The sequence below is a fragment of the Kordia sp. genome, assembly GCF_965283645.1.
Classification (GTDB): domain Bacteria; phylum Bacteroidota; class Bacteroidia; order Flavobacteriales; family Flavobacteriaceae; genus Kordia.
The window spans coordinates 2,638,427-2,869,112 of record NZ_CBDIPG010000001.1; the positions used below are offsets into that span (position 1 = coordinate 2,638,427).

A 230,686-nucleotide genomic window follows, 5' to 3' on the forward strand; every position below is an offset into this window, starting at 1 on the left:
CAGCTTTTTTTTATCTTTATTGTAATATTACATTTTATCAAATATTATGGGAATTACAAAAAATCACATCTTTGATGATTATCAAAATGAAACGGCACTTATAACAAAAGTTTTAGGGCATCCTGCACGAATTTCCATCATACAATACATCAGTAAAAACGAATATTGCAACTGCAACGAACTCGTAAAAGCTACTGGATTGGCGCAACCAACGGTTTCACAACATCTTTCCGAAATCAAAAGAATAAAACTACTCAAACAAAAAAATCAAGGGAAAAATATTTTCTATGCTATTGATACTAACTTGCTCAATCAATACCGTAGAACGATCAATGATTTCTTTGTAAAAATCCAAGTTAATTGTCAATCTAAAAACTAATCATTCATTCATTTTACAGCAAAGTAATGTTAAAATATTATTATTTCATCAAAAAGTAAATGCTCCAAATACACTTCTGCTTACATTTGTGATGATCACTAATTCATATTTGAAGATTTTACATCCCAACAAATTGATGTTTTATTCAAATTTTTTTAGCAATCAGCAATAAAAACCTACCATAAAATTATGAAAAATATACTTGTACTTTGCACAGGAAACTCTTGCAGAAGCCAAATAGCACATGGATATTTAAAACATTTTGCGCAAGAAAAAGCAACGATTTATAGTGCTGGAATTGAAACGCATGGCGTAAATCCGAAAGCTGTTGCCATTATGAAACAAGATGGCGTTGATATTTCTCAAAACACATCAAACAACGTTTCTGAATATTTAGATATTGATTTTGACTTTATCATCACGGTTTGCGATCATGCGCATGAAAACTGTCCGTATATTCCAAGCAAAAATGCCAAACGTATTCACCAAAACTTCTTTGATCCATCAAAAATAATTGGTTCTGAAGAGCAAACGTTCAATGCTTTTAAGAAAGCAAGAATTCAAATTAAAGCGTTTTGTGAAGAATTTGTGGCGAAAGAGTTGGGCTAATTGAATATTGAGTTTGTGATTGTGATTGCTAAGCTCATGGGTCTTAGATTTTGTTTTTATTTACAAAAATATCAAATCGAGCATTATTGAAATTAAAATATATTTTTATTGAAAATTCCTAACGAAGCTATCGAGATTCAATAAAAACAATTACCGACTTAAAAAATCAATTTCAAACCATCGTTTGGCAATGGAAATGTGTTGTTTCGACTAAAAAGCTTCTTTTCCTGCGAAAATTAAAATATTTTTGATCGGAATTAGTTTAGTTGTAGATGAAGTCATTTTTGTTATGTATCTGTATTGCCCTGTTTTTCTCTGTTTCATTACAGGGACAAACAAGCAACCGTCGTACAAAAAAGATAGCAATTAAAGATTCTATTCTGTTAGATTCGGTAAGTATCAATCCGTATCAATTTCGGCTGACCGATAAAAAAAATAAACAATTAGATAGCACTTCGTATCGAATTGATTTTAAAAAGGCGATTCTATATTTAGATTTGGCAAAAATTACCACCGATTCCATTCGCGTAAGCTATACAAAATATCCAAAATTTTTAACGAAAAAATATACAGGTTTTAACAAAGATGTAATTGTTCAAAATCCGATTGATATTGATAAAATTGTTTCATTAAAATCGAATCGAGAAGCTTCAGACACACGGCTTTTTGATGGTTTGAATACGTCTGGAAGCATTTCACGTGGTGTAACTGTTGGAAACAATCAAAATACAGTTTTAAACTCTGAACTCGATTTACAGATTTCTGGAAAAATATCGCAAAATGTTACATTGCGTGCTTCAATTCAAGATGCAAACATTCCGATTCAAGAAAGTGGTTATTCGCAACGATTGGACGAATTTGACCAAGTGTTTATTGAACTGGAAAGTAAAAACTGGAAAATTCGTGCAGGAGACGTAAATCTGGAAAATACAGAAACAAGTTTTATGCGTTTTCAGAAAAAAGTACAAGGTGTTGGCGTTGTTGTCAACTTGCCACATGAAAATAGCAAAACGACTATTTTTGGTTCTGGTGCGTTGGTTCGTGGTCGTTATACACAAAGTAGATTTCAAGGACAAGAAGGAAATCAAGGTCCGTATAAATTAACAGGTCCGAATGAAGAATTATTCATTCTAATTGTTTCCGGAAGTGAAACTGTTTATGTAAATGGATTGCCCGTAGAACGTGGAGAAAACAACGATTACGTAATTGATTACAACGCTGGAGAAATTACGTTTACATCTAAATATCCTATTACTTCTGAAATGCGAATTAGTGTAGAATATCAATTTACAGATAACAATTATACACGTTTTGTAGCGTATGGTGGCGCGAAATATGAACAAGAAAAATTTAATATTGCAGGATATATTTATTCTGAAAATGATTCTAAAAATCAGCCAATTCAACAAAATTTATCGGATGAACAAGTTGCTATTTTAAGAGACGCTGGTGATAACAATCAACTAATGACAGCACCTTCAGCGGTGGAACAAGCATTTACTGAGAATCGAATTTTGTACAAAAAAGAAGTGGTTGGCGGTTTGGAAACTTTTGTCTTTTCTAACAATCCGGATGATACTTTGTTTGATGTTCGTTTTTCACTTGTAGGCGATAACCAAGGAAATTATGTCTTGGCAAATGCGGCTTCCAACGGTAGAATTTATGAATATATTGCACCAATTTCGGGCGTTTTACAAGGAAATTACGAACCTATAATTCAATTGGTTTCACCAACCAAAACACAAGTTGCAGTGGTAAAAGGCGCGTACACTCCAAATGAAAAAACAGATGTGCAATTTGAAGTTGGCTTTAGTAATAACGATCAAAATTTATTCTCGTCAATTGACGATGATGACAATCAAGGTTTGGCGGCACAAATAAACGTGCAACAACAATTGCTAGATAAAGATTGGAAGATTCGCAGTTTTGCTAATTTTAATTATATCGATGAAAAATTTCAAACGATTGAACGGTTGTATTCTATTGAATTTAATCGTGATTGGAATTTAGACAATACTTTTAATGCGGGAAATCAGCAATTTTTGGCAACAGGATTGGATTTTTCCAACGATAAAAACGGAACAGCTCGTTACAGTTTTGAATATTTAGATTTTGCCAATAATGCTACAGGAAACCGTCATGTATTGTTGTCCGATTTAACCTTTGGAAAACTTAAAGTACAAACTAACGGAAGTTTACTTACAAACGAAACCGTGACTACAACTTCTGATTTTTTACGCTTGTTTGCGCGTTCTACATATAGCTTTACCAAAAGTTGGGTTGGCGCACAATTGAGCTTGGAAAGCAACGAACAACAAGAAATTGCTACGAATAACTTTACGCCTTTAAGCCAACGTTTTAAGGCATATACAGGTTTTGTTGGTGTTGGAGATAGTTTAAAAATTCATGCAGAAATTGGCTATACCTATCGTGTAAATGATAGTTTACGAAACAATAATTTAGAAAGAGTAAATACGTCTAACACCTATTTTTTACGATCAAAATTAATTCAGAATAAAAACACACAACTTTCACTTTTTGTTAATTACAGAACCTTGAAACAAGAAGATGAAAGCATTGAAAACGAACAATCGTTAAACTCACGTTTGGTATATCAGCAGAAATTATTTAATCAGATTGTATCTTTAAATACGGTATATGAAACCAATTCAGGAACGTTACCGCAACAAGAGTTTACCTATGTACAAGTTGATCAAGGACAAGGCGTTTACACTTGGAATGATTACAATAATAATGGCATTCAAGAGTTAGATGAATTTGAATTGGCGCAGTTTCCTGATGAAGCAATTTATGTACGTGTGTTACTTCCGAATCAGATTTTTATCAAAACGCATCAGAACAAATTTAGTCAGGTAGTGACCTTAAATCCTGCACAATGGAGCAATAAAAAAGGATTCCAAAAGTTTTTATCGCATTTTTACAATCAATCCTCATTTTTAATAGATCGAAAGATTCTTAGAGAGAATAATAATTTTAACTTTAATCCTTTTGATGATAGCGAAGATGAAAATGTATTAGGCTTGAATCAAAGTCTTCGAAATGCACTTTTTTACAATCGCGGAAAGCAAAAATATACAACTTCTTATACGTATTTAAACGCCAAAGCCAAGAACTTACTTTCTATTGGTTCACAGGAAAATATAAACACATCACATCAACTTCAATTTACACATAAACTTGGTAAATTTTGGCTCACCGATTTGATCACAAGTACAGGAAAAACAGAAAGTATTTCTGAAAATTTTCTAAATAAAAACTTCGAAATTGATCTTTTTAAAGTGACACCAACACTTTCGTATATTTTTAATAGAAACAGTCGGTTTAGTGTTTTTTATAAGTATGAACAGAAAGAAAATCAAGTAGGCGATTCAGAATCGTTAACACAACAAAAAATGGGTGTTTCTTTTGCATATAGCAATCAACAAAAAGTAGCGTTGAACGGTGAATTTAGTTATTTCCAAAATGATTTTACAGGAAATGCATTTTCGCCCGTTGGATATCAAATGTTAGAAGGTTTACAACCTGGAACCAACTTCACTTGGAATGTGATTATTCAAAAGAAATTGACCAAATTTTTAGATTTAAATCTCTCCTATTTTGGTAGAAAAAGTGAAACTTCACGCACTATTCATACAGGAAATGTGCAACTACGCGCATATTTTTAATTAAAATAATTCTAAATAAAACGCAACCTTTATAAAAATCGTGTATCTACAATTGGTATGGTTCTTGTTAAATAAGCCACAACAACATTATAAACCAATTATTATGAAAAACAATTTCTTACGAAGCGGACTGCTTCTTTGCCTACTCGTTGTAGGTTTTCAATCACATGCACAAGAAAAAGATGACCAGTATAACGTTGGCGATCGTAAAAACGAAATCCGTTTAGACGTTTTTGACGCTGCATTTTTTTCCGCAATTGATCTTAGTTATGAACGTGTAGATGACAATGCTATCGGTTACGGAGCCTCTCTATTTGTAAATTTTAGAGATAGTGATGATGGTGGTTATTACGAAAATTTTGCTTTCACACCATTTTTCAGATTTTACTTTTTTAATAAAGAAGATTATGGCGCTAAAGGACTTTTTGTAGAAGTATTTTCAAAATTTGCTTCTGGAAACGATTTTGAATTTTTTAATAATGTCGAAGAAGAAGTCGATTACTTTGATGCCGCTTTAGGAGTTGCCATTGGAAAAAAATGGGTAAACAAAAGAGGATTTATGTTAGAGATTTCTGCTGGTGGTGGACGAAATATCGGATTGGATGATAATTCGCCTGAGTTTACTTTTAGAGGTGGAATTTCATTAGGATATAGATTCTAATATTGAATTTAGATTGCAATAAAAGTTATATGAAAAGGTAAAAATAGCGACTTATGAGTCGCTATTTTTTTATCTATTTTAAGCAATTTCTTCTTCTGAATCTTCTTCAAATATGTTGTTTTTGTATTTATTATACAGAAATGAAATGATGAGTAATAATACTCCTAACGACACAAATACAATTGTTTTTGCAATGGTTGTTAAGTGTGCAATGTCGTATAAAAACAATTTTACAAGCGTTATTCCGAAAAGTGCAATGGCGCCAATTCGTAAATATTTGTTCCGTTTCCAAATTCCTAATACAATCACAAATAAAGCATACGTTCCCCATAAAATACTCAACCCGAGTTTATCCGAAGCCGCGTTAGAAGCAATGTCTAACCAATGAATTAATTCACTACTTAAAATACTTAAGATAGTGATATGAAATATTCCATAAAAAATTACTTTTAGGTTCTTTTTGATAAATTCTTGACGCACATATGTACGCGTAGTCATCAATAATAATATTACAAATAAGTATGAAATATATCGAATTATAAGTGCATATATACCCGTATCTATTGATTGCTGCATGTATGCATCTCTGAGTTCGCTTAGCGCGAATAATCCTTGTGTAAGAAATATAAAAATAGCAAACACATTCAACGCAAGTGTAACATATCCGAATGTTTCATTTTTTATCTTTTTGATATTTACAAAGGAAAGAACTGCCAAGAAAAACAACGAATAGTTGATAACCCAAATTATTTTGAACTCTAAGAAGTTATAATTTGAATTTTTGAGTCTATTTAAATTGCTTCCCAACCCAGAATCGATATGTAGTTGATTCCAGTAGTTTGCAATTTCTACTCGAAACGAAAAATATACAGAAAATAAGAAGATACTAGGAATCACAACAGACAAAAACTGCGCTATTGTTTTAGATAACTTTAAAGACGAAGTGTATTCTTTTTTATAAAATAAATAGGTAATATATCCAAAAGCTAGCATGCATAAGAATGAACCTAAGAAATTCATGTTTATAATTGGTAATATTCTCGTTTCTACGGAATAATCATACGAACTTACATACAAAGCTTCCCAATCATGTACAAGACTTAAAAAGGCTAACAGCATTACAGGATATGATAATTTCTCATAGATTTTTATACCTTTTGTACGTCCAACCCAGAACAGTATGGCAGCTTCAAAAACCCATAAGATTGTAACCCAATTTCCGTCAAGCTGAACTGGAATGGCCAATGTAACAAACGTAATGACCAATCCGAAAACTAGATATAGCAAACTTCTATCTGAATCTTTTCGAGTGTACAAAATGTAGCTTACTATTAAGTGTACAAATGCATTTAATAAAGTGAAAATACCCAAAAATTGCGCACCAATTGAATGTCTATTTAATAGTAAATATCCAATACCATACATTAAAAATGTGTTGAATAAAAGTAAGATGATATCAGTTGCATTGTAGGCTTCTTTTTTTATCAACTTATACGCTAAAATTGTAATGTAGAAGATTGCAAAAAACACAAATAAGAACGTCAATGCTATGCCAAAATGATTGTCTATTCTATAATCTGAAACAAACCAAGTAAGGTAGATTAACCATGTAATTCCAAATGATGAACCCAATAATGGTTTCCAATATTTTTTGAATGAAATTGTTAAGATTCCAATATTGATAATGGTCATGTATGAGAATAAAACCAGCACATTTCCAGAATTAGTACTTACTAAAAACGGAACTGCATACGCGCCAACCAAACCAATATGCGCAATAACTTGTCGGTTATATTTTATCGCAGTATAAACGCCAAACACCGTAAATAATGTCATGAGAATAAACGCTAGTAATTGAGGAATTAAACCATAAAAACTAAACGCGGCATAGGTGATGAAATATAAAACTGCAATGCCTCCACTGACTAAAACTGCGCTGTAATTTTCATATTTCTTTTTTAGTTTGATACCAAAACCTAACAATCCAATTCCGCATAAATATCCTAAAATTATTCGTGTTGTTGGTGTAATGAGTTCATGTTCTATAGAATATTTTACACCAATTGCCACACCAATAATTGTGATGATGATTCCTATTTTGTTTAGTAGATTTTCTCCAATAAATTTTTCAAGATTTGATTTTTGAGCAAACGATGCTTCTGCTTTCTTTGGTTCAGGGGTAAACGCCAGAATTGTCTTTTCTGCAACTATTTTCGGGGTTGCAACAGTTTCTTTGGCTACTTTTTCAGGAGTTATAATTGGTTTAGGTTTTTCCTCTTTTGCTTCTTGTTTTTCTGTAATAGCTGACCATTTTGTAGCTTTTAAGGATTCTATTTGAAAACGCAAATCATTAATTTCTCTGGAAAATTGTTGTTGCTTTTTTGACAACAATTCTAGCTTTCGCGTAAGTCGTTGTATAGTTTCTGAATGATCTTGCATGGTTGATTTTTTAAATACTCCGTTCACGAGAATTTCCAAGTGAATATAAGTATCTCTTGTTTGTTTACATACAAATATGAAGCATCATTTTGTATTCTTCAATTCAAATTCTAAATAAAACGGATGATATTATCAATCGTATAATTTCATAGATAATTAATTTTCAATAAATTAAGTGTTTAAAAACAGATGATATTATCTATAAAAAAGAGGTTTTCCAGAAAATTGAAATTTCATCAAACCGAACTTAATTCAGCATGACTTTCAACACTTTTAGAAAACCTCTTTTAGTTGTATAAATTTCTATGAACTACATTTTCATGAGCCAAGCACGCATGTCAACTTCTTTCATGATAATGCTTCGAACATCTTCAATTTTTACACGTTGTTGTTCCATCGTATCTCTATGACGAATGGTTACCATATTATCTTCCAACGTATCATGATCAACCGTGATACAAAATGGTGTTCCTGCCGCATCCTGTCTTCTGTAACGACGTCCGACAGCATCTTTTTCATCGTATATTACATTGAAATCAAACTTTAAATCATCCATAATTTTACGTGCAATTTCTGGCAAACCATCTTTTTTTATCAATGGCAAAACCGCCGCTTTTGTTGGTGCTAATACAGCTGGCAAACGTAAAACCGTTCGTTCAGAACCATCTTCCAATGTTTCATCTATTAATGAATTTGAAAAGATTGCTAAAAACATACGATCCAATCCAATAGATGTTTCTACCACATACGGAACGTAGCTTTCTTTTGCTTCATGATCAAAGTATTGCAACTTTTTTCCTGAATGCTTTTCGTGTGCTTTTAAATCGAAGTCGGTACGTGAATGAATTCCTTCCAATTCTTTAAAACCAAATGGGAATTTAAATTCAATATCTGCCGCGGCATCTGCATAATGTGCTAATTTTTCATGATCGTGAAAACGGTAATTCTCCGCGCCCATTCCTAATGATAAATGCCACTTCATACGGTTTTCTTTCCAAGCTTCATACCATTCTTTTTGTGTTCCTGGTTTTACAAAGAATTGCATTTCCATTTGTTCAAATTCACGTTGTCTAAAGATAAACTGACGTGCCACAATTTCGTTACGGAATGCTTTTCCTGTTTGTGCTATCCCGAAAGGAATTTTCATTCTTCCAGTTTTTTGCACATTTAAGAAATTTACAAAAATACCTTGTGCAGTTTCAGGACGTAAATATAAGTCCATTGCCGTATCTGCGGAAGCACCTAATTTTGTTCCAAACATAAGATTGAATTGCTTCACTTCTGTCCAGTTTTTTGAACCCGAAACTGGATCTGCAATTCCCAACTCTTCAATTAATGCTTTTACGTCGTCTAAATCTTCATTCTCTAACGATTTTGCTAAACGAGCAAGAATTGTGTTTATTTTTTCTTGATAGCCTACAACACGACCGTTTGTAGTTACAAATTCTTCTTTATTGAAAGCATCACCAAAACGTTTTGCCGCTTTTTTGACTTCTTTTTCAATTTTTGTTCTAATTTTTTCACAATAATCTTCTACCAAAACATCTGCGCGATATCTTTTTTTAGAATCTTTATTATCAATCAAAGGATCATTAAACGCGTCCACGTGCCCAGAAGCTTTCCACGTAGTTGGATGCATTAATATTGCGGCATCAATTCCAACAATATTTTCATTCATTTGCACCATTGCTTTCCACCAATAGTCGCGTATATTTTTCTTTAACTCTGCTCCATTTTGAGCATAATCGTATACAGCACTTAACCCGTCATAAATTTCACTTGATTGAAATATATAACCGTATTCTTTTGCGTGCGATACTACCTTCTTAAATTGATCGTCTTGTTTTGCCATGGCGCAAATATAAAACGTTTGTGAATTAGCTACAAGCTATTTTTGCGCGATATATACAAAAGCTGGCGGAATGTTAAAAGCTTCAAAGGATAATTTCACATTATCATGAAATACTTCCTTTAGTTTTTTGTAGTAAGTAAGACTGTATTGGTATTGAACAAATAAGCTATTTTTTTCCATGATTTTGTAAGAATTATCAAGGATGCGGTCACTTATTTCTGTTGGAATGTTGGTTAATGGCAAGCTTGAAATGATACAATCTGCCTTGTCATATCCGTGTTTTTTTAGAATTGATGCAACATCTTCCGCTGATACTTTTTCAATAACTAATTGAGAATGCTTGATTTTGTCTAAAGATTCAATAAACTTCTCGTTAATTTCAAAAGTAATTAGTTTAGTGTGTGGTTGAATTCTTTTTAAAATTTCTTTAGTGATGATTCCATTTCCTGGACCAAATTCTACAATAACTTTTACCGTAGAAAAATCAATATTTTTAACGATTCTGCGCGATAAAAATCGTGAACTTGGGAAAATAGTTCCCGAAGTTTTGATATCGCGTATTGCTTCTCTAAAAAATTTTAATCTATCCAATGGAAGAGATTTTTAGTATGACTGATGAATGTTTTTGAATATAACGCGAAGTAAAGAAAATATTCAGAAAATCGTGCCTTTTTTGCACTATTCTTTGCATTTTTTAAATGTGAAAATTGGTAACTAAAGAAAATTACTACTGAAAGTAGCTAGAGTTCAAATTTCCGCCTTGTATTGTCCCTTCATGCTTGCGATGTAATTCACGATTGGTTTTTCGTAACGCAAGCAATTGTTTTCGATAACTAATAATACTATCGTAGTCTAAAACAGATTGCTCTACTTTTTTGAGTAATGCTTTTGCCTTTCGCCTTTCAGATTTCAAAATTGAACGATCTGCTGTATTTATTTTGGCTAAATGATCGTAATTTTTAATGATGTCCATTAATTCTTCACGAACCAATACTTTTTCATTGTCAAGATAATTGTTCTTTTCTTGAGTATCATTATAATTGAAGACAGAAATTAGCACCATTGATACAGTCATTGCCGCTAAAGCAATCAGTAATATTTTTTGAATTGTATCTTTTGTGATGCCACTCATAAAAAAAGTAGTACTTTTAGTTTAAATATGTTAAAATTTTAACGTTTCAAGTTGGTAAAGATATTAAATTATATTGTTTCTGCCTTTTTTCCAGCAATTTGCTTAGGTTGTTCTGATAAATTATTACATCAAGAACAGCATATTTGCACACATTGTCGCCATAATTTACCTTTTACTTCTTATCATAAACATGCCCAAAATCCTGTACTGAATAGCTTTTACGGACGTGTATTGCTACAAAATGCAACGGCATTACTACATTACAAGAAAAATGGAATGGTACAACAACTTTTGCATCAACTTAAGTATAAAGGACAACAAGAAATTGGCACTATTCTTGGAAATTTACTCGGAAACGACTTAAAAAGTGAAACTTCCTATGAAACCATTACACATATAATTCCTGTTCCACTACACAAAAAACGATTGCAAAAACGCGGCTACAATCAAGTTACAACTTTTGGACAACAGCTGGCAACACATTTAAATGCAACCTATGTTGATGATGTGTTGGTAAAAGTGAGTAATACAAAAACACAAGCATTTAAAAAACGTACAGCGCGTTGGATGACAGCACAACACTCTTTTGAAATTGAAAATTTTGGAAAATTAGAAAACGCACATATTCTTCTTGTGGACGATATTATTACTACAGGCGCAACGTTAGAAGCCTGCGCAAATGCGCTCAAAAAAATTCCAAATATTAAAATTAGTATTGCAACTATGTCAATAGCAAGTTAAATCGTTCGTATGTCCCAAAAATAATTAGTTTATTTGTACCACATTATTTTTAGTTATCGTTAATGAAACATCGTTTATTATTTTTCAGCATTGCAACATTCATCTTTTTATCTTTGATAAATTGTGCCAAACGAGGAGTTCCTACAGGTGGAGAACCTGATACTGAACCGCCAAAAATGGTAAAATCGCAACCTGAAGAGTTTACTACTAATTTTGATGAAAAGCGGATTCGAATTTATTTTAATGAATATATTAAAGTGAAAGATATTCGCAAGCAATTAATTATCTCGCCACCTATAAAAGAAGGTGGTTATACTGTATATCCGCAAAGTGGCGCTAGCAAATATATTGATATCCAAATTCTTGATACACTTCAAGATAATACTACATATTCTTTTAATTTTGGACAAAGTATTGTGGATAATAATGAAGAAAATCCATATAAATATTTTAAATATGTATTTTCTACAGGATCATACATTGATTCCTTAGAAGTTGGCGGCGCCATCAAAGATGCATTGAATAAAAATCCTGAAACGTTTGTTTCTGTAATGTTGTATGAAATAGATTCTACCTATAACGATTCTACTATTTACAAACAAACGCCAACGTATATTACAAATACCTTAGATAGTGTTTCGGACTTTAAACTTTCAAACTTGCGCGCAGGAACATACAAGTTAGTTGCCATGAAAGATGTTGCCAGCAATTATCTATTCAATCCAAAAACTGACAAAATTGGATATGTTGAACAAGAAGTAACTGTTCCAACAGATTCTACATATACAATTACGTTGTTTAAAGAAATTCTTGCTTTTAGAGCGACACGTCCTGCACAAATTTCCAAAGAAATGATTGCATTTGGATATGAAGGTGAGAATAAAAATATGAAGATTGATTTACTGTCGAAAGTATCCGATAGTTTCCGATATAAAATTACGCAAGATCCCGAAAAAGATACCTTACGTTATTGGTTTAAGCATTTAACACCTAAAACAGATTCATTGATTTTTAAAGTATCTAATGATGCATATGAGACAGAGTTTACGGTAAAAATGAAGGATTTAAAAGGTGATTCTTTACGACTGAAACCAAATCACAGAGGAAGCATTCCGTTGAATGATGATTTTAGTATAAGTGCCAATACGCCAATTGTTGCTATTGATAAAAGTGTCATTTCAATTCAAAATAAAGATTCCGTTGCAGTAGAATTTACTTCGAAATTTAATGAAGAAAAAAATAGCTTAGACATTTCTTTTGAGAAGGAAGAAAGTCAGCGTTATACGGTTACGATGTTGCCAAAAACAATTACAGATTTCTTTGAAGAAGCCAATGACACGTTGAGTTACAGACTCACAACAAAAGAAACAAAAGAGTATGCAAATATTAAATTAATACTTCAAAATGCTAAAGAATACCCTTTAATTATTCAGGTTGTAACGGAAAAACTTGAAGTCATTGCTGAAGAATATGTTACAGAACCAAAACCCAGCTATGATTTTCTAAACGTTGAGCCTCAAAATATTTTTATTCGTGTGATACTTGATTCCAATAAAAATGGAAAATGGGATACGGGAAATTACTTGAAAAACATTCAACCTGAACGTGTTATTTATCATCCTGAGAAGATGAAAATTCGCCCTAATTGGGATTGGGATGCAACGCTTATTTTTAAGTAAGTATTCGCAAAATAGTATGAGATTCTGAATCAAGTTCAGAATCACGCCAACTCAAATTGAGTAATTTACTAAGCAAATAAGAAAGTGTCTTTATCATCTAAAAACTTCAACTTATTTCTATACGTTTCAATGTTAGTTTTTGTAAGTGTTACAATTGCAGTTTCTTCTTGGTTTGGTTCAATATTCGTTAATTTTTCACCCAACACATCATACGCCGCAGAATGTCCAGAATATTGATGCGAATTTGCGTCGAGTCCTACTCTATTCACACCAATGCAATAACTCATGTTTTCAATTGCACGTGCTTTTAGTAACGCGTCCCAAGCATTAATTCTCGGTTTTGGCCAATTGGCAACATACAACAATATATCATAATTTTCCACATTTCGAGCCCAAACAGGAAAGCGTAAATCGTAACAAATTAGTGTACAAATTTTCCAACCTTTGTATGTAATTATATTTTTTGAAGTTCCAGCTGTGTATACTTCATGTTCGCCGGCTAAGGTAAATGTATGGCGTTTATCATAAGTTTCTACGTTTCCAGAAGGCAATACAAAAACAGATCGGTTGTAGTGATTTCCGTGTTCCGAAATGACCAAACTTCCTGTAATTGCGGTATTCTTTTCTTTTGCTAGCTTTTTTAACCAGGTTAACGTTTCACCAAGCATAGTTTCGGCAATATGTGCTGGATTCATAGTAAAACCTGATGTAAACATTTCGGGCAACACAATCAAATCGACAGCTTCAGAAATAGCATGTATCTTTTCACCTAATTGTTTTCTATTTTCCGCTGGATGTTCCCAAACAAGGTTGGTTTGTATAAGAGCTACTTTTAATTCTTGGCTTTCCATTTGATACTTTTACTAATTTATATAATAGTTCAAAAAAGTATTCTCAATACAGTTTTTCTATTTCGCATAAACGCGCTATAAAAATCAATCGAATTGACGTTTTCTTTTGTAAAATGTCCTATCGAAAATCACAGAAATACTTTCTACATATAAAGGTACTTATTATTTTCAGTTGATTTCTAACACTTCAAATAATCTTGCTTTAAAAGTTCTGCCAACAGGAATACGTTTGTCATAAATATATACTTCGTTTCCTGTAATTTTCTCTACATGTTTTACATTTATCACAAACGATTTATGAATTTGGATGAATTGATTTTGCGGTAATTTTTCTTTCCACGTTCGCAAACTTGCAATGAAAGATAATTTTTGCTGTTTGCTGACCAATGTTAAATAATTTCGTTCCGATTCGACATAATAAATATCTTGAAATTGAATTTTATGAAAGGTTTTATCAACGTTTAAAAATAACGTTTCTGAAGGTGTTTTTACTGTTTCTGTCACCGCTGCTTTTGGTTGATTTCGCTGTGTTTTTTGAATTGCTTTTAGGAAACGTTCCAATGAAAAAGGTTTGACTAAATAATCAATAATTGTTTCAAATTCGAAACTTTCCACAGCATAATCAGGATATGCAGTTGTCATGATAATTGTTGGTGGATTTTTGAGCGTTCGCAGAAAACTCAATCCAGAAATATCTGGTAAATTGATATCTAAAAAAATTACATCAATAGCTTCCGAATGTAACGTATCATATGCTTTCAAAGCAGCATTAAACGTTCCAACCAATTCCAAATATGACACTTTACCTATGTAACTTTTCAGAATGCGTTGTGCAGGAATTTCATCTTCAATTATGATACATTTCATGAGAGTTTTAGTTTCAAAGTGACACAATATTTTTCAGCGGCATCAATCATAAGCTGATAGTTATCTTTATAAATTAATTCCAGTCGCTTTTTTAAGTTTTGTAGTCCAATTTTATCTTCTTCTGTTTCCCTAGTCGGATCAAACACATTTGAACATTTACACACTAAAACAGCATCTATCACCTCAATTTTTAAATCAATTACACTATCGATTGTGCTATGTTTAAAGGCGTTTTCAATAATTGTAATTAACAACAAAGGCGCAATCATATAATCCGCACGATCAATCGCTGTTGCATATTGAATCGTTTTGATGCCTTCTGTCCGAATTTCTTGAAATTTAATATAATTATCTATAAAAGTGAGTTCTTTTTCCAACAAAACAAACGTGGCATTGCTTTCATACAACACATGTTTCAGGTTATTTGAAAGCATTAAAATCATATCAGGAACTTGCGCAGGTTTTTCTAACGAATACGAATAAATAGTGTTTAAATTGTTGAATAATACATGCGGATTTATCTGCGATTTTAAAAATTTCAACTCCATTTCAGTGTGTTTTTGCTGAATGGCTTCTACCTCATCTTTCTTCTTTAAATACCGAAATAACATCCAAATAAAAGAGAAAAATATAATGGGTACAATGGTTTGCCAAACATAGTCCGACAAGCATTTTACCACACTACAACCACATTCCGCAAAGACATTACAATATAATTGTGTCGCCAAAAAACTAATCAATGTAATTAGTAAAATGTACAACGTATACCACTTTTTCTTTTCAAAAAAAGGCAATAATAAAAAATCGTTTACATATACGATAATCACTAAAATAGATAAGTATTGCAAAAATGGATTTTCTGTCCAATAATAATCTGAAAAGTAAAATAAAGAAACAAAAATGAACAATGTCCAGAATAAAATGTGAATCAGAATTTTAGAAATTCTATAGCTAAAAAAGTTCATGTTGGTTTTTTTACAAGCAATCAAAGTACTAAGAAAGCTAGAAATGATCAAATATAAGCGGACAAAATACACGCTTTGTTGTATAAACTTCTGTTTTTGGCACAAGAAATACATCTTTTCCAAAAATGCTTTTTATAAAGGTATCTGTGCATGCTGTACACTTTTTTAGTGTATTTGTTTGAGTTGAACGAGTTTTGACATATCAATTTAAAACAACCAAAAAATGAACAGACTTTTTACAACATTAATGACACTTTTTTTATGTCAAATATTGCTTTCGCAAGAAGTAAATCAAGTTACAAAAGATACTAGAGGACGCGAAAAAATGTTAGGCGAAATTACGAAAGAAGGATTAACGTCTAATACTTTTGACAAGTGGTTTACACCAAATTATGAAGCGTACGAACCTGATGCGGAAATTATAACAAAGCTACAACGAAAGCTTAAAAAATATACGATTACCATTTTTATGGGAACTTGGTGTGGCGACAGCAAACGTGAAGTGCCAAAGTTTTATAAAGTGTTAGAAGATGCCAATTTTCCAGCCAATAATATTCGTGTTGTTGGACTTAATAACGGTCGCGAACACTACAAACAAGGTCCAAATGGTGAAGAAAAAGATATGAACATTCATCGTGTACCAACATTTATTGTGTATACTAAAAAAGGCAAAGAAGTTGGGCGTATTGTAGAGCATCCTGTGGAAAGTATGGAAGCTGATTTGTTGAAGATTTGTCGTAGAAAATCATACGAACATAACTATCAAGTTGTAACTGAACTAGACAATATTTTCAAGAAGAAAGGTGAAAACTATGTTACAGAAAACGTAGAAAAAGTGATTTCCAAACTAAAGCCGTATTTAAAAAATTCAAGAGAATTAAATACGTATGCATATATGTTGCTTCGCTCAAAAGCAAAAGAAATTTCAAAAGCGATTACCGTTTTTAAAATGAATATTCAATTATTCCCAAAAGATAAAAACTGTTATGATAGCTTGGCTGAAGCGTATTATGAAACAAAAAATTATAAAAAGGCAAAGGAAAATTACGAAAAAGTATTGGCGTTAGATGCAAATGATAAAAATGCTAAAATGATGCTTGCTAAACTGCAGTAATAATAAATATCAACGCAAAGTTTGTTTGAAAGCAACGCTTCTCCTTGTGAGATTATAGCGTTGCTTTTTCTTTTTAAAACAACATGCTATTTTTATTATTCTTATTTTAGACGTCATTCGTTTTTATGACGAATTGCTGAAGTTGTTCTACCACGATTTCTATTAGTTTTAACACATAACATATATTGAACTACATTTTCTAAAAAAAAGGTTTATGACGCGAATAGTTGCTAAATTTTTGATTTCCATCATTGTATTTATAGTTACTTTTTCTTTTTCAGCGCAAGCGCAAGAACTTTCAGAAAACACGTCCCTTTCGGAAATGTATCATTTTATTGTAAAACAAAAATTTTCAGATCCACAAGCGGCAAAACAAAATGCAACAACATTACTTCAAAAGAGTGAAGCCGCTAAAAACTTAGAATATATTTTTAAAGCCTATTATCAGCTTGCACGAATTGCCAATATTCAGGGAGATTACAAAACAGGAATGTTATATGCAAAACGTGCCGAAGATGTTTCGAAAGTGATGAAAAATGATGTGTTTATAAGCAAAGCGCTAATCACAGTAGGAAATACGTTTGTCTATACTGGAGATGATGAAAATTCATTAGTATATTATTTACAAGCGTTAAAATATGCTGAAAAAAGCAAACACATTCGGAATCAAATTATAGCGCGTGGTAATATTGCCAAAGTAAAACGCAATGTTCATTTTGATGAAGAAGCGTTAAAGATGTTTCGGAAAAACTTCAAGTTGTGTCATGAACACGGACTTGAAAAAGAAACCATAGGAATCAACACCTATTTAGGATTGACAGGTACGTTTTTAACCTTATCACAACCAGATTCTACGCTGTTTTATGCAACATCAGGACTTACATATGCGACCATAAATAATGATGTTGAAGGACAAAGTTACTTTTATATTGATATGGGAATTGCGTATTATATGAAAGGTGAGTTTGAAAAAGCGAATACTTATTTAAAGAAAGCAGAAGCAATTACACTACAATTAAAGAACAAAAAACGGTTGGTAGAAGTGTATTATTATATTGGAAAATCGTATGTTGGATTGAAAAATAATACAAAAGCAATTGAATTTTTAGAATTGACAAAAGAGACCGTTTCTCAAGAAAATACGACTAAAAATACACTAAAATTTAATCCGCATATTTTATTAAAAACACATGAATTACTCGCGGATGTGTATAAAAAAGAAGGTGAAATTGAAAAATCGAATGCAAGTTTTGAACACTACAAAACACTTGACAAACTAAAAGACATTGATCGTACAAATGTATACGAAACCTTATTAGACAATGCGAATAAAGAAAATGAGGAATTGAGTACTTCAGAATCTCGATTGAAAGATACTGTCAAAATTGTTTCAATTGCCGCATTATTAGTGTTATTATGTTGTTTCTATTTTATCTGGAGATTTATAAAAGTGCGCAAGAAGAATAAAATTATTTTTGAACAATTATTAAAAAAAATTGAAAGCGAAAGTCAACAAAAGAAAAAGACTGACGTAATCATTCATGATAAAAAAGTTCAAGAAATTTTAGCGCGTTTGGACAAACTTGAAGCATCATTGTATTTTTTAAATAGTAATTGTTCTTTGCAAAATGTAGCAAAAAAAATAAAAACGAACACAAGCTATTTATCAAAAATTATTGGTGTACATAAGCAGAAGAAATTCACGGAATATATTAACGAGTTACGCATTCAATATGTATTAAAACGTTTGAAAGAAGATTCTAAGTTTCGAAAATATTCTATCAAAAATATCGCTGAAGAAATTGGGTACAAAAGTACCAATTCATTCACAAAACACTTTAAAGCACATACCAAATTATATCCTTCATTTTACATTCAAAATTTAAATGAAAAAGAGAAAAAGGAACACTCAAATTTATAAATTTGAGTTGCACTCCAAATACAACATGTGCCCTACTACTTAAAATATGTTTATTTTCAAACCGAAAACTTAAACTTTAAATAATTAATTATGAAAACAAAGAATTTAAAAACTATGTATTTAAGAAAGCGTTTAATTGCGAATATGGAAGCGAACCAATTAGAAGCGCTAAAAGGTGGAACTCGCCCTGGAAGTAATAAATTTGACTCTGTAGACCTTACAATTTGTCCTGGGCAAATGGTTTGTGAATTCAATATTTCTGAATAAAGAGTTTTACAAACATAAAACACTAAAAACCAATACATAACCAGAAGATTATCTTCTGGTTTTTTTGTGCGCAAATTCGTAAATTTTTTATATTTCTACTTATATACTCCTGTAACTATACGTGTTTGTTATTTATCTTGATATAATTAACAAAATCTTAAAAACGTATACTCATGAAGAAAAAGAACCTAAACAAAGAATTTACTTTTGACAAGCTTGTGTTTAAAAAAGAAAAGATTTCTGCAATTACGCCTACAAGTACTAGCAAGGTAAAAGGAGGTAATATGTGTCACGATACAAATTGTACCATGGATCCGTGTCCTCCGTTTTTAACTACACGAATTTACAGTGGTGGAAGTATGCCTGAATAAATTTTAAAAAACAATTATTTAAAAACTTAACAAATAGAAATATCATGAAAAAACAACTTAGAAAATTAGCATTAAATAAAAAGCAAGTAAGTCAATTAGGGCAACAATCATTAAAAGGAGGAACACTGCCTTGGCAAACACCAACTCGCTCATGTTTTGATTGTGGCGAAACTACACATCAAACAGGATCTTGGTGTCTTACAGGAAACCAAACAAACTGTCAATAGCATACAACATCATATATAGTTATAAAAGCTTCTCGTTTGAGAAGCTTTTTTTATGCAGAAAAACTTCAAAACAAGATGAATATATTTTATTATTACTACTTTTAACTCCTTTACGCTTCTCTGTAAAAGTTATGCCTAAAATATTCCACCGACATTTTAATATGCTTTTATAAAAGAATATAGTATTTCCATTAAAAAGAGTTTTATGATACGAAAGATGGCAAAATTTTGGAATTTTATTGGTTTCGTACTTATAGCTTCAACCATTTTGGCTCAGGAAATGCCCGAAAATGCTTCTTCTAAAGAAATGCTAACTTTTATCATTCAGCAAAAACATTCCAATCCAGATTTAGCCAATAAATATGCGCAAATTCTTCTCGAAAAAAGTAAACACGAAAATAACGAACGAGGAATTTACAATGCATACTTTCAAAAAAGTCGTATTGCCAATATAGAAGGTAATTATTCGCTCGCCATTAAATATTCAGATTCGGCAATTGTTTCTGCCAATCTATTTAAAGATGAATTTTCAAAAGCAGTTGCTTTTCTAGCTAAAGGAAATGCAATTGTGTATTTAGGAAATAACAAAGAAGCATTGGCAAACTATTTGAAAGCGCTCGATATCGGAACAACATCAGAAAAAATTGAATTAATTGTTCGTGCAAAGGCAAACATTGCCAAAGTAAAAAGACGCATGGAATTTTACGAAGAAGCGTTGGAAATTTATAAAAACAATGCGCTTTTGGCTGAAAAACATACGTTTAAAGATCCGCTCATTGTCATTAATTCATACATGGGAATTGGCGGTACATTTTTACGTCTGCAACAACCAGATTCTACCTTGCAGTATTCGAAAATTGGATTGCAAAAAAGCTTGGCAATTAATGATGATGAAGGTGTAAGTTATTTTTATATCGATATTGGTATTGCATATTTTATAAAAGGTGATTTTGAGGTTGCGATCAATTATTTGAGCAAAGCTGAAAAAATTACCAAAGGATTAAACAATCAAAAACGATTGACCGAAATTTACTATTACATAGGAAAATCGTATTATGAATTGAAAACGTATGAGAAAGCAATTCAATTTCTAAAAAATGTAGAAACTATTGTTGCGACAAAAAATTCTACAGATAAAAACAGTTTCAATCCGCCAGAATTATTAGGTACGTATCGTGCGTTGGCAAACTCGTATGAACAATTGCAAAATAATGAACAACATTTGCAATATGCAGAAAAATATATTGAGCTCAACAAGTACAATGAAGTTCAAAATATTGAAGTACTAAAAGAGTTGTATGAAACCGTTCGAAAACAAAATAATGACTTATCATCCTTAACGTCTAAATTAGAAAATCGTTTACTATATGCGATTCTATTTATAATTTTTGTCTTAGGATTGTGCGGTCTCTTTTTGTTTAAATTTTTTAAGATTCGAAAACAAAACAAGATCATTTTTGAAAAACTAGTATTGCAAATAGAAGCTAAAAAAGTTCCAGAAAAGAAAACTAATATTATCATAAAAGATAAAAAAGTAGAAGCCATTTTGGAAGGTTTAGAAAAGCTAGAACAATCGTTATATTTTCTAAATAGCAATTGTAATTTGCAAAATATGGCTAAAAAAGTAAAGACAAATACAACCTATTTATCTAAAATAATAAGTACTTATAAAGAAAAGAAATTTTATGAATACATCAACGAGTTACGCATTGAATATGTGTTGAAGCGACTCAAAGAAGATTCAAAATTTCGGAACTATTCCATCAAGCATATTGCGGAAGAAATTGGATATAAAAGTACAAACTCGTTCACAAAATACTTCAAAGCACACACAAAAATCTATCCTTCGTATTACATTAAAAATCTTGAAGATACTGTTAAAAATAATGACTCAAATTAACTAATTTGAGGTGTCAATACTGCGCGAAAATTACATGAATAGACTATCTTTCTAGTAGAAAGTTCATTTTAAAACCAAATACTTATGAAAGTGAAAACTTTACAGAAGATATATTTTAAGAAATCGACGATTGCTAGAATTAATGAAGCTACTGTTCATCAACTAAAAGGTGGTACACGTACACTTGATGAAGAAAAAAGTGGACTTGGTTCATTTTGTGCAGGAAATCAATGTTTTTAATATATATACTTACGAATTCACATGTAAAAATCGGAAGGAATACTTCCGATTTTTTTATGTCTAAATTTTAAAACAACACATTTTTTTAGGCTACCTCAACTGCTTTAATTTTTGATTTTCTTGCGGAAGCAATCTTTTGAATTCCTCTATTTCAATGATACATTTACAAAATCAAAATCACGTATCGATTCATAAAACAATAGAAAAAGTACGTGTAGTGAACAATAATTATTAATTATAATTTTTTAACCTTAAAAAGTAAAATCATGAAAAAAAAGAATTTAAAAAACCTACGATTATCAAAAGAGAAAGTGACAACTTTTCAAGTTAACAATTCAGTTAAAGGAGGATATACACCTGTTATTTCTGTAGAACCAGAGTTTTGCAACTTTACTTACAACAACTGGTGTTACAAAACTGGAGCGCCAGGAATTTGTACGGCTGCAAAATAGTAGTAAGTATAACTAGATAATTGTAAAAGCTCTTGAACTATTCAGGAGCTTTTTTTATGATTCAAAATTGATACATTAAAGCCTCATTACGAACAATCGTGAAATAATTTGTTACTCAATGAAACAGATTGCCTCGAATTTCTATAAAATTCTCGCAATGACGAAGTAATAAAGAAGAATCGTTTGTGAAATTATCCGTTGGTTATTTGTTTATTTCTTCTCAACTACGCTCGAAGTGACAATATTGACTTTATTTAAATACGATTCAAAATTTCTGCGGCTTGTTGTACTGTTTCTTCCGTTTTGGCAAAGCAGAATCGCAACAATTTATGATCTTCTTTATTGGTGTTAAACACAGAAAGTGGAATAGACGCAATTTTGTATTCTCGCGTTAAGCGCTTGGCAAATTCGGTATCCAATTCATCTGTAATATTTTCATAAGATAATACTTGAAAATACGTTCCTTGTGATGGTTTCCATGTAAAACGTGAATCTTTGATGGCATTTAAAAAATAATCTCGCTTTCGCTGAAAAAAACTCGGAAGTGCTTCATAATGTGCTGGATTTTTGAGGTACTTTCCAATACCAATTTGCATCGGATGGTTTACAGAAAACACATTGAATTGATGCACTTTTTTAAATTCGTCCATCAATGCTTTTGGCGCCACACAATAGCCCATTTTCCAACCTGTATTGTGAAAAGTTTTCCCGAAAGAAGCTGTGATAAAAGCACGTTCGGCTAGTTTCGGATACAAAGCCGCACTTTGATGTTGTGCGCCATCAAAAATAATATGTTCATACACTTCATCACTCAATAATATGATATTTGTGTTTTCTAAAATTGATGACAACGTAGCCATATCTTCTGTAGACAAAACCGTTCCACTCGGATTGTGCGGTGTGTTGATAATCATTAACTTGGTATTGTCATTAATTTTACTGCGAACTTCATTCCAATCCATTGAAAATTCCTTTCCTTTTAGTTGAATTGGCACTACTGTTCCTCCGTTTGCTTCCACGGCTGGCGCATAACAATCGTAAGCAGGTGTAACTATGATAACTTCATCATTTGGGCGTACAAATGCACTTACGATGGTAAATATAGCTTGTGTTGCGCCTGCTGTGACCACAATTTCAGTATCAGGATTGTAGTTTCGTTGGTACAAATATTCCATTTTTTCAGCAATAGCTTCACGCAACACTATTGCGCCTGGCATTGGCGCATATTGATTGTAATTTTCGCTCAACGCTTTCTGAACAAGTTCAATTAGTTTCGGATCTGAAGGAAAATTTGGAAATCCTTGCGAAAGATTAATCGCGTTTTCCTTTGCCGCTAATTGACTCATTACGGTAAAAATGGTTGTTCCTACGTTTGGAAGTTTGGATGTATGTTGGATCATGTTGTTGTTTTGTTGCTGTTTGTTAAAAGTCGTGAATTTTAACGGTTTCCAAAAATACTTCTTGAAACTTTTTGCAACACATTTGATATTTAATTATTACGGGAATACCGTAGCGGCTTCCGAATACATTTCACTAATATTATGTTGAAAATCAAAACTTATATCATGAAGAAAAGAAATTTAAAATCCTTAAAATTAAATAAGAATTCTGTCTCAAACCTCGATTTAAAAAATATTCAAGGAGGTATTTGGTATCTATCGTTCGGGTCGCCATGTCAAACACACGAACCACATTATTGCACTTCAAATAATAGACATTGTGTAACGGTAATCGTTTGTTTGTAAAAACGAAGTTAGAAGTACAGATTACTTATACAGAGCGATTTACTACTTTTTAGCTATTGAAATTTTAAACAGATTGTTGTAAGCTATTGTTGTTCTTATTACGGCAATACCGTACTTGTTTTTGAAATTATTTGAGTAGTATTACATTATAACCAAAACTTTCATATCATGAAATAGCAACAATTAAAAACGTAGAAACTAAACAAAAAGTGTATTTCAACTTTGGAAATAACTACTGTAAAAGGTGGTTGTCCAACTGATAATTGCCCAAATCGAACACGCGATCGTTCTTGTATTGAATCGTGCAATGGTATGTGTCAGTAAGATTTTACATTTTTACAAAAAAAAGGAAAGTTTCAAGTTTAATTTGAAACTTTTTCAGTTTTTATCATTTCGTTTTCTTCAGCAATTAAAAGTATGATTCACTATTGAAATATAACGTACTGTTTTTATAAAACGTCAGATGTGAGTTTATGCAAAAAAATCAATAGTCAATTTAAGAAATAAATTATAATATATTGATTTTAAGTGTTTTAAATATATAAAAAATATTAATTTAATTTGAATTCACAGTAAAAAAAAGTCATTTTTACATTACAAAATAATCCTTCTTTTTTCGTATTGATATTTTATAAAAGGTCATATGCTTGTCTTTGTTTGTCTATTTTTTTGACATTCCTTTGAACCATGTTAAACTAAAACTCAAACATTATGAAAAAAAAGAATTTAAGTAAAATCGCATTAAACAAAAGAACAGTTTCAGCCTTTAACAGTTATAATGTTAATGGAGGTCAACATTTACCTTCTAACTATGAAAATCATGGAGACTACAGTGATGTACATTCTGATTTAGTTTCACTTCCTGTAGCAGGAAATTGTGCAGGAGATACTTTTGCATTGTCATGTATTTGTGGAGGAATTAATAACAATACAACAACTGCTACTCCAGTTGATAGAGAACCAGCTGCTCCAGTACGTAACAGATAATTAATATTGATACAAGCGAACCTGCGTTCGCTTGTGTTTTTATGTTTTACATATTACTCAAAAGTTTTTAAAATTTCTTCTAAGTTTTCAATAATTGGATCAACATCTTTGTTGTTCTTTTTTTGTTTTTTACGCATTATCACAAAGCCAACAAATAGCACCCAAGTGTACGTGAGTCCGTAGGCTATTAATTTGAATTTCCAACTTGCTCCATACAAAACATCTTGAAAGTAGATTGTCATTCCGACAGCAAGCATTAGCAGATAAACTGGCATAAAAAAGTTCGTTATCCATTTTAAATAGCGCAGTTTTTTTAGCATTTTTGTAGCAAACGCTTTCATGTTTTCAGAAATATCATTCGGTGTACGCCAAAATAATACACGATACCACATCATTGCTAAAGTTACTGTTAGCAGGATACACATAAAAGTAAGTCCTAGGTAAAAACTGTCTGATCGTCCTTTGAGCGGATTTGTTTTCCACAACCAAATAAATACAGCAAATACAATAGCAAATGAAAGACTCATTAACAAGTTTCCAAAGACAATTTTACGCTGTAGTTTTTTGAGTTTCGCAAACAACGAATCGCCTACATTTGTAGTTTTAATTTCTCCCGAAGAAACCGATTTCCAATCGTTTACCATGTCGTTAAAATCATTCATTGTTGTATATTTTTAATAGTCGTTTTTTAATTCTGCTGATACGAACACCAACATTGTTAGCTTCGATTCCGATGATCTCTGCAATTTCCTTGTAACTCAATTCTTCTAAAACCAAACTGATAATTAAACGTTCATCTTTTTTGAGTTTTTGCACACATTGCATGAGTTTGTTTACACGATTTTCTTTGGCTTGCTGTTCAGTGTCAATCACTTCTTCAAACGTGTCTGGCAGTTCGCTATTGAACAAGCGCACATGTTTTTTAGCATGTCTGTTGAATGTTATGGTTGTATTGAGCGTAACACGGTATAACCATGTGGTCAATTTTGAATTTCCTTTGAAATTTTTGAGTCCATTCCAAACGTTGATCAATACTTCTTGATATAGATCATCAACCAACTCTTTTTCATAGAGATAGGCAAGACAAATTCTATAGATTTTGTCTTTGTGATGTGTGATGATTTCTTGGAAATATTCTTCTTGCATTGATGTACGTTACTTTTTGATAAAGTTTGAAACTTCTTTGAAAAATTCCGTTGGATTGTCGAGCATGATAAAATGTTCAGCTTTGTTTATGATTTTTACGGTACAAGTATTGCAATTTTTGTATTGCTCTTGATACATTTTTAGTTTAGTAGCCTGTGTAAAGTTAGGAAATTGCGCAATAGTTGTATTCCAATTGGTTAACACTAATGTTGGTGTTTTTATGTTAGATATTTTGTCTCGTAAATCGTTGCTCATCATTTCAAACATAGTGTAGCCAAGTGTTCTTCTATCAGATTTTGCGGCATCATTCAATACAAAATCTAGCTTTTCTTTGTTGCGCATCATGCTATTTAAGGTCTGTTTTAAGGTATTTCGCAACGTAACACTATCCATTGGCATGTACATTTCTTTGAGCATTCCGTAAGAAGATTTTACAATTTCTTCCGTTACTGCAGGATTTGAAGCGCCAGCTAAGAATGGTAAACTGTCTACAATGATAATTTTTGAAACAATATCTTCTTCATCAATTGCCATGAGTAAACTTGTAAATCCGCCAATACTGTGACCAATTAACACGCTATTGTCTGTTTTTTGCTTTTTAATATATTTGATTAGTTGTGTTTTTACTTCTTGCAAAACAGTTTCTGAAGCAATTGGTTTTGCGCCACCGTAACCTGCTAAAGTAATAACATGAATTTGATAGTTTTCTTTGTATTTGGCAACCGTTTCGTTCCAAACATTTCCTGAACATGATGCGCCCGGAATTAGAAACATGGTATCGCCTTTTCCGTGAACTGTAACTTCAAAAGCTGTTGATGGTGTATTTTCTTGTGCTTGTATATTCGCGAAAGCGAGACATAAAAAAATAGATAAGATAATTTTCATCGTTTTTGATTTTGTATTTCCCTTTTAGTACAGACATGTTTTATTTATTACAGTTTTATTTTAAAAAAATTGAAATAAAATGCTTGTCTCATGATTTTAAACGCGATTCTAGCTATTATTTTCTATTAGAAATTACTCGAACTAAAGTTTTTAATTTAAATGCTTTTTTTCTAACATTTCTGTAAATAACCTTTTCAAAGCTTCATTTTCTATATTGTTGATATAGATAGCTTGAAAGTCTTTTTTGAACGATTGAATTTTAGTTGAAGTCGTTTCTTTTGAGTCGGTAGTACGACTTATTTTATGCCAGATTTGAAGTAGTTTTCCGATGAGCTTTCTGTGCGATTCAAATTGCAAATTAAGTTGTCGCAACATACTTTTAGTGTAGCTTTTAAATAATGGCATTCCTGCTAATTTTAGCATAGAAGCATTCATAAATTGCTGAATTTCGTGTTCGTTTTGAAACGAAAAAAAACGATAACGATCTTCCGTTTTACATTTTTTACAAGCAACAATTGCAAACGTATCTTTGAGTATTTGTGTGCAATCATACGTAGATTCATAGTAAATTTCTAAACCTAAGTTGGTGTTAATGACTAACACTTCATCTCGCAATAATTCTGTTAAAAAATTTTTCAATGTAATTACTTGCTGATGCGAAATCAGCAGTTGCATTTTATGATGCTTTTCATTGATATGAAGATATTTTAATGCCATGTAGTGAATCAACTCGAAAGTAAAGCAATAAGATATTGAAAAATAATGAACTAGATCGTTTGATGTGATTTTAATATAAGGGAAATCTATTTTAACCTATATAATTTCACAACAACCTGTTTTTATTCTGTTCGCTTTTTTACTTCGCATGAACTAATAGACACAAGTATCAATTCACATGTTTCTTATCTACAGCTTCAATGATGAGTTCTTTTAACACTTCGTCTTTAACATTCTTAATATAAATGTCTTGAAAGTTGTTTTGTAACGCTTGAATTTTTTGAATACTTACATTTCTGATATGTAAATTTTGCATCACTTCACTCCAAATACCTGATAGTTTTCCTATTAGTTTTTTATTAGATTCGTATTGAAGTTTTAACTGACTCAACATACTTTCTGTGTAACTGAGAAATTGTGGTGTTTCTGCAACATATTCAATAGCATCATCTATGGAACGCTGAATTTCGTGTTCGTTTTGAAAAGAGATAAATTGAAAACTATCATTTGTATCACATTTTTTACTGACAATAATGGTCAGTACTTCTTTGATTATTTTTGTACAATCATTTGAAGATTGATAGTAAACTTCCAATCCTAAATTCGTATTAATGATTAAGACTTCATTACATATGAATTCCTTTAGAAATTTTTTCAACATAGTTACTTGCTTCTGCGAAATTAACAATTCTTTATTTTGTTGTTTTTCGTTGATGTGGAGGTACTTTAGTTCCATCTTACTATACTATTTATGCAATTAGAGAATAGGGGGACTTTTACGGGGAGTAAAAGTATTAACCATCGACATAGATGTTAACTCTACTAAAGTTAATACATTAATAAATAGAAAGCGTGTTAAATTAGATTATTAGATCGAATTATACGATAAAAGAAACGTACACAGCGATAGTTGGAATGCTCGATAGCATTACTCCACAATTTCCATTTTCTTCAATAAGAACGAAGCATTCATGTTGGAACAGATTCCTTTTTTAAGTAAATAGCCAAAAAATAGTTCATCATTAATTATCTCAGCATCAAAGAAATAGTTTTTTACCTGATCAATTTCTTTTTCCAATTCGCACAAGCTTAAATCGTGTGTAGCAATGATTCCTGCGGCGTTTTGTGAAGCCAATTTTTGAACTATTTTTTTAGAACCCATAGCTTTGTCATGACTGTTAGTTCCTTTTAAGATTTCATCTAATATGATAAAATAGGTATCGTCTTCTATTTTGTCTACAATCATTTTTAAGCGTTGCAATTCTGAAAAGAAATACGAAGCGCCTTCTGCCAACGAATCGGTTGTTCGCATACTTGTAATAAGTTTTATTGGCGAATAACTGGCTTCATTTGCACAAATAGGCAATCCGACATTAGACATTACTATGCTTAAGGAAACCGTACGCAAAAAGGTGCTTTTTCCCGCCATATTTGCACCTGTAACAATGTAAAATTCTGAGTTTCCAATATTGAAATCATTGTCTATTCTGTTTGCCGTTCGCAGTAATGGATGTCCTAATTGTGTTGCATTGATTACGTGTGAAGCATTTGTTGTAATAGTTGGGTAACTAAATTGTGGATGATTGAATGCAAAGTTTCCTAAACTATTATACGCATCAAAAAATGTAACCACTTCAAACCATTGTGCAACTTTGTTTTGGTGCTTTGCAATCCAAGTTTCTATATGATATGATTTTGAGATATCCCATAATAACAATCCATTTAAGAAGATGGCTACTAAGATGTTATTTCGGTTGTCTAGTGCGTCAATTCGTTTTGAAAATTCACGAACTAACGTAGATGCTTTTTGCACATTACTATGAATGTTTTGTTGTTTTTCTTGTAAGAGTTTTGTGGTAAATGTTTCTGTTTCTATACGTTGTAATAAGTGTCCGTATTGCTGAAATGTGTCTTTTGCTTTGTTGGTATTGATGGATAGTTGATTGATGTTTTTTAAGAATTTCGCTGTAATTCCCAACCCTAAACCAATCCACATTAACAGGTATAAAAACGGAATGATTTCCAGAAATGATAAGGTGATGATTACAATTGATAGTGCTGAAAACACCATTGGAAGATATCGTACTGCTTTCGGTATAAAGCTTTTGTATTCGTGCAACCAATTGGTGATACTTTTGGACGTTGTTTCTACTTTTATGAGTAAGGCAATTGCTGAGAAGTGTTGTCGCCAAGTTGCTTTTTGTGCAAGTTCTTGTATGGCTTCTTGTCGTGACGTTATGGCAACAATATCATTACTTGCTAATAAAGCGGCAAGTTCATTTTTGCCTTCGCGCGTGGTTGCTCTGTTGAGATATTGAAAGAATGATGCATGTCCAAAGAGATCAATATCGTAACTAAACTCGTGTGACGCATCCAGAAATTCTTCGCCAGTTGGCAATTTGGAAAGATCACCATTGATGACATCTATTTCAAGCTGATTGCATTGTATCAACGCTTTTAGTTTGTTGCTTTGATAGACTAAATCTGAGTGACGAAAAACTAAAAATAGAAAGATTGCCATTCCGGCAATTGCTGCCAATATTACGTACGGCCATTGTCCAAACAAGAGATAAATCGCGAAAGCTATACTTAAAAAAACGATCAAACGAAGTACGCTTGATTGATTGAGTTTTCGTCGTTGCACTTTTAATGCTGCTTCAAATTTGGCTTTTTGTTGGGTATAAAAAGTAATCGGGTCTTGCATGATAGTATTCTGAGAAATATCTCGCCAAGAAACAAAAAAAAACGCAAACCAAATAAGTTTGGGTTCGCTAGTATTTCATCCTAAGAAAAGTTTAACAATTACCGTTGTAAAATCTACTTTTTTATAAACTGCAACACTTGCTTTTTTAGTTGAACAAAATAGATTCCTTTGCGCAATTGTTGAATGTTAATCGCTTTGTTTTCGCTTACAATTCCTGCTCTAATTTTTCTTCCAGAAATATCAAAAATTGTATAATTTTCTTCTTGTTTTAAAGAAGTGAATTGAATTGAATTTGTTGCAGGATTTGGGTACACATACAACTCAATTTCGTTTGTATTTATATCATTTATGCTCAATGTAGAATTATCAATATGTACCATAAATTCACAATCTGAATCCGTATCTTCAACTCCATCAACAACTAAGGAGCCATTTGTATAGGCTGGAATAGGATCAAAAGGACTTCCAAATCCAATGGAAATGGCCCAACTAGAAGGTGAACTATTTTTGTCTATCATAATGGTGTATTGTGTGGAAGCTGATATTGAAATGTTTTGGCTAGAAAAATCAAATGCATTATTGGTTGATAAACTTATTCCAGTTAATGTTCCGAATGCACAGTATGTGATAAGAGTTTTGTTATAACAAGTTAATTTTGGCTAATAATTCGTCTTTGTATTTTTTTCCGATAGGAATGCTTGTTTCGAGAATGATAATGGTATTCTGGTCAATTTGCTCCAAATACTCTAGATTAACAATATAACTTCTATGTACACGCACAAATTTTTTGTTGAGCTTGGTAATAATTTTATTTAAGTTGCCACGAATGACATGTTTTTGATTGTTTTTTAGTTGAATTTCCGCATATACATGTTCGCTTTTAATGAATAAGATTTCTTTAAATTTTAGCTTGATGAATATGTTTTTTTCTTTGATAAAAAATGCGTCTTTGATAATGAGTTCTTCTTCATTTACTTCTCCTACACGTTTTGAATAGTTATATAAGGCAATTTCGATAGACGAATACAATTCATCTTTTGTAAACGGTTTTACCAAATACGCAGGCGGCATTACTTTTTTTGCTTCCGAAACCGTTAACGGATCTGAGTTTGAGGTGAGAAATATGAATGGAAAATCATAATTTTCTCTAATGTTTTCGGCTAAGTCAATTCCTGTTTTTCTTCCAGATAGTTGAATGTCTAAAATTGCAATATCAGGTTTTTCAGTTTCCATCGCTTCAATAGCTTCTGTATAATTGATAACCGGCTCTAAGGCTTCATATCCTAAATCTTCTAGGGTATCACAAATATGATCGGCAATAATGATTTCGTCTTCTACTACTAATATTTTTACTTTGCTCATAGGTTGATTAGTCTAATAATGCTCTTGCATTTGTGTCTTTAAATATAATTTCAAACGTTGCGCCATCAGTGTTTGTCAGTTTGAAGTTTCCGTGCAATTGTTTTGTTAGGCGTTTTACCAATCGTAAGCCTAAACTTTTCACTTTGGCTAAGTTGACTGAAGCGTCAATTCCTTTTCCATTGTCAGAAACCACAAGTTTGTATTCTTCCGTATTTAGTTTATCAATAGAAATAGTGAGTTCGTTATCCGTTGCGGCATCAAACGCGTATTTGTATGCATTCGTAATTAATTCATTTACAATTAAACCCAATGGAATTGCTGTATCAACATCAAACTTTACGGCTTTTGTGGTGATGTTTGTTTTTACTTTTTTGTCAGAAGCATACATGTACGATAACTCTTTTACCAATACGTTTATATATTCGTCAAAGTCAATTAAACCCGTTTCATTTTGATAGAGTTTTTGATGAATTAACGCCATCGATTTCACTCTGTTTTTCCCATCATTTGCCAAACTCAATGCTTTTTCATCTTCGATACCTTTGGTTTGTAATTCAAGTAAACTTGATACAATTTGGAAGTTATTTTTAACTCTGTGATGCACTTCTTTTAGCAACAATTGTTTTTCCTGCAACGCTTTTTCAATAATTTTATTTTTCTCGTCTAAAACTTTTGATGTTTTCTTTTTACGTTGATATGCATAATACGCAAATCCGCCAAGTGCCAATGCCGCTAAAAATAATCCTAATAGAATTTGCTGTAAATGTCGTTCTCGTTGAATTTCATTTTGTTGTTCCAACGCCATAACGTCCAACGTTTCTGCATTTTGAATACTATCTTTGTATTGTTGTTTTTCAAAAGCATAAGTAAGTTCTAGCTCTTTTTCGTTTTCAATTTTTGTTTTGTTTACTAAAGAATCTTTTGTGCGTGAATAATTATCTAAATAGAAAAACGCTTTGTTGTTATTTCCTAAGTCTTTATACAGCGTAGCCAATCCTTTTGCAACATATTGCTTGTCTTTTAGCTTATTGAGTTTATCCCAAATTTTATATGCTTTTTCAAACGCTTGTATAGCATTTGGCTTGTTACTTATATTTGCCCAATAATCACCAGTGGTTTGATGTAAATATCCTAAGAAACTTGGATTGACGTTTTCGGGTAATTCGTTCTTGGCTTTTGAAAGATACACATATGCGCTGTCGTATTTTTGTTCCTTCATCAACGCTCGTGCCATGTGAACAGAAGCATAGGCTTTTCCATATCCGAAGTTGATACTATCCGACAATGCTATTGAAGCATGCATGTTGTCTTTTTGTTCTTTAATTGTAACACAATTGCAGCTAGCGTAAATCATTCCTAAGTTATTTCGCCACACAACCATACTTCTTTTATTATTTGTACGATCAAAGTACGCGAGCATTTCTTTTACAGCTTCCACACTTTCTGCGTAGTATCCTTTAGAATAGTATAAAAAGCTTTTTCCTTGCAGAATTGGCAATAATTTTTCTCCATCTTTGTATTGCAATGCAATTTTTTGTGCTTCGTTTAAATCTTTAATTGCATTGTCTGTTTGAGAAAAGTTTTCATATATATTTGATCGAAATGAAAGCGCATTAATCATGAGTTCTTTATCGTCAATATCTTCCGCATATTCCAATGCTTTGTTTACAGATTGAAACGCCGCATTATATTTACTTTGTGTTTGAAACGCTCGTCCTAGAGTAACATGCACTTTGCTAAGACTAGCGACATCATCAAGGTCTTCGTACAGTGTGATTGCTTTCTGAAAGTTTTCAACAGATTCCATTTCACCATAATTACTTTTTGAAGCAATATTATAGTGTACATCTGCTAATAGCTTTTTGTTATTTGCTTTTTCTGCAAGTTCTTTTTGAAGATTTAAAAAATAAGTAAGACTATCTTTTTGATTCGTTTTTGAAACGAACACCGCAATACTATCGTATTTTTTTTGCACATCATTATTTTGTGCTTTTACGCACAAGGCACAACATAGCAACGTTAGTAAAAAAGCAAATCTTAATGGTTGTATTGCCATAGATAATTTGTTGATGGTTCGTTTGGAATGTTGTAAAAATACAATATGTTTTTAAACATCAAAAAGAGATATACTTTTTAAAAAATATATCTCTTTCCTCTAAACACTGATATGTTTTTAGTGTATTAATTTACCGTAATTTTCTTGACAATAGTTTTACTATCTCCGCTTTTTATTTTTAAAAAGTACAAGCCTGATTGTAATTTGGAGACATCAATTTTTACAGCTCTATCCTGTTGAATGAGCTTGTTACTTCCATATACCATTTGTCCAGTAATGGTATACATGGTGATGTTTGTTTTGTTAATTTGATTGCTTTCAAATTGTATCGTAAGGATGTCTTTTACAGGATTTGGACTTACTCGTATTTGGACCGCTAGGTTTTCTTCTTCTATGGTTAATGTGCTATTTATTCCTTTAAACCATGCAAAATACCCAGGATTGAACGTTCCTGCAATAACATCCAATACATTATCTCCATCTACGTCTCCAAATGCTATGGTAGGAAATGTTCCTAAATCTACACCAAAATCTCCTGAAAAGTTTTGTAGTGCATATGTTCCATAATCTGGAGCGCTTGCTGTTCCCACATTTTCTATCCAAGAAGCTAAGCCTGCATCTCTACCAAAAGCCATATCAAAGTCACCGTCAGCATCGATGTCAATAAAATTAGGAATCGTAACCAAAACATCACCATGTGGCCAATTTCTTTGTACCAATGATGTGCCTGAGTCCAAATCCCATGGGTTTTCTAAATGATATTTGCGTTCAAAAACAGGCATCAATTTTGTTCCTGTATTTTGTAAGTAAGATACAGAATCACTTCCCATTCCTACCATATCTAAATCCATGTCATTGTCTAAATCAACAAAACTAATGCTTGGAAAATTAGCTATGTTTTGATTTTCAATTCCAGGAATTGTTGATTCCACAAAGTTTGGCACTGTTGCCGTTCCTGTATTTTCATAGTAATGGATATCGTTGAAAGTAAATCCGTTTTCATCCAATCTTGAAGTAACAAATAAATCATAATCACCATCATCATCAATGTCTTCAAGCTGACATCTCGTTTCGTTATTACCTCCTGGAGCTATAGCAATGGCGTCTAAAGTAGCTAATGCAGTCTGTACCCAATTTGGGCTTGTAGCTGTTCCCGTATTTTCAAAATAAAATATTCTTCCTTCGGTACTTTGTCCTCCAGAAACGATATCTAAATCACCATCACCATCCAAGTCAACCAAAGTTGGTGAAAATAATCTACTCAATCCAAGAGGTATTTCTGCGGTATCCAATCCAGCAGGATTCGGTCCTGGAGCTGTGACACTTAAGTCTGCAAATAATCCTGAGGCTCTAGATGCATGTGCTCCTTGAAATTCCCAACCTGAGTCTGGAAAGATGGCTTGTGCATTTGCGTAGTAAAAACTTGATAGCAGCATCAAGTAAAGTAGTTTTTGTTTCATAAGATTTGAGTGTTTTCAGTAGGTTAACGATGTAAATATAATTTGAAAAGCACCTTGTCGTTTCCCAAATGTTCTGAACGCCGTCTATAATGTTCTAAACTACTTTTTACTGTTATAAAGCAAAAAAGCGAATACCTTGAGATAGATATTCGCTTTTATATTTTTAATTGATTTGGCTTACAATTTCTGTATATCGACTTGTTTGAAAAAATTGATGATTGTTTGCACTACATCTATATAGAATGTAGGATGAATGTTTTCAAAATCATCTGTTGGTTTGTGATAATCTTTATGATCTTCTACACCAAAATAGATAAATGGAATCTTAGCTTTATGAAATCCTGCATGATCACTTGCAAAAGTCCATTCTTTATGACCAATTTTTAAATTTACATTTCCACTCGTTTGTGTATTGTCAATCAATGGTTTTAATTGCGGATAGTGTTGCGGACCAACAGCGTACACTTCTTTTTTATCACTTCTACTAATCATATCCATGTTGATGTTTAGTTTGAGTTGATTTTTTGGAACGATGGAGTTTTCAACAAAGTAAAACGAACCTACCAATCCTTTTTCTTCTGCATCAAATGCCGCCAAAATTACAGAATGCTTTGGTGGATATTTTTGAAAATATTCCGCAAAAGCCATTAAAGCACTTATTCCTGAAGCATCATCATCTGCGCCGTTGTATATTTTTCCGTTCTTGATGCCTTCATGATCGTAATGAGCAGATAGTACTATGTATTCATTAGGCATTGAAGTTCCTTTTACAAATCCAATAATATTTTCACCTTGTATTTCTTTTACTGGAAATGTTTGTACAAAGGTTTTGCCTAATGGTTTTATACCTAATTTTTTGAATTCGGTTATGATGTAGTTTTTAGCTTTTTTGGCGCCTGCTGTTCCTGTTTCACGTCCTTCATAACGATCATCAGCGAGTTCTTTTACATGCTTTAGCAGTGTAGCAGTTGTAAAATCGTACTGAATTTCAGTCTGAACTTTTGATACTTCTTTTGACTCGTTTTGCGATTTACAACTAAGTGTTAGCAATAAGTATATGGAAAGAATAATTGTGGATCGTGTCATAGTTTTTTTTGATGAATATAATTAAAAAATCCCAAGCAACTAGTACTTGGGATTTTTGATATATATAATTTTATATGAATGTATTTTATCCTTTTAAAGATGCCGATAAATACTCACGATTCATACGTGCAATATTTTCAAGTGAAATTCCTTTCGGACATTCTACTTCGCAAGCTCCTGTATTTGTACAGTTTCCAAATCCTTCAGCGTCCATTTGGTTGACCATGTTTATAACACGATCTGTTGCTTCAACTTGTCCTTGCGGTAATAACGCAAACTGCGATACTTTTGCTGAAACAAATAACATAGCACTTGAGTTTTTACAACTTGCTACACAGGCTCCACAACCAATACATGTTGCAGCATCAAAAGCAGTATCTGCATCGTGTTTGTTTACAGGAATTGCATTGGCGTCAATAGTATTTCCAGACGTATTCACAGAGATAAAACCTCCAGCGTGTTGTACACGGTCAAAAGCGCTTCTGTCTACGACTAAATCTTTAATTACAGGAAATGCTTTTGCTCTAAATGGTTCAATGTAAATTGTATCACCATCTTTAAACTTACGCATGTGCAATTGACAGGTTGTGACACCACGATCTGGTCCATGCGCTTCTCCATTAATATATAAAGAACACATTCCGCAGATTCCTTCACGGCAATCGTGGTCGAATGCTACTGGTTCGTCTCCTTTTGTAATTAGTTCGCTATTTAAAACGTCTAACATTTCAAGAAAAGACATATCAGGAGAAACGTCGCTGATTTGATAATCAACCATTTTTCCTTTATCATTTGCGCCTTTTTGACGCCATATTTTTAATGTTAAATTCATAAAATTTAGATTTTAGTATTGAGTATTGAGTATTGAGCAGTTATCATTCTAACATCTCATATCTCAATACTGACATCTATTTATAACTTCTTTCTTTTACTTCTATATTTTCGTATTTCAACTCTTCTTTGTGCAATACAGCATCTTTAGGTTCTCCTTTATATTCCCATGCAGAAACATATTGAAATTCTTTACGACGCATTGCTTCACCTTCCGCAGTTTGGTATTCATCTCTAAAATGTCCACCAGCCGATTCTTCACGTTGCAATGCATCTTTTGCGAACAATTCTCCTAATTCAAGGAAATCTGCTACACGACCTGCTTTTGCCAATTCTTCATTGAATTCATTTGCCTCACCAGGCACACGAACATCTTTCCAGAAATCTGCTCTTAACTGCGATATTTCTTCAATGGCAGATTTTAAATCTTTTTCGTTACGTGCCATTCCACATTTATTCCACATAATTTTTCCTAATTTCTTGTGGAAATAATCAACTGGCTTTGTACCATTGTTGTTTATTAAATGTTTAATTTCTGAACGCACTTTATTTTCAGCTTCTTCAAATTCTTTCGTATCAGTAGCAATAGGTCCTGTACGAATATCATGTGCTAAGAAATCACCAATTGTATATGGCAATACGAAATAACCATCTGCCAATCCTTGCATTAGTGCAGAAGCCCCTAAACGGTTTGCTCCGTGATCAGAGAAGTTTGCTTCTCCAACGGCAAACAATCCTGGAACGGTAGTTTGTAAGTTGTAATCTACCCAAATTCCTCCCATAGTATAATGTACTGCTGGATAAATCATCATTGGCGTCTCATAAGGATTTTCGTCAACGATTTTCTCATACATTTGGAATAGATTTCCGTATTTATTTTTAACAACTTCTTGTCCTAGTTTCTTTACTAAAACTGCATCATTTGCGTCTAAGTGTTTTACTTGTGCTTCTTCTTTTCCGTAACGTTGAATTGCGGAAGCAAAATCTAAGTATACAGCTTCTCCAGTTGCATTGACTCCAAAACCTGCATCACAACGTTCTTTTGCCGCACGAGAGGCAACATCACGTGGCACTAGGTTTCCAAATGCTGGATAACGACGCTCTAAGTAGTAATCTCTGTCTTCTTCTTTTAGATCTGTAGGCTTTAACGATTTGTTTCGAATTGCGGCTACATCTTTTTTATGTTTTGGCACCCAAATTCGTCCATCATTACGTAATGATTCTGACATTAACGTTAGTTTAGACTGGTGATCTCCAGATACTGGAATACATGTTGGGTGAATTTGTGTGTAACAAGGATTTGCAAAGTATGCACCACGTTTGTGCGCTTTCCATGCTGCTGTTACATTACTTCCCATAGCGTTTGTAGATAGGAAGAATACGTTTCCATATCCACCAGTTCCTAATACAACTGCATGCGCTGAGTGTCTTTCTATTTCTCCTGTAACTAAGTTACGGGCTATAATTCCTCTTGCTTTTCCATCAACAATAACAACGTCTAACATTTCATGACGGTTGTACATTTTGATTTTCCCACGACCAATTTGACGGTTCATGGCAGAATATGCTCCAAGTAATAATTGTTGTCCTGTTTGTCCTTTGGCGTAAAACGTACGTGATACTAATACTCCACCAAATGAACGGTTGTCAAGTAATCCACCATAATCACGTGCAAAAGGAACTCCTTGTGCTACACATTGATCAATGATGTTTGCAGAAACCTCAGCCAAACGATATACGTTTGATTCACGAGAGCGGTAATCACCACCTTTTACAGTATCGTAAAAAAGTCTGTATGTTGAATCGCCATCACCTTGATAGTTTTTTGCTGCGTTGATTCCTCCTTGTGCCGCAATTGAGTGTGCACGACGTGGAGAATCTTGAAAGCAAAATGCTTTTACATTGTATCCTAATTCAGCTAATGTAGCCGCCGCAGATCCACCTGCGAGTCCTGTTCCAACAACAATAACATCAATAAGACGTTTGTTTGCTGGGTTTACAAGATTGATTGCGTTTTTATGATTTGTCCACTTATCTGCTAGTGGTCCTTGAGGTATTTTTGAATTTAAAGCCATAGTTTTGATAAGTTTTTAGTGAGTTCCTGAAAAATGGTGGAATAATGCGATAAAAATAAATCCTGCAGGAATTCCTATAGAGTATACTTTGCTTACACCTTTTAGTGCTTTTGTGTATTTGTTATTAGCTCCAATTGATTGGAATGCTGAATTAAAACCATGTAATAAATGCAGTGCTAAAAACACAAACGCAACAACATATACAGCCACAATTATTGGGCTTTGAAAATGTTCTACAAGTTCGTGATAGTAACGTGTCGGATCTTCTATTTGTGGGTTGATATATTTTACCATCATTTCATGCCACCAAAGTTGCGACATGTGTACGATAAGAAAAGCTTCAATAAGAAGACCTGTCCAAATCATATTTCTACTCATCCAAGTAGAATTAGCGTTTCCGTTATTTTTTGCATAACTAACTTGTCGTGCTTTTCGGTTTTTCAACTCTAAAATGATTCCCATTGTAAAGTGAAATACAATTCCAATAATTAGGATTGGTTGTAAAATAAATTGTACCGCCCAAAACGTCCCCATAAAGTGCGACGCTTCATTGAAAGCGTTTTCACTAAACACAGAAAGGATGTTAATTGCAAAATGTTGTAAAAGGAAAAACATTAGGAAGAGTGCTGAAAGTGCCATTGCAAACTTTCTTCCAATCGAAGAATTTAAAATTCCGCTCATTATAATTGTGATTAATTATTTGTTACACAAATATACGCTTCACACAGAAGCTCTACAAATTTTAGTCCTTGTTTTAAAGTTTATTTAGAATGAGTTTTAATTAATTTCACGTTTCATCAAAAAGTCCGTTTGTTTCTCATTTCCCAATTCGAAAATATATGTATCAAACTGTTTGAAACCATTTTTTTCATAGAATCGAATTGCTCTAGGATTTTTTTCCCATACACCTAACCATATATAAGCTACTTTTTTGTGTGTTGAAATCGCTATTGCTTTTTCGCAAAGTGCCTGTCCCACTTTTTTTCCATGAAATTCGTTATAGACATAAATCCGTTCAATTTCAAGTGTGTTTTCTCTATTGATTTCACTTGGCGACTGTCTAAAATTAATTTTTAAGTACCCAATAATTATATCATCAAGTAGTGCAAAATAAAATTCAGAATGTTCACTTGCTAACTCAGTTTTTAATTTTTCTAAAGAAAAGTTATCTTCTACATATGCATTCAAATTTGCTGCACTATTCATGGAAGCATAGGTTTCAACAAACGTTTCCCGTCCAATTTTCTGTAATTGAGTTGCCTCTTGAATGGTTACTTTTTTGATTTTTAAATGGTGCATTTGTTAGCCGTATTGTAATTCTTTTAATTAGAAACTGAAGGAATTAATCCTCTGAGTCCCATATCTACAGGTTGTTCGCCAATTGCTGGCTCGTATTTTCCGTCTGCGTTAATTTCTGTCCATTCAAAACTATTGTTTACAGAAAAGGAAAGCGTTACCACAACATCTTCCGTTTCTTGTCCTGTAATTGTAAATTCATTTTCAAATTTTCCTGTAACTACACACGAACCTTGTGGCACTGGAGACGTTGAAAATAACGGATTCGGAACTGTGGTTGCTCCTGCTGGTGCTTGTCCTTGTGCGGTAAAACCTAAGGCTTCAAATGCCCAAAATCCTTGTAGTTTGTTTTCATTAATGTTGAATGTACTTCCGTTTACATCAAAGTTAGTAATGTAACTGTTGTAGCCAACAAAACTTGCCAACGTTCCTGTGATGTCGTTTCCATTTTGCAACAAATTGATGCTTCCTTCTTGATACGCCAATGAAACACGCACCCAATTATAGGTTCCTTGTGCAACTTCTTCCAAAGGAATACTTATAAAAATTTCGTCATTTCCTGCAAATTGTGCTGATTGAAAATCAATTGCCATAGTGCCACCTTGCGAAGTTTCTGCTCCTTTATAAATAATTTCTCCATTTCCTAAGAGTGTATTCGCGCTTGACGCAAATTCAATATAATTAGCACTCATTTTACTAAATACAGGCGATTGTGCCGCATTTCCAACAGAAATTATTGCTGGTTGTCCTAAATTATTCAATCGTTGTTGCGTTGCATCAAACTTAAACTTGATAATCATATTTTTTGATTCTAGGTTTGGCGTGCAACAATCTTCATCAGAAGCGCATGATGAAATTAATACTGCAAAAATCACAAAAATCCAACTATACTTTTTCATCCGTTTTTTGTTTAATGAATGTTATCAATATGAATTTATAAACGAATATAACGATCCTTTTATTCAAATTCGTATTGCTTTTACAAGATTACAACTTCACTATTGACTAAAAAACATCTTAGAAATCAATTATTTATCGTTTTTTTAATGCATGTTCACTTTTAAAGTAAGAAAGTTTACTTATTTTTAAAAAATCTTACTTTATGCTATACTAATGAATATTTATATTCTTTCAATCAACTCCCGAATTTATTCCACGAATAGGTTGTACCATGAAGCCGTTAAAAAAGGGCATACTGTCCGCGTTGTAGATCATACAAAATGTGCCGTAATTCTTGGTGATACGCCCAAACCACAAATTTATGTAGGTTCTGAAAACATTACACAAGGTGTTGATGCTATTATTCCTCGTATAGGAACTTCCGTTACGCGACATGGTGCCGCTATTGTGAAACAGTTTGAAATGAATGGTGCTTTTACAACAGCAAAATCACTAGGAATTATTCGTTCTCGAAACAAACTTCGTACGATGCAAATTTTGGCTCGAAAACGCATTCCTATTCCCAAAACATTGTTTGCGAAAGATACGTCTAACATTAAAGAACATATAAAGTTACTTGGTGGCGCGCCTATTATTATTAAGCTTCAAGAAGGAACACAAGGTTTGGGTGTAATGATTGCCGAAAGTAAAAAATCGGCAAAATCTATTATTGAATCGTTGTATAATATGAACGTAAATATTATTCTGCAAGAATTTATTGAAGAAGCCAACGGACAAGATATTCGCGTGTATATTGTTGGGAATAAAATTGTTGCTTCCATGATGCGAAGTAGTACAGATGAGGATTTTAGAAGTAATGTACATCGTGGCGGAAAAACGGAATCCGTAATTTTAACAGACTATGAACGAAAAATAGCAGTTAATACTGCAAAAGTGTTAGGTTTGCCTGTTTGTGGTGTCGATATTATTCGTTCCAATCGTGGACCATTGGTTATTGAAGCCAATTCGTCCGCAGGTTTGGAAGGAATTGAAAAGCATACAAAGGTGAATATTGCAGGAGAAATTATTAAATACTTAGAAAAGAATGTTCGAAAATTCGGAAAATAAAAACATTACTATTTACGGTGAAACTGTAAAGCCTGGCGAAGATAAATGGATTAAAATTCCTATTGATCGCTTACCCACGGGAACGATGATTGATATTCCAATATATGTATTTAATGCTGGAAAACCTGGCCCAACATTATTGGTACAAGGTGGTTTGCATGGTGATGAAATTAATGGTGTGGAAATTATTCGAAGAATGTTGTTTGAAGGTTGTTATAAGATTAAAAGTGGCGCTGTGATTGTATTGCCATTGTTGAATATTTTTGGCTTTATACATTTTTCACGACAAGTGCCTGATGGAAAAGATGTGAATCGTAGTTTTCCTGGTGTAAAGAATGGTTCGCTTGCCGCGAGAATTGCCTATCAAGTCACATATGAAGTGTTGCCACAAGTAGATTTTGGTATTGATTTGCATACTGGTGGCGGACAACGAAATAATCATCCACAGATTCGATATACTTCAGGAATGCCCGAAAGTAAAACGCTCGCAGAAGTGTTTAATGCACCTTTTTATTTTGCGACTTCGTTGATTAGTAAATCATTTCGAAAAGCGGCGCATAACCGAAAGATTCCAATTATTGTATATGAAGGTGGTGAAAGTATGCGTTTTGACGAATATGCCATTCGTGAAGGTATACAAGGTATTTTGAATGTGATGAAATACGCTGGTATGATTCACACAATTGATCCAATGTGGATTGAACGTGAAGGAAGCACATTGTTAACGAGTCATAAATGGTTGCGCTCGCCAACTGCAGGTATGTTTGTCCCGCAGGTATTGAATGGAAGTTCTATGAAAAAAGGAGCCATCCTCGGTTTTGTAACCGACACATTTGCCACGTATTGCAAAGAAATTAAAGCGCCGTATAATGGTTTTGTATTTTGCATTAACAATCAAGCAGTTGTGAATCAAGGTGATGCACTGTTTCATGTTGGTAAATAACCTTGTTATTTACCAATGCTCAACTTGTTTCAGTATCTCTTAAAACCTTTAATCACATTTAAATAAACTTCAAGTAAAATTTCGCCTGTTTTTTATACTATTTTCATTTTTTTCTTGATAAAAAAACGAAACAAAAAAATCAAGTTTGAGATAGGAAATTGCTGCGCACCGTTCGCACTTGAAGTTACATGCTTGAAGCTACGCTTCGCAATTCCACTTCGTCGCTCACTATTTCTTACTCAAACGTTTGAAACAACCTTTTATCTTTTTTAATAAACTTTACGAGAACGTCTTTGCGAGAACTTTTTTCAAGTTTGTGGTTAGCTGTTTGTTGGGAAAACGAATCGTGATCCTGAATCAAGTTCAGCATGACGTAGCGTCAGGAATTCCTGCTTTTTGCTCAATAATAGACTGAAACAATTTTTTAGTAATGGTTGATTTTCCCATTCCTGCCGTATCTTCTATAATTACTCTAGCATAATTGGGTAATAAATCTTTGGGATAACAATCAATTTTTATGTTAATCTCATCTCCAGAAATTCCTTCTCGACAGCTTACCGTTAATGGTTGGTATAAAATCTCCAAAGCTGTTTGCATATTTGGAAAAACCAACGTGTCAATCGTTAAAAACTTGGTGTAACGTCTTTCTAAATAATCACACAACTGCTCTTCAACACTCTTTTTATCAGTACTTTCTATTTTAAATTTTTTAAATATGGATTGTATTTTAGGCAATACTAAATCCTTTACAATAGGCAAAACTAAATTTGCAATTACTAATTCCTGGGAAGTGTCCATACTTTTTTATCGTTTTCTACAACGTTAAAAATAAGACAAAGATTACACCTAGACAATGAGGTTTTCCGTAAAGGGTGTTTTTTTAGCTACTTAAAAACTATAAATATTCATTATGAAACCGACTGTCATTCCGCACTTGATGCGGAATCTATATGTTTACGAAATGGGTTCCTGCCTTCGCAGGAATGACAATTAGTTGTACTGAACACACTTTTTAAAGTTCAGTAATCACTAAAAGCGGTTGTTTGATGATTAAAAGTGGTTCACTAAAGACTTTTAGCCCTTGTGATAATGGTTCAAAGCGGTTCGGAAGTGGTTTGTTGGGGTTCATGAACGACTTTTTGAGGTTGTTTATGGGGTCTGACCCCTTAAAGAACCGCTTTTAATGATTGTTTAACCAGGTAAAAACAGTAATGAACCGCATCGAAGGTATGTTGAATAGATAATAACCTTTAAAAGACCGCTTCGAAAGGTTATTTTAACGCTTATAAATGACAAACAATGGCTTTGAAGGATTAATCTAATGCTTCTAAATAACGTGAGTTCGACTTAACTTATTCCAATATTTGGGAGCATATTAGTAATTTTGATAGATGGTTTTTTAGGTATAAAACTATATGCTATTAATCCACAGACCAAGTTTGATATAAAATTATCTACCGACCTATGTCTTGTATGCTCAATATAACATACATTTTTTAAGATGTCATTTACAGATTCAATTACAGCTCTTTTTCTTAATAGTACTTTATCCATAAAATCCATTGCTTTTTTCTTCATATTCTTTCTCACTTTTGTTATTAAATGAATTCCATCTACAAATAATTTTTCAAATAAATCTTTTCCGAGATAGCCTTTGTCTCCATAAATTTTACCAAATATTTTATCATTGAATGATTTGTTTCTAAGAGGTTTTCTATCATCCACATTCCCTGGAGTAAGCATAAACTCGACTAGTTCACCTTTATCGTTACAGACAAGATGTAATTTAAATCCATAAAACCAACCTAAGGTTCCGTAACTTTTTTGAGCTAAACCAGCAAACACTTTATGTTGCTTTTCTCTTTTATAGTGACAGGATTTCAACGTAGTAGAATCTATAAATGAAATGCCAGTACAACTACCCAAACAATGCATTTTCATAAATACTCCTAGTGGTTGAACTACTTTTTTTTGAAGTTCAACAAAACGATTGTATGAAACACAATCGGGGAACTCATTACGCATATGTTTACACACATGATTTATATAGAAGTGCTTCAGATTTCGGTAAGATTTTAAATGAAAAATAACTAAAATAGTCATTACTTCTGCATCAGACATTTTACGCTTTCTTTTGCGTATTTTCTTTTTATTTGGGTCAAGAAGACTGTTTTTGGTAACCAAATCGTTATATTCTTTACTAAAATCGTCTAAAAGACAAAATATTTCAATAATTTTATTGTCAGTAATCATAGAGAAGTTCTTATTATTAGCTTGTTATTCAGAATATTAAGTTAATGATTCCTTCTCTATTTTACAAACAATTAAAACATCTTCTTAAGTCGAACTCACGTTAATTATGAGTTTTAAGTATATATGAGTATGAAAAACAGCTTCTTTGTATAGCTGTAAAAGAGATCTGAAAATTACGAATTCATCAAATCTTCAATTTCGTCTACTTCAATAGGAATGTCGCGCATTAAGTTAAATGGCTCGCCACTTTCTTGAATAACAACATCGTCTTCCAAACGAATTCCAAAACCTTCTGCTGGAATGTAAATTCCTGGTTCAACCGTAAACACCATATTTGCTTGCATTGGCTCTGTTAAAATTCCGTAATCGTGTGTGTCCAATCCAATATGATGCGACGTTCCGTGCATGAAATACTTTTTATACGCTGGCCATTCTGGATCTTCATTTTGTACATCGGCTTTGTCAATTAGACCAAGACCTAATAACTCAGAAGTCATTAATTTTCCAACTTCTACATGATAATCTGCCCAAATAGTTCCTGGAACTAACATTTTTGTCGCTTCATCTTTTACACGATTTACAGCATTGTACACCGCTTTTTGTCTGTCTGAAAAACGACCTGATACTGGAACGGCACGTGTCATATCACTTGCGTAATTAGCGTATTCGGCTCCAACATCCATTAGAATTACATCACCAGCTTTGCATTGCTGATTGTTCTCAATATAATGTAATACGTTTGCGTTGTTTCCAGAAGCAACAATTGGTGTGTATGCAAATTTCTTGGAACGATTTCTTAGAAACTCATGCATCAATTCTGCTTCAATCTCGTATTCCCAAACGCCAGGTTTTACGAAGTTTAATAATCTGCGGAAACCTTTATTTGTAATATCACAGGCTTGTTGCATCAAATCCAATTCAATAGGATCTTTTATAGAACGCAAACGCTGTAAAATAGGATTGCTTTTTGCTACACTATGCGCTGGATATTTGTCTTTTAACCATTTTGTAAAACGATCTTCACGTGTTTCTGTTTCTACATTTGCACGGTAATGTTCGTTGGTATTTATATAAACCGTATCGCATTGCGTCATAATTTCAAACATGATTTTTTCCATGTCTTGCAACCAATACACGGTTTTAATTCCTGAAGTTGCCAACGCAGCTTCTTTCGTTAATTTTTCACCTTCCCAAACTGCAATATGTTCATTGGTTTCCTTTAAGAATAAAATTTCTCGATGTTTCTCCTTTGGACAATCTGGAAATAATACCAAAATACTTTCTTCCTGATCTACGCCACTTAAGTAAAAAATATCTCTGTGTTGCTCAAAAGGCATGGTGCTATCTGCGCTAATTGGGTAAATATCATTCGAATTAAAAACAGCCAAACTACTCGGTTTCATCTGAGCCATGAAGTTTTTTCTATTCTTAATAAACAAGTTGCGATCTATCGGTTGGTATTTCATCTTAGAATTTTTAATTGATTTCCCTCAAAAATAATCAAACAAAAAAAGAATTTAGTAGCCAAATGGCGGATTTTTTTAAAGTATCAATTAATGTAACAATGTTTTGATTTGAAAATATAACGATTAATAAAGATGTTGGTGTGATGAATTATTCTGAGAAATGAACCTTCTTAACACCTAATTCACATGCTTCCGTATTCGACTCATATGTCGTGATGAAATTCCTAAGAAAGAAGCCAAATAATGTAGTGGAACTTCTTTCAATAGCTTTGGCTCGTTAGAAAGCAGTTTTTTATAACGTTCTTCAGGTGTTAATGTCAACAAATCAATTCGGTAATCGTCAATGCGATAAATTTGATTTTCTATTAAATTGTAATAAAAATGATGAAACGCTTTGTTATTTTTAAGTAAATGTTGAAAGCTTTTTTGATCGATCACAAACAAATCGCAATTACTAATAGCTTTTATATTTTTTCGTGAAGGAATTTGATGCATAAAACTTTTTAATGCCGCTGTGGCGGAATTTTTCAAAGCAAGATAGGTTGTTTTTTCTTCACCTTCCACCAAAATATTATGTTGTAAAATGCCACTCTCAATAAAGCAGAAATACTTGCAAACAGTGCCTTCTTCTACAAAAAGTGTATTCTTTTTTAAATGTACATAGTTGAATGTTTCCAAAATCACAGGAATATCATCATCCAAAGAATCATCCTGAATATAGGTTTTTAAATACGATTCAAAATTTGCAGTAGAAACGTTCATAAGTTCGCATGCTATTTTACAGATTCAAGTTCTAAAACTACCAAAATTTATACTTATATAGTATATTCCAGTATGAAAATAGTATAAAATCATGAGATGACTTTGATTTTGATAGCAATTCATATAAATTTAACCTGAACCAAATATAAGAGTTGGTTACCATAGAATAATGACAGAATTTTTAGATGTATTAACTTCATTTTGGCACAAGTGGATTATAGTACCTTCTTTCTTATTAGGTATAATTGGTTTTTTCTTTTTTACATATTCCATTAGTAATGAAACTATGCAAAGGAAAAAAACGAAAACAATTGGGATTACCCTTATGGGAATGCTAGCTTTTAATTTTTTGGTCAGTTTTACGCTGGCTTTTAGCTTAGAAACGCTTGTTAAAAAAGAAATAATTAATTTGTTAAATCAACCTGGATTAGTACTCAAAATAAATGATGAAGAACAAGACTCTGAATATACAAATCGTGTCATAAACGAGTTAAAAAAAATTGGAAATGCAACTCCAGAACATTCAAGACCTGAAGAAAAAGAAATAATAGTACAAATCGTGTCAAAGAATGACGCATTGACTTTGAGAATTATGAAAGATTCTAGAAGAAGATTCGAGTTTTGGATATATTTAGATAAATATAAATTCACAAAGGATAACGGTATCGGAAACAACATAAGCACAATGGTGTTTTTAAAATATTTTGGGAGCAAAAAACATTCGTGAATTCGTGGAAAAGAAAAGATTGTTAGATTTTTAGACTTGCTTAGCTTTTCATAAACTTGACAAATGAAATATAGTAAAGCTAAATTCTAACATCACTACTGTTAAAAAATCAAGTAAAATTTTGCCAAGTTTGCAACATTGAGTACTTTGAAAGTCTAAACCAAACCCAACCATGAAACCTAATATATTACTCTTCGTATTATCTCTTTTTTTAGTGCAAATTAGCTTTGCGCAAAGCAATCCTACTTCGGCTTCGCAAGTGCAAGAAGCATTGAATCAAAAAGCGAAACTTACACAAAGCTCAATTGTAAAAAACATCAAATTTACCAACATCGGACCAACTATTATGAGTGGTCGTGTGGTTGATTTGGCTGTAAACCCCAACAATACAACCGAATTTTATGTGGCATATGCTTCTGGTGGATTGTGGTACACAAAAAATAACGGAACAACATTTGAACCTGTTTTAGACAGTTCGCCAACGCAAAATATTGGTGATATTGCTGTCGATTGGAACTCAAAAACAATTTGGGTTGGTACAGGAGAAAACAACTCTTCGCGTTCATCATATGCAGGAATTGGAATTCTAAAAAGTACGAATAACGGAAAAAGTTGGGAAAATATGGGCTTAGTCGATTCGCATCATATCAGCCGAATCGTAATCAATCCAAACAACACAAATGAAGTCATAGTTGGCATATTAGGTCACTTATACTCACCAAATGCCGAACGCGGAATTTTCAAAACAACCGATGGTGGAAAAACGTGGAACAAAACATTGTTTGTAAATAATGATACAGGAATTGTAGATGTAGCGGTTGCACCAAACGATTTCAACATTCAATATGCATCATCATGGGAACGCGATCGTAAAGCGTGGGATTTTATTGGAAATGGAATCAATTCAGCAATCTACAAAAGTACAGATGCAGGAAATACGTGGAAAAAAATAAGCAAAAATGCAGGTTTTCCAGAAGGTGATGGCGTTGGACGAATTGGATTGGCAGTGTACGATGAAAACACAGTATATGCGTTTCATGACAGTCAATTTAGACGAGAAGCAACAGGAAAAAAGAAAAGTGATTCCAAAGCATTGACAAAAGACGACTTTAAAACAATGTCTTCTCAAACGTTTTTAAATCTTACCGATAAAAAATTAAACACTTATCTAAAAACAAACGGTTTTCAAGAAAAATACAGAGCCGAAAATGTTAAACAATTGGTCCGAAGCGGAACGATAAAACCTGTCGATTTAGCAAAATATCTTGAAAATGCGAATTCACTATTATTTGATACGCCAGTTATTGGAGCGCAAGTTTTTAAAACAACAAATGGTGGAAAATCGTGGAAAAAAACACACGAAGATTATTTAGATGATTTGGTATATTCTTATGGATATTACTTTGGAATGATTCGCGTAAGTCCAAAAAATGAAAATCATATATATATTGCTGGTGTGCCAATTTTACGTTCGCAAAATGGTGGAAAAACATTCAAATCCATCAATGGACAAAATGTGCATGCCGATCATCACGCGCTTTGGGTAAATCCAAACAATCCAAATCATTTAATCAATGGAAATGATGGTGGTGTAAATATTTCATATGATAATGGAGACAATTGGATTAAATGCAATACGCCTTCTGTGGGACAGTTTTACGCAATTCATGCAGACGAGCAAAAACCTTACAAAGTATATGGCGGATTGCAAGATAATGGTGTTTGGGTTGGTCCAAACAGTTACAAAGCATCTGTAAAATGGCATGAAGAAGGAGCATATCCATACAAGCGAATTATGGGTGGTGACGGAATGCAAGTTCAAGTAGACAATCGAAATCCAAACATCGTATACACAGGATATCAGTTTGGAAACTACTTCAGATTGAATCTTGAAAGTGGCGCACGTCAATACATTCAACCAAAACACGAATTAGGAGAATCTCCATACCGATTTAACTGGCAAACGCCGATTCATTTATCGGTTCACAATCAAGATATTCTATATTTAGGTGGAAACAAATTACACAGATCACTAAACAAAGGTGACGATTGGGAAGCAATTTCAGGCGATTTAACACAAGGTGGAAAAAAAGGAAATGTTGCATACGGAACATTAACGAGTATTTCTGAATCTCCTTTTCAATTTGGATTAATTTATGTTGGAAGTGATGACGGATTCATTCACGTAACGAAAAATGGCGGCGGCGATTGGCAAAATATTTCAAGCGGTTTCCCGAAAGATTTATGGGTTTCGCGCGTAATTGCTTCTGCACACAAAAAAGAACGTGTATATGCAACACTAAACGGCTATCGTTGGGACGATTTTACAAGCTATGTGTACATGTCAGATAATTATGGACAAACGTGGAAAAACATTGGAAACGGAATTCCTGATTCGCCAGTAAACGTAATAAGAGAAGATCCAGAAAATGAAAATATACTATATGTTGGTACCGATAATGGTGCGTATGCTTCTTTAGATATGGGGAAAATGTGGCAACCTTTTCATAACGGATTGCCAAATGTTGCCGTACATGATATTGTAGTGCAAAAACAAGCAAAAGACTTGCTTATAGGAACGCATGGACGCTCAATTTACAAAGCTAATATTGGTGTTTTACAACAGCTTAATGAAGAAATAAAAGCAAAAGATATATATGTGTTTGATACGAAAAGTGTGCGTTACCGTTCATTTTGGGGATCAACGTGGAGCAAATGGTTAGAAGCGCGTGTACCTGAAAAAGAAATCTATTTTTATGCAAAAAAACCTGGTATTTATGAAGTTTCTGTTTCTACAAATGACAATACAGAATTAACTACATATGAAGTAAATGCTGATACAGGATTCAACACATGGACATACGATTTGAGCATTACCGAAAAAGGACGTAAAAAATACATAGATAAAAACAAAGACGCTTCCATTCCGAAAAAGAAAAACGGTGCATATTACTTGCCAAAAGGAACCTATACTATTGAAATTTCTGGTTATGGTGGAAAAGGTGCAACAAATTTAGTAATTGAATAATCTATAAATTAGCTACTTTTTAGTTGCGTATGCTGAGCTTGATTTAAGATCACGCAAGAAGCTAAAATATGTATACGATAACTCAAATAAGATGCTGCTAAATAAAAATGTACACTTAAACTTTGTTCAGTGTGCATTTTTTTGTCACATCGAGTGCAGTTGAGATGAACATGAAAAAACCAACACTCTATTTTCTTTCAGGCACGATGTGTACACCACTATTGTGGGAATTTGTATGTGCAGAATTGACTCAGTTTGATTGTATTTTTATCGATACAACTTCGGCAACTTCATTTGCTGAAATAGATACTTTGTTAGATGCAACTTTAGAAGAAAACACATTTGTAGTTGCTTTTTCCATGGGCGCATATGCAGCAATGCATTTTGCAGTTTCCAATCCAGATCGGATTCAAAAAATGATGGTGATTGCGGCTTCTGCAACTAGTTTGAGTGCGAAAGAATTACAACTCCGAAAAAGCACGATTGATTTTCTAGAAAAACACAATTATAAAGGAATTTCTACCACAAGAGCATTGCAGTTTTTACATCCTAAAAATCATCAAAATAATGTGTTGATTCAAGTTATTAAAAACATGGATTCAGACTTAGGAAAAGAAGTTTTAATTCGCCAACTCAAAGCAACTTCACAACGTGTTGATTTAACCCAAAAACTACAAAAAATTCAAACTCGAATTCATATTATTGCTTCTAAAGAAGATGCATTAGTCAATATTGAAGATGTTCAACATACACAAAAACAATTGCCAAAAGCAACAAGTACATTCTTAAAAAACTGCGGACATATGATTCCGTTAGAAATGCCCGATTTGGTTAGAAGTGCAATAATAAACTTCTTCTAATTTTAGTAAGCTGTAAAACGAATAACAGCATTTTATCAAGCATAAGAAACACTTTACTCATTCAAAAAGGCAGTTTACGCATTCTAGTTTTTGTAACGAACAGCACAATCGTATTTTAGGAACCTAAAATACGCTGTAATGAAATTTTTATATCTAATTTTCTTCTTAGGTAATGTCGCTATTGTCAATGCGCAACCTGGCGATTTCATGGCGATGCGAAAGGCACAATTGCAAAAAGTTGAAACTGCATTGCAAAATAATCCAAATGATATGTCACTTGTTTGGGAACGCATAAACCTTGTGTTTAAGCCACATTTTGATTTATATAAAAGAGCAGGTGAGATAGAAAAATTTCAATCTAGAGCAGCGTCATACCCATATTATATTTTGGACGATTTGGATTATTTGATTGCCAACAATAGCTCAATGAAAGTTAGAAGCAAACAAGTTTCTTTAGCGGATTATTATCATAGAAGAGGACAGTTTTTTTATGTAACAGGATATGTTGAATATGCTTTAGAGGATTATTTAACTGCACTTGAACAAAATCCACCGTTTGCGTTAAAGCAAACAATATGTTTGGCAATTGCAGCATATTATTACAATAAAGATGAAAACTATTCTTTGGAAAATTATGAAAAAGCATTAGCATATATAGATTTGGTAACGCCAAAAGAAGATAGTACGAAGCCATTACTTTATGAACGATACAGTTCAAGAAATGGTGATTATTTTCAATCACAAAAACTACAACTATTAAGAGTAGCTCAGAAAGATGAACGCTTGGTAAATTACTTAAAATGTATAGCAAAAAGTCATTTTCTTTTTTATGAAAAAGAGACTAAAAAATCAACGGAATATCAACAAAGCCATTCGTATACAATTCCATATTCTTTGCGTTTAGGATTTAATAAATTGTATGAAATTGCACAACATTTTTATGAAAAAGGTAAGTATGAAAAAGCAAAAGAGGTTATAGAAAAAGTAATTTCTTTTCTGCCAAGAAATAAAGATGGATTTTACTATGAAACGTACGTATATGGAAATTATTTTCTACTACTTTCAAAGATTTACAGGACAGAAATGTATCAAAATGTTTCGCTAGAAATTGACAACTTACTAGAAGGTTTTGGCGATTCAACACAAGGATTTCCTTCGCAAGCCACAAAACAATACAATCGATTGGAAGAATTATTGCAATTATATCCAAACAAACCCAAGTTGCATCTGGCAAAAGCCATATATCTCAAAAAAATAAAATACAATAACAGGTATGCAAAACTGGAAGGTAATATATTTGAATCTTTACAACAAAGCGAAAATTTAGGATTGCAAGATTATAGAATATCATATTTGAGAGCTTTGGTATTAAAGTTGGAAAAGCACTATGCGGATGCTTTGGTTGAGATTAACAAAGCGCAACTTTTATCTTCAGGACACGTTAATGTGTGTAGTTTAAAACTATGGCTATTAGAACAGTTTGAAGAAAGTTCAGAACTAGAAATAAAAACAACAAAAGCATTGCTTGAAGCTTCTAAAAAGCAAGAAAGCGCACCGATAGATATTATTGTGAAAATGATTGATGAGATATAAATCTACTCTTTCAAAACCGCCAACACATATTCCTTATAACTCGCGCCAATAGGAACTTCTACATCGTTGAGTTCGATATCATGTGGCGTAAAAGCCGTTATTTTTTTGCTATTAATAATATACGATCTATGTACACGTAAAAACGCATGTGTGGCTAAAGTTGATTCTAAATCGCTAATTTTTTGTTTGGAAACAATACATTTTGACAAAGTATGAATTTTGACGTAATCTTTTAAGCTTTCAATATAAATAATATCCGAAACGGTAACTTTATGATACTTTGTTCCAGACTTGACTTGTATAATAGTTTCCACATCCTTTTGAGGAATTGAAACTGCCGTTTGCACAGGTTTTATATCTCTAAAAAACCGCTCCACAGCTCTAAAAAAACGATCAAAAGTAATAGGTTTCAACAAATAATCGGCAACGTCCAAATCGTAACTTTCCAAGGCATATTCTCTATACGCTGTTGTAAAAATAGTTTTTGGTGGATTGCGTAACGATTTTAAAAATTCAATTCCAGTAATAGTTGGCATTTTAATATCTAAAAACAACAAATCAATTTCTTGTGTATTTAAAATTTCCAACGCTTTCATAGCATTATTACACGTTGCAACAACTTCAAAAGAAGCAATTTTTGAAATATGATTTTCCAGCAATTTTATAGCCAACGGTTCGTCGTCAACGAGTAAGCATTTAACTTTCATACGGCACTATTTTTAACGTGATGATCACTTGAAAGGAGTTTTCTTTTTGTTCAATATTGATTGTATGTGTATTTGGATACAACAATTCCAATTGCTTGTGAATATTCTCCAAACCAATTGCACTTTTTGAAGTTTCGTTTTTTTGAAGTGTAGTTGTATTAAACACGGTAAATGTCAATGTATCTTCTGTTTGACTAAGATCAATGGTGATTTTTGGACTTCCAGAATCTTCGCCAGCACCATGTTTAAAAGCATTTTCAACCATCGATAGTAAAATAAGTGGTGCAACTCGTGTTTGTGATGCAGTACGATGTGAAAACGATACTTCCAAACGCTCGTCATAGCGAAGTTTCTCTAAATCGATATAATTTTCAAGCAATGTAATTTCTCCCGCCAAGGGCACATATTTTTGATCGCATCGATATAAAACATAATCTAAGATTTCAGATAATTTCCCAATAGACTCAGATGTTTTTGGCGAATTTATAATGGATAACGAGTAAATATTATTTAAGGTATTAAACAAAAAATGTGGATTCAATTGTGCTTTCAACATCTTTAACTCAATAGAAGCTTTTTCCTTTTTTAACGATTGTTCTTCTATACGTTCAAAAGTCAATTTTATCAATAAAAAGAATAAAGCAATTGAATAAATCGTAAAAAAGTAACCACTGATCAATTTCCCCCAATCCGTTAAGATTTCTAAAATAGGCTCTTGTTCAAATGGAGCATTTCTAAATAATGGCTCAGCTACATGCACCATTAACATGCGCGAAAAACTGCAAATAATATAAGCGCTCACTATCGCATACACTGCAAATAGTGTGTACTTTTTAGTATATAAAAATTTAGGAAGTAACCAATACGCCAGAAAATATGAAATGATAATTTGCGGAATTATGTGAGAAGCTCTTGCAATAGCAATTACCCACCAAGGATCATAAGAAGCATCAGAAAAAATTAAAAAGAGATATAGAATAATCCAAAAAACAACGTGTTTTAAGACACGGCGATTTTTTATATAACTGAAAATATTTTTCACAATTTGTATCATAACATATCAAATCTAATAATATTCATAAAAGTACGCATTACACTTCTTTAAAAATTACGGATAGATGAATAGCGTAAAAAAGCATCCAAACACTATCAAAAAGTAGACGAAACCCATATTTCCATAAAAAATACGTGTTTGACGACTAAATAATCATGTTCGACTATTTAAAAAAATGATGTCTCATTAAGCAACATATTTGTGGCATCAATCAAATTATAAAACAAACGGACATGAAAAAAATAATCATTCTATTAGTGTACTTAGCGGTTACGCTTGCAAGTGCTCAACAAAACAAGCAATTTACCATTACTGGAAAAGTACTGGACAAAACAACACAACAACCATTGGAATATGCTACGATAACCATCTTAGACACAAAAACTGATAAAGTATTAGAAGGTGGAATTACCAACGAAAAAGGAAACTTCTCTTTAGAAATTGGAAACGGTACGTACAACATTAAAATTGAATTTATTTCTTTTAAATCATACCTGTCAAAAAATGTTGTCATTGCAAAAGACATGAATTTGGGAACGATCAGTTTAGAAGAAGATTTAGAAGCGTTAAGCGAAGTTGAAATCGTTGCTGAAAAATCAACGGTAGAATTAAAACTTGATAAAAAAGTATTCAATGTTGGGAAAGATTTAATCTCGCAAGGCGGAACGGTAAACGATATTTTAGACAATGTACCTTCCGTAAGTGTGGACGCTGGTGGTGGAGTTAGCCTGCGTGGAAACGGAAATGTTCGTATTCTCATCAACGGGAAACCTTCTGCATTAATTGCCAACAATGGATTGGATCAAATTCCTGCGGAAAACATTGCAAAAGTTGAGGTTATCACAAATCCTTCCGCGCGCTATGAAGCACAAGGAACGGCAGGAATTATCAATCTTATTCTAAAAAAGAACAAAAAAGGAGGACTAAGTGGCTCAGTTCAACTGGGCGCAGGAACGCCAAGAGATTACAGGGCGAATGTAAATCTTGCGTATAAAACAGACAAAATAAATGTATTTACCAATATTGGCTATCAAAACTCAAACTTCTTTGGCGAAGAAAAAATTAGGCAAACAGTAACGAATAATGGAATAGAATCTGGATTACTGCAAAATAACGATCAAGATAGAAATGACGATGCTCACAATATATTTTTTGGTGGCGATTATTATATAAATGATAAAAATACACTGACAGCTAGTTTCTATCACAGATTCTTAAAAAACACGGATGAAACCCGTTTAAATTATTCTTATTTAGATGCAACAGGCGCTATAGACAGTACAATTTCACGAATAGAAAACTACAAAGAGCCGCAAAATTTCAATCGATTGGAAATGAATTATGTGAAAACATTTGACAAAAAAGGGCAAAAGTTAGAAATGGACGTACAATATGATTTTTGGAATGATGATGAGCAAGAAAGCATTCGTCAGCAACGTACAATTCCTGCAACTACTGACTTTACAACAATTAGAAGTGATGATGTAGAAAGTAGTAAAGACTTCTTATTTCAAGCTAATTTTGTGTCGCCTTTAACAGAAACATCACGATTGGAAACTGGTTTTAGAAGTGAAATTAGAAGAATTACAAGTGATTATATGGTGCATATTGATGCGCAATTAATTCCAGATTTAGACAATGAATTGGATTACAACGAACGAATTTATGGTGTATATGCACAATATGGCGACAAAATTGGAAAATTTAGTTACTTACTAGGATTGCGTGTAGAACATTCAGACATTGGAATTGATGATCAAAAACAATTGTTCAACGATTCTAAAAAATATACAAATCTCTTTCCTACGGCGCATTTTTCATATGAACTTGCAGACAGAACAGATGTGCAAGTAAGTTACAGCCGACGAATTAACAGACCGCAATTTTGGCAATTGAATCCTTTTGGTGGATTAACAGATTTTAGAAATCTATTTACAGGAAATCCAGATTTGAATCCGATGTATACCAACTCGTTTGAAGTAGCCTTTCTAAAACGTTGGGGAAAATTTTCGATCAATCCATCTGTGTATTACCAGCACACAACCGACTTTTTCAACTTTGTAACCACACAAACTGCAGATGGAAACTTTGTTACATTTCCTGTAAATTTAGATACGGAAGATCGATTAGGTTTTGAACTATCAACAACATACAATCCGTTTAAATGGTTGCGATTATCAGGAGAATTCAACTTCTTTCAATACGATCAAAAAGGAGATTTCAATGGTGAAAACTTTGACACCAAAGATGAAGCTTGGTTTACCAGAATAAACTCCAGATTGCGTTTCAAAAAAGGACTTTCTGTACAAGCAAGTTTTAATTACACAGGAAGAAACCAAAATGGGCAAAGGCTTCAAAAAGCCCAATATCATTCAGATTTTGCCATTAGTAAAGATATTTTTAATGACAAAGGCGCACTTACTTTAAATGTTAGAAATGTATTTGATTCGCGAATTCAAGATAGAGTAGTGACTGGCGAAAACTTCCGTTTGGAATCAGAATCTAGAAGAGTTGGAAGACGAATTAGCTTAACTTTTGTATACAGATTCAATCGTAAAAAAGGGCAACGTGATCGACTTCCAGATTAAAAAGTAGTTTTTTATTTTAATTAGTATAATCCTGAGTTATATCTTTCTTAATATGACTCAGGGTTTTTAAAGCCAATCCTCTTAATGAATTATATTTGTTTTCTTACTTAAATGACATCTATATAATAGTTTGAATTATGAAAAATAACAATTCTATATATCTAATACTTGTATTTGCAATGGTTTTAAATGCTTGTATTACAAAAAATCAGAAACCAAAAGGCACTGATTCTACCATCTCAAAAAAGCTATATTTTGGACAAAAACCACCAGAATTAATTCCAGAAATTTTTGCGCCTGGCATTGTTTCAATTAATGGAAGGAATGCATCGACTATTTCGTTTTCTCCTGATTTAGATGAAATATATTTTTCAGCTCATGAAAAAGATGAAGAAGCATCATCTATCTATTTCTCAAAACTTAAAGGTGATAAATGGACTCCCGTTAAAAGAGCAAACTTTACCAATGGGAGAAAAAAAGAGGAGTTATATCCATCCGTTAGTCTTCATGACAAAAGGATTTACTTCACAGCTTTTGATTCTATTTTTTCGGATGAGAAAATTTGGTACGTAAACCGTTTAGAGAATTCTTGGAGTGATGCAATAAAACTTGATTCACCTATTAATGATGACATAGTTTTTTATATTAATCAAGCTAAAAACGGAGATCTTTTTTATACAAGTATTTCAAAAGCGAAAATATACTATGCACCAAACAAAAACGGTAAATTTCCCGAAGTACAGGAAGTTGAACTTGAATTTGGTCATCACGGGTTTGTTTCCCCATCTCAAGAGTATTTGCTGGTATATGCTCGAAACAAAGAAAATGAAGACCACGATATTTATGTCTGCTTTAAGAAAAAAGACGGGACATGGACAACACCAATTCCGCTTGGAAATAAAGTAAATTCTAATTTTAACGAATCTTGTCCGAGTATCACTCCAGATGGCAAATATTTGTTTTTTAATAGATCCAACGAAGATGAGTCATCAAATGTGTATTGGGTGAGCACAGAAATTATTGATAAATTAAGGCCAGTTGATTTATAAGCAGTAAAAATAAATTTAGCATAAATGTCATATCGAGTAAAGTTCAAATAGACTTCCCGCCTAAAGATTTATTGATTTTAATACTATTCAAGATAAATCTTTCGACTTTGCTTAAGACAAGCTCGCCCAAAAAAGTATACGTTCCTGTTGATCAAGAATTATACGATACAATTGTGGAGTTAGACAAGCGATTCTTTGACGCATACAATTCCTTCGCCAATGTGCCAAGCAATTGGATTGCTTTTTCGATAGGTTCAGTCAAAGGTTTTGAAAAACTCAAACGAATGTAATTCGTATGCGAATCGTTCATGGAGAAAATCTGTCCAGGCGCAATAATCAATTTGTGTTTCTTGGCAGCTTCAAAAAGAAAAATACTATCAAAATCTTTTGGAAAAGCAATCCATAAAATATAACCGCCAGTTGGTGGAACCACATATATATCTTCAGGAAAATAAGTATAAATAAGTTTGCAATACGCAAGCATATTGGTATGCAATGTATGACGTAATTTTTTTAGATGATACGGATATCTACCTTTAGAAAAAAACGAAACCAGCGCTTGTTGTGACAACGTACTAGAACCTAACGAGTGTATTCTTTTCAATCGTGTAACCGTTTCAGTAAACTTTCCAGGAATGGCATATCCTATTCGATAACCAGGCGCTAATGTTTTTGAAAAAGAAGAACAATATAGTACAAAACCTTTAGTATCAAACTGTTTGCATGTACTAGGGCGGTGTTTTCCAAAATACAATTCGCCATACACATCATCTTCAATCAATGGAACTTCGTGTTTTGTAATCAATTTTACCAACTCTTTCTTCTGATCAGTTGTTAAACTCATGCCAGTTGGATTATTAAAATTAGTCGTTAACAAACACGCTTTAACAGGAAACTCTTCTAACGAACGTTTTAAGAACTTCACATCCAAACCTGTTGTCGTATGTATTGGAACAGGAATTACTTTCAGTCCCAAATTCTTAATAATTTGATGAATTCCATAATACGTTAAACTATCCGAAATTACAATATCGCCTTTTTGCGTTGTTGCTTGTAAACACAAAGTTAAAGCTTCTGTGCAGCCAGCAGTAATGACAATATCTGCTGCGGTAAATGTTTTTCCAAGTTTTATTTGTTGTCCAGCAATTAACTGTCGTAACGTAACATTTCCTGTCGGATGTTCATAATTTAAAATAGACGAACCCAAAGTTGTCAATGCAGACTTAACACTCTTTTGTAAAGTTGCTGTTGGTAACAACGAAAGATCAGGTCTGGCAGTTGACAAATGTGTATAGGTTTTAGCGCTTAACAAATCTACCATATGTGAAATCATAGCATCAGTCGTTAATTCATGTATGGCTGGAGTTGTTTCTAAACTAGAATGATCAAAAGAAGGTGTATATTTTTTTGGTTGATAAATTACGTAATAACCAGATTTTGGTCGCGCTTCAATCAAACCTTTCGATTCTAGTGAATAATATGCTTGAAAAATAGTGGAAGCACTCACGTTGTGTTGTTTGCTAAACATACGGACGGACGGAAGCTTGGCACCTAATTGCAACACACCATTTAAAATATCTTCTTCAATATGTATTGCAATATCTTCATATAAAAAATTAGCTACTTTCATGTGTATCTGATATGGTGTAAAGGTAAAAAACTGAATCTGTTTTATTATGATGATGTCTTGTAAATTTACAGCAATCAAAAAACAGCAAAAATGCAGGAGAAAATAATTGGGAAAGAAATCTATTCAATTACAACAGATATTGAAAAATTAGACATGGAAATGATTCATCAATACTTAAGTAAAGAATCGTATTGGGCAAAACACATTCCATTACATATGGTGAAAAAATCTATTGAAAACTCTGTAAACTTTGGAATCTTTCACGAAAAGAAACAAATAGGTTTTGCACGTTTAATTACGGATAAAACCACGATGGCATACATGTGTGATGTATTTATAATTGAAGCCTATCAGAAAAAAAACGTGTCGTCTTGGTTGATGGAAACTATGATGAATCACCCAGAATTACAAGGCTTACGAATTTGGATATTACTAACAAGTTCTGCCAATTGGTTATATGAAAAGCATGGATTTGTCAATCCAGAAAGACCTGAATTATATATGGAGAAACGAAACAAAATAAACTATAAAAATGTATAAACAATTAGCATCCGATAAGGAAAACATAGAAACATTACTTGATGGAGTAAAACATGTTGCCATGCAACATTTTCAAGAAATTGAAACAATGCCAGCTTCTGCAAAACCACAAGCAGTAAAAAAATACAAACTACCAGAAGAAGGTTTTGGAGCTAAAGCTATATTAGAAAAATTCAAAGCGGATTATCAACAAATTATGTGCGGATCGTCTGGACCAAGATATTGGGGATATGTAACAGGTGGTGCAACACCTGCGTCTGTAGTTGGTGATTGGTTAGCGACTACATTTGATCAAAATACACAAAGTGTAAAAGGTAGAGGCGATGTTTCTGCAATCATGGAAAAAGAAACGATTCAGTTATTACTGGACTTTTTCGAGTTGCCAACTACTTTTTTTGGCGGATTTGTCACTGGCGCCACCATGTCCAACTTTACCTGTTTAGGAGTTGCACGACAATGGATTGGGAAAAATCAAAACTATGATATTGCCTTAACAGGATTGCAAAAACCAATACAAGTTGCCGCAGGAATGGCACATTCATCTGTGGTAAAAGGATTGTCTATGTTAGGAATCGGAAGTGCAAACATTCATAAACTTCCGTTACTAGACGCTAGAGAAGCAATTGATGTTGATAAATTGGAAGAATTTTTACAGCAAAACGCATCAGGAGAAGTAATTGTACTATCAAGTGCAGGAACTGTAAATAGTGTAGATTTTGACGATTTAAAAGCAATTTCAAAATTAAAAGAAACGTATAATTTCTGGTGGCATATTGACGCCGCTTTTGGCGGAATGGTCGCTTGTATAGAAAATAAAAAACAGTTAATTTCTGGTTGGGAACTGGCAGATAGTATTACGGTAGATTGCCACAAATGGTTCAATGTTCCGTATGATAGCGCGGTATTTTTTATGCAAGAAAAACATCAAAAAAGACAAATAGAAACCTATCAAAATTCGAATGCACCCTATTTAGGAAAACCAATGGAAAATTTCACATATTTAAACTTTCTCCCTGAAAACTCCAGACGTTTTAGAGCATTACCAGTTTGGTTTTCGTTGATGGCGTATGGGAAAAAAGGATACCAAGAAATTGTTTCTAGAAATATAGAATTGGCGCAACAATTAACTAATTATATCGAAAAAAGCAACAACTTTCAATTAGTTGCTCCAACACGCGTAAATGTAGTATGTTTTAAAGTTGCTGGTTTTTCGAAAGTACAACAAGATGAATTTATAACAACAATAAACTCCAGAAGAAAAATATTCATAACACCTTCTTTATATAGAGAAGAAGCGTGTTTCAGAGCTGCATTTGTCAATTGGCAAACCACCGAAAAAGACATCATTATAGCAATAGCAGAATTAGAAGCTACGTATCAACTTATAAAAGAAGTAAAATAGTAAATTTATTTATTGATGATATTAGGCATTTTGATTCCGCTCAACACAAGCATTTCGGTTCACTCCACGGAATCTAGTAGAAGTGTTTTACACTGAGTATTTTAGGTTCATTGAATGCAATGTTGTAGAAGTGTGTTACACTGAGCGGAGTTGAAGTGTAACAATTTTATAAAATCGTTGTCTACTAAGTATCATCAATCAATAAAAACAAACCAATGAAATCAAAATTAGTCGTACTTCTAGCACTAGGAATCTTTACAACATCGTGTATTTCTGTCCGAACAAAATCAAAACGAACCATTGTTGCCAAAGAAAAATACACGCCTGTAGATCAAGATTTATACACTACAATTGTAGCTTTAGACAAGCGTTTCTTTGACGCGTACAATACCTGTGATTTAAAAATTCAAGACGAATTAATCTCAGAAGATTTAGAATTTTTTCATGACAAAGGCGGATTGTCAACATCCAAAACACAAATCATGGAAGCCATGAAAAACAATATTTGCGGAAAAGTGACACGAACTTTAATTGATGGAACCATTGAAGTATATCCAATTCCAGGATATGGCGCGGTACAAATGGGCGAACACAAATTCTACAACAATCAAGAGCCAAATGCGAAATCGATTCCAAGTAAGTTTATCACAATTTGGAAAAACGACAATGGAACATGGCAAATGACACGAATTGTGAGTACGCATAAAAACTAGCACAAGTAAAAGAACATCTTACAACTTAAAAAAGATTTTATAAATACGTTTCAAATTCAAACTGGCGGACACGAATTACGTCAACATCCAAAAGTAACACAATTAGTACTATCGAGTAGCTATAAACTACAGGGCATTTTAGGAAAAATAATGCACCTTCCATTTCGTTTGATCGTATACTTATTTCAAAAATTTTTATTAAAAGGAATCAAAGCGAATCTACAATTGATACAAAATTCATAACCAATCAGAAGAAAATCAAGGTAATCAATAGCTTTTTCGTTTATCTTTAAGTAACCAAACCTACCAAAAGATGTTAAACTGGAACCTATACAACACAACAATCTTCATTGGCGCTGTCGGACTTTTATGTTTAGTAGCGTACCATGTATGTACACGAAAAATTAACGACAAAGCAACACGCTATTTCTATTGGTTTCTAATTGTAACAGCAACTGCAATTCTGCAATACATTTCGTTTGATATAAAAATTACCCAAAAGTACCAAGCGCTAGCCTTATTGGTAGTTCCGCTCGAATTTCTAGCGCCTGTAATCTTCACTGCGTTTACCTGTGCATATCTTAAAAAAGAACAACTTTTCAAAAAATATAAAAACTACTTACTCATTCCGTTTGCAGTATTCTTTCTCATTTACACTATTGTGAAAATTAATGTCTTTGTCGATTACTCCATTTTATCGCGAGAAACGGTTGGTAACATTCGTACGGAATGGAATGAAAATCTAGCATTACTATTCACATTTGTTATTGGTATTTGGAATTACAAAATCATTAAAAACTACGAAAAAGACTTAGGCGAACTGTCATATTCGGCAGTCATTCGGAAAACAAAATGGTTAAAAAACATATACATAACGTTAATTCTACTCAGCGTTTTTTGGTTACTCACGCTTCTATACATAAAAACGAATATAAATGTGAGTGGAAATGATAATTACTATCCATTGTGGATTGCATATTTGGCTTGTTACTATGTATTCTACATAAAAAGTAGCGCGCATTTACAAAAAATTCAAAAAGAAAGAACAGAAGAAGAAACGGCATTCAATCTCTCAGGATTAGACAAACTATTTAAGCCGGAAACATTGCAAGTATTAAGGCAAAATCAATCACAAGTCATTGCAATTCTAAGCTACTTTGCAACATCTTTATTTGATAAAAACAAAACAAAAGAAGTGCTTTGGGATATACTAGAAAACTGTGTTTCCAAACTGCAATTGGAAGATTGTGTACTCTATCTACTAGATGAAAAAACACAAATGCTCCATCAAGAAGCCGCTTTTGGTAATAAAACACAAAATACATACGAAATTCATGAGCCTAAAGAAATTTCAGTAGGAAAAGGAATTGTCGGAAGTGTTGCCCAAACGGGAAACTACGAACTTATCAAAGACACGCGCAAAGACAGTCGTTACATCATAGATGACAAAGCACGTTTGTCAGAATTGGCGGTTCCTATTTACATAGAAGGAACGCTAAAAGGTGTATTAGATTCCGAACATTCGGAAGCTAACTTCTTTACAGAAAACCATCTATGTCTATTTCAACTCATTGCAAAACTGACGGAAAAAAAGCTACTACAACTACAACAACAGAAAAAAGGAATCAGTATCACAAATGATAATTCCTATTACAAAGAAATTTGTACGTTAATGGAAGAAGAAAAACGCTACCGAGATCCAGAAATAAAATTAGCAACACTTTCCAAAGAAATAAACATCAGCGCAAATTACCTTTCACAATTGATTAATGCACTAAGCGGACACAATTTTTCTGACTTTGTAAACAGTTACCGAATCAAGGAAATAAAATCCAAACTATCGCATCCAGCTTTTATAGAATATCCTGTATTATCCATTGGATTGGAAGCTGGCTTCAACTCAAAATCGGCTTTTTACAATTCCTTCAAAAAACACACGGGCATGTCACCCACAGTCTTTCGGGAAAAACACCCATACGAGTCCCAATTCCTTTAAATTCAACAATACGGGACACTTGAACCCATTGCCAATACTAGGTTTGCATCGTTATTAATTTTAAAAATCAAAATGATGAATACAAAAACAAAATTGGCAATATTAGGAATGATGCTACTAATTTCATTCTCTTTTGCAGGAACAAAAAAAGGTGAAAACGCTAACAATGAAGAAAAATTGTATGCTCCAAAAACATTAAAAAGTTATGCGGCGCGGCACAATCTTTCGTCTGCACAATATCAAAAAGAAGTTGATAAATATCTCAAAGCAGGTTACAAACTTACCTATGTAGATGGATATTACGTAAACGGGAAAACAAAATTTGCAGGATTATGGGTAAAAGGAAATCCATCGAAACAAATATTACGTCACAACCTTACGTCCAAACAATACCAAGATGAGTTCAAAAAAAACCAAAGAAATGGCTATCGTTTACTACACGTTGATGGTTATTCTAATGGAAAAAAAGCACTATATGCTGCCATTTGGGAAAAACAAAGCACAAACGGATTGCGAACGCGTCACGGATTGACAGGAGCGCAATATGCTGCCGAATTCAAAAAGAATCAAAAAGATGGCTATCGTTTGGTACACATAAGTGGTTACGGAATCAAAGGGAAAGCATACTACGCAGCTATTTGGAAAAAAGGAAACGCTTCAGGATATGTAGCACGCCATGGTATGTCGAGCAAACAATACCAACAAACAGTAACGAAATATTGGGATCAAGGTTTTCGTGTAACACAAGTAGATAGTTATGATGTAGGCAAAAAAACATACTACGCTTGTATTATGGAAAAGAAATCAGGACGATATAGCGCACGTCATGATATGAATCCGAAAAACTATCAATTAGAATTTGACAATCATTACTATCAAGGAGCTGTTCCAATTTCAGTAAGTGGACACGATGCAGGAAAAACTTCAGGCTATGCCGCCGCTTTTAAAAATGTAACTACTTGGAAAAGTCGCGATACAAATCAATTAGATGCTAAGATTAAAAAAGTAATGAAAGATTTTAAAATTCCTGGGGCAACGATCGGAATTGTAAAAGATGGAAAACTAGTCTATGCAAAAGGATATGGATATGGTGACAAAGAAAACAAAACCATTGCGTCTGCAACAAGTTTATTACGATTGGCAAGTGTTTCAAAACCAATAACATCTGTGGCAATTATGAAATTGGTAGAACAAAAGAAACTAAAACTAAGCGATAAAGTTTTTGGAAACAACAGTATTTTAGGAAGTAATTACGGTTCAAAAGCACTAGGAAGTCGCGAAAAAGCAATAACGGTGCAACATTTACTTGAACACACTGCTGGTGGCAATGCTTGGGATCACAATTTAGAACCTAAAGAAACGGACACATGGGGACCACCGATGTTTCAAAAGAAGAAATTAAGTCAATCCAAATTAATCGGGTGGGTTTTGGACGATCGTAATCCGAGTCACAAACCAGGGACATTCTATGAATATTCAAACTATGGATACTGCTTATTGGGAAGAATCATTGAAAAGAAAACGGGAAAAAGTTACGAAAGCTACTTACGAAACAACATTCTAAAACAATGCGGAATCTCGCAAATGTATATTGGAGCAAACAAAAAAAAGAACCGTAAATACAAAGAAGTGGTTTACTATGCAAATGGTGGGAACGCTTACAATTTACAAATGAGAAGAATGGACAGTCATGGCGGTTGGATTGCTTCTTCAGTTGACCTAATGCGATTCATGGTACGTGTTGATGGAGACAGTTCTAAAAAAGACATCTTAAAAAGTAGCACCATTAACACCATGGCGACAAAGTCATCAGTGTCAAGCTATGCCAAAGGTTGGTCGGTAAGTGGCGGAAACTGGTCGCATGGTGGCGGAATGGGTGGCACAAGTACGCTTATCAAAAAAATGGACAATGGGATCAGTTATGTATTCCTAACAAACTCAACAGGAAATGGTTCAGGACAAGCTGGCGCTATGAAAAAAGCATTACAAGATGGTATTAAAGCTATTAAATCTTGGCCAAACCTAGATTTATTTTAATGAAACTCAAAGTTGTGAAGCCTGAATAGGAGCACATAACTTTGCAAGTTGAATTAACTCCGCTGAAAAGCGGAGTCTTTCTAAGAGATTTATAATTTGAGTTCTATTATCAAAAATCACAATCGATCTGGAAGTATGTTGTGAAGCTGACAAAACATTAAAAATACAAAGAAGCATTCTCATGCTTGATTTGCCACTATGCGGAAAGCGATTTTCGTGTGGTGGTTTTTTACTTCCACTCCGCTCAGTATTCAAGTTTGTAATGTATTTTGTGAGTTGTCACTTCGAGCGCAGTCGAGAACAAGAAAAAAAATGAAAGCTAATTAATCATCTTGAATTTCTATATTCAACGAAGTCGAATGTGTTGGAAAGCAAAGAAATCTCTATATTTAAAATTCATAAGTAAGTTTACAACATACATTTTAAGTGTATAACATGAGTTGCTCCATGTTGGACGAAATTTTTTGTCACGCATTTGCGAATTCACTTGTTTTGACCTATAAACTTAAAACGACAATATTATGAAAACAAGAATCATTTTAATGCTTGCAGCATTGATACTGTTAAACTCATGTATCTTAAAATCATTACAACCTTTTTACATTGCCAAAGCAATTAGTTATCAAGAAGATTTCTTAGGAAAATGGAAAGATGCCGAAGATGGAATATGGAAAATTCAATCTTTTAAAAAACTCTTCGAAAACGAAAATAATCAATTTCCAAAACAATCTGAAAATGATAAAATCATCTATGAAAAATACAAAAAATCGTATGTTGTTAACTATACCAAAAAAGGCAAAGAAGCGATGTTTATTGCAGTTACTTTTGAGGTAAACGGAAAGCTCTTTATAGATTTTACGCCTTTTGATATCGGATTGGAAAACGAAAACAAATTATTAGCGCAACACGTAGTTAAAACACATTCTGTTGCAAAAATTGAACGACTCGAAAACAAAAAATTAAGCTTTAAATGGTTAGATGAATCTAAAATTAAAGCATTACAAAAACAAAATAAAATCCGATTGCAACATGAAAAATTAGGTGTAAACGAAACGTTTGTCATCACAGCAACTTCGGAAGAATTATATAAATTCTTAGAAAAATTTGAAGCAACAAACGAAGACGAAATTTGGGGATCATCCGAGCAAATTACTTTAGAAAAAGCACATGCAAAACTTTAATACAAATATGCAATACATATTTCAAAAGAAACGCAATGTTGTGTTCAACATAGCATTGTGGTTTCTGTATTATAGTATCTTACTATTTATCTTTTCAAAAGGGAAAAGTCCTTTGAAAATTGATTATATCTACACGTTCTGTTTCTTAGCGGTGATGGCAATTTCTATTGTGATCAATACATATTTCTTAGTACCTAGATTATTACAAAAAGGGAAATACTTGGTTTTTGCACTCGCTTTTGTTGGTTTAATAGTGCTTTTTTGGCAATTCTATGTACTATATTTTGAACGATTGTTGGATGTGATTTTTACAGATTACTTCTTCATTTCATATCAATCGAACTTGCAGGCAATGACAAAATTTATATTGTTGTTGATAGTTTCCATGTTATTACGAATCTTTGAAAGTTGGTTGTATTTCAATGCCGAACAAAACAAACACTTGCAAACAGAAAATCAACGCATTCAAATCCAACTCTCACACTTGCGCGCGCAAATAAATCCGCACTTTTTATTCAATTCGTTGAATGTAATTTACGCATTAGCGATAGAGAAAAAAGAAGAAACGCCAGAAGCCATTGTGCAATTATCAGATGTATTGCGATATATTATCTATGATGCAGATGCGGATCGAATCAAACTAAAAGAAGAAATTACATTACTAAAAAACTACATTGCGTTTCAAAAATTTAGAACGCACGGTTTAGAAAACATTACGTTTGACATCAATATTCAAAATAAAGACTTCGAAATCTATCCAATGTTGCTATTGCCATTAGTAGAAAACGCGTTCAAGCACGGAATGGAAAAAAAAGTAGACAATCCTTTTATCAAAATATCGCTTTCGCAAGAAAATACAAAGTTTTACTTTCAAATTGTGAATCATAACAATAGTTCACAACAAAAAAGCAACCATGAATATTCAGGTGTTGGACTTGAAAATATACAAAGCAATTTAAAAATTGTATATCCTGAAAGGCATCAATTTCAGATTGAAGAAACTGCCGAAACATTTACCGTATCACTCCACATAACCGAAGAAAAATGAACCTAAATTGTTTAATCATAGATGATGAACCTTCGTCGCAAAAAGTATTAAAAGTTTTCATAGAAAAAGTACCTTTTCTAAATTTGATTGCTGTTTGCAACAATGCTACGGATGCTTTAGAAACGCTGCAAAAACATACAAACATTGATTTGTTGTTTTTAGACATCAATATGCCAAACATATCAGGATTAAGTTTCTACAAATCATTAAAAAATCCGCCAGCTGTAATTTTCACTACAGCATATTCCGAATATGCCATTGACGGTTTTGAAGTCAACGCGGTAGATTATCTCTTAAAACCATTTTCTTTTGATCGTTTCCTAACGGCTGTCAATAAAGCATTTGATGCTACAAAAACGACTGAAAATACTATTACGGATGAAGTTATCTATGTAAAAGAAAACAAAACGCTTCACAAAGTCAATTTGAAAGAGATAATCTACCTAGAAGCGTTGGGTGATTATGTCAAAATATATCTAGAAAACACGTTCATTTTGACTAATAGTACCTTTACAAATATGTTGGGACAATTACCAGCGGCGCACTTTGTTCGCACCCATAAATCCTTCGCAATCAATCTGGAAAAGCTAAATAGTGTTTCGGGCAATCAAATTATCATTAACGACACTAAAATTCCTATTGGGCAAACCTACAAAGCAGATTTTATGAAGTTGTTGTTGAAATAGTAAGCTCAACACACATTTGGCATCATTATATTAATAAACATTTGATGATGAGATACCGAATCAAGATTAACTAAAGCTGAAATGCCCCTTGCCGATATGGGGTAATCTTATACAAGATGCTTTCGAAGCACCATGTTCACGTTTTGAAGCGGTTCATTACTATTTAACGTGAGTTCGACTTAAGAAGATGTTTTAATTGTTTGTAAAATAGAGAAGGAATCATTAACTTAATGTTCTGAATAACAAGCTAATAATAAGAACTTCTCTATGATTACTGACAATAAAATTATTGAAATATTTTGTCTTTTAGACGATTTTAGTAAAGAATATAACGATTTGGTTACCAAAAACAGTCTTCTTGACCCAAATAAAAAGAAAATACGCAAAAGAAAGCGTAAAATGTCTGATGCAGAAGTAATGACTATTTTAGTTATTTTTCATTTAAAATCTTACCGAAATCTGAAGCACTTCTATATAAATCATGTGTGTAAACATATGCGTAATGAGTTCCCCGATTGTGTTTCATACAATCGTTTTGTTGAACTTCAAAAAAAAGTAGTTCAACCACTAGGAGTATTTATGAAAATGCATTGTTTGGGTAGTTGTACTGGCATTTCATTTATAGATTCTACTACGTTGAAATCCTGTCACTATAAAAGAGAAAAGCAACATAAAGTGTTTGCTGGTTTAGCTCAAAAAAGTTACGGAACCTTAGGTTGGTTTTATGGATTTAAATTACATCTTGTCTGTAACGATAAAGGTGAACTAGTCGAGTTTATGCTTACTCCAGGGAATGTGGATGATAGAAAACCTCTTAGAAACAAATCATTCAATGATAAAATATTTGGTAAAATTTATGGAGACAAAGGCTATCTCGGAAAAGATTTATTTGAAAAATTATTTGTAGATGGAATTCATTTAATAACAAAAGTGAGAAAGAATATGAAGAAAAAAGCAATGGATTTTATGGATAAAGTACTATTAAGAAAAAGAGCTGTAATTGAATCTGTAAATGACATCTTAAAAAATGTATGTTATATTGAGCATATAAGACATAGGTCGGTAGATAATTTTATATCAAACTTGGTCTGTGGATTAATAGCATATAGTTTTATACCTAAAAAACCATCTATCAAAATTACTAATATGCTCCCAAATATTGGAATAAGTTAAGTCGAACTCACGTTAATTAACAATTGATTAATTATGAGTTTTAAGTATATTTAGTCTTCATCAATTTACAAACATTTATGATTCGTCACATAGAACCATCCGAGCACATGCGTATGCGTCCGAAATTGTATTTTAAAACGCTCTTTAAGGAAAAAACACTCGATTCACTTCCGTTAGAAATTATTCAATATGCCATTGACCAAAAAAGCGCAGTGATTACTGTGAACTTGTATACTGACGAGTTTTCTGTTGAATTTAATGTAGGAATGTCTTTTGAAGTGTATCAAGATTATTTGGAAGATATTACACAGGCAGAAGCTACTTTGGTGAAAATTCCTAAATCTGTTCCACTTTGGAAGAAAAGCGCTCAGGAAGCTGGTTTTGGTGAATTGATCGGTCTTATACGAATCAACGCAACTTCCGAATGGTGCAAATTACTCACGTATTCAAACGGACAAAAAGGAGCGTTTTTATTTAAAGAAGGTGTTACGCAAACGAGAACTATCTGCGGAAGCAACGAAAAAGAAAATTACACAAAAATTACTGTAAAACCTGATGCAACGATATTTCCAAACTTAGTTGTCAATCCGACAACATTACAAGAAAAAATTGATGTGATCAAAGAAAAATTAAGCGGACTTGATATTCAGCTACACATTAACTAATTTTCAATAAATGCTAACCAAAAGATTTTCCGCCTGTTAGCAATTACTTTTTACAAAAAAAGTTATTTTTGTGAGTATTAACTATTTACCATACCATGAAAAAAACATTACTATTCCTCTCTTTCTTTTCTTTTGTTTTTTTATCCTATGCACAACAGCAGTGCGGACAAGAGATTGTACAACAACAATTGTATGCAACACATCCTGAGTTACGTCCTGAAAACAATCAAGCGTATCAAGATTTGAAACGTTTTACAGAAAATTTTCAAGCAAGTCCATCATCAAGTGAAGATTTTACAGGTGTTGACGGATTAACAATCGGAACAGATTATATTATTCCTGTAGTAGTACACATCATCCATGACAATGGAGTTGAAAATATTTCTGATGCCGCAGTAGAAAGAGCCATCGAGTCATTAAATGTTTTCTTTGCAGGAACTTCTGCTTTTGATAGTAATATTGATCCGAGTTTCTTGCCAGTTAGAGGTGCATTTGACACAAAAAAACTACGCTTTGTTTTAGCAAAGTTTGATCCGCAAGGGAATCCAACAAACGGAATTGACAGGCAACAAGATGGTTTTTACACCTTACGAGGAAATAATAATGATATGCGTCAAATTTATCATTGGCCGCGTGAAAACTATTTTAATATTTATGTAGTTCGCCAAGCAATTGACGGAAGCGGAACTTCTGGTTTTGCAACTTTTCCACCAAATGTAGACGATTCTTCAAACGCATATTTAGACGGACATGTAATGTCTGCTTGGGCTTTTGGAGAACATGACCAAATGTGGCAAACTTGGTATCATAACTTAGCACATGAAGTTGGACATTGGCTAAATGTGTATCATATTTGGGCAAATGCTGGTGGAAATGGGAATGATGTATATTGTAGTTTTGATGATGATGTACTTGATACTCCAAATACGAAAGGAAATATAATTAGAGATTTAGATGATTATCCTGGGCAAGGAGCTGTATCAAATTGTGGAAGTGTAGATAACTTAACCAATATGATGGATTATACAGGCGCAACGTACGCCATGTTTACACAAGGACAAAAAGTACGCATGGAAGCCGCACTAAATTCTCCCGTAGCACAAAGAAATAATTTATGGTCTGTAAACAATGTATTAACTACGTTATACGGTTGTACTACTGGAATGGATTCTGACGGTGATAATATCCCGGATGCGTGTGATGATTGCCCTAACGATATTAACAATGATAGTGATGGTGATGGAGTTTGCGATAGTGCTGATTTGTGTAATGGATATCCGGATGTAAACTTAGATTCGAATCCAAACCAAAATGACGCTTGTGATACATTGCTTCCGATTATTGATTTTAGTACAGAAACTATTTTAACCTATGATGTAGCACAAGATCGTGGTGTTTCTGCAATATATGATAATGGTGCTACACTGCATTTATCTGTAAATGCATGGAAAGCTATTGAAATAAATTATACAATTACACCAAATACGATTATCGAATTTGATTTTATGAGTACCATTGATGGAGAAATTCATTACATAGGAATTGACGACGATTTGGCACTCGATGCTTTACTTGGCTACAAATTATACGGTACACAAAATGTAACAAGTTCGGCTACATACAACAACGATTTTAATACATATACAGACGCCGATAGATATACCTATAAACATTATGCAATTCCAATTGGGCAATTATATACTGGAAATGCACCGTATTTATTCTTTTCAGCAGATAATGATGCACTTACTGAAGTATGGACTTCTGGAAACAATTATCCTGGTGGTGGAAGTTATAACGATGCAACTTCATTTTATAGAAATGTAAAAATTTATGAAAATACTGTTTTATCTACGATAGAATTTCCCGAGTTGAATTCATTAGTTTCTATGTATCCAAATCCTGCTCAGAACGAAGTAAACATTACAGCTACAAATGGTATTGTACTTGAAAATATTTCAATAGTTGACATCAATGGAAAAGCAATTAAATCTGTATCACTTAAAAATCAAGTTGTGAATACAATTGCAATTGACAATTTGGCTAGTGGTGTTTATTTTGTAAATATTCGTTCAAACAAAGGAGAAACTGCAACTAAGAAGTTAATTAAACTATAAAAAAAAATTGTTTATATACTAAAAGCACGCCAATTGGCGTGCTTTTTCACTATCAATCATGAAAAAAAAGTAGTATTTACTCTACTACTAAAGTATATTGCGGTGTAGGGTTTAGCGGGCAAAAATACACATACGTACCTTTGGTAAGTGTTACTTCTTTTGAATGTCCTGTCGTATTATTTTTTACAACTTCCGTTACATACGCGTTTTTAATGTGGTTTGCGGCATCTGTTTTTCCTTTTGGCGCTAATACAAATCCGACATCATGTCCAACATTGGTATTCTCGATTTCAAAAACATATGTTCCTTCTGAAAGTGTAACTGATTTTTGAGTAAACTCTCCTTTTGTTTGTTGTAAAGAAACCGTTTTCACGTCTTTCTTCATCATTTTATTTTGTGCTTGTGTAGTTATTGAAAACCCTATGAATAGCACTAAAATTGCGATTAATTTTTTCATTTTACTTTTTTTATTATTTGTTATTTAATTTGAATTTTATGTTTAATTTTTACTCTTATGCGTGGTAATAACGTTCTCTATAAATTTTTCCATCTTTCCACTCAGTAGCAACTGCTTGCTCAGAAAGTAGTGTACTTCCATCTTTCAATTTCAACTCCATTTCTGCAGTATAAAAAGAATGATTTCCATTAACAGCAAGATTTTTTACATCGTATCTTACAAATTCTTCTAACTGATTGTTGATAAAATCGTGTTCAAAATCTACATTAAACTTCTTGCCTTTTTTTGCTACTCCATTTGCTTCTCTCAACTCAACTTCATCGTGTAAATACGTTTCCATTGCTTCAATAAATGCTCCTTTTGCTAAAAGTTCATGAACGTGTTTTAAATTATTTTTTATTTGATTTTCCATAATTTGGTTACTTTTTATTGTTAATAAATAGTTAGAAATGAATTCTCGAATCGCGTTCCGTCTTCTCACATTCAAGATTTAAGAAATTCATTTTTTCATTTGAAAATTATTGTGCTACTGCAAACTTTCCTGCTTCTACAGACGGAAAATCTACTTCAGTTGCTGCAATGTGATTTACATAATTTGTCAAGGTGTTTGAAACTACATTCAATACGATTTCTAAAATATCTCCATCGTTAAATCCTGCCGCTTTTGCTGTTGCCAATTCTTCTGTAGACACTTGACCTCTATTTTTTGTAACGCTTTGCGCGAATTGTAAACCAGCCTGAATTTTCGCATCAGTTGCCAATCCTTGTCTGCTTGCTTCCGTTTGTTCTTCCGTTAATCCGTTCATTTTACCAATTGCAGTGTGTGCAGACAAGCAATAATTACATGAATTTTCTTCTGCAATTGCCAATGCTAATTGCTCTCTGAATTTGTTGCTAAAGTTTCCGCTAGCGGTTAATTCACCTAAGCTTAAATACGTTTGTAACGTTGCTGGAGAATTTCCAAATACTTTAATAAGGTTTGGAATAAATCCTAATTTCTTCTGAACTGCATCAAACAATTCTTTTGATGTTCCTGTTGTTGTTTCTGGGTTTAATGTTTCAATTCGTGTACTCATAATTTCTATAATTTCTGTAATTTTTAGTTTTTAAATAATGTTAGCTCTTGCATTCGCAGATTTGTCTCTCTAGATATTGTGCATCGTATTCTTGATATCCCCAGCAATTTGGGCATGTGGTATTTTGTGTGTTTTTCATACTATTTGGTTTTTAATTTCGACTCCACTCAATGTGAAATATGTATCTTTTATTTAATAACTAATTACGGAGCTAGTCGTTGTATTTTTTGAACAGTACAAAGATGCGGCGGAAAGACATGCCAAGAAATGGACAAAAGTTCCTAAGAATTGGACAAAAGGGTTTTATGCTAGATTTATTAGATTTTTAGACGCGTTTTCTTTTAGATTTTGTCATTGCGTAGCTGATGCGGAATCCACATACATACTAAAATATGGATTCCTGCCTACGCAGGAATAACAATTCAGTTATTAACAACCAACGCGAAGCGATCCAAAAGCGAAGCGATCCAAAAGCGAAGCGATCCAAAAGCGAAGCGATCCAAAAGCGAAGCGATCCAAAAGCGAAGCGATCCAAAAGCGAAGCGATCCAAAAGCGAAGCGATCCAAAAGCGAAGCGATCCAAAAGCGAAGCGATCCAAACTACTTCTTATATGCAGCTTTAAAGTTTAATGGAGATTTCTGAATGGCTTTGGTAAAGAAACGTGTAAAATATGCTGGATCATTAAAGCCCAACTCAAAAGCAATTTCTTTTACAGATTGTTCCGAATATAACAATTGACGTTTGGCTTCTAGGATGATTCTATTCTTAATAAAATCGCTTGGCGTAGTGGTTCCCAATTTTTGAAAATGTTTGGAAATAGATTTTGGCGAAATTCCCAACCGATCTGCGTAGGCTGAAACCGAATGCATTTTCTTGAAATTTTGCTCCACCAACACACTAAAATCTTTATAGAGTTTCGTTTCTATTTCTTCTTTGACAACAAAACCTTCCTTCTTCACACGAACCGAATGAATGATAAATTGCTTCAAGTATGATTGTAACATATCATACTGACCCGAATTTTCATTGTTAAATTCTTCAATTAAATCTTCTAGTAAAAAACTTAATCGTTGCACATCTTTCGGTTTTGGAGTCACAAAAGGCGTATCATACACATTATTAAACAACACACCATTGCATGAAATTTCTTTGTCATGTGTTTGAATGCAATAAAAATCACGCTTGAATGAAAGCTTATATGCTTCTTTAATTTTCTCGGAACTGACTGAAAATACTTGCCCTGGCGACAAAAAGAAGATAATATTTCCATCAAACGTATATGCTTCAAAATCGATATGATACGTTCCTTTTCCTTCCTTAATCCAGTAAATAGTATACGAATCTACTTGTTCAGGTTTATTGACAACGCATGCTTTTTCAAATTGCACAACACTCAATGAAAATGTATCCTGATAGGTGTAGTTTGTAATATCTTGAACTGCCATGAATGCGTGTTTCTTTGGTGTAATATAAAACTTTTTCTTTGGTCGTAAAAAGTAGTGTTTATTTACGTATTTAAAGCTATAAACCTCAAACGTTAGTTCGAGTGATTTTTCATAGAAAAATTGTATCGAGAACTACTTAGGAATTCTATTCTCTTTTGTCATTCCTGCGTAGGCAGGAATCCATTACGTAACTAAGTGGATTCCGCATCAAGTTCAGAATGACGCACTATTTCTTCTTCGGCAACTGAATCTGCGGCATCGGTTCGCACAAGGTTTTCTCTACGATTTTGGTTCGCATGAGTTTCTTATCATTAAAATGCCTGGAAATATTTTGAATGATTTCGGTGTAATTATCACTTCCATCTTTACGTTGATGATAAAACACTTTAATAGAACGACAATTTTCATGTTCAAAAATAGTATTCAGTAACGTTCTATCGGATAAACCACAGGAATGTCCCATAATAATCACTTGAAACTTCTCGGAATCTATATACCGTAACACGTCTTTATAATTGGAATTTTGCACATACTGAAACGACTTAAAATGACGTAAATATTCATTATCGTCCATATCTTCAATTAATTTATAATCGTCGTCCATTTCGTCTCCGAAGCCGAAGACGATGTTTTCATTGAGTTTTCCGTGAATGTGATTTATATGTAAGATAATCTTTTTATCTCTCATTAACTTTACATACTTCTCAAATGTATCAGTATAATTAAAATTTAAAACATAAGTATCCAATAGAGATATTTCTAAAAATTTATTTGATCCCATTACAACTTCTCCAATTTCATGAAAATCATCTGGATCAGAAAATTCATCTAGTATTTTTCTATTTTTATTTAATCTAGAATAATGCTGAAATATATCATAGAGTTTCTCTGCATCATCATTACTTCTAAGTTCATAAACCTGCTCCACATTTCTTTGCAAATATCTTTCTAACAACTGTTTCACTTGCTCAAATTCTTTGTGAAGTTTTAAAACTTGTTCTTTTTTTGCTTGTTTATCAATTGAACTGAGTTTAGATATAACTTTAAGTTTTTTATAATACTCATTCTCAACATCAACCCAGTTTTGAATAGATTGTGTTTTGTTTAATTCTTCGAAGAATTGATTTTTAAATTTGAATAAAACAACCTGATTACCATAATCCTTAGATCTTCCTCTTTGTGAAAATGTATATGCTTCTAATTGATATTCATGGCTACGTAAATTATTTTTTAAATAATTAAGAATATTTGCCTCAAAGTTTCTAAAGTTTTTAATTTCTCCTTCGTCAAAATGATCTTGAAACACAGGATCTAGATGCACTACTTTTTTTATAATTTCATCATTCTGATCTTCTTTCAAATCACGCCAAAAAGCATCCATAAAATCATTATAATGTGTTGGCAATCCGTGCGCCAAATCAAAACCGTTTCCTGCTATAATGAGTTTGTTCATGTCTACATAATCTTTTTTAACAATGTTCGTTTTTTCTTGATAAAAAACGAACCAAAAAATCAAGTCTGAGTATAGAAAATTGCTACGCAACATTCACTAGCTAAGCTATATGCTTGAAGCTACGCTTCGCAATTTCGCTTGCTAGTTCATTATTTCTGAACACAGACGATTCCGTTTTTATAAAAACCTCTTGTAAATTAAGTAAATTTTGTAAGAATTTTATTTTACGCTCTCAAAATAATCTTAACTCTAAAAGCAAAGCGGTCTTGGTTCTAACAGCGAAGCAATCTTACTTATTTACTCTTCTGAAAAGCAACCACCAAAATAAACGTTAGCAAAGAAGGTAAAACCCAAGCAAAATCAATTGCTCCTAGTGGAATGACTTCACGAAGTGTTTTTAAAAATATATTTGTTGGAAAGAAATGCGCAAACATGTCCAAAACTCCAAAGATAAACGTCACCAACACAACTGCTCTGAAAGCTAATGGTGTTGCCAATTTTTGTGAAATTACATTTAAAAAGATCAACACAATTCCTATTGGATACACAAATTTTAACACAGGAACTGCCACAATAATAATATAATGAAAGTCTAATTGCCCAACTAAAATTCCGATCAAACAAGCTACAATTGCCGTGATTATATATACTTCTTGTGAATCTTTAAACAATCCTTTGAAGTAATCGGCTACTCCTGTTGTAATTCCAACAGCAGTTGTAAAACATGCCAACGCAACTAGTACGCTTAAAAATGCAGTTCCAATATTTCCTAAAGTCGCCAAACTAATACCACGTAATAACGTTGCGCGTTTCATATCGCCACTCATAGTTGCTTCAATGTCAAGTTCACCTCTGAAATACGAACCCAAAATGATTAATCCTGTATAGATAATGAACAATCCAAAACCGGCAATCCAACCAGATTTAGCAATAAGTTTTTTCTTTTCTTCAAATGAATCGTGTCCTTTTAAATTTAACGAAATAATAAGTACACCACCAATTACGATAGCACCAATTGCATCAAAAGTTTGATATCCTTCTTTTAATCCTGTAATTAACGGAGACGTATCTACCGATAAAGTATACACCGTTTCATGCGGCATATACAATCCAATACTGATAATTGCCAATAGAATCAATACAATTAACGGTGTTAGAAATTTTCCCATGAAATTAAGAATCTTGGAACGATTTAACACAAATAATAATACCAACGCAAAGTAAATGGTACTTGTCAATAAAGCACTTGTTCCAAAGTTGGGAAATATAGAAATTTCATGTGTTGCGGCGGCTGTTCGTGGTGATGGAATTGTGACAGAAATGATATAAATAATTATACAAAATACGCTACTAAACAGCGGCGAAACTTTTTTTCCGAAATCATACATTGAACCTTGCAAGCGCGCATGTGCCAATATTCCAAAGATTGGAATCACAACAGCCGTAATCATAAATCCGAGCGTAACCCAATGCCATTGATTGGTTGTTTGATATCCTAATAATGGCGGCAATAACAAATTTCCCGCTCCGAAAAACATAGAAAATAGTGCAAAAGCAGTAACAAAAAGTTCTTTATTTTTTGACATGAGTAATTTTTTTGATTCCAACAATAATCAAGTTGATGATTACATATAGAATTCCGAAAATGATTTGGATAAATTTTAAAGTAGCCGTCGCAAATGCCAATGATGACCAATGTGATTGCAAATCGCCATAAAACAATTGAAGCAACGCAAAGTTTTCAACCATGTCTAAAAAAGCGGCAAAAATGACCATTCGTAACAACACAATTCCAAGTCGATATCCTAAACTTTCTTGATTTGTCCAAACAATTCTTGCGGTACGATGAATTAGTAAACACAATAAAAATGTATACGTAATAATAAAAACATAATCGAACCATAAACTCCATGCTGCAGATTGCATTGCGCCTTCAGTTGCTTGCCACGAAGCGAGAATTTGTGCAGAATGATCAAGTGTTTTTGCTAGTTCGAATGAAATTATTCCAAATGGCGCCAAATCATTTTTAAGTAAAACATCAAATTGAATCATGCAGGTTGCCGCTAATAAAAAGGTAGCAATTGCTAAGATTAACAACTTCTTTTCGGAAGCATTTGATAGTTTTTTGAATGGTGACGTAAACATTTTTAGTTTCAGGTTTTATAGCTAACGAAAGATACATATTTTTGCGACATGCAACAGTTTGTGACCTATAAAAATATAGAAATTGCCTACACCGTTTCTGGTGAAGGAAATACGTTGGTACTTTTACATGGTTTTTTAGAAACAAGTACGATGTGGCATGCGTATGTGAATGAATTTTCGAAAACGCACAAAGTCATTACCATAGATTTATTAGGTCATGGAAATACGGATTGTATTGGCTACATTCATACGATGGAAGAAATGGCAGCAACTGTTTTTGCGGTACTAACTGCACTTCGTTTGCGTAAAATTCATATTGCAGGGCATTCCATGGGCGGTTATGTGGCGTTGGCTTTCGCCGAAATGTACCCAGATTATGTAAAAGCTTTGTGCTTGATAAACGCTACCGCTAGAGCTGACAGTGAGCAACGCAAAATAAATCGTGATAGGGCAATTAAAGCTGTAAAGTATAATCACAAGCAATTTATCCGAATTGCAATTACAAATTTATTCCGACCAAAAAATCGTAAAATCTTTGCAGAAACTATCAAAATGGTTAAAAAAGAAGCGTTGACTATTTCATTACAAGGAATTGTAGCGGCTTTGGAAGGCATGAAAATCAGAGAAGATCGTGAGGTTTTATTGCACTTTTCACCGTATAAAAAAATGATGATTATTGGAAAACATGATCCTATTTTGGAATTTGATGAATTAATTGATCAAACAAAAAACTCAGAAGTCATTGTCGATATTTTACCTGATGGCCATATGAGTCACATTGAAAATAAAGAAGAATTACTGTATGCGCTTCATTTGTTTGTTCGAGCGTAAGTATTTATTACTTCATTTTTATACATCGTAAGAAAATACATTTTTAAAATTTAGGATTTTTAAAATAATTACGAAAGAATTAATTCTGAAAAATACCATTCACCTTTCCAAAAAGCGTATTTCGTCTAAAAAATTGATCTTTTCGTCGGATAAACGATAACAATTTTTATATTAGTTGTGCCCAAAAAAACTATTTTAACCTACTTATCAACATGGATACTAACATGAGTATTAAAACTACCTTTTCACTCGGAAAATTGTATTGCAATATTTTCGGTCATCGTTACAGAGTTACCAAAAAAGTTACATCACACGTTAATGAATACCAATGCATGTTGTGTAATTGTGAAGCTACAAATGATGATAAAGGACAAATTACATCATTGACACCTCAACTTAAAGACATTAATAAAACATTGATTTCATTTCACAAGAAGAAAAATCATGCGTTTTAGGTTTTTAGACTGACTCAGAATCACACATAAAACTCACTCTTATGTTATAAAAAGCTGAATCAAGTTCAGCTTGACGCACATGCATTACAAACTACATCTAACAATATAAGCGCAAAATGTCTAACAAAATTATTCATCCATTGCATTCCAGCCTTGTGCTTTCAATGGAATTTTAGTATTTGCTCTTGTAATTAAATGAATTCCTTCACGTGCTTCTGTCATGTGACCAATGATAGAAAAGTTTGGATTTGCTTTAATTTTTGAAAAATCTTCTTGTTTTACTGTAAATAGCAATTCGTAGTCTTCTCCACCACTTAAAGCAACCATTGTACTATCAATATTAAATTCTTCCGCTGTAGAAATCACTTGCGGATCTAACGGAATTTTATCTTCAAATAAGTTACATCCAACATCTGATTGTTTGCACAAATGCATTATTTCTGAAGATAAACCATCACTTATATCAATCATAGACGTAGGTTGTACTTCTAAATCGTGTAATAATTTCGAAATATCTTTTCGCGCTTCAGGCTTCAACTGGCGTTCAATAATATACGTGTACATATCTAAATCTGGTTGATTGTTTGGATTTACTTCAAACACAGATTTTTCACGCTGTAATACTTTCAATCCTAAAAACGCGCCACCAATATCACCTGTAACGACTAATAAATCGTTTGCTTTTGCACCGTTTCTATAAGTAAGTTTTTCTTCTTCAATTTCACCAATCGCGGTCACGCTGAGTAACAATCCTGTCGTAGAAGAAGTTGTATCGCCACCAACAACATCAACATTGTAAATTTCGGCGGCTGTCTGAATTCCTTTGTATAATTCTTCCAACGCTTCTAACGGAAAACGATTGGAAACAGCAATAGAAACCGTTATTTGTGTAGCCGTAGCATTCATTGCATAAATGTCTGAAAGATTTACAATAACGGCTTTGTAACCTAAATGTTTTAGTGGCATATAGCTTAAATCGAAATGGACACCTTCGACTAACAAATCGGTAGAAACCACTACTTTTTTTGATTTAAAATCTAAAACGGCTGCATCATCACCAATTCCTTTAATCGTAGAACTTTGTGTTACTTTGAAATTTGCTGTCAAATGATCAATCAATCCAAACTCTCCTAAACTTGCTAATGATGTTCGCTGTTCTCCTTTGTCTTTTAACATGATGCAGTGTTAATTATTAAGTTAAAAATTGTAATTTAGTAGACTGTTTTTAAGCCTCGACTATTTAAAAACGCAAAATTAGCCAAAAAAATGACACCTATTGCACGAAACCTACTCTTTGTTTTTGCGTTGATTTCTATTTCCCCTTCAATTGCCCAAATAGTTCCATGTACAGCAGGATTTGCTGGTTCTTTTCCATGTGATGGATATGACTTACTATCCAATTTACCAAAATCTACGTTTAGTAATGAAGACGGAAGTGATATTTGGGGATGGACAGACACAACAACTGCTAAAGAATATGCACTTATTACATTTGAAGATAAAACTTGTTTTGTAGATGTTTCTGATCCTGTAAATCCTATTTACTTAGGAAACATGCCAACAAGTGCAGGTGTGAGTTTTTGGAGAGATATTAAAGTATATAACAACTACGCATATATTGTAGCTGATAATGTTGGGAATCATGGAATGCAAGTTTTTGATTTAACACGCTTGCGAAATGTGTCCAATCCGCCAGAAACATTTGCGCCCGACAACATTTTAACAGATGTAAGAGATTGTCATAATATTGCCATTAATGAAGCTACTGGCTATGCATACTTGGTAGGTTGTGATACCTTTAGCGGCGGACCACATTTTGTAAATTTAGCAAATCCTGCAAATCCAGTAAGTGCTGGCGGATATTCGACAGATGGATACACACATGATGCACAAATTGTAATTTATAATGGACCCGATACAGAACATGTTGGAAAAGAAATTATGATTGCAAGCAACGAAAATGAAATTGTAATTTTAGATGTTTCTACCAAATCTGCCGTCACCAGAATTGCAAGAGTTGATTATACAGATGTTGGTTACACACACCAAGGTTGGCTTTCGGAAGATCATCGTTATTTTTATTTAGGCGATGAAACAGATGAAATTGATTTTGGCTTTTCAACTAGAAGTTTGGTCTTTGATTTTGCCAATTTAGACAATCCTAGTTTTCTAACTACATTTAGTGGAAACTCAAATGCTATTGATCATAATTATTATACTAAAGGAAATAAATTATACCAAGCAAACTATACTTCTGGCGTACGAGTTTTAGATATTTCAAATCCATTAAATGTTACCGAAACTGGTTTTTTTGATACACATCCAGAATCTAATGACACAACATTTTTTGGCGCATGGACTGCATATCCATACTTTCCCAGTGGAAATATTATTGTAAGCGATACGGATAGAGGTCTTCTTATCATAAGAGAAAGCAACACATTAAATACAAATGAAACGCTAGCTTTTGACTTTATGATGTATCCAAATCCTGCTTCAAATTTTACATTGATAAAAGCTGGAAAAAATATGTCGATCCATAAAATTGAAGTATTAAATTTATTAGGAGAAAGAATTCTCGAATTCACAAACATAAATGAATCTCAATTTCAACTACCTGTTTCAAAGTTAACTACAGGTATGTATGCTGTAAAAATAAACGATGCGACCTCTCAAAAATTAATCGTAAATTAAAGAGGAATCGATGTAACAAAACATTAAAACCAACACGCGTGAAAAATTTTAGACTATTCATAATCACAATTATCTTTACAATAGGGTTTGGAGCTTGTTCTCCAGAAGATCCTTTTACCAGTGTAAGTTCACCACCACCTTCTAATGAAGAAATTTTCCCAGGAATTACACTTTGCGAAAATGGTTTTGCGGGTCAATTTCCTTGTGAAGGATACGATCTGCTAAGCAGAATAAACTTATCTACACTCGGCGGAATTAGAGGAGCTGATTCTTGGGGCTGGACAGATCCAACAACAGGAAAAGAATATGCACTTATAACAACAGACGCAAACTCTTGTTTTGTAGACATTACTGATCCTATAAATCCTATTTTCTTAGGAAGCCTTCCAACCGCAACAAATCCTAGTAATTGGAGAGACATAAAAGTATATCAAAATCATGCATTCATCGTGAGTGAAGCACCAGGTCACGGAATGCAAGTATTCGATTTAACACGCTTACGAAACGTTACCAATGCACCACAAACATTTACAGCAGATGCTTTATATACTGGTTTTGGAAGCGCACACAATATTGTTATCAATGAAGACACTGGGTTTGCATATGCCGTTGGCGCAATGACACTTGACGATTCTCTGTTTTCTTTTGATGGTGGCCCACATTTTATAAACATTCAAAACCCAACAAATCCTGTTGCCGCTGGCGGATATCCAAATGATGCATATTCACACGATGCTCAAGTGGTTACTTATTCTGGACCAGATACGGAACATGTTGGAAAAGAAATTTTTATTGGAAGCAACACCAATGAAGTTGTCATCGTTGATATAACAAACAAAAACAATCCAATTCAATTAGCAACCATCGATTATGCAGACATTGGCTACACACATCAAGGTTGGTTTACGGAAGATCAACGGTACTTTATATTAGGTGACGAACTTGATGAAATTAATTCCGGATTCAACTCTAGAAGTATCGTGTTTGACTTATCAGACTTAGACAATCCGTCAGTTTCGATGTCATATACAGGTCCAACACCAGCTATTGATCACAATGGTTACATCAAAGGAAACACCTTCTTTTTAGCAAACTATACAGCTGGAGTTCGCATCCTTGACATTTCAAACATTGGTGCAAACCAAATTCAAGAAACTGGTTATTTTGACACATATCCATCAACTGATAATGCTACTTTTAATGGTCTATGGAATGTATATCCATACTTTGAAAGTGGAAATATCGTTTTAAGTGATATCAATTCTGGATTATTTATCATTCGAAAAAGCACAGATTAATTTATGAAAAAACACATTCAACATATTTACTATACATGCTTTTTAGCTTTCGCGATAATTGCCGTATCAAGTTGTTCCTCAGATGATACAACTACACCTGAAGAAACACCAAACCCAGTTGGCTTTTTAGGTGAAATTGAGTGGCTAAAAACAATTGGCGGAACGGAAGAAGATACTGCGCAAGACATTGCAATGACTACCGATGGTGGTTATGCTGTTGTTGGATTTACTAAAAGTATCAATGGTGACATTACAGATCATACTTCAGAGCAAAATGATTATTGGGTAACCCGATTGGACACAGACGGAAACATTCTGTGGTCAAAAACCTATGGCGGAAGCGCTGACGATCGTGGTGAAGCTATCAAAGCAACTTCTGATGGCGGATTTATCATCACAGGATATAGCCGAAGCAGTGATGAAGATGTAAGTATAAACAATGGATTTTATGACCAATGGATTGTAAAATTAGACGCAAGCGGAAGCATTCAATGGGAACAAACGTTTGGTTTCTCTGGGAGCGATCAAGCATTTGATATTATCCAAACAAATGATGGCGGTTATTTTACCACTGGATTTTTAGATATTACAGCTTCTAGCGGACAAGGAAACATTGGCAAACCAAACACGCACGCAGGAAGTATTCTAAATGCTGAACATGGTGTTGGCGAGTTTTGGTGCCACAAACTTGATGCTACGGGAACAATTGTTTGGAGTCGTTATTTTGGCGGAACAAACAATGATAGATCGTACAGTGCGTTAGAAACTAACGATAATAATTTTATCATAGCTGGCTCGTCCGAAAGTGATGATTTTGATATAACAAACAGCCAAGGAAGTTATGATTTTTGGGTCGTAAAACTAAACAATACGGGTGATCTTATTTGGCAACAATCTTATGGTGGCTCAGGAATTGAAATTGGCTATGACATTGCCAAAACTACAGACGGAAACTACATTGTTGCTGGTGATACAAGAAGTTCAGATGGAAATATCGCTAACCTAAAAGGTTCCTCAGATTTTTGGGTAATCAAAATAAGTGACACAGATGGCTCATTACTTTGGGAACGTACGTATGGCGGAACAGATTTTGAATCTGCACGTGCAATTACAGCAATTCAAAATGGTGGTTTTGCCATTGTAGGAAGCTCAAAAAGTAACGATACAGATGTAAGTACTAATCATGGTCAAAATGATTTTTGGGTAATTAAAATAAGTGACAATGGAAACCTAACTTGGGAAAAAAACTTTGGCGGTTCGCAACTCGATTTTGCTCATGGAATTATAGAAACTACCGATAAAAAACTAGTTGTAGTAGGAAACACACAAAGTAACGATATTGACATTAGCACAAATAAAGGCATCAAAGATGCGTTAATTATAAAAATAAAATAGTCATAAAGTATGCCAACGAAATTAGTTTGTCATAAACTGATTAATAACTAAGATGAACTCCATTTGACAGCATTACTAAACTAAAAAATACATATGAAAAAAGTTATTTATTCACTTATAATCGTACTATCAATAATTACATCATCGTGTAATGACGATAACACAACTGATCAAACTTCTGTGATTGAACTTACGTTTGACAACCGAATTTCTGCAAGTCAGGATTTAAGCTTAAACACGTCAACGTTTGTCAATCAAAATAATGAAACTATAGTAACTAACGAGTTAAAATATATCATCTCAAACATAACACTAATTCAAGAAAACGGAACTACTTTTGAATATCCAAAAGCTGATTCATACTTTGTTATCAATGAAGAAGATCCTAGTAGTTTACAAGTAAATTTAACTGGAGTTCCCGTTGGAAATTACACACAAATTGCGTTTGGCATTGGTGTAGATCAATCAAAATATCCGTTAGATGGTGGCGTGCTAAACTTTGTACCACAAGCGGAAGAAGCTGGCATGTTATGGAATTGGGCAGCTGGTTACAAATTCATCAAATTTGAAGGAACATTTACACCACAAGGTGGTTCTGAAAATCCTTTTATCATTCACGTTGGAAGTCATGGAACAAACTTGGACAATTACAAATTTGTAACGTTGCCACTAGGAAACTCAATTACAGTTGCTACAGGAACTACTGCCGATGTAAATGTGGATGTTTTTGTTGCTAACATTATTGATGCAACCAATAAAATAAAGTTAGAAGATGCAAGCGATATTCAAGTTGATCCTGTGAACGCACCAAAAATTGCCAAAAACTTAGAAAGTGCTTTTCAAGCGCAGTAAAACATATTCGAAACAGTCAATTTAAACTAACGAATTCCATATCTTAGGCAAATTACTAACTAATCAAACCCTAAAATTATGGATTGGATTTACGACATAAAAGATCCTCTATTAGAAACTGCACTCGGAAGTCTCCTTATATTTGTGGTGATCATCGTATTGACGAGAATCATTGGGTTACGATCTTTCGCTAAGTTTACCGCATATGATTTTGCCTTTACAGTCGCTATTGGTAGCATTATTTCTTCAATACTTACTTCAAGCACTTCTATTGTACACGGAAGCATTGCCATTACAAGTTTATTGGTATTAACCTATGTATTTTCAACTTTACAGAAAAAAATTCCTGCTTTAAGTAATGCTATTTCTAACAAACCGTTACTATTAATGAAAGGTGCTGAAATTCTGGAAGAAAACCTCAGCAGTGCGCGTGTAGAAAAATCTCAGTTAATGGCAAAATTAAGAGAAGCGAATGTTTACAAATTGAGTCAAGTACACGCCGTAATTTTAGAAGTAACTGGAGATATTTCTGTACTCCACACTGTTGACGAAGATGCAGATTTTACACAAATTGACACACAAATTTTAAAAGGCGTTCGAGAAAAACCTTAAAATCTTATATGTAAAATTACATATTAAAAAACGAGAGAAATTAAATACTACATCTTGTAGTATAACATATACTACTTAATCACTATTTTTAAGGAAACTAACGTTTCCTTACGTGAAAAAAATCATACTATCTAGCCTTTTTTTATGGAGTTGTTTTGTCCTAAATGCACAATATTGGACAAAGCAACATTTTAATGTAGAAGATGGCTTGCCAGACAATTATACATTTGCTATTGAAAAATTTCAAAACGAAATCTACATTGCAACGGATGGCGGATTGGCTACTTTTGACGGAATCAATTTTAAAATTCTTAACAAAAAAGAAATTCGATATCCGGTTTCATTGCTAAATATAAAAGACAGCATTTTACACATTGGTTCGTGGTTAGACGGCATCTTGGCAAAAGAAGGAAATCAGCTAAAAACCATCTATCCGCAACGAATTAATCGTATTCTAAAACACAAGAATAAAAGCCTGATTTACAATACTTATCAACGATTTACACTGTTGGCGTTTACGAAAAAATATGAAATTGACACTTTAATTAGCTTAAACGATAATAACCCAACGAGACGACTCGCAATTGATGATTCGTCTATATATATTAGTCAAGATAAAATCATTTCTGAATACAATTGGAAAGGCGAAAAACTACAAGAGTTTCCTCATCAGCTCAACACAATCATAGAAAGTATTAACAGTATTGATGGCTTCATCTTTTATGGTGATTTAGAAGGAAATTTAGCGTGGTCGACTAAATTAAATCCTACTCAAAAAACAATACATAATTTTGAGAAAGCAAACAAAATAAAACGAATTACACCATATAACAAACGACAAATATTAGTACAACTAAATCATCGAGAAGAACACAACAGTTTGTATTTGCTCACATTTGACAAAACGTATTCGAAAATCATAAAGACAGAATCTATCTTAACCATAAAAAATGGTGTCAGTGATATTTTTGTCGATCAACAAACCATTTATGTATCTGTATATGGTGACGGATTTTACAAAATATTTCCTTCTCTAATTAAATCGTATCACAAAACTGACTATCAAATTCCTATTCCAAAATTTAGTTATGAAAACAGGAAAGGAAACATGGTGTTTGCAACTGAAAATATCTCTTATACGCTTCAAGAAAAAGATACATTCATTCGTCAAAAAAATCCATTTCGACTGAATTCTATTTTTGAATTACAAGACAAAAGGTATTTCTCATCTCACAATCATCTTTACAATGAAAAGCTTCAAAGAATTAATGGTGCTAGAGTTGACGGTTTTTTATACGCTATTGCAAAAGACACATTATTTTATTCAAAATATTGGTTTAGTCGTTATTACAACAACGAACGCGAAAATATCTACTGTATTGAGAATAACAAAAAAGACAAAAAAATAAATACAGGCGTTTTATTAAATGATGAAGTATATATAGGAACACAAAATGGAATCCGAAAATTTATTAGAAACGACATAAATTTATGGGAACGCACCTTGGATACTACACTGCAAAAAAATTTCAAACAACGTGTGATTCGAAAAATTGTTACGCATAAAAATCAACTCATAATTACAACACCGTACGAAGCGTATACATATGATAACAAGAACGTTACACCGTTAATTTTTACACAAGAAAACATCTATATCAATGCTACATTTGTGGACAAAAACAATCGTATTTATTTTGGAACGAACAAAGGTTTTTGGATATTAACGGATGATTTTAACTATCATTTCAATACTAAAAACGGAACAAATTCAGACAATATTTACTCGTTTTATCAAGATTCAAAAGGAATTATTTGGATCATTTCTGGAAATGGAATCATGGAATTTAATCCCGAATTATTAGATGTTACCATTCCTCCAAAAATTGAAATTCATAAAAAAATTATACAGGATGATGATGTTTCAATTGCTATCAAAAGTAGCGCGCTTCATTTTACCAAAGCTATGCTTTTTGAATACAAAGTAAATGATTCCGAATGGAAAAAACTACAAGATTATCAATTGGAAATGAGCAATTTAAAGCCAGGAACCTATGCTGTTGCATTTCGCGGAAAACGGATCAACAGTGAATGGTCGACTCCTAAAATATTTCAATTCAAAATTTCGCCAAAATGGTATCAAATTACGGTGATTAAAATCTTTATTTTTGGACTAATTACCATCATATTACTCGGGTTTTTATGGTTTCGCTTGCGCATGATCAAACGCAGAAATGAAACCTTATCCAATGAAATTAACAAACGTATTTTTCTCGAACACAAAGTAGAAAATCTTCGTGAAGAAATTGCCCGTGATTTCCACGATGAAATCGGAAATAAAATTGCGTCTGTCATTGGTTTATCTAACAACTTGAAACATAGCGAAAAAGTAAAATCGCCTAAAATTGATAAAATATCTGAGCTATCAAAAGAAATTTATCATACGGCAAAAGACTTTGTTTGGTCTTTAAATCCAAAAAATAACAACATTGAAAGTTTGTGCAAATACTTAAGAGATTACGGTGAAAATTTCTTCTATCTCTTTGATGAAATTGACTTTCTATATCTTGAAATTGACATTATTCCTATTGATATTTCCTATGTAAAAAGTAGAAATATCATTTTGGCGTACAAAGAAATTTTAGCAAACATCATTAAGCATTCACAAGCAAATACGGTAACCTTAAAAGCATATTTAGAAGATCATTTATTTACGGTTCAAATTCAAGATAACGGAATTGGTTTTGACGAAATTAACTCATCACAAGGAAACGGGCTCAAAAACATAAAAAAACGTATGGAGATGATCAAAGCCAATATGCAAATCAAAAAAGAAGACGGCGTATTTTACACATTTACACTAGACTTAAAAGAAGAACTAATTGATCAAAACGAATAATATCATGGCAAAAAAATATATTTCCATCATAGAAGATAATGTAATTTTCAGAGAAAATTTAGCCGCGTATTTACAGCAACTTCCCAATTATTTTTTACTTGGAACGTATGGTTGTTTTGAAACGGCACTGGCAGATTTCAAATCGGGAAATCATCCTGATATTGTATTAATGGACATTGGCTTGCCTGGTAAAAATGGCATAGAAGGCACAAAAATTATCAAACAATTATTCCCAAAAACAGAACTTATTATTGTTACCGTTTTTGAAGACAGCAATATGGTTTTTGAAGCCTTAAAAGCTGGCGCATGCGGATACTTAACTAAAAGTTTAGGATTGCCCGAACTCAAAAAAGCATTAGAAGATTTGGAAAAAGGTGGCGCACCTATGAGTAATAAAATTGCAAAAATGGTCGTAGAATCGTTTCAGTTAAATCATGAAGATCATACCTTATCCAAACGTGAAAAAGAAGTATTGACGCTTCTCGCAAAAGGAAAAACCTATAGTACTATTGCGGAAGAGTTGTTCATTTCAAAAACAACCGTTCGTACGCACATTCGGAATATTTATCAAAAACTACATGTAAACTCGAAAGCGGAAGCCATTCAATTGGCAAATGAAAAGAAGATGATTTAAAAACTCACAGTTAATAGTTAAGAATTCTTGAAATCTTACTCCAAAAACTGTGAGTTATTTAACTTAAGATAGGCTCAGTTCTATGCCCCACAAGTTGTTCGCGGACAGCTATATGCAGAAGTCTTTTCTCTAGCACGCCCTCCTAAAACTTTATCTTGTTCTAAATTAGAAATTACTTTCTTCCCTGTTTTTTAAATTCTGTTTTTTCATAATAATTTTTTTTGTTTTGTTTAAATGATTTAATTGCTAAACTTCTAGCAAGCAAAAGAGTTACATCCTGCACATTGCGTTAATGTTTCAAAAGTTCCACACACACCTGGACATGATCTTCCACAAGTTCTTTTACAACTTGGCCCACCAATAGTGCTACCTACAACTCCACCTATAATTTGGTCTGTTGTTAAATTAGAAACCAATTGCTTCTTCAAATTCAATCCTGTTTTAAAATTTTGTTTTTTCATAATATTTATATTTTGATTCATTCCAAAACTAGTACAAACAAAGACGCTTCAAATCGTACAAAATGCATGATTCTTTCAAAAAAGTATTCAAATTCACGTAAAACTATCTAAAAAGTTAAGTTTCTTGTATCATTCTCGCACATTTGATATCTTAGCAAAAGCTATGAATTTTAACAAAATCGCATTCATTTTACTGATATGCGTGTTTACTTCCTGCAAAAACGAACCGTATGAAGATGTTCCAACTGCAGAAAGTGGCGCGTTTAGTGATGTGCGTCTTGATTTTACAGTTCCATCCAATTTTCCACCTTTAACTTATGATATTGAAGGAAATCCGCCAACGGAAACAGGTTTTGAGCTCGGAAGACGTTTATTCTACGAAGGCCGATTGGCTTCTGACGGCGTTGTTGCTTGCGGGTTTTGCCACATTCAAGAATTTGCCTTTACACATCACACACATATTATCAGTCATGGAGTTGATGGCGCTTTGGGAAGCAGAAATGCACAACCGCTACACAACTTGGCATTTCAAAACGAATTTACGTGGGACGGCGCGGCAATTCATTTAGATTTACAACCAATCATTCCAATTACAAATGAAGTGGAAATGAACGAAACGTTTGCGAATGTAATCGCGAAACTAGAAGCACATCCAGATTATCCACGATTGTTTCGTGAAGCCTTTGAAAATGGTGAAATTAACTCTGAAAATATCTTAAAAGCACTGTCACAATTTATGATAATGATGGTGACTTCCAATAGCAAATACGACAAATTTCGTCGCAATGAAGGAAATGTAACGTTAACGGAAAACGAAATGCAAGGAATGGAGTTATTCAATCAAAAATGTGCTTCTTGTCATGCTGGCGAATTGTTTACAGATCAATCCTATCGTAACAATGGTTTGGCAATTGACCCAGAATACAATGATATTGGACGCGCTCGCGTAACGGGACTTCCAGAAGATAATTACAAATTTAAAGTGCCAAATCTGCGCAACATTGAAGTTACATTTCCATACATGCACGACGGACGTTTTCAAAATTTAGAACAAGTTTTAGAACATTACAGAAGTGGAATTACAGATACTGAAAACTTAGATAATTCATTGCGTCAACCAGATGGAACACTCGGAATTCCGATGACTGATGAAGAAAAAGCACGCATCATCGATTTCCTAAAAACCTTTACGGATGCTGATTTCATCTTCGATCAGCGTTTCTCTGAGTTTTAATTTCAATTTGGGCGCATCGCCAAAAAAAATGGCGTCAGGCTATTCGCTACAATTCCTCATTTCATTGCGGGATTTTCACTGCTATCCTTTGCGCAAATCGTTCAAAAAAACCACCATCAAAAAATTCTATCACATCATTTATTATATAAATGTTAGGTTTTCACAAAAAAAGCGGCAAATACCGTATCTTTGCAGATACAGAATAAACGTAAATAAAAAAAATGATAACAGTTTCAGAAACAGCCCGTAAAAAAGTAGTCGAGCTTATGACAGACGACGGTTTTGACGCTATCAACGATTATGTTCGTGTTGGTGTTAAAAGTGGCGGATGTTCCGGACTATCGTATGATTTAACATTTGACAAAAGTCTTGCGGAAGAAGATAAAATATTTGAAGACAATGGTGTGAAAATTATTGTAGATAAAAAAAGCTTTTTATACCTCGTAGGAACCACATTAGAATATTCAGGCGGATTAAACGGAAAAGGATTCGTGTTTAACAATCCTAACGCACAACGTACGTGTGGTTGTGGGGAATCGTTTTCGCTATAGCGAATTGAATGATTCAAAAATTAAAAGATTGAAAGATTATTAAATGAAAACCTTTGAGGATTTAGAAGTTTATAAAAAAGCATTTGATTTTACGATTGAAGTATTTAAACTAACAAAAAATAATACTGTTAATAGAAATATTGCCAATCAACTCGAAAGAGCTTCTTTATCTATTTAAAATAATATTTCTGAAGGTTTTGAATTACAGTCAAATAAACAGTTAGTAAAATTTCTATACATATCAAAAGGCTCCTGTGGAGAATGTAGAAATATACTTGCTGTTGCAAATAAGCTAAATCAGATTTCAGATGAGCTTTACAATAAATTAAAAATAGAAGCTATTGACATTTCGAAACAATTGTCAAACTTTATAAAGTATTTAGAAAAAAGTGAGATTAGGTAATTTAAATTTTTTGAATCATTCAATTTTTAAATTATTTAATCTTTTAATCATATCGAAAGAATGAGTAAATATACCGAAGAAGAATTACAAAAAGAACTCGAAACAAAAGAATACGAGTACGGATTTTATACAGACATTGAAAGTGATACATTTCCCGTTGGACTGAATGAAGATATTGTAAGAGCAATTTCTAAAAAGAAAAACGAACCACAATGGATGACTGATTGGCGTATTGAAGCGTTTAGGGTTTGGTCGGAAATGGAAGAGCCAGAATGGGCAAATGTACAATATGAAAAACCAGATTTTCAAGCAATATCGTACTATTCTGCTCCAAAAAAAGCAGATCCAAACAAAACAATGGACGATGTAGATCCTGAGTTATTGGAAATGTATAAAAAACTTGGAATTTCTATCGACGAACAAAAAAAATTACAAGGTATTGCCATTGATATTGTAGTAGATTCCGTTTCGGTTGCAACTACCTTCAAAAAAACACTTGCTGAAAAAGGCATTATCTTCTGCCCTATTTCAGAAGCCATTCAGGAACACCCTGAATTGGTAAAAAAATATATGGGAACTATTGTTCCTACCAAAGATAACTTCTATGCCGCTTTAAATTCGGCTGTTTTTACAGATGGTTCATTCTGTTACATTCCAAAAGGCGTTCGTTGTCCAATGGAATTATCAACATATTTTAGAATCAATCAGGCAGGAACAGGTCAGTTTGAGCGTACGTTAGTAATTGCTGACGAAGGAAGTTATGTAAGTTACTTAGAAGGTTGTACCGCGCCATCACGTGATGAAAACCAATTGCATGCCGCAGTTGTAGAATTAATTGCAATGGATGATGCAGAAATAAAATATTCAACTGTTCAAAATTGGTTTCCAGGAACTGCTGAAGGAAAAGGCGGAGTTTACAATTTCGTAACCAAAAGAGGTTTGTGTGAGAAAAATGCAAAAATTTCTTGGACACAAGTAGAAACTGGTTCGGCTGTCACATGGAAATATCCAAGTTGTATCTTAAAAGGAAACAATTCGGTTGGAGAATTTTATTCAATTGCTGTAACCAATAATTACCAACAAGCAGATACAGGAACAAAAATGATTCATCTTGGAAAAAATACCAAGAGTACAATTATATCTAAAGGAATTTCTGCTGGAAAATCACAAAACAGTTATAGAGGTTTGGTTCAAATTGCCGCTAAAGCCGAAAATGCGCGTAACTTTTCGCAATGTGATTCACTCTTAATGGGGAATCAATGTGGCGCACATACATTTCCGTACATAGAAGCAAAAAACAAATCTGCACAAATAGAACATGAAGCTACGACAAGTAAAATTGGAGAAGATCAAATATTTTACTGCAACCAACGCGGAATCGATACCGAAAAAGCAATTGCTTTAATTGTAAATGGTTTCAGTAAAGATGTATTGAACAAATTGCCAATGGAGTTTGCAGTAGAAGCACAAAAATTACTAGAAATTTCGTTAGAAGGTTCTGTAGGATAATCAATTATTAAAAAACCTTAGCAAACATGAAAAAAATCTATTTCATATTCGCAGTATGCATCTTGACAATTGTAAGTTGTAAAAACGACCCTAAATCAAATGAAAACAGCACTTCCGAAACTGTAACTGATGGCAATCAGCTTGAAACATTTTCTGGAATTTTTTTATACTTAGAAAGTGAAAAAGCCGCCGTATTTCAAGCCGCTGGAAGCAGTATATACGGAGTTGTTATAGACGATCAAATGTTAGCACTTAACGAACAGTGCAAAAAATATAAAGTAAAAGAACACGATATGGTTCCTGTTGTTATTAAGGGCGTTAAAAAACCAAATCCTGTTGAAAATGCATGGAAAGAAGTGATTGAAGTAAAAGAGATTCTTTCTGTACAAAAGCCAAGTGAAAACCAAAATGGCACCATTATTATCAATAGTAATCAATAATTCGATTTAAAAAAATATAACACGCAGTAAAATGTTACACGTAAAAAATTTACACGCAAGTGTCGAAGATAAAGCAATTCTAAACGGAATTAATTTAGAAGTAAAAGCAGGAGAAGTACATGCAATCATGGGACCAAACGGATCAGGAAAAAGCACTTTGTCTTCTGTAATTGCAGGAAAAGAAGAATATGAAGTTACCGACGGAGAAATCTTTTTAAATGGAGAAAACATTGAAGAGCTTTCTGCTGAAGAACGTGCACATGAAGGTGTATTTTTATCATTTCAATATCCTGTGGAAATCCCAGGAGTTTCTGTAACAAACTTCGTAAAAACTGCTATCAACGAAACACGCAAAGCAAAAGGTGAAGAAGAAATGCCTGCAAGCGAAATGTTGAAAAAAATTCGTGAAAAAGCGGAATTATTAGAAATTGATCGTAAATTTTTATCACGTTCGTTAAACGAAGGATTTTCTGGTGGAGAAAAGAAACGCAACGAAATTTTTCAAATGGCAATGTTAGAGCCAAAATTAGCCATCTTAGATGAAACTGATTCTGGTTTGGATATTGATGCCTTACGAATTGTTGCCAATGGTGTAAACAAATTACGTAGCAAAGACAACGCTGTTATTGTAATTACACACTACCAACGTTTGTTAGAATATATCGTTCCAGATTTTGTACACGTATTACACAATGGAAAAATTGTGAAATCAGGAACAAAAGAATTAGCCCTAGAATTAGAGGAAAAAGGATACGATTGGATTAAACAAGAAGCAACGGTTTAAGACGCGATTATAAAACGAGACACATGGAGTTAAAAGATAAATTATTGTCATCCTTTATGGTTTTTGAAGATCGTATCAATGATCAGTCAAAAGGCTTAAATGATATCAGAAATTCGGCCATAAAAACCTTTGAAGAAAAAGGATTTCCTTCTAAAAGAGATGAAGATTGGAAATATACATCACTAAATTCAGTATTGAAACATGATTATTGCATTTCTCCACAACAAGAAACTGCTGTAGAATTTAAGGATGTAAAAAAATATTTCATTCACGACATTGACACCTACAAAATTGTCTTTATTGATGGAAAATATAGTTCGTTCCTTTCAGAAACAACACACGACGGCATTGATGTTTGCCTGATGAGTTCTGCATTGAATAAACCAAAGTATAAAATCATTATTGATTCATATTACAACAAAGCTGCAAAGTCGGATCATAGTTTAACGTCACTAAACACAGCGTTTGCTTCTGAAGGTGCATACATTCATATTCCAAAAAATAAAGTAGTTGAAAAGCCAATTCAAATTGTGCATTTTTCTACTGGAAATGAAGCTTCTTTACTATCACAACCACGTAATTTAATTGTGGTTGGTGAAAATTCACATGTGCAAATTATTGAACGCCACCAAAGTTTAACATCAAATGTGGTATTGACAAATTCGGTAACGGAAATTTTTGCAAACAAACGTGCTATTATTGATTATTATAAGATTCAAAATGATAACCAAGATGCTTCCTTAATTGACAATACGTATATTTCACAAAAACAAAGCAGTCATGCTTCTGTACATACGTTTTCATTTGGTGGAAAGTTAATTCGAAATAATTTACAATTCTTCCAAAAAGGAGAGTATATTGATTCTACCATGAAAGGAATTACCATTATTGGTGATAAACAACACGTAGATCACAACACGTTGGTACATCATATTGAACCAAATTGTGAAAGTCACCAAGACTACAAGGGTATTTTTGCAGACAGATCTACAGGAGTTTTCAATGGAAAAGTTGTTGTTGAAAAAGAAGCACAAAAGACAAATGCTTTTCAAGCCAACAATAATATTTTGGTAGATGATAAAGCAACAATTAACACAAAACCGCAGCTTGAAATTTTTGCAGATGATGTAAAATGTTCACATGGTTGTACCATTGGTCAGTTGGATAAAGATGCATTATTTTATATGCGTTCACGTGGAATTCCAACAAAAGAAGCCAAAGCTTTATTAACGTATGCTTTTGCTAACAATGTGTTGGAAAGTGTAAAAATAAACGCAATTAAAACACGAATTAATAAATTGATTGCTCAAAAATTAGGCGTTAATTTAGGATTCGATTTATAAGATATTTTATTAAAATAAAAAGTAAAAATCCCGAAGCAAATGCCTTGGGATTTTTTTATTGCGAACTTTATAAAGTTACTTCTTCCGCAATAATTCTAAATATATCAACCTCTGGAAGTAGTGTTTGTAATTGTAAAGCAACTGAACTAAATTGAGGATCTGCTTTCAGTTTTGCCCACACAATTTTGATATATTTATTGAAACTGTCTCTGTCTCTTTTTTGGTATTCTGGTTGACCTTTTACTAAAACCAATACTTGCTGAATGGTTTCTCTTGCCTGAGAAATTTTACTTTTGATAGGCTCATGTAAATTTGTCAATACAGTATGTGCAACTTCCAAGCAATCTGCCGAAACCATAAATTGATGTTTTCGTTTTTGCGGAATATCTCTTTGTTGTGCTACAAATAATTGATTGCGTAAAATACTTATTCGGCTCGCTTCTGCCAATCCAAATTGTTTCAACACTTGTTCGTTTTCTGACAACCAACGCTCAATCTCTGCAAAAAAGCGGGAAGATTTGGAGCGAAGCAGTTCAGAAATTAACCCAACTTTAAAAATAGAGGTTTCAAAAAAGGTATGTTTTTCTATGGTACTTGTTTTCATCTGTTTATTTTATTAATTTATTAATTCTGTCAGATGGAATTACGCATCTAACTGATATTTTTATACGAATGAATGCGTGAATCTATGATTTCGTCAATAATCATATAAGGCATTATCAACAAATTATTATGACTCATTTCATGTTTTCTTTGGTTTCAAATTATACGAATTGGCTTATTCGTAATTCAATACTGGTGTTGCATTTCCATCTGCATCAACGTCGGTTGTCCATTCCATAGCATCATCCATAATATTTACTTTGATGCTTATCATGCTTGCTGGATCGTTAATTTCTTTTAGCTTTTGCGTTTCTACAATTACTGGAAGTGAATCAATTTCATAAGGTTTTGGTTGCAAATTGCTTTCAATTTCAGGAACAATTTTTGCAAAAAATTCATCTTGCGGTATCTCAGAACTCACAAAGGGATACGATAACTCTGCAAATTTAACAGCTGCATTATTGGATACAACTGTATAATTATTTTGTGTAGATTCTGATACAGAAGTTGCTCTAACCGCTTGTGCATCATCCGTTGTTTTAAAAGATGATTCAGTAGTTGGTTGTACTGTTTGATTTACCGTTTCGTTTGCTATACTTAAGTCGTTTGCTGTGTTGGAAACTAGCTCTTGTGATTTTACCGATAATTGTGATTTTACACTTGCTACATACGTTGTTTTAAAAGGGTAAAAACTTAAATATACTTTTTCAAAAGCTTGTTCATACACATCCTGAATTTCTCTTTCGGTATAATTTCTTGAGGTAGCTTGTGTATTATCTACAGCAACAGGAATGGTTAGTTCAACATTTTTGATACGAATATTTGGGACAGAAAAATGCTTTAACATAGGATTGTTTACATATTCTTCTGCAATTGCCAATGTTTCAATATCTGACTGCACTTTTGCATTTGTAATTTCTTTGTAAATCTTGCCTATATAGTCTTTTAATGTAATCATGATTTTGTTTGTTTTAGGTTAAGGAAACCTCCGAAGAGGCTTCCTTAGTTTGTTTAATGAAATACGTTTAGTTTTCTGTGATAGATTGCTCAAGCATATCTAAAACTCTACTCATTCCCGCTGGAATTTCATCCTGTACTGCATGAATTTTAATGTTCATACTATATGAACGAGAAGATTCATCAGAGTAACGAGATTTCTTTTGGTACGAATAACTTCCTTTGAAATTTAATCTTCCAAATCCCCAACGTAACTTCAAGTCAACACTTAAATCTAATTTGTGTGCTGTTGATGTTTCGTATTCAGTTACACTAGAGATTTTTGCATTAAAATCAATAGTTGTGTCTGCAACACGTAAGAAAGGAATTGGAACAATTGTTAATAAAGGTGTTGTCAATGTTACTAAAGAAGCTGTTCCATCAACATCTTTTAAATATTGAAAAGAAACGTTTTTAACAGTCCCATCGTCATTTAAACCAACTTCATTGATAAAATCAACTGTGGATAAAGCTGCTGCTGCTTGCGCATCAATAACAGCTGTTAATGGTCTACCTAACATTGCACTAAAGTTAATGTTAGCTATTTCATTTGGATTTACTGGCATAATTGTAATAATTAAAATTTTTAACCTACTCTTTTTTTAAGGCTTTTCGGCTTTCTCCTTCGGTTGTGAAAAGTATCGCGAATAATTTCCACATCATTTTAAGCTTAAAATTATACTCTTTCGAAAGAATTACAGTGCAAATGTAAAACATATGTTGTAATACAACAAACATATTACAATAAATATTTGTTATGATATGTGATTATTTTGTAATATGTTTCAAAATAACATGATTAGAAGATAAATAATGTTTGTATCTGTAGTTTTGAAGAATTTTACAGATTACTATGATAAAAGAAAAACGAAAGTATAGAAAAGCACCAACATATGTTTATTAGATGTAAAACATATGTTGTAGTTGCAGTAAATAAGTTGTTTGTATTATTCTATCGCAGTTGTGATTTCACTAAGAAATTTATTGAAATCCATTCCGTCACTTCCTGCCAATCCAAAACGAACTACGACTAAGTTTTTAGATGGAATGATGTATACGCGTTGTCCTTGATAACCGTTTGCCGAATACATATCTTTTGGTACATCTGGATGAAAACCACCTGCATTGAGCCAAAAGTGTGCTCCGTAACGTCCATCAGATGTTGGTGTAGGTTTTGTGATGTAATCTACCCAAGATTCATCAAATAGTTGTTCGCCATTCCAGTTTCCTCTGTGTAAGTATAGCAATCCAAATTTTGCCCAATCGCGCGGTTTTGCCCAAGCATATGAAGAACCAACATAGTTTCCTTCCATATCAGCTTCTATTAACATGGAATGCATGCCTATTTTATCAATAAATTCATCATACGGGAAGTCTAAATACCCTTGATGCGTGTCAAATTGCTTTCGCAAGATTCCTGATAGTAAGTTAGACGTTCCTGAAGAGTAGTACCACGTTTCGTTAGGCTTTCCAACTAGTGGTTTTTCAGCTTGTGGTTTGGTCATATCTTTTTTTAGAAATAACATTTCTGTTACATCCGATATTTTACTGTAATCTTCTTCCCATTCCAAACCACTATTCATTTGTAATAGGTTATGAATGGTAATGTCTTTTCGTTCGTCATTTTTCCATTCTTCAATTGGTGCTTTGTCCCAAACATTTATTTTTCCTTGATATTGCAAAATTCCGTACATGGTACTTATCAAGCTTTTTGTCATGGACCAACCTAGTATTTTAGAGTCTTTATCAAAACCTTCTGCATATTGTTCCGCTAGTATTTGATCTTTGTATATGACTAAAACAGCACGTGTTTTTTTGATATCTTCATCGTCCACTTTCGCGAAAGCATACGTAACTGCATTATTTATTTGATCGTAATTTACATTTGTAAATACGGTGTCTTTTTGCTTCATACCACCATATGGATATGCAGTCATACGCGTGATAGCACTTCTATGTGGAACAGGTGTTTCTTGTGAAAAGTCGTAATCATCTGTAATTAATACACTTCCCAACCCTTTTCGGTACACCGCTTTACGCGTCATCAAACCAAAAACAGAAGCTGATGCTATTTTTTTACTTGCATCAACAACATCGTCTGCAATGTTGATAGGACTGAAGTTGTTGTCTGTAGTATCCGTGAATTCAACACTTCTTCCAGCTACAAAAACGGAAGAACTCATACTTTTTGCGGAATAACCAGAAATAATGTTTAAACGAGAATAGTTAAACGCTATTACAATTCCTAAAATAACAACTAGTACAACAAGTATTTTTAATGCTTTCTTCATGATGAATCATTTTTGATACTCAAATATATTAAAATGAAATTTAGTAGCGACATATATCGTAGTGTTTTCCCTTTGTAAGAAATAGGAAAAACACCTAGCTATTTTATCTATATACCTGCGCACCAATAAATTAAATCTACTAACCTTTGTCAAACTGTTACGTAACGGTAAAAAATTATTAACCTTTTAAAAACAAAACCATGAAAAAAAACAAAAAGAGTCTAAAGAAATTATCATTAAACAAAGATGTAATTTCAAATTTAGAAAATGGTAGAATTAATGGTGGAGCGCCAGTTAGTGTAGTTATTTGTCCAATTATAACTAGATTCAATTGTCCAATATTAACACCAGCGTGCCCAGATACATTAATTTGTCCAATACTAACACCTGCGTGTCCAATTCTAACAGCAGATTGTTCTTTAGCAGGATGTCCAACGGATCGTATTTGCCTTTAATTAACATTATTATGCGGAAGTTACTGTAACAAGTAGCTTCTGCTTCATTTATTAACATATTACAACCATGAAAAAAAACAAGAAAAGTTTAAAAAAACTATCATTAAACAAAAATGTAGTATCTAATTTAGAAAACAACCAAATTAGCGGTGGTACAAATGTCTCCGTATTTATTTGTCCAATTGAGACAAGATTCAATTGTCCTATAGTGACGTTGGTTTGCGAAACACTACAAATTCAATGTGTTAAAACCATCAGTCCAGATTGTCTTATTACGAGAGTTTGCTCTCAACTAGGTTGTCCTTCTGATTTCATTTGCTAGTTTTTGTAGCAAATTTTACAAATAACATTGTTAGAAGCTACTGTAAAAGTAGCTTCTACTTCATTTATTAATATTTAACACATTACAACCATGAAAAAAAATAAGAAAAGTTTAAAGAAACTAACACTTAATAAAAAAGTAGTGTCAAATTTAGAAAGAGAGCAAGTTAGTGGAGGTACCATTCTTACGTCACCATGCCCAGTTACAATTTTTTGTCCAACACGATTTTGTCCAACAAAATTTAATTGTCCAACACTTTTTAACTGTCCAACGTTTGGAGGTTGCCCAACTTTTGGAGCATGTCCATCAATAGCTGGCGGATGCCCAACAACTTTTTAGTTGTAAGAAGTATTAAAATGTATGAAGTCGCTGTAAAGAGCGACTTCTTTTTTATTTATTATATTTTGTTTCAGGAAGTGACATAGCTTGCGGGTATTTTTTAGCACGACTTACCGTATAATCTGCTCTTGCTTTGTCCATTTGTCCTAATTGTTCGTAGCAATATCCTCTGCTATATTCTGCTTTTCCGTCACTAAAGGCATCAGCTGTAATTACAACACTTAAGTTTTTGATGGCTTTTTCATAATTTTTCTGAACTAAATCTATAATTCCAATATTTTGAACAGATAAATAATCTTTAGGATTGGTTTTTAGAATTTCTTGAAAAACACCTTTGGCATCTTCATATTTTTGTTGCCTAAAAAAGGTAAACGCAATTTGATGTTTTGCCTTTACTTCTTCATTACTTAAATACGACTTAAACTTCAGCTTATCAAGCACTTCCTTTTTAGCTTTTAATAATATATTACTATTGGTATTGTATGTGAGACCAGTATCCAATACTTTCAGCATAAGTTCACTGTTTTTAGTTCTATTGTATATGGTATTGGCTTTTACTTTCCATTCATGTACATCTACCCAATTTAGCTTTGTATATCTGTTCATAACGCGCGCTAAATTTACAGTATCGTTTTGCTTATTGTAAATTCCTTTTAAGAGTCTGTAATTTGTTTTAAAAGAAGGATAATTGTCAAATATTGCTTCCGAATAATACGTTGCGCTGTCTAGATTATGATACACATGATAGTAGATTTCTGCTTTGAAAGCTTTTACCAAAAAGGCATCTTTATTATAGTTTTGAGATTTGTTTAATATTTCTAAAGCTTCATCATATTTTTTTGCTTTGATTGCGTAATTGGCTAAGTACACATTATTTACAGTTCCTACATAGCTCAATTGTGGATAGTTAGACCATTGCTTTTTGATGCTTTCATATGAATTGTTCAACTTTTGATTTGTGAATAGTGTTTTTCCACTTAAATCTTGTCGCATTGTGCGTTGCAATTGATATGATTTTAGCACTAAATAGTTTGAAGCAACACTTGCAAAACTTGTCAAAAAGATGATTCCGAATAACAACATTGAACGTTTGCTTGAGCTAGCTTCTTTTGGAGCTTCTGTTTGTGTAAATGTCAAAATAAAGATAACAGCTAATAAGAAATAGAGTTGTATCGGCGCTCTTTCCAATGGAAAATTTAACAAAGCATCAAACGTATATGCCAATGCAGACAAAAAGATCGTAAAAAACAAAAACTGTTTCAAAAAGCTCTTTTCTTTTCGCATCAATTTAAAAAATAACCATAGCGGAAAGATAAATAGAGATACGTAGAGTAAAAATCCAATAATTCCAGTTTCTGCTAATTTTTCCAGAAAATCACTATGCGCTCTTCTTGGATTTGCATAACTTCCTTTGCTACTTATATGGTTAATAAGGTGTTGTTTTTTTGCGACAGCTTTGTAGTTTCCATAACCAACGCCTAAAAACGGGTTTTCTTTAAAGTTCGTAAATGCCAAATTCCACAATGAAAAACGTCCGGAATCGCTTCCTTTTGAATTATCAAGATTTATAGCATTCGGCAGTAAATCTTTTGCATTGCTCGTATTTCGTTCAACAGCTATATCACCTTCGTAAAAATCAATCGCTTGTGGCTGAAAAATAGTTGTTAAACTATTCATTGACATTTTATCGACTCTATTCACATTTAATACCAAAATAGTGCTTACAATTGGCATCAAAGCTACTATGATTACTTCTTTCTTTATAGTAGCTTTATGTTTTACAATACCATATATTATAAACGCTAGTAATGCAAACAATATAATAGCTAATGACAACGCCGCCGTTCTTGATCCTGAAAACAATAATGCAAGTATTGCCATAAAAATTGCAACACCAGCTAAATATTTCCATACCTTTTTAAAATACACAAATGCATACATTACAAAAGGAAGTTGCACTATTAAAAACGCTGTATAAATATTTGCATTTGAAAAATTATGCGGAAATGCTATGACAAACTCAGAAATTCGTGGACTTGATGCATTCCCGATAAAATAACGTATTGATCGCCATGAAAAGTAAATAACTATCAATGTAGCAATACGACACATAAACTCAAAAAATGATGTTGGGTTTTGTTTTACAAAAACATACAAACAATACAATGCAACCAATATCGTAGCCAAACGTGCCAAGTGTACTAAACTTTCACTTACGTTAATTGCCGTTAGCATAGACAAACAGCCAACTACAAAAAAGCCAATAAACAATAAAAAATACTGTTGTACATGTTTTGGAAATGCAAAAGGTGTAAATGTTTCTTTATTTTTATAAATGAAAACCAACGAAATTATATTCAAAACTGACACATACAACCATTCAGGCGCATCATAATCCATAGCGCCAAGCAAAGGCATGAAAGCTGTGAGTAAGTACAATACAAATAATATTTTAGCAATCATATTAGTAGTATCATCACTAGTATTAATGTTGGCGGCTTTTTTGGTTTTCATATTGGCAAGTTTAAATCGCTGAAAGCTATCAATAATTTGAAAAGCAAAATACGAGAAAAATCTCAAAATAATTTATATCACTTCCAGAAAGAAAATCATATTTACGATAAAAGGTAAAAAGAAGCGTTTAATTCTGTTACAATTACAACTGATTTCATCTAAAAAGTGACAACGCATTCTATGAATAGTTAGTATCTTTGCATAGATAGAATTCAGACTATGTTAGATATTCAAAAAATACGAAAAGACTTTCCAATTCTCAAAAGAGAAGTAAATGGAAAACCCTTAATATATTTCGACAACGCGGCAACTTCACAAACGCCACAACAAGTAATTGATTGTATTGTAGATTATTATTCACGCTACAATGCAAACATTCACAGAGGTGTGCACACATTGAGTCAAGAAGCAACAGATGCGTATGAAGAAGCGCGCATTAAAATTCAGAAACATTTCAACGCGGCAAAACCATATGAAATGATTCTTACTTCAGGAACTACAGAAAGTATCAACTTAATTGCCAACGGATTTGCTTCGCTTCTACAAAAAGGTGATGAAATCATTGTTTCGGCGTTGGAACACCATTCAAACATTGTTCCTTGGCAAATGCTATGTGAGCATACATGCGCAATTTTAAAAGTAATTCCAATGTTTGAAGATGGAAAACTTGACATGAACGCCTATGTTTCGCTATTAAATGAAAACACAAAATTGGTCTTCTGTAATCATGTGTCCAATGCTTTGGGAAGTATCAATCCGATAAAATTTATCATAGATAAAGCACATGAAGTTGACGCCGCTGTATTAATTGACGGCGCACAAGCTTCGCCACATATAAAAGCAGATGTACAAGCGTTAGATGTAGATTTTTATGTAGCTTCTGCACACAAAATTTGCGGTCCAACTGGTGTTGGATTGTTATATGGAAAAGAAGCTTGGCTCAACAAATTGCCTCCATATAAAGGTGGCGGCGAAATGATTGACCAAGTTACATTTGAAAAAACTACCTATGCAGGTTTGCCACACAAATTTGAAGCAGGAACGCCAAATATTTGTGGAGTTATTGCATTTGGAGCCGCTTTAGATTATATGAATACCATTGGTTTTGAAGCTATTGCAACATATGAGCATGAACTGTTAACATATGCTACTAAAAAACTGTTAGCTGTTGGTGATGTTACCATTTACGGAACGGAAAATAAAGTAGCCGTAATTTCATTCAACATTGGAGACATTCATCCATATGATATTGGAACGATTATAGACAAATTAGGAATTGCCGTTCGTACAGGACATCATTGTGCGCAACCAATTATGGATTTCTATAAAATTCCTGGAACAGTTAGAGCTTCGTTTTCATTTTACAACACCAAAGAAGAAATTGATACATTTATTGAAGCTATTAAAAAAGCAAAAATGATGCTTTCATAATAAAAAGTAAAAAAATACTACTTAACTACAAAATCGACCAATTGGTCGATTTTTTTGTTTACAACAACTAATTAAAAATAACATGTATTTCATCGATAAGTACAGTATTTCTCACTTGTAACCACAAATGTCAAAATGTTTTATTTGCAACAAAGTTGCTTTAATTTTGTCATTTATCTAAAAAATTAAGCATTTTGTTAAAATATTCACAAAAAAACATACATTTGACCGATTTTAACCCGAATTAACTTAAAAATAAGAATTATGAGAAAAATTTTTCTAGGTATGATTGCTCTTGCAGCAATTACCGTATCGTGTAGTGATGATCAAACTGATGCTACAAATGAAATACCTGAAGTAGCAAAAGTAGACATGAGTGATTTCTACCTATATACTGACAATGAAGAAAAAGCTACTGGTGGATGTTTTAGTATGCAAAAATTAAATATGCAACTAGAAAAAGACCCACAATTGTATGAAAAAATGTATGATTTAGAAAAAAAGTACAGACAAAATACACTTGCGAAGAAACCAGGAAATGGAAATGGAAACGGAAATAACAATGGCGGTGGCGGTGATCCGGAACCACCAACAGATAACTTAGGTGTAGTCACTATTCCTGTATATGTACATGTTGTGTATAGCAATAGTAATGAAAACATTAGTAGCACGCAAATTAACTCTCAAATTGCAGTATTAAATGACGATTTTAGAAGAAATAATAACGATGCAAACCAAACTCCTTCTTTATTTTCTGGAGTAGCTTCGGATACTGAAATTCAGTTTACTTTAGCTGGAACATTTAGACATTCAAACTCAAGAACTTCTTGGGGAACAAATGATTTAGTAAAATCAACGTATCCACCAGTAACACCTTCAACTCACATGAATATTTGGGTTTGTAACATTGGTGGTGGAATCTTAGGGTATGCGCAATTCCCTGGAGGAAATTCTTCTACGGATGGTGTCGTAGTTGGACCTCAATATTTTGGAACAACAGGTTATGTAGCTTCACCATTTGACGGAGGAAGAACAACAACTCACGAAGTTGGTCACTACTTAAATTTACGCCACATTTGGGGAGACGGAAGATGTAACAGAGATGATTTTGTTTCTGATACGCCAACTTCTGATGCACCAAACTATGGTTGTCCTTCATTCCCAACGACAAACTGTCGTTCAACGGATATGACGATGAACTACATGGACTATACGGATGATGCTTGTATGAATATGTTTAGCGAAGGACAAAAAAGCAGAATGCGTGGTGTATTAGTATCGGGCGGAGCAAGAGCAAGTTTAGTGAATTAATCTATAATTAAAGTGCTAAATTAATATAAAAGACACCAATATTGGTGTCTTTTTTTTGTATCATTATACTATAAAAAAACAACAATCATGAAATACTTATTCTATTTATTCTCTGTATTTGTATTTACTGACGGCTGTAATGATAAAGCTTCAGAAACTGAAACAATAAAAGGCGCACAAGATGAAATATCTATTGTGTACGAAGCTTCTACACGTGGTTTTTATGAAAAAATAAATATCTCGAAAGAAAAACTATCAGTCACCAAAATTAGAAATGGAAAAGTTTCCGTTGAACAAGATATGTCTTCCGAAGATTGGAATGAACTTGTTACCTTATTAGACAAAATAGACTCCGAAAAACTCAAAGATAATTATACAAACACTGATGATGTTGGGCGAGATGCTGTAATTCCTGCTACATTAGCTATAAAATACAAAGATGATACAGTGAAAAGCATCACATTAACACACGGAAATCCGCCTGAAACATTAGTGCCTTTGATGAATAAAATTCAAGCAATGGTAAAAGCAGTTGATAAACCGTAATAGTTGTTGTATTTTTGCGTCTAAATACAGAATCGTGTAAACGAAGATAAAATGACGATACAAGAGATACAAGAAGAAATAGTAGACGAATTTGCCATGTTTGATGATTGGATGCAACGCTACGAATACATGATTGATCTTGGAAAATCACTTCCACTTATTGATGAAGACCTTAAAATAGATGAAAACCTCATCAAAGGTTGTCAAAGTAAAGTGTGGGTTCATGGTGATTTAATTGACAATAAAATTGTATTTACTGCAGCTAGTGATGCTATCATCACCAAAGGAATTATTGCTATTTTGATCAGAGCATTTTCCAACCAACATCCTACAGCAATTATTGAAGCCAATACAGACTTTATTGATAAAATTGGACTCAAAGAGCATTTATCACCCACAAGAGCAAATGGATTGGTAAGCATGATTAAACAATTAAAGTTATATGCAGTTGCATATCAAACACAATTAAATTAAAAAAATGTCAACAACAATAGATATAGACGCTTTAGGCGAAAAAATAGTTAGAGTTTTAAAAACAATATACGATCCTGAAATTCCAGTAGATATCTACGAATTAGGATTAATTTATGATGTTTTTGTAAACGAAAACTCCGATGTAAAAATACTCATGACACTTACCTCTCCAAACTGTCCGGTAGCAGAAACGCTTCCATTAGAGATTGAAGAAAAAGTAAAATCATTAAAAGAAGTCAACAACTCTACAGTTGAAATTACCTTTGATCCTGAGTGGACCAAAGATTTAATGAGTGAAGAAGCAAAACTTGAACTAGGTTTACTATAAACAAATGGCAGAAGAAATTATCAATAGAGTTGCGCAAAGCAAATTAGTTACTTTCGATTTAGAGGATTATTATCCTGCTGGAGAACGTGTGCTTTTTGATATTTCTGATTGGTTGATGGAAGGACTTATTTTACGCGAAAAAGAATTCCGTAAACACGTTTCCGATTACGACTGGTCGCAACATCAAGGACAATATGTTTCCTTAATTTGCTCAACAGACGCCATTGTTCCTGCATGGGCATATATGCTAATAAGCGTACATTTGACACCTTTTGTCGAAAAAACGATAATTGGCACACTCGATCAATTGGAAACCTCAATTTATCAAGAAATCATTGCTGACTTAGATGTTTCTGATTATAAAGACAAACCTGTAATTATAAAAGGTTGTGCTAACAAACCCATACCAGACAATGCATACGCAATGATGACTGCAAAACTCCACAACGTTGCAAAAAGCGTTATGTATGGCGAAGCATGCTCATCTGTTCCGCTATACAAAAAGCGATAATCCTCAAGAAAAACTTTCAAGTTACTGGTAATCAAAAGTTTAAATTTTTTATGATATTTTTGTGTTATAACGAGCAACTACTATATTTGCCGTCGCAAAAACCTAAAATAAATACACATGAAAAAAATCGTATTTGCAATCGCATTATGTTTGGCATTTACTTCTATGAATGCACAAACAAAAGAAGAATTAAAAGCTCAAAAAGCAGAAAAACAAGCTGCAGCTGATGCTTTGCAAGGAGAAGCTAATGCTATACAAGCACAAATTGATGCTTTACCAGGATGGAAAAAAGGAGCATTTGGAACTATTGGTGGAAGTCTTTCAGAATTCAGCAATTGGTACGGACAAGGAACACCTAACGTTTCATCAGGAAATATAGGATTTACTGTAAATGCATTTGCAAACTTAAATCAAGAGAAGTTTTTCTGGAACAACAGTGCTAATGTAAACTTAGCTTGGGTTAAGTTTGATGATAAAGACGATCCAACTGATGATAAAAAGTTTAAAGAAGCTACAGATGTATTTAACATTAGCTCTTTATACGGACGTAAAATAACTGAAAAGTTTGCTATCTCTGGTTTAGCAGAATACAGAACAACAATATTAAGCAACTTCAACGATCCTGGATATTTAGATGTTGGTGTTGGTGCTACATGGACACCAATTAAAAACTTAATTGTGGTAATTCATCCGTTAAACTACAACTTTGTATTTAGTGACAACGATACTGTTTTTGAATCTTCATTAGGTGCAAAAATTGTTGCAGACTATACAAGAAATATTGGAGCTATCAACTTCAAAACGAACTTATCTATGTTTCAAAGCTACAAAAGTAGCGATTACTCAAACTGGACATGGACAAACTCATTTAGCTATACGTTATGGAAAATGATTGGTGTTGGTTTCGATTTTGGTTTACGTCAAAACAAACAAGAAGCTGTAAACTTCAATCTTGCACAAGGAAATGCAACAACTACGTTTGACAATGTAGACAACAAATTACAATCGTACTGGACACTAGGTTTAAGCTACAATTTATAAGAAACATTCATTTAATAATATATCAAAAGCGTTCCAATTGGGACGCTTTTTTGTTTTCTATTGTTATGTGAAACTGAATTAAGTGTAGCTCGACTAAAGAAATGTTATAGCGAATAAAATGAAGCTATCTGTTGCTAAAAACAAAGATTACTTCGTCAAAATTCTTCGCAATGACAAGACTCACAACTTCCTAATCTTATTATAATCCAAGAAATACGTCATTTTTAGCGAAATGGTATTGCTATTATCTTGTTGTAAAGTATTTTTTAAATTGGTTCCATAACTTGAATTAATTTGATTGTTAAACAAATTTGCACCTAATTTATAGTTAAAACTCAATTCGCTCGCTGGCGCAAATTGCCATCGTGCTATGTAATCAATCGTAAATGAATTGAAATTATCATCAAAAATATCTGGATCAATCATATATGTATTTCGGTCTAAATTGCCTTGATTGTTCAACGTAAATTGATCATCATAATCAACCTGAATCCAGTAATGACGCACGCGTACATTCATGCTCAGTTTTGAATAGATAGCATAACTTGCTTCAATGGTATTCGTCAGTTCTTTAACGCTTCGTTTTCCAAAAATCAGCGCGTCATTTTCACGCGTAACAAATCCGGAATTGCTTGGAATGTTTGTCAAATCTTGACTAAAATACAAGGAAACATGTTGTCCCAATTGCGCGCGAACGCCATAACCTGCAATAAATTCATCTGAAAAAATATCCGAATTCAAGGTTTGTACATACACTGCATAGCCTGCAAACGATAAGTTTTTATTCCGATTGGTTTGATACTCCGCAAAATATTCTAACTGTGCAGGTTTATTAAAATTTCGATCTTTGGTACGTGGTTCAAAAAAATCTTGACGCTTTTCTATATACGCAAACGAACCAAAAAATACACTGTTATTCTTAAATGTAGCATCACCTTGTAATTTGTAATACACAAACTCTTTTTCAAACAAACTGTAATAATAACGCTGTCCGTGATCAATTCCAATAGAATACTGATTGAACCATTTTTTAGGATTGTTATTCCTGTAATTTATATTTGCACGCAGGTTAAATTGATTGTTTCGCGTTAAAAACCCGAAGTCATTATTATCAAATTTTTCATCGTATAGATTTGCCGAAATTCCGCCTGTCCAATTTCCACTTACTTTTGACAAATATGCATAATACTGATGTCCAAATTCATCTTTCTGATCTGAAAAATATTTTTGTGAAACTGCTTTTTTCACATACAATGAATACGTTCGTTCTTTGGTATAGCCACGAAATAAAAGTGCAGACAAATTGCTATCATAGTCTTTTCCACTTCGCCAAACAGAATTGTTTAAAAACGTAATTGACGAATTGTTTTTCAACGTCTGATCTAACACCAAAGCATTGTAATTTGTAAATGGATTGGTTTGCACATTTCGAAATTCATTTGTGGTTGTATTCCGAATGGTAGCTTCACTCCTAGCCGTAATTCCGTTTAGCACACCAATAGAAAATCCTTTGGATGATTTTCCTGTAACTTTTACCAAATTTAAAATATTAGAAGCTATTGGGTTTTCTACAATTTCTTCATCTTCTCCCAAAGAAATATTATTGATATTGATTGGAACGCCACCAATTCTGCGCGTATACAAATAACCTCCTTTGTCAAAAATTTCTGTTCCTTCAATAAAAAATTGCCTGTTTTCATTGAAACGAACTTCAAACGGAGATAAGTTAAATATTTGATTGTCCGACAATGCTTGGCTAAAATCTGGAATTAACGAAACATCCAAAGTGTACGAATTGTCATGCACATATTTTACGTCCAAACCGCCATTTAAAGTTGTTTTGCTGGTTCCGTCTGGGCTTTTTTCATTCACAACAGACACAAACGGATAAAACGATAAGTTTAGCGGTGGCGTTATTTTTGGCAAATCTTCTAAGCTTCCAAATTGATTTAAATAGCCATCAACTTCTGGTTTTATTGGACTCCAATACGATTCTTCATTGAGTTTTGAAGCAATTCGTTGAAAGTTGATTTTGAAGTTATTCATATTTTCTTTCGGAAAACGAATGCTATTAAACGGAATTTTCAATTCGGCAATCCATTTGTCATCGTACAATTTTACAGCACTTTCCCAAACCACATTAAAGTTTCCATAACTATCATTCTGACTCAGTTTTATGTCTGTTTGCACGCCAGCCGCCGTTACCGTAAAGTCATATCCTTCACGCGTTTCGCCAAACGGATCAATTTGTATGGCAAAAACATCTGCATTTCCCGTATCGTCTCGCGCTGTCAATTGACTGTTAATTTCGGCTTTTGTGTCCACATGCATAATTCCTAAAACGTATATATAACTATCATCATATAACACTGCAATTTCCGTGTTCCGAACAGACGTTTTTCCGTTGTCAGGTCGTGTTTGAATAAAGTTTCCGGCAATTGCATGTTGTTTCCAATCGGCTTCGTTGGCAACGCCGTCAATGGAAATTTTGGTTGTAATTTTATGTGCTTTAATGGTTTTCTGTGCATGGTTTTTTAAGCCAATTAAAAGAAATAAGAAAACTAAAACATATTGTTTTTGATAGATGAATGGTTTCATGATGATTGATTTTTGAATGCTGCAAATGTGAAGAAGTCACACGGATAAACAGGTTAAGCACGAGTTAACGTGCGGTTAATGGCTGCTAACAGCGAAAAAGAAAATGTATTAACATAAGCTTGAAACACCTGTAAAAACAGTGATTCCGAGTGTTTTTAACGTTAATGATCGGTTAACGATCCGCTTTTGTATGGCTAGCATTTGTGTTATTGCTACTTTTGAATTGTTGAATCTGAAAAAAGATCGCATAACCATCACCAACTGAATGAAAAACAAAATAACCATACTAATCATTGCTTCTATTGCTACGCTTATTGCTTTATCGGGCATTCAAGGCTATTTAATTGAGAATGCATATCAGCTTAAAAAGAAATCTTTTATACAAGAAACCGATGATGCAATATCCAATATTGACAATCATCCAGAATTGGATTCGTTGGCAGATATTGTTGGAGACGATTTACGTACAAATTTAGGTGATTATGAAAATGACCGACTTTCCAAAGCTGAGGTTATTCGCAGGTTACGAATTAAAGGAGATAGCGTCAATACTCCGTATATGGAACGATATACGAAAGAATTGAATAGAATTAATTTAGGATATAAAATTCGTTATAAACGTGAAATTACAAGCATTGTTATTTTTAACGGACAAGAAAATGATACAATTTTCCCAATACCAAAACAGAAGCAATTAACCGTTTTTGGAGAAAATTTTAAAGATGAAGATTCGCATGTTGTCAAGAGTTCACGCATGTTTACGGAGTTTGATTTTATTACGAGGGAAAACGATAGTGTATTTACCAATACATTTGATGTAGAGCTAAAAGCAAGAGACGTTATTGTAATTACCGACTGGAAAAGTATTGTGTTTCGTCGTATGGCAATTTTGTTGATTTTCTCTTTATTGCTATTCTTATTCGTGGTTGGATTGCTGTATTATTCGATTAAAAATTTAATCAATCAGAAGAAAATTACTGAAATCAAAACGGACTTTATCAATAATATTACGCACGAATTAAAAACGCCGTTAGCTACTTTAAGTGTCGCTTCAAAAAGTTTGATGAATACCGAAATTCAGAATTCGCCAGAAGCATTTGAAAATACCTTGCATATTGTTGACAGACAGAATACACGTTTGCAAAAATTGATTGATCAGGTATTGACCAATAGTTTGAGTTCGGAAGACATTGTATTGTCAAAAGATGCTGTAGTTGATACGACTTATTTTAAAGATTTGGTAGACGATTTTAAACTATCTACACAGCAAAAATCATTAAAATTAATCAACAATATATATAAAGAAGATGTCATTTTACGAATTGATACATTTCACTTTACAACTGCGCTATTAAACGTTTTAGAAAATGCTGTTAAGTATGGAAACGATGAAACAGAAATTCAGTTAAAAACACAATTAAAAAACAACAAATACGTGATTCAGATTAGTGATAATGGTTCGGGAATTTCTGAGAAAGATCAGGCTCAAATTTTCGATAAATTTTACAGAGTTAGTCACGGAAACGTTCACAATGTAAAAGGACTTGGTTTGGGCTTATATTATACCTATCAAATTGTACAGGCACATCAAGGAAAAATTACTGTACAAAGTGAGCTTACAAAAGGAACAACATTTACCATCATAATACCAATTAACTAATGCAAAAGACCAAAGTTTTACTCGCAGAAGACGATTACGATTTCGGAAGTATTTTAAAACAATACTTGGCAATTCATAATTTTGAAGTCGTTTGGGCAAAAGATGGCAAAGAAGCATTAACCTTTTTTACCGCAACCGAACACCAAGAAACCAATGCATTTGATATTTGTGTGTTTGATGTAATGATGCCAAAATTGGATGGTTTTTCATTGGCTGAAAAGGTACTACAATTGAACTCAGAAATTCCTTTTATCTTTTTGACTGCCAAGAAGATGAAGGAAGATAAAATACGAGGATTAAAACTCGGAGCTGACGATTATATCGTTAAACCATTTGAGGCAGATATTTTAGTTTTACGCTTACAAAACATATTGAAACGATCACAAAAGACGAATGTTTCATCAAAAAACGAACACGAATATTCGATTGGGAAGTATGTTTTTGACACTGTAAACTATCAATTGAAACTCAATGGAGAAACCCAACGAATTACTGAGAAAGAAGCGCAACTTATTCAGTATTTCTATGACAATAAAAACCAAATGGTAAAGCGGGAAGACGTTCTCGAAAATGTTTGGGGAAATGACGATTTCTTTTCCGGAAGAAGCATGGATGTTTTTATTAGCAGACTTCGGAAATATTTTAAGCAAGATGCCACTATCGCTATTGAAAGTACACGCGGTGTTGGATTAACTTTTAAAATTAGTAAGTAACATAAAAAAACGAACTTAATTACATGTGTTTTACGTAAGAGAATTGCTTAATCTCGATATAAAATTCTTTCCATTTCGACTTCGCTCAATGTGCAAGAATTTAACTCGATCTGACGTAATTTTAACTTAAAAACAAACTAATGCGAACACATTTGACCATTAAAAAACAATAAAAACGAACAAATGAAACGAGCATCTACCACAAGAATTTCAAACGAATGGAAATCTTTATGATGCGAACACATTTGACCATTAAAAAACAATAAAAACGAACAAATGAAACGAGCATCTACCACAAGAATTTCAAACGAATGGAAATCTTTATGGTGCGAACACATTTGACCATTGAAAAACAATAAAAAACGAACAAATGAAACGAGCATCAACCACAAGAATTTCAAACGAATGGAAATCTTTATGGTGCGAACACATTTGACCATTGAAAAACAATAAAAACGAACAAATGAAACGAGCATCAACCACAAGAATTTCAAACAAATTGAAATCTTTATGATGCGAACACATTTGACCATTGAAAAACAATAAAAAACAAACAAATGAAAACTTATTTTATAACAATTATATACATCGTATTTGCATACACTTTAAGCAATGCGCAAAATACGCCGACGCCACCATCAACAAGTTCAACACAAACGGAAAGCACTTCCATTTCAATAAGTCATACAGAAGATGATTATAAATTGCGAGCACGTTTTCCTAAAAATAGATATGAAAAACTAAAAGAGCTTATTCAGAATGAGCTTGGCGGAAAAAACATGGACATTGGCAAAGGATATTCTAAATGGAGTAATGACGAAAAAGTATATTACGTAAAGCTGACTGAAAAAAGTCTTCGAATTTCATTAGATTTAAATGTAGCATCACCTGAATTAACTGAGAAATTTGAAGCTTTGGGTAAGAATGTAAAAATAATTGTTTCAGGTAGTTCAGCGGCGGCTGAAAAAGACAGAATGCAGCGAGAAGCTGATCGTATGCGTCATGAAGCTGATCGTATGCAACTTGAAGCAAAACGATTGGAACAACAACTAAAACGAGATGCAAAACGTGCTGAACTTGAAGCCAGACGCACCAAAAAACGCATAGAGCGAGATGCAAAACGTATAGAAATGGAAGCAAAACGTTTGGACAGAGAAGCAAAACGCTTTGAAGAGCGAGCGCGTCATAAAGGTGGTGTTGGCACACACATTAAACAATTACTAAACGATTCAAAAACTATATATACTGCAACTTCGGGAAGTTCGTTAAACTGGATTTGGCCAGCAGTTCAAACACAGCTATTAAGTAAGCTAAAAGCTGACGGACTTATTACATCGGATGATGAAATTACTTTAACTTCGGAAAGAGATCAACTATATGTAAATGGCACACAATTGTCTGAACGCCAAAATGAAATATACCGAAAAATATTTATAGATGCAGGCATTCATCAAAGCGCTGATTTTTCGTTTTATAAAAAAGGAAATCATATTGTTGTTATTGGGTTAAATGCTAAAATAAAGAAGTTCTTTAACGATTTATATGCTAAAAACTACATAGCTTCAAAGGATGAAGCTGTTAAGATATTAATTAATGGCGATTCGGTAGTTCAGAACGGAATTACATTATCTACTGATAAAGTAGCAAGCTATAATGCTATTTTGCGCGACAACGGCATTATTCCTGCGCCAGGGAAGTATATTGAAATGAAAAAAGCGGGAAGTTACCGACTTGGTTATAGTTTAGGAAAAAACGGAATTATTGGTACTTGGATTCATGAAGATTAATTTAGCAACAATTTTATATACAAACATAAAACCCTTTATCAGTATGTATTGATAAAGGGTTTTGTTGTTTTTAGTATTTTCGTTTCTTCTTCTTTTCCTTTGAAACCTGTTCTGCTAGTAGCAACGCATTATAGGCATTTACTATTTTTCCTGATTTAGATAGGGAACTGAATGGGACTAATTCTTTTTCTTTACTTAAAGATGGTTTGTTTACCATAATATCATATGAAGTGCCTGATTCCATGATGATTTGTTTTACTTCTTTGGCTGTCAAATCGGGATAGTAGGAAAAAAGCAAACTTGCTACACCGCTCACAACAGCGCACGACAATGAAGTTCCTGTATCAGTAGCCATCTGCCATCTATTTAAGCACGAAATTCGTGTACCTGGAGCAAATATATCTACTTCTCTTTTTCCATAGTTAGAAGCTCTCTGTACTAGCTTGGTATTTAAATTATAAGATGTATTCCCAACTTTTATAAAATTATTGACAAATTCAACTCCGTCATTTTTAGCATCATTAGGATAGTTTTCAATGTCATCCAAATTATAACTATCATTCCCTGCCGAGGTCACTACTAATACTTCACGTTCATCTGCATACCTTAAAGCATCATAAACCAATTCTGGATGCAAAGAAAAATCTTTACCAATACTCATATTAATCACTTTTGCATCATTATCTACAGCATAGCGAATTGCCAAAGCAATATCTTTATCATGCTCATTTCCTGCTACAGAAATGCTTAAAGGCATTATCTTGACTTTATCGTTGATTCCTTCTACTAAAGTATCATTTCTGGTTGCAGCAATAACTGAAGACATTTCTGTAGAGTGACTAAACTTTCGGAAACCTTGAACTTTATTATTCCCATAAGGAACATCATTTAGGTCGTCCGTATTATCACTAGTTAAGGAGCGCTCATCAAAATCGAAATTCAATTGATAATCAATTGTTTCTTTATAGAATCTTATTTGATTACTAATCGATCTCAAAGTATTCTTATATTTTTTATAATGTATTAGTCGCTCTAATTTTTTAATCTCTTCTTCACCTTTCAACGTTTGTTTTAAAGAATCTAGCTGAGATACGTTGTATGGTTCTTCACTTTCAGGCAGATATTTAGCAAGTATTTCTTCTCCAGAAATAAAACGGTTTTTAGCAACGGTATAATCATCAAGACCTGTCTGAGCTTTTTTTAGTTTTTTATTATATAAAATGTATGCTTTTTGATACAGTGCAAATTCTCTTTTTCTGTTCTCGGAAACTTCTTTTACAGAAACAATATTTTTAAATAGTGGATCGTATTTTTTTATAATTCGCACATATTCAAAATGACCATAATATTTAGATCTAGGACTTCCTTCTGTGCTCCCTACATAATTCCAGCCATGAATATCATCTACATATCCGTTATTGTCATCATCAATATTATTGTTTGGAATTTCATCTTTGTTTACCCAAATTTGACTTTTTAATTCTTCTTGGTCAATATCTAGTTCAGTATCGATGACAGCAACAATAATTGTATCGCCTTTTTTGTTGTTTAAAAAATCATAGGCTTTGTGTAAACTAATTCCGGGTATTGAATCTGTATAGATATCTTTAAAATACCAGTCTTTCTTTTCTTTTTCGGTAAGTGGTTGTTTATTGGAAATAGCAAACGTAACTGCTTTTGGAGATTTCACAGAAGCGCAAGATATAATACAATAGCAAATTGAAAATAGTGTAACTAGTTTTAATAATTTCAAAAGTGGTAGTTTTTACGAAGTAAATATAATAATATCGTATCTAATATTCTTCAAGTTGAAATGTACCTTCAAAATCTTTATTTTGAGTGTATAACTCTATTCCTAATAAACCCTAATGTAGTAATCCATAGGCTTCATATGAAAAAGCACCATCCGTGTTTTTATTAATGACAATATTTTTATATTCCCATTGAAAACCGCTTATAAATCCATCTAATCTACTTTGGCTAGAAACGGGAACAAATTCACCTTTTGCATCTTTCGTAAACCGAACTGAGAGATGAAATGTCAATGACAAATTTTCTTCCAGTCTGGTATTTATTTCTTTAGTAACATCACTTTGCGTTACAGTACCATTAAGTACGTATGTGTTGTCAAGTTCTTTATCCTTTGCATTAATAATACCCAAAACACCTAATACTAATATTATAATAATAGGATTACCGTATTTGTTATTGAATAGCTTTTTTCCTTTTGTAAATAACGACAATAGCAATGCAAAAAAGAGAATCACAAAAGCTGCATTAATGAGTGACCAAATGATGCACATGCTATTTTCGTTTTTTTTTCTTTTTAGAAACTTCTTCAGCCATTAATAAAGCGTTGTATGCATTTACTATTTTGCCTGATTTGGACAGGGAACTGAATGGGACTTTTTCAGGGTTACGCTCTTCTCCTTCAGTGAATGGTAAATATACATTTGCATCAACTAAAGTTCCTGAACTTAATATTATATCTTTTACTTCTTTAGCTGTTAAATTTGGATAATAGGAACGAATTAACGAGGCAATACCAGAAACAATAGCACAAGATATAGAAGTACCCGAATCAGTAGTATAACTTTTTCGTGTAATTACTCTTATATTTTCTCCAGGAGCAAAAATATCTACAGTTGTTTTACCATAATTTGAATAATCAGAAACAATACCCTTTTTATAATTAGAAGAACCAACAACTATGAAGTTATTTGAAATTTCGTTTTTATCTTTATTCATATCATTCGGGTAATAGAAAACATCTTTTTTATCTAAATTTAAAGATTCATTACCTGCGGACGAAATTAAAAGAACATCATTTAATTCAGCATATTTAATTGCATCTATTATCCATTCTTCATTCATAGAAAACTCTTTTCCTATACTCATGTTGATAATTTTTGCACCATTATCAACTGCATATCGAATTCCTAATGCTATATCTTTATCGTATTCATTACCGTTGGTAGAAACAATTATAGGCATAATTTTCGCTTCATCATTGATTCCATTTACCCCATAATTATTATTTCTAATTGCAGCTATAACACCTGCTACTTTACTACCGTGACTCATTTTTCTAGTACCCCTAACTTTGTTATTACCGTAACCTACTTCTGCTAGATTAAAAGGATTATCTGTAGTTAATCTATCTTTGTGTTTAAGGTTATAAATTTTAAACTTTCTATTGCTGTGAAGGTTTATAACTTTGTTGATCCATTTTTCATCGATCCCTCTCTCTAAACAATATTTTGTTGAGCTTATTTTTGTTTTTACAATTGAATCTGTACTCACTCTATCTAAAGAATCTAATTTTTCGAGCGTAAATTCTTTAGTGTTAAATAAAACATGCATTGTATCAATCAGTTTAAAATAACGTTCTTTAAAACCTTTAAAGTAGATTATATTTTCTTCCGCTTGAGAAACTTGATTATTTAACTCTAAAGTAGCTCTTTCATAAAGCCTAAACTTTGTAATTTGACTGCTATCAATATCACTAATTTTTTTGGCTTCAAAAAGTTTCTCATATTTTTTAATGATTCGAACAGATTCAGAATGTTGATACAATACAGAGTCTTTTTCAGTTGTTCCTAAAAAATTCCATCCATGAATATCATCTATATACCCGTTATCGTCATCATCTACTCCATTCTCTGGTATTTCATTCGTATTTACCCAAATATTACTTTGTAAATCTTTATGACTTATATTGACTTCTAAATCAATCGTGGCAACAATAATTGTATCGCCTTTTTTGTTGTTTAAAAAATCATAGGCTTTGTGTAAACTAATTCCGGGTATTGAATCTTTATAGATATCTTTAAAATACCAGTCTTTCTTTTCTTTTTCGGTAAGTGGTTGTTTATTGGAAATAGCAAATGTAACTGCTTTTGGAGATTTCACAGAAGCACAAGATATAATACAATAGCAAATTGAAAATAGTGTAACTAGTTTTAATAATTTCAAAAGTGGTAGTTTTTACAAAGTAAATATAACAATATCGTATCTAATATTCTTCAAGTTGAAATGTACCTTCAAAATCTTTATTTTGAGTGTATAACTCTATTCCCAATAAACCCCAATGTAGTAATCCATAGGCTTCATATGAAAAAGAACCATCCGTATTTTTATTAATGACAATATTTTTATATTCCCATTGAAAACCGCTTATAAATCCATCTAATCTACTTTGGCTAGAAACGGGAACAAATTCACCTTTTGCATCTTTCGTGAACCGAACTGAGAGATGAAATGTCAATGACAAATTTTCTTCCAATTTGGTGTTAACTTCTTTAGTAACATCACTTTGCGTTACAGTACCATTAAGTACGTATGTGTTGTCAAGTTCTTTATCCTTTGCATTAATAATGCCCAAAACACCTAAAACTAATACTATAATAATAGGATTACCGTATTTGTTATTGAATAGCTTTTTTCCTTTTGTAAATAACGACAATAGCAATGCGAAAAAGAGAATCACAAAAGCTGCATTAATGAGTGACCAAATGATGTACATGTGTTTTATTTTTTACGCCTTTTTTTCTTTTTAGAAACTTCTTCTGCCATGAGCAACGCATTATAGGCATTTACTATTTTTCCTGATTTGGACAGGGAACTGAATGGGACTTTATTTGGGTTTCTTTTTTGTCCTTCAGAAACTGGAGCATAAACATCAGTGTCTACAGAAATCCCAGATTTCAGTATCAGCTCTTTTACTTCTTTAGCTGTTAAGGCTGGGTAATATGAGCGAATAAGTGACGCTATTCCTGAAACAACAGCGCAAGAAAGAGAGCTTCCCGAGTCTTCCCCAACTCCATCATTTGTTAAAACTTTTATTTCTTCTCCAGGAGCAAAAACATCTACTGTTGTTTGTCCATAATTTGAAAAATTAGAAACAATATTTTCAGTATAGTTAGAGGAACCAACAGCAATAAAATTATTTGAAAACTCATTTTTATCTTTATCCATATCGTTAGGATAATAAAAGATATCTTTGGTATCTAAATTCAACCCTTCATTTCCTGCTGCTGATATTATAAGAACATCTTTTTTATCAGCATATATAATAGCCTCTCTAATCCATTTTTCATTTATTGAGAACTCTTTACCAATACTCATATTAATAACTTTCGCACCATTATTAACTGCATATCGTATTGCCAATGCTATATCTTTATCATTTTCATTTCCAAAACTAGATATTACAACTGGCATAATTCTTACCTTATTTGTAATCCCTATTACTCCGTATTCATTAAACCTATTTCCTGCTATTACACCAGCTACCTTAGTCCCGTGATCCATTTTTGCAGTTCCTCTAACATTATTATTTCCATATATAGAATCATTAATATCATCTAAATCGTCATCCGTAAGTCTATCATCATGCTCTAAATTATACGTCATATCTAGATTATTTTTATGAATACTAATAATTTGATTAACTCTTTTTTCATCTATCCCATTTTGAATTAAATATTTAGTACTTGATATCTTGACTTTAATAATAGAATCATTACTTTTTTTAGATAAAGAATCTAATTCTTTTACAGTGAACTTTTCTTTATTAAATAGTGTTTTCATAGTGTCTCTAAGACTCAAAAACCTTTCCTTAAAACCTTGAAAATATTTTAAATTAAGTTTTGCCTCATCGATTTTTTCTTTTTGATAATTTAAAGCCCTCTTATAAAGTTTAAAACTCTCTAGGTCTGAAGATTTCACTTCAGATTCTTTTACGTTTTTATATTTATTATATTTATTCAGAATTCTTACTGCTGTGCTTTTATGATGTATTATTGGAGTTTTTTCTGTTGTTCCTAAAAAATTCCAGCCATGAATATCATCTACATATCCGTTATTGTCATCATCAATATTATTATTTGGAATTTCATCTTTGTTAATCCAAATTTGATTTTTTAAATCTTCTTGAGCAATATCTAGTTCAGTATCGATGACAGCAACAATAATTGTATCGCCTTTTTTGTTGTTTAAAAAATCATAGGCTTTGTGTAAACTAATTCCGGGTATTGAATCTTTATAGATATCTTTAAAATACCAGTCTTTCTTTTCTTCTTCGGTAAGTGGTTGTTTTTTGGAAATAGCAAATGTAACTGCTTTTGGAGATTTCACAGAAGCACAAGATATAATACAATAGCAAATTGAAAATAGTGTAACTAGTTTTAATAATTTCAAAAGTGGTAGTTTTTACGAAGTAAATATAACAATATCGTATCTAATATTCTTCAAGTTGAAATGTACCTTCAAAATCTTTATTTTGAGTGTACAACTCTATTCCTAATAAACCCCAATGTAGTAATCCATAGGCTTCATATGAAAAAGAACCATCCGTGTTTTTATTAATGACAATATTTTTATATTCCCATTGAAAACCGCTTATAAACCCATCTAATCTACTTTGGCTAGAAACGGGAACAAATTCACCTTTTGCATCTTTCGTAAACCGAACTGAGAGATGAAATGTCAATGATAAATTTTCTTCCAATTTGGTGTTAATTTCTTTAGTAACATCACTTTGCGTTACAGTACCATTAAGTACGTATGTGTTGTCAAGTTCTTTATCCTTTGCATTAATAATGCCCAAAACACCTAAAACTAATACTATAATAATAGGATTACCATATCTGTTATTGAATAGCTTTTTACCTTTTGTAAATAACGACAATACCAATGCAAAAAAGAGAATCACAAAAGCTGCATTAATGAGTGACCAAATGATGTACATGTGTTTTATTTTTTACGTTTCTTCTTTTTAGAAACTTCTTCTGCCATGAGCAACGCATTATAGGCATTTACTATTTTTCCTGATTTGGATAGGGAACTGAAGGGAACTAATTCTTTTTCTTTACTTAAAGATGGTTTGTTTACCATAATATCATATGAAGTGCCTGATTCCATGATGATTTGTTTTACTTCGGAAGCGGTTAGGTTTGGGTAGTATGCAAGTATTAATGCGGCAGTTTTAGACACCATTGGCGCGGCTAAAGATGTACCTCTATTGTAGTAATCATTTCCATCGGGAGAATAAACATATATACTATCTCCAGGAGCAAATATATCTACATGCTTTTTATTAAAATTAGAAAAGTTAGCTACTAAATTTTCATCTAAACTTTTTGTGCTTGCACCAACAGACATAAAATTATTGAAAATCTCTTTACCAAAGTTATTTAAATCATTTGGATAATATTTGTTTTCAATATTATCAACATTCTTTGCTTCGTTTCCAGCAGCATACACAATCAAAACATCTTTTTTTGATGCATATTCTATAGCATTTTGTACCCATTGATAATTTAGTGAAACCTCTTTACCAAAGCTTATATTTATAACTCTAGCACCATTATTTACTGCGTATTTGATAGCTAGAGCAATATCCTTATCATTTTCATCTCCATGAGCAGAAACTACAATAGGCATTACTTTTAAAAATTGTTTCTCGTTGTGGTTTGTTATAATACCTGTTACTTGAGTAGAATGATAAGCAAGGTTTATATCATGGTATAATTTTGGACTACCATATATTGAATCATTGATGTTTGGACTATCTCCAATAATTGCACGTTCGTCATAATTAAAATTAAGGCACTTTTGTAAAATATTATCAGTATTAGATTTGAAATTTTCAATCCATTCTTTTGATAGATTATACTTTATATAGTCTGATACATAATATACTAAGTTTGCTTTTTCTTTATTTGAATCTTTCAACTTTAAATAAAGGCTATCAAGCTTTTTCGTATCATAATTTCCACCTGCATCTGGATAATACTCTTTAACTACATTAAAAGCCTTCTCGTAATTATTTATTAAATAATTTCCATGACGCTCTCTACCTTTAGCTTGTTGAAATTGAAGATTGTAAATTCTCTTTGCTCTGTAATATGTATCATTATTTATACCAAGCATTTTTAATGTGTCAGAATCTTTATTTAATAAAGAATTAAAGTGTTTTAAAACTCGTGTGGCTTCAAAATTATAAAATGACGTATACTTACCATTAGTATTTGAAATAAAACTCCACCCATTAATATCATCAATATACCCATCATTATCGTCATCAATACCATTATTGGAAATTTCACCTTTATTGATCCATATATCATTTTTAAAATAACTATGATTAACGTTTATTTCCGTATCAATTACAGCTACAATAATTGTGTCTAGGATTTTTTTGTCACGAAGATGTTTAGATGCTTTTTCAAAACTTATTCCTGCTAAAGAATCAAGAGTCATATCTTTTAAATACCAATACTTTTTAGAATCTATTGATTCTTTAATTGAAAAGAATATTTTTTTTTCTGAATGATCAATTAATGAGTTTTTTTTTGAATAATTAAGCACGAAAAAGATTATAATCGTAATTAGCAATAGAGCTTTGAAATTCATATTTCCAAAACTAAACGAATTCTATAAAAAATATATTTAAAATTAATGTGTAAAAAACTAAATTCCCGAATTTCTATAAATTACCTTCTGTAACATTAAGTTTTTTAATAAAATAAGATACTTGCATTCCTGTATTCTTTCTAAAAGCTTTTGAAAAAGAGTCTACACTCTTATAACCCAATTCATCAGCAATTGACTTTATTGTATATTTTCTTAAATTTTTATTTTCTTTTAAGGTTTTTACAGCATATTGTACTCTTAAATCATTTATATAATCACGAAAACTTTTATTTTTATAGTGATTAATAATTTTAGAAATGTATTTAGTGTTTGTTCCAAATTTGTTAGCTAGTGTTTCTCTATTTATCTCTTTTTCTAAATATTTATGGTCACTTTCAAAAACATCTAATTTTGCTAAAATAGATTTAATGATTTCATCGGGTATTGTCAAAGGAGGTTTTGTTATTTCTGTATTTTGAATTGATTGTTGTTCAACTTGACTATTATTTATCAATTCTTCAAAGCGTCTCTCATATACTAACCGTTTTTGATAATTATGATAAACTAGAAAACAACAAATAATAATAACAATTATTAAAAGGAGTATTTTCCATTTATATGATTTCTCATTAGTACTCGCTAAGTCTAATTTTTCTTTTAGTTCATTTTTTTCTTGAATTAATAATCTTGTATCATATTTTTTTGATATAACGGTACTTAATTTCCTGTAACTATCATAATTAATACTATCAAATTTTATAAGTCTATCAATATAAAATAATTGATCATCAATTTTATTTTCAGACTTGTAATAATCAATTAAAATCTCGTAGCCATTCCTAGCCTCTTGTATAATTTCTCCCGAATTTACTAGCAAGCTATCCATTTCTTTTAAGTAAATAATACTCTTATCTATGTTACCTAACTTGTTGTAAGCTAAACCAGTATAATATTTAGAAATAATTATATTGGCTATATCATTAGCCTCGGTAATTTTTGGAGTAGATTTCAATATACTATCCAAAGCCACTTTATAGTTATTTTTAGATATCTGGTTTATGCCTTCATTTAATATAAAATAGTTTTGCATTAAAGTATCTTTAAACTCAATAGACTTTTTGTAACCTAGCTTATTAAAATAAGTAGAAGAATCACTTAATTTAAATTTACTGTAAGAAGAAGCTAAACTGAATATAACATCTAAGTAACCTGTTTTTCTATTCTGTTTCTCAAAATACAACATAACACCTTTTGAAAGTTCAATTGATTCTCTGTAATCACCTAATCTATTTTTTAAAACACTTATATAGTATTTTACATTATGTTGAGCCTCTATATTGTTGACTTTAATAGCTGCCTCATTAGCATAGACATAGTTTTCTAAAGAGTTTTCTAAATTTCCATGTATATAATTATAGCTAGCTTTATTAATATATGCAAGGTATGGTAAGTGTTCAGTGCTATTTTTTTTACTAAAAATAATAGCACTATCAGCAAACTTTAAGCAAAGTGGTATATTCTGTTTAAAATAAAGTCTTGAAAGAAAATAATATCCATTTGCTCGTTTTATAGAGTCTTGTTCCTTCTTAGCTTTATTAAGATAAGTATAGGCATATTTTTTTGCCATTATAGAGTCCTTTCCCTCAAACTTATAATAAGTTTTAGCAATATTTTTATATTCAGACTCATTATTTATATTCTTCTGACAATATAAATTTACTGAGAAGAGCATGATAATAAAGGAATTCCCGAAAATATGTTTTACAATTAAATATTTCATTATCGAATAAAAGCTAGTCGTATCAATTGATTTCACTAAAAATGATGAAACTAAAAATGAGAAATTCCCAAAAATGATTAAATGTATTTTGCTTTGATAGATTCTACAATATACATTTACACCATCAAAAAAATCTGACAACTAAAATAAAGGATATATTTTAAAAAGAAAGAAAAGTTGTGATAAAAGTATTTTTTGCATCATCCATTAAAGATAAAGTATGATACACAAAAAACAAGGCAAAAAACTAAAGGAAGTACTAGGATACCATTATACAGCTGGTGTTTTAAAAATTTTAAAACAAAAGAAAATAACTAGCAATAGAGGTAAGCCCTACGGTACATCCATGATTCGGAATGTATTTAACGGACTGAATGAAAATGTAAAAATTGAAAATGCCATATTAGAACTTTTTACCCAAACTATTGAAAAAAGTGAAAAACGAGAAGCTCTAAAAAATGAATTACTAGATATGGATGATACTTAAAGCTTTCTTTATGGTTCATTGTCCAAAATATGAGGTTCTAAACCATATAAATACGGTTATAAGATAGGTTCATTTAGGTTATTTGTACAATCATTAAGGTTGTTTACAAGTTATTTGTGGTTCTGTAAAGGTAAAAAGCGGTTCAGTAACGAATATAAAGGGTTCCGAACCCAAAAAAAGGGGTTCGTTTAGGGGGTACACCCCTTATAGCACCTAATAAAAGCGGTAAGTAACCGCATATAAATGGTACATAACCGCATCAAAATAGTTCCGAGAGGGCTAACAACTAGTAAACAACCGCTTTGAAATAGTAATGAACCGTAATTAATGATAAACCAACGTGAAGAATATATAAAAAAAAAGACTCCCGTTTTCACGGGAGCTTATGTAAACAAATAAACATTTGCCTACGATCTGCAAATCAAAGATAGGTATTTTTTTAATACACATCACGGCAAATGTTTTTAGAAGGATGCTATTCCTTCGGTAGTATAGAGAAATGAGGTGTTAGTAGTGAGACTATTTTTAAGTCTCACTACTCACTACTAAAAACTCAGTACTACTAACAACAGTCGTGGATGCCGAAAAACGAATGAGTAGGTGTATTTAAAAAAAACCAATACTAATGAAAACAATTAAATTAATTACCTTTAAACTTATGTTATTGTTTCTTACAACAACGCTATTTGTAAACTGTGAAAATGATACCGCTTTGGAAACGCAAGACGAAGTATTAACCGTTGCCAAACAAGCGCCATTTTCATCACGCTTGGTATATACCACCGAAATTGAACGCAATACCATCATTAGTTCAAAATTAAGAGGAATAACACAAAACCGAAATAATGCTAGTTTTGAAAGTGACACTAACGGATTTACGGTAGATCCTGACGTAGCCAACTATGTAGAAAAAAGTGATGGTAGCGGGTATTCATACACCTTTGCCATTAGCCGTGACGGTGTGGTAGGCTCGGAACTAGAAAACTTGGTACTCTCAGTAAACACTGATACACAAGAGTTAAGCACAGTGCTTATAAAATATCATTATACTGCAACTCAATTACAAGAATTGTTACAAACAGGACATGTAAGTACACATAGTGAAACTACCGTAACGCCAATTGAGGGAGATTTTTCCAACTTATTGGCTGAGAGCAACACACTTCCGTGTACAATACAGATAACTACCTATCATATTACACCAGATACAGGAGAAACGTTTCTGTATGGTACAAACAGTCAGTGTCAACATGAAATAGATCCTGATTCTGGAGAAACCGAGTGCGAAGTATATAATGTAATGAATATTTTGTGCCCTCCAGGCACGAGTACTGGTACTACTGGAACCACCACAACGACTGGCAATCCGAATACTTCTGGCGACCCATCAAACAATACAAGTAGTGGCGGAACAACAACGCCAAGTAATCCTAACAGTCCTAACAACAATGATGATGAAATTGTAACCACACCGTTGACAAAGCAGGAATTTCGAGAATTATCTGATCAACTAGATGAAGTTTTTGGTGAAGATAACTGGGAAACAGATGAAAATGTACCTGATGATGCGCCAAATTTTGAATCGATTGAAGAATTAGAAGTGTTCTTACAGAATTTATTGAACGAGAATTCAGTCACTGAATCATCAGAGATGGAATTAGGTCAAGAAAATACGAGAAGAGATGTACATAGTTTACATTTTAGTAGTTTTCCACAAGCTAAAATTGTTATTACTGTGAAATTAACTCCTCCCGCACAAGGCGATCATTTAGCAATTAGTGATTTTAAAAATATTAGAACAACATTACAAGGGAATAATACATACTTTGATTGGACTCAATTTGATTCAGAAGATCCCTCAGATAGCGATGGTCCTTCAATGGAAGTAAGAACTAACTCAACAGCCATAGTAGCCGAAGTCGAAGGAGAAATGCAAGTAGGTTTTAAATTTAAAGGAAATCCATTTAAAGCTAGAGATTTAATAACTATATCAATATACTACAACTATATAACTGCTCAAATAGATAGTCATTACACACATTGGTTTTTTACTGATTAATTAATAATATATAATAATGAAAACTAAATTTACATTCCTAACATTATTTTTACTGCTGGTAATTGCATGTAAATCTTATAAACCATTTACTAATAAAAAAGATAAAAAGACAAATGTAGCATTAATCAAAAAGAAGATAAATTTATCAACTAAAGAATATGATGTTCTTAAAAAAAATGATTCTGCTTTGTATGCGATATCAAATGCAATTAAAGGGAATGTAAAGTCTAGTTTAATCGAAAGACGTATTGATTCTTTTGTATTAAAAAGTTATACTCAAGGAGAATTTCTAGTAATACTGCAATTAGATAGTTTATTTCCAAATCAAAAAAATCCGTTTGAATTAGACAGAAGAAAAAATGCAAAACATATAGGGTTTAATGATCTTAGCAAGTTTAAGAAATTCATGACTGAAGGAGGTTTAGAAAGAAAAATTGATACTCTTTTAGGTATGAAGCAAAAAGTAAAAGATTCTACTAAAAAGAAACAAAACTAGACAATGGAAAAAACATTATATGATTTCAGTTTGTTAATGGGCGTTGTTCAACTAGTCCCGATAATCATTTTGATTTTAATACTCGTATTAGGAATCAAATGCATCCTAAAACTATTTAAACTAATGGACTCACATACACAACTCAATAAAGCGAAGTTACAAAAGCTACAAGATGACTTGTAACTTTATATAAATAAGAAACAGACACTGTTATGCAACGGTGTTCCTTCAACTAGCATGCTTGCGTTCGCCGTTGGCTTCGCAAGCCTGAGTTTCACTAATTTTTTTTTCATAAGTACCCGAAAAAGCCATGCTTGTACTATAGCATAGCCTGCTATACGCATGGCTTTTTTAAACTAAAATTGATTGTATTGGTAGCCAGTAATACTAATAAAAACCAATACAATGAAACCAAATAACACCACGCTTTTACTACTGATAATTATAGTTGAAAGCATACTCATCGTCATTGTCGTACTCGTGTTTGTAAGACTGTTTTGCAAACTAAAACAAAAACCAACACTGAAAAATGAAGTAGACGAAGAACTTGAAAAAGAGTTGAATGAGTTGTGAGTTAAAAATAGAAGCGAAAATCTTAGCTATTGAACTCTGCATTATTAATTTTTTTAAATTAAAAACACAATGAAAGTTACCTATATAATTCTAGTGCTAGTATGCTGTTGTATGCCCAATTATGGGTTTGCAAGTACTACACAAACGCAGGAAACACAACAATTAATTAATGATTTACTGGAAAAACAACAGGTGTTTGAAACACGGACATATATACTAGCAACCATTATAGTAATATTGGTTTTACTGTTTGGATTGCTATGTTTTTTTAATAAAAAAGGTGATACACGATTGCAAAAAATTATGACCTTGTTGGAAAATCAACAACGCAATGCCGAACAAAATTCTGAAACAAACGACAATCAATTAGATATTGACCCAGCAATTGTAAACACTATTCTATTTGAGTTGCAACAATTTGAAAAGGAAAGAGGCTTTTTAATTTCTAAAATTACATTGCATGAGTTTGCCAAAAAAATTCAAACTAATACAAAATATCTATCCAAAGTAATAAATACACACAAGCTTACATCGTTTCGAAATTACATCAACGATTTACGCATTCAGTATAGCATAGAAGAACTAAAAAGCAACTCTGAGTATAAAAAATATACCGTGAAAGCCATGGCAAAAGAAGCTGGCTTTGGATCTGTAAATTCTTTTTCAAAAGCGTTTCAGAAAAGAACAGGCGATACGGTTTCTGGCTTTTTAAAACAACAAGAAAGCTAAGAATACACAGTTTTAAATCAACAACTTTAGGGGCAAACCCGAAATTACGCTTCTCTTGACAGCGTCATATTACGATATTTACTGTTTTATGTTGTTCACTTTATAAATCAAACAGTTCGTTTTATAAAATGGATATTCCTCTCCTTTTTATTCTCATATTCATTATGTTATTTTGAGTCATTATTAACTTAAAAATCATTTAATCATGAAAAAAAAGAATCTAAAAAATTTATTATTAAGTAAGAAAAATGTCTCTAATTTAAATTCCAATATTCTATTTGGAGGTAAAAATATAAGTATAAAGAATGGCTCTTGCATTCCGCAAACTGAGTTTCAAACTTGCCGTGATTGTATATAATATAGTTATTTTAAAAGCTTCCTCTGGGAAGCTTTTATTTTTACTCCAGATTAATTAGTATATCAAGTTCCTCCTATTAATTAGCTGGTTTCTCCTTGAGATAAATTGATATAAATATCTTGGCAATTATGTTCAATTTGTATTTGGCTATCAGCGCCAAATTTTATTAAATCAAGTATTCTGTCAAATCCTTTTATTGTTCTTCAATTAAATTTCTAATCATAGTTTTTATGTGTCACGCAGTTACCTTTTTACTGTTTGATTTGTTATTACGACCGCATCATTAGTAATTCGTCTGTGCTCCTGATTCATAAACATCGGTGTGTTTTTCTTCCTATTCGTACACCTGTTAGCTACTTTCATGTACACTTTAAATATCATCATTATCAAAAAAAGGAATTGAAGTAGGAATTTCTTTAGCAGCATGTCCAAATGAAACCGATGTTTGCTCTAACATCTATAGTAGCGACAACTACGAACATAGCTGCAAATGCACTGTAGCTTAACAGTATAGCAACCTTTGGGGCATTTTTGTTGTTTCTTATTTTCTATGATTAAATCCTTGTGATGTTTTATAAAGCGTAAGCTACTGCTCTTTTTTTACAGGTATTATATTCATTCCGTACACAACTATTTTTAAATCCTAAATTTATTAAACCATGAAAAAAAGAAAGTTAAAAAATTTAAAACTGAACAAGATTACCGTTTCTAATTTTAAAATAAAAGGAGGAACTGAAGCATCAGAACGTAGAACTAATTGTGATCTATGTAATAGTAATCCACAATTTACAAATGGTTGTCCAAAAGATTCCGCAGGACCTAGAGTAAGTGTGAACGAATATACATGCACCACTTTTTCGATGCTGTTCAGTAGATTAATTTGCTAGTAGTAGAATTTAAAAGAGGCTGTCTAAAAAGTTGTCATTTCGAATGAAATGAAGCAATCTGTGAAATTTAAATTATTGATTTACAGCGTACTTCGAAATTAAAAATTTCTTGTAATGACATTAGTAGTAACTTTCTAGACAGTCTCCTTATTTATATTAGATGTTAACATTCTTGTTTTCGCGAACAGCGATTACATACTATCCTCTATGTAAAATCTGTACACATCAGTTGCACACCTGTATTTTATGCTCTTACGTTTTTTTAATACCACGTATGAGACAATTATACTATAGGTCTGGCGGACAAATAAAACACCTTGTCATTGCAGTTGGGCCAGTTGGTCCTGTTGTTTGAGTATCAAATGTATCATCTGGTTTTTTAAATCCACCTTTAATTTTTACAGATAGATTTGAAACCGATTTTTTCCCTAAGGATAATTTTTTTAGACTTTTTTTCATACTACTAAGTTTTTGGTTATTGCTCCTACTCTTACGTTTTTCGGATACCACGTTTTGTGCATACCATTATAAAGTATCAGGCGGACATATATAGCACATTGTTAATGCAGTAGGTCCAGTATCTGTAGTAAGGATAGTATCTAGTGTTTTGTTTTCTTGTTTGAATCCTCCTTTTACTTTTTGTGATAAGTCAGAAACCGATTTTTTGTTTAAGGTTAGTTTTTTTAGACTTTTTTTCATGTTACTAAGTTTTCTTAATTAATTCCTACTCTTGCGTTTTTCGGATACCACGTATGAAAGCTACAATGTCGTTTTTGTAATAAAAACACATTTTAGCGCAATCGTTTTAAAATATAAAGGGGAAGTTTTTAGATTCTCACTGGTAGAATCTGACACTAATTTAAAAAAAATAGCGGATAGTATGAACTATCCGCTATTTTTTTATTGTATTGAAGTCATTATGACTACTCTAATTCCTCATAATCGGGATACAAGAAATTGTTATATGGAAAACGTGTTACATGTATTTCGCGTACTACGTTGTATACTTTACGTTTAAACTCGTTCAGGTTTTCTTTATTAAGCGCAGAAATAAACAATGCATTTTCGCCCATGGCATTCATCCACGTACGTTTCCAATCGTTTAAGGTGTAATGTGCTTTGGTTTTTTCTGTAATCAAATCGTCACTATCAATGGTTTCATGCGTATAGGCATCAATTTTATTAAATACCATTACAGTAGGTTTGTCAGCACTTTTTATTTCTCCTAATATTTGATTTACCGAAGCAATATGATCTTCAAAGTTAGGATGCGAAATATCTACCACATGTAATAACAAGTCTGCTTCACGTACCTCATCCAATGTACTTTTGAATGAATCTACCAATTGCGTTGGCAGTTTTCGTATAAATCCTACCGTATCACTTAACAAAAATGGCAGGTTTCCGATAACAACTTTACGCACTGTAGTATCTAAAGTTGCAAAGAGTTTGTTTTCGGCAAACACGTCACTTTTACTCACCACATTCATCAAGGTAGATTTTCCCACGTTGGTATATCCTACCAATGCAACACGAATTAGTGCACCTCTGTTTCCACGTTGAACAGCCATTTGCTTGTCAATAGTTTTCATTTTATTTTTCAATAAAACAATTTTGTCACGCACAATACGTCTATCCGTTTCAATTTCAGTTTCTCCAGGTCCACGCATTCCAATTCCACCTCGTTGACGCTCCAAGTGAGTCCACAAACCTGTTAATCGTGGTAATAAGTATTGGTATTGTGCCAATTCTACTTGGGTACGTGCATAGCTTGTTTGTGCGCGTTGTGCAAAAATATCCAGAATTAATCCTGTTCTATCAATAATCTTACATTTCAACAAACGTTCAATATTTCGTTGTTGTCCTGGCGATAATTCATCATCAAAAATTACAGAACCAATATCGTGTGCATTTACAAACTGCTCAACTTCTTCCATTTTTCCTGTACCAATAAATGTTTTTGGATTCGGAATTTCTATTTTCTGTGTAAATCGCTTTACGACTTCACCACCAGCAGTATAGGTTAAAAACTCAAGCTCATCCAAGTATTCTTTAGATTTGGCTTCGTCTTGTGCTTTTGTAATGACTCCTATTAGTACGGTGCGCTCGTAGGCAATGGTTTTCTTTTCTATCATAAATCAAATTAAAAAACAAAGTTACACAATTCCTTTATTGATTTTAGTACATTTATATCTTATATAAAGACTTTTACATATAATATGGAGAAAAAGACAACGAAACATTCCTATCATACGGTTGCATTTTACAATCTTGAAAACTTATTCGATACTATTGATGATGAAAACATATTGGATAATGATTTTTTACCAGAAGCAGCTCGTAACTGGACTCCAAAACGATATGAAAAGAAACTTTACAAACTTAGTTCCGCTATTTCTAGTTTAGGGTTTGATGAAACTGAAAACGCACCTATATTAATAGGTGTTGCTGAAGTTGAAAATAAAAAAGTACTTACTGATTTGGTCACTTCCGAAAAGTTGCAAAAGTTTGCATATGATTTTGTTCATTACAACTCGCCAGATGAAAGAGGTATTGATGTAGGTTTAGTGTACCAAAAGGAGCATTTTGAAGTTATGCATTCAGAATCGATACCTATCTTATTATATAATGAAGAAGGCATTCGCGATTATACAAGAGATACCTTATATGTAAAAGGTGTATTACACGGTGAAAACGTACATATATTTGTAAACCATTGGCCGTCACGAAGAGATGGTGCTGGCGAAACGGCACATAAGCGTATTATAGCGGCACAAGTTGTTCGAGAAAAAATAGAAACCATTCAAAATACTGAGTTTGATCCGCATATTATTGTGATGGGCGATTTTAATGACAATCCTACCGACGAGAGTATCAATAAGCATTTAATGAGTGCTGATTTGTACAATCCGATGGAAAAACTACTCACTATATATAAAGGTAGTCTTAATTACAAAGGTGAATGGAACCTATTTGATCAGATTATATTTTCAACAAACTTCTTCAACTACAAAAAAGGAACACACAGTTTTGCTTCTGCAGCTATTTTTGACGAGCACTTTTTAACCAATTGGAAAGGACGATATGAAGGAACTCCTTTTAGAACTTACGCAGGCAGAAAATATTTAGGCGGTTATAGTGATCACTTCCCAGTATACGTAAAATTAAAATTTAATGATTAAGCCTCATTTTTTACAACTTAAGTGTTAAAGTAAAGTTAAGTTTACTTTTTTTTACTATTTTTAGGGCTACTAACTATTAACCAACTTTTTTATGAAAAAAATTACCTTGTTGATCATGGTGACATTTTTCAGTGCGTTATCATATTCACAGACCACAGTTGACTGTACGGTAGGACCCGTAAATAATACTGGATTCTGCTATGGAAATAATGATACAACTTCCTTCGTTTATACAAGTAATGATGGATCTCCACTGGCAGTCACTTTCAACGCCGGACAAGTAGAAAACAACTGGGACGAACTCATCGTTACCAATTCTGACGGAACAGAAATTTACAATGGATATGGAGCTGGAGGAGATTTAACTGGTCTTTCCTTTGAATCTACCGGAGACACTATTACAATCGAAATTGATTCTGATGGAGTTTTTGGTTGTCAGTCACAAGGCTACACTCCTTGGGACTTTACAGTTACTTGTGTGGATACTACACAACCACCTTCTTGCGTTGTTGTTACTTCACCAGCTGATGGTTCAGTTGACGTAGACGAAGATGAAGATATTAGCTGGGGAAATGCTACAGGCGGTCCTACAGGATATCTAGTATCTATAGGAACTACGCCAGGAGGAACAGATGTTTTAAATGCATTTGACGCTGGACTTGTAAATACTTATGACCCAGGAACATTGGCGTATGCTACTACTTTTTATGTAACAATTACATCTTACAACGCAAACGGAAATGCTACTGGATGTACTGAATCTAGTTTTACTACGCTTGATGACCCAAATGTAGTTGTTGATTGTGCTTCAGGTACTCCTGTTAATGTAACAGGTTTCTGTTATGATAACAATAACACTGATGCATTCAACTTTGCAAGTTCTGACGGTTCTACGTTACAAATTATATTCAATTCTGGTAATGTAGAAAATAACTGGGATGAATTAATTATTTATGACTCTGATGGAGTTACTGAATTATACAATGGATATGGAAATGGCGGTGACCTAGCTGGACTTATTTTTGAATCAACTGGTCCTTCATTAAGCCTTACTGTTACTTCTGATGGTTCTATTAGCTGTTTAAGTAGTACTAATATACAGCCATGGGATTATACAGTATCATGTGTGGATGCTTCTGCTCCACCTGCATGTGTTTCGTTAATATCTCCTGCTGATGGAGCTGTTGATGTACTTGAAGAAGCTGATATTTCTTGGACAACTGCTGGAGGTAACCCTACAGGATATACTATATCTATCGGAACTACACCTGGAGGAACGGATGTATTGGCGCCAACGGATGTAGGTCTTGTTAATACATATGACCCAGGAACATTAGCCTTCAACACTACACATTATGTAACTATAGTACCATATAACGTAAACGGAAATGCTATTGGTTGTGCTGAAGAAAGTTTTACCACACGACCTGATCCATTTATTATGGTAGATTGTACAGGTACAGGAATATCTGGCACCTATTGTTATTCAAATAATGATACAACATTCTTTTATTATATGGCTTCTGACCCAGCATCTACACTAGCACTTTCATTTAATTCTGGTACTGTAGAGAATACATGGGATGAACTTATTATTTATGCTGCTGATGGAGTTACTGAATTATACAACGGATATGGAAATGGAGGTGATTTAGCAGGATTTACTTTTGAATCTACTAGTGATAAATTAATTTTCCAAATTACAGCCGATGGTAGTAATAGTTGTGCTTCTGGAGCTCAAACTCCTTGGGATTTCACAGTAACGTGTGTTGACCCAACGGCACCACCAACATGTGTAAACTTAATTAGTCCAGCTGATGGAGCTACAGCAATTGATATTATTGGAGGTGACATTTCTTGGGGAACTGCAATTGGATCGCCAGGTGGATACATTCTTTTTGTAGGAACTACGCCAGGAGGAACTGATATTGTTAACGGAACAGACGTTGGAAACGTAACAAACTTTTCTTTAGGAGACTTAATGTACAGTACAACCTATTATGTTACAATTCTTCCTTACAATGGAAATGGATTGGCTTCTGGATGTATTGAAGAAAGCTTCACTACACGCCCTGATCCAAACCAAGTATTCAACTTAGTGTGTGCGGACGGAGCTATTACAGTAAATCACTGTTACACAAACAATGATGATAATACATTCTTATTTACTTCTGATACAGGTTTCCCTGTACAATTAACGTTTACAGCAGGAACAATTTTAGATGATGATGACATTATCATTATCTATGCAGGTTCGGACAACACATTCCCTGTATTATTCTCAGGAAACAACGCTGGTGATCTTGCAGGACTTGTTATTGATTCTCCAGGAGGAAACTTATACATGGAAGTTATAAGTGATGGATTTACAAGTTGTGCTTCCGGAACAGGAGTTCCATGGGAATGGACGGCTCAATGTTTAACATGTTTCAAACCAACTGCTTCCTATACCGTTGTTGAAGACTGTTCAATGGGAGAACAATTCTTAGTAGATGTAGAAATTACTGATACTGGAGATGCCGCATCTATCACAATTTCTGATGATTTTGGTAGTGCTCCACAAGTAGTAACTGCTGTAGGAGTATACACATTTGGACCTTATCCAAATGCTACACCTGTAGTATTTACAGTAGCTGATACTGATGATACAAACTGTGTATTAATAAGTGATCCTAAAACACAAGCATTTTGTCCAGACCAAGCGTGTGGTATTATCAATGCTGGTTATGACCAATTACAAACATGTAATGATACTTCAACAGACTTATCTGCTACATTTATGGCAAGTTCTATAACGTCTGATACAAGTACATATACAATTAGTGACTTACAATGTCCACCTGATAACTTAACAGGTGAACCTACTTCTATTACATTAGATGATAGATGGTCATCAGTTATTCCGTTAGGTTTTAACTTTGATTATTTTGGAGATCCTTATACTGATGTAGTAATTGGAGCAAATGGACTTGTTTCATTTAATACAGGGCAAGCGGGAACTTTCAATGAATGGAATATAAATGGTGCGGTAGATATAATACCTTCACCAACCCTTCCTTTGAATGCAATTCATGGTGCATATCATGATATTGATCCTAGTGTAGCTGGAAATCATTATATTGAATATACAACTGTTGGTACTGCTCCTTCAAGACAATTCAAAGTGACTTTCTTTCAAATTCCTCAGTTCTCTTGTAACGCTTTATTAACAACGCAACAGATTATTTTATATGAATCTTCGAATGTTATAGATGTTATTATCATTGAAAAACCTGTTTGTCCAAATTGGAATCAAGGGTTGGCTACTTTAGGGATTCAGAATGATGTAGGAGCAGTAGGTTATGCACCTCCTGGAAGAAATACAGGAGTATGGACAGTTACAGATCAAGAATTATGGAGATTTGTTCCAGATGGCAACCCTAACTATACTTTTGAGTGGTTAGATGAAGATGGAAACGTTATCAGTAACAATACTGACATTACTGTATCGCCAACAGAAACAACAACCTATACGGCATCTATTACCTATGCTTTAGCAGATGGTTCCATAGTAACACTAACTGATGATGTAGTTGTAACTGTTCAGACAAACCCTGAAATTGTAGATACTATAGTATTAGAGTCTTGTGATGATGATTATGATGGAATTACAGAGTTTGATCTTACACTAGAAGATGCAAGCGTAATAGGAACACAAACTGGTGTTACAGTTACGTACTACGAAACACTTGCTGATGCTGATGCAGGAACAGGAATGCTTGCTGATGCTACAACATATACAAACACAACACCTAATGCACAAACATTATACTTACGTATACAAGATGATGCAACAGGATGTTTCACAACAGGTCCATTTGATATTGTAGTACTTGATATTATTGATCCAGCTAATATTGCTATTGAAGGAGAATGTATTGACGACGAATATACAATTACAGTAGCGCCGTTAAATAGTTCGTATGATCCTGCTATGGTAACATACGAATGGTCTGGAGGTTCTTCAACGAATAATACAGATTCACAATTCATTGCTACAGACGATGGAGAATACACTGTTTCTATTACAACTCCTGACGGATGTGTAAGCATGAAATCATTTAGTGTAGTAAATTCTATGTGTTCATTCCCTAAAGGAATTTCACCAAATGGCGACGGATTAAACGACAGATGGAACTTGGCTGCATTTAGAGTTCAAGAACTAGAAATCTTTAGTTCACATGGTCGTTCTTTATATAAGAAAGTAAAATATGTAGACGAATGGTATGGTCAAACTAATGACAATGATGATTTACCTGTAGGAACTTATTTTTACGTGTTAAAACTTGAAAATGGACAATCTAAAAATGGATGGGTATATTTAAATAAGTAAAATCCGCATACGTAAAAAATAAAATTCTATACTATAAATAATATCATATCATGAAACACATATATATCGCGCTATTTATATTACTTTTTACACTGCCATCTTTTGCACAACAAGATCCACAATATACTCAGTATATGTACAATATGGCAGTTATAAATCCTGCATATGCAGGTTCTAAAGAGGGAATATCTTTAGGTGCATTATACAGAAATCAATGGACCGGATTTGACGGTGCCCCAAAAACACTTACGTTTTTTGGGCACTCGCCTGTCGGTAAAAACGTTGGTCTTGGATTATCATTAATCTCAGATCAAATAGGCCCAGTAAAAGAAACTAATGTTTATACTGATTTTGCATACACATTAAAACTAGGAGGCGCTCACAAATTAGCTTTTGGATTAAAAGGAGGATTAACATTCCACGATATCGGATTGTTATCGGAAGTAAACCCAACACTAATTGATCAAGGTGATGAAGCATTTTCTAGTGATGTGAGTAAAACAACATTCAATTTAGGAGCTGGTTTATTTTACTACACAGACAATTACTACCTAGCATTATCAGTGCCGAACTTTTTAAAAGGAAAACACTTAGATGTAAATGGTAGAGCTTTTGGTTCTGAAGTATCACATTACTTCCTAACAGGTGGTTATGTTTTCCAAGTAAGTCCAAACACTAAAATTAAACCGTCTTTCTTAGTAAAGTCTGCATTTGATGCGCCAACATCGTTTGACATCAACGCCAATGCTTTATTCTATGAAAAGTTTGAAATTGGAGCTTCCTATCGTTTAGATGACTCTTTTAGTGGAATGGTCAACTTTGCGATTAATCCGAGATTACGTATAGGGTACGCCTATGACGCAGTAACTTCAGAAATTTCTTCTGTTGCTAGTTCTTCTCATGAAGTATTCTTATTATTTGATTTATACTTCCCAAGAAAAATTTCTCGTTCGCCTAGATATTTCTAACCTAATACGCCAAAACAATGAAAAAAATACTAATATTAATTCTAGTTCTAGCGACATCAAATGTTTTTGCGCAGAACGACAGAACCAAAAAAGCTGATAAGCTCTACGAGAGATTTTCTTATGTGAAAGCAGCAGAAAAATATCTTGAAATCGCTATTGACGATGCGGATGCTTATGTATACGAACAACTTGCAAATTGTTATTACAATTTATTTCAAACAAAAGATGCAGAACGTTGGTATTTACAAGCTATAAATGAAGGAAGCAAAAGCGCTGATGTATATTTCAAATATGCACAAATGCTAAAAGCTAACGGAAAGTATAAAGAACACAATGTATACATGTCAAAATTTGCAGCCGCAAAACCAAGAGACAAAAGAGCAATTGCGTTCAATAAAAATCCAAATTATATTCCTCAAATTCTTGCGAAAGTAACGAAGTTTGAAGTGAAGAATTCTGAAATCAATACAAAAAACTCTGATTTTGGAGCCGTTAATTCTGGCGGTATTGTATACTTTACTTCTACACGTGATGGTGGAAAAAAATATGGTTGGAATGATCAGCCATTTTTAGATATATACATGGCTTCGTATGATGGAGACGGTAACTTATCTAACGCACAACCATTATCAAAAGACATCAATACTAAATTTCATGAAGGAACATTAGCTTTCTCTCCAGATAAAAAGACGATGTACTTTACACGTGAAAACTATTTTGAAGGAAAGTTTAAGAAAAATGAAGAAGGTATTGGAACATTAAACTTATACAAATCTACAATGTCAGATGGAGAATGGTCAAATGTAGAGCCACTTCCATTTAATAATGACGAGTATTCTGTAGGACATCCAACAGTAAGTGCAGACGGTAAAACGTTATACTTTGCTTCGGATATGCCAGGCGGACTTGGTCAATCTGATATTTATAAAGTTGCTATTAATGATGATGGATCTTTCGGAGAACCAGAAAATTTAGGAGCTGCTATTAATACAGAAGGAAGAGAATTTTTCCCATTCATAAGTAGCAACGGCACACTTTACTTTTCGTCTGACGGACACTTAGGTATTGGAGGATTGGATGTATTTGCTTCAAAAGTGAATGGATCTTCTTACGGCGCAGTTCGTAACTTAGGAACGCCATTAAATAGTAATTCTGACGATTTCTCATTTACATTTGATGAAGAAGCTAAAAAAGGTTTTGTAGCTTCAAATCGTGATGGTGGAAAAGGAAGTGATGATATATATGAAACAACACTCATTAATCCAATTTGTGATGTTGATTACGTAATTACAGTTACTGACAAAGAAACTGGAACTGTATTAAGTGGTGCAAAAGTTGTATTAGCTGACGATCAAGGAAATAGTGTTGGTTCAAAAATGACAGATTCAGAAGGAAAAGTAACATTCAAAGTAGAATGTGACAAATCTTCTATCATTGAAGCAACAATTCAAGGATATGTTCCTCAAAAGTTAGATGTAAATAGTGGTGACAATCCTGAAAGAAGAGTTGATATTGCTTTAGCTCCAATTGAAGAAATCATTGAAGATGTAATTGTACTAAACCCTATCTATTTTGATTTTGATAAGCACAACATCAGACAAGATGCCGCTTTTGAATTAGATAAAGTAGTAAATGTAATGACAAAGTATCCTAATATGGTGATTAAGGTGGAAACACATACCGATATTAGAGGTCCTGCTTCTTACAACCAAAAATTATCTGATAGAAGAGCTAAATCAACGGTTCAATATATCATTTCAAGAGGAATTGACGCTTCACGCTTAAGTAGTGAAGGAAAAGGAGAATCTTCTCCGTTAATTGACTGTACGAAATGTACAGATGATGAACACCAACAAAACCGTCGTTCTGACTTTATAATTGTAAGTAAAGATTAAGTACAACAAACTTAACTAACTATAAAAAGCCTGTAATGTAAAAATTACAGGCTTTTTATATTTTTAACTCTTATACGCCCAAAAATTAACACTAAAGCGTCAAAACCAAGTATTTCTACCGTGTTATAGCAAAGAATTTTGAACTACATTTGAAATATCTATTTAGATTATGTTCCCTAAAACAATATACTAATGCATTGATGTAACTATATTAAAGTGATGACTACGCATAAAAATATACTTATTGGGAGCGATACTTCTTCGTCTTTAGCAGCTATTATAAAGAGCTTGCAAGAAGTAAATCAATACAGTTTTATTACGGCTACGCGCGTATCAGACATTGTACAAATTTCTAAATCGTTGCAACCACTATTAATTGTTTTAAGTTTTCGAAACAATCAACACGTAATCAATTCGCTTCAATCGTATTTTCCTGAATTTACCATTCCTTTAGTATGTCTTCAAAAAAGAAATGAATACTATAACTTACAAGTAAAAGAACAGACAATTGCTTTTATCTATTCCTTTGAAGATAGCGTTGAACGCAGTAATTTAAGTAACAACATAAAAGGAATCATAAAACTTTTAAATCTTACACAAACACAAAAGCACCAAAAAACCACGACGCTAGCACATACAAGCAATACCAATTTGACACGATACACATTAGAATTAGATCAAAAAAAACAAATGCTTCATAAAATAAAAGAACGCATCAAAGAACTCTATTCAAATGTGGATGCGACCACCAAAACAAAGTTGATGTCTATTGTAAATACCATCAAAATGACACGCAACAATCAAAAACATTGGGACGATTTCAAACTCTATTTTGAAAACATAAATCCTAACTTCCTAAAACGACTTACAACGCAATTTCCTTGTTTAACGGCTAAAGACTTAAAATACTGTTGCTATTTAAAAATGAACATGTCTAATGAAGACATTCGTTTTATTCTTGGTATCAATCAAGAAAGTGTGCGCACACATAAATATCGGCTAAAAAAGAAAATGGTATTAAACAAAGAACAAGACCTCAGAATGTACATTCAATCGTATGCTAGTTAAGCATACATCACTTATCAAATCAACTTCACAAACAACTCACTTACATCTTTTCTCTATTTACAGAAAGTAAAATCGCTTTCAAACAACGTATTGGAAATTTTTATTTATAAAGTAAGGTAACAAAACCCTAGTAATTACACTTTTATATGAATTAATTCATCATATGGCGGATTCTGAAAAGCCAAAAAAGAGTAAGAACAATCTTTGTAAATAACCAAAAAATGAAAAAGTTAACCACAATCAAAATTTTAATACTATTCTTTATTCCACTGCTGTCATTTGCACAATGGACAAATGCTGGAAGCAATTTGTATACAACGGATAATGTAATTATTGACAGAACAACACCTAAATTTTCATGGTTAGAACTTGATGTCAATGGTACTATCGGAGGAAAAGGACTCGATTTATATACTGAATCTGGCTCAGGATGGTCCAACCAAATTACTTGGAATGGTCCATTGGGAAGAAGACATATCATAGCAGACAACTATGGAAATGATCGTTTATTAATATGGCCTGGTATCGGTGGAGGCGCTGAAAAAATTGTAGAAATTCATGGAAAACTTGCCATTGGTAGCGGCGGTTATACAAATGTTCCAACCAATGTTGGCGGAGCAGATGTTAGTAGCTATAGCCTTTTTGTAGAACGTGGTATTTTAACTGATGAACTAAGAGTTCGTACAGGTTGGGCAGATTATGTATTTGATGAAGGCTATACATTAATTCCACTTGTAGAAGTTGAAAACTTCATTGAAACCAATGGACATCTTCCAAATGTTCCTTCGGCAGAAGTTGTAGAAGCTGAAGGAATTAATGTTGGAGAAATGACAAAAATACAACAAGAGAAAATTGAAGAACTCACACTCTACATTATAGATCAAAATAAAAGAATAGAAAAACTTGAAGCGCTTTGTGAAAAATTATTAAATCAAATAGAAACAGCTAACAACACAAAAAAATAAAACTATGAAACCAAAAAAACATTTCTTTTTTGGGCTGATACTTTTATTTTCTATTGTAGTCGCTGCCCAATCAGATACTAGCATTTCAACTCAAATTGATAATGCACGAAATCAAGGGCAAAATTTTGTTGACATCAGCAATATTTTCACTTTGAACAAAAATTACCGAAATGATAAAATTTCGAAAGAACTAAATGCCGCGAACTTTTTAACATACAATGAAAAAATAGCTGAAAACCTTATAAATAACAGAACTACAAAGCATGTTACCATGCGTGTATCACTTCCAAATGAAAACAGTACAATAACAGTAGATCTTATTGAAGTTTCTGATAGTTTTTATGACTATCAAGTAAAAACAAGCACTGGAAAAACATCCTTTGGAAAAACAGAACAACGACATTTTAGAGGAATTGTAAAAGGACAAAAAGAAAATAGTATTGTAGCTATTAGTATCTTCAAAAAGCAATTTATGGGCGTCATTTCTCTTGGAAATAGAGGAAATATTAACATTGGAAAATTACCCAAAGATGATGTACATATTGTGTATAATGACGGAGATATAAGAAATCCAGCTGCCATCAATTGTGCTACAGATTCTGAAATAATGAGTGATAAGCTCAAAGAAATTTATAAAAGTATCGGAGACAGAGTGACAACAAGAAGTGAAGGCGATTGTGTTCGTGTCTATTTTGAAACCGATTTCGGACTCTACAATCACTTCAATCAAAATACCACTGATGTAGAAGACTTTGTTACAGGACTTTTCAATCAAATAGCGGCTATTTATGAACTAGAAGATATTACACTTGTAATTTCTGAAATATTTATATGGGAAACAGATGAAGGATACAGTCCTTGGCTTTCGGCAGGACTCGAAGATTTTGTACTTGGAAGACCAACTTTTAATGGCGACATTGCACACATGTTGACAAGTGAAGTAGAAGAACCGCCACCATTAGACGCCTTTGGAATTGCTAATGGTATAGGAGGTTTATGCTCATCAACCACAAATCTTTCTGCACATGCCTTTACAAGAATGGTTCCTAACTTTCAAGTATTCCCAACATATTCAAGGCAAGTAAAAGTAGCCGCTCATGAAATGGGACATAATTTAGGTTCTGTTCACACACATCAATGTGCTTGGAATGGAAACAATACAGCCATTGATGGTTGTGCTTCAAATAATTGTGCAGAAAATGAAACCATTCCAGCTAACGGAGGTACTATTATGAGTTATTGTGACACTAGTGGTTCTGGTACTGTAAACTTTAGCTTAGGTTTTGGAGATCAACCAGGTGATGTCATCAGAGCTGTTATTAATACGGCAGACTGCCTTAGCGAATGTGATACAGATGGCTGTGTAGAAATCTTGAATATTGATACAAATGTAGATAGCGGAACTGTAGACAATCAAGAAGCAGAAAAGCAAATCATACTTACAAATACTGTATTTGATGATGCTGAAGCTATATACCATGCTGGAGAAGAAGTACTAATCAAAAAAGACTTTGATGCATTAAAAGGTTCCGTATTTAGAGCGTACATTGAAGATTGTACTGGCGAATTTGTAAAACGACAAAATACGTCTATCACAAACACACAACTTATAGACGATAGCTACACAAAGGAAAAACTTATCATCCATCCAAATCCTTCAAATGGTATCTTCGAAATACAAATTCAAAATATAGTTTCTAAAACATATCTTGTAGAAGTTTATAATATCAATGGAAATAAAATATTTGCAGAAAATATAGACAAAAACAATGCTGAAAAAGTAGACATTTCTAAATATGAAGCTGGTTTCTATTTTGTAAAAGTTATTACCGCAAAAAGTACATTTACTAAAACAATTATGAAAAAGTAAGCAACCTTTCATACTACATTCTTATCCAAAAAGGAGTAACGTCAATGATGTTGCTCCTTTTTACATTCTTCCTAACACGTCCGCTCCTATTTTTGTACCTTTCTTCTGTGTGAAGTATTGCTATCTTCAGTAAACACAAATTAAATAATAATAATCACAAAATTGATGCACATTATCCGATGTGTAAATGGTTTCTGATGTACAAAAAGCATTTGTCTACGTTTTGTCTACGGTAGTATGTATGTAGTGTTAAAATGTACATAAATGGTATACGCGCAATCGATACATTTACAAAGTGATATCACTAATTTTAGCATGCTCAATTTTCTAACCAACCACTAATTATGATTGAAAAAGCATTTCAATTTACCGCACAAACACTTAACCAATACATCAAAAACAAATTTGGATTGGAAGATGATGCCGTAATTATTAATAGAATTATAGAGCAAAATGGTAAAATTCCAGAAAAAAACAAAAACCACATCGTACTTTCTCTAATTCATGTAGAAGAAGAAACTTCGAAACAATTTTACAATCGTGTCACTTCAGTAGCTGATGGTAATTATGTAAAAAAACCTATTTCAAATCGTTTCAACCTATTCATGTTAGTCACACCAAACTTTGATGATTACAATGAAGCACTAAAATTTTTAAGTGTAACGATGCAGTTTTTTCAAACAAATGAACTCATTGATGCTACCAAATATGCCAGCATTCCAACTGCAATAGAAAGGCTAGAATATGAATTCCAAAAAGGTGATGGATACATGCAAATGCAAAACCTTTGGACAGCACTTGGTGCAAAATACCAGCCGTCAATCATTTACAAAATACGAATGATTACCATTGCTTCTGACGAAATAGAAGGATTTGAAACTAAAGTTAACACAATCAGTAATACCGCAAATCCAACATCATGAATACGAACTATACATCATTATTTGGCATCTCTATTTTGCACACCTACTTTGCATCGGGTAGTTGTGAAGGGTTAATACACAATCCGAGTATTGGTACCAAAAAAATTATGGATTCGTATGGTTTAATTATCAGAAGAATGTCTAATGGTTTTGAGTTATATGCATCAACCAATCAATCCATTGAAGACTATTTAAACTATATACAGCAGGTAACTCAAACTGATACTTTCGAGTTTAACGCAACAGCTACCGATCAAAACTTTTACAACTATACAGCAGAAGTTCCTTTAAATGAAATTGGGATACTTTCGTATAAAAATAACGGTCAAACAAACACTCCAATAACGTTAGAAAAAACGTTTATTCCACAAAGTGATACCAGCGACATACTTCAAATAAAAATAAAGTTTGAAGATATCATCCATGCAAATAAAAACAATACAAATCTAGCTTTTCAAATTCAGTTGCATGCACGTGAAACGCAATGGCAGTATAACATCATCAACAATTCCAATCAAAACTATACCAAAATAGCAATTCAGAGTAATACTGATGAAATACAGTTCTCGAATAAAGGAGAAACTACATTAGAAAACGGACAAGAAGCCATACTATTTTCTTCTGGAAAAACGCTAATTCCTTTAAAAAATACAGCACAATATAAGTTTGATATCATAAATACAAAACAAACCATAGCAGGCGATAGACAGGAAACCATATTCAAAGGATTGCCCATACCAGACGCATCAAATTTAAAAATATTAGAAGACAACACCATTGCATCATCAATGTATGTCTATATATAACAACCATAAAAATTAATACGAATTAATATCAATGTTTTATGAATTTATCAACCATTAAATCTCCAGGGGTTTATATCAATGAAATAAACGGGTTTGGAAACTCAGTTGTTCCAGTAGCAACTGCCGTTCCTGCTTTCATTGGATACACGCCACAGGCCATGTACGAAGGGAAATCGTATACTAATGTACCTACAAAAATCACGTCATTTAGTGATTTTCAGGCAATTTTTTGTAACCCAGATCCTGCTCCACCAGCAGATCCTGCAAAGCAATACAATCCGCAGTACTATTTAGTAGCCGAAAAAAGTCAACCAGAAAAAGGCGATTACATGCTTATTGCTGGCACCTACTACTCCATTGTTCCAGATCCGAATACCGTATACTATTTGTATAACAGTATTCGCTTATTCTATGAAAATGGCGGAGGAGACGCGTACATTGTTTCCGTAGGAAGCTATGGCGAAGGATCAGGAGCTGGAATGACACCAGGCGATCAAATTGTAAATCCGAATGTACAACTCGGCGATCTTACAGACGGACTAGCTTTGTTAAAAAACGAACAAGAGCCAACCATGTATATCTGCCCAGAAGCAACATTACTTTCTGTAGCAAACAATGGAACACTCATGGCGTCTATGCTTTTACAAGCAGAAACGATGCAAACTTCAGTTGCTATTTTAGACATCATTGGAGGAAGAAATCCTGATCCAATCATGTGGATGAATGACATTGAAGCATTCCGAGACAATACAGGAGCTAACGGATTGGACTATGGAACTGCCTATTATCCATTTGTCGGAACAACCATTATGCAAAGTTCTGACATTGACTACACAAACTTATTTGCAGGTGATGTGAAGCAACTACAACCATTACTGAGTCCTGCTTCTGACCCAAATCCTACGGTGGAAACAATTCTATCAAATATTGAAAATCCACCAGGAACGCCATTAACAACAAGTCAGTACAACAACTCATTAATTGCAGCTAGCAAAACATATAGCACCATCATTAATCATGTATTAAGTGATGCTAATATGCTTCCTCCAAGTGGTGGAATGGCTGGAGTTATTACAGTGACTGACAATGAAGTTGGACCGTGGCAAGCACCAGCAAACACCTCAATGGTAGGCGCTTCTTCACTTCCTATAAAACTATCAGAATCACAACAAGCTGACTTAAATGTAGATGCAGTTTCTGGTAAATCAATCAATGCAATTCGTTTTTTCAATGGATTGGGAATTCTAATTTGGGGAGCAAGAACCTTAGACGGAAACAGTCAAGATTGGCGTTACCTATCAGTAAGAAGAACCATGAACTTTTTAGAACAATCATGTAAACTAGCGGCACAAGCATATGTATTTGCGCCAAACGATAAAAATACATGGGAAGGTGTAAAAGCAATGATTGGAAGTTTCTTAACAGGTATTTGGAAACAAGGAGGATTACAAGGAGCTACCGCTGCAAGTGCTTTCTCTGTTGAATGTGGTCTAGGATCAACGATGACTTCTGACGATATTTTAAACGGATTTATGAATGTTACCATTAAAGTAGCAGTTGTACGTCCTGCAGAATTCATTGTACTTACATTCCAACAACAACAAGCTACATCAAGCTAAAAGTTGAGAATACACATAAGAAATTCATATAAAATATTTTGACACAAGCGTCAGAGTATTAAAATCTCGATGATCGAGTAAAAAAATAATTAACAAAACTAAAAATATAACATTATGGCTGACGATGGAAGCAAGGAAGGCGCAACATGGCCCATGCCAAAGTTCCGATTTGAAGTAGATTTAGGAACTGAACTTAAAGGAGTTGCATTTCAAGAAGTATCTGGAATGGACGTAGAAAATCAAATCATTGAATACCGAAAAAGTAATAGCCCATTATTCTCTACCGAAAAAATGCCCGGTATTGTAAAATATGGAAACATAACGATGAAACGTGGTGTCTTTGTAAATGATAATACCTTTTGGGATTGGCATGCAGAAATTTCAATGAACACTATCAAAAGAAGAACTGTACTTATCAAACTATTAGATGAAAGCGGAAAAGTAACCATGCAATGGCAACTAAACAATGCCTGGCCAACAAAAATTACAAGTACCGACTTAAAATCTGATGGAAATGAAGTTGCAGTAGACACGTTAGAAATAGCACACGAACAACTAATCATTACGAATGGCTAATACTGATTATCCTGTTGGATTTTACTTTTCACTTTCGTTTGAAGGTGAAGATGCCGCATTCAAAGAAGTATCTGGAATCAGTAAAGATCTTGGCATAGAAGAAATTACTAGTGGCGGTGAAAATCGATTCAAATATCGATTGCCCAACGTAAGCTCGAGCCAAAATTTAGTGCTCAAAAGAGCCATTATTCCAACAGGATCAAAACTAATAACATGGTGTTCAAGCACTATTGATGACGGTTTAGCAACAGCAATTCAAACAAAAGATGTTTCAGTTGATTTACTTGACAACGAAGGAAAAGTGCTAAAAAAATGGACGTTTTACAACGCATATCCAGTAAAATATGCGGTTTCTGATTTAAAATCACAAGAAAGTGAAATTCTAATCGAAACCATTGAACTAGCATACAACTATTTCGATGTCGGTTCAAGTACATAAATAACTATAGTTTGATGTAAAAAGTGAGTTGAATCTTTTCCGCAGTACAGTAAGAGGTTTTCGTTAAAAATTTTTGAAGCCTTGGAAATCAAAGATTCATGAGTTTATTAATTTAAAATAGAAAGCTTACGAACTAAAAGTGCACTTTCTTTTGTGAAGCCTGTGCTGAACTTGATTCAGTATTCTTTGTGCGAGCAAAGAAAAAGAAAATAAAAATTTGATTTTCAGGTATTTAAATTAAGTATCGAAAAGTTATTGAGCATTTTGTCGATTAATTATTACGTCAAACAGGTTTATAAACAAAGAATTTATGCCGATAGAAATTAGAGAATTAGTGATCAAAACAGAAATTCAATCTGTAACAAGAAGTGCAACAGCAAGTCATCAAAAACAAGATTTATCACAATTAAAAAATGAATTGCTAGAAACTTGTAAACGTATGATTTCTGAAAGTCACAAAAAAGAAAAGTATAAACGATAAATTACGATTATGGCTTTAGAATATATGAAAATAACTGGTTACCAAGATGAGGATTTTAAAAAACCTGTCTCTGGTGATCCATATAATCTAATGATTAATCCAGAATCTATAAAGTGGAATCGTACCATTGAATACAATGAACAACAACCGATAGATACGAGTTCAACGTCTCAAAAATACAAAAGTACACCAAGTGACAATCTCAGTTTTGATATTGTAATTGATTGTACTGGAGTTGTAGACAATAAACGAACCGATTTATCAAAAGAGATTCAAACTTTAGAAGACATTGTTTATACCTATAACGGCGAAATTCATAGACCAAATTTTGTAAAAATCCAATGGGGAAGTGATCTTGTATTTTACAGTGTTCTCAAATCATTCGACACTACGTATACACTATTCAAACCTGATGGAAGTCCGCTAAGAGCTAAAATTTCCTTGAGTTTTGGAAAATATATCTCTGCTGACAAAAGAACAAAAGAAGACAGCGAAAGTTCTCCAGACATCACACACATGGTAGAAGTTGTAGACGGCGAAAGCTTGCCACAACTATCCGAAAAAGTCTGGAACACACCTTACTATTATGTGCAAGTAGCACAATACAATGATTTAAACAAGTTTAGACAGTTAAAAGGAGGACAACAATTATTATTTCCTCCAATCATAAAGCCAACATAAATGAGTTCAACACAAATTACAAGTGGCGGATTGGTCACATTTACAATTAAAGCTGCGGGAAGTGCCATTCCTGACACCATGGAAGTACAATCTATTGAAGTGGAAAAAGGTGTCAACCGAATTCCAATAGCTACAATTACAATCATTGATGGAAGTCCCGCAACAGAAACGTTTGAAGCAAGTTCGTCTGCTACTTTTGTGCCTGGTGCTAAAATTACTATTGAAGCTGGATACGATTCAACAAACGAAACTATTTTTGAAGGAATTGTTACCAAACAAAGTATCCGAATTCACGGTGCAGAAGGTTCTGTATTAGTTGTAGAATGTCGTGATGAAGCAATAAAAATGGTTGTAGGACGCAAAAGTATTACCTACGCAAAAAAGAAAGATAGCGACATCATGAGTACCATTATTGGAAATTATAGTGGTTTATCCGCAAGTGTTACCGCAACCACAACAGAATGGCCAGAACAAGTACAATACTATACAACAGACTGGGATTTTCTATTGGCGCGTGCGGAAACTAACGGAATGATTGTGACGGCGCTAAATGGGAAAGTAGCAGTGGCAGAACCAGATGCGGAAACATCGTCTGTATTAACAATTACGTATGGAGACAACTTATTAGAATTTAATGCCGCATTAAATGCCGTGACACAATTAGGATCGGCAAAAGCAACTTCTTGGGATTATACACAACAAAAAACAGCCTCAGGAGAAGCGCAAAGTAGTTATGCAGGTCCAGGAAATTTATCTTCTAAAAAGCTCTCGGAAGTTGTTGGCTTATCGGATTATGACTTGCAAAGTACAGCGCCAATTCAAAGTGCCGACTTAACAAATTGGTCAAAAGCGGCGTTGGTAAAAAGTGCCTATTCTAAAATTCAGGGGAATGTAAAATTTCAAGGAAGCAACTTAGTTGATCCTGCAAAATACATTACGCTTGCTGGCTTGGGCGATCGTTTCAATGGCGATCACATCATTTCAAATGTACATCATGTCATTGCACATGGAAACTGGATCACAGAAGTTTCAGTTGGCTTATCGCCTGTTTGGTTTACGGAAGAACCTGATGTCATGGCACCGCCAGCTTCAGGATTGTTGCCAGGAGCGCAAGGATTATTCAATGCAACGGTAAAAAAAATGTATGAAGATCCAGATAGTCAATACAGAATATTGGTAGACATTCCATTATTTGATCCGAGTGGTGAAGGATTATGGGCGCGTTTAACCAATTTTTACTCCACAGCTGGCGCAGGTGCATTTTTTATGCCTGAAGTTGGTGACGAAGTTGTCGTTGGGTTTTTAAATGAAGATCCTAGATATCCGATCATTTTGGGAAGTATGTACAGTTCATCAAACAACAAGCCATTTGAAGGATTAGATCCGAATGAAAAAAACACCATCAAAGCGATTGTATCAAAATCGGGAATCAATATTCAATTTGATGATGATAAAAAAATACTAACACTAGAAACACCTGGCAAAAACACAGCGATTTTTAGTGATGAAGACAAAAGTATTACCATTAAAGATCAAAACAGTAACAGTATTGTAATGTCTGATAGTGGAATTACCATAAAAAGTCCTAAAGACATCACTATTGAAGCAACGCAGAATTTAAACCTAAAAGGAAATCAAGGTGTAAACATTGAATCTTCTGGTGGCGATGTACAAATAAAAGGGCTGAATATAAAAGAAACAGCACAAATGGAATATTCCGCAAATGGTAGCATGACAGCTTCCTTACAAGGCGGAACACAAACTACCATAAAAGGCGCAATGGTGATGATTAATTAGAAAGTAGATATTAGAAATGAGTAATGAGATATGAGACCATTCTCAATACCAACAAGTCAATACTAAAAAAACAAAACAAACGTCACTTTGAGTATTAATGATATCAAAATATATTTTGATTGAAAATACTTAGCGTAGCTAAATGAAAGAATTTTGTATCGAGAAGCACTATGAAATAATAAATATAAATGTTAGCAGTATGTGTTTTTCTCAATACCAATTACTAACACCTCAATACTAAAAAATTAAAAACTATGCCACCAGCAGCACGATTAACCGATTTTCACGAATGCCCAATGCAAACGCCTGCAGTTCCTCCTATTCCGCATGTTGGCGGACCCATTATCGGACCTGGAGAACCAACTGTATTAATTGGTAAACTACCAGCCGCACGTGTTGGAGACATGCTTACTTGTGTTGGCCCGCCAGATTCTATCGTAAAAGGTTCAGCAACCGTAATGATTGGCGGAATGCCAGCAGCTCGAATAGGCGATTCAACCGCACATGGCGGATCAATAGTTTTAGGATGTTTTACAGTAATGATCGGTGGATAAACAAACAATCATACAAAAAGAGTTTTTAGGCTCAGGTTGGTCGTTTCCGGTGAAATTTTCATCAGGAAGTTACCAACTACAGCTTTCAAAATATGAAGAAAACATCAACGAAATGATCAATTTGATCATGCAAACCACATTTGGCGAACGTCCATTTGAACCACAATTTGGAGCCGGATTGCAACGATTTTTCTTTAAAGAAATGCGTCCAACATTACAAGGAGAAATACGCGACGCTGTAAAATCGGCATTATTAGATAATGAACCTAGAATTAAAGTAGTAGATGTAGTTGTTGAGTTTAGCGATTTGCAAACTGGACTCATAGAAATTACCATTCACTACATGTACAACAAAACAAATACAAGACACAATTATGTGTATCCTTTTTATATAAAAGAAGGAACCAATTTAAAAAAATAAATGAGTACAATTGATCAAAATAACGCAATGCTATCGCTAGAACAAGCGCTAGTTCCAAAATCCAATCTGATTGACGGACGATCAGAGAAGGATCAGTTGCGTATGTTGGTTGATTTTGCTTCGTTGTTTAACTTTTATGAACAAGACAATACGATTAATGGAAATTGGTCACCTTTTTTATTGAAAGATCCCGTTTTTTTAGTTGCTTCAATTGCAAAAACATCTTTTAAAAAAGCATATACATTGTTTGTAAATACCTGTATTCAATTACAGCAACTACTGAAAAAAACAGTTGAAGCTAGCGTTCTTTCTAATGTATTTAATCAATTATTTGAACAGCTTACAAACGTTTTTCAAACTATTGAAGGTTGGACGAATTTCATGAAGAATTCAAGTTATGAATACAATCTCAAAACGTATGTTATTAACAATGTAAAAGAAACATACAGCTTGTTACTTTGGTCATTATTGGAGTTTCAGCAAGCATTGACAAAAGAAACTATTATTCCGTATGTATTGCCTGTAAATACGTTTGCTTTTGAAAACTATGATCAAAAAATTTGGAAACAAAGCAAAGGAAAAACGCCGTATTGGAACGTTTTAGGATTGCCAACATTTCCATGTGAAGATGACGATCCGAATAGTACTCAAAAATGTTTTTATATTTCTAACATAACGGCTGACGATGTTTTTACAGCATTACAATACACAGGAAAAAAAGTATTTTCTTTTTATAGCAATTGCATTTCGTATGCAGATACGGAATTGGAAAACATCAAAGAAATTCCAGGACATTTTCCAGACACCTTATTACTGCGCACATTTACAAGTTTGCTTAAAATTTATCAGACACAATTCAATTCACTAGCAACATCACATTTAAACTTTTACTATCGTGATATTTTATTGCAAACCCCCAAAAGTATGGTTGCAGATACCGTTTTTGCTTCTTGCGAATTGACAAAAAAAATAAATACCTACAGACTTCAAAAAAACATCGCATTTGCCGCAGGAGTTGATGCAAACAAACAACCAATTCTATTTGAAACAACAAACGCAACTTCGCTAAATCCTGCTAAAATTGTAACTGCATATACATTAACTACTGGAAAAAATGATGTTTCAAATACACAACTTTATTTGGACAAGTTACCACCTGTAAATGTGGTTACCAAAGACGAATCGGGCATTGTACAACAATGGCATACATTCGGCTCGCAACAAACACCAAAAGGCACAGCACAAAATATGAGTTTTGCATTTGGTTCGCCTTTGTTATATCTCGCGGAAGCGAAAACCAGAACAATAACACTAATAATAACACTTTCAAACGATGCGTATTCGGACATTATACAAAACAATACTGATTTTTACTTGAGTACAGCTGATGCATGGTTTAAAGTTCTCACTCCTAAAAGAACAATTAGCATAGAAAATAATGTTGCAACACTAACAATTACATTAGCGAATACAGATCCTGTAATTACAGCGTTTACCAAAAACCCTGATAAGTATACTTCCAATTGGCCATTGTTTAAAATGTCGTTTTCAGCATATGAAACAACCGCTGCAGCACCAACAATTTCATCTATAAAAATTAATGTTGATGTAGTAGAATTGCAAAATTTCCAATTGTATAATGATTTTGGAGCGTTAGATGCAACAAAACCTTTTCAGTTTTTGGGTCCATCACCAAATGTGAACGAAAATTTTATGGTGGGAAGCAATGAAGTTTTCAGTAAACCATTCAGTTCACTATCCTTAACACTGACTTGGAGTCCATTTTCTGCTGGTTTTGACTTTGGTTCTTATTACAAAGAGTATAATGATTATTTAACAAATAAATATGCTACGCTTCCTGTTGATGAAAAATATTTAGAAAAAATAATAACAGAAATTCTAAAAATTATTGTTTCAACATTTGAAAGAATACTAACTGCACAAGAGTCATTTTATAAGAAGTTACTGCAAAAAGAAACAACACTTATTAAAGGTTTATTAACGAATGAAATTGCCTTAGTAAAAAAAATTATTGATACAAAAATTAAAGATATACTCGAATTAATTGAAGCGGAAAGCACCATTTTTAAAGACATGAAAAGCATTTTTGAAGCACTTATTGAAGACCTTGAAAAGATTTTAGAGGAACTTTTGATGAATTTTGAAAATGGAACCTTGGATTCAGAGAAAATTACAAGTACAAAAAATACGGCACTTAGAAAAGTTGACAAAGCAAAAAATACGATAACGACAAAGTTAAACGCCTTAAAAAATACGGTGGCTTCAAAAGACGTTTCAACGAAAAAATCGTGGTTTGTTGAAATTGGAGAAAAAGTTGAAAACCTGTTTAAAAAAGGTGATAAAAAGATAATTATTCTTACTCCTTTTCAATATTCAAATGCATCTTTTAGTGTAAACTTCACAGAATTACAAAATGGTTTGTGGCAAGTTTTTACACATGACGAAATTGGAGAAAATAATACAAAATATGCTATACTTTCTTCTGATCCGGCAAATTTATTTTTCCCTTCTGAAGATACAAATACGGCAATTCCACCTACGAGAACTTTCACTTTTTCAGGATTAGATATTCCTATTGAAGAAGTTGATCCAACACTTCAAAAAACACTATTACAACTTACAGACACTAGCGAAACTGGATTTTTAAAAATGCAATTGATTAAACCAACGTACGGATTTGGCACAGCGTTGTACGCAAAAGTTGTAGGCGCTATTGCGTTGTATAATGGAAACTTGATTGCGCATAAAAGTGATAAAGCATTGGTAAATCCGCCAAATATACCTTTTACACCAATCATAAATAAAATTACAGGAAATTATAGTGCTGCTGCAACGTGTGATTTTTCAAATAGTGAAAATGCATATCCGTTGGAATGTTTTTATTACACACCATTCTTAAACTATAAGGTGTATGATACAGAAACTGGAATTTCAGCAAAAGACACCACAATTGGCAACTCACCATTACGCCATGCAGACGGAACTTTAGTAACGTTAACAGCATTGCCGTTGATACCAAATTTCACCTCGCAAGGGCAATTATTTTTAGAACTTGAAAATGTAATCGCGCCTGCGCAGCTATCTTTTTATTTTGAATTGGCGCGCACATATACCGAACACACATTAGATGAAAAAATAGTAACTTTTTCATACCTAAGTACCACAGGTTGGAACGTGTTACCGATTGTTTCTAACGGAACAAATAATTTTTCCTGTTCAGGAATTATTACGGTAAATATTCCAGAAGATTGTACAACAAAACATGAAAATATGCCAGGCTCCAACAGTTGGATTGCTATTGGTACAACAAATAATCCGGATGGTTTTGCAAAAACAACATTTTTAAAAACCAACGGAATTACACTTAAAAGAATTATAAATACTTCGGATGTTTCTGAAAAAGCACCGCAACTCAAAGCGAATATAATTTCGAGTCCAGCTACGGCTATTCCTGAAATTTCGGCAACAGTACAACCGTTTCCATCATTTGGCGGTAAAGCGTCTGAAACTACACAACAGATGAATTCGCGTGTGAGCACACGATTAAAAACCAAAGACCGATTGGTTACGGCAGAAGACTATTTCAATGTAATTCGTTTGGAATTTCCTGAAGTATATTATTCTAAAACTAGCTACGATCAAACGGCAAAAGAAGTCATCACATATCTCGTAAAACGTGTTTCAGATGCTACTGTTGCAAGTGCTTTTGAACCATTGCTAAGCGAATGTACCGAACTCGCTATTCAAGAGTATATAAAAACTAGAATAAGTGCTTTTACAACTAGTGTTGTTTCAAATTTTACACTTCAATATGTAAAAATTTCGGCGGCTATTACTATTGATTCAAACTATGAAATTACAACAGTACGCAAAGAAATAAACGATGGCATTAATATCTTTTTATCACCTTGGATTACAAGTGCGCAAGCGCAAATTACTATTGATAAAGGTGTCAATACAGCACAAATAGCTGCATTTATCAACAGTTTTGATGCTGTGATAGAAGTGACAAAAATTTCGTTTCTAATTGGCTCAAAAAATTTTACCAAAGGCACTATTAGTTATGGCGAAGATCAAGAACCAAAACAAGAATTTACACCAGCAAGCGGAGCGTTAATTGTTCCGTCATTAAACAATATAACCAACGAAAGTACTATTACCTATAGTTATCATTTATGATTGAAGAAAATCACATAGTAGACTCGCAACTTCCGTTAGAACTTGATTTCAAGTCGCTAAAGGCGGAAGGACTTGCCTACATCCAAAAACACAGTAGTACTGCTTGGACAAATTTGAATCCGAGCGATCCTGGTGTGACTATTTTGGAACAATTGTGTTATGCATTTACAGAACTTGGGTATTGTGCAAATTTTCCAATGAAGGACATTTTAACGCAAAAAGATGGAACGCTTCAGGTAGAAAATCAGTTTTACGCACCAAAAGATATTTTAACAACTGCACCAATCACAATTAACGATTATACACAAGTTGTGATTGATCAAATTCCTGGCGTAAAAAATATTGTTTTTAAACCAATTTCAACTTCATTTTCGTTTGTACAAGGAATTTATGAAGTATATCTATTGTTAGATGAAAAGTATGAAGATCCTACTGTGTATGACAAATCAACTTTTGAAGTAGAAGTAATTTTTGATACATTTTCAGTGTTGAATAGCATTAGAAACGTAAGCGAATTGTTTTTAATGCCCACAATTTTAGTCAAAAAAACATATTCCATTACGGGAGATTTAGAATTGGAATCGGGTTATCGTGCTCAAGATATTTTATCAGAAATTACACAAAAAATTAACCAATATATTTTTCCTGATGTTATCCAAAAAGGATATGATGCATTGCGAAAAGAAGACGAAAGTACCAACGACATTTTTAATGGTCCAATTTTAAAAAATGGCTGGATTCCTGCAGAAAGTATACAACCAAAAAGAAAGTCTATTCAACCGTTTGAAATTACAAAATTGATTCATGATATTGAAGGTGTACAATCAATTTCTAACATTACTTTTTATTATAATAGCACGAAGGAAGATACAGCAACGTGTAACGAAAATGAAATTTTAGTATTCGCTACAACATCGTTAATTAGTGCAAATCAAGTACAAGTTCTTTCAAACGTAAACAATTCATTTGTAGACGATTTTGGCAATATGCAACCGCTTTCTTCTAATGTAAACCAAGTAACTTCTGTCGTAATTGAGCCTAAGTTGCCAAAAGGTAAATTTAGAGATATTACCAATTATTATGCAATTCAACATACATTTCCAGAAGCGTATAGAGTTGGTTTAAATGCTGTAAATAAAAACACACCAGCGTACCAAATTGCACAATCGCGTCAATTGAAAGGATTTTTAAATGTATTTGATCAAATGTTGAGCAATCAATTTGCACAATTGGCAAATATTGACAAGTTATTTTCGTTCAAAAATTCAACCACGGGAAGTCCAGCAGATTTAGAAAATTACAACGCAACAAAAACGAAAGAACAAAAAGCAAATCCTAAATATCCAGCACCATTTAAAGTATTTTCTCCAACATATTTTTATCAATCATTATATGGAAGTGTACCAAATATTGAACCGTTATTGTTAGATTATACAACGTTTAATTTTGGTCCTGTATTCGAATCTGAAGATGAATTAGAGAAGAAAAAATGGACGTTATACCAAGAAGATCCATACAACACATATATGTACGGATTGTTGGTTGCCATAGAAGAAGACACGGTAAATTTGAACCGCAGAAACGATTTGCTAAATCATTTGTTGGCACGTCATGGCGAATCGCCAATGGTAATTGATACCATCATTTACGGAACAATATATTCTGGTGATGTCCTAAAAGATCGTGTGATTATTAAAAGTGTATATCTACAAAATTTAGACATTTTATCATACAACAAAGCCAAAGCATACAACTATATCGGTAGTGCAATTATGAACGGCGAACTTACTGAAATTACGGATGAAACTATTAATGATGTTATTGGAGAAGTTAACCCAAAAACGCTTTCAAAAGCATTGCAACTATTTAGAGAAATTATACTAAAATCAAACGATCGTGAAACTATTTTTAACTGTAGTTACATTGATACTTCTCAAAAGATAACTACACAAAATTGTATTGATTATACAACAATTATTCTAAAGTTACAGTTGCTTCTAGCACTGAATCAACACTATACCAATTATTTACAAACATATAAAAGTTTTGATTTTTATTATGATAGAGGATTTTATTTACAAAGTTTACATCTAACAGCTGTTGAAAGTTTACAAAAAAGTATTGCTTTATGGCTAATTTCAGAACGAAAAGGCTTGATTTCTATTGAGGCAAATATCTTACTACAATCGGCAAGTTTTGAAATATACATCAAAAAAGAAATTGATCCTTTAGATGGTAGATCCGAATATTATAGCACTACAAATCCATTATCCTATGTAGCGTTTATTGTGCAAACAACAGCATTGAGCACCATGACTTCTGATGACGTAAACACGTTAATAAGTGATGCTTCAGTTTGGTCAACTAGTTTTGATATGCCAACGCTAGATAATGATACATTTGATGCACTTGGAACTTCAAACTACACTTATACGGTTCAAATTTCATGGGGAACTGAATTTAGTACTACAATTCACAATTCAATTTTTGACAATACACTATTATTCTATTTCCCCGATTTCATTGAATCAATCAACGCAACAACATACAAGCAACGTCTCTCCTATTTCCTGGAAAGTCAATTGCCATTACACATTACAACACATTCGAGTTATATAAACGCGATTGACATGAACGATTTAATTCCATTATTTTCAAATTGGCATAATGCACTTTTGTACAATGGAACAACTAAAAAATATGATACAACATTAGCAACAACAACTGCCGGACAGCTTACTTCTCACCTAAATAAACTGTATAAAATGTATGCCAATGTATAGTTCTGGAACACATATCGTCACGCGTTGTGAATGGAAAACAGCTTTTGATTCCAAGCAACTTGCTACGGCATTGCAAACGTACATTAGCAAATGGAGCACGTATAAAATGCAACGCATTATCAACACAGTTTTTGATCGTTTTTGCCCAACAGATCAAACAATGAAGATTAAAAAACTGTCTATTGATCTTGGTGCAATTACATATGAAAACATGGAACGCGAACTTCCAATTCGTCTCAAAGATGCTTTATACGAAGCGTTGTATTCATTGATAATGTATCCGAAAAGCGGTGATGAAATGTTGGAAGTAGTGAATGCATCAATGGCGCAATTAAACATTTTGAAGGTGTTTCTTTTGGAAGGAATATTGCCTTGGAATTATCAAGAAAGTTACGGTTCTGCAAATCATATTATGAGTTTACAATTGATGAGCAATCGATTGGAAGTTGTCCAATTAATTCAAGAAATTGGAATAAAATTAGACGTTCGCAAGCGAATTGCATGGCAATTTGATGAACAGACGATCAAAAAAATTATCACAGGATTAGAGCCTAACAATCATCAGCAAATTATCAGTTTTTCAGAAGAATTTGTCAAAATTCAGGAAAAGGAAAACGTGCTCAAAACAAGTACACAAGCGTTCAAGAAAAACGTATGGTTATGGATTTTAAACTATTTATTTGTTGATAGAGGAACCATTTTTAATAAAATTGCTTTTGTACGTAGTACGATTGTGCAAATTGCCAATCATTTCAATATTTCGTACGATATATTAGTAGAGCTTATTGAAACTGCTATCAACAAAAACAAACAGTATTCAATTATAAATAATGACTTTATCGCAATTTTAAGATTATTATCTGACGAATTGCATCACAAATCATATACAGAAGTAAAAACTCAAAAACAGCAAGAAAATTTTTGGAGAAAAGTACATGCGTATTTTAATAACGCTTCCGCGAGAAGTAACTCGGTACAAAAAAATGAATTTAATGAACTCGTGATAAACCTATCAAAATTAGATGCGGCGCGTTTTCAAAAAATTCTATTAAATGTTGAACAAAAACCAACACATTGGGAAGCAATATTAAAAGATTTGATTCCGGCGGCTATTGAAAATTTATTCATTGCCTTATCGCCTTCGCAAGCAAAAAATGTATTGACTCAAATTGACTTTTTAACAAATTTAAAAACGGAAGTAAGCGCAAAAATTACACCTTTAAAATTGTATACATTCGGAATTGAATTTTGTGTAACGCATCAAAATATTGCTGTTTCATCACACGATTTCCTAACATTTGTGATTGAAAAAATTGCCAAAAAACAACACCAATCAAAATTTACAATTCTAACACATTTCTTAGGAACAGCTACAACGCAAACAGCAACTAAAAAAGCGGCATTTATTCCGTTATACAATAAGTTAAAAAGTTTATTTCAGCAAGAAGTTACAACTTCAAAAACAGTCAATCTTGAAAAATTAACAACTATTATTGAGCGTTATACAGAAGCATTAAACACAAATCAACTTTCTAAAAATGAAATAGATACACTTGAAAACAAAGTTTTACAGTGGATTATTATTGCACCAAAAGAATTTTGGAATACCATTATAAAAGTATCAAAAACAACGCGTGTTACTACACATATTAGCACCTTAATTGCTACGTACGGAACGCAACGTTTTCTCAAAGAAACACATCCAACCATTGCAACTTTTTTACAAAAAACACAACAAATTCTTTTGGATATTATTACTAAAAATCCAAAACATGCACATACACTTCGTGCTATCAATCGTGTATTATTTGAAACCAGTTTTACAGTTATTTGGAAAGAAAATATACAAAATATCGATCGCTTTTTTGTGAAGTTGCTTGTACACATTCAACAAGAAAAAACGACACAAAATAGTGCTGCAATTCAAGAAGCAATTCAGTTGTTATTGAAACATCCAAACATGAAAACGATTGGATTTTCAAGGCAGGAATTTGTGGTGATTCAACAACAATACAAGATACTTTCTCAAAAAACTGTTTTAGAGACCATTTTGGAAACTACACAAGAAAGTAATCAGCAACAAAAAGTTGCAGAATTGTTAACTGAAATCATTCGAACTAAAAAAATACACCATTCAGACTATCAAAAACATACGAAAACAATTATTGCATATTTGCTTCCTACAGGAATACAATTATACAAAGAGTTGATTGCAAAATATTTAAAAGAAATTGTCAAAGCGAAGTCAAACTTTTCCAACACTGAAATACAAACAATCATAGAAAATTGTTTTTGGCAAACTTTAGTTATTTACGATTCATACAACCGAAATGAGCAAAAATTCCGCGCATTATTTGAAGCAAATATTGCTGTTGTATTTTCAGAAATACAGATTGAAAAAAGTGTATTTAATACACTTGAAAAAACGCAAAAAGAAGCTGCAAAAACGACTTTATTAACTAGTAGAGACGTTGCAAAAAAAGCTGCCCGACAAGAAAATTTAACTGTTGAAGTAACCTTAGAAATCGTTTTAGAAGCCATTCAACAACATGAAAAAGCAGCAAAAGTTGTGGAATTATTAGTTGAAATTATTCACGCTAAAAAAATACAACTTTCTAATTATCAAAATCATGCAAACAAAATTATTAGTTATTTACTTTCTAATGGAGTGACTTTGCGTAAAGAATTGATTGCGAATTTTTTAGCAAAAATTTCGAAAGAAAAACCAAATCTAAACAATACCGAAATACACAAATTAGTAGACGATTGTTTCTGGAAAACCTTAATTTCTTATCATTCGTACAAAGGAAATACACAACGATTTAGCATCTTATTTGAAACAACTGTAACACAAGCATTTTCAACATTGAAAGCAGTAAAAACAGAATTGATTCAACCTTCTGAAACGAATACAATTACATTAGAAACTCCAATAAAAATAACAGCTGCTACACTATTTAAAATTATTCAAAAAGAAGTCCAAGAAGGAAACACAACTGTTGTTATTGGTAAAAAAACCTATACATTTTCAGAAGTATTTGCACTTGGTTTAGAAACTTCTCCAGCGAAAATAAGAAGTATTCTACAACAAACTGTTCATACGAAAAAACAGCGTGAACAATTGCAAAACGCCATCACGTTTGAAGATTTTATTGTATTAATTCCGAAAGGATTATCAAGCGTTGCTACAGAAATTTACAAAGCGTTTCATATGCTATTTGTAATTGCAAAACATTTTGGAAACACACAAATTATTACATCTTTAACTAGCTTATTTTGGAAAGAAACGATTGCAAGTATTCAATCACAATCAACAACACAAACACAACTTAAAAAGTTATTAAAAACAACTTTTGATGAACTTTCAAATGTTGATACATTAGACCTTTTAACCATTGTAAAATATATACAACGCAACCGATTGTCGGTTCCGAATGTGTTAAAAACGGCACTGATTTCGCATCATACTATTTTTGAAGCAATTGCAGGTACAAACGTTACAATTTCACTTTCTAAAGCCATTGAAAACTGTGTTGCAAACGGAAAAATTGAAGCATTGAGCATACATCTCATGACGCAATTTGCAATTCCTGCATGGTTTCAACATACGGAATCGTACACCTACGAAACGTTAGTAAACACATTAGTTTCGGAACAACCACTACTCGTTTTAAAAACGAGTAGACGTTCGGAAATATCTGACGCACAATTGACAAAACTTGCCAAAACGGTTCGTTTTTCAATCTTGATTGAAGTGCTACAAAAACTATATCCACTACAGCAAAAACAACTTGCCGATCTTTTAAAATTGTATAAATGTATTGCAACGATAGCGGTTGCTGGAATTTCCACAAAAGAAATACAAGATGTACTTAGTAAAAAAGTGTGGAAAGCGTGGCAAATTTCAAATTGGTCTTTACTAACACAAACAAATATTTGGAATGAACTTTTATGGGAAACTTGCGGTAAAAAAAACATGAAAACACATGATTTTGTAAAAGCGATTCAATCGATTAAAACAAGTTTACCGAGTGCACTTCAAGTAACATTTACAAGCATGTTTCCTAACAAGAAAAAAGCATTAGAACTAACAACAACACAAAATAAAACTCAAAAAAAGAAATCTATGGATACACCAAAAACTTCACTTCCCGATGAAGGAATTGCAATTCCAAACGCTGGATTGGTATTGCTAAACAATTACTTTTTAATGCTTATGAATCGTTTGGGAATTCTTGAAAACAACGAATTCAAAACTGAGGAAGATCAACAAAACGCTGTGCATTATTTCCAATATATCGTAACGGGATTGACTCAAACAGAAGAATCTTTATTGGTATTAAACAAAATATTATCAGGGCTTTCGCCCAATGCGCCAGTAAAAAATTCCATTGACATGACAGATGATCAAAAAGAATTAATTGACGGATTGATTAAAGCAGCTATCGGATATTGGGACGCTATCGGCGAAACTTCCATTAACGGATTTCGTGGAAACTGGCTCGTTCGTGAAGGAATTTTGAGAGAAACCGAAGAACGTTGGGAATTGACCGTAGAAAAAAGAGCGTATGATATTTTGCTTACAAAATCACCATTTTCATTTTCAATCATAAAATTACCGTGGATGCCAAAACCACTACACGTTACTTGGCCGTATTAAAAACCTAACAACCATGAAAAAATATACAGTTACACTTAAAATAGATAGTAGTTAGCGCTACAAAGATGAATAGAAGTAAATAGCATAACCACATTGAGGTTAAAATTATTAATAAACCAAAAAATAAAATTTATGAGTTCTTACAATGACAATCTACATTCTAGTGTTGTTTCCTCATTAAACACACAAGAATTAGAATTACAACAAGTAAAGTCGAAACAAGATGCGTCTATGTTTTCACTTTACTACGCACAAGGTGCACGAATTACGGCTTCAGAAAAACTAGAAGTTACGTCTGAAAAGTATGATTTTCAACAACAAGTAAACGGACAAGCAATTGTAGATAGTGACATTTCTACCAATGTATTAGCATCTGCTAAAAATGCAAAAACGTATACGGACAAATCAGTAACGAATACATCTGTAGCTGCAGCAAACTTACAAATAGCAACAAATGCTATTGTAAAACTAAGTAGCAATACCGGAAGTATTTTAAGTATTGTGAGTGCTGGTGATTTCGGTACAGAAATTTATGACCAAGCAAAAAATGCTGCAATACTAATGGATAATACAGCGTATGTAGCTGAAGTAGCTTCGCAAAAAAGTATGGAATCTTCAGCAAGTATTTCAGAAGTAAGCACAAAAACATTGGTTGACAAAGCTACTGTGACAGATACTTCTATCAAAGATTTATTGACGGTAGTATCTACAGAACTTGAAGCTACTAACGGTTTAGTACAAGCGGAAACTTCGGAAGTATCTAGCTCAAGTACAGCCGAGAAAAAAGCTGAAGGTCAGTTAGAAGATTTAAGTGTTTCACTCAGATCAACTGCGTATGCTTACAGCTTGAGTAATAGGCAATTAAACTTAGGCTTGAGAGTACTTCCAAGTCCTAATCATCAAAAATTTACGGCTGTATTTAATGTGTATAGTAATCCTTTTATGCCGCCAAAGGCTGAAAAAACGGATGGAAACAATAATGATGCAACGGTAAATCCTGTAGATAAATATTATGTAATGCTTGTGAAAGAAAGCAAAAGGCAAACATTTTCAATTAGTACTGCAGAAACGCTTGTAACTAATGAAAATAAAAAATCGTATGTAGAAATAGCTCCTTCAGAAGCCAATAACGGTAAAATTTCAAAAGTTATCTATACTTCTGAACAGTCTGATGATACAAGTTCTGTATTACATGATACAGATGGAAATGAATTTAAACTAGGGGAAGATTACGTACTATTTATATTGACTGTATTTACAAACAAATACAAAAAATCGATCAACACATTTGACGACTATTTATCAGCGGCATCCAAAATGTTTACGATGACACACAAACTATCAGCACCAGAAAGTGGAGACTTAGGTGTTACATCAGCTGATAAGGCTCCACAAGAGTTAAAATTTAACATATTACAACAGACAGATGGAGTAGACTATCGTTGTATATTTTTACCTGATAACTCTGAATTAATTGACGGATTAATGACTGCTTCTGATTTGTTTCATACAGAAAAAGGTATTCTAGAGGATGAATTGAAAGCAACATATACATATGAAATCAACGATTTACAAAATAAAGTTGAATACTTAAAAGGTAAAAAATCAGCTGACACAGGTGCTAAAGATGTTGATACTACTGCTATTGACAATAAAATTAAGGAAGCCAATAAAGAAATTGAAGCCCTTAATGAGAAATTAACTAAAGTTAATACTAAAATAAAACAGGATAAATACATAGCTAAACCTGGTTTCTTCTTTAACTTAACGATTGCTGAACAAATTCCGGCTGGAAGCTATACAAATGGTGATACAAAAGAAATTTCTATTGCCGAATATTTACTAAACAAGTATCCTACGGTTTTTAAAGATTTAAAAGATTCTGAATTGAAAAAACTGAATGATGATATCAAAAAATTAATCAAGGATTTCTTTACAGGAAAATCTATAATTGTACTATTTGAAGATTATAAAAAGATCTTAAAAGATATCGTTAAAGTTGAGAAAAAGGTAAAAACGTTACTGAAAGACAACAAAGCTTTACAAGATGATTTTGATAAGATCATAAAAGGATACAAGGCATATAGTGTACATATGGACTTAGCTCCTGAAACGACTGATAACTTTGGAAATCGTTTAATTGCTGATAATTTATACATACCTGCAGTATTAGTATTAAGTACAGTTCCAGAAAGTGAGCAAAAAGAATATACAAATGCGCTTTCTGACTTTGCCAAAACAGCAAGTTTCACATACCATACGGAAAACCAAAACAACTCTTACGAAGCTGTAAATACGTTAGTAGACAGCCAAGAAAAAAAATGTAAAAAATAGAACTCATGAATTTAGATACACTATATGCACAATCGGTAAGCGTACGATACGGAGTTACCGAAAAAAAGAAACAAGAACTTGATCGCTTAACACAAGAAGTGCTTAATGCACAAGGATCTGTTGAAGAATATGAAGCAATTGTAAATTCTTTAACACAGAAATTGACAAAGCTTCAAACACAACTTGCTTCGGCAAAAACGAACAAAGATCAAGCATTAAGTAATAAAAATGCTGTAGATACTGTAGTAGACAATGCAAAAAATCTATTAAAGAACTCTAAAATTGTCGTTACTGAAATTACAAATGCTAGTGGAAACATTAAAGATACTGCTGTGCAAACAAATTCGTTAATCAATAAGCTAATCTATGCTTCTGAAATTGTAAACAAGCTGGCAAATTTAGTCATTCGTAAAAAAGCAACAAACCCGTTAATTTCTGACGAACTAATTACACTAGTAACGCAAGCACAAGCAGATGCTAACAACGCTGTTGCTTTAACATTAGTAGCTTTAGAATCCGTATTTACATCGCAAGCAACAACTCTAGAATCTGCAGCAGCTGCAGAATTAGAAGAAGAACAAGTAAATACACTTTACAGCTTGCTTACTGATGGAGATATGACACTAAGTCAAACGAGTACAACTGATGGTTCTACTCCAGCAACAGAGATAAAAAATAATGCTATCAAAAGTTATTTATACGAAGCATATATAATTACGGAAGCAATGTACAATGAATTATTAGCGGCTGTAAATGATACTTCAAGTCAATTGAATAGTGCAACGGCATCATTAAGCAATGCACAAATAAAACTAGCTTCTTTACAATCAGGATTAGCCGCAGCAAATGCCGCAGCATTAGCATCATAAATTTTGTATCTTAGAAATATATAATCACCTTAAAACAAGTGAACTATGGATAATGTATTTAAAAAATTCTATAAAAGTTTTTATGCTAGAACTAGTGGTTTTATTCCAGCAAAACCACTAAATCAACATATGTATCCAGGCGATTTTTTCCAGATAAAAAACGGAGAAATCATTGTTTTAGGAAATATTTTTAGAAACGCTATCATCAATGTAGAAGACGCTATATTTGATAATGGAATAAAACTCAATCCCGCAAGTTGGAACTTTAGCGAAGGTGTATCCAAGGCCTATTCAGGCAGAGATACTGGACACAATCCTATTGAAGGAGATTTTGAGTTTAGCAAACAACTACTAACATTTGACGGATTTGGAAGTTTCTTTTTTAAAAGTGAAACTCCCGAATCCGTGAAATTTGCTAATTGGAGCGACTTTCAGCAAGAGCTTATTATCAAAATGACACAAGTACTGTATTCGTTTCGAGAAGTATATATTGTTACGGAAACAGCTGTAGCTGAAAATTGGACACTAGCTATTGCAGGTTCAGACAAAGCCGAATTAGAAATTGCTACGGAATCTGAAAATTTTGGATTAGTAGATATTTTTGGTCATTCAGATGCTAAAACAATTCAAGCAAGAGATATTGAATTTTATCATAGAGAAGATAAAAAGAAACCTAATTTTTTTAAAGCAAAAAAACTCATTGTACAACCGCAGAAACTAGAAGTTTTTATCAGTCAGCTAATCACTGACAGGACAGGAATTGCGCCGTGGGCAGCCACTTTTTATGAATATGATTTTTATCATGATGCTCCATTTCCGCCACCAGTTACTGCAAATGCGCAAGCTTCCGTACTAGACATGTTGCAGGCTAATCAACTCAATCCAAATACAGCATTGCAATACTTTTCATGGACAAATACGAACCTTGATGATGTAGAAAAACTATTCTCAAACTATGGAAACTAATGAATATATTCTTGCAATTCATCAAGAAATTGATTGGCTCCAAAACGTCATAAATCAAGTCATAGGGAATTATTTACAACATGAAGGCGCAGACGCACATTGGACAGAATTGGAAATTCCTAACATTGAAGATGTAGATACTCCATACACAAACAGTATTCGTGATTGGAATTTAAATACACTCGAACGATTAGCGCTTGCACTAGTCATTACACCACATATTCGTCCAGAAGTGTTAGATATTTTTTTCGGTCAGAATAAAATATACAATCGTGGATTTACAGAATTTGGCGGTGTTATCGATAAAAGTCATAGTGGTTTTTTGCCAACAGGACAAACGCTACTATTCTTAATAGCAACACTAAATCCAGAATGGCATGTGGATGTGCTTTCATTTTTTAACAACGATCATATATTCCAAAAAGAACAAATAATACATGTTGAAAGTACTGAAAGTTACTTACCAAAACTCAATGGAATAATAAGTATTAATTATAGATGGTTGCACTTTTTCATGACAGGAAATAAACCAGCATTGCAACACAGTGTTACGTTTCCTGCGCAACAAATAACAACCAATTTAGAATGGGAAGATGTTGTGTTGAACCCGAGTATTATGGATCAAATTGCAGAATTGCAAACGTGGTTGACACACAAAGATACGCTCATGCAAAATTGGGGACTTTCCAAACGATTAAAACCTGGCTACAGAGCATTATTTTACGGACCACCAGGTACAGGAAAAACTTTAACCGTTTCCCTCTTGGGGAAAAATTTAGGAATGGATGTCTATCGTGTAGATCTTTCCATGATTGTTTCCAAATACATTGGAGAAACCGAAAAAAATCTATCACGCATATTTGATAATGCAGCACACCAAAACTGGATTCTGTTTTTTGATGAAGCAGATGCCTTATTTGGAAAACGTACACAAGCAAACTCATCTAATGATCGTCATGCCAATCAACAAACTTCCTATTTATTACAACGCATTGAAGATTTTCCAGGATTCATCATCTTAGCTTCTAACCTAAAAGCAAATATGGATGAAGCGTTTTCAAGAAGATTTCAATCTATTATTAATTTCAAAATACCATCTGTAGATGAACGTGTAAAACTTTGGGAAAAAGCATTTTCAGACACGTGTACCTTAGCTCCAGATATTGACATACGACAAATTGCAGAAAAATATGAATTGGCTGGTGGTGCTATTATCAATGTACTTCGGTATTGTGCGTTGGCGGCAATTCAACGAAACGATACAGTAGTACAAAAACAGGAACTACTTGAAGGAATTCGAAGAGAATTTAAAAAATTAAATAAAACAATGGCATTATTGTAATTATACAATGAAAAAACAATATCTTATAAACACAGGAGAATTCTCCAGAGTATTTGTAATGAATGCTTGGAGTAACGAAATTCCTGAAGCTTCACGAAATATGATTGTGGCAGCTGCACTAAATCAATCTGTAGAAAGTGAAGAATTGCTTGTCATGGGTTATTTAATAAAACATCAATGTCTATTTTTAATAGGTTTTAGTAGAAATATAAAAATTGAAGAAACGCTCAATAACTTTTTCCGCCAAGTTGCTTTTGGAATTGAAGAATATCAACAAAGAAAAAATAAGTATAAAAACTATGAAGGTGTAAACTCTTTAAAAACTGCTTCATATGCATATATCTTTACAGAATATCCTTTTGAAGATAGGTACATCTACGAACTCATCATGGGAAGGTCAATAAACTTATCCTATTATGATCCACATTTAGCCCGATGGAAAGATTACATTCATGACTATAATTACTGTTCTGCTTTAGATTATTTAGGCGGAAAAAGCCCAGTACTTGTTGCAGTAAAAAGAAAAAACTAACGAATATCGTATAAGTTATGTATCAAAAAGAAGCGAAAAAAACCATACAACAAAAAAGTGTTGCACATACTGTTTCTGATCAAAAAGGGGAAACAATATCGTTAAAAGATAATCGTGAATCATCAATCATACAACAAAAAAAAGTGGATAAAATGAATCGTGAAACTACGATTCAAAAAAAGAAAAACAACACTGGTTTGCCTGATAATTTAAAATCAGGAATGGAAAACATTTCCGGACATGCACTAGATGATGTAAAAGTACATTACAACTCTTCAAAACCTGCACAACTCAACGCACATGCGTATGCACAAGGCACCAATATTCATGTGGCTTCCGGACAAGAAAAGCATTTGCCGCATGAAGCATGGCATGTAGTGCAACAAAAACAAGGTCGTGTAAAACCAACCATCAAAAAAAATGGTGTTGCCATTAATGATAATGTAGGTTTAGAAAAAGAAGCGGATGTAATGGGCGCAAAAGCGTTGCAACGAAAAGTAATTTCTAATGAAACGACACAACTTCAAGAAGTAACTCAACTCATGGATCCACATCCTAAAAAGGCATCAGGGACAGGAATGGCACGTAAAGACCCTGGACATGGAAATGTAAAAAGTAAACAACATGCTAAAAAAAGAGCTAAAAAAGATGCAAAGCGAGAAGCTAAAAGGCAAGAAAGAAACGAAAGATTAGCAGCAAAAAGAGCAGCAGAAGCTGCTAAAAAAGGAAAATAAAATCTAACTAAAGACACTATTATGCTAACACAACTTCAAAAAAATAAAGAACAGACTAAAACTGCGGCGTCTACAGTACAAGGACAAGCCACAGAAAGTAAGGGTTTTAGTTTAGAAGATAATAGAGCTAGTACAACTGCTACACAACTTATGGTAAAAGCACATGGGAAAGCGTGTGGATGTTCTAATTGTAGTGGAGCAACGCAAATGAAAGCAAAATCTGAAACATCACGAAATGCATCAGTAGCTCAGTTAACTTGTGACGCAGGTCATAAACATCACAAAAACGGACCTTGTCCGCAATCTCCTGAAGGAAAAATGCTTCGTATGCAAGGAAAACATGGAGGTGGAAAACCGCATGGAAAAAAAGCAAAAGCTAGACCAAAGAAGAGACAAAAAAAGTATGACCAACAAGCATTAGCAGCAGTAAGACGTCGTCAAAATGGTCCTGGTCCTGGTCCAGGTCCTGGTGGAGCTGGAGGAGCTGCTGGCGGTATAGCCGCAAATTAATATTCAAAACATACTATAATTACTAAAACCAACCAACATGCAAGCAACAAGTATATCAAGTCACGAAAGTAGTTTTTTTAAAACTGGAAAAGATTCCGACGGAAAAGAATTTAATCTAACCGAAATGTCTGTTCCCATCAAAGGAACAAACGAGGTAATGGAGTATACGAATTGTAGATTGAAAAATGGAGATAAGTCATTTTACTACGAAGAAAAAAACACCAAAACTCAAATTGTGCTGCATTTTACGGCTGGTTATTTAAAAGGAGATGTTTCCGCATTAACAAAACCTAATAATCATGTATCAACACCTTTTATCATTGCTAGAAACGGAACAATTTTAAATATGTGGTCGTCTGCATTTTGGTCATATCATTTAGGTTCAGGAGCAATTGGAGGAAACAAAAATGGTTGCAAAAGAACTATTGCTATTGAAATTTCTAATATTGGATATTTAAAGAAAATAGGAGATCAATTAGTAACTGTATATAGTGATAAAGATGATTATTGTGAGCTTGAAGAAGAGTATTATCATACGAAATTAGAGCCACCTTTTAGAGGACAAGAATATTATGCTACATTTTCAGAAAAACAATATGATAGCTTGATAAGTTTGCTTCGCTATTTAACAGCCGAGTATGATATTCCAAGAATGTTTTTACCAGAAAACAAAAGATATATTACAGGAACAATAGACGAATTACCTAATTTCAGAGGAATTACGTCACACATTAATTATAGAACTTCAGGAAAATGGGATATTGGCCCTGCATTTGATTGGGAAAGAGTCATTAATGGTGTAAACGCATAATTAAAATTGGTATAAAAATCTTTAAAACGATCACTTTTTTTATTCTAAATTAGTCTACTTTTGCATGTATTCTTAAAAGAAAAACATGCTCAAAAAGGCAATTCAATTTATGGTTATTAGCGCAGTAGCGTTTGCTTTTTTGAATGCTATCGTAAAGTATTTAGGTGATTTTAATGCGTATCAAATAGTATTTTTTAGATCGATTGGAACGTTGGTTTTTACGATTCCATTTTTACTTAAAAATAAAATTTCCATCCTTGGAAATAAAAAACTATTACTGATTCTTCGTGGAGTTTTTGGTGTGATTACCATGACCTTATTTTTTATATCGCTCAAATATTTATCCATGGGATCAGCCGTTTCTTTACGATATACTGCGCCTCTTTTTGCAGCCGTTTTTGCGTTAATTTTTCTGAAAGAAAAAATAAAACATATTCAATGGTTATTTTTCCTAATTGCCTTTTGTGGCGTACTTGTTTTGAAAGGATTTGATACACAAATTGGCACTACAGGTTTGATACTCGCACTTGCTTCTGCATTTTTTAGTGGATTGGTTTTCATTGTAATTCGAAAAATTGGTTCAAGCGACCATCCTGTGGTAGTCGTCAATTACTTTATGATGATTGCCGTATTGACTGGTGGAATTATGTGCATTCCGTATTGGAAAACACCCATAGGTTGGGAATGGGCTTTGTTGCTCAGTTTAGGAATTTTTGGTTATGTTGGTCAGTTGTATATGACGAAAGCATTGCAACTTGCCGAAACCAACAAAGCCGCACCTTTAAAATATATTGAAGTTATTTTCACCATGCTTATCGGACTCAGCTGGTTTCACGAATTGTACACACTTTGGAGCGTTTTAGGAATCGTTTTAATTGTCATTGGATTGACGTTGAATACGTATACGAAGACTTCTAAATAAATAATTCTAAACAAAAAAAGCGCTCATACAAAGTACAAGCGCTTTTACATTCAATTGAAAATCTAAACTAAATAATTGAACTTATTATTTTAATGTAATTGGAAATTCGGCAACTGTTGTGTCCCATCCAATTTTTAAATGCACAACATTTTTACTTTTCTCATATAAAACAACCGATAATTGCTCTATTTCTTTTTCGCTTTTTTGTGTAGGAACTGTGATACTCGCAACATCTTTTGAAGCGTCATATGAGTAATTTCCCCAACCGTCATTATCAGTGTTAATTTTTAACGTCCAAGAATCTTTGTTTGGAATAATAATAACTGAGTAACGACCTGCTTTTACTTTTGAGTCACCAACCATTACATCTGTCATAAATAACAATTCCGTAGATTCGTTAGCGCCAACTCTCCAAGCTTTTCCAAACTTTAATAAGTTTCCAAAAACTTCTCTTCCTTTTTTAAATGGACGCCCATAAATAACTCTGATTTTTGGTGCTAAAGCCTTTTTCTGAGCATCTGTTTTTGCAAACGCTCTTTTCGCTGCGTTTGTTGGATAATGCGCAATATCTGTTGGACTTTTATCTGCTTTCGGGAAATCTTGTGCGTTTACAGTACTTACTGCTGCAAAAAATGCAAGCATCATCATAATTTTTTTCATGTCTAGTTTTTTAAGTTAATTATATTCTGGGTTTCTATTTTTGATAATTCTTTTAATTCATTTTTTTCATACAATGCTGGCAACTCTTTTAAAGCTGTTCCAACTGAGGCTTTGTAATTGATATAATCTTGAAACGTAATTCCATCAACTACACGTGTATTATACGCACTTCTAAAACGAACGCCACCGCCATTTACTTGATAATTATACGCTAAATAATCTATTTTTTTTGTCGCTTTATTGATCCAATAATGATATTCGTCATCAAAATCTTCACCGCCACCTTCTTGACTAAACGTTACTTTTAACACATCATATTTTTCACCTTTTATCGTAGTTTCTTCTACAAACGTTTTGTTTACAGCCGCATCGTTAAGTTTGTGTGGAAGTGTAGCAAAATAGATGACAGAATTCACAGCACCTATAGCACTTGTTATTTTCTTTTCGGACAATTCAACAGGTTTATTGTTAATCGTTCTTGAAAATTTTCCATTGTCTAAAACGTCTCGTGTCGTATTTCCATCTTTTGTACTTTCAACTTCATATACATATGCATTTCCATCATTTTTGAAACGATATTTTTTATCACGAAACACAAATTCATACTTCGCCTGATCGTACAATTCTCCACCATGTGCCTGAATAGTTTGTTGTGTAAGTTGAGTGGCTTTGTCTACCGTTTTAGTCGTTGCTGTTTGTGTAGTTTCGGCAACAGCAGTTGTTGTTTCAGTAGTAGAAGTAGGTTTTCCTTTTGTATCACAAGCTATAAAGCTAATAATGAACAGAAAAGCTAGCAATAATTGAGTTTGTTTCATTAAAACTGTCTTTGGTCTTCAAATTTGGTTCTAAGCTTTGTCGTATTATTTATAGCACCTTTCTAATTTTAACAGAATTTAACAGGTTTGTTGTTTGAAACGAAACGACAAAATGGTTTTCTGTCACGAATCCACGAATTATTTTTCAAAAGTTCTAAACGTCACTTCGAGTAATTTTTCGTGGAAAATTGTACCGAGAAGTACTGTGAAATCACACAAATTAATAAACCAACTGATTAACTTTTTAAAGAGATAAAAGAATCAATAATATAGAATCAAGATTGTTATTTTCAAATTTATGAAGAAGATAGTACCTAACAATCTAAAAGCGTAAGCGAGCTAATATCTAGTAGCGTTCACACTGAGCGAAGTTGAAGTGAAGCGGCTCAATTACTTCAGCAATTCATTCAATCCTTCTTTTTCAAATAAAATTCTTCCTACTTTAATGTCTGACCAGCCTTTTTTCAATTTGTAGGTAAATGTTGGTTTGTTGTGAATCAATTCACAATCTATATAATAGTTGGAAATATCTGCGTTGGAAACGTTTTTTAGTTCTTGAATGTGTGTTGAAATTAAAAATAGTGAGTTTTTATATGTACTCAATCCGTTGATCGTTGTTTTACAAATTTCAAAAGCATCTTCTACATTAGTTCCGCTGAAAAGTTCGTCAAAAATTGCAAAACATTGGTTTCCGTTGGAAGCATTTTCAACTACATTTTTAAGATTCATTATTTCTGTCATAAAATGACTGTAGCCATTTAAAATATCGTCTCTTCTGTTGATTTCAATAGAAAAATTAGTAAAAAAAGGAATTGCGCCTGAAGTTGCAGGAACTCCTATCCCCAAATGTCCAAAATAAACGCACAACCCAACCGCTTTTAAAAAAGTAGATTTCCCAGACATATTCGGTCCGTTTAACACAATTACATTACTAGAAGTTTCAAAGTTATTTTTTACAGCATTTTTGATCAATGGATGATAAAATTCAGTGAGTGAAATCTGTTTTTCTGTAAAACTTGGAAAGGTAAAATTGTTTCTTAAAATAGCTGTATGTATAGATAGATATGCTTCAAATTGAAATAAATTTTCCCAAAAAGAAAGCACCGATCCATTACTTCTGAGTTCATTAATTTTCTCTGTTAAAGCAATAATATGTGTATCTTTTAATCTTTTTTCTCTAACAATATATTCGTATTTATACAGCTCGAAATTTGAAAAAAAGGTGAGAATTTGTTTTATATTTGAACGATATGCTTCTGGAAATTCATTTATAATTAATCTGGTAAAATACCTTGATTCTAAACGATGGAAGAACAATATTAATTGATTGAATCGGCTTATGTAACGAATTTTTTCTTGCTTTGAAGCAAACAATCTGTACTTCAATTTCTTTTGCGATAAATCTTCTATTTTTTCATTCGTTAGAAAAAAATGAACTTCATTTAGATATAAAACGGTATATGAATAGTCTTTTAAAACTCTCTGATTTGCAGTAAATCCTTTGAAGATGTTTTGACGTTGCATAATTGCTTCTGTCGATTGTAAAGGTCTGTTTAAAATTTCTCCAATTTTCCTTTTCGCAAACGTATTCAGAGAATAATCGAATACTGGCAACAATTCTTTCTCAATGTTTAAATCTTTTAAGTTATGCATTCGCTATTTCGTTACTATTTTTATTTTATAATTTCTCAAAGATTCCAAAAAGTTCATTTCCCGCGCGTGGTAAAATGGAGTTGTATGCTTTTTCAAATGTTTTTACGGTAAAATACGGTTTAAAATAGTTCAAATATTCATCTTTACTTCCGCCAAATGGACGTTTTTCTACATCGTTGGTTAATGGAAAATCAAACCATAAACCGATTAGTTTTCCATTCGTGCCAAGCAAATTTGCCATCTGTTTTGCATATTTTTTTCGAGTTTCTGGCAATGGTGGAAATGAACAAAAAAACGTTTGTTCTATAATTAAATCATACGTGTTTTTATGTGTAAAAAAGTCATCGCACCGTAAATTTTCAGCGGAAAACTTAGGATTTCGTTTTTTGAATTCTTGCAAGGGAATTTCAGAAATATCTAAAATATGCACATTCGTAAAACCATGTTTGTATAAATAGGTAGCTTCATAGGCATTTCCAGCACCAGGAATTAAAATCTTGACATTTTTATCCGTCAATTGATCAATATATTTCTTCAAAGGCGTTGATGGCTCGCCAATATCCCAACCTGTACGTTTGTCTTTGTACCGATTTGACCAATATGTTTTCGTTTCAGATGAATTCATTCAAATTAATTTTACGTCTAAAGTTCTAAAAAGAATTTGATTTAGCGCTTACATTAACTTTATTTTAATATGTAATTGGTATGTAAAAAGAAGCAAGAACCCAGAATATTGAGTCAAGACTTTTTGGTAGTGTATCTTTTCCATTTTTAAGTTAACAATTAATTACATACTAATCTAAAGGAGTGATTTTTCGCAGAAAATTGTATCGAGAAGTACTGTGAAATCACACAAATTAATAATCCAAAAGCGACAGCGATCTATTTTTCAATTGAAAAATCCTTCAATCTATTATAATTCCTATCTTTACCGCTTCATATCAAAACCATATATGAGTTCTCCGTTAGCAAAAGATAAAAAAAGTTTCTTTGACAAACTCTTAATTCGATTCCATAAGAATGCTTCACACAGCAATCGGATTGCTATTTTGAGCACATTATTTACACAAGAAATTAACGAATTGCATATTGAAAACGAATCGATTTCATTGTTAGACATCGGTTGTGGAGATATGAAAATCACTAAAATTCTATCGGAACAACATCAACAATTAGAAGCTACAGGCGTTGATATTTACCCAAATACGCAAAACTGGAAAAATTATGTCGCTTTTGATGGAAAAACACTTCCGTTTGAAGACAAAAGCTTTGCTATTGTGCTTTTTAGCGACGTTTTACATCATGATGCTGAAAATATAGATCAGTTATTGAAAGAAGCCAAACGCGTTGCAAATTTTATCATCATTAAAGATCATTTTGAATATGGTTTTTTCTCCCGAACGCTGTTACAATTGGCAGATATTGTTGGAAATTACGGCTATGGTGTTTCTATCCCAAAGCGTTATTTTACTAAAAAACGATTTCAAGAGTTATTGAAAAAGCATCAATTAACAGAACGCAAACAACAATGTCCTGTGTATTTGTACAATCATATTCCGTTGGTAAAGTATATTTTTAAAGGAAAATATCAGTTTGTGAGTGTGATTAAGACAGCATAATTTTTTTAAATTTATTTTGAGTTCTAATTTTCGTTTTCTTTGCTTTCCCAAAGAAAAGAAACAAAAGAAAGGGAATTTTTCCAGAGGTATTTTTAGTTTTTCTATCGAAAACTAAAACCGTAATTATTTTCCTAAATTTTCTCCAAGACTTCAAAAATTCTTAACGGAAAACAATTCCTATACTGCGGAAAAAACAAGATTTTCTAACTTCTAGTCTTTCTTTTTCAGTTTAATATTTCGCTTCAAACCCAAAATACTAAAGAAGAAACTAAACAACACAATTTGCAACCCTAACATCACTGTAAAAACTGCCGGAACTATTGTTCGTAGCGTTTCCGCAGGTTTTAAATCACTAAAACTTGTAGCTTTCCAAGCTAATAATCCGTCTACACTTAAGTAAATTCCCAATGCAAGAATTAGAAATCCTGCAATGAGTCCTTTTTCTAAGTTGAAGTATTTGAAAAGGTTGTCATACCGATCACTTTTGGGTAGCAATCCATTTTCTACCGCAAATATTTTTGTCAATGCATAGAAAGCTAAGAATTGAAATCCGACAACAACCGAACTTGCTGTGTATAAAAGTGTATGTACGTCAAAAACGATTCCTGCAAACGTGATTGGTTGTATGATTAAAATGGTTGATAATATCATTCCGACAATAATCATAATGATTGCTGGATATAAAAATAACCATCTTGGACTGTACAAAAGCAGAAAACGCAAGTGTCGCCAACCATCGCGCCAAGTGTTTAAATGTGGCGGACGCGTACGTCCATCTGGATGTAGTATTGTGGAAACTTCCACAATGGAAAGTTTGTTTAATTTCGATTTTACAATCATTTCCGAAGCAAATTCCATTCCGGTTGTGTTCAGGTTCATTTTACCAAAAGCTTCTTTGGAAAAACCGCGCAATCCACAATGAAAATCGCCAATTTTTATATTGAAAAAGAGTCGTCCAATAAATGATAATACTGGATTTCCTAAGTATTTGTGCAAAAACGGCATGGCTCCTTTTTTAACGCCACCTTTGAAACGATTTCCCATGACCAAATCGTTTCCTTCACGTAGTTTTTCAAGAAATAATTCTAAAGCTTCAAAGTCGTAACTATCGTCCGCATCACCCATAATTATATACGTTCCTAAAGCCGCGTTGATGCCGCCACGCAAGGCACTTCCGTATCCTTTTTCCAGCACAGGAACAACACGTGCATTTAGTTTTTCAGCAATAGCTTGCGAACCATCTGTACTGCCGTTATCGGCAATGACAATTTCTCCGTTTACGTTGTGCTTTTCAAAAAAAGATTGTGCTTTTTGTATACAGATTCCTACTGTTTCCGCTTCATTAAGACAAGGCATCACTATTGATAATTCAGGACTCATATAATTTTTTGTTAAGCGAATTTAGTAAAATAAAAATGGTTAGAAAGAGAACCCAATCATTATAAAATGTAAATCGTATAATCGCGTGCATTCCAATAGAAACTATTAAAAGGTTACCAATTAAAAGTACCGAAAGTAAGAGTAGTATTTTGTAGGTTTTTGTGTTGTATTTGATGATTCCTACGAAACTACAGAGCAAAATAAATAGGTATAAAACCATTTGTTTGATGCCACCAAAACCATAGATTAAATTTCCAATGTAGAGTTTTGTCCATTCTGAAAAATTATCAAGAATCAATGGTTTTGACATGCGTTTCGTCATTTTTTCAAGCGCAATGTATTTTTCATCTTCAGAAAGTGATTGAGCTAACACGGCATTTCCGTTTTTGAATATTGGTCCCATCGTAATATTTGCAAATTCTTGAATGTATACCATCGTTTTATCAGCATTTTTTCTTGCTTCTAAATGATGAATGTTTAGGTTTTTTTCAACCAATCCTTTGTAGGTGTTTTGAAAGAATTCTTTTTCTTGTGCATCTTCAAAAATAGCTTCATCTTCCACATCTGACACATAAAATGCCGCTGTAATGATGTTCATTCCTGTCCACGGCGTACTTATAAAACGATTGTGAACGACTTTGTGATAAGTTCTATCAACCAGCGAAGTTGCAATTGGCAAACAGAACAATAACACCATTGCTATTCTGTAGGTTTTCCATTGTTTTTCTTTGAGATTAATCCAGAAAATCATCAAAAATGCTACAGGAATTAGATAGATAAATTGATAACGTGTAATGAGTAATATTCCTAAAATTGGCAATGCATAATAGAGTTCTTTTTTGTTTTTTGAAATGAAAAAAGCTAGGTAATATCCTATCACAATTATATACAAAGCATACGAAAGTGCTTCCGACAAGATACTGTTTCCAATACGCACACCGACTAAAAACGGAAGTAATAATACCACCGAAAAACAACTAGTATAAAAGTTATTTAAGAGTCGTACCTGTCGTATTTTACGAATAAAAATGTATACTGAAAAACAACCAATTGCGGTTTGTATAAAACGCAATGCAACATCAAAATTGCTTCCAAAAATAGAGGTGATGAGTTTTAAAAAGATTGGATAACCAGGCGTACGATTGATCATCATATTGAGATATCCTGTAGAATCTGGGAAGTAAATTGTTGGTTTTCGAAGTACTGCAACAAAGGTAAGTAGGAATAGCATTCCGATGAAAATGTTACGTTGTTTGTTACTAACCTTCACAGTTTTAGTTTTGGTAAAAATATGTATATATTTTTAGATTCTTTGCTAGAGTTTATAATATCTCCATTGTGTCTGATTTAATTCACTATTGATTCATCCACGCTTTAAAATCACTTGTTTTTTGTCTGCTGACGATGAATTCCTGATCACGTTCATGAGAAACGGATAGTTTTACCCGATGATTAAAGTATGGATTTATTTTTTGAATAGCGTTTTTGGCAACAATTTGTCCACGATTGATTTTGTAAAATTGATCAACATCAAATGAATTGAACAACTGATCAATAGTTTCATCAATCACATACCGTTTGCCATTTGTCACGCCAAATGTTACACTATCTTCTGAATACACATATAACAAATCTTTAATTTTTATTTGCACAAAACCACTTCCTTCTTTGACCAATAAACCGCTTCGTTTTTTAGCATTTTTGATTTCTGTTTGCGTTTGAATACTGCTTAGTAATTGTTTTAAAACAGTTGCATCAATAGTTTCTGGCTTGCTTGATTTGTTGAATTTATCTAATGCTTTTTGTACATCTTCGTGTTGAATTGGTTTTAGTAAATAATCGACACTATTTACTTTGAATGCCTGAATTGCATATTGATCAAATGCCGTTGTAAATATAATTGGCGCTTCGACCTCAACTTTTTGAAAGATTTCAAAACTTAAACCATCTGCCAATTGAATATCCATAAATACCAAATTGGGCATTTTGTTGGTTTGAAACCAAGTAACAGCATCTTCAACCGTATCAATAATATCTAGCAAATTATATGTAAAATCACAGGTTTTGAGCATGTTTTGCAACTGATTTGCCGCGCGAAATTCATCTTCTATAATAAGTATATTCATAATTATGCTTTTATGTCTGATGCCGTTAATAATGGTATTGCCACTGTAAATTCTTCGCCATTGTTGACAATTATTGGAAGTCTGTTAGAGATTAATGCTTGTCTTTTTTCAATATTGATTAATCCCAGTTTGGTAGATGGTAATTGTGTTGATTTTGCTTGAATTTTGTTCTTTACAAATATAAAATCATCTTTAATTCCAACATTAATTGTGAGTGGTTTTGATCGGGAAATGACATTGTGTTTGATAGCATTTTCGAGTAATAATTGCAAACTCATCGGAACAATCATTTTATCCAATTCAACTTCAGAAATATTCCAATGAAGCTTCAAATTATCGCCAAAACGTTCCGTTTGAATGTGAATGTATGCACGTGCAAATTTGAGTTCGTCACGCAGCGGAATTACATTTGCATCACCAGAATCTAAGATAAATCGGTATACATCAGATAATTTATCTACAAATTTTTTGGCATCATCTTTTGAATTTTGATCAATGATATCGCGCAATGTATTTAAACTATTGAAGAAAAAATGCGGTTGTGCCTGGTTTCGTAACGCATCTAATTGTGCCAAAACAACTACTTGTTTGGCTTGCTCTTCTTCTCGAATTGATTTTTTGAGTTGAATGTAAAAGTAAATCGCTTCGTAAATTGCCATTACCATTACACTGATAATGATGATTGGTAATAACACGCGGTATCGTTCTGAAAAATAATAGGTTTGGTCAAAAATATAGCCTAAAATTACACCGCCAAGGGCATCAATTAACGTTACTGAAATAACGATTGAAACGAATAGTAACAACGCTCTTTTGCCAACATCTTCTACGCTTGTAAACTTTTTTCGTAGGAAAATAAAGTTGAAACGCATCACAAACCAATTCGTAATTGAAAACATTAGCGAAACACTCCAATTAATGACAGCTTCCCAAAACGGATAGCGCATAAACGAATTGCTGAATAAATAATCTGTCACAAAACTAAGTACAATAATCCCGATTACAACAAACCAAATATCGTTGAAACCTATATATTTTAGACGTTTTTCCTTGTTTAAGAGCATTTGTGTACGATTATAATTTTAGTAATGGCAATCCTTGTTTTGCTTGATAAAATAGGTGTGCAATCCAAGCGGCATATACCAATCCGAAGATTATTGTTGCTATTACTTTATTTCTGTTGGATGTTTTCCACTTTTTAGAAAGTACCAATGCGAATAACGGAATTATTTGAATACCATGCAATCCGAAGAAATGTGCAATGCGCAAATCGCCTGCAACTGTACTCCAATTTACGAGTGGCAAACCTTCGCCTCCATCAGCTACGCCGACATTGTGTGCTAGTTGACTAATCATTTGTCCGCCAACCCAACTTCCGACAATGATAACAATCCAACCTAAAAAGATGGCAACTTGAATAGGTTTTGCAACGTTCATTTTTAATCGAGCGGCATCAAAAGCAAATAAAATCATTACCAATACATTGATTGCGATTAAAATTCCCATGGCTGCAAACAGCAATCCATCAAACAATGAATCTTGATTGTAATGCGATCGAACGCCACGTGAAGCTTGATAGAATATGATTCCGATTTCTAATAAAAGTGTCCACGAAACAATGTTATTGAGTATGTTTTTCTTTCGTGTCGAATACGGGTATTTGGTCATTAAAAAACCTACCGTAAAGATATAAATAGCACCAGAAATGCAGAATTTTAAAGGTTTTACCCAAACATTTACGCCTGCTAATGTTCTATCGTCTATAAACAATCCGCCAATACAAACAATGGCACCAAGTACGTGAATTATGACAATGGTAAACAATATTGGACTTGCTGTTTTTACGGTGCGAATACTATTTTTAAGGAAATTCATCGTTAGGCTTTTTTAAGTTTAATAGCTTTCATTATGATAAAAAGTAAGAATCCTACAGGTCCTAACATGAAGGTGGCAAATAAGCATGGAATGATTAGTAAATGATGAATTTTTACAGTTTCATTTTGATTGAGAATCCACATTCCAATTAACAAATCGAAAGCTAAATAGTGAACCCAACCTGCTAAGACGGCGTGTTCTTCTGTAAATAATGTCATCACAGATTGTAAGCTTCCAAAGTCCATTCCGCCACCAATTTGCATGGCTTGAATGATGTAAATTACATAGACAATTGATAATACGATTGGAATAATTTTGTAATCGATAAAGAATCGTGTGACGTTCCATTTTGGTAGAAATACCATTAAAATCCACATGGACATGGCTAACATACCGACGATTGAAAAAACTTCTGATGGTGACATAAGGTGTTGATTTTTAAAGTTGTTCGTTTTGATTGATGCTTCAAAAATGCAATAGTTACTTCATATACAAGCGTACTTTCTGTTGAATTGTCGTAAATAGTCATTGAATTGTATCTTCCTTAGAAATCATTAGAAAAAAATCATCTATACTGAGGTTTTCAGACACCAATTGTTGTATTAATTTAGCAGTAACAAATACACAAATCGTATTAAGAAATAGTGAATTGTATCAGAAATACGGAAATCCACAAAAATAAATGCGTTTTATTGAATTATTTTGAAAATGAAATAGTTCTATAATTTTTTTAACCTATTTCTTACGTAAACAAAAAGATATTAGTACTTTTAATCTGTTAAAATTTTAACATTTGTAATTTAAATATGTTGTTCAATTAGATAACCTCTGTATGATAAAAAAATACATTTTAGCATTATTCTTAGTTTGTTTTTCGCTACAGCTACATAATGCTTCGTCCCGAGATTCTGAAAATGCGCATTCGTTGTTAATGCCAGATGCTACCATAAGTGTAGATATTGCAACGGTTTGTCAATATAATGATTCGCCAGTCATCACTTTTACAGGTTCGGCAGGAACTGCTCCGTATACATTTACATACACTATAAATGCTGGTACGCCGCAACTTATTACCTCAACAGGAAACACGGCTACGCTAGAAGTTCCTACTGATACTGATGGTACTTTTGTGTATGATATTACGCAAGTGCAAGATGCTACAGGAGTTTCGAATCCTGCTACTGGAAACGTGACAATTACGGTTACCGAAGGACCAGATGCTAGTCTTGGTGGAACAGGTGCCGCAATTTTTGACGGACAACCTGTATTTCGAATTTGTGATAACATGGCTTCTACCTTCAATTTTACAAATACATCAAGTACGGCGTCTTCATTAAATCAAAATTATACGATTGACTGGGGAGATGGAAGTGCAAACTTTAATGCTACTTCCTTTAGTTCTGCCATTATGCACGATTATAATGTTGGAATTTATACCTTAACTTATACAATTCAAGGAAATAATGGATGTACTACGGTACAAGAATATGCGGTTTTTGTGGGATCAAATCCTGCGGTTTCTCTAGGAAACCCTGGTAATACAGATATTTGTAATACGGAAGCATTAACGTTTCCAATTACAGGAACTGATAATAACCCACCTGGAACAACCTATACGATTACTTTTAATGACGGATCACCACCACAAGTTTTTAATCATCCGCCACCCGTAAGTATTACACATACATTTGCAACCTCATCTTGTAATACTACAAGTTCTGACGGAAGTAATTCCTATGCAAATTCATTTTCGGCAAATATCGTAGCATCAAATCCATGTAGTTCTTCTTCGGTTGGAGTGGTACCTATTTATGTTTCTTCTATTCCAGAAGCCGATTTTACCTTTCCTACGGAACCGTCTTGTATCAATACACAAGTATGTTTTGAAGATTTATCTATAGGAAACGCTACCAATGGAAGTGATTCGAATTGTAGTACAAACCCAAATGTAATATGGTCAATTTCACCAAATACGTTTACCGTTACAAGTGGCGACGTAGGTAATGATTTTGGATTAACCGATCCTGATGTTTGGCAATCTGGTTCTGAAATTCTTTGTGTAAACTTTACACAACCCGGAACATACACCATTACACAAACTGTTGGAAATAGATGTGGTGTTGATGTACTTTCGGAAACTATTTGTGTAGAAGCACCCGTAAATCCACAATTTAATTTAAGTGCTGTAACTGGCTGTACACCATTAGCTGTCACCACTACAAATACTACAGATGAAACCACTAGTTGTGAACCACCAACATACGAATGGCAAGTAACATATGCTTCCGACTTTTGTGGCACAACTCCTGAAGATTGGAGTTTTACCAACGGAACAACTGCCACTTCGGCAAGTCCATCTTTTAATTTTGTAACACCTGGAACGTATACAATTCAATTGGCAGGTTCTAATGCTTGTGGAGAAACGACAAATTCGCAACAAATTATTGTAAAGCAACCACCAACAGCAACGATTGATCCTGTTGGAATTATTTGTAATACAACGTCTATCACACCAACAGCAGTAATTGAAACATGTACGGATGACGCAAGTTCCGTTACATACGATTGGCAATTTCCTGGAGCAACGCCAGCAAGTTCTAACATGCAATCGCCAGGAACTATTGATTATGGAACAGCAGGAACATACACATTTACACTTCAAGTGACCAATGATTGTGGTGTTTCCAGTATAATTTCAGAAACATTTACAATTGAAGAAGTTCCCGTAATTACAAACACTGACCTCACACAAGAAATTTGTTCAGGAACTTCAAGTGCGGCAATCAATTTAACTTCAACTGTTGCAGGAACTACTTTCGATTGGACAGCAACAGCAACTGGTGGAATTAGTGGTTTTACACCTGTTGGAAATTCAACAACCATTCCAGCACAAATAATTACAACCTCAAGTACTTCTTCTGGAACAGTAACGTATACGGTAACACCATCTATTGGAAACTGTACAGGAACACCTGTAGATTTTGTGATTACGGTAAATCCAGCACCAGAAATTTCAACACAACCACAATCGAGTACAGTTTGTCAAAATGGAACTCCAAATACGTTAAGTGTAGCAACTTCAGGAACTTCACCACAATACCAATGGTATAGCAATACGACTAATAGTACAACAGGCGGAACTCCAATAGCTGGAGCAACCAATTCTGATTATATTCCACCAACGGATACAGTTGGAGAAATCTTTTACTATTGTGAAATTATGTTTGCTTCGGGCGGTTGTTCTACAATAAACTCACAAATTGCAAGTGTAACTGTTACTGCAAATGCAACCATTACTACACAACCAACACCAACGCAAAGTTTGTGTGTTGGAAGTACAATTACAAGTCCATTAACAGTAAGTTTTACTGATGGAACAGGAACAGTTTCCTATCAATGGTTTAGCAATACAACTAATAGCAATATAGGCGGAACAGCAATTACAGGCGCAACAAATTCTAGCTATACGCCACCAGTATTTACAATGACAGGAAACTTTTATTACTATGTGGAATTGTCTTTTGCAGGAAGTGGTTGTAGCAATGTATCAAGTGATGTTGCAGAAATTGAAGTTGTGGAAACGCCTGTAATAGATGTACAACCAATAACTACACAAACATTATGTCAAAATAGTATTCCTCAAGACTTAGAAGTACAAGCTTCTGGTGGTTTGGGAACATTTTCATACCAATGGTTTAGCAATACTGTAAATAGCAACACAGGCGGAACGGCAATTGCGGGCGCAACCAATGCAACATTTACACCATCAACAAATACAGTTGGTACATTATACTATTATTGTATAGTTTCGCAAGCGGCAAGTGATAGTTGTTCGGCTATAAGTACAACCTCGGAAGTAAATGTAAATGCAGGACCTGCAATCAATACGCAACCACAATCGCAGAATTTATGTTTAGGAGCTACTGTAAACACACTTACCGTAAGTTTTACAAATGGTGTTGGAACGCCAACGTATCAATGGTATTCCAATACAGTTGATGATGTAACTTCAGGAACTGCAATTGCCGGACAAACCACGGATTCATACACGCCAGATGTATCCGCAGTTGGCACTAACTATTACTACTGTATCATTACATTTTCTTCTGGCGGATGTTCTGAAATTATTACAGATACAGCAGAAATAATTGTAAATGAAACTCCTGTAATTAGCAACTTTACAGCAACCATTTGTAGTGGAAATAGCTTTACAATTGCACCTGATACTTCTAGCGGTGATATTGTTCCAATGAATACAATGTATACATGGACAGCTCCATCTATTTCACCTGTCGGAAGTATTACTGGTGCTTCTGCTGAAACTACTCCGCAAACCAACATTAGTCAGGTATTAACAAATACAACGAGTTCTCCTGCAACGGTAACGTATACGGTAACGCCAACTGCAGGAATTTGTGATGGAAATACATTTACAATAGAAGTAACTGTAAATCCTGCTATTTCAGCTAATGTAATGATTACCAATATTGAATGTTTTAGTGATGATGAAGGAGAAATTACAACAAATATTACTGGTGGCGTACCTTTTACCACAGGAACACCCTACATTATATCTTGGACAGGCCCAAATGGTTTTACCTCAAGTGACGCTACAATTTCAAATCTTGAACCTGGCAATTATACCTTAACGGTTCAAGATGAAGGCGGTTGTCCTTTTTCAGAAACCTACACAATTACAGCACCAAACGAATTAATACTTACCGTCGATACTGAAACTCCTATTAGTTGTTTTGGAGCAAATGACGGTGAAATTGCGATTACTGTTTCTGGCGGAACTCCAAATTACACATACAGCTGGACAAGAAATGGCGTGCCTTTTTCTACCAATGAAGATATTTCAAGCTTAACCGCAGGAACCTATGAATTAACAGTTTCTGACGCGAATAATTGTGGTCCAATTGTACAATCATTTACTATAACAGAACCGAATGAGCTAACAACTTCATTAGTCAGTCAAATGAATTTAACGTGTTTTGGAGATAATTCTGGAGCTATCGAAATTAACGCTACAGGCGGAACACCAACCGAAACTTCGCCTGGCGTTTTTGAATACACATACGCATGGACAGGTCCAAATGGTTTTACAAGTGCTTCACAAAACTTAACTGCGCTTGAAGGCGGAACCTACAATGTAACGGTAACAGATGCAAATGGTTGTGATGATACATTGAGCGTTACGCTAATACAACCTGACGAAATTGTAATTACAACAACGAATACAGAAATTTTATGTTTTGGCGATAATGATGCGTCTATCACGATTACAAATATTACAGGCGGATCAGGAACGTATACAATTGAATGGAGTAATTTTGGCGAAGGAATGAGTCAGACAAATTTATCTGCTGGCGATTATACAATTACGGTAACAGATTCAAACAATTGTACAGCTTCGGTAACAGTTACAATTCCTTCACCACCAATTTTTACAATTGTACCTGTGGTGACGCAGATTTCTTGTTTTGGTGCGAATGATGGTAGTATCATGTTAAACTTTCAAGGTGGACAAGCTCCTATTGATTTTGCTTGGGCAGATGATCCAAATGCTGGTGTAGAACGAAACAATCTCGGACCCGGAACATACACTATAAATATTGTAGATGCTGTTCCGTGTACCATCACGGAAACGTTTATCATTCTTGAACCTGCCGAACTTTCAATTGCTGCAAACATTACGAATGCGCTTGATTGTGACGATCCTAATTCTGGGGCAATCAACCTATTAATTACTGGCGGAACAGCTCCTTTTACGGTGAATTGGTCAAACGGAGCAAACACAGAAGATTTAGATGCAATTCCACCAGGCGATTACGTCGTAACGGTTGTTGACGCTAATGGTTGTGATGTTTCTGACACGTACACAGTTGTGCGACCTTCGCCAATTGTGGTAGATGTAGATACTGAAACCAATGTAAACTGTACTACTTTTACGGTAAATCAAGTTTTTACAGCGCAAGTATCTGGCGGTGTACCTCCGTATACACTAAACTGGTCTAGCGGAATAGTTACAGGCGCTAATGATGAAATGATGACAACTTCGCAAAATGGCTTGGTCATTTTAGAAGCTACGGATGCACTTGGTTGTGTAAATAATTATACATTTGAAGTTGATATTCCTGAATTAAGCAATCCAGATTTTGATCTATCTTCAATAGCATTTGACACTTATGGAATTTACTCTCAACAAGATCCAATACAATTTACCAATACAACAACTGGCGACTTTACAAACGTTTCTTGGAATTTTGGTGATGGCAATTTTTCAAATGAAGAAAATCCATTACATACCTATGCTTCGCCTGGCTCCTATACGGTAATTCAAACGGTAACTTTCCCTGGAGATTGTGTGTACGAACGTGTAATTACATTACTCATAGAAAAAGGATACAAACTCATTATGCCAACCGCTTTTACACCAAATGATGATGGTTTAAATGATTTCTTTCGACCTGTTTTTATTGGATTAGACAACATGCAATTGGACGTTTATGATACTTGGGGAAGCTTAATTTATTCGGAAACTGGTGACGACATTCAAGGTTGGGACGGAAAAGTTAAAGGCGAACTTGTCGAAAACGGAAATTACTATTACACATTTACTGCTAAAACATTTTTTGGATCTGTTGTTCGCGAAAATGGACCACTTACGTTAATATTATAATCGCACTATGAAATTAAAAATATGCCTCTTTATTATTGGTCTATGCTTCATTCCTAAAATGCAAGCGCAAGACCCTATATTTTCACAATACTTTTTAGTGCCACAAACTATCAATCCTGGGTTTGCAGGGTTTTTAGAAACCACACATATGGGTATTGTTCACAGAACACAATGGCCAGCATTAGGCTTACGAATTGACACCAATTATGCATTTGCGAGTACATGGTTTGCAGCAGCAAATAGTGGCGTAGGAATTAGCTTTTTAAATCAACGCGAAAGTCAAAGTGGATATGTGTTTTCTCAGTTTAATGTAAATTATGCCTACCAAGTCCAATTGAGTGACGATTGGTATTTTAGACCTGGTTTGGAAGTTGGTCGCGGTTGGAAAAATCTTGGGTTTCAAGGACTGTTATTAGAAGATCAAATTAACATACAAACAAACGTAATTAGTGCTACTTCAATTGATTTGTTATCTTTAAATGATGGTGCTATCGGTTTTTGGGATATTTCTGCGGGATTATTGTTTAATACAGAACAAGCTTGGATTGGTATTTCGGCGAAACACTTGAACAGACCAAATATTTCGTTGACATTAACTGGAAATGTTCCGTTAGAAACGTTTTTCTCCATAAGTGCTGGATACGAATTTTTAGTAACCGATTTTATCGATGTGCGTTTTTTACCATTTGAAACGCGTTTGATGATTACAGGAAACTACATGCATCAAGGTCGTTTTAATCGTTTTGACTTAGGAACTTCGCTTTCGGTTGGTCGTTTATTTTTAGGATCGACATTAGTGACCAATCCTTCAAAAAATAGTGGAAATAGTCATTTATTAACGTCTGTAAATGTGTTTACAGGTTTGCAATACACAAACTTCCGTTTTGGAGTTTCGTATGACTTTAATACTTCAAGAATTGGACGAACTGGCGGTGTATATGAACTTTCATTAACGTATCAATTTGACTCAGAAACGAAAAGATGTTATGGTTGTCCTGATTATCAAAAATAATACAATTCGCTCTTTATGAGTTTAAAAAAAAGATCATACAAAAAACTATTTTTTAGTATAGGATGTATTCTCATCCTGCTATTTTTAGTGTGGTCATCACTTATTTTAATTTCTATAGTATTACTCTTTTTACTGGATTCAGTTACGTTAAAAATTCTAGCTAACTTCATCAAAAAGAAGATTCCTTCAGGAGTTTATCAAGTTTTAACATATGTGTACAGCATACTTTTATTTGTAATCGTAATTACGTTTGTACGTACCTTTTTCTTCGATATATATTACGTTCCATCAAGTTCTATGGAAAAAACCTTATTGCCTGGCAATTATGTGTTGGTCAACAAAATAACCTATGGTACAAAAATACCTGCCAATTTTGGAGATATTCCTGTGGTGGGTTCACTTTTAAATCCATCATATACTCCTGTAAAACACAATAGATATAGGCAATTAAAGGCGTTTAAAGACTTAAAAAGAAACGATATTGTTGTGTTTAAATCGGTGGAAGAGAAGAAAAACACGTTGCTAATTAAGCGATTGATCGGCATGCCTGGTGATACGTTACAAATTAAAAATACTACAGTTTTTATCAATGAAAAACTAGTGCCTGAACTTCCGCTTTTTTGCTACCGTTATGTAGATCATAAAGGATTGTTTTCTATACTATCAAATAGAGAGTTCGATTCCATTTCGACTACCGAAAAAAATACATTGCAAAAAGTTGTGTATGGCAAAGTTTTCAAATCAGAAACGATATTTCCAGCTTCTAAAAAAGGCGAATGGACTGTTGATAATTATGGTGCAATTGTAATTCCCAAAAAAGGGTTGACTATTACGCTAACCAAAGAAAATATTGCCTTGTATCAAGCTTGTATTCGTGATTTTGAAAATGAAGAAAACGTGCTTTCCAATCAAAATGAAGCAACATATACTTTTAAACAAAATTATTATTTTGCAGTAGGTGATAATCGTCATAACTCTATTGATTCTCGCATGTACGGATTTATTCCTGAACGTTATATTCAAGGAAAAATGGTAATGGTACTTCTTTAAAAAAATCATCTTTTTCTTAACGTAAAAACAGGCAAATACAATAGAATTCCAAGTAAAGAAAAGAGTAATCCACCAATAGTTCCGATTCCTAAAGCAAACCAAAATACTTCGCTTTGTCCATCTTTTATAAATGGAATGAATCCTAATATAGTGGAAATAATGGTGAAAAGTATTGGAATTATTTTTTGCTGAAACGCTTCTACATACAACAACATTCGATCACGATTTGGAAATTGTTTTTTTAAGATATTAAATCCATTTACAATAAAAATAGAAGCATTTACCGTAATTCCACTTAATAAGATAAAACTTGCCATGCCACCTTGATCAAAGTTAAATTCGAAGAGATAAAAGGTTAAAAACACACCAATAAATGATACAGGAATGATGCTTAAAATGATAAATGGTTGTGTAAAACTTTCAAATAAAACGGTGCAAATAAGATAGATAATTCCCATGATCAAGAGTAACAAGTAAACGTAATTTGTGGTGTCTTTTGGATTATTATACCAATTCTGATCTGAAAAATCAAATGTGTATCCAAGTGGTAACTTTTTGTTGAGTTCTTTCAGTTTGTCATAGACCAATTGTGATCCAAATTTTGAAGCGCCAACATACTGAAATTCAACCAATCGGACATATTCTTGGTTTTCTTTATAGATACTTTCTGCTTCACGCTGTTTCTGGATTGTCGCCGTATTTTTTAAGACTATTGGAACGTTTTCCGCATTAATTATTGTGTTTTCAATATGCCAACGTTGCGCGTTTTTTGAGGTTTTAGACACAAATCGAATTGGCGTATATTCACCTTCAATATTTAAAAATAGATCGTGTCTTTTGGAAAGTGTCAACGCTTGTAATCCCGAGAATACTTGTGAAGGTGTAACATTGGCGCGTGCTAGTTGCTCTTTGTTGAGTGTAAAAAGATATTCATAGGAAATATTTTTGCTTCTACGACTATTTTCGCGCACTTGCACATTTTTGATTCGCGTATTTTTTTCAAGCATTATTTTGAGCGTATCTGCCCAACTATTCAACATATCATAGTTGTATCCTTTTCCTTTTAGTGAAAAATCTATGAGCGTTGTAGTACTATTTCCTGCTCGAAATCCATTTCCAACTCCGTAAATATTCCACGAAATTCCACCAAAATTCTTTGTTTTAGCAATGAGTCTAGATTTTAAAATGAACGGAAAATCTGTTTCTTTATACGCTTCTTTAAATGTGATTTCTATAAACGCATTGTCAGGATTGTACACAGAAGTTGTAAATTGTTGTAACTCTTTGTACGCCTGCAAATCGTTTTCAAGCATTAAAAATACCTCATTCATTTGATGCACAGTAGCGCCTTTTTCCATAGCTGCATGCACAAAAAGCTTGGTTTCTTCATTTTCTTCATAAAAAGAAGCATCAAATACATAGTGAGAAAACAATCGGAACGATCCGCCCAAATACCGATCGACATACGGACGCAAATTTTCTTTGTACCAATCGTTTCCAATAGAAGAATTATATGCTTTTTCATACCAAGTATCATTCTTTTCCAATTGCTGTGGCAACATAAAAAAAGGAATTCCAAATACTAAAATGATGATGATAATGACCGTTTTTTTAAACCGAATTAACACTAAAATCAGTTTGTAATACAACGTATAAAATGTATTGTGCAAAAGAACTCGCGGATTTTTTTCATCAGTTATTGTTAAGCAGATTTTTTCCAACAAAGCAGGAATTAAGAACAACGCAACGAGTAGCGAAACTCCTAAATTAATGATGATTACATATGCAAAATCGATTAAATTTACTTTATGATGATCTTCCAAAAAATAAATAACCGACAACGCGCCAATAGTGGTTAGTGTAGATGCAAGAATAGGCAAAAACACACTTTTATGATGTTTGTTTCGAATGTGATTCATCATCACAATGCTATTATCAATAATAAGTCCTAACGAAATCGTAATTCCTGCAAGTGAGTACAATTGCAATTGAATACGAAACGCATAATAGAGTATAAATGCAACGCTGATATTTGCGATAATTGAAAGTAAAGTAATAAAGAGATATTTGAAACTTCTACTGACCAATAAAATGAAAACGAATAGAATAAATATTGTGTACAATGTTCGTTCGTATACTTTGTTGAGTTCTTGTTGTAAATACGTTGTACTATCGTATGTTTTTACAATTTCATAATCGGTTGGCAACTGTTTTTCGAGTGTTTTTAGCTTGGTTTGCACTTCTTTAGCCAATGCTATGGTATTTGCATTTTTAGTAGCATACATAGCAAGTGTAATGGCGTCTTTTCCGTTGACACGATAATAATTTTGGTGTTCTTGTGGTGTTTTCCGAATCTGAGCAACATCATCCAAATAGATAATTTTAGCTGTTACTTTTTGTATCGGAATATGCCAATCTGTAGTTGCTATTTTGGGTTGAATGGTTAAGGTACTAAACGCATCTTGATAGTGTACATTTCCTAACGATTCTTTGGTGAAGTATTGTTGCAAAGCGAAAATTAAATCTTGTTTGGTAAGTTTTAGGAGTTGAAGCAACTCGTTGTCATATACAATTTGATATTCTAAAGGTGTTGCGCCATATAACTGTACCTGATCTATATTTTTAATAGCGCCAAGCGTAGGAATTATTTGTGAGTTTACAACTTGTTGAATGACTTCCGTACGTTGCAACGCATTGATACTATAGCTAACAAAAGCGCGTTGTTGTTCATCATTTGGTGTATTGATCCGAATGGTAGGATAGGAAGTTTGTATAGGAAGTTGCTTGTACAATTGCCGAATCATGGTTGCAGTTTCAAATCGGGCGACATCAATATCCGTGTGTTTGTCAAAGTTTAAGGTGATGTAGCCATGATTTTCGGCACTTTTAGATGCGATAGCTGAAACTCCTTCTAATCTCGCAAAACCAGCTTCCAAAACGGAGGAAACGTCGCGTTCCAATGTATATGCAGTGGCAGTTGCTAACGAGTAATTGACTGTAATTGACGGAAGTTTTGAATTTGGATACAATTGCAATCCTATTTTTGGCAACAAAAACAGACCAACAACAGTTAGTATCAAAAATATGACTTGTATTTTAAAGGAAGAAATCTTCATCTTTTACATACTGTGCAAGCAAATTTTACAACGTAAAACCATGTCACAAGTACTTTTACTACAAGATATAGAATTTATTGACATCCTAAGACTACAAGTCGCCTTAAAGCATAAAAATTACACTATTAACTGTATATCAATACTATATAATATATTTTTATAGAAATACCTTACTTATTAAAAGGTCATTTATTCTTTTTGTGTAAAAAAATAAACTACATTGGAAGTATAACCAAACTAATTATTTTAAAAACCAACAATTATGAAAAAAAGAATTTTCACAGTTGCTTTCGTAGCAGCTTTCCTGTTTTCAGGAGCGTTATTATTTCAAGTTGAAAGTGCAGATGCACAAACTTCTACAGATGCACAAGCTCAAGACAGACTAGGAAAATGGATTAAACTTTACGGTGGCGGAAGCGAGCCATACAAAGAAGAATGTTTCCAACACTACACTGATGAATGTTTAGTTGGTGATACCAGAGAAATTAAAGTTGTTGACGCAGGGCCAGCTACACCAGTTAACAATTAATTTATTTTCATCATATATATACTATATGAAAATTCACAACAGCTAAAGAAAGGGTAATTTCTTTAGCTGTTTAGCTATGCTGTAAATTTTGATCTACTAATTCTTTACACTTTTATTACATGAAAAAAAAATTCAATAGCTTTCTAATACTTTCTATCCTATTACTATCATTTTCCTGCAAAAAAGACAACACTTCACACACCAAAAATTATACACATACAATCGTTATTGAAGACTCATTAGATATTCGAATGCCAGCATCTGTAGGTATTTCATTTTTTAAAAATGATTTTAAAGATGCTATTCTATATGGATTACAAAAAAATGAAATTATCAAAGTAGATATCAAAGCAAAAAAAATAGCGGGTAAAATTAAAATTCCTGACTTTTATATAACTTCAAAATTATCATCAATTCATGTGATTACCAAAGACAGTATTTTAGTCACTGATGCTGAAACTTCTTTTCTTTTGATAAATGATAAAGGAGAAGTCTTAAAAAAATATGACATCACAGAAAATTCAATACTTCCCGAAAATAGTCAGATCATTTCAATACTTCCACAAATTAGACTTCAAGAAAGTCAACAAAATGTATATTTTCCAGTGTTGCATTACGCGTATTTGGTACAACCTTGGGAATATAAAAACAGTAACCGAATTGGTGTATTAAATTTAGCATCTGAAAAAGTGACCGATTTTATCATTCCAACCGCAAAAAGCGCCGCGTTGTCAAAAGGTTACAATTATCCTGACGATGTGATGGAGCCAAATCTGACCGTTACAAATACGAACATTCTAGTTTCGTATCCGTATGATGATACTATTGAAATTTTTGATCTTTCGGGAAAATTCCTTTTTCGTAAAAAAATAACCAGTAAGTACATTTCTGAAATTCCAGCACCTATGAAGAAAGAAGCTTATAAGGTTCAGCAAAAAAACTGGAATTATAGAATAACAATGCCTTTTTACGATAATATAAATTATCATGAAGCTATTGGATTGTATTCACGTATTACTCATCATGAGCAAGCTTTAAAAATGAGCAATGGAAAACTCAACAATGGAAGCAAAAGAACTTCTTCAATTATCTTGATGGATTCAGAATTTAATATCGTTGGCGAAACGTTATTTGAAAACGGTTCACTTGGTGTTTATAAATCGATTCCGTTGCCCGATGGTTACCTCATTGCTCCAAATGAAGAATATTGGAACTACGAAGATCAATTGATTTACACGAGAAAATATAAAATTGAAAAATTATGAGCAAATATATATTCATATCGTGTTTATGTATTTTTCTCATTGGCTGTGCTTCCAAAGAAACTACTTGTGAATTCTATGAAGGTTTTGCGTTCTATATGAAGAATGAACACCGTATTGAAATTGCTAAAAAACCCGCTACTATTTATTATTTAATGCCACTCAGCGGTTGTGAACCTTGTGTAGCTTCCAACTTGGAAATGTTGGCTTCCATCCCAAAAAGTGATTCATTGCTTATTATTTTTGTAGGAATTTCAGAAATGCAACAATACAATGATGAAGCAGCAACTTTGAAAAAACAACACAATTATGTAGAAGACATCGATCGAAATATCTATTCGTATGAAACAGATTTTGGGAAACCTTTGCTAATTCATATTGATAAAAAAAACTGCTACTATTACGAAGAAATTACAGATTTGGAAGTTGAAGACGCAAAAATATATTTAGAAAAACACCATGAATAAAGCATTGCTATATACGATTGTATGTTTACTTTGTATCTCATGTGCAAAGCAAACCGAAACGACTTCTTTTGATGAAAAAGGACAAGAAACAATACGAACAGTTGCACGATTGACTGTTGAAACTGTAAAAATTGATAGCGCTATTTTTCAAAAACAAATTATAGCGAACGGCATTGTTGAAGCATTGCAAAAAAGCGAACTTCGATTTAAAATAAGTGAGCGTATTGCAAATATTCGTATCAAAAATGGAGCCTTTGTGCACAAAGGAACTTTGCTAGCAAGCTTAGACAATGAAGTCTTAAAAAATCTATTGGAAAAAGCTCAAATTGACTTAGAAAAAGCAAAACGAAATTTTATTGAAGAGAAAATAAATTATGGTTTTGCAGGAGTTGAAAATGATAAAATTGATCCTGTAAAACTCAAATATATGTACTTACGAAGCGGCTATACAGAAGCTAAAAACACGCTAGAAAGTGCTCAAATTCGCTACAATCAAACTTTATTAAAAGCTCCTTTTAGCGGCGTTATTGCTAACTTGGAAAGTAAAACTGGCGATTTTGTGACTTCTGGAGATATTTTTTGTACAATCATCAATAGAAAACAATTGGAAGTTTCTTTTTCTGTGTTAGAAAACGAAATTCCTTTTCTGGAAATTGATCAGAAAATTGCGGTAACTTCTTTTGTAAATGATGAGATGAACTATGAAGGAATGATCACGGAAATTAATCCGTTAGTTGATAAAAATGGGCTTGTAAAAGTAAAAGGAACTATTCAAAAATCAGACACTTCTTTGTTTGACGGAATGCATGTTAAAATACTCATTTACAAACCATTAAATAATTTTTTAGTGATTCCACGAGAAGCTGTTGTGTTTCGTGAAGATAAAGAAATTGTGTTTACTTCAAAAAATGGCAAAGCCAAGTGGAATTATGTCGAAATTTTAGACGAAAACAGTAAAAGTTATGCGTTGCAAAAAGGACTGAAATATGGTGATACAATTATTGTTGCAGGAAATATGAATTTATCGCACGATGCTAAAATTTCGCCTGTTTTCAGATCGAAAAAAGAAGAAAATTTACGCTAATGGTTCGGTTTTTAATACAAAAACCCATTGCTGTTTTTATGGTAACATTTGCGTTGCTACTTTTAGGAATTGTTGCTTCACAACGCATTCCAACTTCTTTATTACCCGACATCGATATTCCTGAAATTACCGTACAACTTTCCTATCCAAATAACACGGCGCGCCTATTGGAAACCAATATTGTCAGACCATTGCGAAATCAGTTGTTGCAAGTTGCCAATTTAACCGATATTGAAACACAATCCAGAGACGGAATTGCTACTCTAAAACTTCGTTTTGCATACGGCACTAATACAGATTATGCGTTTATTGAAACCAATGAAAAAGTAGACGCGGCGCTCAATCAATTGCCGCGCGATTTAGAACGACCAAGGGTTTTAAAAGCTTCTGCAACCGATATTCCTATTGTAAATTTGACGGTTTCCCTAGCGGAAAACTACTCAGACGAACGTTTCTTAGAACTTAGTGAATTTACAGAAACCATCATCAAAAAACGAATTGAACAGCTTCCCGATATTGCTTTGGCTGATATGAATGGACAAGCACAACCTGAAATTATTATTACACCATATCAAGACAAACTGAACAGCTTAGGAATGACGAATGAAGTGCTTGTGAATGCAATTCAACGTAATAATTTTGAGCTAGGAAATTTAACGATTCAGAATGGAATTTATCAATACAATTTTATCTTTAAAAATCCTTTACGTACGCAAAAAGACATTGAAACTATTTACTTGAATATTCATGGTAAAATTTTTCAATTAAAAGAATTAGCAAGCGTTTCCATCAAATCACAACAAGCGCGTGGATTAACGTATTACAACGGAAAACGTGTTATTGTGTTGGCAATTATAAAACAGGCCGATGCCAGAATGTACGATTTAAAAACGTCGTTAGAAACGCTGATTCAAGCTTTTGAAAGTGATTATCCTGAGCTAGATTTTGCAACAAATCAAGATCAAACAAAACTGCTACAATTATCAATTGACAACTTAAAATCGAGTTTATGGATTGGTAGTGTTTTGGCAATTTTGATTCTATTTTTCTTTTTGAAAGATGTAAAATCGCCATTAATTATTGCTGTTAGTATTCCAACTTCTATACTAATAAGTGTACTTTTTTTATATCTTTTTGGACGTTCTATCAATATTATTTCACTTTCGGGATTGATTCTTGGTGTTGGAATGATGATTGACAATTCGATCATTGTTATTGATAATATTACGCAAAAATTAGAGGCTAATTATACGTTGCTTGAAGCTTGTGTTGAAGGAACAAATGAAATAATAACACCATTAATAAGTTCCGTATTGACAACGTGTTCGGTGTTTTTACCATTACTTTTTTTAAGTGGAATTACAGGCGCTTTATTCTTTGACCAAGCGTTGGCTGTTTCTATCGGATTGGGTACATCGTTGTTGGTTTCTATTTTTCTAATTCCTCCAATTTATAAGCAATTAAAAAGTAAAAACATACAATTAAAAACCACTTTTCGTTTTCAAACACAACATGTAGATACTTGGTATGAAAAAGGATATCGTTTTTTCTTTGCAAAAAAATGGATGGTGTATGGAATTTCCATTGGAAGTATTTGTATTGCTTTTGTATTATTTACTATCATGAAATATGAACAATTGCCTGAAATTGCAGCTAATGAAACGGTTGTCACTATTGATTGGAATTCACAAATTAATGTGCATGAAAATCAACGTCGGATTCAAACTCTTTTTGAAGATATTCCTACAGCAACAACCGTTTTTTCTCAGGTTGGTGAACAACAATTTTTAGTACAACAAAATAATGTAAAAAGCCTTTCGGAAGCTTCTATTTATCTTAAAGCAACTTCTGCCAAAGAAATTATTCGCATCAAAAAACAATTACAGCAAAAGCTGAAAGCGAACTACAAAAATGTTGCTTTTCGTTTTGACAAACCAAAAACCATTTTTGAATATATTTTTAATACAGAAAGTCATATGCTTGTTGCGGAAGTGTTTTCAAAAGATAGACTTGAAGTTCCAAAAGAGGAAAACCTCAACGAAATTCAGAAAATTTTAAATCAAAAATCTATTACTAAAATTCCATTACAACAGACCGTTTCTATTGAAGTTATGCATGAAAACTTAGCGTTGTACGAAGTGAATTATAACAGATTGATTGATGAACTCAAAACTACGTTTAGTCAAAAGTTTATTGATGATTTAAAAACGGCAAAAAAGTTTATTCCTATCAAGTTAAATTACAACGTTGCTAACGTGGAAAATGTGATCAATCGGTTGTTTGTGAGAAATGATAATGGTGTTTATATTCCTATTAAAAATTTAATCAAACTAAAACAAATTCAACAATACAAAACGATTACTGCCAACAGAAATGGTGAATATATTGGTTTTCCAATGCAACCTGAAACTACAATAGAAACTACAATCCAAAACGTACAAGCCAATGTTAAAAATCATCCAAATTTTAATGTCCGTTTTTCTGGTAGTTGGTTTTCTCTTCAAGAGTTACAAGAAGAGTTGTTACTCGTTATTTTAGTTGCGGTTTTGTTGTTGTATTTTATTATGGTTGCACAGTTTGAATCGTTATGGCAACCATTGATTATTATACTTGAAATTCCTATTGATATTGGCGGCGCTTTACTCCTACTTTGGCTATTTGGCGAATCGATTAATATGATGGCTGTTATTGGAATGATTGTGATGTGTGGTGTGATTATTAATGATAGTATTTTAAAAATTCACACGATAAATTTGTTACAGAAACAAGGTTTCTCTACTGAAGACGCTATTAAAAAAGGTGGAAAATTACGTATTAAACCTATTGTAATGACTTCGTTGACCACTATTTTGGCGTTGCTTCCTTTTCTTTTTATGAGCGGCTTAGGAGCTACTTTGCAAAAACCATTAGCATTGACCGTTATTGGCGGAATGATCATTGGAACATTTATAAGTTTGTATTTTATTCCGTTGACTTATTTATATCTACATCAACGTTTTAAAAAGTCTGAAAGTTAGGGTTTGATTTTTCAAGATTTCTTCTTGTTTAATTTGATAAATACTGATCTTTTATCTGAACAATTGTTAGAAAATAAAACAGCAACTAAAACTTAATTTAATTGCTGTTTTACAAATATTTATGATTGAAAATTAGTTTAGCAACTAATCTGTACCATTACCCAAATTTTTAATTTTTATTCAAATCTCATAACTATTTCATTTCTAGTACGATCCCTTATAAGGAACATATTATTTTAAAATAGGCGTAGAGATTGCACGGAAGACTTTTTCAAGACTTCCCATTTTTAGCTTTATTTTAGAGTTTGAATATCAAAACTCTAAGTTGTTTATTTCTAAGTAATTCCCATAATTGGGACAGTTTATTGTGAAACTATCTCGGAGGTTGCATTGCATCACAAATAATTGTATATCAATCACTTACACCAAATAACGAAGAAAGACGGCAATCAACATTTAAGTTAATCGCTGTCTTTCAGTTTTTTATATTTCAAATTAAAGCTATGCTCTAATTTACACCATTACCATTGTTAGGTAAAATATTTACCCCATTACGTATAAACTTCCTTAATTGAACAAAATTTCCATCTTTAAAATTAAACCTTAAATAGCCATATTTCTTAGAGAAGAATAAAGAATTTAATGGATTATTAAAACCATTATAGTAATTATCAATATTATTTACTTTATAACATTTACCTAATAAATTATCTTCATATATAAAATCTTCCATTTTTTTTATAGGAACAAAAATATTATAATTAGCTGGTGGCTTATATTCTGAAAAACCTATATAGGCACTATCATTCTCTCTGCCTATATAAACTAAGCTAATGTTTCTTTTAAATAATATTGGTTTAGATTGAACTATTGTTGGTGCATCATTATTTAATTCTCCTCTTGAACTATTAATTTGATGTTTTTCTGAAAAGAATTTATAAGGGGTTATTTCTTTAGCATTTCGAGTATTACTCTCTCTAACATTAATTGTATCAATTTTGCCATTAGAATTTTCAAAAATTAAGATATCCCCTTTTTTATAAGGTTGCCAATCATAATCACTATGATCAAGTTTATACACCTTACAAGATGTAAATATTAATAGCAAAATCATTAATAAAGCTTCTTTTTTTGTTTTTAATACTTTCATTCTTTTTTAGCTTTTGAAGGGTCAAGACTAATTTCCTTACACTTGCCCGGATTATTTTTACAAAAATTGTTTAAAACAGAAATTATATGTTCTTGATTGTCTGTTGATTTATGACCACCAAAATTACCTAATGGACCTCCTGCTTTTGGTTGTCCTTCACCTCCCATAATATCTCTATTAGAAAAATAACTTACATTCCTAATTCGCCCGAAATGCTTACCTCCGTTAAATAAATTAATTACCCCAAACCCTTCTCCAGATATTGCATCACTTGGATGACTAAATTGAAAGGATTGGATTCCTTCTGGCGTAGTTATGTTCTTTCCTTGATGTGGTGTTATATAGTAAATAACTTCTATATTAAATAAAGAATTTCCATCTGCATCTTTATAGGTTCTTAGTTGGTCTGCAAATCCTGCTGCATGTGCACCACCTTGACTGTGAGATACTATTCTTATAGCTTCTCCATCTTGAAGGTTAACTTTTCCTTTTTTATATCTTCTATAAAATTGTCTTGCATTTCTTCTCCCTTGACGCATTCTTCCATTAGCACTACTCCAATTCCCTGCTGAACCACTTGTAAATAAATGATTATTATCATTATGCATTGAAGCAAAAGTGTTAATTAGATTTGTTGGTTTACCAAATGAGTTTTTATTGGTCGACCAATATCCTTTTTTACCATATAAACCGTATTGAGTCTTATGCCATCCTGTTCGTCCCCAGAATTGTTGGTCATTTCCAAGGATAGGGCTTCTTAATCCTCCAACGAATATTATTAATCTGCCATCAGGATCAATTGCATTGACAACGTTGTTAGCAACATAAGAATATGGCGATAAATTTGTGTACTTTTCTTGTCATTAAGGAAAGTTGTAAGTCATCATAAAATTGCTCAAATAACTTAAAGAGTTCTTTATTTTATAAAAGTATCGCCATAAAAAAAGCCACTATTTCTAGTGGCTTTTAAAAGCTTTGCTCCTCCTCAAAGACTCGAACTTTGGACCCTCTGATTAACAGTCAGATGCTCTAACCAACTGAGCTAAGGAGGAGTGTTATTGCTTTTTGCGGTTGCAAATATATGCTATTTTTTATTTCGAACAAATATTTTATTTAAATTTTTAAAAGTTTTTTACTCTATTTATGGAGTTCCTTTAATTAGGTTCCAAATATCATTTCTAAAAATTAAGACTATTAAGTAAATTAATGATTATAAAATTCACAATTTTCTATATTTTCATCACCTTTCTATGTGGTATTTTTTTAATATCTCAAAAGCAAAATGAAAATTTTTTCTTATCAAAAAAAGTAATAATTTCGCTCTTTATTTAGTAATATTTTGTCTTAATTAAATTTTAGAAAATGAAAAAATTAAACTCAAAACTTCTTTTAAAGAAAAAAACTATCTCCAATCTTAACGACAAGTTAAGTGGAGGAAATGCTGAAAGTGTTACAGTGTTTACTATATTTCTCTCGAAATATTGCGGCACAGCTAATTGCTCTGCTTTATGTGGTGAAACAACATTGTGTCAAACAGATAAAACCTGTTGGTATTGTGATACTGATCTGTGCGCATAGAAATATTATTTCCCTATGCTTTTTCAGAGAAAAGTATGGGGAAATTATTTAATTAAATTCCATATATCATTTCCAAAGATGACCACCATTAAACTCATAATGAGCACAAAACCTATAATTTGACCAATTTCCATCACTTTTTGAGATGGTGCTTTTCCCACAATCATTTCATATAGTAAAAACATTACGTGTCCGCCATCTAAAGCTGGTATTGGAAGAATGTTTAAAAAGGCTAACCATACAGAAAACATTGCCATGAAACTCCAAAAGAATTGCCAATTCCAAGTTGTAGGCATAATTTCTACAATTCCAATTGGTCCTTTTACTTTTTTGTATCCTTGAATTACTGGGTTAAAGATTAGTTTGAATTGTTTTACTTGACGAACTAATACATTAATCGTTTCTTCAAATCCTCTAGGGACCGCTTCGAAAAAGCCATATTCCTTTGTAATAAATAGTTTTTGCTCTGCCAATGACATATTTTGTCTAACACCTAATCCTAAACTATCTGAAAGGCTTGCAGTAATATCAATTACTTGATTTTGTCTTTTAACTTTTAACGTAATTGTATTTCCTGCGCTTTTTTCTATTTCTTCTGTGAATTCATCCCAAAATTCTAGTGATACATTATTGGCTGTAATTACTTCATCGCCAGCTAAAATCCCAGCTTCTTTTGCATTAGTGCTATCGATGACTTCACCAATAACTAGTGAATTGTATCGCGGAATAATTATTTGTTGTCCTCGGCGTTCTAATGCTGCTTTTTTTCCTTCATCACTTAATGGTACTGTAATTTCTTTTCCGTTACGCATTACCGTAACTTCATCACCAAGTAATAAGTCCATATTTAGGTACTTATCTAGCTTTTCAACAGCTTTTCCATCTATGGCAACAATATTGTCTCCTGTTTTTAAACCAATTTTTTCACTGACGCTGTCAAAATACAATCCGTGTTCTATTTTGTTTACAGGAATGTAATTTTCACCGTAATATGTAAATAATGCAATGTAGATAAACCAGGCAAGTAAGAAATTCACAATAACACCACCTAACATGATGATTAGTCGTTGCCAAGCTGGTTTTGAACGGAATTCCCACGGTTCTGGTGGTTTTTCCATTTGTTCTTTATCCATGCTTTCATCAATCATTCCAGCAATTTTGACATATCCTCCAAGTGGAAGCCATCCAATACCATACACTGTATCTCCAACTTTCTTTTTCACTAAAGAAAACCAAGGATCAAAAAATAAGTAGAATTTCTCTACTTTAGTTTTAAAAAGCTTTGCTGGTATAAAATGCCCCAATTCATGAAGAATGACAAGAATTGATATGATTAGAATAAACGATGTAATCTGAATAAATACTCCCATTTAGGTATAAAATGTTTATAGAACGCACAAAAGTAAGCTTTTATGATAACTTAAAAAAGGGTGAAACCTACCTATATGTGTTTTTTGAAATATTTAAAATGGAAATAGTGAATACTAGTGACCTATTTTTCAAATGAAACTGCCGTAGTTTTGCGTGTTGTATCTTCTAATGTTGGCTTAATTTCAAAATCTGCAACTGCCTCAATATCAACACCAATAGTATTGTTTTTTGATATTAAATCAAATTTAGGATCTAAAATAATAGTTGCAATTTCAAAACCAATAGTTAGTGTATATTCCTGACCGTTGAAAGTATTGTCTAAAGTGATCAATTTTTCTTCTCCTTGTGTTCCAACTATTAAAAAAGGTACGTTCATTTCAAAATAATCAACTTTTCTGTTTGATTGTTCTTGATTTACTTTGATACTAAGTCCATCTTTTTCAGATTGATACCAAGCTACATCATATGAAGGATATCCTTCTCCGTAAATCCAATCGTTGAAGAACTCTGTTAAATCTTCTCCACTTGTGTTTTCTAAATGTGTTTTTAAATGATCAGTATTTGCATATCCGTATGCTAATTCTTCATCATTTAAATAATTTCTAATTCCTTTGAAAAATGTCGCATCACCCAACTTAGTACGTAACATATGAATTACCATAGCGCCTTTGTTATACGTCAAGCGTGAACTAAAAATACGTCCAACATTGTCTAGTTTTTCATCTTTTACATATACTGATCCATTTCTAGATGTTGTAATGTTAGCAACTTTTCCACGTTTCCAGTTGATAAAATCTTCTTCTCCATCTAAATGATTTTCTACCAAACCAGATAAATACGTTGCAAAACCTTCATTTAACCAAATATTATTCCATGAGTCACACGTAACTTTATTCCCAAACCATTGGTGTGCTAATTCATGTGCAATTAACGATCTACTAAAATTCCCCATAAAAGAAATTGTAGAATGCTCCATTCCGCCACCATATGAAAATTCGGCATGACCATATTTTTCATCTTTATAAGGATAATCTCCTAATAAATCTTGAAATAAATTCATAATCTCAACCGTTACTTTGGTGTATTCTTCTGCTTTCTCTCTTGATTCTGGATATACATAATTTACGATATCAAAACTTGACCCGTCATTTTCAATTGTCTGCGAAAACACTTCGTAGTTTGTTACCGCTATTCCTATTAAATACGAAGGAATTGGGTAATTATGTTGCCAATGTGTAGTTACTAAATCGCCAGTAGTTTGCTCTGAAATAATCATTCCATTTGAAACAGCTTTGTATGCTTTTGGCGCAGTAATAATAACATCTATCTGATCAATTTTATCATTTAAATCTTGCTTACATGGCCACCAATCTCTTGATCCGAAAGGTTCTGATAATGTGTATAAAGCAGGTGTATTGTTGTGTGTAGTTGTTACGAATCCGTCACCATCAGCATTTTTGTTTGGTATTCCTTCGTAAATAATGGTTACTTTTTCTGTAGCGTTTTCACAAAGTCCATTTTTAAATGTAATAATTAATTCATTGTTTTCATGTGTGAAAGCCAACTCTTCTGTTGCAGTAGTTACGGAAAATACTTCTAAGTTATCCGATAAATCAAAAACTATTGTATCTGTATTTTCCAACGCTCTAAACTCGGAGGTTACCTGTCCTTTAATATAATGTTTTGCTGGATCTACTTCTAATTGAAGCTTGTGGTATACTAAGTCGTACGAAGCTGTATGTTCGTTTGCTTCAAACTGTTGCAACTGTGCTGCTTTGTTATGTTCTCCTTTTACCACGTCAATTAATTCTGCTCCTGATTGTGCGCTAACGATAAAAGTACATAAGAAACCAATGGCTAAAATGGTGTTCTTCATAGTAGTAAGTTAGATTTGGGACAGACAATATAGGAATTTTTTCCAGTGATAAATAAAAATCGTAAATTTGCACAGGGTTTTTTCGATGAATACCCCAAAATAAATCGATGAACAGTAATTTTTTACGTTAAACGGACTTCTATGTTATCATTTTTCAGCAAATACAGACTTTTTGCTATTGTAATGCTTTGTCTATCAGCAATTATCATTATACTTTTCTACACAGCACTTAAACGAAAAAACACACTTCCTATATATCAACCTACTAATGTAAATGTCGAATTAGTTGACAATTCCATACAACATATAAGTAAATATCATAAAATAAATGATTTTTCTTTAACGAATCAGAACGGTGAAACTGTTACACAACAGACGTATAACGGTAAAATTTACGTTGCCGATTTCTTTTTTACTACTTGTGCAACCATTTGTCCTATTATGACAAAAAACATGGCAGACATTCAAAAAGAAATCATGGATGATGAAGATATTATGTTATTGTCACACTCCGTAACTCCCGAAATTGATACGGTAGCGCAACTAAAACGCTATGCTATTGAAAAAGGAGTCAATGATAAAAAATGGAATTTGGTTACAGGTGATAAAAAACAAATTTATGACTTGGCACGTAAATCATATTTAGCCGTAAAATCGCAAGGAGATAATGATTACGGAATGGTGCATACGGAAAATTTTATGCTCATTGATAAAGAACGTCGCATTCGTGGTTTTTATGATGGTACTAAAAAAGAAGACATTGAAAAGCTACTAGAAGACATTGAAATCTTAAAAAAATCATACAAATAAACGTTTTTCTACACGGAAGTTTTCTAACTTAACTTTTTAACTTATTTTTGCTTCTTTAAATTTAATCTAAATAAAGAATGCAAACTGTAGCAGATTTAAAAAAAGGAGAAAAAGCAATCATTCTTGATTTCTCTGTTGATACAATTCCGCTAAAACTCATAGAAATGGGTTGCCTTCCCGGAAACGAAGTTGCATTGGTACAAACCACTCTTTTTAATGGTCCTTTATTTTTAACGATTAATGGAAGTAATATTGCAGTGCGAAAAGATACTGCCAAGCAAATTCTAATAGAAAAAATATAATCCTATGCGCGCATGAGTGATTCAATGATACAAGTAGCATTAATAGGAAATCCAAATACAGGAAAAACATCATTATTCAATCATTTAACTGGATTGAATCAGAAAGTTGGAAACTATCCAGGGATTACGGTTGATAAAAAAACAGGAACGTGCAAACTTTCCAAAACACAAAAAGCTACCATTTTAGATTTGCCCGGAACGTATAGCTTAAATGCGTCTTCTGCCGATGAAAAAATTGCCATTGATGTTTTAAATGATCCCGAAAACGAATACCATCCAGATGTTGCCGTTGTGGTTACTGATGTAGAAGAACTAAAGCGTAACTTGCTTATTTACACACAAGTAAAAGATTTAAACATTCCTGCAATTTTAGTCATTAATATGGCTGATAGAATGAAAATGAAAGGAATTACACTTAATATTCCACAATTAGAAGCTGATTTAAAAACCAAAATTGTAGTCATAAGTTCAAAGCTTCAAACTGGAATTTCTGAGTTAAAAGAAGCCATCGTACATTACAAATCAATTTCAAAAGAAGCGTGTATTCCTGCGGAACGTTTCAAACAAAATACGATCAAAAATCCTGAATTGTTAACATCGTTATCAGAAGCCGCACTTAAAAAAACGCAACATCACGAAACGGTAATTCGGTATCAATTCATCAATAATACACTAAAAAAATCATATACAATTGACAAAGAAAAAGCGTCTGATTTGCAAACCAAGTTAGATCGAATTTTTACACATAAAATCTTTGGATACGTAATTTTTGGAGTATTATTATTATTAATATTTCAAGTCATTTTTGAATGGAGTTCTGTTCCAATGGACTTTATTGATAGCACATTTGGCTCGTTGGCCGATTGGACAAAAGCAACCTTGCCAGAAGGAATGTTTACCAACTTATTAGCCGAAGGAATCATTGCTGGCTTGGGCGGAATTGTGATTTTTATACCACAAATTGCTTTTCTATTTCTGTTTATTGCCATCTTAGAAGAAAGCGGCTACATGAGTCGTGTTGTCTTTTTAATGGATAAAATAATGCGCCGTTTTGGATTGAGTGGAAAAAGTGTTGTTCCGCTAATTTCGGGAGCCGCATGCGCAATTCCTGCAATTATGGCAACCCGAAATATTGAAAGTTGGAAAGAACGACTCATTACTATTTTGGTAACTCCATTTATTACTTGTTCTGCACGTTTGCCTGTGTACGCTATTTTAATTGCATTGGTCATTCCGAGTGAACGCGTATTTTGGATTTTTAATTGGCAAGGAATTACCCTAATGGCGTTGTATATTATTGGTTTTGCCATTGCACTACTTTCAGCGTATATTTTACACAAAACCTTAAAAATTGAAAGCAAATCGTATTTCGTTGTAGAAATGCCAAAATATAAAGTTCCGTTATTTAAAAATGTAGCATTAACAGTTATAGAAAAAACAAAAACGTTTGTGTTTGAAGCTGGAAAAATCATCTTAGCAATTTCTATTATTCTATGGGTTTTAGCTTCGGTTGGTGTAAATGATACGTTTACGAATGCAGACAAAATAGTACAAACTTCTGTTACTGAAAATGGTTTCAATGAGATTCAAGAAGTTTCGTTACAAAATAAAATGATGCGTTTTGAAAAACGCTTAAAAGAAGAAGCGAAGGAAGCTAATAAAACGTTGACAGCACAAGATATTAATGCAGCTATAGCTGAAAAAACGCCTGATTTTAGACAAGCAGTTATTGATGATGAAATTGCCGCTTTAAAACTTGAAAATTCAGCCTTAGGAACCATCGGAAAAGCTATTGAACCTGCAATAAAACCACTAGGTTACGATTGGAAAATTGGAATTGCATTGGTAAGTTCGTTTGCGGCACGAGAAGTATTTATAGGAACCTTAGCTACTATTTACAGTGTTGGAAGCGAAGGTGATGATGAAACTGGAAATACAATTACTGCCAAAATGGAATCGGAAGTGCATGCCGATTCTGGAAAGAAAGTATTTACGTTTGCTTCTGGCATATCATTGTTATTGTTTTATGCGTTTGCCATGCAATGTATGAGTACATTAGCCATTGTAAAACGGGAAACAAATGGTTGGAAATGGCCAATGGTTCAGTTATTTGGAATGTCGGCCATTGCATATCTTGCAGGATTACTAGCGTATCAATTTTTAAAATAAACCAACAAAAGATGATTCAAGAAATAATAGTAGGCATCACGTTTTTTATTGCGATCGGTTTCATTATCAAGAAATTTTTCTGGAAAAAGAAAACCACAAAAACTTGTGGAAAAGACGGTTGCGGTTGTTAATTTCATCTTTATCATAAAGATAGTAACTCAATTCGAAAAACAAAGCAGCTAAATTTAAAGAAAATTCAAAACTGTTAAAACACCTTTGGTGGCATTCATTTCATTCGCTGATGTTTCTAGTCAATATCCCAAAACACGAATAGCTGTTTCTAGCCTAAAGTTTTTATGTAACATTAACGTAAATCTTGGTCGTACTCCAAAAAAAGAAATTATCACTCATGGCATATCCGTAAGATGAATTAAATCTTGAATTTTATTTAGATATTGAAAAATATCGTAAACTATAGGAATGATAGTACTATTAGAGCCTCTTTTTTATGCTTCAATTTTATTGATTGGGAATCTTTGTATTTGCAGTGCTGGAAAGAGTAGTGTTTGATGTTGGAATTATGTACATCATACTGCAAATTGCCGTTTTTATTATACTATCATTCTGAATAAAATTCTCGTTGTAGCAAAAAAATAAAAGCATAAAAAAAAGAGCGTGTTAAGCCGCACGCTCTTTTTTTGTGTCATATAGTTGATTTGTACCTTAAACAAATCAATAAAGACTATTTTTAAAATTACTCAATACGAATGTAGTTTGATTATTAATAATTTAGAATATAATTAGATTAACTAGCAAAGTTGGTCGATAAACATAGCAATTCTATAGATGAACGGTAAATTGAAAAACTTAAAATTATGTTAACTTACTGATAAACAAACAACTAATAAGCGTTAGCATTATTCTTACAAAGAACAAAAATTTGTATAAATTATCCTCTAAATAAAAAGAAATCATCTTTCATTTCTTCAATTTCGGTATCTTTATTTGTGATGATATAATCAATAGCTTTTTCCGTAAACTCCTCTCCTTTCTCTGTTAAAGAAATAATATGTTCTTCAACCGTAATCATATTGTTTTTCAATGCCAATTCTACAATAGATTTAGATCGCAAGCGTTGCCAATTAATATGTTCGTTTAAATGTTTTACATGACGTTCACTTTCTTCTGTATGATTTCGAATGTGAAGTAAAAACACCAATAACATAATTTCCGTTTTCTGTTGACGAACTTTGTAATATCCGTAAATAACGCCTCTTTTGGGTAAAATGTAAATTAACAAAGCTGTCATAACGGCTCCAGCTCCAATAATGATTATATAATCAGAAAAGATGAATTGTTCAAAAACCATTTTTATTTTATCACTTAGCGCGAATTGTGTAAAACCAGGTTCATTTAGTACTAAAGTTTGATAATATTGATGAAATGTAACACCTATTCCTGTTGCCAAACTTACTACAATTGATGTAATGATTGGTTCGTACACTAACAAGAATAAAATAGCTAAAACCGTTGTCATTGATCCAGAAATGGAAGCATCTAACAAATGTGCTAACCAATATCCTGAAATTGCAGAGAAAACGCCAAAAAAGCACGCGAGCACTAACATTTTCTTTAAATCTTTTGTGAACAGATATGCAGTTGCCGCAGGCGCAATCATAAGTGCAACAACTAATATTGGACCAACTGCATCAAACGCTCCAACAATGGTTACAGACGAAACCGTCATCAATCCGTAATGCATGATAATTGGCGAAAACCCAAGTGCGGCGGCTAATCCAGGATCAAACGTGCTTACTTTGAGTTCTTTAAAAAACATAAATAATAACACCAACGTTATCAATAAAATTATTCCAATAACCCAAATTGCTTTCGGTCCAAGATTGATGCACGAATCGGCAATTCCTTCCGTACAATTAATGAGTAACGGATCAAAAGGAGCTAAACTTAAGTCACCAACCATGACTGAATCTATATCTAAATGCACGTCGTTGGCATTTTTCGCAATCAAAATAACACCAATACTAAACAATGCAGGAAACACCAAACCAATTGCTGTATCTTCTTTTACTAAGCCTGTTTTTTGAATAAATTCGACTAAGAAAACTGTCACAATTCCTGCCAAAGCCGCCAATACAATTAATAAAGGAGAAGCTGTATCGCCAACAATAAAAAACCCAATAACAATTCCTAATAATATAGAATGACTGATGGCATCACTTATTAGCGACATTTTTCGCAATACTAAAAATGTCCCAGGAATGGCACAAGCGACTGCAACGAGCGCAACAATAATTTGTATGGTAATTTGTGCGCTATTCATGTGTATCTTTTACTTGTTGATCGTATAAATTTTCCGCCGTTTTATATCCTTTTTGTGTCATAGACCATTGTTGTCCAGAAATTTGCACATAATTTAAATCGACGAGTTCTTGTAAAGATCGTTTTGAAAATCCTTGAAAACCATTTAATATTTTAATCGAATGCGGATGTGCTATATTGCTATGATCTTTGGCAATTCCGTACATAAACGCTAGTGTTTTGTGCATTTTAATATTGTTTCTATTTTTCATGAAACGAATTTGCCTGAACAATAATCCTCTACTTGGCGAAAACACAAACGAAATTAATACCAAACTTGCGGCTACCAAAACGATAACTGGACCAGTTGGCAAGTTACTTTGACTTGCGCTAATTCCTGTTCCGACAACTCCTGAAAATGCTCCAAAAATTGCCGCTAAAGTCACCATAATACCCAAACTGTTTGTCCATTGTCGTGCGGCGGCGGCTGGTGCTAATAACATTGCGCTCATTAATACAACACCAACTGTTTGCAATCCTAAAACAATTGTAATTACAATAAATGTTGTGATTAAAATATCGATGAATCGTGTGTTGAAACCGAGTGTTTTTGCATAATCAGCATCAAATAGTAAGATTTTGAATTCTTTCCAGAATACGAGTAATATAATCAAACAAATTCCTGCTACAATTGCCATCAACCAAACATCTTTTTCCAACAACGTTGCAGCTTGACCAAATAAATATTTGTCCAAACCTGCCTGATTGGCGTTTGGTTGTTTTTGAATAAACGTCAATAATAACATTCCAAAACCAAAGAATAAGGAAAGGGTTAAACCCAACGCTGTATCTGATTTTAAATGTGTTTTTTTCGTAATTCCACGAATCCAAAACGTTCCAATTAATCCACTTATCAACGCGCCAATTAGTAAAATATATGTGTCTTTTGCGCCCATAATTAGGAACGCAATGGCAATTCCTGGCAAGGCGGCATGCGAAATGGCATCACCTAGTAAACTTTGTTTTCGCAAAACGGCAAAACTTCCTAACATTCCACAAATTGCTCCTAAAATTGCTGTTCCGAGCGTTATGGTTCGTAAAGTGTAATCTTCAAAAACAAGCGATATGTATTCTTGAATGTCTATGGTTTCTCGTTTTTAACTTGTTTTACAAATTTATTTCCATCAAAGGTTAAAAGCACTTTTTTTCCTGTAGGTTTAAAAAAGCCAGTATCATTATCCATCATAAACTCGCTATGTGTAACCGTTTTTGTTTTAATATTTACATGTAAGTCAAATTTATAGCGTCTCGGAATTTTAAAAACATAGATTGATTCATCGTTTTCAAAAATGGTCTTTCGCACTAATTTTTCATTAATCAATTCAAAATAAGTTAGGATTTTATGATGATGACCGCTTCCGTAGGTTCCGTAACCTTCAAATAAGTAGCCTTTATAAAAAGGATATATTCCCAAAATGACAGCGTCTGCAAACATATCATTTCCTTCTTCTTCGTCATCAATTGGTTTTTCATCCTGAATTGAAACTACATGTATTTCTGTATCCGATTCAAATTGAAGTAAGCTATTTATTGCATGCCAACTTCCGCCCGTGAGCGTGTCCCAACTAAAGCTTCGTATTTTGTTATCTTTTGAGGTTTCAATGTTGATATATTTACGAAGTTCTGGAAATGTATATGCCCAACTTTCTTTGCTAGAAAGTACTTTTTTTAAGGTTTTTTCAAATTGAATCGCTACTGCAGCTCTATCAATAGCTGGATCTTTAGAACGTAATTTTTTCAATACTGCAAGCACTTTTTCTTCTGCTACTTTCATGTCTGTTTGGGCAAACATTGAAAGTGAATATAAGCTTAGAAAGAATCCCAGAAAGAACGTTTTTGTTTTCATATATTTCTTCTTCTATTCTTGAACACTTACCTTATAGTTAATTCCGTAAGTTTTGGTCAAATTATCATCATTGAAGATATCTTTTACGGGACCAGTTGCAATTTTTTTTACGTTTAAAAATGTTACCCAATCAAAATATTCAGGAACGGTTTGTAAATCGTGATGTACTACAATTACTGTCTTCCCAGCTTTACGGAGTTCTTTTAATATGTTGATAATTGCTTTTTCGGTGGTTGCATCAACTCCTTGAAACGGTTCGTCCATGAAGTAAATTGAAGCATTTTGTACCAATGCTCTTGCCAAGAAAATTCGTTGCTGTTGTCCGCCCGAAAGTTGACTTATTTGACGGTTTTTAAAAGGCAACATTCCTACTTTTTCCAAAGCTTCTAAAGCGGCTTTCTTTTGTTTTTGCCCAGGACGTTTAATCCAACCGAGACTTCCGTACGTTCCCATCATGACAACATCTAACGCTGTTGTTGGAAAATCCCAATCAACACTTCCTTTTTGTGGAACATATGCCACTAAACGGCGCTGTTTTTCATATGGTTTTCCGTAAACAGAAATTGTTCCCGCAATGGGTTTAATGATTCCTAAAATGGCTTTGATCAACGTAGATTTTCCCGCGCCATTTGGCCCAACAATACACATCAAAACACTTTCCGGAATTGCTAAATCAATATCCCAAAGTACTGGTTTGTAATCGTATGCAACCGTAAGGTCATCTACTGTGATTGCGTATTTTTGTTCCATTTTTGTTTTTTTAGATGTTGGATCGCTTCGTTTTTAGGGTTTTTGTTTGTTCATTTCGACTTCGTGCAATGTATTGATTTGTTGATAAATTTTTAACTTAATCATCACTTTGAGTGATTTTTTTTTAAAATTTTGTATCGAGAAGCACTATGAAATTCGAAATACTTCTTGATACAACGAATCATAGATTCGCCGCTCGAAGTGACGTCTTGAAATTCTGAATTATTTCAGCGCATTTACAATGGTTTGTACATTGTATTTGTACATTCCAATATATGTTCCTTCTACTGTTCCTGCATCACCAAGCGCATCCGAATATAGTGTTCCACCAATAGCAACTTCATGATCTTTTGATTTTACCGCGGCTTGTAACGCTTCAATGGTACGTTTTGGCACCGAACTTTCTACAAATATTGCTTTGATATTTTTTTCAATGATAAAGTTTGCTAGTTTTTGCACATCTTGCACGCCAGCTTCCGTTGCTGTTGAGAGTCCTTGTAATCCAACCACTTCAAAGTTATGTAGTTTTCCAAAATAGTTAAATGCATCATGCGCTGTTACTAAAATGCGTTTTTCTACGGGCAATGTTTCAATTATAGCGTGTATTTCCTTTGCTAAAGCATCAAGTTTTGCAATGTATGCTTGTCCGTTAATTTCAAAGGAATCAGCATTTTCTGGATCTAATTTTTTCAATTCCGAAACCACAAATTGTGTGGCTTGCTTCCAATATCCAATATGAAACCATATGTGCGGATCGTAGCTAGAAGCAAAATATTCGGAACCTATTAAACCACTTTTATCAATTGCATCCGAAACTGCAATAGTTTTCTTTTGTTGCGTGCGCATTTTTTCGAAAATATCTTCCAGTTTTCCTTCTAAATGCAATCCGCTATAAATTATAACATCTGCATTGAAAAGTTTGCTTACATCACCTTCACTTGCTTTGTATAAATGCGGATCAACGCCACTTCCCATTAATCCTTTTACATTTACTTTATCGCCACCAATATTTTTGACCATATCCGTAATCATGGTTGTTGTGGTTACAATTTTAAGTTTTCCGTCACGCTCTTTCACTTCTGTTTTACAGCTTGTTATGGCAATCACGGCAAGAAATATATATGTGTTTTTTCATTTTTATTTTTTGATATAGATATTATTCGCGATTTGTTGCGAAATCATAAATTCTTCTTTTTTAATGCGAATTTTCATAGAGTTGTCAAATGGCTCTTTATCAATCACTTTTATTTTTTTACCTAACGCAATTCCTTGTTTGTCTAAATATTTTAGAAATGATGATGAAGAATCTTTTACACCTACAATAATTCCTTTTTCATCTTTAGCTAAAGTAACTAACAACACATCTGAATGGTCAGACATGTTTCCGTCTTTATCAGGAATAGGATCTCCATGCGGATCACGCTTTGGAAAACCTAGAAATTCATCCAATTGATTGATGAGCTTTTCAGATTTTATATGTTCTAATTGTTCGGCAACATCATGCACTTCATCCCACGTAAAATTTAGTTTTTCTACCAAAAACACTTCCCAAAGTCGATGTTTTCGAATAACACTTGCGGCAATTAACTTTCCTTCTGGTGTTAATTCGGAACCTTTGTAACGTTTGTAATGTACCAAGCCTTTTTCAGATAGTTTTTTAATCATATCTGTTACAGAAGAAGCTTTGGTGTTCATTTTTTCAGCAATTGCATTCGTACTAATGCCACCTTCACAGGTATCACTAATATGATAAATAGCTTTTAAATAGTTTTCTTCCGAAAGTGTCATCATAATCATTTAATTAACAGCACAAATATACAATTTTTACTTATATGTCTTTTATTTTTTTAGACAAGACTAAAAATTAATTATATATTTGCTGAAAATTATTTTTAATGAAATTAAAATTTTGTTTATTTTTTCTATTTATTTTCTCAGCAGTCTTCTCTCAAACTACTGAAATAAAAGGAATTATCTCTCACGGAAGTCGTCCTGAAGGATATGTAAACGTATATATAAAAAATGGTAATCAGGGAACAATTACCAATGATAAAGGATTGTATTCCTTAAAAATTGCACAAGGAAACTATGTTTTAGTTGTCCAAGCACTCGGTTTTAAAACGATTGAAAAGGATATTTCTGTTGGGAATTCTACATTGATATTAAATTTTAGTTTGAAAGAAGATTTGCTAGGATTAGATCAAGTAGTGGTTTCTGCAACAAAAACCGAACTCAACCGACGTGAAGCGCCTGTTTTAGTAACGGTTACCAATGCAGCATCGTTAAAAAATGTACAAGCGGCGACGTTATTTGAAGGTTTAAATTTTCAACCTGGATTGCGTACGGAAGTAAATTGTCAGAATTGTGGTTTTTCACAGATTCGTATCAATGGATTGGATGGCGCCTATTCGCAAATTTTAGTCAATAGTCGCCCAGTTTTTGGTTCATTGAATGGAATTTACGGTTTGGAACAAATTCCAACCAATATGATTAAGCAAATTGAAGTAACTCGTGGTGGCGGATCTGCTATTTTTGGTTCAAATGCAATTGCAGGAACTATTAATATTATTACCAAAGATCCTATTGAAAATCAGTTTCAAGTAGCTTCCAAAATTGGTTTGATTGATGGCGAAAGTACAGATGCTGTGACGACATTTAATACGACGTTTGTTTCAGAAGATTTGAATAAAGGGATTACTTTTTTTGGAATGCATCGCGATCGTGAAGGGTATGATAATAATGATGACGGTTTTACCGAAATGACCAAATTGCGTAATTTAAATTTCGGCTTCAAATCATTTTATAAGTTTGATTTTAGACGAAAATTAACGCTAGAGTTCAACAATTCACACGAATATAGACGCGGTGGAGATTTCATTGACAAATCGCCAATATTTGCCAATATTGCTGAAGAAATTACAAGTAATGTGATTGGTGGTGGACTTACATTTGATTATTTTTCAGAAGATTATTTGCAGAAGTTTTCAGTATATGGAAATCTTCAAAATACACGATCTGACAATTATTATGGAACCAATCAAGATTTAAATGGTTTTGGTGTGACGAAAGATTTTACCGTTCTTTCTGGTGTGCAACATACGGCACAATTTGAAAATTTCATCAAAGGAAGTATGGATTTGACTTCTGGTGTGGAACATCGATTTAATAGAATTACAGAACGCCGCGAAAATCCTTTGATAAATCCTATCACACAAAACACCAATACGCTTGGTATTTACACTCAATTAGATTGGAAAATTTTAGATAATTTAAAGTTATTAACTGGTGTTCGTGGAGAATTGTTCGCATCTAATTTAAATGAAAAATCGCTTTTTATTGTGAATCCAAGAGTTAGTGTTTTATACAACATTACCGAAACAATTAGCTTTAGAACTGGATATTCGCAAGGATTTAGAGCGCCACAGTTTTATTCGGAAGATGTACATTCGGAAATTATTACGGGAGAAGTTCGCCGTGTGCGTTTAGCAGCCGATTTAAAGGAAGAATTGTCGCATAGTTTTATTGGTTCGTTGGAATATTCGCATCAACATGAAGACCATCAATTGGTGCTAACGTTTGAAGGCTTTTACACTACAATTAACGATCCGTTTGTATATGAAGCGCGCGGTGAAGTTGACGGTTTGGAGATTAAAGAAAAAATAAATGGTGATAATGCAATTGTAAATGGTTTTAATTTAGAAGCGCGTTTTAGCCCAAATCAAAAGTTTTTATTTCAACTCGGAGGAACTTTTCAGAATAGTTATTTTGAGAAAGCGTATGAGCCAGAAGAAGGAATTGTAACGAATAAAATTACGCGTACACCAAATATCTATGGAAATATGATGATTAATTTTACACCGAATGAACGATGGAGTTTTAATTTGAATGGTGTGTATACAGGAAGAATGTTTGTGCCGCATGTTGCCGGATTTATTCCAGAAACAGTTTTAGAAGAAACGCCAAATTTGTTAGAAATTGGTTTTAATACAAGCAGAATTTTTAGCGTTTCAGACAAGTATCAATTTGAAATTAATGGTGGAGTTAAAAATATTTTTAATGCATACCAAGATGATTTTGATCAAACTGTAGATAGAGATCCAAATTACATTTATGGACCGTCACAACCAAGAACGGTGTTTATTGGATTGAAGTTTGGAACTGATCTTTAGTTTTCTTTGTTCTTTTGTTTATTTGTTTTTCGTCGTCACACTGAATTTGATTCCATATCACATCGGTCTCGCATAAGATCAGTTGCGTGCTTAAGCAATGAATTTAGCAAATACAAACCGAATAGAAAAACCGCGTAGATTTTAGTTAGCAGACTAGTAGCAAGCAATTAATTTTATACAGTGCTTTAAAACGTTTTTTTAAATAGGGTTTTTTTCAATCGTTTCTACTATTAGTTTTACTTCATCAAATATTATATCTGTGTCAACACTATTCTGTTTAGGTATATATCTTACAAAGCCATTTTGATCTATAAAAATTTTTGTTGGTAAGGATTGTAATTTATAGTCTTTAAATGCCGTGTATTCATTTTTGTTGTCCTTAGCTTTCATATCAAATAAGACATTAAATGTGTAACCTTTTTCTTTGATATAAGACGAGATGACTTCTTTTCTTTTTGCTTCATCACTCATTCTAAACTCCATAGTATTTATAAATAAAAATTGGACATTGTCTTCTTTTTTGTAAAAACTAAGAGCTTTCTGCATACCAGGAAAAGCAGCTTTACAAGGTCCACACCAAGTTGCCCAGAAATCTAGAATTACTATTTTTCCTTTATAATCGCTTAATGATACAGTTTCGCCTTCTAAGTTTTTAAACTTAAAATTGGGTGCTTTATAGTGCACTAGACCTTCATTAATTATTTGTGTTTTATGAGATACATATTTTTTATTTAAGTTGTCAAGTAAGGTTCGAGATTCCGACTCTGATTTTCCCGATTGTAATAGTGCATTTTCTAAATCTTTGATAGTTTTACTTGTAATGTGACCTGTTTCGTAAAAGTATGAAGCTTTCTCAATGACTTTTTCGTACTGTTTATTATTCATCATATAACCAATGAGCTTTTCATTAATCTCATCATTTTTACCTTCATCAATTAATAGTTGTTGAAGCGTTATCGCTTCATCAAAACTTCCTGCTCTAGCCTTGGTAGCTGCTAAACTTGAGATTATTTGATCTTTATAGTAATCGGCTATATTATTGGTTTCATTTATAGTTAAGTACTTAGCTTTATTTTTCAAAATTAAATCCCTATTTTGGATTAGACTGTATGCTTTTTCGATATAATTCATACCATCATCAGAAAGACTATCCTTCTTAAATTCAGTCTCAGCTAAACTATTGTATAATTTAGCTTCTTCTATAGGAGATCTCATTGCTTGAGCTAATTGTACTAACCGTTTTTTATCACCCTTTCTGTATGCAAGTGATACTTTATCATATAAAGCGTAATCTAAGCTTTCAAAGTCATTTTTAATAAAATTATTTATGGAATCTAAAATTAAATCCTCTTTTTTAGGATCAGTTTCGTTTTCAAATTTTTTCAAAAAATATTGTTTTCTAATTTCTCCACTCGGAAATAGCGTGTAAGCCTTCTGAGTCATTTCATTGGCTTTTTCTAACTCATTTTTGTCTTTAAGAACACTGATGTAGTAACGAAGTGATTGTTCATTTTTTAATGCCTCGCTTTCATATGATTTAATAAAATTTTCTTGAAGTTCATCTAAGTTTGCTACATCATTTGCCTTTTTTGCGGCCATCATTTGATGAAAATTAAATGCTAATGATGGAGATTTTATATGTTTTTTTTCTTCATTAATAGTTTCCAAAAATGCTTTCGGATTCTTTTCAAAACCCATATATGGTGATTTCAATAGATACATAGCTGTTAATGAACCAAATTGTTTTGAGACTTCATCTTCGATGTATACTGGTAGAAAGTGACCTTTGCCATCATTAAAATCTCTCTCTCCATCTTCTTTGAGACTAAAATAAACTGCTTCGGTTCCTTTGGGTACGATAAAAGAGGCTTGATTATCTTTAAAGTTCAAATCAACTTTTTTAGGTTCAAAATTTGTAATATACTCAATGGTTCCTTCTACTCGTTCTGCTAATCCTTCATATTTTAAATCGTAATTTATTTCAGGTTTTATTTTGCTCGTTGAAAGTCTAAAATTTCCTATTTGTGTAGTTGAATTAGCTTCTGAGCTTTCATTGGTATTGCGCTCCTTACAGCTAAATATGCTGATGAGTATTAAAGTTAAGATTATTTTCTTCATATTATTTTGGGCAAACACTTTTGTTAGAACGAGTTATTACATTAATTATTTTCCTTATCTACTTATTTTAGGACGGATCAAAATGTTTTACAACATAGTGAAAACTCACTACGAACCTCTCAATACTCAATTCTATTTTAGACAGTTCTGTTCATTAATTGTTCTCCAAATGCTTTTAATACTTGCTTTTGTTTAGGTTCAATATGCAATGTTTCAAGCACTTGAAATGCTTTTTCAGTGTACACTTCAATAGCTTCTTTAATAGCTTCAGGCGCTTTGCTTTCGTTAAAAATTTTCATCACAGCTTCCACTTTTTCTGTTGCATCTTCTGGCTGAATTGAAAATAAATGCTGTAAGCTTTGTTGATTTTCTTGTGTACTATTTGCCAGTGCTTTTAGGTATAAATATGTTTTTTTATTCTCAATAATATCGCCACCAACTTGCTTTCCAAAAGTTTCGGGATCGCCATACGCATCTAAATAATCATCTTGTAATTGAAATGCCAAACCTAAATTTCGACCAAAATCGTAAATAGCGTTCGCATCTTTTTCGCTTACTCCTGCTACAATAGCACCCATTTTCATAGCGGCACCAACCAAAACTGCCGTTTTATATTCGATCATTTTCAAATATTCAGGAATGGTAACATTGTTACGAGTTTCAAAATCAATATCGTATTGTTGTCCTTCACATACTTCCATAGCAGTTTTGCTAAATAGTTGTGCTAGTTTTCTAAAAATACCATCTTCATAGTTTTCAAAAAGTTGATATGCCAAAATTAACATGGCATCACCCGACAAAATTCCCGTATTAATGTCCCATTTTTCATGTACCGTTTCTTTTCCTCTTCGCAAAGGTGCGTCGTCCATAATATCATCATGTACCAACGAAAAGTTATGAAAAACCTCAACAGCTAATGCCGCATCTAATGCTTTTTCATGGGAAGTTCCAAAAATTTCGGTTGTCATTAACGTCAATATTGGTCGCAATCGTTTTCCACCTAATTGAAGAATATATACAATAGGTTCGTATAAATTTTTGGGTTCTGTTAATACTATCTTTTCTTCTAAATATGCTAGGAAAGTCTCTCGATAGTGAGCAATATGTGTCATGCAATAAAAATTTCAGCTAAAATACCATATTTACATAGTATGTAAAAGAAAAATCAATTGTTAAATAATTGTAAAAACTTAGGAAACTTTTTTGGTTTTTAAAGTTTCCTGTTTACATTTGCAGCCTACTTATGAAAGAGAAAATTAAAATAACAGCAACAGAATTATTCTTAAACTTAGGGTTTAAGAGTGTAACGATGGACGATATTGCCAATGAAATGGGGATTTCCAAAAAGACCATTTATACACATTATAATAACAAAACAACTTTAGTGAACGAAGTAACTAATTCGTTGTTTTGCTTAATTAGTGAAGGTATAGATATGATTTGTGCTACCGAAAAAAATTCTATTGAAGAGTTGTATGAAATCAAACGCTTCGTTATGGAACATTTGAAAGATGAAAAATCTTCACCACAATATCAATTACAGAAATATTATCCAAAAATCTATGTAACGTTAAAGAAAAAACAGTTTGACGTCATGCAAGATTGTGTCAAAGACAACTTAACACGCGGTGTTAATTCAGGTGTGTATAGAGATACTATTGATATTGAATTTATTGCACGAATATATTTTAACGGTATCATTGGTATTAAAGACAATGAATTATTTCCATTAAAAGAATTCTCTATGAATACGTTAATGGAATATTTTTTAGAATATCATATACGTGGAATTTGCACACCAAAAGGACTTGAAACATTACATAAATTTATAACAACCAATCAATCATTATAACATGCGAAACAGACTAATATATATGTTTAGTTTATGTTTTCTAAGCTTAGGATTTTCACAAGAAAATCAAGAAGTGCCCAAGAGCTTCTCTTTGGATGAAGCTATCACTTTTGCACTTGAAAACAATAGAAATGCTAAAAATGCAGTGAACAACATTGAAGCTGCAAAGAAGCAAAAATGGGAAACTACCGCAACAGGACTTCCACAAATTAATGCCAATATTGATTATATAAACAATATAAAACAACAGGTTTCATTGCTTCCAGCTTCAATTTTATCTGAACAAGATCGAATGGATTTAGGATTAAGTATAAATGACCAATTTCCTGCAATTTTTGGAACAGAGCAAACTGCAAATGCTAATATTACATTGAATCAATTAATTTTTGATGGTTCGTATTTAGTAGGATTACAATCTGCCAAAGTATTTTTAGAAATTTCAGAAAATGCAAAGGAGAAAACAGATTTACAAGTTCGTAAAGCAGTAATCAATGCATATGGAAATGTATTACTTTCAGAAGAAAGTGTTGCCATTTTAGAACGAAATAAAATTACACTTGAAAAAAACCTGAACGAAACGAAAAAAATCTATGAAAATGGATTGACAGAAGAAGAAAATGTAGAACAATTGGAAATTACACTCTCTAGCATAGAAAGTAATTTACGTAACATGAAGCGTTTGCGCGATTTATCATACAAAATGCTAAACATTACTTTGGGTATTGATTTAAACAATGAAACGACTTTAACAGATACACTTGAAGCATTGACATTGGAAAACATCATTCCTACAATTTTAACTGTAGACGATGATGTTACCAACATTGTAGATTACAGAATTGCCGCTAACGATACACGTTCAAAAGAATTGTTAATGAAATTAGAAAAAAGCAAAGCTTTACCATCACTTTCAGGGTTTGTAACGGCAGGTTACAACGGAAATGGAAACTCTTTTAATTTTTTCCAGAGAGAACAACAATGGTTTGGATCGGCTGCTTTTGGATTTAGTTTAAATATTCCAATTTTTAGTTCACTACAACGAAGTGCTTCTACACAACGCGCAAAAATTAATTTAGATATTGCACAAAATGATTTGTTAGAAATTGAGCAGCAATTAAAATTACAAATAGCATCTGCAAAAA

At 33.0% G+C, this 230,686-nt stretch carries 195 protein-coding genes, 1 tRNA gene and 1 pseudogene (1 of these 197 only partly in view); 116 read left to right on the plus strand and 81 right to left on the minus strand.

Features of this window, described 5'->3' with window-relative positions:
* The first annotated feature begins 46 nt into the window (after nt 1–46).
* The 4 genes from ACQ654_RS11655 to ACQ654_RS11670 all read left to right on the plus strand — a co-directional run bounded on the left by ACQ654_RS11655 (nt 47) and on the right by ACQ654_RS11670 (nt 5,335).
* Nucleotides 47–379, plus strand: coding sequence for an ArsR/SmtB family transcription factor (locus ACQ654_RS11655; protein WP_430410505.1), 333 nt, complete (start codon nt 47–49; stop codon nt 377–379).
* 189 nt (nt 380–568) lie between these two features.
* On the plus strand, nt 569–988 hold the full coding sequence (locus ACQ654_RS11660) for an arsenate reductase ArsC (RefSeq protein ID WP_430410506.1): 420 nt from the start codon (nt 569–571) through the stop codon (nt 986–988).
* Nucleotides 989–1,260: 272 nt separating this feature from the next.
* Nucleotides 1,261–4,674 (plus strand): hypothetical protein, encoded by a 3,414-nt coding sequence (locus tag ACQ654_RS11665; RefSeq protein WP_430410507.1) that lies wholly within the window; start codon nt 1,261–1,263, stop codon nt 4,672–4,674.
* Nucleotides 4,675–4,777: 103 nt separating this feature from the next.
* Nucleotides 4,778–5,335, plus strand: a complete 558-nt coding sequence (locus ACQ654_RS11670; RefSeq protein ID WP_430410508.1) for a hypothetical protein — start codon at nt 4,778–4,780, stop codon at nt 5,333–5,335.
* A gap of 78 nt (nt 5,336–5,413) precedes the next feature.
* Here ACQ654_RS11670 and ACQ654_RS11675 read toward each other — a convergent pair whose 3' ends face one another.
* The 4 genes from ACQ654_RS11675 to ACQ654_RS11690 all read right to left on the minus strand — a co-directional run bounded on the left by ACQ654_RS11675 (nt 5,414) and on the right by ACQ654_RS11690 (nt 10,758).
* On the minus strand, nt 5,414–7,774 hold the full coding sequence (locus ACQ654_RS11675; RefSeq protein WP_430410509.1) for a DUF2339 domain-containing protein: 2,361 nt from the start codon (nt 7,772–7,774) through the stop codon (nt 5,414–5,416).
* Nucleotides 7,775–8,084: 310 nt separating this feature from the next.
* Entirely contained in the window at nt 8,085–9,626 is a 1,542-nt protein-coding gene (locus ACQ654_RS11680) for a glycine--tRNA ligase (protein ID WP_430410510.1), read from the minus strand.
* 36 nt (nt 9,627–9,662) lie between these two features.
* Complete coding sequence (locus ACQ654_RS11685; protein ID WP_430410511.1) at nt 9,663–10,217, minus strand: class I SAM-dependent methyltransferase; 555 nt, start codon at nt 10,215–10,217, stop codon at nt 9,663–9,665.
* A 136-nt stretch (nt 10,218–10,353) separates the two neighbouring features.
* Nucleotides 10,354–10,758 (minus strand): hypothetical protein, encoded by a 405-nt coding sequence (locus ACQ654_RS11690; RefSeq protein WP_430410512.1) that lies wholly within the window; start codon nt 10,756–10,758, stop codon nt 10,354–10,356.
* 51 nt (nt 10,759–10,809) lie between these two features.
* On the opposite strand from ACQ654_RS11690, the gene ACQ654_RS11695 reads away from it, so the two are divergent.
* Nucleotides 10,810–11,499, plus strand: a complete 690-nt coding sequence (locus ACQ654_RS11695; protein ID WP_430410513.1) for a ComF family protein — start codon at nt 10,810–10,812, stop codon at nt 11,497–11,499.
* Between the two features lie 62 nt (nt 11,500–11,561).
* Nucleotides 11,562–13,178, plus strand: a complete 1,617-nt coding sequence (locus ACQ654_RS11700) for an Ig-like domain-containing protein (protein WP_430410514.1) — start codon at nt 11,562–11,564, stop codon at nt 13,176–13,178.
* Between the two features lie 68 nt (nt 13,179–13,246).
* On the opposite strand, the gene ACQ654_RS11705 is transcribed toward ACQ654_RS11700, so the two are convergent.
* The 3 genes from ACQ654_RS11705 to ACQ654_RS11715 form a co-directional block, all read right to left on the minus strand.
* Nucleotides 13,247–14,029 (minus strand): amidohydrolase, encoded by a 783-nt coding sequence (locus tag ACQ654_RS11705; RefSeq protein ID WP_430410515.1) that lies wholly within the window; start codon nt 14,027–14,029, stop codon nt 13,247–13,249.
* 168 nt (nt 14,030–14,197) lie between these two features.
* Nucleotides 14,198–14,896, minus strand: a complete 699-nt coding sequence (locus ACQ654_RS11710) for a LytR/AlgR family response regulator transcription factor (protein WP_430410516.1) — start codon at nt 14,894–14,896, stop codon at nt 14,198–14,200.
* Entirely contained in the window at nt 14,893–15,861 is a 969-nt protein-coding gene (locus ACQ654_RS11715; protein ID WP_430410517.1) for a sensor histidine kinase, read from the minus strand. Before ACQ654_RS11715 ends, ACQ654_RS11710 begins: the two co-directional genes overlap by 4 nt.
* Before the next feature lie 223 nt (nt 15,862–16,084).
* Here ACQ654_RS11715 and ACQ654_RS11720 point away from each other — a divergent pair, with 223 nt between their 5' ends.
* From ACQ654_RS11720 to ACQ654_RS11755, 8 genes are all read left to right on the plus strand, one after another.
* Nucleotides 16,085–16,975 (plus strand): thioredoxin family protein, encoded by an 891-nt coding sequence (locus ACQ654_RS11720; protein ID WP_430410518.1) that lies wholly within the window; start codon nt 16,085–16,087, stop codon nt 16,973–16,975.
* Nucleotides 16,976–17,189: 214 nt separating this feature from the next.
* Nucleotides 17,190–18,896: a helix-turn-helix domain-containing protein gene (locus ACQ654_RS11725; protein ID WP_430410519.1), complete on the plus strand. Its 1,707-nt coding sequence runs from the start codon at nt 17,190–17,192 to the stop codon at nt 18,894–18,896.
* A gap of 90 nt (nt 18,897–18,986) precedes the next feature.
* Nucleotides 18,987–19,163: a hypothetical protein gene (locus ACQ654_RS11730; protein ID WP_430410520.1), complete on the plus strand. Its 177-nt coding sequence runs from the start codon at nt 18,987–18,989 to the stop codon at nt 19,161–19,163.
* A gap of 173 nt (nt 19,164–19,336) precedes the next feature.
* Nucleotides 19,337–19,534: a hypothetical protein gene (locus ACQ654_RS11735; protein WP_430410521.1), complete on the plus strand. Its 198-nt coding sequence runs from the start codon at nt 19,337–19,339 to the stop codon at nt 19,532–19,534.
* A gap of 44 nt (nt 19,535–19,578) precedes the next feature.
* Nucleotides 19,579–19,761 carry a hypothetical protein gene (locus tag ACQ654_RS11740; protein ID WP_430410522.1) on the plus strand — a complete coding sequence of 61 codons (183 nt, stop codon included), beginning with the start codon at nt 19,579–19,581 and terminating at the stop codon, nt 19,759–19,761.
* A 205-nt stretch (nt 19,762–19,966) separates the two neighbouring features.
* Nucleotides 19,967–21,661: a helix-turn-helix domain-containing protein gene (locus tag ACQ654_RS11745; RefSeq protein WP_430410523.1), complete on the plus strand. Its 1,695-nt coding sequence runs from the start codon at nt 19,967–19,969 to the stop codon at nt 21,659–21,661.
* 84 nt (nt 21,662–21,745) lie between these two features.
* On the plus strand, nt 21,746–21,901 hold the full coding sequence (locus tag ACQ654_RS11750) for a class I lanthipeptide (protein WP_430410524.1): 156 nt from the start codon (nt 21,746–21,748) through the stop codon (nt 21,899–21,901).
* A 266-nt stretch (nt 21,902–22,167) separates the two neighbouring features.
* Complete coding sequence (locus tag ACQ654_RS11755; protein ID WP_430410525.1) at nt 22,168–22,353, plus strand: hypothetical protein; 186 nt, start codon at nt 22,168–22,170, stop codon at nt 22,351–22,353.
* 254 nt (nt 22,354–22,607) lie between these two features.
* On the opposite strand, the gene ACQ654_RS11760 is transcribed toward ACQ654_RS11755, so the two are convergent.
* Nucleotides 22,608–23,750: a methionine aminotransferase gene (locus ACQ654_RS11760; RefSeq protein WP_430413024.1), complete on the minus strand. Its 1,143-nt coding sequence runs from the start codon at nt 23,748–23,750 to the stop codon at nt 22,608–22,610.
* 168 nt (nt 23,751–23,918) lie between these two features.
* Here ACQ654_RS11760 and ACQ654_RS11765 point away from each other — a divergent pair, with 168 nt between their 5' ends.
* Complete coding sequence (locus ACQ654_RS11765; protein WP_430410526.1) at nt 23,919–24,098, plus strand: hypothetical protein; 180 nt, start codon at nt 23,919–23,921, stop codon at nt 24,096–24,098.
* 711 nt (nt 24,099–24,809) lie between these two features.
* A complete protein-coding gene (locus tag ACQ654_RS11770; protein ID WP_430410527.1) occupies nt 24,810–25,085 on the plus strand; it encodes a hypothetical protein in 276 nt (91 codons plus the stop codon).
* Nucleotides 25,086–25,138: 53 nt separating this feature from the next.
* On the opposite strand, the gene ACQ654_RS11775 is transcribed toward ACQ654_RS11770, so the two are convergent.
* From ACQ654_RS11775 to ACQ654_RS11850, 16 genes are all read right to left on the minus strand, one after another.
* Nucleotides 25,139–25,747 carry a hypothetical protein gene (locus ACQ654_RS11775; RefSeq protein WP_430410528.1) on the minus strand — a complete coding sequence of 203 codons (609 nt, stop codon included), beginning with the start codon at nt 25,745–25,747 and terminating at the stop codon, nt 25,139–25,141.
* Complete coding sequence (locus ACQ654_RS11780) at nt 25,740–26,231, minus strand: RNA polymerase sigma factor (protein ID WP_430410529.1); 492 nt, start codon at nt 26,229–26,231, stop codon at nt 25,740–25,742. The genes ACQ654_RS11775 and ACQ654_RS11780 overlap by 8 nt, the downstream gene beginning before the upstream one ends.
* Before the next feature lie 9 nt (nt 26,232–26,240).
* Nucleotides 26,241–27,116: an alpha/beta fold hydrolase gene (locus tag ACQ654_RS11785; RefSeq protein WP_430410530.1), complete on the minus strand. Its 876-nt coding sequence runs from the start codon at nt 27,114–27,116 to the stop codon at nt 26,241–26,243.
* Between the two features lie 150 nt (nt 27,117–27,266).
* On the minus strand, nt 27,267–27,833 hold the full coding sequence (locus ACQ654_RS11790) for a hypothetical protein (protein ID WP_430410531.1): 567 nt from the start codon (nt 27,831–27,833) through the stop codon (nt 27,267–27,269).
* 169 nt (nt 27,834–28,002) lie between these two features.
* On the minus strand, nt 28,003–28,569 hold the full coding sequence (locus tag ACQ654_RS11795) for a hypothetical protein (RefSeq protein ID WP_430410532.1): 567 nt from the start codon (nt 28,567–28,569) through the stop codon (nt 28,003–28,005).
* Between the two features lie 192 nt (nt 28,570–28,761).
* The gene (locus ACQ654_RS11800; protein ID WP_430410533.1) at nt 28,762–30,537 is read right to left on the minus strand and encodes a MutS-related protein; all 1,776 of its coding nucleotides are present in this window, start codon (nt 30,535–30,537) and stop codon (nt 28,762–28,764) included.
* 113 nt (nt 30,538–30,650) lie between these two features.
* On the minus strand, nt 30,651–31,055 hold the full coding sequence (locus tag ACQ654_RS11805; RefSeq protein WP_430410534.1) for a T9SS type A sorting domain-containing protein: 405 nt from the start codon (nt 31,053–31,055) through the stop codon (nt 30,651–30,653).
* Nucleotides 31,056–31,176: 121 nt separating this feature from the next.
* Nucleotides 31,177–31,899, minus strand: coding sequence for a LytR/AlgR family response regulator transcription factor (locus ACQ654_RS11810; RefSeq protein ID WP_430410535.1), 723 nt, complete (start codon nt 31,897–31,899; stop codon nt 31,177–31,179).
* A gap of 7 nt (nt 31,900–31,906) precedes the next feature.
* Nucleotides 31,907–33,955, minus strand: a complete 2,049-nt coding sequence (locus ACQ654_RS11815) for a tetratricopeptide repeat-containing sensor histidine kinase (RefSeq protein WP_430410536.1) — start codon at nt 33,953–33,955, stop codon at nt 31,907–31,909.
* Between the two features lie 125 nt (nt 33,956–34,080).
* Nucleotides 34,081–35,415 carry a T9SS type A sorting domain-containing protein gene (locus ACQ654_RS11820; RefSeq protein WP_430410537.1) on the minus strand — a complete coding sequence of 445 codons (1,335 nt, stop codon included), beginning with the start codon at nt 35,413–35,415 and terminating at the stop codon, nt 34,081–34,083.
* A gap of 177 nt (nt 35,416–35,592) precedes the next feature.
* Nucleotides 35,593–36,501, minus strand: a complete 909-nt coding sequence (locus ACQ654_RS11825) for a M28 family peptidase (protein ID WP_430410538.1) — start codon at nt 36,499–36,501, stop codon at nt 35,593–35,595.
* An 85-nt stretch (nt 36,502–36,586) separates the two neighbouring features.
* Nucleotides 36,587–37,333 carry a succinate dehydrogenase/fumarate reductase iron-sulfur subunit gene (locus ACQ654_RS11830; protein ID WP_430410539.1) on the minus strand — a complete coding sequence of 249 codons (747 nt, stop codon included), beginning with the start codon at nt 37,331–37,333 and terminating at the stop codon, nt 36,587–36,589.
* 76 nt (nt 37,334–37,409) lie between these two features.
* Nucleotides 37,410–39,407 (minus strand): fumarate reductase/succinate dehydrogenase flavoprotein subunit, encoded by a 1,998-nt coding sequence (locus ACQ654_RS11835; RefSeq protein WP_430410540.1) that lies wholly within the window; start codon nt 39,405–39,407, stop codon nt 37,410–37,412.
* A gap of 15 nt (nt 39,408–39,422) precedes the next feature.
* Nucleotides 39,423–40,088, minus strand: a complete 666-nt coding sequence (locus tag ACQ654_RS11840; RefSeq protein ID WP_430410541.1) for a succinate dehydrogenase cytochrome b subunit — start codon at nt 40,086–40,088, stop codon at nt 39,423–39,425.
* Between the two features lie 96 nt (nt 40,089–40,184).
* Nucleotides 40,185–40,706 carry a GNAT family N-acetyltransferase gene (locus ACQ654_RS11845; protein WP_430410542.1) on the minus strand — a complete coding sequence of 174 codons (522 nt, stop codon included), beginning with the start codon at nt 40,704–40,706 and terminating at the stop codon, nt 40,185–40,187.
* Between the two features lie 23 nt (nt 40,707–40,729).
* Nucleotides 40,730–41,602 carry a hypothetical protein gene (locus tag ACQ654_RS11850; RefSeq protein ID WP_430410543.1) on the minus strand — a complete coding sequence of 291 codons (873 nt, stop codon included), beginning with the start codon at nt 41,600–41,602 and terminating at the stop codon, nt 40,730–40,732.
* A 214-nt stretch (nt 41,603–41,816) separates the two neighbouring features.
* On the opposite strand from ACQ654_RS11850, the gene ACQ654_RS11855 reads away from it, so the two are divergent.
* The gene (locus ACQ654_RS11855; RefSeq protein WP_430410544.1) at nt 41,817–42,710 is read left to right on the plus strand and encodes a RimK family alpha-L-glutamate ligase; all 894 of its coding nucleotides are present in this window, start codon (nt 41,817–41,819) and stop codon (nt 42,708–42,710) included.
* Nucleotides 42,688–43,653 carry a succinylglutamate desuccinylase/aspartoacylase family protein gene (locus ACQ654_RS11860; RefSeq protein WP_430410545.1) on the plus strand — a complete coding sequence of 322 codons (966 nt, stop codon included), beginning with the start codon at nt 42,688–42,690 and terminating at the stop codon, nt 43,651–43,653. The genes ACQ654_RS11855 and ACQ654_RS11860 overlap by 23 nt, the downstream gene beginning before the upstream one ends.
* A gap of 363 nt (nt 43,654–44,016) precedes the next feature.
* Here the strand turns inward: ACQ654_RS11860 and ACQ654_RS11865 are convergent, their stop codons facing one another.
* From ACQ654_RS11865 to ACQ654_RS11880, 4 genes are all read right to left on the minus strand, one after another.
* Nucleotides 44,017–44,451: a hypothetical protein gene (locus ACQ654_RS11865; RefSeq protein WP_430410546.1), complete on the minus strand. Its 435-nt coding sequence runs from the start codon at nt 44,449–44,451 to the stop codon at nt 44,017–44,019.
* A 549-nt stretch (nt 44,452–45,000) separates the two neighbouring features.
* Complete coding sequence (locus ACQ654_RS11870) at nt 45,001–45,906, minus strand: IS982 family transposase (RefSeq protein ID WP_430410547.1); 906 nt, start codon at nt 45,904–45,906, stop codon at nt 45,001–45,003.
* Nucleotides 45,907–46,079: 173 nt separating this feature from the next.
* Complete coding sequence (locus ACQ654_RS11875) at nt 46,080–47,372, minus strand: aminopeptidase P N-terminal domain-containing protein (protein ID WP_430410548.1); 1,293 nt, start codon at nt 47,370–47,372, stop codon at nt 46,080–46,082.
* Nucleotides 47,373–47,549: 177 nt separating this feature from the next.
* Nucleotides 47,550–48,134 carry a Crp/Fnr family transcriptional regulator gene (locus tag ACQ654_RS11880; RefSeq protein ID WP_430410549.1) on the minus strand — a complete coding sequence of 195 codons (585 nt, stop codon included), beginning with the start codon at nt 48,132–48,134 and terminating at the stop codon, nt 47,550–47,552.
* A gap of 169 nt (nt 48,135–48,303) precedes the next feature.
* Between ACQ654_RS11880 and ACQ654_RS11885 the strand changes: the two genes are divergently transcribed.
* The 4 genes from ACQ654_RS11885 (at nt 48,304) to ACQ654_RS11900 (ending at nt 54,342) form a co-directional block, all read left to right on the plus strand.
* Nucleotides 48,304–48,861 (plus strand): hypothetical protein, encoded by a 558-nt coding sequence (locus ACQ654_RS11885; RefSeq protein WP_430410550.1) that lies wholly within the window; start codon nt 48,304–48,306, stop codon nt 48,859–48,861.
* A 172-nt stretch (nt 48,862–49,033) separates the two neighbouring features.
* Nucleotides 49,034–51,889 carry a WD40/YVTN/BNR-like repeat-containing protein gene (locus tag ACQ654_RS11890; RefSeq protein WP_430410551.1) on the plus strand — a complete coding sequence of 952 codons (2,856 nt, stop codon included), beginning with the start codon at nt 49,034–49,036 and terminating at the stop codon, nt 51,887–51,889.
* 170 nt (nt 51,890–52,059) lie between these two features.
* The gene (locus ACQ654_RS11895; protein ID WP_430410552.1) at nt 52,060–52,749 is read left to right on the plus strand and encodes an alpha/beta fold hydrolase; all 690 of its coding nucleotides are present in this window, start codon (nt 52,060–52,062) and stop codon (nt 52,747–52,749) included.
* Nucleotides 52,750–52,887: 138 nt separating this feature from the next.
* On the plus strand, nt 52,888–54,342 hold the full coding sequence (locus ACQ654_RS11900) for a hypothetical protein (protein WP_430410553.1): 1,455 nt from the start codon (nt 52,888–52,890) through the stop codon (nt 54,340–54,342).
* 2 nt (nt 54,343–54,344) lie between these two features.
* Here the strand turns inward: ACQ654_RS11900 and ACQ654_RS11905 are convergent, their stop codons facing one another.
* Together ACQ654_RS11905 and ACQ654_RS11910 are read right to left on the minus strand one after the other, a co-directional pair.
* Nucleotides 54,345–55,049, minus strand: a complete 705-nt coding sequence (locus ACQ654_RS11905) for a LytR/AlgR family response regulator transcription factor (protein WP_430410554.1) — start codon at nt 55,047–55,049, stop codon at nt 54,345–54,347.
* Complete coding sequence (locus ACQ654_RS11910; protein ID WP_430410555.1) at nt 55,039–56,091, minus strand: sensor histidine kinase; 1,053 nt, start codon at nt 56,089–56,091, stop codon at nt 55,039–55,041. Before ACQ654_RS11910 ends, ACQ654_RS11905 begins: the two co-directional genes overlap by 11 nt.
* Before the next feature lie 245 nt (nt 56,092–56,336).
* Between ACQ654_RS11910 and ACQ654_RS11915 the strand changes: the two genes are divergently transcribed.
* Together ACQ654_RS11915 and ACQ654_RS11920 are read left to right on the plus strand one after the other, a co-directional pair.
* A complete protein-coding gene (locus tag ACQ654_RS11915; protein WP_430410556.1) occupies nt 56,337–58,691 on the plus strand; it encodes a TonB-dependent receptor domain-containing protein in 2,355 nt (784 codons plus the stop codon).
* Between the two features lie 137 nt (nt 58,692–58,828).
* Nucleotides 58,829–59,740 (plus strand): hypothetical protein, encoded by a 912-nt coding sequence (locus tag ACQ654_RS11920; RefSeq protein WP_430410557.1) that lies wholly within the window; start codon nt 58,829–58,831, stop codon nt 59,738–59,740.
* Nucleotides 59,741–59,891: 151 nt separating this feature from the next.
* Here the strand turns inward: ACQ654_RS11920 and ACQ654_RS11925 are convergent, their stop codons facing one another.
* Entirely contained in the window at nt 59,892–61,370 is a 1,479-nt protein-coding gene (locus ACQ654_RS11925) for a PLP-dependent aminotransferase family protein (protein WP_430410558.1), read from the minus strand.
* 90 nt (nt 61,371–61,460) lie between these two features.
* Here ACQ654_RS11925 and ACQ654_RS11930 point away from each other — a divergent pair, with 90 nt between their 5' ends.
* The 11 genes from ACQ654_RS11930 (at nt 61,461) to ACQ654_RS11980 (ending at nt 74,928) form a co-directional block, all read left to right on the plus strand.
* Complete coding sequence (locus ACQ654_RS11930; RefSeq protein ID WP_430410559.1) at nt 61,461–61,910, plus strand: GNAT family N-acetyltransferase; 450 nt, start codon at nt 61,461–61,463, stop codon at nt 61,908–61,910.
* Nucleotides 61,903–63,312, plus strand: coding sequence for a pyridoxal phosphate-dependent decarboxylase family protein (locus tag ACQ654_RS11935; protein WP_430410560.1), 1,410 nt, complete (start codon nt 61,903–61,905; stop codon nt 63,310–63,312). The genes ACQ654_RS11930 and ACQ654_RS11935 overlap by 8 nt, the downstream gene beginning before the upstream one ends.
* A 215-nt stretch (nt 63,313–63,527) precedes the next feature.
* Nucleotides 63,528–64,025: a nuclear transport factor 2 family protein gene (locus ACQ654_RS11940; RefSeq protein ID WP_430410561.1), complete on the plus strand. Its 498-nt coding sequence runs from the start codon at nt 63,528–63,530 to the stop codon at nt 64,023–64,025.
* 313 nt (nt 64,026–64,338) lie between these two features.
* On the plus strand, nt 64,339–66,021 hold the full coding sequence (locus ACQ654_RS11945) for a helix-turn-helix domain-containing protein (protein WP_430410562.1): 1,683 nt from the start codon (nt 64,339–64,341) through the stop codon (nt 66,019–66,021).
* Between the two features lie 75 nt (nt 66,022–66,096).
* Nucleotides 66,097–68,058, plus strand: coding sequence for a serine hydrolase (locus ACQ654_RS11950; protein ID WP_430410563.1), 1,962 nt, complete (start codon nt 66,097–66,099; stop codon nt 68,056–68,058).
* Between the two features lie 521 nt (nt 68,059–68,579).
* The gene (locus ACQ654_RS11955; protein ID WP_430410564.1) at nt 68,580–69,239 is read left to right on the plus strand and encodes a hypothetical protein; all 660 of its coding nucleotides are present in this window, start codon (nt 68,580–68,582) and stop codon (nt 69,237–69,239) included.
* Nucleotides 69,240–69,246: 7 nt separating this feature from the next.
* A complete protein-coding gene (locus ACQ654_RS11960) occupies nt 69,247–70,287 on the plus strand; it encodes a sensor histidine kinase (protein ID WP_430410565.1) in 1,041 nt (346 codons plus the stop codon).
* Complete coding sequence (locus ACQ654_RS11965; protein WP_430410566.1) at nt 70,284–70,973, plus strand: LytR/AlgR family response regulator transcription factor; 690 nt, start codon at nt 70,284–70,286, stop codon at nt 70,971–70,973. Before ACQ654_RS11960 ends, ACQ654_RS11965 begins: the two co-directional genes overlap by 4 nt.
* 267 nt (nt 70,974–71,240) lie before the next feature.
* A complete protein-coding gene (locus ACQ654_RS11970; RefSeq protein WP_430410567.1) occupies nt 71,241–72,146 on the plus strand; it encodes an IS982 family transposase in 906 nt (301 codons plus the stop codon).
* 77 nt (nt 72,147–72,223) lie between these two features.
* Complete coding sequence (locus ACQ654_RS11975; protein WP_430410568.1) at nt 72,224–72,811, plus strand: hypothetical protein; 588 nt, start codon at nt 72,224–72,226, stop codon at nt 72,809–72,811.
* Between the two features lie 95 nt (nt 72,812–72,906).
* The gene (locus ACQ654_RS11980) at nt 72,907–74,928 is read left to right on the plus strand and encodes a M43 family zinc metalloprotease (RefSeq protein WP_430410569.1); all 2,022 of its coding nucleotides are present in this window, start codon (nt 72,907–72,909) and stop codon (nt 74,926–74,928) included.
* Between the two features lie 76 nt (nt 74,929–75,004).
* On the opposite strand, the gene ACQ654_RS11985 is transcribed toward ACQ654_RS11980, so the two are convergent.
* The 7 genes from ACQ654_RS11985 to ACQ654_RS12015 form a co-directional block, all read right to left on the minus strand.
* Entirely contained in the window at nt 75,005–75,385 is a 381-nt protein-coding gene (locus tag ACQ654_RS11985) for a plastocyanin/azurin family copper-binding protein (protein WP_430410570.1), read from the minus strand.
* Between the two features lie 55 nt (nt 75,386–75,440).
* On the minus strand, nt 75,441–75,797 hold the full coding sequence (locus tag ACQ654_RS11990) for a hypothetical protein (protein ID WP_430410571.1): 357 nt from the start codon (nt 75,795–75,797) through the stop codon (nt 75,441–75,443).
* A 106-nt stretch (nt 75,798–75,903) separates the two neighbouring features.
* The gene (locus ACQ654_RS11995) at nt 75,904–76,461 is read right to left on the minus strand and encodes a carboxymuconolactone decarboxylase family protein (RefSeq protein WP_430410572.1); all 558 of its coding nucleotides are present in this window, start codon (nt 76,459–76,461) and stop codon (nt 75,904–75,906) included.
* A gap of 600 nt (nt 76,462–77,061) precedes the next feature.
* Nucleotides 77,062–77,907 (minus strand): helix-turn-helix domain-containing protein, encoded by an 846-nt coding sequence (locus ACQ654_RS12000; RefSeq protein WP_430410573.1) that lies wholly within the window; start codon nt 77,905–77,907, stop codon nt 77,062–77,064.
* Between the two features lie 226 nt (nt 77,908–78,133).
* On the minus strand, nt 78,134–79,360 hold the full coding sequence (locus ACQ654_RS12005) for an AbiH family protein (RefSeq protein WP_430410574.1): 1,227 nt from the start codon (nt 79,358–79,360) through the stop codon (nt 78,134–78,136).
* A gap of 293 nt (nt 79,361–79,653) precedes the next feature.
* On the minus strand, nt 79,654–80,946 hold the full coding sequence (gene brnQ, locus ACQ654_RS12010; protein WP_430410575.1) for a branched-chain amino acid transport system II carrier protein: 1,293 nt from the start codon (nt 80,944–80,946) through the stop codon (nt 79,654–79,656).
* Nucleotides 80,933–81,505, minus strand: coding sequence for a hypothetical protein (locus tag ACQ654_RS12015; protein ID WP_430410576.1), 573 nt, complete (start codon nt 81,503–81,505; stop codon nt 80,933–80,935). The genes brnQ and ACQ654_RS12015 overlap by 14 nt, the downstream gene beginning before the upstream one ends.
* Before the next feature lie 48 nt (nt 81,506–81,553).
* Here ACQ654_RS12015 and ACQ654_RS12020 point away from each other — a divergent pair, with 48 nt between their 5' ends.
* Together ACQ654_RS12020 and ACQ654_RS12025 are read left to right on the plus strand one after the other, a co-directional pair.
* Nucleotides 81,554–82,336, plus strand: a complete 783-nt coding sequence (locus ACQ654_RS12020; RefSeq protein ID WP_430410577.1) for an alpha/beta fold hydrolase — start codon at nt 81,554–81,556, stop codon at nt 82,334–82,336.
* 224 nt (nt 82,337–82,560) lie between these two features.
* Nucleotides 82,561–82,791, plus strand: coding sequence for a hypothetical protein (locus tag ACQ654_RS12025; RefSeq protein ID WP_430410578.1), 231 nt, complete (start codon nt 82,561–82,563; stop codon nt 82,789–82,791).
* Nucleotides 82,792–82,920: 129 nt separating this feature from the next.
* Here the strand turns inward: ACQ654_RS12025 and thiL are convergent, their stop codons facing one another.
* Nucleotides 82,921–83,967, minus strand: coding sequence for a thiamine-phosphate kinase (thiL, locus tag ACQ654_RS12030; RefSeq protein WP_430410579.1), 1,047 nt, complete (start codon nt 83,965–83,967; stop codon nt 82,921–82,923).
* Nucleotides 83,968–84,057: 90 nt separating this feature from the next.
* Here thiL and ACQ654_RS12035 point away from each other — a divergent pair, with 90 nt between their 5' ends.
* From ACQ654_RS12035 to ACQ654_RS12065, 7 genes are all read left to right on the plus strand, one after another.
* On the plus strand, nt 84,058–85,485 hold the full coding sequence (locus ACQ654_RS12035; RefSeq protein ID WP_430410580.1) for a choice-of-anchor B family protein: 1,428 nt from the start codon (nt 84,058–84,060) through the stop codon (nt 85,483–85,485).
* Nucleotides 85,486–85,523: 38 nt separating this feature from the next.
* Nucleotides 85,524–86,783, plus strand: coding sequence for a choice-of-anchor B family protein (locus ACQ654_RS12040; RefSeq protein ID WP_430410581.1), 1,260 nt, complete (start codon nt 85,524–85,526; stop codon nt 86,781–86,783).
* Nucleotides 86,784–86,786: 3 nt separating this feature from the next.
* Nucleotides 86,787–88,178 carry a hypothetical protein gene (locus ACQ654_RS12045; protein WP_430410582.1) on the plus strand — a complete coding sequence of 464 codons (1,392 nt, stop codon included), beginning with the start codon at nt 86,787–86,789 and terminating at the stop codon, nt 88,176–88,178.
* 93 nt (nt 88,179–88,271) lie between these two features.
* Nucleotides 88,272–89,030, plus strand: a complete 759-nt coding sequence (locus ACQ654_RS12050) for an MbnP family protein (RefSeq protein WP_430410583.1) — start codon at nt 88,272–88,274, stop codon at nt 89,028–89,030.
* Nucleotides 89,031–89,108: 78 nt separating this feature from the next.
* A complete protein-coding gene (locus tag ACQ654_RS12055) occupies nt 89,109–89,642 on the plus strand; it encodes a DUF421 domain-containing protein (RefSeq protein WP_430410584.1) in 534 nt (177 codons plus the stop codon).
* Nucleotides 89,643–89,754: 112 nt separating this feature from the next.
* A complete protein-coding gene (locus ACQ654_RS12060; protein ID WP_430410585.1) occupies nt 89,755–92,541 on the plus strand; it encodes a sensor histidine kinase in 2,787 nt (928 codons plus the stop codon).
* A 4-nt stretch (nt 92,542–92,545) separates the two neighbouring features.
* Entirely contained in the window at nt 92,546–93,175 is a 630-nt protein-coding gene (locus ACQ654_RS12065) for a LuxR C-terminal-related transcriptional regulator (protein ID WP_430410586.1), read from the plus strand.
* Nucleotides 93,176–93,429: 254 nt separating this feature from the next.
* Here ACQ654_RS12065 and ACQ654_RS12070 read toward each other — a convergent pair whose 3' ends face one another.
* Nucleotides 93,430–93,636: a hypothetical protein gene (locus ACQ654_RS12070; RefSeq protein WP_430410587.1), complete on the minus strand. Its 207-nt coding sequence runs from the start codon at nt 93,634–93,636 to the stop codon at nt 93,430–93,432.
* A gap of 163 nt (nt 93,637–93,799) precedes the next feature.
* On the opposite strand from ACQ654_RS12070, the gene ACQ654_RS12075 reads away from it, so the two are divergent.
* The 7 genes and pseudogenes from ACQ654_RS12075 (at nt 93,800) to sufD (ending at nt 99,900) form a co-directional block, all read left to right on the plus strand.
* Entirely contained in the window at nt 93,800–94,870 is a 1,071-nt protein-coding gene (locus ACQ654_RS12075) for a cytochrome-c peroxidase (RefSeq protein WP_430410588.1), read from the plus strand.
* 221 nt (nt 94,871–95,091) lie between these two features.
* Entirely contained in the window at nt 95,092–95,421 is a 330-nt protein-coding gene (locus ACQ654_RS12080; RefSeq protein WP_430410589.1) for a HesB/IscA family protein, read from the plus strand.
* Nucleotides 95,422–95,464: 43 nt separating this feature from the next.
* A pseudogene (locus ACQ654_RS12085) lies at nt 95,465–95,824 on the plus strand (four helix bundle protein).
* A gap of 60 nt (nt 95,825–95,884) precedes the next feature.
* A complete protein-coding gene (sufB, locus tag ACQ654_RS12090) occupies nt 95,885–97,333 on the plus strand; it encodes a Fe-S cluster assembly protein SufB (RefSeq protein WP_430410590.1) in 1,449 nt (482 codons plus the stop codon).
* Between the two features lie 26 nt (nt 97,334–97,359).
* Nucleotides 97,360–97,773, plus strand: coding sequence for a hypothetical protein (locus ACQ654_RS12095; protein WP_430410591.1), 414 nt, complete (start codon nt 97,360–97,362; stop codon nt 97,771–97,773).
* Nucleotides 97,774–97,804: 31 nt separating this feature from the next.
* Nucleotides 97,805–98,557, plus strand: coding sequence for a Fe-S cluster assembly ATPase SufC (sufC, locus tag ACQ654_RS12100; protein ID WP_430410592.1), 753 nt, complete (start codon nt 97,805–97,807; stop codon nt 98,555–98,557).
* 23 nt (nt 98,558–98,580) lie between these two features.
* Nucleotides 98,581–99,900 (plus strand): Fe-S cluster assembly protein SufD, encoded by a 1,320-nt coding sequence (sufD, locus tag ACQ654_RS12105; RefSeq protein ID WP_430410593.1) that lies wholly within the window; start codon nt 98,581–98,583, stop codon nt 99,898–99,900.
* Nucleotides 99,901–99,967: 67 nt separating this feature from the next.
* Here sufD and ACQ654_RS12110 read toward each other — a convergent pair whose 3' ends face one another.
* From ACQ654_RS12110 to ACQ654_RS12125, 4 genes are all read right to left on the minus strand, one after another.
* Nucleotides 99,968–100,504, minus strand: a complete 537-nt coding sequence (locus tag ACQ654_RS12110) for a hypothetical protein (protein ID WP_430410594.1) — start codon at nt 100,502–100,504, stop codon at nt 99,968–99,970.
* Nucleotides 100,505–100,678: 174 nt separating this feature from the next.
* Nucleotides 100,679–101,461, minus strand: a complete 783-nt coding sequence (locus ACQ654_RS12115) for a hypothetical protein (RefSeq protein WP_430410595.1) — start codon at nt 101,459–101,461, stop codon at nt 100,679–100,681.
* A 67-nt stretch (nt 101,462–101,528) separates the two neighbouring features.
* The gene (locus tag ACQ654_RS12120; RefSeq protein WP_430410596.1) at nt 101,529–102,065 is read right to left on the minus strand and encodes a DUF2589 domain-containing protein; all 537 of its coding nucleotides are present in this window, start codon (nt 102,063–102,065) and stop codon (nt 101,529–101,531) included.
* A gap of 381 nt (nt 102,066–102,446) precedes the next feature.
* Nucleotides 102,447–103,790: a serine hydrolase domain-containing protein gene (locus ACQ654_RS12125; RefSeq protein WP_430410597.1), complete on the minus strand. Its 1,344-nt coding sequence runs from the start codon at nt 103,788–103,790 to the stop codon at nt 102,447–102,449.
* A gap of 200 nt (nt 103,791–103,990) precedes the next feature.
* Here ACQ654_RS12125 and ACQ654_RS12130 point away from each other — a divergent pair, with 200 nt between their 5' ends.
* From ACQ654_RS12130 to ACQ654_RS12140, 3 genes are all read left to right on the plus strand, one after another.
* On the plus strand, nt 103,991–104,245 hold the full coding sequence (locus ACQ654_RS12130) for a class I lanthipeptide (protein ID WP_430410598.1): 255 nt from the start codon (nt 103,991–103,993) through the stop codon (nt 104,243–104,245).
* 67 nt (nt 104,246–104,312) lie between these two features.
* On the plus strand, nt 104,313–104,567 hold the full coding sequence (locus ACQ654_RS12135; RefSeq protein ID WP_430410599.1) for a class I lanthipeptide: 255 nt from the start codon (nt 104,313–104,315) through the stop codon (nt 104,565–104,567).
* A 90-nt stretch (nt 104,568–104,657) separates the two neighbouring features.
* Nucleotides 104,658–104,906 carry a class I lanthipeptide gene (locus ACQ654_RS12140; RefSeq protein WP_430410600.1) on the plus strand — a complete coding sequence of 83 codons (249 nt, stop codon included), beginning with the start codon at nt 104,658–104,660 and terminating at the stop codon, nt 104,904–104,906.
* Nucleotides 104,907–104,957: 51 nt separating this feature from the next.
* Here the strand turns inward: ACQ654_RS12140 and ACQ654_RS12145 are convergent, their stop codons facing one another.
* The gene (locus ACQ654_RS12145; protein WP_430410601.1) at nt 104,958–107,420 is read right to left on the minus strand and encodes an O-antigen ligase family protein; all 2,463 of its coding nucleotides are present in this window, start codon (nt 107,418–107,420) and stop codon (nt 104,958–104,960) included.
* A gap of 219 nt (nt 107,421–107,639) precedes the next feature.
* On the opposite strand from ACQ654_RS12145, the gene ACQ654_RS12150 reads away from it, so the two are divergent.
* From ACQ654_RS12150 to ACQ654_RS12180, 7 genes are all read left to right on the plus strand, one after another.
* Complete coding sequence (locus ACQ654_RS12150) at nt 107,640–108,851, plus strand: aminotransferase class V-fold PLP-dependent enzyme (protein ID WP_430410602.1); 1,212 nt, start codon at nt 107,640–107,642, stop codon at nt 108,849–108,851.
* Between the two features lie 264 nt (nt 108,852–109,115).
* Complete coding sequence (locus tag ACQ654_RS12155) at nt 109,116–110,162, plus strand: zinc metalloprotease (protein WP_430410603.1); 1,047 nt, start codon at nt 109,116–109,118, stop codon at nt 110,160–110,162.
* Nucleotides 110,163–110,249: 87 nt separating this feature from the next.
* A complete protein-coding gene (locus ACQ654_RS12160) occupies nt 110,250–110,708 on the plus strand; it encodes a hypothetical protein (protein ID WP_430410604.1) in 459 nt (152 codons plus the stop codon).
* A 51-nt stretch (nt 110,709–110,759) separates the two neighbouring features.
* Nucleotides 110,760–111,182 (plus strand): SufE family protein, encoded by a 423-nt coding sequence (locus ACQ654_RS12165; RefSeq protein WP_430410605.1) that lies wholly within the window; start codon nt 110,760–110,762, stop codon nt 111,180–111,182.
* 4 nt (nt 111,183–111,186) lie between these two features.
* A complete protein-coding gene (locus tag ACQ654_RS12170) occupies nt 111,187–111,510 on the plus strand; it encodes an iron-sulfur cluster assembly protein (protein ID WP_430410606.1) in 324 nt (107 codons plus the stop codon).
* A gap of 4 nt (nt 111,511–111,514) precedes the next feature.
* The gene (locus tag ACQ654_RS12175) at nt 111,515–112,021 is read left to right on the plus strand and encodes a DUF2480 family protein (protein ID WP_430410607.1); all 507 of its coding nucleotides are present in this window, start codon (nt 111,515–111,517) and stop codon (nt 112,019–112,021) included.
* A gap of 117 nt (nt 112,022–112,138) precedes the next feature.
* Nucleotides 112,139–113,062 carry a DUF3078 domain-containing protein gene (locus tag ACQ654_RS12180; protein WP_430410608.1) on the plus strand — a complete coding sequence of 308 codons (924 nt, stop codon included), beginning with the start codon at nt 112,139–112,141 and terminating at the stop codon, nt 113,060–113,062.
* Nucleotides 113,063–113,242: 180 nt separating this feature from the next.
* Here the strand turns inward: ACQ654_RS12180 and ACQ654_RS12185 are convergent, their stop codons facing one another.
* Nucleotides 113,243–115,660 carry a DUF5916 domain-containing protein gene (locus ACQ654_RS12185; protein ID WP_430410609.1) on the minus strand — a complete coding sequence of 806 codons (2,418 nt, stop codon included), beginning with the start codon at nt 115,658–115,660 and terminating at the stop codon, nt 113,243–113,245.
* 265 nt (nt 115,661–115,925) lie between these two features.
* On the opposite strand from ACQ654_RS12185, the gene ACQ654_RS12190 reads away from it, so the two are divergent.
* From ACQ654_RS12190 to ACQ654_RS12200, 3 genes are all read left to right on the plus strand, one after another.
* Nucleotides 115,926–117,320, plus strand: a complete 1,395-nt coding sequence (locus ACQ654_RS12190; protein ID WP_430410610.1) for a sensor histidine kinase — start codon at nt 115,926–115,928, stop codon at nt 117,318–117,320.
* Nucleotides 117,320–118,033 carry a response regulator transcription factor gene (locus tag ACQ654_RS12195; protein WP_430410611.1) on the plus strand — a complete coding sequence of 238 codons (714 nt, stop codon included), beginning with the start codon at nt 117,320–117,322 and terminating at the stop codon, nt 118,031–118,033. Before ACQ654_RS12190 ends, ACQ654_RS12195 begins: the two co-directional genes overlap by 1 nt.
* Nucleotides 118,034–118,590: 557 nt before the next feature.
* Nucleotides 118,591–119,820, plus strand: coding sequence for a hypothetical protein (locus ACQ654_RS12200; protein WP_430410612.1), 1,230 nt, complete (start codon nt 118,591–118,593; stop codon nt 119,818–119,820).
* 70 nt (nt 119,821–119,890) lie between these two features.
* Here the strand turns inward: ACQ654_RS12200 and ACQ654_RS12205 are convergent, their stop codons facing one another.
* From ACQ654_RS12205 to ACQ654_RS12240, 8 genes are all read right to left on the minus strand, one after another.
* Nucleotides 119,891–121,573 (minus strand): S8 family serine peptidase, encoded by a 1,683-nt coding sequence (locus ACQ654_RS12205; RefSeq protein WP_430410613.1) that lies wholly within the window; start codon nt 121,571–121,573, stop codon nt 119,891–119,893.
* Nucleotides 121,574–121,685: 112 nt separating this feature from the next.
* Nucleotides 121,686–122,123 (minus strand): hypothetical protein, encoded by a 438-nt coding sequence (locus tag ACQ654_RS12210; protein WP_430410614.1) that lies wholly within the window; start codon nt 122,121–122,123, stop codon nt 121,686–121,688.
* 1 nt (nt 122,124) lies between these two features.
* Nucleotides 122,125–123,795 carry a S8 family serine peptidase gene (locus ACQ654_RS12215; protein WP_430410615.1) on the minus strand — a complete coding sequence of 557 codons (1,671 nt, stop codon included), beginning with the start codon at nt 123,793–123,795 and terminating at the stop codon, nt 122,125–122,127.
* A gap of 40 nt (nt 123,796–123,835) precedes the next feature.
* Nucleotides 123,836–124,345 carry a hypothetical protein gene (locus ACQ654_RS12220; RefSeq protein ID WP_430410616.1) on the minus strand — a complete coding sequence of 170 codons (510 nt, stop codon included), beginning with the start codon at nt 124,343–124,345 and terminating at the stop codon, nt 123,836–123,838.
* Nucleotides 124,346–124,350: 5 nt separating this feature from the next.
* Complete coding sequence (locus ACQ654_RS12225) at nt 124,351–126,021, minus strand: S8 family serine peptidase (protein WP_430410617.1); 1,671 nt, start codon at nt 126,019–126,021, stop codon at nt 124,351–124,353.
* A gap of 40 nt (nt 126,022–126,061) precedes the next feature.
* On the minus strand, nt 126,062–126,571 hold the full coding sequence (locus tag ACQ654_RS12230; protein ID WP_430410618.1) for a hypothetical protein: 510 nt from the start codon (nt 126,569–126,571) through the stop codon (nt 126,062–126,064).
* 5 nt (nt 126,572–126,576) lie between these two features.
* Nucleotides 126,577–128,193, minus strand: coding sequence for a S8 family serine peptidase (locus tag ACQ654_RS12235; RefSeq protein WP_430410619.1), 1,617 nt, complete (start codon nt 128,191–128,193; stop codon nt 126,577–126,579).
* A gap of 118 nt (nt 128,194–128,311) precedes the next feature.
* Nucleotides 128,312–129,865, minus strand: a complete 1,554-nt coding sequence (locus ACQ654_RS12240) for a helix-turn-helix domain-containing protein (RefSeq protein ID WP_430410620.1) — start codon at nt 129,863–129,865, stop codon at nt 128,312–128,314.
* Between the two features lie 373 nt (nt 129,866–130,238).
* Between ACQ654_RS12240 and ACQ654_RS12245 the strand changes: the two genes are divergently transcribed.
* From ACQ654_RS12245 to ACQ654_RS12280, 8 genes are all read left to right on the plus strand, one after another.
* Nucleotides 130,239–130,505, plus strand: coding sequence for a hypothetical protein (locus tag ACQ654_RS12245; RefSeq protein WP_430410621.1), 267 nt, complete (start codon nt 130,239–130,241; stop codon nt 130,503–130,505).
* Between the two features lie 625 nt (nt 130,506–131,130).
* Nucleotides 131,131–132,564: a hypothetical protein gene (locus ACQ654_RS12250; protein ID WP_430410622.1), complete on the plus strand. Its 1,434-nt coding sequence runs from the start codon at nt 131,131–131,133 to the stop codon at nt 132,562–132,564.
* 16 nt (nt 132,565–132,580) lie between these two features.
* The gene (locus ACQ654_RS12255; protein WP_430410623.1) at nt 132,581–133,060 is read left to right on the plus strand and encodes a hypothetical protein; all 480 of its coding nucleotides are present in this window, start codon (nt 132,581–132,583) and stop codon (nt 133,058–133,060) included.
* Nucleotides 133,061–133,063: 3 nt separating this feature from the next.
* Nucleotides 133,064–133,243, plus strand: a complete 180-nt coding sequence (locus ACQ654_RS12260; protein WP_430410624.1) for a hypothetical protein — start codon at nt 133,064–133,066, stop codon at nt 133,241–133,243.
* Between the two features lie 222 nt (nt 133,244–133,465).
* Complete coding sequence (locus ACQ654_RS12265; protein WP_430410625.1) at nt 133,466–133,633, plus strand: hypothetical protein; 168 nt, start codon at nt 133,466–133,468, stop codon at nt 133,631–133,633.
* A gap of 69 nt (nt 133,634–133,702) precedes the next feature.
* Nucleotides 133,703–134,362, plus strand: coding sequence for a helix-turn-helix domain-containing protein (locus tag ACQ654_RS12270; RefSeq protein WP_430410626.1), 660 nt, complete (start codon nt 133,703–133,705; stop codon nt 134,360–134,362).
* Between the two features lie 205 nt (nt 134,363–134,567).
* Nucleotides 134,568–134,720 carry a hypothetical protein gene (locus ACQ654_RS12275; RefSeq protein ID WP_430410627.1) on the plus strand — a complete coding sequence of 51 codons (153 nt, stop codon included), beginning with the start codon at nt 134,568–134,570 and terminating at the stop codon, nt 134,718–134,720.
* 659 nt (nt 134,721–135,379) lie between these two features.
* Nucleotides 135,380–135,607, plus strand: coding sequence for a hypothetical protein (locus tag ACQ654_RS12280; protein ID WP_430410628.1), 228 nt, complete (start codon nt 135,380–135,382; stop codon nt 135,605–135,607).
* 288 nt (nt 135,608–135,895) lie between these two features.
* On the opposite strand, the gene ACQ654_RS12285 is transcribed toward ACQ654_RS12280, so the two are convergent.
* The 3 genes from ACQ654_RS12285 to hflX all read right to left on the minus strand — a co-directional run bounded on the left by ACQ654_RS12285 (nt 135,896) and on the right by hflX (nt 137,742).
* Complete coding sequence (locus tag ACQ654_RS12285; RefSeq protein WP_430410629.1) at nt 135,896–136,066, minus strand: hypothetical protein; 171 nt, start codon at nt 136,064–136,066, stop codon at nt 135,896–135,898.
* A 66-nt stretch (nt 136,067–136,132) separates the two neighbouring features.
* A complete protein-coding gene (locus tag ACQ654_RS12290) occupies nt 136,133–136,306 on the minus strand; it encodes a hypothetical protein (protein ID WP_430410630.1) in 174 nt (57 codons plus the stop codon).
* Between the two features lie 224 nt (nt 136,307–136,530).
* Nucleotides 136,531–137,742, minus strand: a complete 1,212-nt coding sequence (gene hflX / locus ACQ654_RS12295; protein WP_430410631.1) for a GTPase HflX — start codon at nt 137,740–137,742, stop codon at nt 136,531–136,533.
* A gap of 84 nt (nt 137,743–137,826) precedes the next feature.
* On the opposite strand from hflX, the gene ACQ654_RS12300 reads away from it, so the two are divergent.
* The 29 genes from ACQ654_RS12300 (at nt 137,827) to ACQ654_RS12440 (ending at nt 178,887) form a co-directional block, all read left to right on the plus strand.
* Nucleotides 137,827–138,789 (plus strand): endonuclease, encoded by a 963-nt coding sequence (locus ACQ654_RS12300; protein ID WP_430410632.1) that lies wholly within the window; start codon nt 137,827–137,829, stop codon nt 138,787–138,789.
* Between the two features lie 91 nt (nt 138,790–138,880).
* On the plus strand, nt 138,881–143,161 hold the full coding sequence (locus tag ACQ654_RS12305) for a gliding motility-associated C-terminal domain-containing protein (RefSeq protein WP_430410633.1): 4,281 nt from the start codon (nt 138,881–138,883) through the stop codon (nt 143,159–143,161).
* Between the two features lie 50 nt (nt 143,162–143,211).
* Nucleotides 143,212–144,129 (plus strand): PorP/SprF family type IX secretion system membrane protein, encoded by a 918-nt coding sequence (locus ACQ654_RS12310; RefSeq protein WP_430410634.1) that lies wholly within the window; start codon nt 143,212–143,214, stop codon nt 144,127–144,129.
* A 17-nt stretch (nt 144,130–144,146) separates the two neighbouring features.
* Entirely contained in the window at nt 144,147–146,024 is a 1,878-nt protein-coding gene (locus ACQ654_RS12315; RefSeq protein ID WP_430410635.1) for an OmpA family protein, read from the plus strand.
* A gap of 219 nt (nt 146,025–146,243) precedes the next feature.
* A complete protein-coding gene (locus ACQ654_RS12320) occupies nt 146,244–147,092 on the plus strand; it encodes a helix-turn-helix transcriptional regulator (protein ID WP_430410636.1) in 849 nt (282 codons plus the stop codon).
* Between the two features lie 221 nt (nt 147,093–147,313).
* Nucleotides 147,314–148,057 carry a hypothetical protein gene (locus ACQ654_RS12325; RefSeq protein WP_430410637.1) on the plus strand — a complete coding sequence of 248 codons (744 nt, stop codon included), beginning with the start codon at nt 147,314–147,316 and terminating at the stop codon, nt 148,055–148,057.
* A 4-nt stretch (nt 148,058–148,061) separates the two neighbouring features.
* Nucleotides 148,062–149,927 (plus strand): zinc-dependent metalloprotease, encoded by a 1,866-nt coding sequence (locus ACQ654_RS12330; RefSeq protein WP_430410638.1) that lies wholly within the window; start codon nt 148,062–148,064, stop codon nt 149,925–149,927.
* A 344-nt stretch (nt 149,928–150,271) separates the two neighbouring features.
* Entirely contained in the window at nt 150,272–150,850 is a 579-nt protein-coding gene (locus ACQ654_RS12335) for a DUF4255 domain-containing protein (protein ID WP_430410639.1), read from the plus strand.
* Nucleotides 150,847–151,656, plus strand: a complete 810-nt coding sequence (locus ACQ654_RS12340) for a hypothetical protein (protein ID WP_430410640.1) — start codon at nt 150,847–150,849, stop codon at nt 151,654–151,656. The genes ACQ654_RS12335 and ACQ654_RS12340 overlap by 4 nt, the downstream gene beginning before the upstream one ends.
* 38 nt (nt 151,657–151,694) lie before the next feature.
* Nucleotides 151,695–153,275, plus strand: a complete 1,581-nt coding sequence (locus tag ACQ654_RS12345) for a phage tail sheath family protein (RefSeq protein WP_430410641.1) — start codon at nt 151,695–151,697, stop codon at nt 153,273–153,275.
* Nucleotides 153,276–153,389: 114 nt separating this feature from the next.
* The gene (locus ACQ654_RS12350) at nt 153,390–153,851 is read left to right on the plus strand and encodes a phage tail protein (protein ID WP_430410642.1); all 462 of its coding nucleotides are present in this window, start codon (nt 153,390–153,392) and stop codon (nt 153,849–153,851) included.
* The gene (locus tag ACQ654_RS12355) at nt 153,844–154,290 is read left to right on the plus strand and encodes a phage tail protein (RefSeq protein WP_430410643.1); all 447 of its coding nucleotides are present in this window, start codon (nt 153,844–153,846) and stop codon (nt 154,288–154,290) included. Before ACQ654_RS12350 ends, ACQ654_RS12355 begins: the two co-directional genes overlap by 8 nt.
* 310 nt (nt 154,291–154,600) lie before the next feature.
* A complete protein-coding gene (locus ACQ654_RS12360) occupies nt 154,601–154,771 on the plus strand; it encodes a DUF5908 family protein (RefSeq protein ID WP_430410644.1) in 171 nt (56 codons plus the stop codon).
* 9 nt (nt 154,772–154,780) lie between these two features.
* Complete coding sequence (locus tag ACQ654_RS12365) at nt 154,781–155,452, plus strand: hypothetical protein (RefSeq protein WP_430410645.1); 672 nt, start codon at nt 154,781–154,783, stop codon at nt 155,450–155,452.
* A complete protein-coding gene (gene vgrG, locus ACQ654_RS12370; RefSeq protein ID WP_430410646.1) occupies nt 155,453–157,249 on the plus strand; it encodes a type VI secretion system tip protein VgrG in 1,797 nt (598 codons plus the stop codon).
* A 254-nt stretch (nt 157,250–157,503) separates the two neighbouring features.
* Nucleotides 157,504–157,803, plus strand: coding sequence for a PAAR domain-containing protein (locus ACQ654_RS12375; protein WP_430410647.1), 300 nt, complete (start codon nt 157,504–157,506; stop codon nt 157,801–157,803).
* Nucleotides 157,796–158,224 carry a GPW/gp25 family protein gene (locus ACQ654_RS12380; RefSeq protein ID WP_430410648.1) on the plus strand — a complete coding sequence of 143 codons (429 nt, stop codon included), beginning with the start codon at nt 157,796–157,798 and terminating at the stop codon, nt 158,222–158,224. Before ACQ654_RS12375 ends, ACQ654_RS12380 begins: the two co-directional genes overlap by 8 nt.
* The gene (locus tag ACQ654_RS12385; protein ID WP_430410649.1) at nt 158,225–162,424 is read left to right on the plus strand and encodes a hypothetical protein; all 4,200 of its coding nucleotides are present in this window, start codon (nt 158,225–158,227) and stop codon (nt 162,422–162,424) included. It begins immediately after the preceding gene.
* Nucleotides 162,421–165,207: a hypothetical protein gene (locus tag ACQ654_RS12390; RefSeq protein WP_430410650.1), complete on the plus strand. Its 2,787-nt coding sequence runs from the start codon at nt 162,421–162,423 to the stop codon at nt 165,205–165,207. Before ACQ654_RS12385 ends, ACQ654_RS12390 begins: the two co-directional genes overlap by 4 nt.
* The gene (locus tag ACQ654_RS12395) at nt 165,200–169,867 is read left to right on the plus strand and encodes a contractile injection system tape measure protein (RefSeq protein WP_430410651.1); all 4,668 of its coding nucleotides are present in this window, start codon (nt 165,200–165,202) and stop codon (nt 169,865–169,867) included. Before ACQ654_RS12390 ends, ACQ654_RS12395 begins: the two co-directional genes overlap by 8 nt.
* A 132-nt stretch (nt 169,868–169,999) precedes the next feature.
* Nucleotides 170,000–172,201 carry a hypothetical protein gene (locus ACQ654_RS12400; RefSeq protein WP_430410652.1) on the plus strand — a complete coding sequence of 734 codons (2,202 nt, stop codon included), beginning with the start codon at nt 170,000–170,002 and terminating at the stop codon, nt 172,199–172,201.
* Between the two features lie 5 nt (nt 172,202–172,206).
* Nucleotides 172,207–173,070 (plus strand): hypothetical protein, encoded by an 864-nt coding sequence (locus tag ACQ654_RS12405; RefSeq protein WP_430410653.1) that lies wholly within the window; start codon nt 172,207–172,209, stop codon nt 173,068–173,070.
* Between the two features lie 45 nt (nt 173,071–173,115).
* Nucleotides 173,116–174,036 (plus strand): hypothetical protein, encoded by a 921-nt coding sequence (locus ACQ654_RS12410; protein WP_430410654.1) that lies wholly within the window; start codon nt 173,116–173,118, stop codon nt 174,034–174,036.
* A complete protein-coding gene (locus tag ACQ654_RS12415) occupies nt 174,026–175,378 on the plus strand; it encodes an ATP-binding protein (protein ID WP_430410655.1) in 1,353 nt (450 codons plus the stop codon). Before ACQ654_RS12410 ends, ACQ654_RS12415 begins: the two co-directional genes overlap by 11 nt.
* Before the next feature lie 7 nt (nt 175,379–175,385).
* On the plus strand, nt 175,386–175,910 hold the full coding sequence (locus ACQ654_RS12420; RefSeq protein ID WP_430410656.1) for a hypothetical protein: 525 nt from the start codon (nt 175,386–175,388) through the stop codon (nt 175,908–175,910).
* A gap of 17 nt (nt 175,911–175,927) precedes the next feature.
* On the plus strand, nt 175,928–176,644 hold the full coding sequence (locus ACQ654_RS12425; protein WP_430410657.1) for a DUF4157 domain-containing protein: 717 nt from the start codon (nt 175,928–175,930) through the stop codon (nt 176,642–176,644).
* A 21-nt stretch (nt 176,645–176,665) separates the two neighbouring features.
* Nucleotides 176,666–177,154: a hypothetical protein gene (locus ACQ654_RS12430; RefSeq protein ID WP_430410658.1), complete on the plus strand. Its 489-nt coding sequence runs from the start codon at nt 176,666–176,668 to the stop codon at nt 177,152–177,154.
* A 37-nt stretch (nt 177,155–177,191) separates the two neighbouring features.
* Nucleotides 177,192–177,965 (plus strand): N-acetylmuramoyl-L-alanine amidase, encoded by a 774-nt coding sequence (locus ACQ654_RS12435; RefSeq protein ID WP_430410659.1) that lies wholly within the window; start codon nt 177,192–177,194, stop codon nt 177,963–177,965.
* Between the two features lie 85 nt (nt 177,966–178,050).
* The gene (locus tag ACQ654_RS12440) at nt 178,051–178,887 is read left to right on the plus strand and encodes a DMT family transporter (RefSeq protein ID WP_430410660.1); all 837 of its coding nucleotides are present in this window, start codon (nt 178,051–178,053) and stop codon (nt 178,885–178,887) included.
* 84 nt (nt 178,888–178,971) lie between these two features.
* Here ACQ654_RS12440 and ACQ654_RS12445 read toward each other — a convergent pair whose 3' ends face one another.
* From ACQ654_RS12445 to ACQ654_RS12460, 4 genes are all read right to left on the minus strand, one after another.
* Nucleotides 178,972–179,547, minus strand: coding sequence for a DUF2911 domain-containing protein (locus ACQ654_RS12445; protein WP_430410661.1), 576 nt, complete (start codon nt 179,545–179,547; stop codon nt 178,972–178,974).
* A gap of 2 nt (nt 179,548–179,549) precedes the next feature.
* Nucleotides 179,550–180,362 (minus strand): DUF6503 family protein, encoded by an 813-nt coding sequence (locus tag ACQ654_RS12450; protein ID WP_430410662.1) that lies wholly within the window; start codon nt 180,360–180,362, stop codon nt 179,550–179,552.
* A gap of 390 nt (nt 180,363–180,752) precedes the next feature.
* A complete protein-coding gene (locus ACQ654_RS12455; RefSeq protein ID WP_430410663.1) occupies nt 180,753–182,015 on the minus strand; it encodes a MutS-related protein in 1,263 nt (420 codons plus the stop codon).
* Between the two features lie 25 nt (nt 182,016–182,040).
* Entirely contained in the window at nt 182,041–182,640 is a 600-nt protein-coding gene (locus ACQ654_RS12460; protein WP_430410664.1) for a methyltransferase domain-containing protein, read from the minus strand.
* 328 nt (nt 182,641–182,968) lie between these two features.
* Here ACQ654_RS12460 and ACQ654_RS12465 point away from each other — a divergent pair, with 328 nt between their 5' ends.
* Nucleotides 182,969–183,634, plus strand: coding sequence for a class I SAM-dependent methyltransferase (locus tag ACQ654_RS12465; protein WP_430410665.1), 666 nt, complete (start codon nt 182,969–182,971; stop codon nt 183,632–183,634).
* Between the two features lie 210 nt (nt 183,635–183,844).
* On the opposite strand, the gene ACQ654_RS12470 is transcribed toward ACQ654_RS12465, so the two are convergent.
* The 6 genes from ACQ654_RS12470 to ACQ654_RS12495 all read right to left on the minus strand — a co-directional run bounded on the left by ACQ654_RS12470 (nt 183,845) and on the right by ACQ654_RS12495 (nt 189,440).
* The gene (locus tag ACQ654_RS12470) at nt 183,845–185,014 is read right to left on the minus strand and encodes a glycosyltransferase family 2 protein (protein ID WP_430410666.1); all 1,170 of its coding nucleotides are present in this window, start codon (nt 185,012–185,014) and stop codon (nt 183,845–183,847) included.
* Entirely contained in the window at nt 185,004–186,284 is a 1,281-nt protein-coding gene (locus ACQ654_RS12475) for a glycosyltransferase family 39 protein (protein ID WP_430410667.1), read from the minus strand. Before ACQ654_RS12475 ends, ACQ654_RS12470 begins: the two co-directional genes overlap by 11 nt.
* Nucleotides 186,285–186,369: 85 nt before the next feature.
* Nucleotides 186,370–187,140 (minus strand): LytR/AlgR family response regulator transcription factor, encoded by a 771-nt coding sequence (locus tag ACQ654_RS12480; protein WP_430410668.1) that lies wholly within the window; start codon nt 187,138–187,140, stop codon nt 186,370–186,372.
* A 2-nt stretch (nt 187,141–187,142) separates the two neighbouring features.
* A complete protein-coding gene (locus ACQ654_RS12485) occupies nt 187,143–188,204 on the minus strand; it encodes a sensor histidine kinase (protein WP_430410669.1) in 1,062 nt (353 codons plus the stop codon).
* Nucleotides 188,205–188,214: 10 nt separating this feature from the next.
* Complete coding sequence (locus ACQ654_RS12490; protein WP_430410670.1) at nt 188,215–189,015, minus strand: hypothetical protein; 801 nt, start codon at nt 189,013–189,015, stop codon at nt 188,215–188,217.
* Nucleotides 189,016–189,017: 2 nt separating this feature from the next.
* Entirely contained in the window at nt 189,018–189,440 is a 423-nt protein-coding gene (locus ACQ654_RS12495; RefSeq protein ID WP_430410671.1) for an ABA4-like family protein, read from the minus strand.
* A 407-nt stretch (nt 189,441–189,847) separates the two neighbouring features.
* On the opposite strand from ACQ654_RS12495, the gene ACQ654_RS12500 reads away from it, so the two are divergent.
* The 3 genes from ACQ654_RS12500 to lepB are packed head-to-tail and all read left to right on the plus strand — an operon-like array spanning nt 189,848 to nt 197,759.
* Entirely contained in the window at nt 189,848–195,697 is a 5,850-nt protein-coding gene (locus tag ACQ654_RS12500) for a PKD domain-containing protein (protein WP_430410672.1), read from the plus strand.
* A 7-nt stretch (nt 195,698–195,704) separates the two neighbouring features.
* Complete coding sequence (locus ACQ654_RS12505) at nt 195,705–196,709, plus strand: PorP/SprF family type IX secretion system membrane protein (RefSeq protein ID WP_430410673.1); 1,005 nt, start codon at nt 195,705–195,707, stop codon at nt 196,707–196,709.
* Nucleotides 196,710–196,724: 15 nt separating this feature from the next.
* Entirely contained in the window at nt 196,725–197,759 is a 1,035-nt protein-coding gene (lepB, locus tag ACQ654_RS12510) for a signal peptidase I (RefSeq protein ID WP_430410674.1), read from the plus strand.
* A gap of 5 nt (nt 197,760–197,764) precedes the next feature.
* On the opposite strand, the gene ACQ654_RS12515 is transcribed toward lepB, so the two are convergent.
* Nucleotides 197,765–200,875 carry an efflux RND transporter permease subunit gene (locus ACQ654_RS12515; protein WP_430410675.1) on the minus strand — a complete coding sequence of 1,037 codons (3,111 nt, stop codon included), beginning with the start codon at nt 200,873–200,875 and terminating at the stop codon, nt 197,765–197,767.
* Between the two features lie 262 nt (nt 200,876–201,137).
* On the opposite strand from ACQ654_RS12515, the gene ACQ654_RS12520 reads away from it, so the two are divergent.
* The 5 genes from ACQ654_RS12520 (at nt 201,138) to ACQ654_RS12540 (ending at nt 207,234) form a co-directional block, all read left to right on the plus strand.
* Nucleotides 201,138–201,404 (plus strand): hypothetical protein, encoded by a 267-nt coding sequence (locus ACQ654_RS12520; RefSeq protein ID WP_430410676.1) that lies wholly within the window; start codon nt 201,138–201,140, stop codon nt 201,402–201,404.
* A gap of 119 nt (nt 201,405–201,523) precedes the next feature.
* Nucleotides 201,524–202,669, plus strand: coding sequence for a hypothetical protein (locus ACQ654_RS12525; RefSeq protein ID WP_430410677.1), 1,146 nt, complete (start codon nt 201,524–201,526; stop codon nt 202,667–202,669).
* Nucleotides 202,666–203,133 (plus strand): hypothetical protein, encoded by a 468-nt coding sequence (locus ACQ654_RS12530; protein WP_430410678.1) that lies wholly within the window; start codon nt 202,666–202,668, stop codon nt 203,131–203,133. The genes ACQ654_RS12525 and ACQ654_RS12530 overlap by 4 nt, the downstream gene beginning before the upstream one ends.
* Nucleotides 203,126–204,217, plus strand: a complete 1,092-nt coding sequence (locus ACQ654_RS12535) for an efflux RND transporter periplasmic adaptor subunit (protein ID WP_430410679.1) — start codon at nt 203,126–203,128, stop codon at nt 204,215–204,217. Before ACQ654_RS12530 ends, ACQ654_RS12535 begins: the two co-directional genes overlap by 8 nt.
* A complete protein-coding gene (locus ACQ654_RS12540; protein ID WP_430410680.1) occupies nt 204,217–207,234 on the plus strand; it encodes an efflux RND transporter permease subunit in 3,018 nt (1,005 codons plus the stop codon). Before ACQ654_RS12535 ends, ACQ654_RS12540 begins: the two co-directional genes overlap by 1 nt.
* A gap of 508 nt (nt 207,235–207,742) precedes the next feature.
* On the opposite strand, the gene ACQ654_RS12545 is transcribed toward ACQ654_RS12540, so the two are convergent.
* The 5 genes from ACQ654_RS12545 to ACQ654_RS12565 form a co-directional block, all read right to left on the minus strand.
* Entirely contained in the window at nt 207,743–208,384 is a 642-nt protein-coding gene (locus ACQ654_RS12545) for a hypothetical protein (protein WP_430410681.1), read from the minus strand.
* On the minus strand, nt 208,381–208,992 hold the full coding sequence (locus ACQ654_RS12550; RefSeq protein ID WP_430410682.1) for a hypothetical protein: 612 nt from the start codon (nt 208,990–208,992) through the stop codon (nt 208,381–208,383). The genes ACQ654_RS12545 and ACQ654_RS12550 overlap by 4 nt, the downstream gene beginning before the upstream one ends.
* A gap of 370 nt (nt 208,993–209,362) precedes the next feature.
* Nucleotides 209,363–209,436 (minus strand) — tRNA-Asn (locus ACQ654_RS12555).
* A gap of 570 nt (nt 209,437–210,006) precedes the next feature.
* On the minus strand, nt 210,007–211,332 hold the full coding sequence (gene rseP / locus ACQ654_RS12560; protein ID WP_430410683.1) for an RIP metalloprotease RseP: 1,326 nt from the start codon (nt 211,330–211,332) through the stop codon (nt 210,007–210,009).
* Nucleotides 211,333–211,454: 122 nt separating this feature from the next.
* On the minus strand, nt 211,455–213,209 hold the full coding sequence (locus ACQ654_RS12565; RefSeq protein ID WP_430410684.1) for a M1 family metallopeptidase: 1,755 nt from the start codon (nt 213,207–213,209) through the stop codon (nt 211,455–211,457).
* Nucleotides 213,210–213,350: 141 nt separating this feature from the next.
* Between ACQ654_RS12565 and ACQ654_RS12570 the strand changes: the two genes are divergently transcribed.
* From ACQ654_RS12570 to feoB, 3 genes are all read left to right on the plus strand, one after another.
* A complete protein-coding gene (locus tag ACQ654_RS12570) occupies nt 213,351–214,019 on the plus strand; it encodes an SCO family protein (protein WP_430410685.1) in 669 nt (222 codons plus the stop codon).
* 77 nt (nt 214,020–214,096) lie between these two features.
* Nucleotides 214,097–214,321 (plus strand): FeoA family protein, encoded by a 225-nt coding sequence (locus ACQ654_RS12575; RefSeq protein WP_430410686.1) that lies wholly within the window; start codon nt 214,097–214,099, stop codon nt 214,319–214,321.
* A gap of 12 nt (nt 214,322–214,333) precedes the next feature.
* A complete protein-coding gene (feoB, locus tag ACQ654_RS12580) occupies nt 214,334–216,490 on the plus strand; it encodes a ferrous iron transport protein B (protein WP_430410687.1) in 2,157 nt (718 codons plus the stop codon).
* Nucleotides 216,491–217,379: 889 nt separating this feature from the next.
* Here the strand turns inward: feoB and ACQ654_RS12585 are convergent.
* The 6 genes from ACQ654_RS12585 to ACQ654_RS12610 all read right to left on the minus strand — a co-directional run bounded on the left by ACQ654_RS12585 (nt 217,380) and on the right by ACQ654_RS12610 (nt 223,196).
* A complete protein-coding gene (locus tag ACQ654_RS12585) occupies nt 217,380–218,771 on the minus strand; it encodes a metal ABC transporter permease (protein ID WP_430410688.1) in 1,392 nt (463 codons plus the stop codon).
* Nucleotides 218,764–219,894 (minus strand): metal ABC transporter permease, encoded by a 1,131-nt coding sequence (locus ACQ654_RS12590; RefSeq protein ID WP_430413025.1) that lies wholly within the window; start codon nt 219,892–219,894, stop codon nt 218,764–218,766. The genes ACQ654_RS12585 and ACQ654_RS12590 overlap by 8 nt, the downstream gene beginning before the upstream one ends.
* The gene (locus ACQ654_RS12595) at nt 219,891–220,655 is read right to left on the minus strand and encodes a hypothetical protein (RefSeq protein WP_430410689.1); all 765 of its coding nucleotides are present in this window, start codon (nt 220,653–220,655) and stop codon (nt 219,891–219,893) included. The genes ACQ654_RS12590 and ACQ654_RS12595 overlap by 4 nt, the downstream gene beginning before the upstream one ends.
* Nucleotides 220,656–220,667: 12 nt before the next feature.
* A complete protein-coding gene (locus ACQ654_RS12600; protein WP_430410690.1) occupies nt 220,668–221,405 on the minus strand; it encodes a metal ABC transporter ATP-binding protein in 738 nt (245 codons plus the stop codon).
* Between the two features lie 222 nt (nt 221,406–221,627).
* Nucleotides 221,628–222,512 (minus strand): metal ABC transporter solute-binding protein, Zn/Mn family, encoded by an 885-nt coding sequence (locus ACQ654_RS12605; protein ID WP_430410691.1) that lies wholly within the window; start codon nt 222,510–222,512, stop codon nt 221,628–221,630.
* Between the two features lie 30 nt (nt 222,513–222,542).
* Nucleotides 222,543–223,196 (minus strand): metal-dependent transcriptional regulator, encoded by a 654-nt coding sequence (locus ACQ654_RS12610; RefSeq protein ID WP_430410692.1) that lies wholly within the window; start codon nt 223,194–223,196, stop codon nt 222,543–222,545.
* A gap of 104 nt (nt 223,197–223,300) precedes the next feature.
* Between ACQ654_RS12610 and ACQ654_RS12615 the strand changes: the two genes are divergently transcribed.
* The gene (locus ACQ654_RS12615) at nt 223,301–225,574 is read left to right on the plus strand and encodes a TonB-dependent receptor (RefSeq protein ID WP_430410693.1); all 2,274 of its coding nucleotides are present in this window, start codon (nt 223,301–223,303) and stop codon (nt 225,572–225,574) included.
* Between the two features lie 198 nt (nt 225,575–225,772).
* Here ACQ654_RS12615 and ACQ654_RS12620 read toward each other — a convergent pair whose 3' ends face one another.
* Complete coding sequence (locus tag ACQ654_RS12620) at nt 225,773–227,692, minus strand: TlpA family protein disulfide reductase (protein ID WP_430410694.1); 1,920 nt, start codon at nt 227,690–227,692, stop codon at nt 225,773–225,775.
* A 137-nt stretch (nt 227,693–227,829) separates the two neighbouring features.
* Nucleotides 227,830–228,804 carry a polyprenyl synthetase family protein gene (locus ACQ654_RS12625; RefSeq protein ID WP_430410695.1) on the minus strand — a complete coding sequence of 325 codons (975 nt, stop codon included), beginning with the start codon at nt 228,802–228,804 and terminating at the stop codon, nt 227,830–227,832.
* Nucleotides 228,805–228,935: 131 nt separating this feature from the next.
* On the opposite strand from ACQ654_RS12625, the gene ACQ654_RS12630 reads away from it, so the two are divergent.
* Both ACQ654_RS12630 and ACQ654_RS12635 read left to right on the plus strand, forming a co-directional pair.
* A complete protein-coding gene (locus ACQ654_RS12630; protein WP_430410696.1) occupies nt 228,936–229,544 on the plus strand; it encodes a TetR/AcrR family transcriptional regulator in 609 nt (202 codons plus the stop codon).
* Nucleotide 229,545: 1 nt separating this feature from the next.
* Nucleotides 229,546–230,686, plus strand: the 5' portion of a protein-coding gene (locus ACQ654_RS12635; protein WP_430410697.1) for a TolC family protein. The gene runs 233 nt beyond the window's last position; only the first 1,141 of its 1,374 coding nucleotides appear in the window; the start codon lies at nt 229,546–229,548; its stop codon lies off the right edge, out of view.

Excerpts from the sequence above, each read along its gene's own strand:
- ACQ654_RS11655 (WP_430410505.1), top strand. The coding sequence starts at position 47 with ATGGGAATTACAAAAAATCACATCTTTGATGATTATCAAAATGAAACG.
- ACQ654_RS11660 (WP_430410506.1), top strand. The coding sequence starts at position 569 with ATGAAAAATATACTTGTACTTTGCACAGGAAACTCTTGCAGAAGCCAA.
- ACQ654_RS11665 (WP_430410507.1), top strand. The coding sequence starts at position 1,261 with ATGAAGTCATTTTTGTTATGTATCTGTATTGCCCTGTTTTTCTCTGTT.
- ACQ654_RS11670 (WP_430410508.1), top strand. The coding sequence starts at position 4,778 with ATGAAAAACAATTTCTTACGAAGCGGACTGCTTCTTTGCCTACTCGTT.
- ACQ654_RS11675 (WP_430410509.1), bottom strand. The coding sequence starts at position 7,774 with ATGCAAGATCATTCAGAAACTATACAACGACTTACGCGAAAGCTAGAA.
- ACQ654_RS11680 (WP_430410510.1), bottom strand. The coding sequence starts at position 9,626 with ATGGCAAAACAAGACGATCAATTTAAGAAGGTAGTATCGCACGCAAAA.
- ACQ654_RS11690 (WP_430410512.1), bottom strand. The coding sequence starts at position 10,758 with ATGAGTGGCATCACAAAAGATACAATTCAAAAAATATTACTGATTGCT.
- ACQ654_RS11700 (WP_430410514.1), top strand. The coding sequence starts at position 11,562 with ATGAAACATCGTTTATTATTTTTCAGCATTGCAACATTCATCTTTTTA.
- ACQ654_RS11705 (WP_430410515.1), bottom strand. The coding sequence starts at position 14,029 with ATGGAAAGCCAAGAATTAAAAGTAGCTCTTATACAAACCAACCTTGTT.
- ACQ654_RS11710 (WP_430410516.1), bottom strand. The coding sequence starts at position 14,896 with ATGAAATGTATCATAATTGAAGATGAAATTCCTGCACAACGCATTCTG.
- ACQ654_RS11715 (WP_430410517.1), bottom strand. The coding sequence starts at position 15,861 with ATGAACTTTTTTAGCTATAGAATTTCTAAAATTCTGATTCACATTTTA.
- ACQ654_RS11720 (WP_430410518.1), top strand. The coding sequence starts at position 16,085 with ATGAACAGACTTTTTACAACATTAATGACACTTTTTTTATGTCAAATA.
- ACQ654_RS11725 (WP_430410519.1), top strand. The coding sequence starts at position 17,190 with ATGACGCGAATAGTTGCTAAATTTTTGATTTCCATCATTGTATTTATA.
- ACQ654_RS11730 (WP_430410520.1), top strand. The coding sequence starts at position 18,987 with ATGAAAACAAAGAATTTAAAAACTATGTATTTAAGAAAGCGTTTAATT.
- ACQ654_RS11735 (WP_430410521.1), top strand. The coding sequence starts at position 19,337 with ATGAAGAAAAAGAACCTAAACAAAGAATTTACTTTTGACAAGCTTGTG.
- ACQ654_RS11740 (WP_430410522.1), top strand. The coding sequence starts at position 19,579 with ATGAAAAAACAACTTAGAAAATTAGCATTAAATAAAAAGCAAGTAAGT.
- ACQ654_RS11745 (WP_430410523.1), top strand. The coding sequence starts at position 19,967 with ATGATACGAAAGATGGCAAAATTTTGGAATTTTATTGGTTTCGTACTT.
- ACQ654_RS11750 (WP_430410524.1), top strand. The coding sequence starts at position 21,746 with ATGAAAGTGAAAACTTTACAGAAGATATATTTTAAGAAATCGACGATT.
- ACQ654_RS11755 (WP_430410525.1), top strand. The coding sequence starts at position 22,168 with ATGAAAAAAAAGAATTTAAAAAACCTACGATTATCAAAAGAGAAAGTG.
- ACQ654_RS11765 (WP_430410526.1), top strand. The coding sequence starts at position 23,919 with ATGAAGAAAAGAAATTTAAAATCCTTAAAATTAAATAAGAATTCTGTC.
- ACQ654_RS11770 (WP_430410527.1), top strand. The coding sequence starts at position 24,810 with ATGAAAAAAAAGAATTTAAGTAAAATCGCATTAAACAAAAGAACAGTT.
- ACQ654_RS11775 (WP_430410528.1), bottom strand. The coding sequence starts at position 25,747 with ATGAATGATTTTAACGACATGGTAAACGATTGGAAATCGGTTTCTTCG.
- ACQ654_RS11780 (WP_430410529.1), bottom strand. The coding sequence starts at position 26,231 with ATGCAAGAAGAATATTTCCAAGAAATCATCACACATCACAAAGACAAA.
- ACQ654_RS11785 (WP_430410530.1), bottom strand. The coding sequence starts at position 27,116 with ATGAAAATTATCTTATCTATTTTTTTATGTCTCGCTTTCGCGAATATA.
- ACQ654_RS11790 (WP_430410531.1), bottom strand. The coding sequence starts at position 27,833 with ATGGCATTAAAATATCTTCATATCAATGAAAAGCATCATAAAATGCAA.
- ACQ654_RS11795 (WP_430410532.1), bottom strand. The coding sequence starts at position 28,569 with ATGGAACTAAAGTACCTCCACATCAACGAAAAACAACAAAATAAAGAA.
- ACQ654_RS11800 (WP_430410533.1), bottom strand. The coding sequence starts at position 30,537 with ATGCAAGACCCGATTACTTTTTATACCCAACAAAAAGCCAAATTTGAA.
- ACQ654_RS11805 (WP_430410534.1), bottom strand. The coding sequence starts at position 31,055 with ATGATAGACAAAAATAGTTCACCTTCTAGTTGGGCCATTTCCATTGGA.
- ACQ654_RS11810 (WP_430410535.1), bottom strand. The coding sequence starts at position 31,899 with ATGAGCAAAGTAAAAATATTAGTAGTAGAAGACGAAATCATTATTGCC.
- ACQ654_RS11815 (WP_430410536.1), bottom strand. The coding sequence starts at position 33,955 with ATGGCAATACAACCATTAAGATTTGCTTTTTTACTAACGTTGCTATGT.
- ACQ654_RS11820 (WP_430410537.1), bottom strand. The coding sequence starts at position 35,415 with ATGAAACAAAAACTACTTTACTTGATGCTGCTATCAAGTTTTTACTAC.
- ACQ654_RS11825 (WP_430410538.1), bottom strand. The coding sequence starts at position 36,501 with ATGACACGATCCACAATTATTCTTTCCATATACTTATTGCTAACACTT.
- ACQ654_RS11830 (WP_430410539.1), bottom strand. The coding sequence starts at position 37,333 with ATGAATTTAACATTAAAAATATGGCGTCAAAAAGGCGCAAATGATAAA.
- ACQ654_RS11835 (WP_430410540.1), bottom strand. The coding sequence starts at position 39,407 with ATGGCTTTAAATTCAAAAATACCTCAAGGACCACTAGCAGATAAGTGG.
- ACQ654_RS11840 (WP_430410541.1), bottom strand. The coding sequence starts at position 40,088 with ATGAGCGGAATTTTAAATTCTTCGATTGGAAGAAAGTTTGCAATGGCA.
- ACQ654_RS11845 (WP_430410542.1), bottom strand. The coding sequence starts at position 40,706 with ATGCACCATTTAAAAATCAAAAAAGTAACCATTCAAGAGGCAACTCAA.
- ACQ654_RS11850 (WP_430410543.1), bottom strand. The coding sequence starts at position 41,602 with ATGAAAAAGTATAGTTGGATTTTTGTGATTTTTGCAGTATTAATTTCA.
- ACQ654_RS11855 (WP_430410544.1), top strand. The coding sequence starts at position 41,817 with ATGAATATTTATATTCTTTCAATCAACTCCCGAATTTATTCCACGAAT.
- ACQ654_RS11860 (WP_430410545.1), top strand. The coding sequence starts at position 42,688 with ATGTTCGAAAATTCGGAAAATAAAAACATTACTATTTACGGTGAAACT.
- ACQ654_RS11865 (WP_430410546.1), bottom strand. The coding sequence starts at position 44,451 with ATGGACACTTCCCAGGAATTAGTAATTGCAAATTTAGTTTTGCCTATT.
- ACQ654_RS11870 (WP_430410547.1), bottom strand. The coding sequence starts at position 45,906 with ATGATTACTGACAATAAAATTATTGAAATATTTTGTCTTTTAGACGAT.
- ACQ654_RS11875 (WP_430410548.1), bottom strand. The coding sequence starts at position 47,372 with ATGAAATACCAACCGATAGATCGCAACTTGTTTATTAAGAATAGAAAA.
- ACQ654_RS11880 (WP_430410549.1), bottom strand. The coding sequence starts at position 48,134 with ATGAACGTTTCTACTGCAAATTTTGAATCGTATTTAAAAACCTATATT.
- ACQ654_RS11885 (WP_430410550.1), top strand. The coding sequence starts at position 48,304 with ATGACAGAATTTTTAGATGTATTAACTTCATTTTGGCACAAGTGGATT.
- ACQ654_RS11890 (WP_430410551.1), top strand. The coding sequence starts at position 49,034 with ATGAAACCTAATATATTACTCTTCGTATTATCTCTTTTTTTAGTGCAA.
- ACQ654_RS11895 (WP_430410552.1), top strand. The coding sequence starts at position 52,060 with ATGAAAAAACCAACACTCTATTTTCTTTCAGGCACGATGTGTACACCA.
- ACQ654_RS11900 (WP_430410553.1), top strand. The coding sequence starts at position 52,888 with ATGAAATTTTTATATCTAATTTTCTTCTTAGGTAATGTCGCTATTGTC.
- ACQ654_RS11905 (WP_430410554.1), bottom strand. The coding sequence starts at position 55,049 with ATGAAAGTTAAATGCTTACTCGTTGACGACGAACCGTTGGCTATAAAA.
- ACQ654_RS11915 (WP_430410556.1), top strand. The coding sequence starts at position 56,337 with ATGAAAAAAATAATCATTCTATTAGTGTACTTAGCGGTTACGCTTGCA.
- ACQ654_RS11920 (WP_430410557.1), top strand. The coding sequence starts at position 58,829 with ATGAAAAATAACAATTCTATATATCTAATACTTGTATTTGCAATGGTT.
- ACQ654_RS11925 (WP_430410558.1), bottom strand. The coding sequence starts at position 61,370 with ATGAAAGTAGCTAATTTTTTATATGAAGATATTGCAATACATATTGAA.
- ACQ654_RS11930 (WP_430410559.1), top strand. The coding sequence starts at position 61,461 with ATGCAGGAGAAAATAATTGGGAAAGAAATCTATTCAATTACAACAGAT.
- ACQ654_RS11935 (WP_430410560.1), top strand. The coding sequence starts at position 61,903 with ATGTATAAACAATTAGCATCCGATAAGGAAAACATAGAAACATTACTT.
- ACQ654_RS11940 (WP_430410561.1), top strand. The coding sequence starts at position 63,528 with ATGAAATCAAAATTAGTCGTACTTCTAGCACTAGGAATCTTTACAACA.
- ACQ654_RS11945 (WP_430410562.1), top strand. The coding sequence starts at position 64,339 with ATGTTAAACTGGAACCTATACAACACAACAATCTTCATTGGCGCTGTC.
- ACQ654_RS11950 (WP_430410563.1), top strand. The coding sequence starts at position 66,097 with ATGAATACAAAAACAAAATTGGCAATATTAGGAATGATGCTACTAATT.
- ACQ654_RS11955 (WP_430410564.1), top strand. The coding sequence starts at position 68,580 with ATGAAAACAAGAATCATTTTAATGCTTGCAGCATTGATACTGTTAAAC.
- ACQ654_RS11960 (WP_430410565.1), top strand. The coding sequence starts at position 69,247 with ATGCAATACATATTTCAAAAGAAACGCAATGTTGTGTTCAACATAGCA.
- ACQ654_RS11965 (WP_430410566.1), top strand. The coding sequence starts at position 70,284 with ATGAACCTAAATTGTTTAATCATAGATGATGAACCTTCGTCGCAAAAA.
- ACQ654_RS11970 (WP_430410567.1), top strand. The coding sequence starts at position 71,241 with ATGATTACTGACAATAAAATTATTGAAATATTTTGTCTTTTAGACGAT.
- ACQ654_RS11975 (WP_430410568.1), top strand. The coding sequence starts at position 72,224 with ATGATTCGTCACATAGAACCATCCGAGCACATGCGTATGCGTCCGAAA.
- ACQ654_RS11980 (WP_430410569.1), top strand. The coding sequence starts at position 72,907 with ATGAAAAAAACATTACTATTCCTCTCTTTCTTTTCTTTTGTTTTTTTA.
- ACQ654_RS11985 (WP_430410570.1), bottom strand. The coding sequence starts at position 75,385 with ATGAAAAAATTAATCGCAATTTTAGTGCTATTCATAGGGTTTTCAATA.
- ACQ654_RS11990 (WP_430410571.1), bottom strand. The coding sequence starts at position 75,797 with ATGGAAAATCAAATAAAAAATAATTTAAAACACGTTCATGAACTTTTA.
- ACQ654_RS11995 (WP_430410572.1), bottom strand. The coding sequence starts at position 76,461 with ATGAGTACACGAATTGAAACATTAAACCCAGAAACAACAACAGGAACA.
- ACQ654_RS12000 (WP_430410573.1), bottom strand. The coding sequence starts at position 77,907 with ATGGCAGTTCAAGATATTACAAACTACACCTATCAGGATACATTTTCA.
- ACQ654_RS12005 (WP_430410574.1), bottom strand. The coding sequence starts at position 79,360 with ATGAACAAACTCATTATAGCAGGAAACGGTTTTGATTTGGCGCACGGA.
- brnQ (WP_430410575.1), bottom strand. The coding sequence starts at position 80,946 with ATGTCAAAAAATAAAGAACTTTTTGTTACTGCTTTTGCACTATTTTCT.
- ACQ654_RS12015 (WP_430410576.1), bottom strand. The coding sequence starts at position 81,505 with ATGTTTACGTCACCATTCAAAAAACTATCAAATGCTTCCGAAAAGAAG.
- ACQ654_RS12020 (WP_430410577.1), top strand. The coding sequence starts at position 81,554 with ATGCAACAGTTTGTGACCTATAAAAATATAGAAATTGCCTACACCGTT.
- ACQ654_RS12025 (WP_430410578.1), top strand. The coding sequence starts at position 82,561 with ATGAGTATTAAAACTACCTTTTCACTCGGAAAATTGTATTGCAATATT.
- thiL (WP_430410579.1), bottom strand. The coding sequence starts at position 83,967 with ATGTTAAAAGACAAAGGAGAACAGCGAACATCATTAGCAAGTTTAGGA.
- ACQ654_RS12035 (WP_430410580.1), top strand. The coding sequence starts at position 84,058 with ATGACACCTATTGCACGAAACCTACTCTTTGTTTTTGCGTTGATTTCT.
- ACQ654_RS12045 (WP_430410582.1), top strand. The coding sequence starts at position 86,787 with ATGAAAAAACACATTCAACATATTTACTATACATGCTTTTTAGCTTTC.
- ACQ654_RS12050 (WP_430410583.1), top strand. The coding sequence starts at position 88,272 with ATGAAAAAAGTTATTTATTCACTTATAATCGTACTATCAATAATTACA.
- ACQ654_RS12055 (WP_430410584.1), top strand. The coding sequence starts at position 89,109 with ATGGATTGGATTTACGACATAAAAGATCCTCTATTAGAAACTGCACTC.
- ACQ654_RS12065 (WP_430410586.1), top strand. The coding sequence starts at position 92,546 with ATGGCAAAAAAATATATTTCCATCATAGAAGATAATGTAATTTTCAGA.
- ACQ654_RS12070 (WP_430410587.1), bottom strand. The coding sequence starts at position 93,636 with ATGAAAAAACAAAATTTTAAAACAGGATTGAATTTGAAGAAGCAATTG.
- ACQ654_RS12075 (WP_430410588.1), top strand. The coding sequence starts at position 93,800 with ATGAATTTTAACAAAATCGCATTCATTTTACTGATATGCGTGTTTACT.
- ACQ654_RS12080 (WP_430410589.1), top strand. The coding sequence starts at position 95,092 with ATGATAACAGTTTCAGAAACAGCCCGTAAAAAAGTAGTCGAGCTTATG.
- sufB (WP_430410590.1), top strand. The coding sequence starts at position 95,885 with ATGAGTAAATATACCGAAGAAGAATTACAAAAAGAACTCGAAACAAAA.
- ACQ654_RS12095 (WP_430410591.1), top strand. The coding sequence starts at position 97,360 with ATGAAAAAAATCTATTTCATATTCGCAGTATGCATCTTGACAATTGTA.
- sufC (WP_430410592.1), top strand. The coding sequence starts at position 97,805 with ATGTTACACGTAAAAAATTTACACGCAAGTGTCGAAGATAAAGCAATT.
- sufD (WP_430410593.1), top strand. The coding sequence starts at position 98,581 with ATGGAGTTAAAAGATAAATTATTGTCATCCTTTATGGTTTTTGAAGAT.
- ACQ654_RS12110 (WP_430410594.1), bottom strand. The coding sequence starts at position 100,504 with ATGAAAACAAGTACCATAGAAAAACATACCTTTTTTGAAACCTCTATT.
- ACQ654_RS12115 (WP_430410595.1), bottom strand. The coding sequence starts at position 101,461 with ATGATTACATTAAAAGACTATATAGGCAAGATTTACAAAGAAATTACA.
- ACQ654_RS12120 (WP_430410596.1), bottom strand. The coding sequence starts at position 102,065 with ATGCCAGTAAATCCAAATGAAATAGCTAACATTAACTTTAGTGCAATG.
- ACQ654_RS12125 (WP_430410597.1), bottom strand. The coding sequence starts at position 103,790 with ATGAAGAAAGCATTAAAAATACTTGTTGTACTAGTTGTTATTTTAGGA.
- ACQ654_RS12130 (WP_430410598.1), top strand. The coding sequence starts at position 103,991 with ATGAAAAAAAACAAAAAGAGTCTAAAGAAATTATCATTAAACAAAGAT.
- ACQ654_RS12135 (WP_430410599.1), top strand. The coding sequence starts at position 104,313 with ATGAAAAAAAACAAGAAAAGTTTAAAAAAACTATCATTAAACAAAAAT.
- ACQ654_RS12140 (WP_430410600.1), top strand. The coding sequence starts at position 104,658 with ATGAAAAAAAATAAGAAAAGTTTAAAGAAACTAACACTTAATAAAAAA.
- ACQ654_RS12145 (WP_430410601.1), bottom strand. The coding sequence starts at position 107,420 with ATGAAAACCAAAAAAGCCGCCAACATTAATACTAGTGATGATACTACT.
- ACQ654_RS12150 (WP_430410602.1), top strand. The coding sequence starts at position 107,640 with ATGTTAGATATTCAAAAAATACGAAAAGACTTTCCAATTCTCAAAAGA.
- ACQ654_RS12155 (WP_430410603.1), top strand. The coding sequence starts at position 109,116 with ATGAGAAAAATTTTTCTAGGTATGATTGCTCTTGCAGCAATTACCGTA.
- ACQ654_RS12160 (WP_430410604.1), top strand. The coding sequence starts at position 110,250 with ATGAAATACTTATTCTATTTATTCTCTGTATTTGTATTTACTGACGGC.
- ACQ654_RS12165 (WP_430410605.1), top strand. The coding sequence starts at position 110,760 with ATGACGATACAAGAGATACAAGAAGAAATAGTAGACGAATTTGCCATG.
- ACQ654_RS12170 (WP_430410606.1), top strand. The coding sequence starts at position 111,187 with ATGTCAACAACAATAGATATAGACGCTTTAGGCGAAAAAATAGTTAGA.
- ACQ654_RS12175 (WP_430410607.1), top strand. The coding sequence starts at position 111,515 with ATGGCAGAAGAAATTATCAATAGAGTTGCGCAAAGCAAATTAGTTACT.
- ACQ654_RS12180 (WP_430410608.1), top strand. The coding sequence starts at position 112,139 with ATGAAAAAAATCGTATTTGCAATCGCATTATGTTTGGCATTTACTTCT.
- ACQ654_RS12185 (WP_430410609.1), bottom strand. The coding sequence starts at position 115,660 with ATGAAACCATTCATCTATCAAAAACAATATGTTTTAGTTTTCTTATTT.
- ACQ654_RS12190 (WP_430410610.1), top strand. The coding sequence starts at position 115,926 with ATGAAAAACAAAATAACCATACTAATCATTGCTTCTATTGCTACGCTT.
- ACQ654_RS12195 (WP_430410611.1), top strand. The coding sequence starts at position 117,320 with ATGCAAAAGACCAAAGTTTTACTCGCAGAAGACGATTACGATTTCGGA.
- ACQ654_RS12200 (WP_430410612.1), top strand. The coding sequence starts at position 118,591 with ATGAAAACTTATTTTATAACAATTATATACATCGTATTTGCATACACT.
- ACQ654_RS12210 (WP_430410614.1), bottom strand. The coding sequence starts at position 122,123 with ATGTGCATCATTTGGTCACTCATTAATGCAGCTTTTGTGATTCTCTTT.
- ACQ654_RS12220 (WP_430410616.1), bottom strand. The coding sequence starts at position 124,345 with ATGTACATCATTTGGTCACTCATTAATGCAGCTTTTGTGATTCTCTTT.
- ACQ654_RS12230 (WP_430410618.1), bottom strand. The coding sequence starts at position 126,571 with ATGTACATCATTTGGTCACTCATTAATGCAGCTTTTGTGATTCTCTTT.
- ACQ654_RS12240 (WP_430410620.1), bottom strand. The coding sequence starts at position 129,865 with ATGGCAAAAAAATATGCCTATACTTATCTTAATAAAGCTAAGAAGGAA.
- ACQ654_RS12245 (WP_430410621.1), top strand. The coding sequence starts at position 130,239 with ATGATACACAAAAAACAAGGCAAAAAACTAAAGGAAGTACTAGGATAC.
- ACQ654_RS12250 (WP_430410622.1), top strand. The coding sequence starts at position 131,131 with ATGAAAACAATTAAATTAATTACCTTTAAACTTATGTTATTGTTTCTT.
- ACQ654_RS12255 (WP_430410623.1), top strand. The coding sequence starts at position 132,581 with ATGAAAACTAAATTTACATTCCTAACATTATTTTTACTGCTGGTAATT.
- ACQ654_RS12260 (WP_430410624.1), top strand. The coding sequence starts at position 133,064 with ATGGAAAAAACATTATATGATTTCAGTTTGTTAATGGGCGTTGTTCAA.
- ACQ654_RS12265 (WP_430410625.1), top strand. The coding sequence starts at position 133,466 with ATGAAACCAAATAACACCACGCTTTTACTACTGATAATTATAGTTGAA.
- ACQ654_RS12270 (WP_430410626.1), top strand. The coding sequence starts at position 133,703 with ATGAAAGTTACCTATATAATTCTAGTGCTAGTATGCTGTTGTATGCCC.
- ACQ654_RS12275 (WP_430410627.1), top strand. The coding sequence starts at position 134,568 with ATGAAAAAAAAGAATCTAAAAAATTTATTATTAAGTAAGAAAAATGTC.
- ACQ654_RS12280 (WP_430410628.1), top strand. The coding sequence starts at position 135,380 with ATGAAAAAAAGAAAGTTAAAAAATTTAAAACTGAACAAGATTACCGTT.
- ACQ654_RS12285 (WP_430410629.1), bottom strand. The coding sequence starts at position 136,066 with ATGAAAAAAAGTCTAAAAAAATTATCCTTAGGGAAAAAATCGGTTTCA.
- ACQ654_RS12290 (WP_430410630.1), bottom strand. The coding sequence starts at position 136,306 with ATGAAAAAAAGTCTAAAAAAACTAACCTTAAACAAAAAATCGGTTTCT.
- hflX (WP_430410631.1), bottom strand. The coding sequence starts at position 137,742 with ATGATAGAAAAGAAAACCATTGCCTACGAGCGCACCGTACTAATAGGA.
- ACQ654_RS12300 (WP_430410632.1), top strand. The coding sequence starts at position 137,827 with ATGGAGAAAAAGACAACGAAACATTCCTATCATACGGTTGCATTTTAC.
- ACQ654_RS12305 (WP_430410633.1), top strand. The coding sequence starts at position 138,881 with ATGAAAAAAATTACCTTGTTGATCATGGTGACATTTTTCAGTGCGTTA.
- ACQ654_RS12310 (WP_430410634.1), top strand. The coding sequence starts at position 143,212 with ATGAAACACATATATATCGCGCTATTTATATTACTTTTTACACTGCCA.
- ACQ654_RS12315 (WP_430410635.1), top strand. The coding sequence starts at position 144,147 with ATGAAAAAAATACTAATATTAATTCTAGTTCTAGCGACATCAAATGTT.
- ACQ654_RS12320 (WP_430410636.1), top strand. The coding sequence starts at position 146,244 with ATGACTACGCATAAAAATATACTTATTGGGAGCGATACTTCTTCGTCT.
- ACQ654_RS12325 (WP_430410637.1), top strand. The coding sequence starts at position 147,314 with ATGAAAAAGTTAACCACAATCAAAATTTTAATACTATTCTTTATTCCA.
- ACQ654_RS12330 (WP_430410638.1), top strand. The coding sequence starts at position 148,062 with ATGAAACCAAAAAAACATTTCTTTTTTGGGCTGATACTTTTATTTTCT.
- ACQ654_RS12335 (WP_430410639.1), top strand. The coding sequence starts at position 150,272 with ATGATTGAAAAAGCATTTCAATTTACCGCACAAACACTTAACCAATAC.
- ACQ654_RS12340 (WP_430410640.1), top strand. The coding sequence starts at position 150,847 with ATGAATACGAACTATACATCATTATTTGGCATCTCTATTTTGCACACC.
- ACQ654_RS12345 (WP_430410641.1), top strand. The coding sequence starts at position 151,695 with ATGAATTTATCAACCATTAAATCTCCAGGGGTTTATATCAATGAAATA.
- ACQ654_RS12350 (WP_430410642.1), top strand. The coding sequence starts at position 153,390 with ATGGCTGACGATGGAAGCAAGGAAGGCGCAACATGGCCCATGCCAAAG.
- ACQ654_RS12355 (WP_430410643.1), top strand. The coding sequence starts at position 153,844 with ATGGCTAATACTGATTATCCTGTTGGATTTTACTTTTCACTTTCGTTT.
- ACQ654_RS12360 (WP_430410644.1), top strand. The coding sequence starts at position 154,601 with ATGCCGATAGAAATTAGAGAATTAGTGATCAAAACAGAAATTCAATCT.
- ACQ654_RS12365 (WP_430410645.1), top strand. The coding sequence starts at position 154,781 with ATGGCTTTAGAATATATGAAAATAACTGGTTACCAAGATGAGGATTTT.
- vgrG (WP_430410646.1), top strand. The coding sequence starts at position 155,453 with ATGAGTTCAACACAAATTACAAGTGGCGGATTGGTCACATTTACAATT.
- ACQ654_RS12375 (WP_430410647.1), top strand. The coding sequence starts at position 157,504 with ATGCCACCAGCAGCACGATTAACCGATTTTCACGAATGCCCAATGCAA.
- ACQ654_RS12385 (WP_430410649.1), top strand. The coding sequence starts at position 158,225 with ATGAGTACAATTGATCAAAATAACGCAATGCTATCGCTAGAACAAGCG.
- ACQ654_RS12390 (WP_430410650.1), top strand. The coding sequence starts at position 162,421 with ATGATTGAAGAAAATCACATAGTAGACTCGCAACTTCCGTTAGAACTT.
- ACQ654_RS12395 (WP_430410651.1), top strand. The coding sequence starts at position 165,200 with ATGTATAGTTCTGGAACACATATCGTCACGCGTTGTGAATGGAAAACA.
- ACQ654_RS12400 (WP_430410652.1), top strand. The coding sequence starts at position 170,000 with ATGAGTTCTTACAATGACAATCTACATTCTAGTGTTGTTTCCTCATTA.
- ACQ654_RS12405 (WP_430410653.1), top strand. The coding sequence starts at position 172,207 with ATGAATTTAGATACACTATATGCACAATCGGTAAGCGTACGATACGGA.
- ACQ654_RS12410 (WP_430410654.1), top strand. The coding sequence starts at position 173,116 with ATGGATAATGTATTTAAAAAATTCTATAAAAGTTTTTATGCTAGAACT.
- ACQ654_RS12415 (WP_430410655.1), top strand. The coding sequence starts at position 174,026 with ATGGAAACTAATGAATATATTCTTGCAATTCATCAAGAAATTGATTGG.
- ACQ654_RS12420 (WP_430410656.1), top strand. The coding sequence starts at position 175,386 with ATGAAAAAACAATATCTTATAAACACAGGAGAATTCTCCAGAGTATTT.
- ACQ654_RS12425 (WP_430410657.1), top strand. The coding sequence starts at position 175,928 with ATGTATCAAAAAGAAGCGAAAAAAACCATACAACAAAAAAGTGTTGCA.
- ACQ654_RS12430 (WP_430410658.1), top strand. The coding sequence starts at position 176,666 with ATGCTAACACAACTTCAAAAAAATAAAGAACAGACTAAAACTGCGGCG.
- ACQ654_RS12435 (WP_430410659.1), top strand. The coding sequence starts at position 177,192 with ATGCAAGCAACAAGTATATCAAGTCACGAAAGTAGTTTTTTTAAAACT.
- ACQ654_RS12440 (WP_430410660.1), top strand. The coding sequence starts at position 178,051 with ATGCTCAAAAAGGCAATTCAATTTATGGTTATTAGCGCAGTAGCGTTT.
- ACQ654_RS12445 (WP_430410661.1), bottom strand. The coding sequence starts at position 179,547 with ATGAAAAAAATTATGATGATGCTTGCATTTTTTGCAGCAGTAAGTACT.
- ACQ654_RS12450 (WP_430410662.1), bottom strand. The coding sequence starts at position 180,362 with ATGAAACAAACTCAATTATTGCTAGCTTTTCTGTTCATTATTAGCTTT.
- ACQ654_RS12455 (WP_430410663.1), bottom strand. The coding sequence starts at position 182,015 with ATGCATAACTTAAAAGATTTAAACATTGAGAAAGAATTGTTGCCAGTA.
- ACQ654_RS12460 (WP_430410664.1), bottom strand. The coding sequence starts at position 182,640 with ATGAATTCATCTGAAACGAAAACATATTGGTCAAATCGGTACAAAGAC.
- ACQ654_RS12465 (WP_430410665.1), top strand. The coding sequence starts at position 182,969 with ATGAGTTCTCCGTTAGCAAAAGATAAAAAAAGTTTCTTTGACAAACTC.
- ACQ654_RS12470 (WP_430410666.1), bottom strand. The coding sequence starts at position 185,014 with ATGAGTCCTGAATTATCAATAGTGATGCCTTGTCTTAATGAAGCGGAA.
- ACQ654_RS12480 (WP_430410668.1), bottom strand. The coding sequence starts at position 187,140 with ATGAATATACTTATTATAGAAGATGAATTTCGCGCGGCAAATCAGTTG.
- ACQ654_RS12485 (WP_430410669.1), bottom strand. The coding sequence starts at position 188,204 with ATGCTCTTAAACAAGGAAAAACGTCTAAAATATATAGGTTTCAACGAT.
- ACQ654_RS12490 (WP_430410670.1), bottom strand. The coding sequence starts at position 189,015 with ATGAATTTCCTTAAAAATAGTATTCGCACCGTAAAAACAGCAAGTCCA.
- ACQ654_RS12495 (WP_430410671.1), bottom strand. The coding sequence starts at position 189,440 with ATGTCACCATCAGAAGTTTTTTCAATCGTCGGTATGTTAGCCATGTCC.
- ACQ654_RS12500 (WP_430410672.1), top strand. The coding sequence starts at position 189,848 with ATGATAAAAAAATACATTTTAGCATTATTCTTAGTTTGTTTTTCGCTA.
- ACQ654_RS12505 (WP_430410673.1), top strand. The coding sequence starts at position 195,705 with ATGAAATTAAAAATATGCCTCTTTATTATTGGTCTATGCTTCATTCCT.
- lepB (WP_430410674.1), top strand. The coding sequence starts at position 196,725 with ATGAGTTTAAAAAAAAGATCATACAAAAAACTATTTTTTAGTATAGGA.
- ACQ654_RS12515 (WP_430410675.1), bottom strand. The coding sequence starts at position 200,875 with ATGAAGATTTCTTCCTTTAAAATACAAGTCATATTTTTGATACTAACT.
- ACQ654_RS12520 (WP_430410676.1), top strand. The coding sequence starts at position 201,138 with ATGAAAAAAAGAATTTTCACAGTTGCTTTCGTAGCAGCTTTCCTGTTT.
- ACQ654_RS12525 (WP_430410677.1), top strand. The coding sequence starts at position 201,524 with ATGAAAAAAAAATTCAATAGCTTTCTAATACTTTCTATCCTATTACTA.
- ACQ654_RS12530 (WP_430410678.1), top strand. The coding sequence starts at position 202,666 with ATGAGCAAATATATATTCATATCGTGTTTATGTATTTTTCTCATTGGC.
- ACQ654_RS12535 (WP_430410679.1), top strand. The coding sequence starts at position 203,126 with ATGAATAAAGCATTGCTATATACGATTGTATGTTTACTTTGTATCTCA.
- ACQ654_RS12540 (WP_430410680.1), top strand. The coding sequence starts at position 204,217 with ATGGTTCGGTTTTTAATACAAAAACCCATTGCTGTTTTTATGGTAACA.
- ACQ654_RS12545 (WP_430410681.1), bottom strand. The coding sequence starts at position 208,384 with ATGAAAGTATTAAAAACAAAAAAAGAAGCTTTATTAATGATTTTGCTA.
- ACQ654_RS12550 (WP_430410682.1), bottom strand. The coding sequence starts at position 208,992 with ATGCATAATGATAATAATCATTTATTTACAAGTGGTTCAGCAGGGAAT.
- rseP (WP_430410683.1), bottom strand. The coding sequence starts at position 211,332 with ATGGGAGTATTTATTCAGATTACATCGTTTATTCTAATCATATCAATT.
- ACQ654_RS12565 (WP_430410684.1), bottom strand. The coding sequence starts at position 213,209 with ATGAAGAACACCATTTTAGCCATTGGTTTCTTATGTACTTTTATCGTT.
- ACQ654_RS12570 (WP_430410685.1), top strand. The coding sequence starts at position 213,351 with ATGTTATCATTTTTCAGCAAATACAGACTTTTTGCTATTGTAATGCTT.
- ACQ654_RS12575 (WP_430410686.1), top strand. The coding sequence starts at position 214,097 with ATGCAAACTGTAGCAGATTTAAAAAAAGGAGAAAAAGCAATCATTCTT.
- feoB (WP_430410687.1), top strand. The coding sequence starts at position 214,334 with ATGAGTGATTCAATGATACAAGTAGCATTAATAGGAAATCCAAATACA.
- ACQ654_RS12585 (WP_430410688.1), bottom strand. The coding sequence starts at position 218,771 with ATGAATAGCGCACAAATTACCATACAAATTATTGTTGCGCTCGTTGCA.
- ACQ654_RS12595 (WP_430410689.1), bottom strand. The coding sequence starts at position 220,655 with ATGAAAACAAAAACGTTCTTTCTGGGATTCTTTCTAAGCTTATATTCA.
- ACQ654_RS12600 (WP_430410690.1), bottom strand. The coding sequence starts at position 221,405 with ATGGAACAAAAATACGCAATCACAGTAGATGACCTTACGGTTGCATAC.
- ACQ654_RS12610 (WP_430410692.1), bottom strand. The coding sequence starts at position 223,196 with ATGATGACACTTTCGGAAGAAAACTATTTAAAAGCTATTTATCATATT.
- ACQ654_RS12615 (WP_430410693.1), top strand. The coding sequence starts at position 223,301 with ATGAAATTAAAATTTTGTTTATTTTTTCTATTTATTTTCTCAGCAGTC.
- ACQ654_RS12620 (WP_430410694.1), bottom strand. The coding sequence starts at position 227,692 with ATGAAGAAAATAATCTTAACTTTAATACTCATCAGCATATTTAGCTGT.
- ACQ654_RS12625 (WP_430410695.1), bottom strand. The coding sequence starts at position 228,804 with ATGACACATATTGCTCACTATCGAGAGACTTTCCTAGCATATTTAGAA.
- ACQ654_RS12630 (WP_430410696.1), top strand. The coding sequence starts at position 228,936 with ATGAAAGAGAAAATTAAAATAACAGCAACAGAATTATTCTTAAACTTA.